Origin of the sequence: Gimesia algae (genome assembly GCF_007746795.1) — a bacterium.
Lineage (GTDB): Bacteria > Planctomycetota > Planctomycetia > Planctomycetales > Planctomycetaceae > Gimesia > Gimesia algae.
In genome coordinates, this window is the sequence record NZ_CP036343.1 from 3,590,369 (window position 1) to 3,821,054 (window position 230,686).

Annotated in this window: 180 protein-coding genes and 1 tRNA gene (1 of these 181 only partly in view); 78 read left to right on the plus strand and 103 right to left on the minus strand. The window is 50.9% G+C overall.

Annotated features, from left to right (window positions below; all coding sequences use genetic code 11):
• Positions 1 to 173 precede the first annotated feature (173 nt).
• Both Pan161_RS13170 and rpiB read left to right on the plus strand, forming a co-directional pair.
• Entirely contained in the window at positions 174 to 1,433 is a 1,260-nt protein-coding gene (locus Pan161_RS13170) for a PQQ-like beta-propeller repeat protein (protein ID WP_145227659.1), read from the plus strand.
• A gap of 150 nt (positions 1,434 to 1,583) precedes the next feature.
• Complete coding sequence (gene rpiB, locus Pan161_RS13175) at positions 1,584 to 2,045, plus strand: ribose 5-phosphate isomerase B (RefSeq protein ID WP_145227661.1); 462 nt, start codon at positions 1,584 to 1,586, stop codon at positions 2,043 to 2,045.
• Positions 2,046 to 2,062: 17 nt separating this feature from the next.
• Here the strand turns inward: rpiB and Pan161_RS13180 are convergent, their stop codons facing one another.
• The 3 genes from Pan161_RS13180 to Pan161_RS13190 form a co-directional block, all read right to left on the minus strand.
• A complete protein-coding gene (locus Pan161_RS13180) occupies positions 2,063 to 2,521 on the minus strand; it encodes a transthyretin-like family protein (RefSeq protein WP_145227663.1) in 459 nt (152 codons plus the stop codon).
• 103 nt (positions 2,522 to 2,624) lie between these two features.
• Positions 2,625 to 3,569: a DUF1559 domain-containing protein gene (locus Pan161_RS13185; protein ID WP_145227665.1), complete on the minus strand. Its 945-nt coding sequence runs from the start codon at positions 3,567 to 3,569 to the stop codon at positions 2,625 to 2,627.
• Positions 3,570 to 4,127: 558 nt separating this feature from the next.
• Complete coding sequence (locus Pan161_RS13190) at positions 4,128 to 5,657, minus strand: N,N-dimethylformamidase beta subunit family domain-containing protein (protein ID WP_145227667.1); 1,530 nt, start codon at positions 5,655 to 5,657, stop codon at positions 4,128 to 4,130.
• A 240-nt stretch (positions 5,658 to 5,897) separates the two neighbouring features.
• Here Pan161_RS13190 and Pan161_RS13195 point away from each other — a divergent pair, with 240 nt between their 5' ends.
• From Pan161_RS13195 to Pan161_RS13205, 3 genes are all read left to right on the plus strand, one after another.
• Entirely contained in the window at positions 5,898 to 7,175 is a 1,278-nt protein-coding gene (locus tag Pan161_RS13195) for a M20 metallopeptidase family protein (RefSeq protein ID WP_145227669.1), read from the plus strand.
• 4 nt (positions 7,176 to 7,179) lie between these two features.
• Positions 7,180 to 8,295: a carboxylate-amine ligase gene (locus Pan161_RS13200; RefSeq protein ID WP_145227671.1), complete on the plus strand. Its 1,116-nt coding sequence runs from the start codon at positions 7,180 to 7,182 to the stop codon at positions 8,293 to 8,295.
• Positions 8,296 to 8,385: 90 nt separating this feature from the next.
• The gene (locus Pan161_RS13205; RefSeq protein WP_145227673.1) at positions 8,386 to 9,762 is read left to right on the plus strand and encodes an excinuclease ABC subunit UvrC; all 1,377 of its coding nucleotides are present in this window, start codon (positions 8,386 to 8,388) and stop codon (positions 9,760 to 9,762) included.
• Between the two features lie 29 nt (positions 9,763 to 9,791).
• On the opposite strand, the gene Pan161_RS13210 is transcribed toward Pan161_RS13205, so the two are convergent.
• From Pan161_RS13210 to Pan161_RS13225, 4 genes are all read right to left on the minus strand, one after another.
• Positions 9,792 to 11,519: a hypothetical protein gene (locus Pan161_RS13210; RefSeq protein ID WP_145227675.1), complete on the minus strand. Its 1,728-nt coding sequence runs from the start codon at positions 11,517 to 11,519 to the stop codon at positions 9,792 to 9,794.
• 70 nt (positions 11,520 to 11,589) lie between these two features.
• Positions 11,590 to 12,039 carry a sll1863 family stress response protein gene (locus tag Pan161_RS13215; protein WP_145227677.1) on the minus strand — a complete coding sequence of 150 codons (450 nt, stop codon included), beginning with the start codon at positions 12,037 to 12,039 and terminating at the stop codon, positions 11,590 to 11,592.
• Positions 12,040 to 12,125: 86 nt separating this feature from the next.
• Entirely contained in the window at positions 12,126 to 13,115 is a 990-nt protein-coding gene (locus Pan161_RS13220) for a DMT family transporter (protein ID WP_145227679.1), read from the minus strand.
• Positions 13,116 to 13,218: 103 nt separating this feature from the next.
• Entirely contained in the window at positions 13,219 to 14,790 is a 1,572-nt protein-coding gene (locus Pan161_RS13225) for a hypothetical protein (RefSeq protein WP_145227681.1), read from the minus strand.
• A gap of 218 nt (positions 14,791 to 15,008) precedes the next feature.
• Here Pan161_RS13225 and Pan161_RS13230 point away from each other — a divergent pair, with 218 nt between their 5' ends.
• From Pan161_RS13230 to Pan161_RS13250, 5 genes are all read left to right on the plus strand, one after another.
• Positions 15,009 to 16,049 carry an endonuclease/exonuclease/phosphatase family protein gene (locus Pan161_RS13230; protein WP_145227683.1) on the plus strand — a complete coding sequence of 347 codons (1,041 nt, stop codon included), beginning with the start codon at positions 15,009 to 15,011 and terminating at the stop codon, positions 16,047 to 16,049.
• A 773-nt stretch (positions 16,050 to 16,822) separates the two neighbouring features.
• Positions 16,823 to 18,937, plus strand: a complete 2,115-nt coding sequence (locus tag Pan161_RS13235; protein ID WP_390620749.1) for a glutamine synthetase III family protein — start codon at positions 16,823 to 16,825, stop codon at positions 18,935 to 18,937.
• Between the two features lie 121 nt (positions 18,938 to 19,058).
• On the plus strand, positions 19,059 to 20,180 hold the full coding sequence (locus Pan161_RS13240; protein ID WP_145227687.1) for a potassium channel family protein: 1,122 nt from the start codon (positions 19,059 to 19,061) through the stop codon (positions 20,178 to 20,180).
• Between the two features lie 122 nt (positions 20,181 to 20,302).
• Positions 20,303 to 20,611 (plus strand): type II toxin-antitoxin system RelE/ParE family toxin, encoded by a 309-nt coding sequence (locus Pan161_RS13245; RefSeq protein ID WP_197995860.1) that lies wholly within the window; start codon positions 20,303 to 20,305, stop codon positions 20,609 to 20,611.
• A complete protein-coding gene (locus Pan161_RS13250) occupies positions 20,608 to 20,973 on the plus strand; it encodes a helix-turn-helix transcriptional regulator (protein WP_145227691.1) in 366 nt (121 codons plus the stop codon). Before Pan161_RS13245 ends, Pan161_RS13250 begins: the two co-directional genes overlap by 4 nt.
• A 71-nt stretch (positions 20,974 to 21,044) precedes the next feature.
• Here the strand turns inward: Pan161_RS13250 and Pan161_RS13255 are convergent, their stop codons facing one another.
• From Pan161_RS13255 to Pan161_RS13265, 3 genes are read right to left on the minus strand one after another with little or no spacing between them, the layout of a single operon-like run.
• On the minus strand, positions 21,045 to 21,533 hold the full coding sequence (locus Pan161_RS13255) for a DUF4304 domain-containing protein (RefSeq protein ID WP_145227693.1): 489 nt from the start codon (positions 21,531 to 21,533) through the stop codon (positions 21,045 to 21,047).
• Between the two features lie 30 nt (positions 21,534 to 21,563).
• Entirely contained in the window at positions 21,564 to 21,806 is a 243-nt protein-coding gene (locus Pan161_RS13260; protein ID WP_145227695.1) for a hypothetical protein, read from the minus strand.
• Positions 21,807 to 21,838: 32 nt separating this feature from the next.
• Positions 21,839 to 22,318 (minus strand): hypothetical protein, encoded by a 480-nt coding sequence (locus tag Pan161_RS13265; protein ID WP_145227697.1) that lies wholly within the window; start codon positions 22,316 to 22,318, stop codon positions 21,839 to 21,841.
• A 157-nt stretch (positions 22,319 to 22,475) separates the two neighbouring features.
• Between Pan161_RS13265 and Pan161_RS13270 the strand changes: the two genes are divergently transcribed.
• Positions 22,476 to 23,006, plus strand: coding sequence for a hypothetical protein (locus Pan161_RS13270; RefSeq protein ID WP_145227699.1), 531 nt, complete (start codon positions 22,476 to 22,478; stop codon positions 23,004 to 23,006).
• A gap of 34 nt (positions 23,007 to 23,040) precedes the next feature.
• Here the strand turns inward: Pan161_RS13270 and Pan161_RS13275 are convergent, their stop codons facing one another.
• Positions 23,041 to 24,621, minus strand: coding sequence for a leucine-rich repeat domain-containing protein (locus Pan161_RS13275; protein ID WP_145227701.1), 1,581 nt, complete (start codon positions 24,619 to 24,621; stop codon positions 23,041 to 23,043).
• A gap of 138 nt (positions 24,622 to 24,759) precedes the next feature.
• Here Pan161_RS13275 and Pan161_RS13280 point away from each other — a divergent pair, with 138 nt between their 5' ends.
• Positions 24,760 to 25,302, plus strand: a complete 543-nt coding sequence (locus Pan161_RS13280; RefSeq protein ID WP_145227703.1) for a DUF1572 family protein — start codon at positions 24,760 to 24,762, stop codon at positions 25,300 to 25,302.
• A 273-nt stretch (positions 25,303 to 25,575) separates the two neighbouring features.
• Here the strand turns inward: Pan161_RS13280 and Pan161_RS31285 are convergent, their stop codons facing one another.
• Positions 25,576 to 26,664 carry a bifunctional transcriptional activator/DNA repair enzyme AdaA gene (locus tag Pan161_RS31285; protein ID WP_145227705.1) on the minus strand — a complete coding sequence of 363 codons (1,089 nt, stop codon included), beginning with the start codon at positions 26,662 to 26,664 and terminating at the stop codon, positions 25,576 to 25,578.
• A gap of 475 nt (positions 26,665 to 27,139) precedes the next feature.
• Here Pan161_RS31285 and Pan161_RS13290 point away from each other — a divergent pair, with 475 nt between their 5' ends.
• The 5 genes from Pan161_RS13290 (at position 27,140) to Pan161_RS13310 (ending at position 33,656) form a co-directional block, all read left to right on the plus strand.
• Positions 27,140 to 27,589 carry a sigma factor gene (locus Pan161_RS13290; protein WP_232103727.1) on the plus strand — a complete coding sequence of 150 codons (450 nt, stop codon included), beginning with the start codon at positions 27,140 to 27,142 and terminating at the stop codon, positions 27,587 to 27,589.
• 95 nt (positions 27,590 to 27,684) lie between these two features.
• Positions 27,685 to 29,346, plus strand: coding sequence for a hypothetical protein (locus tag Pan161_RS13295; RefSeq protein ID WP_145227707.1), 1,662 nt, complete (start codon positions 27,685 to 27,687; stop codon positions 29,344 to 29,346).
• A gap of 161 nt (positions 29,347 to 29,507) precedes the next feature.
• Positions 29,508 to 30,944, plus strand: coding sequence for a leucine-rich repeat domain-containing protein (locus Pan161_RS13300; RefSeq protein WP_145227709.1), 1,437 nt, complete (start codon positions 29,508 to 29,510; stop codon positions 30,942 to 30,944).
• Positions 30,945 to 31,431: 487 nt separating this feature from the next.
• A complete protein-coding gene (locus tag Pan161_RS13305; protein ID WP_145227711.1) occupies positions 31,432 to 31,977 on the plus strand; it encodes a sigma-70 family RNA polymerase sigma factor in 546 nt (181 codons plus the stop codon).
• The gene (locus tag Pan161_RS13310) at positions 31,977 to 33,656 is read left to right on the plus strand and encodes a hypothetical protein (protein ID WP_145227713.1); all 1,680 of its coding nucleotides are present in this window, start codon (positions 31,977 to 31,979) and stop codon (positions 33,654 to 33,656) included. Before Pan161_RS13305 ends, Pan161_RS13310 begins: the two co-directional genes overlap by 1 nt.
• Positions 33,657 to 33,834: 178 nt before the next feature.
• On the opposite strand, the gene Pan161_RS13315 is transcribed toward Pan161_RS13310, so the two are convergent.
• Together Pan161_RS13315 and Pan161_RS13320 are read right to left on the minus strand one after the other, a co-directional pair.
• On the minus strand, positions 33,835 to 34,971 hold the full coding sequence (locus tag Pan161_RS13315) for a 2-hydroxyacid dehydrogenase (protein WP_197995861.1): 1,137 nt from the start codon (positions 34,969 to 34,971) through the stop codon (positions 33,835 to 33,837).
• 211 nt (positions 34,972 to 35,182) lie between these two features.
• Positions 35,183 to 36,610, minus strand: coding sequence for an enolase-like domain-containing protein (locus Pan161_RS13320; protein ID WP_145227715.1), 1,428 nt, complete (start codon positions 36,608 to 36,610; stop codon positions 35,183 to 35,185).
• A 184-nt stretch (positions 36,611 to 36,794) separates the two neighbouring features.
• On the opposite strand from Pan161_RS13320, the gene Pan161_RS13325 reads away from it, so the two are divergent.
• A complete protein-coding gene (locus tag Pan161_RS13325) occupies positions 36,795 to 36,983 on the plus strand; it encodes a hypothetical protein (RefSeq protein ID WP_145227716.1) in 189 nt (62 codons plus the stop codon).
• Between the two features lie 73 nt (positions 36,984 to 37,056).
• On the opposite strand, the gene Pan161_RS13330 is transcribed toward Pan161_RS13325, so the two are convergent.
• Positions 37,057 to 38,502, minus strand: a complete 1,446-nt coding sequence (locus Pan161_RS13330; protein ID WP_145227718.1) for an SGNH/GDSL hydrolase family protein — start codon at positions 38,500 to 38,502, stop codon at positions 37,057 to 37,059.
• A gap of 356 nt (positions 38,503 to 38,858) precedes the next feature.
• On the opposite strand from Pan161_RS13330, the gene Pan161_RS13335 reads away from it, so the two are divergent.
• Positions 38,859 to 40,238 carry a hypothetical protein gene (locus tag Pan161_RS13335; protein ID WP_145227719.1) on the plus strand — a complete coding sequence of 460 codons (1,380 nt, stop codon included), beginning with the start codon at positions 38,859 to 38,861 and terminating at the stop codon, positions 40,236 to 40,238.
• A gap of 667 nt (positions 40,239 to 40,905) precedes the next feature.
• Here the strand turns inward: Pan161_RS13335 and Pan161_RS13340 are convergent.
• Both Pan161_RS13340 and Pan161_RS13345 read right to left on the minus strand, forming a co-directional pair.
• Positions 40,906 to 41,766: a hypothetical protein gene (locus tag Pan161_RS13340; RefSeq protein WP_145227721.1), complete on the minus strand. Its 861-nt coding sequence runs from the start codon at positions 41,764 to 41,766 to the stop codon at positions 40,906 to 40,908.
• 349 nt (positions 41,767 to 42,115) lie between these two features.
• Positions 42,116 to 44,173 (minus strand): LVIVD repeat-containing protein, encoded by a 2,058-nt coding sequence (locus Pan161_RS13345; RefSeq protein ID WP_145227723.1) that lies wholly within the window; start codon positions 44,171 to 44,173, stop codon positions 42,116 to 42,118.
• Between the two features lie 105 nt (positions 44,174 to 44,278).
• Between Pan161_RS13345 and Pan161_RS13350 the strand changes: the two genes are divergently transcribed.
• Positions 44,279 to 44,560, plus strand: coding sequence for a hypothetical protein (locus tag Pan161_RS13350; protein WP_145227725.1), 282 nt, complete (start codon positions 44,279 to 44,281; stop codon positions 44,558 to 44,560).
• A 40-nt stretch (positions 44,561 to 44,600) separates the two neighbouring features.
• Here the strand turns inward: Pan161_RS13350 and Pan161_RS13355 are convergent, their stop codons facing one another.
• From Pan161_RS13355 to Pan161_RS13375, 5 genes are all read right to left on the minus strand, one after another.
• Positions 44,601 to 45,128 (minus strand): hypothetical protein, encoded by a 528-nt coding sequence (locus tag Pan161_RS13355; protein ID WP_145227727.1) that lies wholly within the window; start codon positions 45,126 to 45,128, stop codon positions 44,601 to 44,603.
• 139 nt (positions 45,129 to 45,267) lie between these two features.
• On the minus strand, positions 45,268 to 45,558 hold the full coding sequence (locus tag Pan161_RS13360) for a hypothetical protein (RefSeq protein ID WP_145227730.1): 291 nt from the start codon (positions 45,556 to 45,558) through the stop codon (positions 45,268 to 45,270).
• Positions 45,559 to 45,709: 151 nt separating this feature from the next.
• Entirely contained in the window at positions 45,710 to 46,396 is a 687-nt protein-coding gene (locus Pan161_RS30555) for an acyl carrier protein (RefSeq protein ID WP_197995862.1), read from the minus strand.
• A gap of 65 nt (positions 46,397 to 46,461) precedes the next feature.
• Positions 46,462 to 47,349 (minus strand): hypothetical protein, encoded by an 888-nt coding sequence (locus Pan161_RS13370; protein WP_145227731.1) that lies wholly within the window; start codon positions 47,347 to 47,349, stop codon positions 46,462 to 46,464.
• A gap of 1,097 nt (positions 47,350 to 48,446) precedes the next feature.
• Positions 48,447 to 48,983 (minus strand): hypothetical protein, encoded by a 537-nt coding sequence (locus Pan161_RS13375; protein WP_145227733.1) that lies wholly within the window; start codon positions 48,981 to 48,983, stop codon positions 48,447 to 48,449.
• A gap of 412 nt (positions 48,984 to 49,395) precedes the next feature.
• On the opposite strand from Pan161_RS13375, the gene Pan161_RS13380 reads away from it, so the two are divergent.
• The gene (locus Pan161_RS13380) at positions 49,396 to 49,581 is read left to right on the plus strand and encodes a hypothetical protein (protein ID WP_145227735.1); all 186 of its coding nucleotides are present in this window, start codon (positions 49,396 to 49,398) and stop codon (positions 49,579 to 49,581) included.
• 1,287 nt (positions 49,582 to 50,868) lie between these two features.
• Here Pan161_RS13380 and Pan161_RS13385 read toward each other — a convergent pair.
• A complete protein-coding gene (locus Pan161_RS13385; protein ID WP_145227737.1) occupies positions 50,869 to 51,864 on the minus strand; it encodes a sugar phosphate isomerase/epimerase family protein in 996 nt (331 codons plus the stop codon).
• Positions 51,865 to 52,110: 246 nt separating this feature from the next.
• Between Pan161_RS13385 and purE the strand changes: the two genes are divergently transcribed.
• Positions 52,111 to 52,605: a 5-(carboxyamino)imidazole ribonucleotide mutase gene (purE, locus tag Pan161_RS13390; RefSeq protein ID WP_145227739.1), complete on the plus strand. Its 495-nt coding sequence runs from the start codon at positions 52,111 to 52,113 to the stop codon at positions 52,603 to 52,605.
• A complete protein-coding gene (locus Pan161_RS13395) occupies positions 52,602 to 53,741 on the plus strand; it encodes a 5-(carboxyamino)imidazole ribonucleotide synthase (RefSeq protein ID WP_145227741.1) in 1,140 nt (379 codons plus the stop codon). Before purE ends, Pan161_RS13395 begins: the two co-directional genes overlap by 4 nt.
• Before the next feature lie 26 nt (positions 53,742 to 53,767).
• Here the strand turns inward: Pan161_RS13395 and Pan161_RS13400 are convergent, their stop codons facing one another.
• The gene (locus tag Pan161_RS13400) at positions 53,768 to 54,448 is read right to left on the minus strand and encodes a 7-carboxy-7-deazaguanine synthase QueE (protein WP_145227743.1); all 681 of its coding nucleotides are present in this window, start codon (positions 54,446 to 54,448) and stop codon (positions 53,768 to 53,770) included.
• Positions 54,449 to 54,608: 160 nt separating this feature from the next.
• Here Pan161_RS13400 and rph point away from each other — a divergent pair, with 160 nt between their 5' ends.
• Positions 54,609 to 55,349, plus strand: a complete 741-nt coding sequence (rph, locus tag Pan161_RS13405; RefSeq protein ID WP_145227745.1) for a ribonuclease PH — start codon at positions 54,609 to 54,611, stop codon at positions 55,347 to 55,349.
• Between the two features lie 167 nt (positions 55,350 to 55,516).
• The gene (locus Pan161_RS13410; protein ID WP_145227747.1) at positions 55,517 to 56,461 is read left to right on the plus strand and encodes a DUF1963 domain-containing protein; all 945 of its coding nucleotides are present in this window, start codon (positions 55,517 to 55,519) and stop codon (positions 56,459 to 56,461) included.
• A gap of 98 nt (positions 56,462 to 56,559) precedes the next feature.
• Here the strand turns inward: Pan161_RS13410 and Pan161_RS13415 are convergent, their stop codons facing one another.
• The 5 genes from Pan161_RS13415 to Pan161_RS13435 all read right to left on the minus strand — a co-directional run bounded on the left by Pan161_RS13415 (position 56,560) and on the right by Pan161_RS13435 (position 60,104).
• Complete coding sequence (locus Pan161_RS13415) at positions 56,560 to 57,504, minus strand: leucine-rich repeat domain-containing protein (RefSeq protein ID WP_145227749.1); 945 nt, start codon at positions 57,502 to 57,504, stop codon at positions 56,560 to 56,562.
• 146 nt (positions 57,505 to 57,650) lie between these two features.
• The gene (locus Pan161_RS13420) at positions 57,651 to 58,058 is read right to left on the minus strand and encodes a globin domain-containing protein (protein WP_145227751.1); all 408 of its coding nucleotides are present in this window, start codon (positions 58,056 to 58,058) and stop codon (positions 57,651 to 57,653) included.
• Between the two features lie 141 nt (positions 58,059 to 58,199).
• Positions 58,200 to 58,736: a DinB family protein gene (locus Pan161_RS13425; RefSeq protein ID WP_145227753.1), complete on the minus strand. Its 537-nt coding sequence runs from the start codon at positions 58,734 to 58,736 to the stop codon at positions 58,200 to 58,202.
• A gap of 106 nt (positions 58,737 to 58,842) precedes the next feature.
• Positions 58,843 to 59,664, minus strand: a complete 822-nt coding sequence (locus Pan161_RS13430) for a hypothetical protein (protein ID WP_145227755.1) — start codon at positions 59,662 to 59,664, stop codon at positions 58,843 to 58,845.
• A 68-nt stretch (positions 59,665 to 59,732) separates the two neighbouring features.
• On the minus strand, positions 59,733 to 60,104 hold the full coding sequence (locus Pan161_RS13435; RefSeq protein ID WP_145227757.1) for a hypothetical protein: 372 nt from the start codon (positions 60,102 to 60,104) through the stop codon (positions 59,733 to 59,735).
• Positions 60,105 to 60,320: 216 nt separating this feature from the next.
• On the opposite strand from Pan161_RS13435, the gene Pan161_RS13440 reads away from it, so the two are divergent.
• The 4 genes from Pan161_RS13440 to Pan161_RS13455 all read left to right on the plus strand — a co-directional run bounded on the left by Pan161_RS13440 (position 60,321) and on the right by Pan161_RS13455 (position 64,540).
• Positions 60,321 to 61,115 (plus strand): SDR family NAD(P)-dependent oxidoreductase, encoded by a 795-nt coding sequence (locus Pan161_RS13440; RefSeq protein WP_145227759.1) that lies wholly within the window; start codon positions 60,321 to 60,323, stop codon positions 61,113 to 61,115.
• Positions 61,116 to 61,250: 135 nt separating this feature from the next.
• Positions 61,251 to 62,267 carry a zinc-binding alcohol dehydrogenase family protein gene (locus tag Pan161_RS13445; protein WP_145227761.1) on the plus strand — a complete coding sequence of 339 codons (1,017 nt, stop codon included), beginning with the start codon at positions 61,251 to 61,253 and terminating at the stop codon, positions 62,265 to 62,267.
• Positions 62,268 to 62,702: 435 nt separating this feature from the next.
• A complete protein-coding gene (locus Pan161_RS13450; protein ID WP_232103728.1) occupies positions 62,703 to 63,713 on the plus strand; it encodes a toll/interleukin-1 receptor domain-containing protein in 1,011 nt (336 codons plus the stop codon).
• A 242-nt stretch (positions 63,714 to 63,955) separates the two neighbouring features.
• Positions 63,956 to 64,540, plus strand: coding sequence for a peroxiredoxin family protein (locus Pan161_RS13455; RefSeq protein ID WP_145227765.1), 585 nt, complete (start codon positions 63,956 to 63,958; stop codon positions 64,538 to 64,540).
• A 19-nt stretch (positions 64,541 to 64,559) separates the two neighbouring features.
• On the opposite strand, the gene Pan161_RS13460 is transcribed toward Pan161_RS13455, so the two are convergent.
• The 4 genes from Pan161_RS13460 to Pan161_RS13475 all read right to left on the minus strand — a co-directional run bounded on the left by Pan161_RS13460 (position 64,560) and on the right by Pan161_RS13475 (position 68,759).
• Complete coding sequence (locus Pan161_RS13460) at positions 64,560 to 65,948, minus strand: sodium/glutamate symporter (RefSeq protein WP_145227767.1); 1,389 nt, start codon at positions 65,946 to 65,948, stop codon at positions 64,560 to 64,562.
• 81 nt (positions 65,949 to 66,029) lie between these two features.
• Complete coding sequence (locus Pan161_RS13465) at positions 66,030 to 67,700, minus strand: FAD-dependent oxidoreductase (RefSeq protein WP_145227769.1); 1,671 nt, start codon at positions 67,698 to 67,700, stop codon at positions 66,030 to 66,032.
• A 128-nt stretch (positions 67,701 to 67,828) separates the two neighbouring features.
• Entirely contained in the window at positions 67,829 to 68,296 is a 468-nt protein-coding gene (locus Pan161_RS13470) for a DUF1569 domain-containing protein (protein WP_145227771.1), read from the minus strand.
• Between the two features lie 91 nt (positions 68,297 to 68,387).
• Positions 68,388 to 68,759 (minus strand): gamma-glutamylcyclotransferase family protein, encoded by a 372-nt coding sequence (locus Pan161_RS13475; protein WP_145227773.1) that lies wholly within the window; start codon positions 68,757 to 68,759, stop codon positions 68,388 to 68,390.
• Positions 68,760 to 68,995: 236 nt separating this feature from the next.
• On the opposite strand from Pan161_RS13475, the gene Pan161_RS13480 reads away from it, so the two are divergent.
• From Pan161_RS13480 to Pan161_RS13505, 6 genes are read left to right on the plus strand one after another with little or no spacing between them, the layout of a single operon-like run.
• Entirely contained in the window at positions 68,996 to 69,439 is a 444-nt protein-coding gene (locus tag Pan161_RS13480; protein ID WP_145227775.1) for a hypothetical protein, read from the plus strand.
• Positions 69,439 to 70,476 (plus strand): hypothetical protein, encoded by a 1,038-nt coding sequence (locus Pan161_RS13485; RefSeq protein WP_145227777.1) that lies wholly within the window; start codon positions 69,439 to 69,441, stop codon positions 70,474 to 70,476. Before Pan161_RS13480 ends, Pan161_RS13485 begins: the two co-directional genes overlap by 1 nt.
• Before the next feature lie 13 nt (positions 70,477 to 70,489).
• Entirely contained in the window at positions 70,490 to 71,251 is a 762-nt protein-coding gene (locus Pan161_RS13490) for a hypothetical protein (RefSeq protein ID WP_145227779.1), read from the plus strand.
• Positions 71,248 to 71,607, plus strand: a complete 360-nt coding sequence (locus Pan161_RS13495; RefSeq protein WP_145227781.1) for an NADH-quinone oxidoreductase subunit K — start codon at positions 71,248 to 71,250, stop codon at positions 71,605 to 71,607. Before Pan161_RS13490 ends, Pan161_RS13495 begins: the two co-directional genes overlap by 4 nt.
• Before the next feature lies 1 nt (position 71,608).
• A complete protein-coding gene (locus Pan161_RS13500; RefSeq protein ID WP_145227783.1) occupies positions 71,609 to 73,474 on the plus strand; it encodes a hypothetical protein in 1,866 nt (621 codons plus the stop codon).
• A gap of 58 nt (positions 73,475 to 73,532) precedes the next feature.
• Positions 73,533 to 75,152: a hypothetical protein gene (locus Pan161_RS13505; protein WP_145227785.1), complete on the plus strand. Its 1,620-nt coding sequence runs from the start codon at positions 73,533 to 73,535 to the stop codon at positions 75,150 to 75,152.
• Here Pan161_RS13505 and Pan161_RS13510 read toward each other — a convergent pair.
• A complete protein-coding gene (locus Pan161_RS13510; protein ID WP_145227787.1) occupies positions 75,149 to 77,746 on the minus strand; it encodes a carboxylesterase family protein in 2,598 nt (865 codons plus the stop codon). The genes Pan161_RS13505 and Pan161_RS13510 overlap by 4 nt on opposite strands.
• A gap of 321 nt (positions 77,747 to 78,067) precedes the next feature.
• Here Pan161_RS13510 and Pan161_RS13515 point away from each other — a divergent pair, with 321 nt between their 5' ends.
• Entirely contained in the window at positions 78,068 to 79,015 is a 948-nt protein-coding gene (locus Pan161_RS13515; RefSeq protein WP_145227789.1) for a YHYH protein, read from the plus strand.
• 63 nt (positions 79,016 to 79,078) lie between these two features.
• Here Pan161_RS13515 and Pan161_RS13520 read toward each other — a convergent pair whose 3' ends face one another.
• Together Pan161_RS13520 and lgt are read right to left on the minus strand one after the other, a co-directional pair.
• Complete coding sequence (locus Pan161_RS13520) at positions 79,079 to 79,666, minus strand: RNA polymerase sigma factor (RefSeq protein ID WP_232103729.1); 588 nt, start codon at positions 79,664 to 79,666, stop codon at positions 79,079 to 79,081.
• Between the two features lie 307 nt (positions 79,667 to 79,973).
• A complete protein-coding gene (gene lgt, locus Pan161_RS13525; protein WP_145227791.1) occupies positions 79,974 to 80,834 on the minus strand; it encodes a prolipoprotein diacylglyceryl transferase in 861 nt (286 codons plus the stop codon).
• Between the two features lie 204 nt (positions 80,835 to 81,038).
• Between lgt and Pan161_RS13530 the strand changes: the two genes are divergently transcribed.
• Complete coding sequence (locus Pan161_RS13530; protein WP_145227793.1) at positions 81,039 to 82,523, plus strand: hypothetical protein; 1,485 nt, start codon at positions 81,039 to 81,041, stop codon at positions 82,521 to 82,523.
• Positions 82,524 to 82,554: 31 nt separating this feature from the next.
• Here Pan161_RS13530 and Pan161_RS13535 read toward each other — a convergent pair whose 3' ends face one another.
• Together Pan161_RS13535 and Pan161_RS13540 are read right to left on the minus strand one after the other, a co-directional pair.
• Positions 82,555 to 84,096, minus strand: coding sequence for a tripartite tricarboxylate transporter permease (locus Pan161_RS13535; RefSeq protein WP_145227795.1), 1,542 nt, complete (start codon positions 84,094 to 84,096; stop codon positions 82,555 to 82,557).
• A 57-nt stretch (positions 84,097 to 84,153) separates the two neighbouring features.
• Positions 84,154 to 85,530, minus strand: coding sequence for a tripartite tricarboxylate transporter substrate-binding protein (locus Pan161_RS13540; RefSeq protein ID WP_145227797.1), 1,377 nt, complete (start codon positions 85,528 to 85,530; stop codon positions 84,154 to 84,156).
• Between the two features lie 535 nt (positions 85,531 to 86,065).
• Here Pan161_RS13540 and Pan161_RS13545 point away from each other — a divergent pair.
• From Pan161_RS13545 to Pan161_RS13555, 3 genes are read left to right on the plus strand one after another with little or no spacing between them, the layout of a single operon-like run.
• Positions 86,066 to 88,447: a DUF1592 domain-containing protein gene (locus Pan161_RS13545; RefSeq protein WP_145227799.1), complete on the plus strand. Its 2,382-nt coding sequence runs from the start codon at positions 86,066 to 86,068 to the stop codon at positions 88,445 to 88,447.
• Complete coding sequence (locus tag Pan161_RS13550) at positions 88,440 to 89,783, plus strand: DUF1552 domain-containing protein (RefSeq protein ID WP_145227801.1); 1,344 nt, start codon at positions 88,440 to 88,442, stop codon at positions 89,781 to 89,783. The genes Pan161_RS13545 and Pan161_RS13550 overlap by 8 nt, the downstream gene beginning before the upstream one ends.
• 38 nt (positions 89,784 to 89,821) lie before the next feature.
• The gene (locus Pan161_RS13555; protein WP_145227803.1) at positions 89,822 to 90,616 is read left to right on the plus strand and encodes a hypothetical protein; all 795 of its coding nucleotides are present in this window, start codon (positions 89,822 to 89,824) and stop codon (positions 90,614 to 90,616) included.
• 729 nt (positions 90,617 to 91,345) lie between these two features.
• Here the strand turns inward: Pan161_RS13555 and hisB are convergent.
• The 3 genes from hisB to ychF form a co-directional block, all read right to left on the minus strand.
• Positions 91,346 to 91,933, minus strand: a complete 588-nt coding sequence (hisB, locus tag Pan161_RS13560) for an imidazoleglycerol-phosphate dehydratase HisB (RefSeq protein ID WP_145227805.1) — start codon at positions 91,931 to 91,933, stop codon at positions 91,346 to 91,348.
• A 193-nt stretch (positions 91,934 to 92,126) separates the two neighbouring features.
• Entirely contained in the window at positions 92,127 to 93,191 is a 1,065-nt protein-coding gene (gene hisC / locus Pan161_RS13565; RefSeq protein ID WP_145227807.1) for a histidinol-phosphate transaminase, read from the minus strand.
• A 157-nt stretch (positions 93,192 to 93,348) separates the two neighbouring features.
• Positions 93,349 to 94,440 (minus strand): redox-regulated ATPase YchF, encoded by a 1,092-nt coding sequence (gene ychF / locus Pan161_RS13570; RefSeq protein WP_145227809.1) that lies wholly within the window; start codon positions 94,438 to 94,440, stop codon positions 93,349 to 93,351.
• Positions 94,441 to 94,784: 344 nt separating this feature from the next.
• Between ychF and Pan161_RS13575 the strand changes: the two genes are divergently transcribed.
• The gene (locus tag Pan161_RS13575) at positions 94,785 to 96,578 is read left to right on the plus strand and encodes an arylsulfatase (protein WP_145227811.1); all 1,794 of its coding nucleotides are present in this window, start codon (positions 94,785 to 94,787) and stop codon (positions 96,576 to 96,578) included.
• A gap of 122 nt (positions 96,579 to 96,700) precedes the next feature.
• Here the strand turns inward: Pan161_RS13575 and Pan161_RS13580 are convergent, their stop codons facing one another.
• Complete coding sequence (locus Pan161_RS13580; protein ID WP_145227813.1) at positions 96,701 to 97,522, minus strand: glycosyltransferase family 2 protein; 822 nt, start codon at positions 97,520 to 97,522, stop codon at positions 96,701 to 96,703.
• 7 nt (positions 97,523 to 97,529) lie between these two features.
• A complete protein-coding gene (locus Pan161_RS13585) occupies positions 97,530 to 98,288 on the minus strand; it encodes a glycosyltransferase family 2 protein (protein ID WP_145227815.1) in 759 nt (252 codons plus the stop codon).
• Positions 98,289 to 98,509: 221 nt separating this feature from the next.
• On the opposite strand from Pan161_RS13585, the gene Pan161_RS13590 reads away from it, so the two are divergent.
• Together Pan161_RS13590 and Pan161_RS13595 are read left to right on the plus strand one after the other, a co-directional pair.
• Positions 98,510 to 99,259, plus strand: a complete 750-nt coding sequence (locus Pan161_RS13590) for a BUD32 family EKC/KEOPS complex subunit (RefSeq protein WP_145227817.1) — start codon at positions 98,510 to 98,512, stop codon at positions 99,257 to 99,259.
• Between the two features lie 105 nt (positions 99,260 to 99,364).
• A complete protein-coding gene (locus Pan161_RS13595) occupies positions 99,365 to 100,624 on the plus strand; it encodes a glycosyltransferase family 87 protein (RefSeq protein ID WP_145227819.1) in 1,260 nt (419 codons plus the stop codon).
• 7 nt (positions 100,625 to 100,631) lie between these two features.
• Here Pan161_RS13595 and waaF read toward each other — a convergent pair whose 3' ends face one another.
• The 3 genes from waaF to Pan161_RS13610 form a co-directional block, all read right to left on the minus strand.
• Positions 100,632 to 101,696: a lipopolysaccharide heptosyltransferase II gene (waaF, locus tag Pan161_RS13600; protein WP_145227821.1), complete on the minus strand. Its 1,065-nt coding sequence runs from the start codon at positions 101,694 to 101,696 to the stop codon at positions 100,632 to 100,634.
• Complete coding sequence (locus Pan161_RS13605) at positions 101,693 to 103,237, minus strand: PfkB family carbohydrate kinase (protein WP_145227823.1); 1,545 nt, start codon at positions 103,235 to 103,237, stop codon at positions 101,693 to 101,695. Before Pan161_RS13605 ends, waaF begins: the two co-directional genes overlap by 4 nt.
• A 222-nt stretch (positions 103,238 to 103,459) precedes the next feature.
• The gene (locus Pan161_RS13610) at positions 103,460 to 104,848 is read right to left on the minus strand and encodes an alkaline phosphatase family protein (RefSeq protein ID WP_145227825.1); all 1,389 of its coding nucleotides are present in this window, start codon (positions 104,846 to 104,848) and stop codon (positions 103,460 to 103,462) included.
• Between the two features lie 465 nt (positions 104,849 to 105,313).
• Here Pan161_RS13610 and Pan161_RS13615 point away from each other — a divergent pair, with 465 nt between their 5' ends.
• A complete protein-coding gene (locus Pan161_RS13615; RefSeq protein WP_197995863.1) occupies positions 105,314 to 125,401 on the plus strand; it encodes an Ig-like domain-containing protein in 20,088 nt (6,695 codons plus the stop codon).
• A gap of 82 nt (positions 125,402 to 125,483) precedes the next feature.
• Here Pan161_RS13615 and tnpC read toward each other — a convergent pair whose 3' ends face one another.
• Genes tnpC through tnpA form a run of 3 tightly spaced genes read right to left on the minus strand, consistent with a single transcriptional unit; the run spans position 125,484 to position 127,806 of the window.
• On the minus strand, positions 125,484 to 127,058 hold the full coding sequence (gene tnpC / locus Pan161_RS13620; RefSeq protein WP_232103241.1) for an IS66 family transposase: 1,575 nt from the start codon (positions 127,056 to 127,058) through the stop codon (positions 125,484 to 125,486).
• Positions 127,059 to 127,102: 44 nt separating this feature from the next.
• On the minus strand, positions 127,103 to 127,465 hold the full coding sequence (gene tnpB / locus Pan161_RS13625; protein WP_145225997.1) for an IS66 family insertion sequence element accessory protein TnpB: 363 nt from the start codon (positions 127,463 to 127,465) through the stop codon (positions 127,103 to 127,105).
• Positions 127,459 to 127,806: an IS66 family insertion sequence element accessory protein TnpA gene (gene tnpA / locus Pan161_RS13630; protein WP_145225995.1), complete on the minus strand. Its 348-nt coding sequence runs from the start codon at positions 127,804 to 127,806 to the stop codon at positions 127,459 to 127,461. The genes tnpB and tnpA overlap by 7 nt, the downstream gene beginning before the upstream one ends.
• A 100-nt stretch (positions 127,807 to 127,906) precedes the next feature.
• On the opposite strand from tnpA, the gene Pan161_RS13635 reads away from it, so the two are divergent.
• Complete coding sequence (locus Pan161_RS13635; RefSeq protein WP_145227829.1) at positions 127,907 to 128,404, plus strand: hypothetical protein; 498 nt, start codon at positions 127,907 to 127,909, stop codon at positions 128,402 to 128,404.
• Positions 128,405 to 128,471: 67 nt separating this feature from the next.
• On the opposite strand, the gene ald is transcribed toward Pan161_RS13635, so the two are convergent.
• Positions 128,472 to 129,578, minus strand: coding sequence for an alanine dehydrogenase (ald, locus tag Pan161_RS13640; protein ID WP_145227831.1), 1,107 nt, complete (start codon positions 129,576 to 129,578; stop codon positions 128,472 to 128,474).
• Between the two features lie 137 nt (positions 129,579 to 129,715).
• Here ald and nadC point away from each other — a divergent pair, with 137 nt between their 5' ends.
• Together nadC and Pan161_RS13650 are read left to right on the plus strand one after the other, a co-directional pair.
• Positions 129,716 to 130,639: a carboxylating nicotinate-nucleotide diphosphorylase gene (nadC, locus tag Pan161_RS13645; protein ID WP_232103730.1), complete on the plus strand. Its 924-nt coding sequence runs from the start codon at positions 129,716 to 129,718 to the stop codon at positions 130,637 to 130,639.
• A gap of 50 nt (positions 130,640 to 130,689) precedes the next feature.
• Positions 130,690 to 133,041, plus strand: coding sequence for a hypothetical protein (locus tag Pan161_RS13650; protein WP_145227835.1), 2,352 nt, complete (start codon positions 130,690 to 130,692; stop codon positions 133,039 to 133,041).
• 18 nt (positions 133,042 to 133,059) lie between these two features.
• Here the strand turns inward: Pan161_RS13650 and Pan161_RS13655 are convergent, their stop codons facing one another.
• Positions 133,060 to 133,263 (minus strand): hypothetical protein, encoded by a 204-nt coding sequence (locus tag Pan161_RS13655; protein ID WP_145227837.1) that lies wholly within the window; start codon positions 133,261 to 133,263, stop codon positions 133,060 to 133,062.
• Between the two features lie 312 nt (positions 133,264 to 133,575).
• Between Pan161_RS13655 and trpB the strand changes: the two genes are divergently transcribed.
• Both trpB and trpA read left to right on the plus strand, forming a co-directional pair.
• Positions 133,576 to 134,781 carry a tryptophan synthase subunit beta gene (gene trpB, locus Pan161_RS13660; protein ID WP_145227839.1) on the plus strand — a complete coding sequence of 402 codons (1,206 nt, stop codon included), beginning with the start codon at positions 133,576 to 133,578 and terminating at the stop codon, positions 134,779 to 134,781.
• A gap of 66 nt (positions 134,782 to 134,847) precedes the next feature.
• Complete coding sequence (gene trpA, locus Pan161_RS13665; RefSeq protein ID WP_145227841.1) at positions 134,848 to 135,669, plus strand: tryptophan synthase subunit alpha; 822 nt, start codon at positions 134,848 to 134,850, stop codon at positions 135,667 to 135,669.
• Positions 135,670 to 135,764: 95 nt separating this feature from the next.
• Here the strand turns inward: trpA and Pan161_RS13670 are convergent, their stop codons facing one another.
• The 6 genes from Pan161_RS13670 to Pan161_RS13695 form a co-directional block, all read right to left on the minus strand.
• Positions 135,765 to 136,211, minus strand: a complete 447-nt coding sequence (locus Pan161_RS13670; RefSeq protein ID WP_197995864.1) for an ASCH domain-containing protein — start codon at positions 136,209 to 136,211, stop codon at positions 135,765 to 135,767.
• Positions 136,212 to 136,218: 7 nt separating this feature from the next.
• Entirely contained in the window at positions 136,219 to 137,613 is a 1,395-nt protein-coding gene (locus Pan161_RS13675; protein WP_145227845.1) for an MBL fold metallo-hydrolase RNA specificity domain-containing protein, read from the minus strand.
• A 65-nt stretch (positions 137,614 to 137,678) separates the two neighbouring features.
• Positions 137,679 to 138,644, minus strand: coding sequence for a glycosyltransferase family 2 protein (locus Pan161_RS13680; protein ID WP_197995905.1), 966 nt, complete (start codon positions 138,642 to 138,644; stop codon positions 137,679 to 137,681).
• Positions 138,645 to 138,684: 40 nt separating this feature from the next.
• On the minus strand, positions 138,685 to 139,755 hold the full coding sequence (locus Pan161_RS13685) for a lysylphosphatidylglycerol synthase transmembrane domain-containing protein (RefSeq protein WP_145227848.1): 1,071 nt from the start codon (positions 139,753 to 139,755) through the stop codon (positions 138,685 to 138,687).
• Positions 139,756 to 139,807: 52 nt separating this feature from the next.
• On the minus strand, positions 139,808 to 140,215 hold the full coding sequence (locus Pan161_RS13690; RefSeq protein ID WP_145227850.1) for a hypothetical protein: 408 nt from the start codon (positions 140,213 to 140,215) through the stop codon (positions 139,808 to 139,810).
• 78 nt (positions 140,216 to 140,293) lie between these two features.
• Entirely contained in the window at positions 140,294 to 141,178 is an 885-nt protein-coding gene (locus Pan161_RS13695; protein ID WP_232103731.1) for an alpha/beta fold hydrolase, read from the minus strand.
• A 343-nt stretch (positions 141,179 to 141,521) separates the two neighbouring features.
• On the opposite strand from Pan161_RS13695, the gene Pan161_RS13700 reads away from it, so the two are divergent.
• Positions 141,522 to 143,612, plus strand: coding sequence for a M3 family metallopeptidase (locus Pan161_RS13700; RefSeq protein ID WP_145227854.1), 2,091 nt, complete (start codon positions 141,522 to 141,524; stop codon positions 143,610 to 143,612).
• A 185-nt stretch (positions 143,613 to 143,797) separates the two neighbouring features.
• On the plus strand, positions 143,798 to 145,117 hold the full coding sequence (locus Pan161_RS13705; RefSeq protein ID WP_145227856.1) for a nucleotide sugar dehydrogenase: 1,320 nt from the start codon (positions 143,798 to 143,800) through the stop codon (positions 145,115 to 145,117).
• Positions 145,118 to 145,185: 68 nt separating this feature from the next.
• On the opposite strand, the gene Pan161_RS13710 is transcribed toward Pan161_RS13705, so the two are convergent.
• Together Pan161_RS13710 and Pan161_RS13715 are read right to left on the minus strand one after the other, a co-directional pair.
• Positions 145,186 to 145,761, minus strand: a complete 576-nt coding sequence (locus Pan161_RS13710) for a DUF1802 family protein (protein WP_145227858.1) — start codon at positions 145,759 to 145,761, stop codon at positions 145,186 to 145,188.
• 31 nt (positions 145,762 to 145,792) lie between these two features.
• Positions 145,793 to 147,739: an FG-GAP repeat domain-containing protein gene (locus Pan161_RS13715; protein ID WP_145227860.1), complete on the minus strand. Its 1,947-nt coding sequence runs from the start codon at positions 147,737 to 147,739 to the stop codon at positions 145,793 to 145,795.
• Positions 147,740 to 147,891: 152 nt separating this feature from the next.
• On the opposite strand from Pan161_RS13715, the gene Pan161_RS13720 reads away from it, so the two are divergent.
• A complete protein-coding gene (locus Pan161_RS13720) occupies positions 147,892 to 149,454 on the plus strand; it encodes a TrkH family potassium uptake protein (RefSeq protein ID WP_145227862.1) in 1,563 nt (520 codons plus the stop codon).
• A gap of 62 nt (positions 149,455 to 149,516) precedes the next feature.
• On the opposite strand, the gene Pan161_RS13725 is transcribed toward Pan161_RS13720, so the two are convergent.
• On the minus strand, positions 149,517 to 150,494 hold the full coding sequence (locus tag Pan161_RS13725) for a ThuA domain-containing protein (protein WP_145227864.1): 978 nt from the start codon (positions 150,492 to 150,494) through the stop codon (positions 149,517 to 149,519).
• A gap of 217 nt (positions 150,495 to 150,711) precedes the next feature.
• Between Pan161_RS13725 and Pan161_RS13730 the strand changes: the two genes are divergently transcribed.
• Positions 150,712 to 151,926 carry an SGNH/GDSL hydrolase family protein gene (locus tag Pan161_RS13730; protein WP_145227866.1) on the plus strand — a complete coding sequence of 405 codons (1,215 nt, stop codon included), beginning with the start codon at positions 150,712 to 150,714 and terminating at the stop codon, positions 151,924 to 151,926.
• A gap of 122 nt (positions 151,927 to 152,048) precedes the next feature.
• Here the strand turns inward: Pan161_RS13730 and Pan161_RS13735 are convergent, their stop codons facing one another.
• Together Pan161_RS13735 and Pan161_RS13740 are read right to left on the minus strand one after the other, a co-directional pair.
• Positions 152,049 to 154,460 (minus strand): carboxylesterase family protein, encoded by a 2,412-nt coding sequence (locus tag Pan161_RS13735; RefSeq protein WP_145227868.1) that lies wholly within the window; start codon positions 154,458 to 154,460, stop codon positions 152,049 to 152,051.
• Positions 154,461 to 154,745: 285 nt separating this feature from the next.
• Positions 154,746 to 155,636, minus strand: coding sequence for a phosphoribosylaminoimidazolesuccinocarboxamide synthase (locus Pan161_RS13740; protein WP_145227870.1), 891 nt, complete (start codon positions 155,634 to 155,636; stop codon positions 154,746 to 154,748).
• Between the two features lie 370 nt (positions 155,637 to 156,006).
• Between Pan161_RS13740 and Pan161_RS13745 the strand changes: the two genes are divergently transcribed.
• Entirely contained in the window at positions 156,007 to 157,512 is a 1,506-nt protein-coding gene (locus Pan161_RS13745; RefSeq protein WP_145227872.1) for an endo-1,4-beta-xylanase, read from the plus strand.
• 198 nt (positions 157,513 to 157,710) lie between these two features.
• Positions 157,711 to 158,196 carry a thioredoxin-dependent thiol peroxidase gene (gene bcp / locus Pan161_RS13750; protein WP_145227874.1) on the plus strand — a complete coding sequence of 162 codons (486 nt, stop codon included), beginning with the start codon at positions 157,711 to 157,713 and terminating at the stop codon, positions 158,194 to 158,196.
• A 48-nt stretch (positions 158,197 to 158,244) separates the two neighbouring features.
• Here the strand turns inward: bcp and Pan161_RS13755 are convergent, their stop codons facing one another.
• The 4 genes from Pan161_RS13755 to Pan161_RS13770 form a co-directional block, all read right to left on the minus strand.
• Complete coding sequence (locus Pan161_RS13755; RefSeq protein WP_145227876.1) at positions 158,245 to 159,321, minus strand: Gfo/Idh/MocA family protein; 1,077 nt, start codon at positions 159,319 to 159,321, stop codon at positions 158,245 to 158,247.
• Positions 159,318 to 160,184, minus strand: a complete 867-nt coding sequence (lpxA, locus tag Pan161_RS13760; RefSeq protein ID WP_232103732.1) for an acyl-ACP--UDP-N-acetylglucosamine O-acyltransferase — start codon at positions 160,182 to 160,184, stop codon at positions 159,318 to 159,320. The genes Pan161_RS13755 and lpxA overlap by 4 nt, the downstream gene beginning before the upstream one ends.
• Positions 160,185 to 160,270: 86 nt before the next feature.
• Positions 160,271 to 161,152, minus strand: coding sequence for a UDP-3-O-acyl-N-acetylglucosamine deacetylase (gene lpxC, locus Pan161_RS13765; protein ID WP_145227880.1), 882 nt, complete (start codon positions 161,150 to 161,152; stop codon positions 160,271 to 160,273).
• A gap of 116 nt (positions 161,153 to 161,268) precedes the next feature.
• Complete coding sequence (locus Pan161_RS13770) at positions 161,269 to 161,916, minus strand: OmpH family outer membrane protein (RefSeq protein ID WP_145227882.1); 648 nt, start codon at positions 161,914 to 161,916, stop codon at positions 161,269 to 161,271.
• A gap of 547 nt (positions 161,917 to 162,463) precedes the next feature.
• On the opposite strand from Pan161_RS13770, the gene Pan161_RS13775 reads away from it, so the two are divergent.
• Complete coding sequence (locus Pan161_RS13775; RefSeq protein ID WP_145227884.1) at positions 162,464 to 163,888, plus strand: hypothetical protein; 1,425 nt, start codon at positions 162,464 to 162,466, stop codon at positions 163,886 to 163,888.
• A 90-nt stretch (positions 163,889 to 163,978) separates the two neighbouring features.
• Here the strand turns inward: Pan161_RS13775 and Pan161_RS13780 are convergent, their stop codons facing one another.
• On the minus strand, positions 163,979 to 165,277 hold the full coding sequence (locus tag Pan161_RS13780) for a nucleoside permease (protein ID WP_145227886.1): 1,299 nt from the start codon (positions 165,275 to 165,277) through the stop codon (positions 163,979 to 163,981).
• 507 nt (positions 165,278 to 165,784) lie between these two features.
• Here Pan161_RS13780 and Pan161_RS13785 point away from each other — a divergent pair.
• Positions 165,785 to 166,198, plus strand: coding sequence for a hypothetical protein (locus Pan161_RS13785; protein WP_145227888.1), 414 nt, complete (start codon positions 165,785 to 165,787; stop codon positions 166,196 to 166,198).
• Positions 166,199 to 166,372: 174 nt separating this feature from the next.
• Here the strand turns inward: Pan161_RS13785 and Pan161_RS13790 are convergent, their stop codons facing one another.
• Complete coding sequence (locus Pan161_RS13790) at positions 166,373 to 167,245, minus strand: hypothetical protein (protein WP_145227890.1); 873 nt, start codon at positions 167,243 to 167,245, stop codon at positions 166,373 to 166,375.
• Between the two features lie 709 nt (positions 167,246 to 167,954).
• On the opposite strand from Pan161_RS13790, the gene Pan161_RS13795 reads away from it, so the two are divergent.
• The 3 genes from Pan161_RS13795 (at position 167,955) to Pan161_RS13805 (ending at position 171,986) form a co-directional block, all read left to right on the plus strand.
• On the plus strand, positions 167,955 to 168,776 hold the full coding sequence (locus tag Pan161_RS13795) for a DUF1571 domain-containing protein (RefSeq protein ID WP_145227892.1): 822 nt from the start codon (positions 167,955 to 167,957) through the stop codon (positions 168,774 to 168,776).
• A 289-nt stretch (positions 168,777 to 169,065) separates the two neighbouring features.
• The gene (locus Pan161_RS13800; RefSeq protein ID WP_145227894.1) at positions 169,066 to 170,442 is read left to right on the plus strand and encodes a Gfo/Idh/MocA family protein; all 1,377 of its coding nucleotides are present in this window, start codon (positions 169,066 to 169,068) and stop codon (positions 170,440 to 170,442) included.
• Between the two features lie 1,061 nt (positions 170,443 to 171,503).
• The gene (locus Pan161_RS13805) at positions 171,504 to 171,986 is read left to right on the plus strand and encodes a division/cell wall cluster transcriptional repressor MraZ (protein WP_145227896.1); all 483 of its coding nucleotides are present in this window, start codon (positions 171,504 to 171,506) and stop codon (positions 171,984 to 171,986) included.
• Positions 171,987 to 172,343: 357 nt separating this feature from the next.
• Here Pan161_RS13805 and mutY read toward each other — a convergent pair whose 3' ends face one another.
• Together mutY and Pan161_RS13815 are read right to left on the minus strand one after the other, a co-directional pair.
• Positions 172,344 to 173,570: an A/G-specific adenine glycosylase gene (gene mutY, locus Pan161_RS13810; RefSeq protein ID WP_145227898.1), complete on the minus strand. Its 1,227-nt coding sequence runs from the start codon at positions 173,568 to 173,570 to the stop codon at positions 172,344 to 172,346.
• Between the two features lie 54 nt (positions 173,571 to 173,624).
• A complete protein-coding gene (locus Pan161_RS13815; protein ID WP_145227900.1) occupies positions 173,625 to 174,731 on the minus strand; it encodes a GTP-binding protein in 1,107 nt (368 codons plus the stop codon).
• Positions 174,732 to 174,908: 177 nt separating this feature from the next.
• Between Pan161_RS13815 and Pan161_RS13820 the strand changes: the two genes are divergently transcribed.
• Complete coding sequence (locus Pan161_RS13820; protein ID WP_145227902.1) at positions 174,909 to 176,099, plus strand: DegT/DnrJ/EryC1/StrS family aminotransferase; 1,191 nt, start codon at positions 174,909 to 174,911, stop codon at positions 176,097 to 176,099.
• A 128-nt stretch (positions 176,100 to 176,227) separates the two neighbouring features.
• On the opposite strand, the gene Pan161_RS13825 is transcribed toward Pan161_RS13820, so the two are convergent.
• The 3 genes from Pan161_RS13825 to Pan161_RS13835 form a co-directional block, all read right to left on the minus strand.
• Positions 176,228 to 176,302: transfer RNA gene (locus tag Pan161_RS13825), tRNA-Glu, on the minus strand.
• A gap of 182 nt (positions 176,303 to 176,484) precedes the next feature.
• Positions 176,485 to 176,718: a carbon storage regulator CsrA gene (gene csrA / locus Pan161_RS13830; RefSeq protein ID WP_145227904.1), complete on the minus strand. Its 234-nt coding sequence runs from the start codon at positions 176,716 to 176,718 to the stop codon at positions 176,485 to 176,487.
• 557 nt (positions 176,719 to 177,275) lie between these two features.
• Entirely contained in the window at positions 177,276 to 177,605 is a 330-nt protein-coding gene (locus Pan161_RS13835; RefSeq protein ID WP_145227906.1) for an HU family DNA-binding protein, read from the minus strand.
• A 421-nt stretch (positions 177,606 to 178,026) separates the two neighbouring features.
• Between Pan161_RS13835 and Pan161_RS13840 the strand changes: the two genes are divergently transcribed.
• The 4 genes from Pan161_RS13840 (at position 178,027) to Pan161_RS13855 (ending at position 180,951) form a co-directional block, all read left to right on the plus strand.
• Positions 178,027 to 178,590, plus strand: coding sequence for a response regulator transcription factor (locus Pan161_RS13840; protein WP_145227908.1), 564 nt, complete (start codon positions 178,027 to 178,029; stop codon positions 178,588 to 178,590).
• Positions 178,591 to 178,792: 202 nt separating this feature from the next.
• The gene (locus Pan161_RS13845) at positions 178,793 to 179,371 is read left to right on the plus strand and encodes an FHA domain-containing protein (protein ID WP_145227910.1); all 579 of its coding nucleotides are present in this window, start codon (positions 178,793 to 178,795) and stop codon (positions 179,369 to 179,371) included.
• A 108-nt stretch (positions 179,372 to 179,479) separates the two neighbouring features.
• Positions 179,480 to 180,067, plus strand: a complete 588-nt coding sequence (gene rsmD / locus Pan161_RS13850) for a 16S rRNA (guanine(966)-N(2))-methyltransferase RsmD (RefSeq protein ID WP_145227912.1) — start codon at positions 179,480 to 179,482, stop codon at positions 180,065 to 180,067.
• The gene (locus Pan161_RS13855) at positions 180,064 to 180,951 is read left to right on the plus strand and encodes an alpha/beta hydrolase (RefSeq protein WP_197995865.1); all 888 of its coding nucleotides are present in this window, start codon (positions 180,064 to 180,066) and stop codon (positions 180,949 to 180,951) included. The genes rsmD and Pan161_RS13855 overlap by 4 nt, the downstream gene beginning before the upstream one ends.
• A 25-nt stretch (positions 180,952 to 180,976) precedes the next feature.
• Here the strand turns inward: Pan161_RS13855 and Pan161_RS13860 are convergent, their stop codons facing one another.
• The 3 genes from Pan161_RS13860 to Pan161_RS13870 form a co-directional block, all read right to left on the minus strand.
• Positions 180,977 to 183,847, minus strand: a complete 2,871-nt coding sequence (locus Pan161_RS13860; protein ID WP_145227915.1) for an efflux RND transporter permease subunit — start codon at positions 183,845 to 183,847, stop codon at positions 180,977 to 180,979.
• Positions 183,848 to 184,378: 531 nt separating this feature from the next.
• On the minus strand, positions 184,379 to 185,179 hold the full coding sequence (locus Pan161_RS13865; protein WP_145227917.1) for an MBL fold metallo-hydrolase: 801 nt from the start codon (positions 185,177 to 185,179) through the stop codon (positions 184,379 to 184,381).
• Positions 185,180 to 185,422: 243 nt separating this feature from the next.
• Positions 185,423 to 186,796, minus strand: a complete 1,374-nt coding sequence (locus Pan161_RS13870; RefSeq protein ID WP_145227919.1) for a hypothetical protein — start codon at positions 186,794 to 186,796, stop codon at positions 185,423 to 185,425.
• A 264-nt stretch (positions 186,797 to 187,060) separates the two neighbouring features.
• On the opposite strand from Pan161_RS13870, the gene Pan161_RS13875 reads away from it, so the two are divergent.
• Positions 187,061 to 187,810: a rhamnogalacturonan acetylesterase gene (locus tag Pan161_RS13875; protein WP_145227921.1), complete on the plus strand. Its 750-nt coding sequence runs from the start codon at positions 187,061 to 187,063 to the stop codon at positions 187,808 to 187,810.
• Between the two features lie 32 nt (positions 187,811 to 187,842).
• Here the strand turns inward: Pan161_RS13875 and Pan161_RS13880 are convergent, their stop codons facing one another.
• The gene (locus Pan161_RS13880; protein ID WP_145227923.1) at positions 187,843 to 188,757 is read right to left on the minus strand and encodes a radical SAM/SPASM domain-containing protein; all 915 of its coding nucleotides are present in this window, start codon (positions 188,755 to 188,757) and stop codon (positions 187,843 to 187,845) included.
• A 277-nt stretch (positions 188,758 to 189,034) separates the two neighbouring features.
• On the opposite strand from Pan161_RS13880, the gene pyrF reads away from it, so the two are divergent.
• Genes pyrF through Pan161_RS13895 form a run of 3 tightly spaced genes read left to right on the plus strand, consistent with a single transcriptional unit; the run spans position 189,035 to position 191,640 of the window.
• Positions 189,035 to 189,976 (plus strand): orotidine-5'-phosphate decarboxylase, encoded by a 942-nt coding sequence (gene pyrF, locus Pan161_RS13885; RefSeq protein ID WP_145227925.1) that lies wholly within the window; start codon positions 189,035 to 189,037, stop codon positions 189,974 to 189,976.
• The gene (locus Pan161_RS13890; RefSeq protein WP_145227927.1) at positions 189,973 to 190,608 is read left to right on the plus strand and encodes a DNA-3-methyladenine glycosylase family protein; all 636 of its coding nucleotides are present in this window, start codon (positions 189,973 to 189,975) and stop codon (positions 190,606 to 190,608) included. The genes pyrF and Pan161_RS13890 overlap by 4 nt, the downstream gene beginning before the upstream one ends.
• Positions 190,609 to 190,638: 30 nt before the next feature.
• Complete coding sequence (locus tag Pan161_RS13895; RefSeq protein ID WP_145227929.1) at positions 190,639 to 191,640, plus strand: YhdH/YhfP family quinone oxidoreductase; 1,002 nt, start codon at positions 190,639 to 190,641, stop codon at positions 191,638 to 191,640.
• A 155-nt stretch (positions 191,641 to 191,795) separates the two neighbouring features.
• On the opposite strand, the gene Pan161_RS13900 is transcribed toward Pan161_RS13895, so the two are convergent.
• Together Pan161_RS13900 and Pan161_RS13905 are read right to left on the minus strand one after the other, a co-directional pair.
• Entirely contained in the window at positions 191,796 to 192,593 is a 798-nt protein-coding gene (locus Pan161_RS13900) for an HpcH/HpaI aldolase family protein (RefSeq protein WP_145227931.1), read from the minus strand.
• Positions 192,594 to 192,656: 63 nt separating this feature from the next.
• Entirely contained in the window at positions 192,657 to 192,896 is a 240-nt protein-coding gene (locus Pan161_RS13905) for a cupin domain-containing protein (protein ID WP_232103733.1), read from the minus strand.
• Positions 192,897 to 193,160: 264 nt separating this feature from the next.
• On the opposite strand from Pan161_RS13905, the gene Pan161_RS30560 reads away from it, so the two are divergent.
• Positions 193,161 to 193,307, plus strand: coding sequence for a hypothetical protein (locus Pan161_RS30560; RefSeq protein WP_197995866.1), 147 nt, complete (start codon positions 193,161 to 193,163; stop codon positions 193,305 to 193,307).
• A 47-nt stretch (positions 193,308 to 193,354) separates the two neighbouring features.
• Positions 193,355 to 194,458, plus strand: coding sequence for a mandelate racemase/muconate lactonizing enzyme family protein (locus Pan161_RS13910; protein ID WP_145227935.1), 1,104 nt, complete (start codon positions 193,355 to 193,357; stop codon positions 194,456 to 194,458).
• A gap of 61 nt (positions 194,459 to 194,519) precedes the next feature.
• Here Pan161_RS13910 and Pan161_RS13915 read toward each other — a convergent pair whose 3' ends face one another.
• The 3 genes from Pan161_RS13915 to Pan161_RS13925 form a co-directional block, all read right to left on the minus strand.
• Entirely contained in the window at positions 194,520 to 194,948 is a 429-nt protein-coding gene (locus Pan161_RS13915) for a hypothetical protein (protein ID WP_145227937.1), read from the minus strand.
• 80 nt (positions 194,949 to 195,028) lie between these two features.
• Positions 195,029 to 195,382, minus strand: a complete 354-nt coding sequence (locus Pan161_RS13920) for a hypothetical protein (RefSeq protein ID WP_145227939.1) — start codon at positions 195,380 to 195,382, stop codon at positions 195,029 to 195,031.
• Positions 195,383 to 195,696: 314 nt separating this feature from the next.
• Positions 195,697 to 196,341: an RNA ligase family protein gene (locus Pan161_RS13925; RefSeq protein ID WP_145227941.1), complete on the minus strand. Its 645-nt coding sequence runs from the start codon at positions 196,339 to 196,341 to the stop codon at positions 195,697 to 195,699.
• 228 nt (positions 196,342 to 196,569) lie between these two features.
• Here Pan161_RS13925 and Pan161_RS13930 point away from each other — a divergent pair, with 228 nt between their 5' ends.
• A complete protein-coding gene (locus Pan161_RS13930) occupies positions 196,570 to 198,468 on the plus strand; it encodes a CocE/NonD family hydrolase (protein ID WP_145227943.1) in 1,899 nt (632 codons plus the stop codon).
• A gap of 82 nt (positions 198,469 to 198,550) precedes the next feature.
• Here the strand turns inward: Pan161_RS13930 and Pan161_RS13935 are convergent, their stop codons facing one another.
• From Pan161_RS13935 to Pan161_RS13945, 3 genes are all read right to left on the minus strand, one after another.
• Entirely contained in the window at positions 198,551 to 199,486 is a 936-nt protein-coding gene (locus Pan161_RS13935; protein WP_145227945.1) for a DUF1559 domain-containing protein, read from the minus strand.
• A gap of 68 nt (positions 199,487 to 199,554) precedes the next feature.
• Positions 199,555 to 199,998 carry a hypothetical protein gene (locus Pan161_RS13940; protein ID WP_145227946.1) on the minus strand — a complete coding sequence of 148 codons (444 nt, stop codon included), beginning with the start codon at positions 199,996 to 199,998 and terminating at the stop codon, positions 199,555 to 199,557.
• A gap of 252 nt (positions 199,999 to 200,250) precedes the next feature.
• Positions 200,251 to 200,952 carry an ion transporter gene (locus Pan161_RS13945; RefSeq protein ID WP_145227948.1) on the minus strand — a complete coding sequence of 234 codons (702 nt, stop codon included), beginning with the start codon at positions 200,950 to 200,952 and terminating at the stop codon, positions 200,251 to 200,253.
• Between the two features lie 356 nt (positions 200,953 to 201,308).
• On the opposite strand from Pan161_RS13945, the gene Pan161_RS13950 reads away from it, so the two are divergent.
• Positions 201,309 to 201,752 carry a hypothetical protein gene (locus Pan161_RS13950; RefSeq protein WP_145227951.1) on the plus strand — a complete coding sequence of 148 codons (444 nt, stop codon included), beginning with the start codon at positions 201,309 to 201,311 and terminating at the stop codon, positions 201,750 to 201,752.
• 70 nt (positions 201,753 to 201,822) lie between these two features.
• On the plus strand, positions 201,823 to 202,752 hold the full coding sequence (locus Pan161_RS13955; RefSeq protein WP_145227953.1) for a DUF1559 domain-containing protein: 930 nt from the start codon (positions 201,823 to 201,825) through the stop codon (positions 202,750 to 202,752).
• Between the two features lie 209 nt (positions 202,753 to 202,961).
• On the opposite strand, the gene Pan161_RS13960 is transcribed toward Pan161_RS13955, so the two are convergent.
• The 10 genes from Pan161_RS13960 to Pan161_RS14005 all read right to left on the minus strand — a co-directional run bounded on the left by Pan161_RS13960 (position 202,962) and on the right by Pan161_RS14005 (position 211,195).
• A complete protein-coding gene (locus tag Pan161_RS13960) occupies positions 202,962 to 203,318 on the minus strand; it encodes a hypothetical protein (protein WP_145227955.1) in 357 nt (118 codons plus the stop codon).
• A gap of 349 nt (positions 203,319 to 203,667) precedes the next feature.
• The gene (locus tag Pan161_RS13965; protein ID WP_145227957.1) at positions 203,668 to 204,204 is read right to left on the minus strand and encodes a hypothetical protein; all 537 of its coding nucleotides are present in this window, start codon (positions 204,202 to 204,204) and stop codon (positions 203,668 to 203,670) included.
• Positions 204,205 to 204,283: 79 nt separating this feature from the next.
• A complete protein-coding gene (locus tag Pan161_RS13970; RefSeq protein ID WP_145227959.1) occupies positions 204,284 to 205,213 on the minus strand; it encodes a TIGR01777 family oxidoreductase in 930 nt (309 codons plus the stop codon).
• Positions 205,214 to 205,248: 35 nt separating this feature from the next.
• Positions 205,249 to 206,049, minus strand: a complete 801-nt coding sequence (locus Pan161_RS13975) for a DUF1559 family PulG-like putative transporter (RefSeq protein WP_145227961.1) — start codon at positions 206,047 to 206,049, stop codon at positions 205,249 to 205,251.
• 248 nt (positions 206,050 to 206,297) lie between these two features.
• Positions 206,298 to 207,332, minus strand: coding sequence for a DUF2332 domain-containing protein (locus Pan161_RS13980; RefSeq protein WP_145227963.1), 1,035 nt, complete (start codon positions 207,330 to 207,332; stop codon positions 206,298 to 206,300).
• Positions 207,333 to 207,360: 28 nt separating this feature from the next.
• The gene (locus Pan161_RS13985; RefSeq protein WP_145227965.1) at positions 207,361 to 208,098 is read right to left on the minus strand and encodes a DUF4190 domain-containing protein; all 738 of its coding nucleotides are present in this window, start codon (positions 208,096 to 208,098) and stop codon (positions 207,361 to 207,363) included.
• 106 nt (positions 208,099 to 208,204) lie between these two features.
• Positions 208,205 to 208,870, minus strand: coding sequence for a GAP family protein (locus tag Pan161_RS13990; RefSeq protein WP_145227972.1), 666 nt, complete (start codon positions 208,868 to 208,870; stop codon positions 208,205 to 208,207).
• 95 nt (positions 208,871 to 208,965) lie between these two features.
• On the minus strand, positions 208,966 to 209,466 hold the full coding sequence (locus Pan161_RS13995; RefSeq protein WP_145227974.1) for a hypothetical protein: 501 nt from the start codon (positions 209,464 to 209,466) through the stop codon (positions 208,966 to 208,968).
• 99 nt (positions 209,467 to 209,565) lie between these two features.
• On the minus strand, positions 209,566 to 210,546 hold the full coding sequence (locus Pan161_RS14000) for an alpha/beta hydrolase (protein ID WP_145227976.1): 981 nt from the start codon (positions 210,544 to 210,546) through the stop codon (positions 209,566 to 209,568).
• A gap of 79 nt (positions 210,547 to 210,625) precedes the next feature.
• Entirely contained in the window at positions 210,626 to 211,195 is a 570-nt protein-coding gene (locus Pan161_RS14005) for a hypothetical protein (RefSeq protein ID WP_145227978.1), read from the minus strand.
• Between the two features lie 122 nt (positions 211,196 to 211,317).
• Between Pan161_RS14005 and Pan161_RS14010 the strand changes: the two genes are divergently transcribed.
• Positions 211,318 to 213,036, plus strand: coding sequence for a hypothetical protein (locus tag Pan161_RS14010; RefSeq protein ID WP_145227980.1), 1,719 nt, complete (start codon positions 211,318 to 211,320; stop codon positions 213,034 to 213,036).
• 201 nt (positions 213,037 to 213,237) lie between these two features.
• Positions 213,238 to 217,101 (plus strand): PVC-type heme-binding CxxCH protein, encoded by a 3,864-nt coding sequence (locus tag Pan161_RS14015; RefSeq protein WP_145227982.1) that lies wholly within the window; start codon positions 213,238 to 213,240, stop codon positions 217,099 to 217,101.
• 61 nt (positions 217,102 to 217,162) lie between these two features.
• Here Pan161_RS14015 and Pan161_RS14020 read toward each other — a convergent pair whose 3' ends face one another.
• The 5 genes from Pan161_RS14020 to Pan161_RS14040 form a co-directional block, all read right to left on the minus strand.
• Entirely contained in the window at positions 217,163 to 217,963 is an 801-nt protein-coding gene (locus tag Pan161_RS14020; protein ID WP_145227984.1) for a hypothetical protein, read from the minus strand.
• 64 nt (positions 217,964 to 218,027) lie between these two features.
• The gene (locus Pan161_RS14025; RefSeq protein ID WP_145227987.1) at positions 218,028 to 219,020 is read right to left on the minus strand and encodes a hypothetical protein; all 993 of its coding nucleotides are present in this window, start codon (positions 219,018 to 219,020) and stop codon (positions 218,028 to 218,030) included.
• A gap of 36 nt (positions 219,021 to 219,056) precedes the next feature.
• Positions 219,057 to 219,944: a hypothetical protein gene (locus Pan161_RS14030; RefSeq protein WP_145227989.1), complete on the minus strand. Its 888-nt coding sequence runs from the start codon at positions 219,942 to 219,944 to the stop codon at positions 219,057 to 219,059.
• A gap of 316 nt (positions 219,945 to 220,260) precedes the next feature.
• Positions 220,261 to 221,685 carry a polysaccharide biosynthesis protein gene (locus tag Pan161_RS14035; RefSeq protein ID WP_145227991.1) on the minus strand — a complete coding sequence of 475 codons (1,425 nt, stop codon included), beginning with the start codon at positions 221,683 to 221,685 and terminating at the stop codon, positions 220,261 to 220,263.
• A 36-nt stretch (positions 221,686 to 221,721) separates the two neighbouring features.
• On the minus strand, positions 221,722 to 222,939 hold the full coding sequence (locus Pan161_RS14040; protein ID WP_145227992.1) for a hypothetical protein: 1,218 nt from the start codon (positions 222,937 to 222,939) through the stop codon (positions 221,722 to 221,724).
• Positions 222,940 to 223,093: 154 nt separating this feature from the next.
• On the opposite strand from Pan161_RS14040, the gene Pan161_RS14045 reads away from it, so the two are divergent.
• The gene (locus Pan161_RS14045) at positions 223,094 to 224,506 is read left to right on the plus strand and encodes a hypothetical protein (RefSeq protein ID WP_145227994.1); all 1,413 of its coding nucleotides are present in this window, start codon (positions 223,094 to 223,096) and stop codon (positions 224,504 to 224,506) included.
• 10 nt (positions 224,507 to 224,516) lie between these two features.
• On the opposite strand, the gene Pan161_RS14050 is transcribed toward Pan161_RS14045, so the two are convergent.
• Complete coding sequence (locus Pan161_RS14050; protein WP_145227995.1) at positions 224,517 to 225,731, minus strand: sialidase family protein; 1,215 nt, start codon at positions 225,729 to 225,731, stop codon at positions 224,517 to 224,519.
• 203 nt (positions 225,732 to 225,934) lie between these two features.
• Here Pan161_RS14050 and Pan161_RS14055 point away from each other — a divergent pair, with 203 nt between their 5' ends.
• Complete coding sequence (locus Pan161_RS14055; protein ID WP_145227997.1) at positions 225,935 to 227,035, plus strand: cellulase family glycosylhydrolase; 1,101 nt, start codon at positions 225,935 to 225,937, stop codon at positions 227,033 to 227,035.
• A 19-nt stretch (positions 227,036 to 227,054) separates the two neighbouring features.
• Here the strand turns inward: Pan161_RS14055 and Pan161_RS14060 are convergent, their stop codons facing one another.
• Both Pan161_RS14060 and Pan161_RS14065 read right to left on the minus strand, forming a co-directional pair.
• Complete coding sequence (locus Pan161_RS14060) at positions 227,055 to 229,115, minus strand: isochorismatase family protein (protein ID WP_145227999.1); 2,061 nt, start codon at positions 229,113 to 229,115, stop codon at positions 227,055 to 227,057.
• A gap of 195 nt (positions 229,116 to 229,310) precedes the next feature.
• Positions 229,311 to 230,686 carry the 3' portion of a thioredoxin domain-containing protein gene (locus Pan161_RS14065; protein WP_145228001.1) on the minus strand. 403 nt of this gene lie beyond the right edge of the window, so the window shows 1,376 of its 1,779 coding nt (coding positions 404-1,779); the start codon falls outside the window, past its right edge; the stop codon is at positions 229,311 to 229,313.

Genomic DNA, 230,686 nt, shown 5'->3' on the forward strand with positions numbered 1-230,686 from the left:
TTTGAATTCCCGGTTAAATCTTTTTCCGACGTCAAATATCTTACGATACAGGCTCTTGAGAGAGCCCGCATAACTTGTCAGACTCTTTCTATTGTGGCAAAATTAACGGATCAAAAAAAGCGCCGTTGCACACTAGTACAGATCCACTACCTCATTCAGGAGGGCCTGCTGACGTGAGAGTTTCTACTTTATTCTACCTCTGCGTTCTGTCTGTTGTTACTTGCCTGTCGCCTCAGACATTGAGTGCGGAGGAGTGGTTCGAGTTTCGTGGCCCGACCGGCCAGGGACATTCGGGCGAAAAAGCATTGCCCGTACAATGGAGCCCGACCGAACACGTATTATGGAAAACGGATGTGCCCGGCGTCGGCTGGTCGTCGCCGATTGTGGTCGGCGAGAAAGTCTATGTCACCACCGCCGTCCCGAAAAAAGGGGAAACCGATCCCGAGCAGTCACTGCGACTGGTCTGCCTGAATCTGGAAACCGGCAAGACGCTCTGGAACAAAGAACTCTTCCAGGAAACCAAAGAGACCGCACAACGCATTCACAAGAAGAACAGCCACGCCAGCCCGACCCCGATTTCCGATGGCAAACTCATCTATGTGCATTTCGGCACCCATGGCACGGCCTGCCTGACGCTGGACGGCGATGTGGTCTGGAAAACCAACGAACTTAAGTATGAGATGCAGCATGGCAATGGAGGTTCGCCGATCATCGTTGATGACAAACTGGTCATCATCTGCGATGGCAAAGGGGCAAATTTCATCGTCGCCCTGGACCGTAAGACCGGAAAGATCGCCTGGAAAGTAGATCGCAATGTTGAAGGCCGCAAGAAGTTTTCCTTTGGAACACCATTGCTGATCACCGTGAACGGCAAAAAACAGATCGTCGCGCCGGGCACCGATGTGATCTCCGGACACTCCCCCGAAGACGGCAAAGAGATCTGGCATTTGAATTATGACGGCTATTCCGTGATCCCCAGACCGGTATTCAGTCACGGCCTGATTTTTGTAACGACCAGCTATGACCGTCCGACACTGCTGGCGATTCGTCCCGATGGCACGGGTGATGTGACCGAAACCCACCTGGCCTGGTCTAACAAAACCCAGATCCCGCATACGCCGTCTCTACTGGTTGTGGGAGACGAACTGTTTACCATCAGCGACAAAGGGATCGCCCAGTGCTTCGATGCGAAAACCGGCGAGTTGAACTGGAAAGAGCGGGTGGGCGGCAACTTCTCTGCCTCACCACTGCATGCGAATGGAAAAATCTATTTCCAGAGCGAAGAAGGCGAGACCACTGTGATCGCCGCTGGCAAAGAATATAAGGAAATCAGCCGCAATCATTTGAAAGAGCCGACATTGGCTTCGTTTGCTGTCGCTGGCGACACTCTATTGATTCGGACGAAAACACAGCTTTACCGGATTGGCAAATAGTCATTTCACTTCCACTATAACCCATTTTCGATTCCCGCATTTTTTCAGTCAGAATGGACATGCGGGCGAATCAGGATCTTTCTGTCTCGCCCGCTGCGTCTGCTGTCAGAATGCCACAATCAGGATTAATAACTTTAGAATCTCGAACGAATGACATCTCCAGCTCCTTCAGACCCACCTGTCAAAAGTATTGTTATCGCCTCCGACCATGCCGGCTATCGGTACAAACGCCGCATCATTGAGTATCTGACGAAAGCAGGATATCAGGTCGAAGATATGGGCACCGATTCCACAGAGTCGGTCGACTATCCCGACTTTATCATGCCGGCGGCCCTGGCGGTTGCAGAGGGAAAATTTGAGCGAGGCATTGTTTTGGGTGGTTCTGGCAATGGAGAAGCGATCGCCGCAAATCGCATCAAAGGCGTGCGTTGTGCGGTCTGCTGGAACGAGAAATCGGCGCGTCTGGCCAGCATGCATAACAACGCCAACATGATCTCGCTGGGCGAACGCATGATTTCGCTGCACGATGTATACGAGATCATCGACATCTGGCTCAGCACTCCCTTCGAAGGGGGGCGCCATGCCAGACGCATCGAAAAGCTGGATCAGTAAGAATCGCTGCCAGTCACTTACGGCTTGCTTTTCAAGTCAAAATTGAAGCTGGTGTGATCTGCATCGACAGTGGCAGCAAGCGTTGATTTGGAATTGTACTGCTCCGGGATTTTCTGCCCGGACGCTGCCGGTGATTTCTCTGCGTCTTCCGTTTCGGTTTCCCCTTCCGGCGCTTCGGAATCGGTGACAAACCTGATGCGTACGGTTTTCTGTCCGGTCAGGCAACCTGATTTTTCGGTATTGAACATCAGCGAATAATGACCGCTGGCATCAGTGACACCTGAGGAAAAGGTTCGATCGGGTGCTTCAAAGGCGACGGTCGCACCGGACAGAGGCTGCCCATCAAGCGTGACCGTGCCGGATACATCGACCAGATCCAGCTTACTGTAATCAGCCTCGATCGAGCCCCCACATCCCGCCGACAACAGCAGACAGAAAAAGAGACACAGGGGAACCGCACGAGAACAAAGTAACATAAACAACTTCATATCAACACCTTACAACCATTATCATAACAGTGACCGTGCCTGTAAATTCATGAAGCAGAGGTACGGCCGATCCACGCTTGATTCAGTACGATTAATTCGAGGTCACTTCGCGACCAAAGCGGGTGGACAATGCCTGGTAGATCGTTTTATCAATGTTCTCTGAGATAAAATGAACGGAGCCATCCGCGTACGCCATGTGACCTCCCCCGGAATGCCAGCTGCCAAATGAGAGCTCCATCAGATGACCACTGACGGAAGGGTCCGTCCGACGGGCGTTCATCCGGGGATAAGTGGTACCAACAAACTCAGAGAATTCACTGCCGCCCGTACCGTTATTACAGCCGCAGGGATCAGTCTGCGGAGAACCGATATTCCAGTGATCCATAGACTGACCGTCTTTACCGAAGTCGAGGTCGGTCTGTGTTTCTCCTATGATAAACGTATTTGAAGTTCCGTCTTTGACATCGCGAAAACTGACGCAGCTGCAGGCATAGAACATACCATTCTGAATCACCTCTTCCAGAGACTTTGAGCCGGATACTTTGGTTGAGTCGTCGTCTGAACTGGATTCAGAACCAGCATTACCCAGGTAGGTTCCGGGTGCCCGCTGGGGGATATTGTTAAAATTGTAGTGCTTCTGTAGCGGTGCACTCGGGCAGTTGAACACGGGCAGATAAGTACTTGCAGCAGTTGTATTGGCAGAGCCGGAGTCCCAGTTTCCGTCTCCCGATTCCTGGAAAATCAGGGTATCGTAAAGATTGCCCTGCTCGATCGCCGGCAGAATCATGGCACTCCAGGCGGCGCCCCGCTGATCCCAGCCAAACGGGAGCACGTCATGCGTGTCATGATAGTTATGCAGACCGATGGCCAGTTGCTTGAGATTGTTTTTACAGGTGGAACGGCGGGCTGCTTCACGCGCCTGCTGGACGGCTGGCAGTAACAGAGCAATCAGAATCGCGATAATCGCAATGACAACCAGCAGTTCGATCAGAGTGAACCCGGAACGTCGCCGGGGCGGGATGTGTGTGAACAACATCAGAGATCCTCATCAATAACAGGGAGGGATGAAAAACAGCAGGTTTCCTCAGGACATTCACCTGCTCAATCGGGACAGGTGTTCGCTCTGTTACATGACTACGCACGGGCATCACTACGCACGGGCATCGCCTGTTTAAGAAAGCATGGAGCGAGCTGGAAAGAGTCCGTCAGAAACAAATCACTTTTATACCAGCCGGATTCAAAGGTTTGATGAAGTCAAGATAAATAACCGCACCGGTCAGGCAGAATTTTTTGAAAGATTTTTTGCGAGGAAGAAAGCTGCGGTATCCGTGTGATTCTCAATTGACCGCTAAAAAGCAATTGAAATTTGAAGATAATGCCAACCGGAACCGTATCTCTGGTAAAGACGCCCCTCGCAAACCGGTAGAATTTTTTCAGATTCCCCCGTCCATTGCGAAGTTTTGGTGTATTTCTGTTGAAGATCCGCATGAGAATCGATTGTAAATCGCTCTTTCACAGAAACGTTGTTCTCTGAAAACGACAATGCCCCCTGGATACAGGAGGCATTGTGTTCCGATTTCAATCTATGGTCCGTTCAGGAAGTAGCGCGACGCATAATATTATGCGTGATCTGCTGCACGCGTTCATCGGGTCCATGCGGACGCGACCAGTGTGACCAGGGAAGCATATGTCCCGGCGGACTGGAGAGGTCCTGACACCAGAAGATCGTCGACGCATTGAACACGAAATTATTTTTCGGGCCGGGATAGATCGTCGCCGTCCACTGCTGCGGATTGACGCCTCCCTGCAGCGCAGTTCCTTTTGCGACGACTTCGAGACCGGGAATGTCTTCAGGCGGGTCGCCGTGATATTCCCAGCCGATCAGACCAGGAATCGCGTCTCCTTTTTTCATGCCGGTGTTTTCAAAGATCCAGTGCTCGGGCAGTTCACAAACCCAGTCACCGCCGCCATTGACCGGATCGACATTCCGTGACCCCATCAGATAGCCTTCATCTGGCCCCCGGTGGGGAAACGGTCCGTTATCCCGCTCACGCGCTTCTGCATATTTGTATTTGCCGCCATACGGCCCGCCACGAAACATGATACGATTCGGGCGACCGTCCGAACTCGCTGTCATCGGTGTCACCCAGCAGACCGAGTTCCCCGAGAAGAAGAGCAGGTTCACACCGGCGTCGCGCATCTTTACGACCGATTCATAATGCCTGATATCCCAGTATTCGTCATGTCCGACCGAGAGAAACGACTTGCATTTCAGGCCATGCTCGGGAGTCAGCATGTCGCTGTTGGAACAGTAGGTCACATCGTAGCCATGTTTTTCCAGCCAGTAGGCAAACGGAAATTCAAAGCAGAGCCATTCCCCCGAACCGACGGACTGCGGGTTTTCATAAATCTGCGCGTATTTGGCATAGGGTCGATCAAAGCTGACGTCGGCCCAGGGTCCCTGGGTTCCTTTGGGATCGGTGTAGACCGAATAGTTATTGGGCCACCTGTTATAGGCCTGCCAGGTATTGTCCGAACATTGAAACAGGATATCCGCAGGACGATCATCTTTGACGATGAACACAACATAACTCTGCCAGTAACCGTAGCCGGTCTTGTCCTTCAACGTGGAGAGTCGACCCAGATAGACGCCGCTGGGCCAGTCATCGGGAATCGTCAATGTCACTGCTGCATCCCAGTGGCATTCATGCAGATTCTTGTGACCCGGTTGGGGCACGGGCTGAGGTTTGCCCTGGAACGGCCCCAGTGTTTTCATCAGCCGCGCACCGCGACCGTCATAATAACCGGTGCGAAAAATTTCAATCTTGAATTCCTGCGCGGGCCGTGTCGAAACCATGATGTCGATCGGCTCACCCGCTGCGACACTTTGTCGGGAGCAGTAACCTTCAATTTTGGGAGAGCGGAAGCCATCACGTTTATCCAGCTGGATACGAGTCAACTGCCAGTCGCTGGAACCCTCTTTCTGATTCTCACGCTTGATTAAATCGGGATCGGCTTTCGCGTCGGATGCTTCACCCAGCGAAAGACTGCCCGCCAGCGATGCCAGTGAAGTCGCAACGGCGCCTTTTAAAAGATTTCGACGTTCCTGATTTGGTTCCTGCATGGGGTCGCTCCCTGTTCTGTATCTGGATGGTGATTTCGGCGGGGTCTGTGGGGTAAATGCTCCGGGATGCTGTTCAATTATTTTTTCCTGAACTCCATTGTTTACTGCTTATACCTTTATGATAACCTTAACTTCATTAAAATAAGAATTATAAATAAAGAGTTTTTTATATCAGTCTCTGATTTTAATGACTGTCGCGCAGACGGTCTGGATTAATCAGGGCAGAACCCGGAGTACTCAGTGGCATCTTTCTCGCTCGATCAGACCGACATCAGAGCCTTTTACCAGGCCGTTGCAAAACAACTGGATCAGGAACTCAGCTCCCTTGAGCCAACCATCATCGACATTCGTCGCACATTGCATAAAAATCCCGAGATCAGCGGCGAAGAAAAACAGACGTCCCAGCTGATCTGCAATACGCTCGAAGCAATTGGCCTCACACCAAAATTGATGAAAAACGGTGTGGGCGTGATCGCCGACATGACATTGGGAACCCCAACCGCTGATACTCCGCTGATCGGCATTCGCGCCGACATCGACGCGCTGCGAATTACCGATCTGAAAGAAGTCGAATACTGTTCACATAATCCGGGCATCGGTCATCTGTGTGGTCACGATGCGCATACATCGATCGCATTGGGTGCGGCACTCAGTCTCAATCGCTGTTCCGAACTGTTTGAGAAAGACTGGCCTGGCCAGGGAATTCGGCTGCGATTCATTTTTCAGCCCGCAGAAGAGATTTGCCTGGGTGCCCGCTGGATGGTGGAACAGGGCGCCGTTGATGATGTGAATGCGATTATCGGCCTGCATATGGATCCGGAAATCATCGCCGGGGCTGCCAAAATCCGTTATGGCGTGATGACCGCGTTCTGTGATGAAGTCCACTTTGAAATTCACGGCATGGGGGCGCATGCAGCGCGGCCTCATCATGGAAATGATCCGATTACCACAGCCGCACAACTGATTTCCAGCCTGTATCAGAATCTGCCCCGCTCGATTGATTCGCGCACCCCCGCCGTATTTACCATCGGCCAGATCGCCTCGGGTCTGGCCCCCAATGTGATCCCTGAAACGGCATCTCTGAAAGGCTCGCTGCGTTCCACGAATGATCAGGCCCGCGATGTGTTGCATCAGCGGATTGAAGACATCGCTGCCGGCATCGCCCGCAGCACAGGGACCCGGATTGAGGTCCGGTTTCAATCTCCCCTGCCCGCCGTCGTCAATGACCGTAATATTTCTGCCGCCCTGGAACAGGCATCCAAGGATGTACTGGGAGTACAGCAGGTCGGCCTGATCGATCTGCCCAGCATGGGGGGAGAAGACTTTTCGATTTACCTGCAGCAGATCCCCGGCTCAATGCTGCGGCTGGGATGTGCCCGTCCCGATGTAAAAGCGGTGTTTCTGCATTCCCCATATTTCGACATCGACGAACGGGCACTGATCATCGGCAGTCGCATTATGCTGCAGACCGCTTTGTTACTTTCATTGAACCCCAGGCTCATCCAAAAAGGGAATTAAACCGATGGGAACCATCTCCTTCGCCAGAAACGATTACCCGACACTGGGTGTGGAACTGGAACTGCAACTTGTCGACACAGAGACCTATGCGCTCTCGAACTCGATCACCGAAGTGCTGGCCGGGCTGCCAGAAGAGACCGCCAAATATGTCAAACCGGAATTGATGCAGAGTTACCTGGAAATCAATACCGACGTCTGCCGCACGGTAGGAGATGTGCGTCAGGATCTGACCGGCAAACTCAAAGATGTCACCGCCACCGCCGACAAGCTGGGGCTGAAACTGTTCTGGGCGGCCACGCATCCGTTCTCTTCGTGGCGGGATCAGAAAATCACCGTGAACGATCGCTATTACGAACTCGTCGATCTGATGCAGGACGTCGCCCGCCGCCTGGTCACGTTCGGTCTGCACATCCACGTCGGCGTCGATTCCGGCGACAAAGCCGTCATGGTCTGCGATCGCATGCTGCGTTACCTGCCGCTGCTGCTCTCGCTCTCTTCGAACTCACCTTTCTGGGAAGGCCGTAATACAGGCCTGCATTCGAACCGCTCGAAAATCATGGAAGGCCTGCCCACCGCCGGTCTGCCTCCCACGATGCGGAACTGGAGCGAATACACGTGGCTCATCAATCACCTGATCAGCACCGGCTTCATTAATACGATTCGTGAAATCTGGTGGGACATCCGCCCGCATCATAATTTCGGCACCGTCGAAATCCGTGTGTGCGATATGCCGGCCAACCTGGAGCAGGTCCTCTCCCTCACCGCGTTCGTGCAGTGTATGGTGAAATGCATTTCAGATGAAATCGACGAAGGCGCTTATCAGTTGCAACATCACCCGATGATGGTCCAGCAGAACAAATGGCGGGCGACACGTTACGGCATCGACGCCAGCCTGGTCAGCAGCGAGAATTACAAACTGTTTTCCGTGATTGATACGACCAAGCAACTGGTGGATCTGGTTTCGCCGATGTCAGAACGCCTGGAGTGTACGGACGAATTAGACCGTATCTGTAACCTGGTACATAAATCCGGCGCCAAGCGGCAGTTGGAGATCATGGAAGCGACCGGCGACCGCCGCGAAGTTGTCAAACAGATGATCGAAGAAAATAACGGCTTCTGAAACCGGGTCTCCCCTTCTATAATAAAAAAATCCCTGCATCTTTTAACCAGCACTTAACCAGGCCTTGAGCGCCGACAGGAATCGGATTCCGTGTCTGATACGGACAATCTTCCCGATAGTGAACCGCCCGAAGCGGAGCCAGCCGCTCCCGCGCCGGCAGAAACTGCGCAGACACCGCAGGAAAAGGTCCGCAAGTTCCCCACCACGCCCGGCGTCTATCTGATGAAAGATGCGCAGGCCCGCGTGATCTACGTGGGGAAAGCCGTCAATCTGAAAAGTCGCGCCTCCAGTTATTTCAACCAGGCCGCAGCCGTCGAGCGCCGCACCGCGGAACTGGTCACCGAAATCGCCGACATCGATTACCTGGAAACGGAGACCGAAGTCGACGCCCTGCTCCTCGAAGCACGGCTCATTAAGGACATTCGCCCGCGATTCAATTCGGAACTCAAAGACGACAAGACGTTCCCCTACCTGGAAATCACGACACGCGAAGATTTTCCCCGCGTCGAATTCACCCGTACGCCCAAGAGCAAAGGAACCAAGCTCTACGGCCCGTTCACCAACGCGAAACAGCTGCGGGGCACCATAACCGTGCTGCAGAAAATCTTCCGCTTCCGCAATTGTTCGCTGGACATCGAAGAGGGGGACGAAAAGTGGCGCTGGTTCCGCCCCTGTCTGCTGCACAGCATCAACCAGTGCACGGCTCCCTGCAATCTGCGGATCAGTAAAGAAGACTACCGCAAGGACATCAACAAACTCAAACTGTTTCTTGACGGCAAAAAAGATCGGCTGCTCAATGAAATGCGAAAAGAGATGCTGGCCGCTTCGGAAGCCAAGCTCTACGAGAAAGCAGCCCGACTGCGAGACGAAATCCAACTGCTCGAAAGCATCAAACTGCGCGGCAATCTGGAAGATCACGCACAACCCGAAGTCTTTTACATCGATCCGAAAAAGGGCATGCAGGGTCTGAAGAAAGTCTTCGGCCTGCCCGAGCTGCCCCGCCGGATCGAAGGGGTCGACATCGCACATCTGCAGGGGGGCGAAACCGTGGCCAGCCTGGTGCAGTTCATCGACGGCCTCCCGTTCAAGCATGGCTACAAACGATTCAAAATCCGCACGGTCAAAGGAATCGACGATTTCGCCTCGATCCGCGAAGTCGTCAGCCGCCGCATCCGACGCCTGCATCAGGAGGGAGAAACATTCCCCGACATCCTGCTGATCGACGGCGGGAAAGGCCAGTTGAACGCCGCAATGACCGCGATGCGCGAACTGGGCGTCGAGCCCCCCTTCACGATCTCCCTGGCCAAACGGGAAGAAGAAGTCTTCGTCCCCGGCGAAACCGAACCCCGCCGTTTAAGCAGGCATTCCTACGGCTTAAGACTCCTGCAATACGTGCGAGACGAATCGCACCGGTTCGCCCAGCATTATCATCATCTACTGCGGAAGAAATCGCACTTTGATGAGTGAGTCTGAACAAGCAAGGGGAACAGGAATGTTTATTTCGGTCCAAGCACTTGCAGGAATCGTGCATCCCAGTTCTCAGACTCCTTCTCTTTCCCTTTCGCATAGCCTCCACAAAACTCAACAAAGCAGGTCACCGTATTAAAGCGGGGATCAATCTGGCTCAACTGCTGCCAGGTGGCACATACAGGTAACGCGGCACGTCCCCTGCCGACAGCATAGCCGGCGCCCCAGGCAATACCCATTAAGTTATAGTCTTCTTTATACATGGTCAGAATTGCTTTGCCATCAATTTCTGTTGTGCCGAATGTTGCCCAGAGCATGCCGAATTCAGATTTAGAGAAACCCTGAGGACCGGAGTCTTTCAAAAGCACTGCTTCAAATTTCTGCCGCCACACGGGAGCGAGTGCACGATCGCTGAACAGGTAAAACCAGTCTAGATTTTTTGATTGCTGATCATACAAAACGTCAGTGTAGTAATCACCCATTTGGGGATACAGCTTGAGCAACCGCGACAGCAGATCGTCCTGCAGCTTCCGGTCATTCAGGCGTTGTGCCGCGTAGAAGGCCGAAAAGTAGAGATAGCAGAGATCATTGGGACTGTTCTCGTATTCTTCCCGGCTGGTGCTGTAAAGCCGTTCGCTCTGTTCCAGCAGACTGCGTGCCGTCAGTTGTAACAGATTATGATCCGCGCGCAACCGGGCCGTTTCCAGAGAGAGCAAAACCTGAAACCGCCAGAGTTCGCTGTCCGGTTCCTGAAGTAGCCGGGTGAAGACTTCGGGATTTTTTTTGTAAGTCTGCTTTCTCAGCTGACTCAGGCAAGAATTCACACCGGAAACAATGTGCGCTAATTTCGGAGAGGTCTTTCGGATGTCAGGCGAGAGCAACACGGAATCAGGAGCTGACACTTCCGGGTATTCCAGAAAATCGGACTTCCAGACCAGGAGCGCCAGCCCTTCATTCTTATCCTTTTTTGCTAACAGCGCAATCCCTGTATCGAAAGCAGCATACCATCCGCGATGGACACACCCCAGACCGAAGAGCAACTCGAGTTGCCGTGAAAGCGTTTTGAGTTCAGGAGAATGCTGTTCCACAGGCACGATGGTGAGCATGGCAAACGCACACTGCGCCACTTCCGCTTTGACGGGATGATAACTGAAATGATAGTAGCCACTTGAAGGATACCTCTTTTCCAGAAGCTGTAAGGCCTGTGGTGCCAGTTCATTCACGTCCGGCACCAGTTTGTGCAATTCCGCTTTGGAATTTTCACTCTTGAGTGCCCGATCATAGCGGGCGGCAAACCGCAGAAGTTTTACCATAGACTGATCCAGCTTCGAGATCGGTTGCTTCTCCTGCGCGAGCAACTGTGTGATCAGTTTTTCCGGCGGAACCTCAGTATGCCCTGCCAGACTGGCCAGCTTACGGTCGAGCGTAAGACCGGAGTCCGGTGCATAATTGAGGCCTGCCCAATACAGTCCCTGCTTCCAGCAGGTAGACAGTCGCCCTTCTGCTCCCCTCTGTTTCTCTTTTGACCAGAGCTCCAACAGTTCTCCGCTCTGTTTTTCATTATTTAAAGCCGCAAGGCTTTCCAGACACTGTGATCGTCGGGCAGCGAGTGGCCACTCACCTGGATCGGCCTGATCGTTGAGAATCGACCGTGTAAGTTGAAACAATTCCTCATCACCGGCATGCCCGAGAGTGGGAACAGCCAGCAGAAGGAGTAGAGTCAGGAGAAGACTTCTGCGGTAAAAATGCATTTTCATAAATCGCTTCCCCTGATACTGTCAACATGGATCGAGTTCATTCTAACAGTCCATGAAGCCTCCCCCAAACCTACTCCTTCACTTCCTTCGCGGTTTTGTCGTAGGCTTCTTTGAGATTGCCCCAGGCGATATCCAGGTCTTTCTTCAATCCTTCCCAGGCGTCGGCGGAGGACTCGTTGAATTCTTTGAGCTTTTCTGACAGCTTGCCTCGCTTCGATTTCAGGTCTTCCAGCTTCTTATTCCATTCCACTTTGGCGTCGTCTTTGAGTTTCGCGCCCTTTGTCTCCAGCTCGGCGATTTTCCCATCCAGGCCCTCCAGCTGCTGGTCGAGCTGTTTGGAATATTCATCGCGTTTCTGCTTTGTGAATTCTTTCGCGGTGTCAGCGGCTTCACCGATCTTCTGTTTCACATCTTCGCCCGTCACCTGCGTTTCACCGGGCACAGGCGGCGTGGAACTCTCATCCGCACAGGCGACCAGAAACAGACTCAGACTGAATAAACAGGGAGTAAAATAGCGCATGGCGTTCTCCTATGGATTTTGATGGATTATTCGTCACTGAAAAAAGACTCGGCATCTACCAGTATGGCAGCCTTCTCTTTTTCACGTCAACCGCTGACTGGTCTGTCTGGAGTATTTTCATCTGGCTGCGTTGCCGGCGCACCACGTTTGGCCAGAAACACGCCGAGCAGGATGATGCCAATCGCGCCGATCTGCCAGGCGTCAAGCAATTCATGCAGAACCAGCCAACCCAGAATGGCGGTCGCGACCGGCTGCACTAATAATACGGATGCCGAGGCTGCTGAGGAGACCCGCGCGACCGCCCACCCCAGTGCCGAGTGGCCGAAAACCTGTGCCACGAGGGACATACCGACCAATGACCACCAGCCGGTCGCGTTGCTGGGAAGATAGGGTTCTCCCAACAACGCAGGAAGTGGCAATAACAAAACCGCCGCCACGCTCGCAGCCATGGCGATGACCTCAGCTGGTTTGTAGCTGCGACTCAATCGGGCGATCTGCAACAGGTAGGCTGCGTAGGCAACCGCGCCGATCAGCGCGATCAGGTCACCTGTGACATTGCCTCCCACCATCGTAATGGGCCCTGGTTCGGCAATCAGCAAGCCGACGACGCCGACAATCGCGATGCAGGTTCCCGCAAAGAACAGCCAGCGCGGCCGCTGACCGAACAGGATCCATGCAGCGAGTCCTACCATGGGTGCCTGCATGTTGGTCATAATTGTGGCTGCCGCCGCCGTGGTATAGAGCATGGCTGTAAACCACGCGCCCATGACCAGTGCCAGCGCCACTCCCGGTCCTCCGATCCACAACCACCTCGCAAAAGTCTTCGGCCAGACAAACGGCGTCTGCTCCTGACTGCGGCGGCGTCCTGCTACTGCCAATACAATCAACAAAGGAGCCGCGATTGCAAATCGCCAGAACGCTGTTCCAAAAGGCCCCATCCCCGCTTGACGCATCGCAACCGATGCCAGGATCGGCCCGGTAGCCATCAAGCAGGCGCTCCCCGCCAGCACCACGACCGCCAGTCGATCATGTCCGGTAGCCGGCTTCGATTCCAGAGGGTCTGGCTGGCTATTCAAAATATCACCGCAGTGCAGATTGACGTAGCAATGATCACACTCCAAAGTCTGTTTGATTTGCTGCAACTCACAACGAGTCTCAATTATCGGTTCCTGGAACCTTTTATTTTCGCTTTGAGTTCTGCAGTGTTCCGTTCAGCTTGCCGAAGATGCCGTTGCCCCAGGTGAGGGTGGCTGTCTGCAGACGTTTGATGTCATCCGCGGAAAAGGGAGCGGAACCGAGTTCCTGTCCGTCCTGGCGGATGACGAGTCGCTGGGGTTCGACCACGAACTCCAGTTGGATCGGCGCGTCTTTCCATTTGATTTGAGCCGCCAGATTGCCAGGCATTTTGAAATTGAGTACGGTACCGTATTCACGTCGCTGATCGTCTGTGAGAAATGTGTATTTCTCTAACCAGGGATACGTGCCTTTAGTCGACGTGGAAACCATCAGGGAATCGCCGAGAGGAACCAGGCCGGTCACGCGTTGCCCCCAATGATTGAGCACCAGATTATGGGCTTTTGCTTCCTCTTCATAGGGATGCACGGTTCGCTTATGGGCGACCGGGTGCGAGAACATCCGCCCGAGGGAAAACCAGCGGTTTTCATCTTCGTTATATCGCCAGAGTTCGCCCCACGGCCAGACGCCTGCGAACAGGTCTCCCCGGTAGATCGCCAGCGTCTGGGCTTCGCGCGCACTGGGTGAGACTTCGGGCAGTCGAGGCGGCCAGCCATGCAGCTGTTTGATTTCAGATCCGCCCCGATATTCGAAGAGTTCCCCCGAGGGATACTGCGCCAGCAGCAGGCGGTCGCGGAAGTTGAGCATCGAATAAACCTGGTAGCTGTACTTCTTGCTTGCCTCTTTCACTGTGCGCCATTGTTTGCCATCGAAGGCGTAGACGCCACCGTAGTTCGAAACCGTCAGCAGTTCCTTTTGAAACTGTCCCCAGGCAAAGGGCGTCGCGCCGACATACTTGCAGTCGATGCTGATCGCCTTGGTCAAATCGACGGGCCCCTGATCCGCGGGCGTCCAGGGACAGGCCATCACGCGGGTGAAGCCCCCCTGCTCTGATCGATTGCCATAATAAAAACAGAGGAAACCGTTCGCGTAATAAAAGTTGTAGTAGCGGCCTACTTTGGGGGGAGACAGAATGACCCGGTCATTGTAAGTCGCTGTGCTCGAACAGAACGTCAACAGCCCCTTGCCGATCCGCATCTGACCATCACCGCTGCGCAGCGGTCCCGTTTCCGGAGAATGGGCTGCCGACCAGTTTTTCACTTTGGGACTCCAGGTGCGCAGTGATGCGGTTCGGTCGCCGCCCCAGGCTGAGATGGTCTGATTCAGGTCCATCAGATAGATACCACAACCCAGGTCCGGATGAGGCAGCCGTTCCGTCTGGTACTGCTGAGAATCTTGTGTTGGTTTGACATAAAACTGCAGTGTGTGTCGATCACTGCGAAAGCGGGTATTATAGACTTCCATGAACCCGGCTCCCGCGATGACGGCACCGTTTTTATCGCGGAGTTCAAAGAGCGAGCCGAAGTTCTGCCCGAGATCCTGCCCCAGATTGAGTTCGGTGGAATAGGTCACCACAGGCTGATTGTCGCCACCTGGTTCGTCTGCCTCGACATACGAAGTCGTGAGCCCCGTTAATACCAGACAAAATGCAAACAACTGACGGCTGTGATATCTCATGTTAAATCCTCTCTCCAGGTAAATAAGTCGGTGAAGAATATGGTAAACCCCCATGAAGGGTTTGCCAACCAGTCAGGCGAAAATCGACCTGAGCTACAGTCTGCTACTGGCATACTTGAGCGTTTACTCAGTATGGCAGTTCGATGTCACAGGCTTTATAATCGCGGAATCGAATACTCATTCAGCTGATCTGTTCCAGAAGCAAAGTGGCAGCCTTAATGACTGATCCTGATCCCCCTGCGGTTTCCCGCTTTCAAAGAATCCTGGATCAAATTGTCTCCCGCGTTACCACCTGTATTACGTGGTTCTTCTTAATCAGCGTCAGCGTCTGTTACACGATGCAACCGGACATCTGTGCCGCGGTCACCGTTTATCCGAGCTGGTGCTGGTTTGTCAGCGGTCTGTTTCTGGCGTTGATTCTGTTACGCGCGAAAAGTAAACGGATGGCGTTGACGACGGTCGGTCTCTGGTTTGTGTTCCTCGTCGTGTTTGCCGATACACCTTTGAGTCTCTGGCGGGGAATGTGTCAGCGAACCGAGGCAGTCGCGCAGGCCGAACAGCCAGGACAGATTCCACTGCGGGTGATTTCGCTCAACGCGCATGGCAGCGGCCGTGCTGTCGCGGCGCTCAAACGATATGAGCCGGACCTGATTCTGATTCAGGAAACGCCGGGAGCCGGGACGTTGATCGAAGTGGGCAAAACGATGCTCGGAGAAAATTCCGGTCTGCTGGTGGGCGTGGATGCTTCGATCCTGAGTCGAACTCCGATCGAACCCGTGGCGTCGTCTGTGAATTACACCATCGGCAAAGTCAGAGTCAAAACGGGGCAGGAGATCATTGTCGTTTCGTTGCGTCTCATGCCACCTCCCTTTCGTGCGGATCTGTGGAACCCCGAATGCTGGCGCGCGTACCGTGATCAGAGAATTCATCAGCGAGATGAACTGCAGCTGATCAGTCGTCGCCTGTCAGAACTGTCGTCCGATCTGCCTGTGATTGTGGGAGGCGATTTCAACGTCAATCCGCGCGATCCGATCTTCCGGGAACTGCCGGCGAATCTGAGTGATGCCTTCGTGACAGCCGGTATCGGCTGGGGCAACACGATTACCAACGAAGCTCCGTTCCTGCGAATTGACCAGGTATGGATCAACGATTTTTTCAAATCTGTACAGGTCTTCTCCGCGGCCGCCAGCGACACTGATCATCGACTCGTGCTGGCGGATTTGATTCTGAAAACAATGCCTCATCAGTCTTCGAAATGACGCTGATCCCTGGCACCTCGTTGCATCAACGCTCATTGATGCATGCCGTTATAATTCACTCAGAATTCCCACCCTGCGAAACTTTGTTTCCGAACCATATCGGGCCTGCTGAAATGGTGTGCTGATTTTTCAGGCAAAGAATGCGTGCAATCTTGGCATGCCAGAACTAAAGCAGGCAGCCCGGGTTCGGGTCGTAAGAGATCTTGTGAATTTGCAGCCCTTTAGTCCCTGATCAGCGGGAGTTTGTAAATGAAGTTTACGTTCACTCAAATACCGACGATGCAGGGGATTAGAATGTCAGACTGTCACAGTAGGGCCAGGACCTGGTATCCGCGCCTGAGTGGAGGCTCTGGAAATTCCAATTCTGCCTGCCGTTTGGCACATATTCTGCTTTGTAATAGTTACTACTTCTTAGCGACTTCTCGATTTCACAAAGTTCTGAGTAACTTGGCGCGAGACCACGGTACATCTGACCATTTTCAAAAACCAGATTTTTATGTCAATTGCGAATCACTCAGAAGAAATTTACACCTTAAGAAATGTAATTGTCCTGGCTTCCTAGCCAGTTATCTGATGGATCTCACGAGCTTCCAACAGTTTTGTCAGTAGTTTAATCGCCCAATGAAAAGGTCAAAACAGTGAACACCGAAATTCAATCTTCTAATGGTCAAACCACCTATTCCGGCGGCAGCAACGGAGTCAAAACGACTCTGGGTTCTGCCCGTTCTGCAGCCGTCGCTGCTGTGACTGGTTACCAGCCCAATCACCCCCCGATGAATTTCCAGCAGACGCCAACCGGTCAACTGTTTAACGCGAACGTCTTTTCCACAGCGACCATGAAAAAGCGTCTGCCCAAGCAAGTTTACAAACAATTGATCAGCACCATTGAAGCGGGTCACAAACTGGATTGTTCGACTGCTGACGTCGTGGCTTCCGCCATCAAAGACTGGGCGATTGAAAAAGGAGCCACTCACTATGCTCACGTTTTCTATCCCCTGACCGGTTCGACTGCCGAAAAGCACGACAGCTTCCTGTCTCCAGACGGTGACGGCAGTGCCATCGCTGAATTCAGCGGCTCACAGCTGATCCAGGGTGAACCCGATGGTTCCAGTTTCCCGACCGGCGGTATCCGTGCCACATTCGAAGCCCGTGGTTACACGATCTGGGACGTCACCAGCCCGGCTTACATTCTGGAAAATTCCAACGGTACGACACTCTGCATTCCAACCGCCTTTGTTTCCTGGACTGGCGAAGCACTGGATAAGAAAACTCCCGTTCTGCGTTCCATGCAGGCTTTGAATATTCAGGCACAGCGTATTCTGAAACTGTTTGGCCACGATGATGGAAAACTGGTTTCTTCCACAGCAGGCCCCGAACAGGAATACTTCCTGATCGACCGAAACTTCTATTATGCTCGTCCCGACCTGTTAAACTCCGGTCGCACCTTATTCGGAGCCAAACCACCCAAAGGTCAGGAATTCGACGATCACTATTTTGGTGCGATCCCCGACCGCGTACTGGCTTTCATGTTCGAAGCAGAACGTGAACTGTTCAAACTGGGGATTCCCATCAAAACCCGTCACAACGAAGTGGCTCCCGGGCAGTATGAAATCGCACCTTTGTTCGAATCTGCCAACATTGCTACCGACCATCAGCAACTGCTGATGACCACACTGCGTCGGACTGCAGAAAAGCATGGCATGGTCTGCCTGACTCATGAAAAGCCATTCGCCGGCGTCAATGGTTCAGGTAAACACGTTAACTGGTCGATGGGCAGCTCTTCACAAGGCAACCTGCTCGATCCCGGTGATACTCCTCATGAAAACGCCCAGTTCCTGTTGTTCTGTGGTGCTGTGATTCGTGCCGTCCATAAATTCCAGGGACTGCTGCGAGCCGTTGTCGCTTCCGCCAGCAACGATCATCGTCTGGGTGCCAACGAAGCGCCTCCTGCGATTATCTCGATCTTCCTGGGCGATCAGTTGACCGACGTCTTCGAGCAGATCAAAGCCGGCGGAGCCAACTCATCGATTCCCAAGGGAACACTGACCGTGGGAGCCGACGTGCTGCCACCACTGCCAAAAGATGCCGGCGACCGTAACCGAACCAGTCCGTTTGCCTTCACCGGTAACCGGTTTGAATTCCGTGCTGTCGGTTCGAATCAGTCCATCGCAGGTCCACTGGTCGCGATGAATACCATCGTGGCCGACTCGCTGGAATATTGTGCAACACGCCTGGAAGAAGCCACCGGCGGCGATCCCAGCAAGCTGCACACCGAACTGCAGAAACTGTTGACCGACATCATGAACGATCATGGTTCGATCATCTTCAACGGCGATGGTTACAGCGACGAATGGCATGCAGAAGCTAAAAAACGGGGTCTGTTGAATCTTAAGACCACTGTGGACGCTCTGCCTGTTCTGGAGACACAGGAAGTCAAAGACCTGTTTACCAAATACGAAGTCCTTTCCGAACGCGAGCTGGCCAGCCGCCTGGAAATTTACCTCGAACAGTACATCATGTCGATCAAAGTCGAGTCGAATCTGACGATCAAAATGGCGAAGACGATGATCTTCCCGGCTGCGATCCGTTACCAGGGCGAACTGGTTTCCAATTGTGCCAGCCTGAAAATGCTGGATTACGATTTCGATACCAATACGCTGGACAAAGTCACCGAACTGGTCAAGACATTGCAGGACAGCATCGTTGAACTGGAAGCCGCCGCTTCTGGCGGTGAATCGGAAGACATGCTGTCTGAAGCGACACACTGCTGCCACACGATTCTGCCTTTGATGAACAAGGTGCGTGCGACAGCCGATGAACTGGAAGGGATTGTCGCTGACGATCTGTGGCCACTGCCCACCTACCAGGAAATGCTGTTCATCAAGTAACAGCAATCGATAACAATCGAGTCTTCGGAACCGGAGCCGGCCAGCGCCTTGCTGAGTCGGCTCTGTTCCTGTTGTCTTCTGAAAAAGTGTGACTTGAGCGCAACTATCGAGAACATCAGTCATGTCAGATTCTGAATCATTATTCTCTACAGATACGATTCAGCGAAGCCAGCCCGGACATTCCCGACCGTTCCGTAAAATCATGACCGGGATTGCGTTGTTCTTTACGATCTGCCTGGTTGCCGTCATCGGCTATGTCTCCGCCGGCTGGAAGCTGGAAGATTCGATCTACATGGTCATCATCACCATCTTCGGCGTCGGATATGGCGAAGTGCAGCCCATCGAATCGTCAGGGCTGCGGGCCTTGACGATCATGGTGATCATCGCCGGTTATGGCGCGGTGATCTATACCATCGGCGGGTTCATGCAGATGGTCATCGACGGCGAACTCAACCGAGCCCTGGGAGCGAGAAGAATGACGAAAGAAATAGAACGTCTGAATGGACACACGATTATCTGTGGTGTCGGCCGCATGGGTTCAATCCTGGCGAAAAGTCTGTACGCAGCGAAAAAACCGTTCGTGGTTGTGGACTGTGACGAACGTCGCCTGAAAGCCGCCGAAGATCAGGGCTACTGGGTGATTAACGGCGATGCATCGGAAGAATATGTACTGGAACAGGCGGGTATCCGCCGGGCTTCCGTGCTGGCGACCGTCCTTTCTGCCGATGCGACGAACGTGTTCGTCACGATTACCGCGCGGGAAATGAACCCGGACGTGATGATCATCGCCCGTGGGGAAAACCCCAAGACCGAAAAGAAACTGTTGGGCTGCGGCGCGAACCGCGTGGTGCTGCCGACTGCTATCGGCGCAAGCAAAGTCGCCCAGTTGATCATGCGACCGACGATGGAAAACATGCTGGAACAGCTGACCAGCGAAGGCGCGATTACCGACGAACTGGGTCACTTCGGTCTGCAGTTCGAAGAGCTGCAGGTGACCGCGGGTTCGACGTTTGTAAACAAGACACTGGATAAGATCGAGGTTCGCAGCGATCGGGGCTTCCTGGTGGTTGCCATCCGCCGCGCCGACGGGGAAGTTGAACAGAACCTGGCTTCCGATACACTTCTATTGGAAGGAGACGCTGTCATCGTCCTCGTTCACAGCAACGACATTCCACATCTCTCTGAAAAGTTCGCTGCCAAGGGCATTAAGATTACCTATCGGGGTGTGACGGCGGAGCTGTGATTTCTGGCTACTAAACTGGCAACTGCAGCAGGCCATAAACAAACCTTGACTCATGTCAGATATGACATACAATTCACTGCAGGGCCAAAAAAGACGAACCACAAGAGAAACCTCTCGTCTGGTTGCGCGGCGAGATTAAAACGCCTCCATTCTCTTCTGCAGCGCGGATTGAAGCTGGCATATTGCTTCGACGGCTACAGCGAGGAGATTCACTGGAATTGCCACACAGTCGTCCGATGCCGTCTATTGGCCGTCGTATCCATGAATTACGTATCCCGGATGAGAAACACACATGGCGCATCGTGTATCGCCTTGATCCTGATGCGGTGATTATTGGAGAAGTATTCGCCAAGAAGACTCAAAAGACACCCCAGTCGGTCATCGAGAATTGTAAACAGCGCTTCAAACAATATGATGAGGCAACGAAATGAAAACATCTAAACAAAAAAAACTGGAAGCGGCTGGCTGGCAGGTAGGATCAACGGCTGATTTTCTGGAACTCAGCAAAGCCGAAGAAATGCTCGTGAATATGAAGCTGTCGCTGGCAGCAGAAGTCAAGGCATTGAGAATTCAGCTCAATCTCACACAACAGGATCTGGCAAAACGAATTGGTTCCAGCCAGTCGCGTGTTGCAAAAATTGAAGTGGCTGACAAAACTGTTTCATTTGATCTCCTGATTCGATCACTGGCTGCCCTTGGGGCGTCACGGTCCCATATCGGAAAGATTGTCGGTACGCGCAAAGCTGTCAAAACGAAAACGAGTCCAAAAAAGCGGCTAACCCGACAAAAATAGTTTAGCTCCGATGGTAGAATTCATGCTATTAATTTTTTCTGTATCTCATTCGTAGAGAGGCTCTGACTGTTTCAGTCAGACACAGGCAGCTTCAATGCATTCCGTGCTGCCAGGGTAATCTGGAACTCATCGTGTTCCGCTAACAATTGATTGAGCCCCTCCAGGGTGACACCTGCTTTTAATACTGGCACCAGTTTTTCAGCGACAAATTGACTGATCTGTTCGAGCCGCTTTCCGTCATCGCAGGAATACTCATCGATATTCAACAGATCGGCGATGCGAGGCGCGCCTGCTTCAGGGCGATGTGAACCCTCGGGCCAGAGTGAACTGGCACGTGTGCGCACATGACATTGATACTCGCGGGGAAAATCGTTGTGTTCAATCTGCTGTAACCAGAAACCGAGATTGAGAAAATAAGTCGCGCCATATTGAGATTTCTGCAGGTTCAAAACTGTAATCATCGTCTCGCTGAACAGATACCAGTTCGCCCCCTTGCGTTGAAATCCATGTGGCTTCAGTTCTGCTTGTATCGCCTGGGTCAGCATCCGCGTCGTGATCATTTTTATTTAATCTATCGTAAATGGGATTACTCAGCTGTGAACAGCTGCCCGATTTTCAGGCAATTCTTCGACAGTCACTTTGCCTTCCAGTGCATCCAGTCGTGCGCGAAGTTCGTCGTTTTCTTTCTGTAGCTGCAACAGAAAAAGTGTGACCAGGACGAACAGCGTCAGCAGCCCTCCAGCGATGCGACTTCCATCACTACTGCTAAAGTAGACCGAGATCGAAAAGAAGGCCGCGGTAACCAGTAGCATCCAGGGACTCATTCTTTGCATGATTTGTATCCTGTAAAAAACGTGCCGCTGCGTTACGGCAGTTCGTAAGTGGAGATTTTGTTGAACTGCAGGGAAAATAGAAACGGATAGATCAATGCCAGACTGGCGAGCAGGACGACATAGGCACTGAAACCGGCATACAGAGCTACCAGGAGCAGGCCCTCTTGCAGTGTAGACAACCAACCCAGAAATGGTATCAGAATCGCCAGCCCCAGTCCCATAGACATCATTGAAAAAAAGACAACCAAAAAGAGGATGCCCACCACGCAGCCAGTCAGCAGGATATCGCCCCAGGTAATGCAGGATTTCAGCGACGGGGAAAGATTTCTGCGAATGATCTTCAGCCCCAGTCCGGTGAAGAGCGTCGTCAATGCGGCTCCCAGCAGGCACACCAACGCGAACTCGTTATCAGATCTCATCTCAATCGCCACCAGGCGGAGATAGACAATGAGGGAAACACAGATGGCAACGCTGAGACTCAACAGATGAGCGATACTTGTGAAGACATGCACCGTTTCCAGTTCCTTTTCTGCTTAAGTCCCGTTCACGGAAACAGAGAACTCCCTTCTCATAAATTGAACCCGTATCTTATACAGACTATCATAGACTCTGGCCTCTCTAAACGAAAGCACTTTTCCGCCACAGCCTTATAATTTTCAGGAGCCTCTCATGCAGAACTGCTTAGCCGTCTATACCGTCAAACGGGCCATCACCGGAGGTAAGCTGGCTGAGATCGCTCAGTCGGTCGGCATTGATCTGCGTTTTATGGCGCTGGGCGGACAGATCGCCAGCAATACGGAAGCGATCCGGGGGAAAGCATTGCCCGATGTGAATGGGGGCGCCCTGCTGATTGTCGGCGGCTTCGAAGCAGATCAGGAAAATCTGATTGATTTCGACACGCGTCTCAGCCAGGGAGACCAGCCGGCGCTGGCCCGCAAACTCAATGGCGGCCTGCTCCCCTGGTGTGAATTCTACAGTCACAAATTTAATTATGAGAAAGCATGCCAGCAGGATCAAACAGAGCAAGCGAAGCTGGATGCCTCGGTCACCAAAAAACAGCTGCCCGCTTTGAAAGTTGCGAAAACCCGCTATCAGATCTACAACCAGGGACAGACAGAGAAAGGCAGCCAGTTGATGAAAACACTGACTCCCGCGCTGGCGGAAGCCGTCGACGGCATTGTGGCCGATTATCAGCGTTGAGCAGGTCACCGCTTCAAGCCTGCTCGATCCGCTTTTATTTCTGAGTGAAACGTCGGTCCGCATAAATGGTCATGCAGCCACAGCACCAGTTATCTTCAATTTCACACTGCGGTATGAATTGATGCAGTTCCTCAGCTGGCTCCCTATCAATTTTGCTGCCATAAAAACTGAACTTCTTCAGTTGAGACAGATGGCGTAACTGCAGCAGTCCCGCATTCGTAATCGGGGCATTATTCAGCCCCAGTCTTTCGAGAGTTCGACATTGACCGAGGTAACCCAGTCCCTCATCGGTCACAGGAAAACCATTCAGGTCCAGCCCCTTGAGATGCGGTAAGTTCTGGAGCTGTTTCAGGCTTGTCATAGAAAACGGCGGGGGTTCCTTTTGTGGCGGCCAGCCCCTGTTAAACGAAATTTCTTCGAGAGATTTCACCTTCCCCAGTGTCGCCCAGAGATCGTCCGAAACGAGCGCAATCTGCACTGTGACATCCTTGAGGCGACTCATCTCTTTCAGGTACGCCAGATCGGTCGGTTGAAACTGACTGCTATCTACGTTGAGATTCAGTTTCTGGACCTGAGTGCAGTGGCTGATTGCTTCCAGAACCGGTACATTCACTAAGCCTATTCCCAACTCTTTCAGAGCAGGAATCTTTGCCAATGCAAGCAGTCCCGATCGGTCGAGCGGATCTCCTTCAGAGCGTTTCCCGAGACTGATCGAGAGCGTCTCCAGTTCAGGCAGCGTCCGCAGTTGTTTCAGTTGCGAGGTATCGCTGATTCCCCGGGTGAGAACGAGATTCAATTTTTTTATCTGTCTGATATGAGTAAGGTAACTCAGTTGATCATCTTTAATCGACCTGTCCGGACCAAAGGGGAGCGACTTCAATGATTTCAGCCGCGCGATTAAGGGAAGATTTTCATCTTTAATTCGTAGATTCACCAACTCTTCCAGGGGCATTTTTTCTAAAGGGACAATTGTTTTTTCATCCAGCCACATACCTTTATTATTATTGAGTGACAAATACTTCAGTTCGGGTAACTGGCTCAAGGCAGTCAGGACATCCGGAGTAAACGAGGTCTGTCTCAGCTTCAGTGTCCGCAGACTGGTCAGTTGTGCCAGCGATTTTCCACAGGCGTCGGAGAATCTGCGACAGCCGCTCAGATCGAGATGCTCTAATTGTTTGAGCGACTCCAGATGACGCATCCCCACATCGGTCAGATGGTAATTCACACTCAGGTCGAAATAACGCAGTTTTTTCAATTGCCCCACGTGACGCAGGCCGTCATCGGTGAAGTGATTCCCTTTGATGGTATGCACGCCCCGCAGGGTCAGCGTCTGCACTTCGGGCAGTTCTTTCAGTACGGTCAGATCGTCATCGGCCAGGGGGAGACGTTTCAGAAACAGCCAGTAGACCTGCCCGTGCTGGTTACGTTTCCAACGGGCTCCCAGCTGTTTCAGTTTCTGCAGCGTTGCCAGCGCAGTCGGCTCTGGAGGCGGAGCCTGCTGCTGCACCACGGATCGCTCGGCTTCGGGCGTAGCGTGCCACTCATAGGCAACGCCAGCGACTGTGACACAGAGGACCAGCAGAACGAAACTCTTTCGGGATGGTTTACGCATCATTCTGATATGATAAGCGATTTACCAGAGCAGAAGACAGTCTGCTTATCAGATTTTCCACCAGGCCAGTCGCTTGCATAAAGCCGATTCATTCTCCAGACTGAAACTGGTACAGACAACTCATGCAAAAAGGGATTTCAGATGGAACATTTCTCACCATTCCTCTCGGCGACGATCGATGTCTTTGAAGCCAACAAAAAAATGGCTGAACGGGCCATTGAACAGGTTTCGAACGACGGGCTGCGTACGGCTCTGGACGAGCATACCAACTCGATCGCCGTGATCATGAAACATGTCGCCGGGAACCTGATTTCCCGCTGGACCGATTTTCTGACCACCGACGGCGAGAAGCCGGACCGCAATCGTGATGGTGAATTTGAAGACAACTTCACTGACCGCGCTGAACTATTGGCCTACTGGGAGCGGGGCTGGTCGACGCTGCTGGATTCCCTCAAAAGTCTGACGCCCGACGATCTGGAAAAAACGGTTTACATCCGCGGCGATGCGCACATGGTCCCCCTGGCAATTCAACGCTCGCTCGGGCATACCTGTTATCACGTGGGACAGATCGTCCAGGTGGCCCGCATCCAGGCTGGCGATGATTGGAACACGCTGACGATTCCCCGCGGTCAGTCGGAACAGTTTAACCAGGAGCGCTGGGGCAAGGGGAAGCCGGGGAAATGACTTGATCTGCAGTGCCGCCAGATTTTAAGATCGTGACGAACCGCGAAGAAAAAAGGATGGGCCCGAATGGAATTCGGGCCGAGCGCAGCGAGCAGGAAGTCGCAGGTCCCATGTCCAAAGCGTAATCCGGTTTCCTATGCTAAACCGATAACAGCTTGAGGCCCAACTCAGCACCAGTTCTCGTTCACACCGCAACTTCCTGTTGTCTCTGACAACCGCGAATTGCATTCGCGGCCACCCGCTGTCAATGAATGTCCGCCGACCTGCATCCGTTTACTTTACAGGGGCGTTGGTTCCCTGCTCGATTTCCAGCAACCGTTTCTTGCGCCAGAGACCGCCGCCGTAACCGGTGAGGGTGCCGTCAGCTCCGATCACACGGTGACAGGGTATCAGAATCGCAATCCGGTTGTCGCCATTCGCTCTAGCCACCGCACGGACTGCGGTCGGCTGTCCAATAATTTCTGCCTGTTCGGAATAGGAACGGGTCTGACCGCAGGCGATGGTTTGCAACGCCGCCCAGACTTTCTGCTGGAACTCGGTGCCGGGCGTGATGAGTGGTAAATCGAACGTGGTTCGTTTCCCGGCAAAGTAAGACTCCAGTTGTCCTTCCAGCAGGGGAAAGAAACGACTGTCACCGGGCAGCGCTTTCGCATTCAGATGTTTCTGCAGCCGATTAATCTGTGTCTCCAGCATGCGGCGGTCGGTGAATTCCAGCAGGCAGATCCCCTGCTTTGTTGCGCCGGCCAGCATCGGTCCGAGGGGGGTTAAGATCCGATTGACAACGATCACCTGCTGACCGTTGCTTTTTGCCGGCGCGGTCCCCATTGTTTTTTTGAAGCCTTCTCCAAACCCGCTGAGCGATTCATATCCGCTCTGAAAAGCGGCATCGGTGACAGTCGATTTGTGTTGGATCTGGCTGAAAGCCTGATTGATCCGCCGCATTCGCAGGTAAGCGCTGAAGCTCATGCCATGCAGTTTCTGAAACCAGCGACGCACACGCACCGGATCGAGACCCCGCTCACGCAGATCTTCAGCCTGCAGTCGAATGGTGGCATCCTGCTCGACTTCTTCAATCAATGGCTGCAACCAGTCGGGTGTGGACCCCAGCGCCACCAGCGGACGACAGACCTTGCATTCCCGAAAACCATTGGCGAGGGCCGTTTTTGCATCGGGAAAGTACTCGACATTCTCAGGCTTCGGCTTGCGGGCCGAGCAGGAGGGGCGGCAGAAAATCCCCGTTGTACGGATCGCCGCGACGAACACGCCTTCAAAGCTGCTGTCCCGCTGGACGAGTGCGGCGTACATCGTCTCCCGGTCCGGCAGCGACTGTGTGTTGTGATCCGTTGTTTCTGTCTGTTTCATTTATGAAATCCCCTCTGGATGCCTGAGTCTGTTTTAACATCGTATCCGTTTCCGAAACAGCGACAACCGGGAACGGAACAGAGAATTGGGATTGTGGTAACGCGGCGTTGAAACAAAAATCCAAAGCGTGTCGAGACTGTTTTCGTTCCCGATGGCGGAAGAAATTCTATTATCCGCTGAAAGAAATCAGACATCTCTATCCCCATTCTGATCTTACTGTATCTGAAGCGTTGCCGATAATTTTCCTGACGACTCCTCACTGGGCTCCTTCAATTCTGTGTATATTATTAGATTGTCAGTCATTTTTTTTTGCCTGAAAGATTACTAATCGTTTGTATTGTTATTAACATACATGGCTGTTGAAGCGAGCCGTTCCCAAACAGCGTTTGTGCGATTTATTGCTGAAGAGTTGATTTACTAAGTCTTTTGTGTGGTTAGATTTCCTGCAGTTTTTCTGAACGGAGTTGTCGGGTTTATGTCGAATTCCATTTCGCCGCTCACTGCCAGTCCCAGAAAGGTGTATTCCTCTCTGTTAGATCAGGAACGTTTACGGATTTTCAATTATATCCGGACGCTCGTACCACATTATTCTGATGCGGAAGATGTCTATCAGCACGTCTGCCTGACACTCTGGAAAAAATTTAAAGAGTTCGATCGAGATCGAGATTTCTTTCCCTGGGTTTGTGGGATTGCATTTTATACAGCGCGGAATCACTATAGAGGCGTGCGTCATGATCGACATCATTTCAATCAGGACCTGATGGAAACCATGTCTCGAAAACGAGAGCAGCATTTATCTAACTACAACAGTCGGATTGATTATCTCCGTGAATGTTTAAGCTCCCTGACCTCGTCCGTTCAGAAGCTGCTGCGGGATCCCGTTATTGAAAAACATTCCATCTCGGAGATCGCCGTAACAACCTAGAAATCGATCCAGACGCTGTATAACCGTATGTCAATTCTCCGACGGGAACTGGCAGAGTGTATTTCGTGTAAGCTGCGGAATGAGCAGTAAGCAAAATGTCAATCCAGGATCTTCCACCCGAATTTGAACCGTTGCTGAATCGGCTGTTAGACAGTCCGGACGAAGAGATTTCGCAATCTGAGTTCGACCAGTTCCAGGCATTTCTTTCGACCAATCCCGAAGCGATGCAGTACTACTTTAATTATCTGGATATCAATCTGGGACTGCAGAGTGATATGAAGGCACGCCTGGAAGCGCTGGAACAGACATCCAGGGAACAAAACGCACCACAACCGCAGCCCTTCCCGCAGCCTGTCGTCAGGCGGACAGCATTTCTGCGTTATTCTGCCGTTGCCAGTTGCTCGCTGCTGGTGGGACTGCTGCTGGCCTGGAGCTTCGCAGGTTTTTTCCCGGGGGGGACCCGGACACCCGATCCGCAGGCCAGTAAAGAGGAACGCACTTATGTCGCCACACTCACGCGTTCTACGGATTGCGTCTGGGGCAGCGAGTCTCCGCCTGAATTCTCCGGCCAGAGGCTGATGTCGGAGGATCTGGTGCTGGAACAGGGGGTCGCTGAATTTCGCTTTGATACGGGCGTGCGTCTGATTATTGAGGGGCCCACCAAAATCAACCTGGTGACGTCCAGCCGCGCGAAACTGGATTACGGCAAGCTTGTTCTGCACGGTTATGATCCAGCACCGGAATTTTCGCTGATCACTCCTCTACTCACCTTTCAGGATATCGGTACCGAATACGGCGCGCAGATTCATCGGGATGGTGAAGTCGATCTGCACGTGTTCGCAGGTGCCGTGCGGGTCGCCCCCAATCAGAAGAATGACCAGTTTTCAGAATCGGTGATCATCCAGAAGGGCCAGGCCCGGCATCTTAACGACAGGAAATTCGAAGACATTCAATTGGAACCGGAACTCTTCAAAAGGGAAGTTCCTGGAACTCCACAGAATTTACAGGCACAGCGACAGGAACTGCGGGTCTATGACAGTTTTCATCCCCCGGAGATTCTAGATCCCGAGCAGACTTCCCCGTGGCAGAACACCGGAATCGGCTGGGTGAACCCCTGGCGGACCCCGAAAAGCGGCGGTAGAGCGAACCTGGGACTCAGTCGCCCCCATGAATCACTGGCCAGAACCGAAGTGGCTCCCAGCCAGTTGGGGCTGCTCGAACTCCGCGGAGCAAGTTCTTTCTTTCGCAAATTGAAGCAACCAGTTCGCATGGATATCAACGCGATCTATTACATCAGTTTCTACATGCAGAAAATCAAAACGGATCAAAAAAATCAATCTTACCAGTATGGAAATTTCGCACTGCTCCCTTCCGTCCAGCAGGAAGATCCCCCCAAAATCCGCATAGGGATGAGCATCAATAACTACGCGATTCTGCAGGCGGGACCGCAGATCATCGAAAGAGCGCCCCCCCTGCAAAGCGGTGAAACATATCTGTTCGTCACAAAAATTGTCGCCAGTGAAAAAGTCTCGGACCAGGTCTTCATGCGTGCGTTTGCAGAAGCAGAGCCCATTCCGGATCAGGAACCGCCGGTCTGGACCTGCGTCACGACTCCCTACGAGGACTCAAACGTGTTTGACGTGGTTCGGCTTCATGCAGGCAAGAATAGCGCCTACCTGTTCGATGAAGTGCGCATCGGCAGTACCTGGTCGTCAGTCGTCGATCCCGATCGCCCCCGACTGGTGCTCGAACAGTAATCAACGGGCAACCGGTACGTGTAGAATTTACGGTGCGGAACACGCGGCTGTTTGAATTTGGTGAAGTGGCGTGACGAGTGGACTGTTCAGGGTATAATGGTACTTGCTATTTTGCCGGTCTGCTGGTCCTTTCTTTCCTGTCTCGGGGAACTTCAACGCCCATGATTACGATTCGCCTGGAAACGCCCGATCAGCGTTATCTGCTGGATCCTGACAGTATCATTGCCGATCTGACTGAACGGTTTCCCGGCACCCGGGTGACGGTCGAAAATTATCATGAACGGCGCAGGGAGAGTGTCCGGAAACTCGTTGACGAATACGCAGCGAAAGGGAAGCAGTTTCTAATTGAGAAACGGGTGCTGGAAGAAATTGAGGCGAACGAAACCAGACTCGGTCCTGCCCGGGAAATTTCGATTCCCCTGAATGACCAGGGGGATGAGATCGAAGGCATGGTGGCTGCTTCCCGGGTCCTTCTGCAAGCGAAGGTGCGGGCCGATTTTGAGACCGTACGCACAATTGCGGACTATCTGAACTCACTGACCGTGGGGCAGCTGTTTGTGAGAGACGATGAGGACCAGGAGAATCAGCGTCGTCTCAAGACACTCAGCGCCGACCAGCAGATGCAGTTGGATGGGGGGATCGATTTCGATGAGCTCCTGCTGCCTCCCCGACAGCGGGAAGCCGTGGAATGCCTGCGCAAGGCAGGGGTGCGGATGTCTGCAGGCATCAAACAGGGGGCTCTGAATTTTCAGCTTGGCATCCTGGAGATGGATGAGACCGATCATCTGTGGGAAAGCATGCGTGAACTGGAACCGCTGGTAAAACTCTCCATTCAGAACACAACACTGACGGAGCGGGGGCTGGCAACCCTGGCGGGGCTGCCACGGCTGAATGAGATCCATTTGCGAAATACTACGACGCCCGGTTGGGCGTTTCGGCACCTGACTTCCTTTCCCCAGCTGACGAAGCTCTGGATAGATGAAATGGAGTTGGACGATACTGCGCTGGCAGCGATTGGTGAGCTGCACGGACTGCGCCAGCTCAGATTCCGGGATACGTCGCTGAGCGACGCCGGCTTTCGACAGCTGGCGTACCTGCAGAACCTGTCAGCGTTGAACCTGCATCGGGTCCCTGTGAATGAAGGGCTACAGGAACTAGCGGCCTTGGAACAGTTGACGTTTCTGGGATTGTCAGTGATGCCTCAGGTGACCGGTGAAATTCTGGCAATGGCGGGACAGCTCTCCCGGCTGGAGGGTCTATCCCTGGAGATGGCTACGCTGACGGATCAGGATCTCGCACACTTGCGAGGATTAAAACAGCTGTGGCGGATGAGTCTGCATTACACGGGAGAGGATTCACCCCCGCGGGTGACGGCAGCGGGGATCCGCGCCTTCGCAGATCTGCCGGAACTGAAGCAACTGACGCTGATTAAGGTGCCACTCAACGCAGCAGGGTTCCGAGAGTTGGGTCAGCTGACGCAACTCCGCTACCTGGGGCTCAATCTCCCTGGTGTTCCCACGGAATGGTTTGAGGAGCTGAAAACGCAGCTGCCGGAATGTCATGTGTCCTGGGTAGAACCAGAGAGAAAACAGGGTTGAGAGCGATGTGCTTTCCAGGTGCCGGTCAACTCGAACACGCCTAATCGGTTGCAGGAACCTTGATTCATCCTGCTTGTGATTTGGTAGTGTCTCTGTCTGATTCAAAATCGACGAATCGCCCGGTGGCTGGCATTTCGTTTTTTACCGGATGACAAGTTCATATAGTAATCTTTAAAAGAGGAAAATGTCCGATTGGAAAACAGATCATTCTATCCTTTTCCCTTTCTGCTGAATAATTCAACTGATTGATCGCAAATTCCAGAATAACCGGTTGGACTGCCTGACTGCTTTGCGAACAATTAGGAAATGGGCATCACTTTTTGCTTGCATGTTTACTAATCGTTTGTATGGTTTATGACATAAATCATTGGTGAAGATACCCGTTCTCTACCAGAGTTTGCGCAATTTCATCCTGATGAGCCGAACTTACTAAGTTATTTGAATGGTTGCATTTCTCGCAATTTTCCGGAACGGAGTTTCCCGTTTTATGTCGAATTTAATTCCGTCACTCAACATAAATGCCAGAGAGGTGTTTACCTCTTTAATAGATCAAGAACGCTTCCGTATATTTAATTATATTCGGACACTGGTGCCCCATTATTCTGATGCAGAAGATGTCTACCAGCTTGTCTGTCTGACGCTCTGGAAAAAGTTTGCTGAATTTGATCAGAAACGGGACTTCTTTTCCTGGGCCTGTGGCATCACGTTTTATACGGTCTGTAATCACCGCAGAAGCAGGAGGAACGATCGGCATTATTTCAGCCAGGAACTCATCGAAACTATGGCGCAGCAACGCGAGCAGGATTTAAGTAAATACAATATTCGAATTGAGCTGCTGCATGATTGTCTGGATGGCTTGAATTCCACTGATCAGCAGCTGTTAAAGAAATCCATCCTGGAAAAACAATCGATTAAGGATATCGCGAAAACGGCTGACAGGGCTCTGCAAACTCTATATAACCGTCTGACGTTCCTCAGGCGAGAACTGGCGGAGTGTATTTTGAGTAAACTAAAGAGTGAGCAACAAGTCTAATGTCTATACAAGAACTTCCCCCCGAGTTCGAACAGTTATTGAACCAGCTGCTCAACAGCCAGGACGGAGACTTCACAGCGGAAGAATTCGCAGCGTTCCAGAATTATCTCGTCGTCCATCCCCAGGCATTACAGCACTATTTTGAATACCTCGACATCGATTCGGGAATTCAGCCGGATATGCTCGAACGCTTAAAGGAGCTGGAAGAGAAGAGCATGGAAGAACCAGAACCGGTTCCGCCACTCACCCCGGCTCCGCTCATCACACATGAGGCCCCCCCGGCCAGACAACCGGCCTTCTTTAATTATGCCCTGGTCGCCGCCGCATCCATGTTAATCTTCCTGATGGCGGAATGGATGTCAACAGGCGATTTCCTCTGGGAACAGGCACCCAATGCGATCACCGACACAATTCGCGCTGAGCTGCCTTACGTCGCAACGCTCACCCGTTCCACCGATTGTGTCTGGGGAGGAAACTCCCGGCCCGAATTCTCCGGGCAGCGACTGCTGACAGAAGACCTGGTGCTGGAACAGGGGGTTGCCGAATTTCGCTTCGATTCCGGTACCCGCCTCGTGATTGAAGGACCCACCAAAATCAAACTGGTGACAGGCTGCTGTGCGCACCTGGATTATGGCAGCATGGTTCTGCACGGTTATGAACCAACGCCCGAATTCACGTTGATCACCCCCCTGCTCACCTTGCACGATATCGGCACAGAATACGGTGCCCGCGTTGATAAAGATGGCGAAGTGGACCTGCATGTGTTTGAAGGGGCGGTCCGAGTCGACGCCAATCATAAGAACGAGCAGTTCGCCGAATCAATTATCATTCAGGCAGGACACGCCAGGCGACTGAAAGACAACAAGGTAGATGACATTCCCCTCAGTCCCGAACGCTTTAAAAGAGAAGTTCCCGGCGATCCCCAAACACCGCTCGCGTTGCAACAGGAATTACGGGCCTACGACAGTTTTCATCCCACTGTCATCGCCGTTCCGGAATCTTCTTCAGCATGGCAGACTGCCGGCACAGGCTGGAAAACCCCCTGGACTAAGCACAAAGGCAGCGGCGAACTCGCTGTGGGTGAGAGTCACCCCCGCAAGTCGCTGTCACGAACCCCACTCGCGGAAAATCAGCTGGGGCTGATCGAACTCAGCAAAGGAGAAATGGCCTGGCGCGCGTTAGAAAAACCGATCCGCATGGATACGAACGCCATCTATTACCTCAGCTTCTCTATGCAGAAAAACAGTAGCGGACCCAATATCAAAGATGACCAGTTTGGTAATCTGTCGCTGCAGACCTCAAAGGTATTAGCCCATTCCCGCAAAATTCTGTTTGGCATGAGCTCGGAGGGTTACGCCACGCTGCAGGCCGACATGCAGATTGTGGAAGAAGCGCCGCCACTGCAAACGGGAGAAACCTATTTCATCGTGGCAAAAATTGTCGCCAGTAAAAACGCTCCCGATCAGGTTTTCATGCGGGCATTTGCTAAACAGGAAGCCATACCCGATCGGGAACCGCCCGTCTGGACTTGTGTCACCACCCCCTTTCACGATTCAAACACCTGGGACCTGGTCCGCCTGAACGTGGGACAGCAAGGCGACTACCTGTTTGACGAATTACGCATCGGCACCACCTGGGCTTCAGTCGTCAATCCAAATCCCCCCCGGCTGGAACAGTAATCGTAGTCGCTTTAAGGGTTTCACTATCTGCTCTCTCGTGGTGAAAAAGGACCTTCGCTAAGACGACAGAGGCTTCTGATCATCGGGACCTGTGGTATTCTCCTCAGGCCTCTTTTTTTCTGCGTATCTCCTTAATCGTCAATGGCTGGTCGAGTTCTCATGCCCATTTAAGGGTCGTTTAACTCACGTGGTGCGTCAGATCTGTTTCCCGTTTGCCGGCGAAGAATTCTTCGATATTGGAGAGCGTTGTTTCGGCGATGTTGTCCAGCGCCTCGTGGGTCAGGAATGCCTGATGGGATGTGATTACCACGTTGTTGAATGTCATCAGCCGCGCCAGAATGTCATCGTTGAGTACCTGGTCGGAGATGTCGCGAAAAAAGATGCCTGCTTCTTCTTCGTAGACATCCAGGCCGGCATAGCCGATCTGCCCCGACTTCAGGCTCTCTACCAGGGAGACTGTTTCGACCAGGCCTCCCCGCGACGTATTGATCAGCATCACGCCCCGCTTCATCTGTGCGATCGACTTTCGATTGATCAGGTGATGTGTTTCCGGGAAGAGCGGCAGATGCAACGTAATGATATCCGACTGCGCTAACAGTTCGTCCAGGCTGACATATTCCGTCAGCGGTCGTTTTTCCACTTCCGGATTTTTCTGCACGTCATAGGCCAGTACCCGACAGCCGAATCCATTCAGAATTTCGACGACGCACTGCCCGATTTTTCCCGTCCCGATCACGCCAACCGTCTTGCCAAACATATCGAAACCGGTCAGCCCGTCTAACACAAAAGCCCCGGTCCGGTTCCGCAGGTAAGCCTGATGCAAATGTCGGTTGAGCATCAGCATCAGCGCGACTGTATGTTCGGCGACCGCATGCGGCGAATACGCGGGAACCCGCACGACACTGATGCCGTGCCTCTGACAAGCCTCCAGATCAACATGATTGAAGCCGGCACAACGCAGAGCAATCAATTCTACGCCCAGTTCGGCCAGCCGCGCAATGACCCGCTCATGGGCCTCATCATTCACGAAGATACAGACCACCTTGCAGCCGGCAGCCGCCGAAACCGTCTGCTCATTGAGCGGCGATTCGATGGCAATCAGCTGGAAACTGTCGTCGTTTCTCGCGGAGAACGATTGGAGGTCGTACTGCTTCGCATCAAAAAACGCAATCTGCCGACGGCCTTCCGCATCGTGTCCATCCCGCGGCTGAGTCGCGTTCAACTCCGCCAGCATCCGCTCGTACCGGGCCGCGTTCAGGCCAGTCTGGCCCTGCAACTGCGCGATGAAAGCCTGAAGGCGTTCCCCGTCGTTCATGTCTGCCACTGCTGACTCTCACTCTCTTGTTGAAACCGATTCGATATAAAGTACCTGGCAAGCCTGCCCCCGATTATAAAAGGACGAACACCGTCTGAATACAGTAAGCCAGCGGGAGAACATTGCAGACGGCAATTGACGTGCGATAAATCATGACTGCCAGGTTCTCTGATCGAAAACTTGGTCCGCTTTACGGTTCCTGGAACCTTTTTCAGAGCGACAATTCCTGAAAGCCGTTCATAGGAACTTCCACGCCCACGCCGAACGGGGCGGCGTTGACTGACGTCAGATCCAGTTCGCCGTTCGTGATGTTGACGCGGGCGAAGCCGTTGTCCAGCGGCGTATAGAGGTCGCTGTGCTGCTGGAGCATCAGCTGGCTGATTTGCCTGGGGAACGGGGTCAGTCCGCGAAAGTAGTGGTGGCCGTTGCGTTCGACCGAGGCATTTCCTAAAGCCGCCTGCGCCGCCAGGTCCTGCAGCAATGCGACCGGGCCGATATTCACCAGGTCTTCGCCGCTCATCTGGTAGCGGCTCGTGTTTTCGCGCGCGTTGCGATGATTGATCAGACAGCGATGGGCGGTCGTCTTCATGATGCCTTTGCAGTTCTTGTGACTCGTGCCCGCGTAACCCAGTTGCAGCGCCTGTTCCAGCGCGCTGAGTTCGGCGTCCGATTCATCAATGATCACCGGCGGCCCGTTTTCCCAGTCGGCAATATTCGCAATCGCAGGGTCCAATGCCACGCTGCGATGCAAAGGCTGCTCGATGAAGATCAGACGTTCAAAGAAGGCAGACAGCGACGCGTCGGCCTGAATGCGGTCCCAGAGTTCGACGAAGCGCGGGAACTCGCGGTACTGCTCGTTGCCATCCAGGGTGAACGCGAAGTTGTTCCCGCAATGATCGGTGATGACCTGCCCGACGGAACGGAGTCGGTCCAGATCACGGTCGACATCCCCCTGGGCCTTGAGTTTGAAGTGTTTTAGTCCGTAGGCACGAATACAGTCTTCCAGCGTCTGTGGCAGGCCGTCGTCGATACGGGTTTCGGACGTGAGGTCGGCAGCCGTCAACGGATCAGACAATCCGACCGTGTGGCGGGCGATGATTTTGGGCAGCGGCTGTGCAGGCAGAAACTCGTTCGGCGTGCGGCCCGCCAACTCGGGATGAATCGCCGCCAGATCCAGGCCGACACGGTTCTCCCGCAACAGCGTCGCCAGGTTACAGTGTTCGGCCCGGGCCAGCGCATCGAGCAGCGTGCGTTCGACCATACTGACCCCAAACTGCGCCAGCAGCGAAGGCAGGCCCTGCTCCGCCGCCCACGTCACCTGTGCCTGGTAAACCTGCCGCCAGAAATCAAACGCGGGCGCAGCTGTCGCCTGTCGCGCAAACCCGACGGCCTGCCGGATGACCAGTAACATCTCGTCGATTTCCTGGTCGGCATCTTTCTCGGGTGACTTATCGAACCAGCGGGGCAGCAGACCTTCGGCGGCGATGCCGGTGACGACCTGCCCGTCGATTTCATAACGGCACTGCAGAAACACATGCGGAGCCGCCGTCATGACCGCGATGCCAAACCGAAACGGCATGCGGGTTTCTGTGTCCGTACGATGGAGCGTGGCGTCGAGGAGTTTGAGTTCGGAAAGCATGGGCGCGTAATTCTGTAGATGATTCAAAGTGCGTCATTGTGAGTCGGTGACAGACAGAGTATGCTACGCATTATGATACATTCATGCCCGAATACGCAAATCACAATCGTCTCTGTGCAGGATTTCGGAATGGAATATGGCATAACCGGCGACCTGTGCAACGGTACCCAGGATTGATTTCGCAATGAGCCAAACAGCAGACAACACGAAGTACTATTATTATTTTGATGTGGATCTAAGGACCCGGCAAATCATCGGCTGGGGAACCGAAGCCAGGGGAGAAGTGGAGATCACGTTGACCGAGGGTTTCCACCGCGTATTTGTCTCAAAGGGACAATACAACAAGCTGATCAAAGAACTGACAGCGTTCTGAATACGACACTCCCCCAGCCTGTTCGGAGACTTAATACTTTTAACTTCTCTGGAAGCGCTTTCATACTCTCGATTTATTCCGCGGCGGAGACATTCAACGGGGGTCGGTAGATTCGGAAGGCTTTGACTGGCAGTTTGCCGGTGGTTTGCGGCGTGAGTGTCAGGCTGTGGTCGCCGTTTTTCAGGCCCTGCGCGAGGACCGTGGGATATTCTTTGGAAGAATCCGTGACCGCCGGGGATTGCCAGACGTCTACAAACAACGGTTTGGTTTCCCAGGTGACTTGATAATCTTTCGGCAGACTCTGTTTGCGATAACGCAGCGACCAGTTGACCATCCACATCCGGGGTTCGATCACCACGCGACCGGAGTTGGAAACAAAGCGTTTTTTGTGATCGCCGGTGCCGTCGGGTCCCGTTTTGGAACCGCTGACTTCATACCGCAGCACATCCTTTTCCAGATCGCATTCGAGAATGCGGGCGGTCCAGGTTTCTACCTGCAGCGGAGATTGATGATCGATGCGATTGAAAGCCGGGCGTCCCGCGACGGGCGTGGGGCTGGGACGCGTGTGATAGTAGAGCTCCGGGAATTGTGAGGGGGATTTCCCGTCCAGGAGCACGGCGGCTTTCGCTGCGTCACCGGGAGCCGCGATCACGTCGATGCGGTTGCCCTTGAAATTCAGGGTCAGGGAGCCGTCGTCTTTCTTCTGGACACGCGCATCATTTATGGGAACATCGGTGACGAGGTCTTTCCATTTGTCATCGGGGAAGCTGGGATCATAGCGGAGATGCGGTTTGACCAGCTCGGCGATGAGGAAGTTTCCCAGTTGATTGGGGTGAACCGTATCGCGGAGCGTGTCTTTCACCACCAGGTTGTGTTGTTTCAGATAACCCTGCATACCGGTGCGGACGTCGGCCACTTCGCAATTGAGTTCCCGGCCCAGACGAAAGTAGAGATCGGAGATCGCCTGATCCTGCGCGTCTTTGGCCAGCACGTCAGGATGCTGCGGGTCGCCGTCCGGCGGGACAGTACTCGGCCACCGCAGGTTACTGGTCCAGAGCAGGACTTCGGCGGTGGTCCGCTCACGGATGCGGCGGATGATTTTTTCCTGGTGACCGCTTTCCACCCCGCTCCAGACGTGAAAGATCACCAGGTCCGGGTAGAAGGGATACAGATCAAACTCGGCAGTGTTGATCAGGACCGGCCCGCCATAACCGCCGATGGCGCGATTTTCGATTTCGAGGTCGGCGTGCGGAAAGCGTTGGCGCAGGTCATTCGCCACGTCTTCCCACCACGGATTGCGGGTGACGGACTGGCCGTAGAACAGGATGCGAACCCGATTGCGTTTTTCCGGCGTGCTGGTGGCCAGCAGCGTCATGGTTCGCTGAATGTTCGCCCCAAAGGTGGCCGGATCGCCGACGGGTTTCACCGGGTCGAACTTTGCGGTTGGCTGAGCCAACAGGTCAGAACTACAGGCGACCAGGGCCAGAGACAGGATCAACGTGGACCGTAACAGCTGCATCAGAATGTTCCTCAAGGCGCGTCGATTAACAGGGGGCAGGCAGAGACACACGGAGCAGTGCGTTGCTACGTGGTTTCTGACTGTGGGAATTATTGTGTCTGTGGTTCTATGAGAATCGAATTTGGTGCGGGGGGCAACTGTGGGGAAGGGAAATGGTGGGGAATTCATGAACCAAGGCGGCTGGTATAGTGTCAGCGTCTGCAGGCGCTGCGGTGCTCCTAGGGTAATTGAATCGGTTTTTTGGAAAATAAAGATATCAGATTCCATAATTAATGGTCCTGATACCTTTTTGCGTTACCCACTAAACTATTTTATCTTATGAAAGTTCAGTCACCTTTTGATCTGGAATAATACTGATGGCAACAAGAAATACAAATGAGAAAGTCTTTCGCAAATTCGAAAAAGAGGTGCTGGACAAACATCATAAAACATTAGCTCTATGGAGGCGAGACCGTCGAAATGCTAGATATGCTGCACTCGCTCAATTCGATTGTAACGTAATTTCAACAGTATTGAGTCCGCCTGATCCAAGCAGAATCGGTCAGCTCCAACTTCTGAAGAACTTAGAAGAAGGACTTTCAGAAGCGTTTCGCTGGCTTCATGATGGAAGCCAACAATTCAATATTAAGCCAACCGATGACCCGAATATAATCGAGGAAGCAGGAAAGTTTTGTCAATTCGCAGGGAAGTATGTAAACATTGCAGATTTCCATAAAATGTACGGTAGAAAGCAGGTAGATATTGAGGTCGATGAGGTTAAAAAACGAGTTCGTTTCGTGATACGAAATAATATACAATCTGTCGGACCTATGCTGGGTATGGCAGAACAATCACACCGCCTCGGAAATTTGCCCTTAGTATCCGATCCTTCCTCACAGGGTGACATAGGTGAAAAATTATTCTCCCTTTTAAGAGGTATCGAATATAAATACATGTCTGGCCACATTGCTCTGCCTGATGTATCAATTGCAAATGATGAGAACATCAAGCGGCAATTTGAGTTGGCCATTCCACAAGAGCCGCTCCGTTTAAATGATCACGAAGATCTTGGAGGTTTTACTGTTAGTGAATTTGATCAGTTTTATAACGCACTACGTCGCTGGAGCTTTTGTTGTACATTCGGTTTTCTTCTTTCAATTATGGAACTGGGAAAACAACAATGGGAGTGCGCACCAACACAGTGTATTGAACGATCGGAATTTTATGATTCTTTAAGAAAACTAACAGGACTACCAGATTCCACACTTTTTTCCATAGTTCAACGGCTGTCTTATGATCGCAGGACTGGCTGGCCTGATCTGTACCAACAACCCCTGTTCTGCGGCGATAAAACCATTTCATGGAGTGCATCTGTTGTACAAAACTCAAGACAATTAAGAAATATGCTTAAATTGATGAGCCGAACAAAAGAACTACAGAATCATGCTGCGACACTTATTGGTAGACGTGAAGCCCCTATGCTCCAGGAAATAAGTAATCTATTTTCACACAAGGGGAAAACAGAAAACAAATTAAACACCCCTATTTCCAAAGGTAAGGAAAAAGGTGAGATTGATATTCTGGTCTATAATAAGCAATTTCCTGACGAGATATTAATCATTGAAGGAAAAGCTTTACTGGGAGTTGATGAAATTAATGAAGTCGATGCTGCAACTAAAGAAATGCAGAAAGGGCAAAATCAACTTTCAAAAGTAAAACGCATCTTGTCAAAAATGAATATCGAGGAGAAATCATAACTGTTCGATTTCGTAGCGTGGACTCAAGTGAAGAATATTTTTGGTGTCGTAATCTCGGCAGATGCTGAACCGAACGATAAATATGACCATAGCATACATCCTGGAATCTCACTACAAACAGTCATATCACGGCTACAGGACAGTGACTACAGCTCTCCTCAGAGATTCTGGCAGGAATGTAAAGATCGGATCTGGATGGCTGGATTAAACTCTTATATTGAAGGGTACCAGTCAATCAATGTAGGATGTGTTACGTATGAATTGCCAACCCTTGAAAAGCCTAATGACAATTAAGATTCATGAATTTGTAATTGAGTTCAGAAAATTTTCAGTCAGTTTTTACTGAAAAATTTTCCATAGATTTGAGAGAGCAACATTACTGGATGCCTCGAAGATAAGCAAGAACTTCTTGTTCTGACGATAAAACATTGCATCCGTATTTCTTTTCTGCATCAATATCTTTCGTTCGCAAAAGATGCTGAAGACTAGCCTCTGTCAGAAATATGTCGAAATAAGGTATAGCTAGCGTTGCATGACGAATATCTTCAAAATCACCTTTTTTATATTTCCGTTTCTTATCGAGACGAATTGCTGCATGTAGAGAACTTGGAATACTAATCGATGGTAACTCTGTCGAAATACGTTTGCATTTATATCCTTCCCAGAGTTATCTACCAAGAATATTTCCAAGTTGTGATATCTCGTTTTTGGATAAATTTCCTTCGAGTCCATTCTTCTGACCTAAATGAAGAGCAAAACTCCCCAATATACTTCTATGGCCATCTAATACTCCTTGCACTTCATCAAGAAATAACTTCTCGAAAGAGTCAGATTGTTTTTGATGTTCAAATTTCCCATCAGTTAAAGATTCAGCTAACTCTATGTTGTTTTCCTGTTTATTTCGATCTGACAAAGGCCATTGGCCAAGAATCTCTGCTAAGTTTATAGACCAGAAAAGGTCATCCATGGTTTTACGAATAGCCAATGCTTGTTTTCCAGAGAATGGTGAACCCTCAAGTGATAAAAAGCGATCTCCTAATATAAACACCGCTTTCGTCCATACCATTTGATCAATCTCATATAACTCAACGCCTACTGAGTTCATTTTAGTTACGAAATGTATCAACTCTCGTCTGAAGACTTCATGAGGTGGTTGAATAGTACAACCATCGCTAAGTTCATCAATCATTTCCGCAGTGGCATTTCGAGTTACTGGATCTGATTGATAGAGTAGCTCAGAAAAGATTGAATAACTAACCGGGCAGATCGTCGATCCTGAATCTCGGAGACGTCGCAACTCTTTTACTATCTCACCGTGAAGCGGATTTTTGGAGCGGTTGAGGTAAACATCTCGAACGTACAACCAATATTTTGTATCGAGGTAGATACGACGCAATTTTAATAGTGACTCACCGAGATCCAGTCGTTTTTTGCGCGTGTAAGTTTCAAAATCACCTGTGTCATTTTCGAGATGATATTGAAATGTATCAGGTTTATCTTTTAACCATGGGAAGGGTGACATATCCATAACGACGATCTAACACTCCTACAGACATAAACAAAGAAACCGTCTTTTTAAGACACAAATACTTGTATAAAGTTCGTCGTGCAATACTTTAATCTGGTCTTAAAGCTATGCCTGCTCAACCACCAGTTTACCAGTTTTTCTCTCCGTCTGGCAGAGTCGTTCTAGAAAATGCTGGTTTTCTGGTGATGGCTTAACGGTGGCCTGGTAGCGTTTCTTATTTCGAACGGTCCTTACCCAAGTCACTCAACCGGGGCTAATGCCCTGCGGCTAATTTGAAGTGTTGGCTGGTTCCATGATGGCGAACTGGATCAGTTTCCTGCCTGTTTGCTGGAGTTGATGCTGATCAGGCTCAAGGCTTCGATGCCCGTTCCAGCAACAACCCCTGGTACCCGGCGGGGATCAGGAGTTGGTTGTTCCAGAAGCGGCAGGCGCCGGGGTGGCCTGTTAGATCATATTCGCCGACTGGTTTGGGGTGCTGGAGGTCGGTGATGTCGAAGAGCTCTACATGCTGGTCGGGGCGGCGGGAGAGGGCCAGTTGTTTGCCGTTGGTGGTGGGGCGGCCGCGGAGGTAATGGCCGGGGACCGCGATGGCGGGCAGCTGACTGACTTCGCGCTCGTCGCCGGGGTCCAGCAGTTGCAGCTTACCCCGTTTGGTGATCAGCAGTTTGTCGCCCCGCAGACAGGCGCCGTCGGAAAAGCTATAGAGCCGCTCGTCGGGTGTGTTGCCCTGGTGAACCGGTTTCTCGCCGCTGACGTCGTACCACGCTGGTCCGCTGCGGTGCCAGTGGGCGACCAGGTAACGTCCGCCCAGCATTTCGGGGACCAGTTGATCGCCGTAGAACAGGCCAACCTGTGAATCTTTCAAGACCACTTTGGGGTGGGCGGGATCCTGGACGTCGGCGATCTCCACAGCGGCACTGCCCCAGTGGTATAAGGCGAACCGTCCGGGGGCGGGACAGGCGACCTGTTTCACATTGCGGCCCTTTAACTTGAGCCGACCGATTTCGGTCAGTTTCAAATCGGGGCCGATGTCGTAGATGGCGAGCCCGGCGTCGTTCTCGGCGGCGTAGAGTCGCGAACCGGAAACGGCCAGGTGCATGACCTCGCCTTTGCCCGGGGTCACGCTGACCGGCTTCAGGGTTTTGCCGAGCTGCACCGCATGAATTCCGGCACTGCCGCAGGCGGCCCAGGCGATGTCGCCTACCACGGTGGCAGAGCGGACCTGACCGCCGGGCTGGTAGGTGAGGAAACGGGGATCGCTATTTTTGTCCTGGGCGGCTTTGATTTCGGGTGCCCTGTCCTCTTCGCGGACGACCGGACTGGCGAGGCCGGGCGCGGGGACGACGTAGAGTCCCGTTAAGATGCCGGCCGCGTAGATCACATCCTTGCCGAGGGCGATGCCGCCGACGGGGTCGGGCGTGTTGTCACTTTTTGACTTGGGCGGAAGGACGGCGTGGGCGACGATTCGCGGCTGCTGGATGTCGTGAATATTGACGACGAACAGTCCATTCCAGGTGTCGGCGACGACACAGTGATCACCGGCGACGCGGGCGGTCCACATGTCGTTAGAAATGTGATAGGAGGCCGGGAACTTGACACGGGAGACGAACATCGGTTTTTCGGGATCGACCACATTGAAGATTTCGAGTCCATGTCCTTTGCCGTCTTTGGGGTTTGCCCTTGAATGGTGTCCGGTGGCGGCGAAGCAGTAGTTGCCACGGAGGCAGCCGCCATCACCATAACCGTCTAACGGGGCTTCGCCAATGATGGCGGGCTGGCGCGGATTGCGGACATCGGCGATGACGAGTTTCTTCGGCGCCCAGTCGCCGATATAGAGCAGGCCATCGCGTGACCAGCAGGACTGTGCTTCGCCCGTTTTCAGCATGCTGACATGTTGCGGGGCGCGGGGGTTGGAGACGTCGATGATCTCGACGCCATACTGCCGCGTGGCGACGAAGGCCAGTGAGCCGGAGACACAGATGCCGGTGGCCATCTCGACGGTGTCGTAGTGGCTGAGGAGTTGCGGTTTGCTGGAATCGGAAATATCGATGAGCCAGAGTCCATCCTGGCGGGCGGTGATATAGGCGATGTTGTCTTTGATAAAGAGCTGGCGGGTGTTGCCCAGGCCGGAGAGTTCGCCGAGCGGGACCGGTTTTTCGGGTTGGGAGATGTCGAGCACGTGGAACGTGCCGCGCCCGGTGGCGTAGAGCCGGTTGCCAGCCACGGCGACAGCCTGGCAGGCATCGACGCCATCGACCCGATGGGGAGTCAATGCGGGTCCGAAGGTGTCTGATGAGTGACCAGCGGGGAGGAACTTCGGAGTGGCGATGACCAGGAGGCAAATCAGGAGTGCAAATTTCAGGCGGGGTATGTTCATGGTGAGCGCGCTTTTCAGGTTGGAATTCATTGTGACAGTTCGCAGGAATCAACTTTCGATTATGGGTCGCGGTGGGGGGATTGTCAATTTGTCTGGAACGTTGCGTTCACTGAGCACTGTTGGGCGAGCTAACAGATGGCACCCGATTGGGTTGTTCTGGTGGGTAGTTGTCAGGAACATTTGAAAGACGACCCTGTCAGTTTCCTGCTCGCGGGGCTCGCCCCGAATTGCATTCGGGGTTACCCGTTCCAGCAACAAACCCTGATACCCGGCGGGGATCAGGAGTTGGTTGTGCCAGAAGCGGCAGGCGCCGGGGTGGCCTTTGAGATCGTATTCGCGGAGGGGTTGCGGGCAAATAAAGGTGTCCGGAACCACATCGGAGCTGTTTCCATCATTAATGGACCTGTCACCTTTTAAATCTTTGTGTAGTGGGGATCTTGATTGAGGTCTCGTCCCTTCATTCGATTAGATTCCTGATTTCTTCAGGCAAATAAGCGCCATCAGGAATACCTGATGGTTTTCTCTCTTTCAACAGAATGTAGCCATCACATAACTGAGCTGCTGAGAGTAAGACTGCAAAAAAGTCAACCAGACCTGGATCATATCTGATGCCCTTTATACCGACATCATAGCTGAATCCCACCGATCTCCATTGCGCTGCAAGCGTTTTCCGTAAGTCAGGAGCAAGATTCATCGCATAATCTGCAAGCCACTCTTCCTCGTTGGTATAAGTTGCAACATTAGAATACGTCCCAAGGAAGAGAGTATATTGTTTGTCTGTTTCGAAACGATATTGACCTTCAGAACCAATAGATTCTTCTGCGGTAATTTCTCTTTCAATCCCACGATCTAACTCCCATAAACTCGGCATTTTGGCAGCGGTGGGAGGAAATAACTGTGGTCTCAACTCTCTCAGATTATCCCTGAGTTCATTCCACGTGAAGCGTTTTTTCTTTCTGGGAATGATTTCGAATTCAATCGTCATTTCATATTCCGAGGATCCGATAAGGGTCAGACCCCGATAAAGGTCGGGTAGCATCGTTTACCCGGTCATAAATCAGCGATCACGCAAACAAAAAGTATTGGTATCTCTCTTTGCCCAGGTATTAACAGAATCAATCACTTTACAGATCAGGATGATTCAAAGCATCGTCAAAAATCACTTCTAACTTCAGACCATCCCACCCCCGCTCATCATATGAGTGAAAGTACATTCTCAATTCGCGTTGACACTCTTCGTCACCGCGCCAGTGCTTGATCAAGGAGGGGATTGGGTGAATTGCTTCCCATAGATCATTGATCTGCTCTCGCGATATTTCTTCCTTCAATGTCCAGTTACGAGTTGTATAGGCTGCGACATAAAGAACTCTGAGTGCTGCTCGAAGTGTTGGCTCAGGCGCGAGTGGATAAGTCATTTTATGTATCCCGTAGTGGTATTGATGGTTAAGAGACCTTATAAGAGTTCAAGAGGATCTTCACTTGCTGCAGGCATCTATAAATCGTACCAATCTATGGCAAAGTTCTGCAAGCAAAATCGATTGTCAGCATAACGCATGACAAAATGTGTCAGGCCAAGCCGAGGTCTTGCACAAATCGAGCGGTGGGAACAACCTCGTCATCATCGACACCGAGTTGATCGACAATTATTTCTTTGATGATTGAAAACACGCTGTCATAATCTGTTTTTGCAGGTGGATTCGTGGCGACAGTCAGTCCCACGATCCGTTTCGTTATGTCACCAAACGTCGTATATCCGTCTGGCGTCCGGGTACGCATCCTTATCGTGAGCCCATTGAGAATGATGCCCCATGCGATGGTTGCTAACCAGATCAACGTCAGGATTTCAACGTGCCACGGAAAGACTGCCATCAATGCAATCGGGAAACTCAGCACAACCACAATCAGAGTTTTGCGCAGCCAGGCAGGTCGCCTCAGTTCACGCGGATGTGATTTCAGTAACTCGGGCAGTTGCTGCCAAAAACGCTTTCGATCAGATTCCTCCAGCACCGTTTCGACATGGTCTCGCGGGCGTAATCTCAGGTCGGGATCATTTCGGATATCGCGCACGAGATGTCGCAGTGAGAGAAAACTGGACAACGAAGGGCAATAGACTGTATCAGCGGCGTGAATGCGATCGAGGCAGAATCCCACCAGATCGTCCACAGTGCGTATTTCTGAATAGACATCGTCCGGTATCGTAAAACCGAATTTGTCTTCAATTGCCATTACAAGTGCGACGCCATCAAGACCCATGATTTAAGCTCATCACATTAAAGGGGATTCAAAGTCTGGGAACCTGTATTTGTCTGGAAGTCTTATCATAGTCTGCTGTCGTCTAATTCGGCAATCACCTCACCTGTCTTACTCCGGACAAACCTGGTGACGTCGGCTTCGTTCTCAATGGTGATCTTTTCTGATCCGTCCAGTTCGAGGAGTCGGTCTACCAGTTGCCTCATTTGTTCTTGTTCCGGCGCAGGTGGTTTGGGGGTGTCTGATTCCAGATTCTGCAGGCGTATGACATAGATCGAGAATAATTCGCTGGCGGTTGCGCTCTTCATGGTTTCCACTGCAGTGGGGCAGGCGTTTTCTACGACGCTTTTCATCCTATAGATGTAACGATCATAGACGTAACTATCCCCCATGAGGGGTTTCTTATTGACGATCTCCCTGATTTTCAGACAGGATTCGCTGGCATCCCTGGCCGAGGCCACTTCCCGCATTCCTGGATACGTGCTGCTGCACAAATCGAAGTGTAAATACAGAATGTTCAAGTACTCGCGTTCCGTCAACGTCGGGTGTTGCTCCTGTTTCGCGATGAGATGTTCGCATTCCGCCTTCAACTCTTTGGGCCAGAGACGAATCATCCGTTTCACACTAAATATGGAACGGGAACCGATAAACGGAGAGGATTGCAGATAACGGGGCATCAGCTCTCCCCTGACGTCGTCCCATTCCAGTATTTTTAATTCATCGACGTACGCACGGTACATTTCAGGCGAATGTTTGAATTCACGACTCAGAAACAGAATGGACCGAATGAGATACGTTCCCTGGGACTCGAACGGGCTCCGCAATACGTAACCAGTGACAAAGTAGGTCAGATATGTGGAAGAAGCAGCCGTGTAGATGAGCAGGACGAACAGCAAAAAAGTGATCACACCTTGATGCGTAAGCAGCTTCCAGGGAAAACGCTGAAACAGTTTCATTGCAGACATCCGCAAAAGTTCGATGTTCTTAATCTCTGTTCGTGAGCCGACTTTCGGTCCTGTTCCATTGTAACCGACGCCCGAGGAACATACAGCATTGATTTTCGTTGAGGGATTGAGCAGACGTTGGTTACCTGGTCAGGCATTGTCGGACAAGCCGACAGGTGGGGTCCGGGACTTTGTCTGGAGGATGGGATTTTTGAAGGAACGTTCGGAGGAGTGCCCTGTCAGTTTCCTGTTCGCTGCGCTCACCCCGAATTCCATTCGGGGCCACCCATTGTCGGCTTTCGTGTCATTTCGTGTATTTCGTGGTAGAAAAAAGAAGAAAGCGGGTTTCATCCGGTCCCGTTGCGGTGCGAAACTGGTTTGAACATCGCCAGGCGGGCGGACACATGGGTCACGCCCCTAAGATGGGGTGGCACTGTTGGCTCGTCCAACAGTGTTTCAGAAATGTCCCCCATCTTGATCAATACTACACCTGACACTGATTTCACTGTTGGGTAAACCAACAGTGCCACCCGTCGCTGAGTGGTAGAGGCAACCTCCTGCTCGCTTTGCTCGCCCCGAATTGCATTCGGGGTTACCCAGTGTCGGCTTTCGTGTCATTTCGTGTATTTCGTGGTAGAAAAAAGAAGAAAGCGGGTTTCATCCGGTCCCGTTGCGGTGCGAAACTGATTTGAACATCGCCAGGCGGGCGGACACATGGGTCACGCCCCTAAGATAGGGTGGCACTGTTGGCTCGTCCAACAGTGTTTCAGAAATGTCCCCCATCTTGATCAATACTACACCTGACACTGATTTCACTGTTGGGTAAACCAACAGTGCCACCCGTCGCTGAGTGGTAGAGGTAACCTCCTGCTCGCTTTGCTCGCCCCGAATTTCATTCGGGGTGACCCCTGTTTGTAATAGAAATCATCGAGATGTGCGGTTAAAAAAGGATTGGAGAGGAACCGGGGATAACGACCTGCGGCTGATTACGGAAGCCACCCGTCAGGCTGTTCTGGAGGCGATCATAGAAGAGGTCAGGATTTTTAATCGCGAATCCTGACCTCTCCTTTCGCTCCTGTATTTTCAAATCATGTGGGAGTGATCAAACTCTATTTCAAATCTCCGGGAGCAAAGCCGAGCTCGAGGGGCGCGTGGGGTTGGTTGCCGCAGATGAGTTGAAATTTTTGCCACAACGTGAGCTGCTGTCTCCAGTTTTTGACTGCAGCTTTCAGCTTCGGTATGGAGGGATGTTCTTCGTCTTTCAATTCAGACAACGCATTGTAAAATCCCGGTAAATTCTGATTCAATAGGAGAGCAACGGCGAAATTGACTTTAAAGACAACCGGTGCGTCGGCTCGTAGAAAGATGCCTCCATTTACGAGGAGGCTGCGGTAGATCTCAATCGCCACCTGAGGATTCCCGAGCCGCAGCTGACAAACGGCTGTCGCATTCCTCAACCAGGGAGTCTTTATTTTCGAATTCGCAATCAGAGTCAGCGCCTTGTCAGGAGAATTCGCCTGCAGCAACTGATCTACACGATTGAGCAACACATCAATGTCTGAGGTTCTCATCGACTCAGGAGATTTCTCATTCTTCTGAGGAGTTGGTGTTTGTATTCTTTTTAGATCGTCATTTTTCTGGTGCATAAAACAGGGTCCTTAAAAACCATGGGGGATACTTCTGATAAGACTGTGTCCAGTTGTACTGCAGCGATTCCAGGTCCATTTGGACCGAGTAGCACAGCTCGAGAGACGCTATGGTTAAATGTGATGCGCGCTATAATGCCACTGAACCAGCAGAACCCGGCAGTCGGGTTTTGTGGGCGCATTGCGGGGGTAGACTGTCTGTGAAATGCATGACAGGATCACCGAATGCAGTGGCAGAAGCGTGTAATCAGGATTTGAATTCACTGATCAAAGCTGAGTGGGAACCCGGAGCGAAATGTCCGGGTCTGTTTCCATCACGTCAGCCACGTACAGAAGAGGACCTGCAGAGAGATACCCGAGAGCCCGAGCCAGCTGGAGGCGCGGATCGCATCCCGGCCCGAATTCCGATGGAATGCAACGGTATTCTGAGCATGGAAAGCATACGAAACATCCGAATTGTGGAGACTGGCCCCTGTTGTTCCGCCGCCAGTCTGCCGAATTGCATGCGGAGGGGACTGGTCAGGCAGAGTATAAGCGCGTGCGTGTGGAGCGCTGTCCGCAGTGGTTTGAGATCCGGATGCACACTCACTTCGGGTAGAATGGGAATCACCGGATACGAAGAGATGACTCTCCGTACCGCCTGTTGCGCTGCCAAGCAGAAATACAATTGTCTGTAATATCGCGAACACAACCGTACCTTACTGGTCGATGGAATCCTGAGCGAGTCTCTCAACTCTCATGAACACAGAAGTATATCCCGGCTCATGAAACTTGAATAGCCTGTTTTCATTCATTTCTTAAATCTGGAATTATGCCAAAACGATGCCTGGATTTTAAAATCATGATCTCAAATTTCAGTGGTTCGGGATTTTCATCTGCGGGGCATGGGAGCCGATCTTTATAATTCGCTGTGAACCAGGTCGTGATGCGGTTTACTTAATCACTGTTGGGCAAGCCAACAGTGCCACCCGGCCGCGGTTCTGGTAAATCTCGGTAAAATCCGGGGCTATCCGTTGATTCAGGGAAGTGTTTTTTTCTACCACGAAAAGTACGAAAAGACACGAACGTTTGATGTAACCTTACAAACTATGGTATGAGGTCGCGTGATGGATTGTTTGTTTGATTTAGCTGCTGATGAATCTTTTGAAGAAACTGAATTCGGGATCCTTCTGTTTTCATTGTTCGCAGGAATATTTTCTGCAGAGGCGCGGGGGTGTCAAGGGGGTCTGAACAGAATCGGGTGGCGATATGAATCGATATGGGCGCGATCTGGGGTGATATTCGGGCGGTTCCGTGATGAAAGGCTGCGAAGTGCGGCGACCCGCAGGCATACATCACGAACAGGTGCTGATGTGAGAACTGATTATCTGGAAAAAAGGGGCCTGAATCGGATGCACACGACGAACAAGTGTCGCGTGTTTCAGTGCTCTGTAAACTGGGCACGCGCGCGACACAGAACAACGTTTATCGCTGTTGGCGCGGCGGGGTCAAGTGCAATCTGTTCCAGATCGTCAGGTCTACTGCCTGCATTCACAGGTGGCTGGTTTGCGCAGTGGTGGTATCCCCACCTCATGATCAGGGTGGCACTGTTGGCTCGTTATTTAGACCGGACACATGATACACAACCGTTCGGATGATTTCTCCGTCGGTTTCCTGTTCGCTGCGCTCACCCCGAATTGCATTCGGGGTTACCCGTAGTTGTTAGAGTAAAAAACAAAATGTGAGATTAAGAATTGATTGGGAGCCAACCGGGACTAACGCCCTGCGGCTAATTATATATGGCTTGCGTCGGGGAGTTAAGAAATTGATAGAGTGCGCAGGAAAACAGGGAGAACGAAAGTCGCTCTCCCTGTTTCTTCAGATCGATCTAACCGAAGCTCTGAATTCAGTCTCCGAACGCGCCGTCGAAGGCGATGTCGGAGGGGGCGAAGTCGACGTTCTTGGTGAACTGGCAGGCTTCGCGGGCACCCTGGTCGCGGTTCATGCCCATGTCTTCCCATTCGATGGAAAGCGGGCCGCCGTAACCGATGTCGTTGAGGGCGCGGATGATTTCTTCAAAACGGACGCCGCCACGTCCGACGCTGCGGAAGTCCCAGCCACGACGCTGATCGCCGAACGGCAAATGGCTGGTGAGAATTCCGGTGCGACCATTCAAGGTGACGGAGGCGTCTTTCATGTGAGCGTGATAAATACGATCGGGGAAGTAGCGAATGAATTCGACGGGATCAACGCCCTGCCAGATGAGGTGGCTGGGGTCGAAGTTGAAGCCGAACTCTTCGCGATTGTCGAGGGCCTTCAACGACATTTCCGCGGAGTAGATATCGAATGCGATTTCGGTGGGATGGACTTCCAATGCAAACTTGATGCCGCATTCCTGGAAGACATCGAGAATCGGATTCCAGCGGTCGGCGAGCAGCTGGTAGCCGGCGTCGTACATTTCCCGGGGCGTGGGAGGGAAATCATAGAGCAGATGCCAGATGCTGGAACCGGTGAAACCATTGACCACGCTGACGCCGAGCTTCTGAGCGGCGCGGGCGGTGTTCTTCATTTCTTCGATGGCCCGTTCGTTGACGCCGGCGGGATCGCCGTCACCCCAGACGTATTCGGGGAGGATCGCTTTGTGGCGGGCATCGATGTTATCGAGGACGGCCTGGCCGACGAGGTGATTGGAGATCGCGAAGAGCTGCAGGTCGTATTTTTCGAGGAGTTCCCGTTTGCGGTTGCAGTAGGTGTCGTCGGACAGTGCTTTGTCGACTTCGAAATGGTCTCCCCAGCAGGCAAGTTCCAGGCCGTCATAGCCGAAATCCTGTGCTTTTTTGCACATCTCTTCCAGGGGGAGGTCGGCCCATTGTCCGGTGAATAATGTTACAGGGCGTGCCATAAGAAGATCCTTTCAAATTGTCACATCTGGGAATGAAGAAATCGTCTCTAACACTAGACCAGCGGCCTCAGAATGTCAAACGAATGTGGACTTGTCGGCAGGAGCCTGCAAAAAAAGGGGATGGCAGACTCCTATCAGGTAAGGAAATTGAGTATTATCAGAGCCACAATCATTCGAAATAACAGAATCTTACTAATAAATTAACCCGTTTGCGGTTCACGAATTGCCTCAACAGGAAAGTCGATCATGTCAGAAAACAGTTCCCCGCTGGTGGGGGTCATCATGGGCAGTCAATCGGACTGGGAAACGATGAAAGAAGCGGCGACGATCCTGAAAGAGTTCGGGGTTGAGCATGAGTGCCGGGTGGTTTCGGCCCATCGGACACCGGACTGGATGAACGAATACGCGAAGGACGCCGAACAGCGGGGTCTGGAAGTAATTATCGCGGGCGCGGGGGGCGCGGCGCATCTGCCGGGCATGGTGGCTGCCCAGACGGTGCTGCCAGTACTGGGTGTCCCTGTAAAGAGCCGGGCGCTGCAGGGACTGGATTCGCTGCTGTCGATCGTACAGATGCCGGGCGGCGTGCCAGTGGGCACACTGGCGATTGGGGAATCGGGAGCGAAGAATGCGGCGCTGCTGGCGATACGGATCCTGGGGAATTCCCGTCCTGAACTGCGAACGAAGATGCACGAATTCTGCAAGAAGCAAACTGACATCGTACTGGAAAATTCGGAATTATGAGTGAGTTGATCGCCCCTGGCGCAACGCTGGGAATGCTGGGCAGTGGCCAGCTGGGACGCATGTTTGCCATTGAAGCCCGCCGACTGGGTTACCACGTGCATGTCTTTTCACCCGAAAGTCAGACGCCGACCGGACAGGTGGCGGACCTGGAAGTCGTGGGCGAATATGATGACCTTGACGCGGTCGCGAATTTCGCGAAAAAGGTGGATGTGATCTCGTTCGAGTTCGAGAATGTGCTGTCAGTCACAACCGATGCCGCCTCTCAATTCGCGCCGGTTCGTCCGGGAGCCAATGTGCTGCACGTCGCGCAGAACCGGATTCGTGAGAAATCGGAACTGCGGGACGCGGGAATTCCGGTAACGCCGTTCGCGGTGGTCAGATCGGTGGAGGAACTGAAAACGGCATTATCGGAACTGGGATGTCCGGCGGTGTTAAAGTCGGCCACTTCGGGTTATGACGGCAAGGGGCAGGTCAAAATTGATTCGCCCGAAGAAGCGGAAGCGGCCTGGAAGGAAGTCGGAGCGGACGAAACCGTACTGGAAGCGTTTATCGATTACATCTGCGAGCTATCGGTCGTGGGTGTGCGGGGGCTGGATGGGGAGTTTGCGTTTTACGGGCCGATGAAGAATGACCATGCGAATCATATTCTGGATATTTCGGTGTTCCCCTCGGGTATGGGAGACGAAGTGAACCGAAAAGCCGTCGAAGTGACGCGGGCGGTCTTTGAGCATCTGGATGTGGTCGGCGTGTTGTGCGTTGAGTTCTTTTTAACGGACGATCAGCGTCTGATGATTAACGAAATTGCACCGCGGCCTCACAATTCGGGTCACCTGACGATTGACGGGCATGTGACGTGTCAGTTCGAACAACAGGTGCGGGCGATCTGCGGGCTGCCTCTGGGTTCAACGAAATCTCTGGGTCCGACCGCGATGGCGAACCTGCTGGGGGATCATTGGGAACCGGGTCCGCCGGACTGGTCGGCATTGCAGCAGTTTCCTGACGTGAAAGTGCACCTGTATGGTAAACAGGAGTCGCGAATTGGTCGCAAGATGGGGCATTTGACGGCACTGGCGGAGACTTCGGAAGCAGCAGTCCAACGGGTCAAAGACGCACGGGCCGCGATTTTTCACGGCTGAGTTCTCCCGGCTGATTTTCCACTGAACTATTTGCCGCGGACATTGCCCCAGAGTTCGATATGCATCCGCCGGGTGACCTGACAGCCGAGCCGCGCGGCGACCTCTTCAATCCAGGGCAAACGTTCGGCCAGCATCTCCGCTGTGATCCCCTGGGGCATGAGATAGACGTTCGCGCGATCGATTTCTGGATAACGGATCAGGTAGTCTTCGATTTCGGCGATGTCTTCGCGACGGTCGACGACGAACTTGATCTGGTAAGGATGTCGTTTAATCAGCTCATGGATCACCGTGGGCTGATCGCGGCGGGCATCGTGACGGTGGGCCCAGGCAGGATCTTTGACGGGGATGGAGTTTGAGAGTTTGGGGCTGATAGACATCAGATCGGCGTGGACATCCGCCAGAATCGTGCCTGCAGTCTCGATGGTGATGATCTTACCGTCCGCGTGCAGGCGCTGCGTGAGGGATTCGATCTGGTGGCTCAACATGGGTTCGCCGCCGGTGACGACGACGTGTTCACAATCGTACTGTTTGATATGTTCCAGGATTTGATCGACGGACATTTTGTCACCTTCCGGATTCCAGGAGGTGTAAGGTGTATCACAGAACCAGCAGCGCAGATTGCAGCCACTGGTGCGAATGAAAATCGAGGGAACCCCGATCCATTTGCCTTCGCCTTGAGGTGAGTGAAAGATTTCCGAGATCAACACGAGTACAACATCCTGAAGTAAAAGGAACAGTCAATGAGTCTATCTTAATAGAAAGCGCTGGTTCTTGCATTGAAATGCACGGTGAAAGCGTGGTAACTTTAGCGAAAAATCAACTGAACACAGATTACGATTGCTTTCTCCAGCAGAACAGGATACTCCCATGCGCCACGATTCCCGCCAGCCCGAACAACTGCGTCCGATCAAAGTCGAACGCGGATACACCAAAGCAACGCCGGGAAGCATCCTGATTTCTGCAGGTGACACGGTGGTGCTGTGTACGGCCAGTCTGGACAACAGCGTGCCTCCCTGGAAGAAACATGACGAAAACCCGACTGGTTGGGTGACTGCGGAATACAACATGCTGCCCGGGAGTACGTCGCCTCGAAAACAGCGTCGGGCCGACGGACGCTCGAGCGAGATTCAGCGACTGATTGGTCGCAGCTTACGGGCGGTGATTGATTTCGGAGTTTTGGGACCGCGCACGATTACCGTGGACTGCGATGTACTGCAGGCCGACGGCGGCACACGGACGCTGAGTATCACGGGCGGCTTCCTGGCACTATTGGATACCGTGCTGGCGATTCCCGAGACCTGCGAACTGGCTCCCGGGGAAGTCTTTGATCCGAAGAAGATCTTCTCGGACAGCGTTGCTGCGGTGAGCGTCGGCTTGGTGAATGGTGAGCCGGTGCTCGATCTGGATTATGTCGAAGACAGTACCGCCGGCGTGGACATGAACGTCGTGATGACCGGGGGCGGCGACTTCATCGAAGTCCAGGGTACCGCCGAAGGGCAGACCTTCAACCGGGGCATGCTGGACGCACAACTGGAACTGGCGACGGCAGGAATCCAGCAGCTGACGGAGATTCAACGCGGGTGCTTCGGAGCCGACTGGCCTTTGTGATTTTTTTGCTACCATGAAAGACACGAAAAAGTGAGGGGACGGGTAAGCGGTAAGTAGAAGAGTGAATCAAGACAAACGCTCAGCTAAACCCAAACATTCCAGAGGCACAGCAAAGCAGTAAAAGAGGTTTAACCGAACTAACGCAGCAGGTTTCAGGCAAGTACAACATGAATCAGCTTCGCGACAAGATCCTTCGTGGCATTAAACGGTACAAAGTCAGTGAGTTTCAGGATCAGATACTAGACGGTCTGTTGCCAGCCGTCGATCTGGTTCCGGGAAAGCCGGTGAAGCGCAAGCTACCTGCAGGCCGTTCCAAATTTGGTGGAGAGCCCGACCTGCATGATCCTGACGATTGGCCCTACGAACCCGCAGGACGACCATTACATTTCCTGGCTCAAATCCGCTTGAGTGACCTGCCGGCAAAACATATTCCCCGTTCGATCCTGCCGGCGAAAGGCTGGCTCTGGTTCTGGTATGACAGCCTGGGAATGTGGGAAGAACATTATTCGCTGCGGACTGACTGGATGACGCACGGCTTTCAAGTGACTTTTTCTCCTATGGAGCATAAGCCGGTGCGGCGCTGTTCATTTCCGAGTTTTTCAGAGCGGAAAATACCGAAAGCGATCACCCGGAAAGGATATTTCAGACCGGCTACTGAGATTTACAGACCTGACCCTGAAGCTTCACTGCGTTTTAAGCCTATGTATTCTTTAAATAGCCGGGCTCTGGATACACTCTATGAAGCAGCAGATAACTGTGAAACAGAAGAGCTTGAGAATCTGATTACCGGGTTTATCTATCTTTTTTTTAATACCAATCACCAGTTGCTTGGAGATTATGACGACCGTTTTGATGGAGACTGTCGTGAAAGCTGTCATCTGGCTATGAAAGCAAAATCCAAAGGAGAGAGCGTGCTTCATTTCCGTCAAGACCCTGAAAAACCAGTCACCAACAGACAAAAAAAAGACTGGCGGTTACTACTGGATTTAGGGAGTGATAATCAATTCAACTGGTGCTGGAGTGATTTTGGTAGTTTATTATTCTGGATCCGAGAGCAGGATTTAGCTAAGCAGGATTTCTCCAAAGTGCATGGTATGATCTGCTCCGGCTGATCCCGTACCGAAGAAACCTGACCTATTATCTTTCAACCACGAATAGTAAGAAAGACACGAAAAAAGAAGTATTGTTATCTCGAAGCCGATGGGTAAGATTAAGGCGGCAGGGGCTTAGAAATAACACCTGTGTGAGATAGCCCGTCCAGTCTTGAGGAATAGCGAGATTTGACCTGGATTTCCTTTCCGGTATATTTCTCCGCCCTCTGTTCTAATGCGATCTGCCAGCGATGCTGTTCGTTTTCGCTGACTTGAGTATGATCCAGATACAGTTTTTGAAGTTGGTTCAAGTGTTTGAGATGAGAAAGACCGGCGTCTGTTACTTCGGTATTGCTCAGACTCAGTATGGTTAAGTTTTTCAAACCTTTTAAATGCATGAGGCCTTTGTCGGTAATGGAAGTATTACTGAGGTAAAGATTTCGCAACTTCTTCAATTCTGACAGATGAACGAGACCGGCATCCGTAATATCAGTTTTATTGAGCGACAGATACTCCAGATTCTTCAGCGATTTTAAGTGAGCCAGCCCCTGATCCGTAATGAAACTATCGGTCAAATTCAGCATTCTGAGTTTCTTCATATTTTTCAGATACGCCAACTCAGCATCTTCCACGTTCGTATCAAATAACGATAACTGATCCAAATAAGTCAGCTCAGAGAGATAGATCAATGGGTCACTGGAGAAGCGACTGGAAGAGAGATCCAGATGTGACAGCCCCTTTAAAGACTCAATGCCTTGCAACGTATCTACTGGAGTCTCTTTAAATTTAAACCTGATGTCGACGACTTTGACTTCTTCCGAATAAAACCAGTCGGGAGAATTGAAGGGCAGATTCACCGGGACGGGAATCAGCGGACTTTTATGATAATACAGGTGTGCCTGGCCCTGATATTCTAAGCGCAGGATGGTGTAATCCCTGACTTCCTTCTGATAGGAGTTCTTGATTCTGAAGAACAGCGTCAGAAGCAAAATGAGCGTAGCGCCCCATCTGACATAATGCCAGCCTGTGATTCTTTCAGGCTTGAATCGCAATAATCTGCCCATGAGTTGATTACCAGACTAATGACCGGAAATGATCTACATTCTATTCGACACACAATTGTAATCTTGCTCATGCTAAAAATGATTGCTACCACGAAAAATACAAAAACACATGAAGGGTTTGCGAGCCGACTCTCGAAATCGCGTGATTAATATCGTTTGACCATATAGCTGATCACATAGCCAAGGATCGTGCGCCAGGTTTTTTCCACGGTTTCGTCCCACTCTTCATCGAACTCCTTCACCGTTTCGATGACTGCTTCCAGCCAGATATTATAAAGTTGTGGCTCGATATTCAGATGGTATTGATCGTGAGTCCTGGCGCGCTCGCGCAGTTCTTTGAGTGCCTCGGAATCGCCGGATGTGGCGCCGGCTGCTAATCGAAGTGAACGGAGCAGCATTTTGTTCTGCTGCTCGAAATCGGTATGTCGGAATTTATGACGAATTTCCTCAGATGTTGACAAAAACCGGTCATAAAACGCAGGGATAAAGCGTTCATGTTCCATGCACCGGTCAAGGCTTTGTAGAAACTGATCTTTCGGCGTTAATGCTTCCATAGATAATCCACTCGGAACTGGGTCATTCACAACGAGCTCACATGTCACTGTACTATCAGTTTTTTCACTGGAACGCAATGTGGCAAATTAAAACTTCTGATGTGCATTTAAATTAGAATCTGGATCAATGCCAGGACCAGGTCATTTCTCTAAACGATTCCAGCGCGCCGTGAGGGAGGAAATTTGAAACGCGTGCCCTGCCTCGTGTTCGATGAGATGGAAGACCGCCCATTCGGGTGTCGTTTCGTAAGGCTGATCATTCACCGGAGGCCTGAGGCGCCGCCATTCTGCAAGATCCATTTTCTGGAAGATTGAGAACGCGATTTCACGGGTCGCATGGAGCCGATTGATATGTTCTGCCAGAGGCACATCGGTCACCTGACTGACTTTGTCATCAGCGTCCGCCATGGGAATGGGAAGCAATTCATTAACTGAAGGGGGAAACTCCTGCTGCTGCAGATCGAAATAGAGCCATGACATTTCGACGATAGCGATATGGTAGAGTATTGAGCCGATGGAATTCTCTTTGCCATCCGGACCGCGCCAGTCCAGCAGCCGCAGATCACAGTCCTGGACCAGCCGGAGTGTACGCTGACGGACCTCGGCGAGTGCCCAGAGCCAGCGACCGATTTCAGGGTCCCGGGCTTCCAGGGGATCGATTTTTAATTCCGTAGTCATAGATATGTTCTCTAAGTGATATGTTCTCTGAGTTCAAAGAGTCAGTAGATTGCTGTCTGATATTCTACCACGAAAAGCACGAAAGCACACGAACAGAGAAAGAGCATCAGCTCTCATTCATCTGTGGAATGGCAGGATGTTTGCGAACGCGCAGTCTTCTTTCGGCTACGCCGGAAACGAGTTGCATAATGAAGATACAACTGACGTTGATCAGAAATACGATGCCTGTTGTCTGGTAGAGCCGGGCAGACGGGGACAGATAATCGAACAACGCAAAGAATGCCCAAAATGAAGCAACCACCAGATGGGGAATCAATCTGTTCTGGCATAAGATCGCCATGAAACAATTCGTTAATACGATTAGCTGAAACAAATAGATACTCAGAGCAAGTCCGCGCAGCAGTCCCAGATTTCTCAAGTAAAATACTTGGAAACTGTAAAGCATGCAGAGAATTATGAAGAAAACAACACCCCGGACGATCTCTTTCACGCTGCAGGGGAACAGTCTTTGAATCGCGGCAGTCTCCCCTGCGATCTCGTTGCGCAAACGCGATTTTTCCACTGCTATAAAACGAAACTGCAGAATGAAGATGAAACTCGCGGTGATAACGAATTCGATGCAGACAAACAGGAACGCATCCAGAAGTCTTTCCATTGAGTGAGGCAGAGGAATGATTACCACAATTGACCAGAAGAGCAGCAGGATCAGATAGGGTAACAATCTGTTTTGACACAGGAGCGCCAGATAGAAAGTAATCATAATATAAATCATCGTGAGCATCACGATTTTCACAGTATCACTGATTACCCAGCCCTGCAGCATATACGGAAGCAGATAAAGCAGACTAAATGCGAAAATGAAGCAGAGCCCCCGTCCGAATTCACGGACAGTCCAGGGAAACAGTTTGAGATTGATTGCAGGTTCCATTTTATTTCAACACACTTTTTTACTACCACGAAAAACACGAAAGCACACGAACAGGATTGCTGGTTGGTTTATTCTGTTTCTTCATAAGTGCCTGCGACCGACCTTCCCCAGAAGGGTGCTTTAGTATGATATATGGGGCACCAGAAGAAGTAGATCCGCTGAGCTGACCACCAGATATCACAGCCCGTCATATCTACCTCAAGACTGACAATCCCCGGGAACGGTGCATGGGGATATCCGACCAGGCACCAGTTGCTCTCAAGATCTGCGGGGCGATGGTCGTCATAGACTCGGGCATTTGGCGGCAGATCTTTTCGATTCAGTTCCACATAAGACTGCTGCACTTCAACAGTGCCATAGACTGCGGTCATGATCCAGAAGAACGCCAGAATGGAAAGTGTCGCGATCAGTGAGATTCGCTTTCTGAGCCAGTTTCCCATACTGCTCCCCCTGTGAATTCAGTGTTTACCGACTACTTACAATATGAAAGACCGTTCGATTCTCATCCGAATTTGACCACTGTGGATTCCGTGCCTATGATTCCCGCGTGCTCCCTGATTATACCAGCTACCCCATGGAATTCGCGTGTTTTCTGAATCGACATTCGAATTCCACTGGAATTTCTCACGCGTTTAACAAGTAACAGGAGACTTGATATGGATTTACAACTGATGGGAAAAACAGCGGTGGTGACGGGCTCGACTTCGGGCATCGGTCAGGCGATTGCCCAGGCGCTGGTGAATGAAGGGGCGACGGTCGTCGTCAACGGTCGCGACGCCGATCGGACGAAAGAGGCGGCGAATTCGATTCAGGGATCAGGGAAAGCGGTTCCCGTTCACGGCGATGTGGGTTCTGCAGCAGGAGTGGCGGAATTCCTGGAGCGACTTACAGCTGTGGGAGACGTGGATATTCTCGTGAACAACGCGGGAATTTTTCAGCCGATGCCGTTCTTCGAAATTCCCGATGAAGAGTGGTCGCGGTTTTTCGAAATCAATGTGATGAGTGGCATCCGTCTGAGCCGTGCGCTGGCTCCGGGTATGCAACAGCGCGGATGGGGGCGGATTCTCTTTATCAGCAGTGAGTCTGCATTCAGCATACCGGATGAAATGGTGCACTACGGGATGACGAAAACGGCACAGTTGTCTGTGATGCGGGGGCTGGCGAAGACACTGCGCGGGACAGGAGTGAGTGTCAACGCGGTGCTTCCCGGCCCGACGTGGACGGAGGGAGTGGCCGAGTATGTTGGAAAACTGGCAGAACAGGAAGGCATGTCTGAAGAAGAAATGCGCAAGCAGTTCTTTCCCCGCTTTCGCCCTCAATCATTGATTGAACGGTTTATTGAACCGACTGAGGTTGCTTCGATGGTAACCTATCTCGCCTCACCGGTGTCTGCGGCGACGACCGGATCTGCACACCGTGTTGAAGGGGGAATGGTCGACGATCTGGGTTAACCGTTTTCCTGTGCTCCCTTCCAGGTAAACAGAGAAAGTACATTCGCGGACTCACTTGATTTCCCCCGGCAATCGGAAGAACATGACCTGTAAGGAATCTCTTTTGAATTTCAACCTTCCGGAAAGAATACTGTTATGAAAGCCGTTGGTCTGACTCGCTATCTGCCCATTGATAATCCAGAATCGCTAATGGATGTGGAATTGGAAAAACCGGAACCGGGTGGTCGGGACCTGCTGGTGGCAGTGAAAGCGATCGGCGTTAATCCGGTAGACACGAAGGTCCGGGCACCAAAAGATCAGGTCGAACCGGAACCCAAAGTGCTCGGCTGGGATGCAGCAGGAATTGTGGAAGCCGTCGGTCCCGAAGTAGAACTGTTCCAACCGGGGGATGAAGTCTATTATGCCGGCGACATCACACGGCCGGGATGTAATTCTGAGTTTCAGTTGATTGACGAGCGGATTGTCGGTTCGAAACCGAAGTCGCTCGATTTCGCTCAGGCGGCGGCGATTCCATTGACATCAATTACAGCTTACGAAGCATTTTTTGCGCGACTGGAACTGGATGCCGAGGGAACAAATCGGGGGGAGACGCTGTTGATGATTGGAGGCGCCGGCGGCGTGGGCTCGATTGGAATTCAACTGGCGAAGCTGGCAGGGCTGACCGTGATTGCGACGGCATCGCGGCCTGAATCAACAGAGTGGGTCAAGCAACTGGGAGCTGACCATGTGATCAATCACTATGAGCCACTGCGACCACAGATTGAAGCGCTGGGTTTAAAATACGTCGATTCGATCGCGCTGTTCAACAATACCGATCAGCACTGGGAGGGGGTCGTCGACCTGATTCGACCTCAAGGCAAGATCGTCTCGATTGTGGAAAATCAAAAGCCGCTGGCACAAACGATGATGAAAACCAAATCAGCGACGTTTGTCTGGGAGTTTATGTTTACGCGATCGATGTTCCAAACGCCGGACATGATTCAGCAGCATCGTCTGCTCAATCGGGTATCCAAGTGGATCGACGGCGGTCAACTTCGCAGCACAGCGAACGAAGTGCTTTCACCGATCAATGCTGCGAATCTGCGGGCAGTGCATCAAAAGCTCGAAACGGGACGTTCGATTGGTAAGATTGTCTTGCAGGGATGGGATTAGATCGGTCCCCTAATTCCGGTTTCCGATTCAGGGAACCATCAGGATGGACTTTCTGCTACCACGCAAAGCACGAAACACTTGAACGGTGAAGAGATCGCATTTGCGATTGTGATGTGTCTCCCTGCTCTCCCCCCCCCCGAATGGAACTCAGGCTTCATCTTGGATTTAGACTGTGTCCAGTTTTACAGTAGCGTCTCACGATCCATAGGGACCGAGCATAATAGATTGCGAGACGCGATGGTGAAATGTAATGCGTACTAGACCGTTGCCTGAGAGACCTGTCCCATCAATGGGTTTTTCACTGATTTCGAAAGAAACCTCAGGAAGAGTGTCTGAACTAAGTCGTCAGATCGGTTGTGTAGGCAATTGCATAGAATGGGTTTCGTTGTCAGAATGGTGGCCGGCATTGATTATATTTTAATTCAGGGAGGTATTGTGGCGAATTCTGAGTATGTGGATGTGTTTAAAACCGGCGCAGTGGCCATTGATCGCTGGCGGACTGAGAATTCGGAAGTCAAAGTGGATTTGAGTGGAGCCGACTTAAGCGGAGCCGACCTGATGGAAACGAATCTGGTCGGAGCCGATTTGCGAGGTGCGAATCTCGTCGGAGCCGACTTAAGCGGTGCCGATCTGGTTGGCGCGAATCTGGTTGGTGCCAATCTGGAAAAAGCCGACTTGTGTTTTGCCGATTTGAGTGGCGCGGACTTAAGCTGGGCCAATTTGCATCGCGCGAATTTAAGACAGGCCATTTTTAACGGCGCCCACTCACGTAATACCCTCTGGGTTGAAGTTGATTTATCCAGAGCCGTGGAACTGGAAACGATTAAGCATTGGGGTCCCAGTACCATAGGCGTCAATACACTCATGTGGTCTAAAGGGAAAATCCCAAAAGAGTTTCTGCTGGGTTGCGGCCTGCCCGATGACGTCATTTCGCATGTGACTGGTTATTTCGCCAGCACCGCCGTCGATTTCTTTTCCTGCTTTATCAGCTTCTGTTCAGAAGACTCTGCCTTCGCTCATCGATTGTATGATACGTTACAGGCCCGGGGAATTCGCTGCTGGTTGGATGAAAAGCAAAAGTCGTCTGGACCAGGTGCCCCCACTGATCGAGGGCTGAAGATCTGGGATAAAGTACTGCTGTGTGCTTCAGAACATTCTTTAACCAGTGACTGGGTCAATCAGGAAATAGCAGACGCTTTTGATAACGAAGACCGTCAATACAGAAAAGATACGGTCCTGATTCATTCCTTACTTCCACTCAGCCTGGACCAGCATCTGTTTAAGGACTGGGAGCATCAAAAGAAAGCGGCACTCTGTGATCGATTAACCGCTGATTTCAGAAACTGGGAAACAGACCCAGCGGTATTCGATCAGCAAGTGGAACGGGTGATGGCGGCGCTGCATACCAATTATCCCGGTCGCGGACCGGAATCTGAGTTGGCTTAGGTAGTGTCCAGGATACCGGTAGCCTCTCCAGGACTATATCGCCGATTATAAGGCGATGGTTCGCTCCGGGAAGATCCAGCGGCACTCAAGGTAGAAATGGAAGTGGAACAGCGTCCCTGATTGAATTTGAAAATTTATGCAGTCGGGCTGACGTTGATTGCTATGATATTAATGCCAATACCGCTTAAGGCAAACGTATTCTGATCTTCCTATGTGTTGAGTCCCTGTCAGGAGCCATTTTCATGATCAAAACAGTACGACGTTTTTTCCTTTTCTCACTGGCACTTTCGTGCCTCACATCAACAGCCCTCAGTATCGATGTGCATGCGGCAGAGAAGGATTCCACGAGACCAGCAGTGGGAGATACAGCCAAAGATTTTGAGTTGGCGACCCCCGCGGGCAAGCAGGTCAAGCTTTCCGATCAGCTCAAGAAAGGCCCCGTGGTGCTGCTCGTGCTGCGTGGATATCCGGAATATCAATGTCCCGTTTGTACGCGGCAGGTGGGTCAGTTTATTGCGAATGCCGCGAAGCTGAAGGAAGCAAAAGCAAGCGTGGTGATGGTTTATCCGGGCGCGGCACAAGATCTGGAGAAACGGGCTGAAGAATTCATTCGCGATCAGAGTCTGCCTGAGAATTTTTACTTTTTGGTAGACCCGGACTACAAATTTACCAATGCCTATCATCTGCGCTGGGATGCCAAACGGGAAACCGCATATCCCTCCACGTTCGTCATCGACACGGATGGCAAGATCAAGTTTGCGAAGATCAGCATGACGCACAGAGGCCGGGCCGATGTCAAAGACGTCCTGCAGGCATTAAGTGAGTAACGGCCTCTTTTCCAGGTCTTCAAGTTAAGTCATCAATAATCTCCTGCTCCCCCGAGCGGAGTTGACTGGGAGGCGTGCGAAACCAGCCGACCAGAAATACGGAGAGACAGAAACAGGCAATAGCCACGATGATAATCACAAGGGCAGGAGCCAGAATGATTTGCTGGGCAACGAGTGGAGGCACGGCGACGATCAATAGAATCTCCAAAGGAGAGATGCCGACAAACGCCAAACCATAATCCTGCAGGGTTTTGGATTTCAGATTAGGGTCGACAATCCGCAGCAGTAACACGCCAATCCCGACGACACCGGTCATCCAGCCATAAGCGAAGATACTGCGTTCAAACCAGAAGTTGTGAAACAGATGGCGTCCCAGAAACCAGAGCATGGCGACTGCGTAGAGAAAACCCAGCAGCGACATCACAATCAGCGGTGCCAGGTATTCCACCACCACACTGATTTTGATTGATGCGACAGCGAACGCAATGAGATAATCAGAGACCGAAGATCCGATGCGGGACATAACCTGACGGTCCACGTATTTTCCCAACTGGCAGAGTTCGAGAGACATCTGCAGGATCGCGCTCACCAGCAGAGACACAGCAAACAGGGGGAGGATCACCTTGGACTCCAGCACGTGTCGAAACAGGTAGTCAACGCCGTGTGCACCGCCGAATGCTGCCATAACAATCGCAAAATGCCAGGTGAGTGGATCAAGGGACATGGCGCTGACGGTATTTGTCCCCAGCGATGACTGCTCTTCCGGTGGGAGGAATCCAGACCGTGTGCTTTCCGGCAGATCCTGGGCCGACTTGACAAGATGCGTCCAGCCGAAGCGGGTCGCGATATTAATTAATAGCAGTCCACCGAAGATGCCGGTGAGTAGTCCAATAGTGGCAAACGTGTATCCCAGACTCAGCGCATCTTCGAAACCTCCTGCCTGCAGGGACTCACTGACGGCTGTTGCGGTACCATGACCGCCTGCGAATCCGGCCGGCATCATTAATGCAAATCCGGGATTCAGATCGGGAAAGAAATACGGAAGTACAAACAACCCGAATAAGAGTGCAATCCCATACTGACCTATGTAAGTGGCGAAGTTATAGAACCAGGTATCACCGACATCACGCAGCATGGTCTTCAGAGAGGGACGTCGAGGTTGATGGCCGAGAAAGAGAGTTGCGAAGAGAATCGCGATCAATTCATAAGGATAGCGATCCATCGCAAGCTTGCCTTCGGCAGTCAGACTGAAGGGGAGCAGGTCGAGAAACTGAGGCCCACCGGCCAAACCCAGGAAGCCGGCCAGAATGGGAGCAGGAATCAGCAGGTATTGCAGAAACCGTATTCGGGAGCGTAACAGATGTGCGATGACCAGGAGGATCGAGATGATAGCAAAGTCTGCAAACATCTTTATTGAGTCCTTTATTCAGGTCATTCATTTTACATTTTCGACGATATCAATTTTGTCTTCGTGAGATTGCTTTGTCGATTATTCAAACATGTCAGATCGGGCATAGCGTTGCATCAACATACCGCCGGTGAGGTTGCGGACGTCTTTGAAGCCGGACTGTTTCAGAATGCGTGTGGCAATGTATGCCCGGAGAGCGGTGTGACAGACCGTGACGATGGGCTTAGCGGGATCGAGTTCTGAAAGTCGCTGACGGAGTTCGTCGACGGGGATATGTATAATTTTGGGTAACGAGAAGGTTTCCACTTCTTTATCTGTTCTGACGTCAAGGATCTGATACGCATCGAGGTCGGCATCGACTTCAACAATGGATGCGAGACCATCCAGATCGTTGCCAGCCACAAAGGCGGCGATGTGTACGGGATCTTTCGCAGAGCCGAACGGGGGTGCATAAGCGAGATCGAGTCCGGCCAGATCGCGGATCGAAGCCCGGAATTTCAGAGCAGTCGCGATCACATCAATACGTTTATCGACGCCTTCTTTCCCGATGGCCTGCGCGCCCAGAACCCGTTCGGTTTCCGGATCATAGGTGAGTTTGAGGAATAGAGATTCGGCACCGGGATAGTAGCCGGCGTGATGCTTGGGAACGACGATCACGGAACGATTCGTGCGAGAAGCCTTTTCTGCAAACTTCTTACTCAACCCGGTCATGGCGGCGGTTAAGCCGAACACGCGTACGATCGCGGTACCAACGGGAGACATCATGGGATCGGCAGATCCGGTGGCTGCATGTTGACCGGCGATTCGACCGGCGCGGTTTGCGGGTCCGGCAAGTGGAATACGAAGAGGTTGCATCAACACCCCATGCATGTATTCCACCGCGTCGCCAACGGCATAGATCTCGGGACAGGAGGTCTGCATAAATTCGTTGACAGAAATACCGCCGAACTTTCCGATTTCGAGGCCCGCTTCTTTCGCCAGACCCGTCGCAGGCGCCACGCCGATGCCAAGGATAATCAGATCCGTCTCGAGCGTCGTACCATTCCCCAGTTCGACACCCACCGCGGTTTCATTTTCGACGTTCACTTTTTCCAGAGCCGTCCCCAGATGCAGCTTGACGTCATGCGCGGTGAGTTCATTCTGAATCAGCCGTGCCATCTCGGGATCGAGGGGCGGAAGTACCTGAGGCTGCAGTTCAACCAGATTGGTTTCCATTTTGAGGTGATGCAGTTGCTCGACCATTTCCAGGCCAATAAATCCGGCACCCACCACAACGGCCCGGCGACAAGTGTGCTGTTCGATATAATCTTTGATGGCATCCGTGTCGTTCAGATTACGGAGCGTGAAGACATTCTGAGCGTTGATGCCCGGCAGTGGAGGAACAATGGGAGCGGCACCCGGAGAAAGAATCAGTCGATCCCATGATTCTGTAGAAGATTCACCGGTGACCTGATTCAATACAGATACTGTTTTATTTTCCACATCGATGGACTGCACCAGATGATTCGTGCGGACATCGATATTGAAACGGTTTTTGAAAAGCTCCGGAGTGGCAACGAGCAGTTTACTGCGTTCGGTAATTTCCCCGCCGATATAATAAGGCAGACCACAATTGGCGAAGGAAACGTATTCATCTTTCTCAAACAGGATGATTTCCGCGTTTTCATTACAACGCCTGGCACGCGTCGCGGCACTGGCTCCGCCGGCGACTCCACCGACAATCACGATTTTCACTGATTCTGTCCCTGACATGAACTGCCTTTCCCGTCTGATCTGTTGAACTCAGAGTATTCTCATTTCGGAATTATAAACAGATCGAGAAAGCATCACTACCAACCTCCATTCCCATTCGACCTGATTCTCAACTGCGAGAATCGCATCTATGGTTCTGCGATGAAACTCATATGCAGTTCTGCATGTCGACGATGGAGCAAATCCCATTCTTCCTGACTCAGTTCACCAAAAAAGGGACTGGGATAACGCTTTGATTCTGAAGTGAGCCGCTGGATGGCATTCCGTAGATGTTCCAGACCAGCCTGATCATCAACGGCATCAGGGAGTAAGGCTTTTCCAGAATCTCCTTTTAAATTGATGCCGGGCAGCATACCGTTCTTCAGAATGCGTGCTTTGAAATAATGCTTCCCGAGAACTCGAAAGAACCAGGGCAGTTGAAACGGGAAACCGTCCAGAGAATAATCCATGAGCCGCGCCAGGTGATCAAAGATCTGCCCTTTCGACCAGTTGCCCGTGGTGGGTGCATCTGCAGCGGTCAACCGAGTGGCATCGTCAATGATATCCTGTAAGGTCGCGTAAGAGAGTTTCCTACGATCGGCGGTCTGTGTAGTCATGAACCTGTTCCTGCCAGCAAAGAGAGTGAATAATATTCATTTTTAAGAAACAGACACGATACCACAAGTGTCTTCGTCTAAATTCAATTCATTAACACCAGTTATCACCTACGACAGGCATTTGATTGACAGATCTCTGATAAAAGTAGGCCTCTACTGTTTCAGTGATCTGGGGCTGTATCAACTGAATCGGAGCACGGTGATACAGGTTTTCGGCAACGCCTTCCACTTCGTCCAGCAACTCGAGTGCTCTGTTATCAACGCGCCACAATTCCCCTTGAATACTGATACCATCCATATTGTTTCTGACCAGGCCTGGATAGGTGCCACAATGATACATGGTATACTCAGCTGTGGTTTTCGCAGTGGAGAGAAAGGTCTGATCATGCAGATTGTGCGCGCGGCAGAAGCCACGTTTTAAGGTCCCATAGACAAATATCAATGTATCTGAATTTGCGGTCATCACATTTCAACCCAGCGGACCGGTAATCGGGGCCAGAAAGAATCTCTGGACTTACTTCGATTACAGAGAATAGTTATGCTGATGCAGTGGGAATTACTTTTTCCATTTGAACGATTTACAGGAGCGAAGACGTTTCGCATTAGCGGTTGTTTCACTTAAAATCCGCAGGAGATGCTGATCGTCAATAAGATCAAGATCACAACGATTGTACCTCATCACATCGCTGAAAGTCCGCCATGGATTGGTTTCTCTTTCTGAAATATTCATTATTTGCCGTCTGCTGCACGCTGGTCGTGTGGTTTACGATCAAAATCGGATTTCGCAGTTCCCCTGACATTGAGGAAATTCAACCGGAGACCGAGGCACTACCGGGCGATGATTCTCAAGCTGACGCACTCCGGCGACTGTACTGGAATTTTACCGCAGTCTTAATTGTAGTACCAACACTCCTGCTGATTCTGGGAATCTCTATGCAGACCGCAGCGTGGAATCATCCGGTGACGGGAACACTGGCGTGTGCAGTAGTATTGATCTGGGGAATGGGGTTCTGGACGGGGATGCTGTCATTCCCCGAACCTGTGCAGGGGTCAGAGCCCGCAGAATTGCCTGCGTTCCATGAGAGTCAGATTGCCGATGAACCTGTCATCACTCGCACATCAGAATCTGAGGAGATGAACTGATGGCAGAGAAGGTGTTACTTCTGTTGGGAATGGTGATCTTTCTGGTAATGCTGCTGATCCTCTCATTTTCACTGGCGGAGCTGGCTTTCCCTTTAACCGAAACAGGGTTCAAAGCACGTCTGATGTGTGCAGTGCGGCGGATTGCACATGCACAAAAGCAAATTCGAAATCGATCTGAACAATATCTGCTCTTGTTCTCTCTGCTGTGTGGCCTGTTGACTTTCACCTTCTTGCCTTTGATTATCACACAATTTTTATTGCGCACGGGTGAGCCAACCACTGCACCAGAACTGGTGACGTATCGATTTGCTCCCCTGCTTTTACTGGGTCTGTTCAGCCTGTTGCAGATTGCCGGTGAAATCAGTCTGGCCATCACTGAGCGACGACGCATTCCTTCAATCTCATTGATTCTGAATGCTTATTTCTGGTTGCCTCTGTTACTGGCCTGGGCCGCGGTGGCAGCCTATCTGCCGATCCACTCGAGTCATGCCATACAGGGAGGCCTTAGTTCGCTATGGCTGATTGTTATTCAACCTGCAGGAACTCTCGTATTCCTGCTTGCCTGGGTTAGTCCTTATTTATTGATCAATGCCTGTCCCACTCGCCGAGTGAGTCCAGTGCAAAACTGGATTCGAGAATTGCGAATGTTGATCGGACTGCAGGTACTGGCTTCACTTATCGTCAGTCGAACCTGTTTTTCCTCCTTTGATGAAAAAAGTACCGGGCTGGAAATCGGGAGATTGGCAATACAGGGAGTGATCATGCTGGTGCTACTGGTCACTGTAATGCGGCTGAAGACATTTCTTCAGAGACGCAACCGTTTTGATCCGGAACGGCTGTGGAAGTTGATGCTGTGGCTGGCATTGATCGCGCTAACCGCTTCGTTTATTGCCTTTCATCTGCTGGGGATGTCTGATCCGCTCATGCATGTGCTGCTGAATTTCAGTCTGCTGGCGATCTGGGCCGGATTTCTGTTGCCGAAAGCCAACCTCAAATTGACGACCACCGTGAAAAACGAATTCGACTCCCCTCATTGAAGATCAGATGTGAATGGACGACCTGAAATTTTATCTGCCTGGAACGGGTGATAACCTGCTGTTTCTGACACTGACAGTGCTGGTGCTGTTAATGATTACGGGCATCTATGGATATCTGAATCTGCAATCTCAGCAGAGATTCGCATCGACTAAACTGCGGTGGGGCTGGCCTCTGTTATCCCTGTTTGCAGTCAGCATTTTATTTTACTGGTTCGGGCAACCACTCTTTGTGGAAGGTATTAGCGGGATCCAGGAACTAATCACACAGTTCAGCCCGTTTGTCGTCGGTTTGTTTGTAATCGGGTTCGGAGGAGCAGCGGTGTTGTCTTCCGATTTAAAATGGTCGCTGACAGCCGCCGCAATCTCATTCCTGTGCAGCGGGATGCTCTTTCTGCAAGCCGCCATCCTGCCACTGGTTCTACTTTGCTGGTTGACGGCAGGGGGAATGCTGCTGCTGTTCGTTTTTCGGGGAATTTCAGATCCGCATTCCCAGGCAGACGATGCTGACCCGGACGGATCGTTTCGTGAACCGTTCCTCGCCTGTCTGGCTTGCAGCCTGCTACTGTGTGGATTCCTGTGGGTGATCCATCGCGAATGGGGGGCCACGACCAGACAGACATCTGAGCCTGCTGCCGTCGAAGTAGAAGGTCTGCTGCTGGTGAGGCAGTTATTCACTGATCACTGGCCGACCATGATCGTGCTGCTCTTGTTTGTTCTGATTAGCTTTGTGGGAATCACACGTTTCATATCTGATGAACAGGGAGGTCGACCATGACACTGCTGACACCGGTTGCATTGTTACACAATCAATTACTGGTAGCGGTTCTCCTGATTGCATTGGGCTTTCTGGGTATGCTCCTGCAGCGGAATGCCTTTTCGATGGTCTTCTCTCTGTTGCTCTGGCTGCAGGGAGCAGGTCTGATCTGTGCCGCCTATGGTCAGTCGCGTGGTGCAAGAGAGGGAAGCCTTTCCTTTCTGCTCATTGTCCTGTTTCTGTTGCCGCTGTTGAGCATGCTGACCTTCCTGATTATTCAGTCGCGTCGGAGACGACAGACGAAACGGGAAGTCGTTTCAGAAACCGACTCGCCGTATCGCATCTTTCCTGATCAGGGAGCAGATTCAGGTGGATAAAATGACCACAGTGCTTCTGCAGTTAAGCCTGATCACACCCTTTGTGATGCTGCTGATTGCTGCGCTGGTGACTTGTGGAATACTGCGAGGAAAGCCGCACTGGCCGGTCGTCACTGGTGTCGCGCTGACTGCCCTCGTCGCTGTAACCTGTCTCTGCTTTTTCAGTTCCCGCCTGGAGCAGCAGACTTATTCTCTGACACTGCTGAACTGGCTGTCTCTTGCTGGAGAATCGACTCCGCAATTACAGATCGGAGTATTGTTCGATCCGGTGAGCCTGGGATTTTACGGTCTGATTTCGCTGGGATCGTTGTTTTTCCTGTTACTGATTCCGAAATCAGCAGGCAGACTTGATTCCCAGAGTCGTTATTCATGGCCGCTCTATCTGCTCGGCTTTTGTGCGGCAACTGGAATTGTGCTGTCGACGAATTTCCTGGAACTGTTTTTCTTCTGGATCATTCTCTCACTCAGTCTGAATCTACTGCATGAAGTCAATTTGCAGGTTAAGTCTGCAGCGGGAACAGAAAGTCGGCACTGGTGGGGCTGGAATGCATTTTCCGACGCGATGCTCCTGCTGGCTCTATTTCTGATTCATACCAATTTCTCCTCTCTGGATTTTGTCAAAACGCTGCAGCCTGCTGCGATTCAGGCAGTGCATGCGCAAAATCGTGTGGCATTACCCGGAATCGGGGTCATACTTTTTCTGGCAGCGGTACCTCGCCTGGGATTGTTTCCTGCGTCTGCACTGGTAATCAGCAATTCCCGGCCGTGGACTGGTCGTTCGCTGGCGGCGTTGAATCTGCTGGCGATGCCTGTTGGATTATTTTTATTAGTACGCGGTGCACCTCTGTTATTAACGATGGAAGCGACCCAGAATTTAGTCGTACAACTGGCGATGATTTCTGCGGTCCTCACCGGATTTTCAGCATTCAGTCTCATGCGCGGACCACATTGGGACCGATGTCTTAGCTGGCTGGCCGCTACGCTGACGGGAATCATCGTAGCGACTCTGGGAATGAGCGGTTTAGAGTTCCCCACGGCCTTGTTGCCAATAATTGTCGTGCAAACCTGTGTCATTTCTGTACTCATATCCCTGGTCTGCTGGCAACGGCAGCAAACGATACCTCAAGACATCCTGCCCGCGATCCGGGTCTGCCTGCTGCTACTTCTGACCGCTGCCCTTATCGATCTGGGAGCAATACTCAATCCTCTGATTGAAGCACGCTCGATCGCGACTGAGTCACGGAATCAGGTTCTCATCTGGCTGATGCTGCCACTGGTCAGTGTTTATGTTTTTGGACTGGCCCGGTTTTATTTCACTCTGTCTCGGCAGAACACAACAAAGTCAAACGAACATTTTCCCATACTGCTGTTGTGGGGGATCACTGGACTGATCTGCCTGCTGACGATGGCAATGTTATTCCCGCTGCCATACGTACCCCGGTTCTGGCAGTCACCGTTGATGAGTGTCGGTCCGAATCCTTTTGACCGGGACTGGTTATTCTGCTCGTTTTATTTTCTATCCATGCTGGTCGCTTTAATCCTGGCCTGGATGACGGCTCCTAAAACAACAGGAACGACAAGCGAACGCGTCTCGTCCAGTCTGCTGCAACTGGGTGAGTCTCATTACCATGCCTCGGACATTCTAAACCGGACAATAATTCAACCGATGAAATTCCTGGTTAAATGTGTGACCTTTCTTGATGACTGGCTGGCAGAAGTACTGAGTCGCAGCATACTAGAAAGGCTGCCTGGGCTCTGGGGACACTTATTGAGTCACATGCAGAACGGGCAGACAGCATTTCCTACTCTGGTACTGATCTTTACGATGTCGATCCTTATTTTTGTGCTGATGGTACTGCAGATCTAAGTTCGGTTCTGATGCTGTTTGGTCTTTGAGTATTTTTTGCATTATTTTTGAGTCCTGTATGAACTCGTTTCTGAACTCCGTAATCTCTCTGTCGCCTGTGTTACTGATCGTCATGCCGGTTGCAGGTGCCTGCTTTGGCTGGGGAATTTCTCAGTTGGGCCTGGAGTTCAACCGCTGGACCGCATTTTCCAATACTTTAATCTCCTGCCTGATTCTGGCTGCGGTGCTGACTGCCCCCGCCTTAAAAGATGAGAGTCCCACCCGCGCAATCTCCATTACTCTGAAGCTGCCTGCCGTCGAAACCAATCAGGCACGTCAAGAAATGCCACGGCACTTTCAATGGGCGATGGACCATATATCCCTGTGGTTTCTACTGCTGCCCACTTGTCTGTGGCCGGCGCTGATTCTGCTTTCCCGGCGTATGGGTGTGGAATCGCGATGGCATTATTTCCTGCTCATGCTACTACAGGCATTTCTGGTGGGACTGTTTGTATCTTATGACTTGATCAGTTTTGCCACATTCCTGCTGGCTTCCACATTCTGTATGCTCTGCCTGATCCGTACCTGGAGTGGTTCACGTTCAATCCGCCTGCTGGAAAGCACAATGTATCTCCAGTTTCTGGGAGATGCATTCATCGTGGCAGGCCTGTTGCTGGCATCAATCGGTTATACCCGGATGCAGGGTCTGCTGCTGGAAACACCACAGCCTGTCACTTATCAGTTTAATGAAATTATCCAGGGCACAGTAAATGATACCGCACTGTTCCCGCTGGCAGAATCCTACTGGAGCACGACCTCTCCCTGGATTTTTTTGATCCTGATGACAGGTTTCACCATCAAAGGGGCGATCTTCCCGGCTCACTACAGTTTAACACAGTGGATGAAACAGGACTCAAGTTCCGCATTCCACACAAAGGATCGATCCATCTGGTGTCTGGCTTTGCTGGCATTATTTACCAAAATCAGCGTGTATGGAATGCTGCGATTTATGGTCCCTTTAAATCATTCAGCGGTGCAGAGCATCTCAACGGTGATCAGTTTCTGGGGAATGTCTGGCTTTCTGTATTTTGCTCTGCTGGCCTGTCGTGGAGGTCTGGTGCAAGGCGTCCTCTGCTTCCTGCTGGGTCAGACTGCTTTATCGCTTACGCTACTGTTTACTGCCGAACCTGCCATCGTGCCGAATCTGACTTTATTAAATGTCATTCAGGGGCTGGCATGTTGTCTGCTGCTACTGGTAATCCCGGTTCTGTCACTTCCCGTCACTGGAAAAGCCAATCGACTGCTGCAGTGGATTGCCGGATTTGCGATTCTCACACTGGCAGGACTTCCGGGGCTGGGCGGTTTTACTACGCAGTTTGCCTTTTTATGGAGTCTTTCTCAGGACAGTCTGCTGCTGGCCTTAATTTACCTGTTGGGTTACCTGCTGTTTCAACTGGTCTTAATCCGTGGATTCTGGCAATTAATGAAAGCTGCTGCTACAGAAACCAAAGCACAGCCGGAAGCCGATTCGATGTACGAACAGGAACACCGTCTCTTCGCCTGGCTGGCATTCGGTCCCGCAGTTTTACTGATCCTGGTGACAGGCATCTCCCCAGCTTCGCTGGTCAAAGAAACTTTATTGCCATTGTTTCCCGCCAGTGTCACCGGCAGTGAAACCCAAAATGCGAAGACTGATTAGTTATCTGCGGCTTCGAAGAGTGTACCACTCTCATTGCCATTTTCCGGCAGGAACTCAAAATGCGAGCCAGCAGCCAGCGTGAAGAGCTGTGTCTGGTTATTCACTTTCCGACGGTATAACAGCGGGGTGGCAGTATCAAAGGTGTGCGATTCACCGGGTTTTAATTTGTAAGGTCCACCCCAGTCGCTGTACGGACTTTTGAGCTCGTATTCCATTTCAACTTTGGTGTCATTGGTCAGTTTGAGTTCGGGTACCGTGAAGGTCGCCAGCAGCTGGGGATTAGACCAGTCGACTTTATTGATCCGGTAGCGACCAAACCCCAGTTCGATATCGGGAATCTCAGCGACGGAAGCAGGGCCCTGCTTCGTCCAGCCGCCCCAGGCAGACTGAACCAGATCCCGCAGTTTCTGTTGATCGATGCTGCTATCCTGCGGTTTATAATCGGGAGCAAACCGAGCGGTGCCTCCGACTTTCGCCCCCCCTTCCCAGTCCAGTTTCAAAGCGCGCTTGGAATAACTGCGATCCACAATTTCGGCTTCCACATCCTGGCCCAGGGAGAGGGTAAATTCAGCATAGGGAAGCCATTTTTTATCCGAGGCTGATTTTTTTATCGCCATCGAGATCGCTGCCTGAGGGACCTCAAATCGGAACGGATTATTGACATCTGATTTTTTCGACTTACCACCATCTTCAACCTGAATGGGTCTGGTGAGCACCAGTTCGGCCCAGATTTTCAGATCATCGCCGTACTGCTTCAGATCAGGGAATACCTGTTGCATGGTTTTGGGGTCGACCAGTGTGTCGAATGAATGTCCGGGAATATCCTGTACGGGAATCCGCGCGACATCGGCTTGCACCAGCATTTCCGTTAATGGTTTCAGCATGCCGGGCGCGACACCGATCTGCAGGTCAGTCACCTTGGGGATGTCATTGACGGAACGTCCGAATGAATTCAATCGCTGGATCTGCGCAGGTGGCGCAGCCGAATCAACAGCGGCCACTGTCAGACCAAAACTGAGAGAAATGCCCTGCTTGTCTGTGAGTACCTGTCGCGGCGCGAGCTGCATCCGGGGCTGGTAGACGGGGAGTGGCCAGATGGCATCCACGATCTGGCTGGCTTCGTCAAAATTCATCTGCTTTTCCAGTTCTTCCACCAGCCCGGGAACAATGGCTTTGACTTCGTCTTCAATACGTCCTTTGCTGCCGTAAATACCACTTACCAGTCCACTGGAAACTTTTTCCGAAGTCATACCAATCCCGCGTGTAGAAACTCCTGCCGGCCCGGAGACGTACCAGTTGTTCTGAGGAATATTGAAACGGGAACGCAGCAACTGCAACTTGATACGGTTGTCTTTAATGTAAGGTCTCACATCAAAACTCAACCAGACCGGCTCCTGATACCCGATGCTGACGGAGATCGGCCCTGCGACAGCGGCGTGACGATTGCCGTTTACATAAGTGCTTCTGATGTAGAGGTCCACATTTTGAATGCCAAGCTGTATATTTAATGTATCAGCGGCATAGGCTTCGACGGCGGCGCGGGCCAGTTCCCCTTGATAGGAGATTCCGGAAAACTGCACGCTGAAGCTGCGCCCCTGGGCAACCGTGGAATCATAGATATCATTAATGCCTCCTTCGAGCATGTCGGCTGGCACCATACTGGGGACTGCATCAGCCAGCGTTTTGAGGAATCGATTTCCCAGTCGAACCGAGACGGCGTTATCAATCACCAGGGCGGGAACGAACGGCGTATCTGCATCGACTTCGGCAGGACGTTTCTGATCGGGTTTGACCAGCAGTGGTGCGGTATTAGCGACGTCGGTCGACGGATTCAGCATCCAGTCGAACAGTGGTTTTGTATAAGCGACTTTCCAGACATCGTGTCCCACATCGGGAACTTCTGTGAAGCGTGGATTTCCGCCAGCCTGTTTGATCGCATCGACCATATTTTTTGTTTCGCCGGGCAAGACAACCCGATCGTCGGCCCCCTGGAAGGCCCAAATGGGAACCTCTTTGAGTTTGGAAGCCCAGTCTGCTTTCCCTCCCCCCGCGAGTGGCACGACGGCCGACCAGCGTTTGGGATCAGCGGCAGCCAGACTCCATGCGCCATAACCTCCCATAGACCAGCCTGTCAGAATCTGCTGATCAGCGTTGATCGAATAATCTTTCATCACGTTATTGAAAATCTGCAGGGCCCGTTTTCCACCGGGGGAATCGGCGAGCCAGCCCGCCAGCAGACTTTCTTTTCTGATCTCTGCCTGAGGAAAGACGACGAGAAACGGAAAGGTGTCTGCCTGCTGCTTAATCACTGGTCCCAGACCGACCTGAATCGGCTTTAATCCATCGTCGCCCCGCTCACCCGCTCCGTGCAGAAACAGGATGACAGGATACTTTTTCTCAGGATTATAGTTTTTGGGAACAAAGACTACATAGCGATGCTCGCCTTGATCGTCCTTAAATACCTTATTTACAAATCCCGTTTCTGTTGTTTTTTTCTGTGCCTGCAAATCGGCCGGTGCCGGTAGCAGAACAAGGGTCAGCAGTACAAGAGTTGATCGAAACGCAAACGAAAATCGTGTTCGAAGAGTTTGCATGGGTTCAATCCATTTCCAGATTCCGCAGAATCATAGTGGTGGTCGTTCAGTCCGTGAGTAAGATTATTCAGCGCCGATCGATCGTGACGGCGACTGCAGTCTTCACCCTCGATTTTTATGAGCGCACCTGTGGCTGTCAACAGTACGCCCGTTTCAGGCCCCGATCCAGGCAGATATGAGACAAGACGACATTTGGCATGTATTAAAGAAAATGTAGAAAACCCGGTGGATTCATCGACATCCTGCCCGTTATCAAGACTGGTATGAAGAATTGAGGAATAAAACGTCCGTTTGAGATCAAACCTAAAAAAGGGACTCACTTTGAATTGTCGACGACTCACTTTCTGTGCCATTGGCGTGATCTGCAGTACGGTACCGGTGTTTGGGTATCCACCACCGGGATTTGGACCAGCGGCTACCACTGCGACCAATCAGGTCAAGATGGTCGTCAAAGGCAATTATCGTTACATCTATTCCAATGGAATTCCTGATCATCAGGCCGGTCAGTTTCCCAACCGCAATAACCCAAACTCAATCCGCCCACAGCATTATGAATATCGCGTGCCAGTGAAACCCAAGGCCTCTCGCAACAGCACTCCCTGTCAGCATTCCATCTTTGGGATTGCCGTCAACGGCGTGGTCTTCGATCCGGGAACGGCAGAGTTCTGGAACCGTGACCGTCGGTCCGGCTGGAATTATGAGGCACTCTCCGGCAAGATCAATCTGGGACTGGATCAGAGCAATGCCCATGTGCAGCCTACGGGAGCCTATCATTATCATGGGCTGCCGCACGGTCTGATTTCCAAACAGGGCAAGGCGAATGAAATGACTCTGATTGGAGTCGCCGCGGATGGATTCCCGATTTATTCACAATATGGCTACACAGATGTAGATGATGCGACAAGCAAACTACAGAAAATGAAATCGAGCTATCAAATTAAAAAAGGGAGCCGAGCGGGAGGACCGGGTGGCAGATATGATGGGACTTTTGTAGCAGACTATGAATACGTTAAGGATTTTGGTGACCTGGATGAATGTAATGGGCGTTTTGGTGTCACCCCCGAATATCCGGAAGGCATTTATCACTATTATTTGACGGAAACATTTCCGTTTATCCCTCGGAAATTCCGAGGAACGCCAGACTCCAGTTTTCAGAAACGGGGACCCGGACCGGGGCAACATGGCGGACCAGGTCGTGGTGGATTCGGACCTCCCCCTTTGGGACCACCTGGCTTTGGAAAACCTCAGAATACGGGGCGCGGACGGTAGGAAAAAACAAGAGCGGATTAATCGATAGAAACTCAACTCACAGAGAGGAGGTTTGACAGGCGATTAAAGCGTGCGTGTGTTGGACTGATTTTCCCGCATCCGATTGCGAGCGCGTGACAGCGTCGGCCCAATCGAATTTTCCGGGATGTCCAGTTCACTGCTGATCTGCTGGTAAGACTTTCCCTGCAGGTGGTACTGTTCGACAATTTGTGCATCAGCGGGAGGCAGCTGCCGAATCATATTCTGGATTTCTTCCTGATCTTCGACGACCTGCTGGTGGCGCGCATGTTCTTCAGATGCGTATTCCATTTTGGATTTGGTAGAAACATGCCCCAAGGCTTCTGCCATGCGACGCTCAACCATTTTTTTTACAACGACACGTCGTGAGACCACGGTCAGATAAGTGGCCAGAGAACTGTTGCCACGAAAATTTCTCAGGACACGATAATCATTGGCGAGGAGGACCAGAAAGACTTCAGAAAGCAGATCATCGACATCATTGTCAGTGACGCGAATACTGCGTGCGTGAGCGGTGTGGTGGATGACGTGTGTGAACAGGCCAATAAACCGGTCTACAAAATCCTTCCATGCTCCCGGCTCTTCAGCGAGGCAACGCCTGAGCAAATTCTTGTCTATGTCTGTGAGAGCCACAAATCGCCTCAATTCATATAGGTCGCCGCCGTCTGGCAGCAAGCGAGTTAAGCCTGCATCTCATTATACACCGAAGTCCAACCTCCGTGTTGCAAAAAAATGCCCTGAAATCCAAATGACCGTTTTAACCTGATCATTAGTAGTAAAATCTGGGTGTTTTGCCCGCGAACTTTACTGGTAACTGGGATTTAAGGCAATACGATCCTGAAAAATATACAAAAACACACATATTCGCCTCTGATCGGCACGTTTTAACAGACGTTTATTGATGTGATTTCTAACCTGGGAATCTATACATAATCCCACATCAGTTTTTTTTCGCTGATTTTTTTAAGAGCAATTCAGTTTCCAGCGGAGGGGCGGGTCGGCGTTTGATCAACAGGACGATGCCGGCAATTACGAGAGGGATGCTCAACATCTGTCCGACACTCAATGGTAGACTTTCTGCAAACTCTGCCTGTCGCATCTTATAGAATTCTAAAATAAAGCGGGCGGTGAAGACCATGATAAAAAACAGGCCGATGAGTAAACCGCGCGGCGTTTCGCTGCGATATTTTCGATAGAGCAGTAAGAGGACGATAAAAAAGCAGCCATAACAGAACGACTCATACAGCATGACAGGATGTCGCGGCATTAGCTGTTCTTCGCGACTGCTGAGACCGAGACCATCCTCAAACACGATGGCCCAGGGAACATCGGTCGCGCGTCCCAGAATTTCCGAGTTGAAAAAGTTACCGATGCGAATGAAGAATCCGGCCAGTGCCACGGGAATCGTGAGTCGATCCAGCAACCATAATAAAGGCTGATCCGGATGATTACGTGAATAGAGCCAGGCGGAGAGGGTAATTCCGACCGCAGCGCCGTGGCTGGCCAGCCCACCCTTCCAGATCTGCAGAAGTCTGATGGGATCGCTGAGATACTCCATCGGATGATAAAACAGACAATGCCCCAGACGCGCGCCAATGATGGTGCCCAGCACCATATAGATCAACAGTGATTCGACATCGTCCACATTCCGTTTTTCGGTACGAAACATCCAGCGCAGCAGCAGATACCCACAGATGAAACCGGCGGTGAAGAAGAGGCCGTAATACCGTATCTTGACTGGACCGATTTCGAACAGAATGCGGTTGATATCCCAATGCAGATAGGCAATCAGTGGATTCACTTGACTTATTACTCCTGGATTCTGAAATGCAGATCTGTTGTTCTTTTCTGAGATTTCAGAATGACTTCAATATGCTATGATAACCAGACCGAAAGATAGACCATTCTCAGAGTTAAGCCTAGTCCGAATTGATATTTCCAACCTGGTTTCAGCCTGATCATTGATTTTCCTCCCAGGTTCTCCGTTGAAAGCTTGATTTCCCCGATGAACACAGTTGTGCCTCGACTGATATCCGGAGCATTTGCCAGCGTAGCCGGAATGGCGGTACTGGAAATGGTACGGCTGAAAGGGGCAGCACTCGTTCAGCAGCCATCTCTGGTAACGATGCTGGCGGCCTGCGGCGTGCTTGTGATGCTGCTGGGAATCGTCGGCTGTCTGCTGCCGCATCGATTCTGGGAAAAGATACTGTCACAAGGGCAACAGATTCATTCTGCATTGGCGTTGCCGCGACCGATGGTGAATCACTGGACCGGCAGCCTGCTGCTGTCCGGTTCACTTGTCGTCTATTTTGTCGTACTCATGAACATCATCCCGCAGCAACCACCGCCGGACAATAACGACCAGGCCGCCTTTCTAATGCAGGCGAAAACCGTCCAGGAAACCGGAGGACCAGTAACGCTGTTGCAGCGACTGTTTGCAGGTAAGTACACCGAAGCGAATCAACATCCTCTGTATGTGGCTCTGCTTTCGTATTTCCCCAACGATGAAGCGGGGAAACGACTGTCGGCGATGTGTGGATTATGCGCGCTGCTGATCTTTACGATGGGGATCACTCGCTGCTATGGAAATCTGATCGGGGGAATCACAGGCATGCTACTCAGCATCAACGCCGCGTATTGTCAGTTGACAGCGCGGATCGTCTGTGAAGGACTGTTATTAATTTTTGTCGCTGGAGTATGGCTGATCGTATTGCGAATGCCCGATCTCAGAAAGCCATCACGCTTCCCTTTCCTGTTGCTGATGGGAACCGGTCTGCTGCTGGGACTGGCATGGCTGACAAAAGGAACGGCACTGCTCCTGATGCTGGGACTGATACTCTGGTTGTGTTCCTATGCGGTCAACTGGCAGCGCTGGATTCCCGCTGTGCTCCAACAGCACCCAACCGATGATCCGGCGCAACGAACAGAGCAAAAGACGGTTCCACTGAAACGGCTCGGACTCACTCTGGCACTGGTCATCGCGAGTTTCACAGTGATTGCAGCACCACTCCTCATTCGGAATCTGCGCGTTTATGGCAGCCCCACCTTTAATGCCAATTCGTATTTGCTGTTTGAAGATGAATTCAGTGAGCCACACGCGTTGATCAAACAACATGGTTCCTTGCGGAATGCTGCACAGAACTACTGGCAGTCACACACGATGACCGACATGATCAAACGGGAAATTAAAGGCATGCTCTGGCAGGCATTCATCTTTCTGCGCAGTCTGGGTCCCCTGCCTTTTGGTGAGGGGAGGTTGTTCTTTGGACTACTGGCGTTTCCGTTTCTGATCGTCGGCCTGTTTTCGGAAACCGGTCCTGCGCGGCGACTGTATCTGATCTGGATGCTGCTGTTCTGGCTGGCTTTTGCCTGGTATCTACCCATCGCGGCGGGCGAACGGTTTCTGATTCCTCTGCTGTTGCCGAGTCTGGCATTCGTGAGCCTGGGCCTGGTACGAACCGGTCAACTGCTGTCGCGTCGAACTGCTTGACCAGTTTCAGCTTTGCAATATATCACAATTCTCAGGCAGGGCTCGACCATTTTTTTCTGAGTAGTGGCATAAACAGCGGTACGAGCCAGAGAGCAATGCAGAAAATCCCCAGGGCGGCTGAGATAGGACGGTTAAAGAACGAGAGGATGCTGTCATCTTTGGACAGATTCTGTACGAACGACTGTTCCAGTTGTCCGCCGAGAATGATGCCGAGCACAACGGGACCGAGCGGGATGGCGAAGACTTCCAGGACAAAACCGAGAAGGCCCATACCAAGCATCACCCAGACATCGAAGTAGCTGCCATTGATAGAGTATGAACCGATGACACAGAACATCAGAATCAATGGCATCAGGATGCGGCGGGGAATACGAACAAGTTGCGCGCCACTCCGAATGGCCAGGAAACCCAGCGGTATCAACAGTAGATTGGCGATGATAAATGTCAGATAAATCCCATGCACGAGAACCAGCTGATCCGGATTTTCAAATATCCCGGGACCGGGGGTAATGTTTTTCATCAACAGTACGCCGATGACGATCGCGGTCACCGAGTCGCCGGGGATGCCCAGCACGAGCGCGGGAATCCAGGCACCTGCGAGCGCCGAGTTGTTGGCACTCGTGGCATCGCCGACCGCATCGAGGGAGCCTTTTCCATATTCTTCAGGAGTTCTGGAACATTTTTTGGAGACGGCGTAGGAAATCCAGGCGGCGATGTCAGCACCGGCACCGGGAATCATGCCGATGGTCGAACCGATACAGCTGGAACGAAACCAGCTGAATTTGCGTTTCCAGAGTTGAGGCAGCACGCCACCGAAAACGGGTTTCAGATGCTTAAACCAGGATTTGTCTACTTCTACCGGGAGCGCCGACTTGAGTTTTTCAGTTTCTTCATCCGTCTTAGAAGTCAGCGTATTACGAAACACTTCGGAGAGTCCGAACAGGCCAATCATGGCGGGGATAAAATTGATACCAGTAAACAGTTCATCAAAACCGAAGGTGAAGCGGGGCACGCTGTGAACTTCACTCAAGCCGACCGTGGCGAACATCAGACCGATCATCAAGGCAAGGGCTCCTTTGAGACGGGAACCAGTAGAGACGATGGCGGCACAGCTTAAGCCGAGCACATACAGCCAGAAGTATTCGTAGGTGGTAAATTCGAAAGCGATCTTTGCCAGTTGCGGAGCGGCAAGTATCAGCACGAGTGCCCCAAACAGTCCCCCGGCGACACTGAAGACCAGCGAAACCCCCAGAGACGTTTCATGCAGACCGCGGCGAGTGAGCGAGTATGCATCGTCGGTATAAGCGGCCGAGGAGGGAGTCCCCGGAATTCGGACCAGCGTCGTCGGGATATCACCGGCAAAAATACTGCAGGCTTCCAGAGTCACAATCGCGGCGATGGCAGACAGGTTATCCAGATAAAAGGTGAGCGGAATCAACAATGCAACTGCCATCGTCGCCGTCAGCCCCGGGATCGAGCCGACGAACAGCCCATAAACGGCTGAAAGAAATATCACCAGCAGGACTTCTGGAGAGACTATATTCTGTAGCGCGGTGATGAATGTCGATTCCATGTTGATTCTTCAAGTTGCGAGGCGAATGTCAGAGTCAGAACAATGTCGAGCCGAAGGTTACCAGCCAAGTACACCCCGTGGCAGGGGAACGCGCAGGAGGTGAGCAAACAGGGTATAGATTCCCGGAATGAATAATACTGTAATCAAAGCACACACCCACCAGCGCGTGCCAAACTTCCAGAGCAGCAGAAACAGAACGACTCCTGCTGTCAGAATGAACCCCAGTTCTTCGGCGAACAGTAGGTAAAACACAATCCCGATCAAAACGAGAATTGTATTGATAATACCCTGCCGGGTAACCGCATCGCCGGTCACTTCAGGAGCGAGGGCGTGAACTTTTTTCTGAATCGCCAGGCAGCCAAGAATCACACACATGGCAAATGCGATCATTCCGGGAAAAACCAGCGGTCCGGTATCCCGCGTCGACATCTGAGCGAAGGCATCACTGGTTAAGAGTTTCCCCAGCGTCTCGTCATTCGATTTCAGGAAAGTAGAGAACTCTTGGTCGGCACGATAACGGGTACTCAGACCAGCCTCCCGCATGGCTTCCGGAAATGATTTTCCGATGATGTTTACGTCGCCATCAGTGATTTTTTTGACGGCTGCCGAGACTTTCTCCACGATGGGTTCTGGCGTCCCGACAGGTAACACGAGGCCGTTCCACCCCGAAATATTCCAGTCCATGCCCTGCGAACTGAAGGTGGGAACTTCCGAGAATTCTGCCAGAGGCTCCTCCGCCATCACTCCCAGGCAGCGGACCTGACCAGACTCATACAGTGTCTTGGCTTCGGGTAGACTGCAGCAGACCAGATCAACGCCACCGCTGGCGAGTTCCTGTAATGACGGGCCTGCGCCATTCATGGGAATCCATTTGATGTCTTCCGCGTTGAACCCGCTGAAATCGAGCCAGCCTGCCAGTGCCAGATGCCAGATCCCGCCGCTCGCGGTGCCGGTAGCCGTCAGTTCGCCGGGGTGTATTTTCACATAGTCCTGCAGCTGTTGCATGTTCTGAAAAGGAGACTCTTTTTTGACAAAGACCGCGGCGGCGCCATCGACGAGTGAGACAATCGGGATGGCGTCCTGATGTGTGAGCTTTGTCAGGTTTTGCCAGTGCAGCATATTGAGTTCGACGGTAATGATGGCCAGTGTATAACCGTCGGGCCGGGCATTGAGACCTCGACTGTGCCCGGTGACTCCACGACCGCCTGTGGCGTTGATGACATTGACGGGGACTCCGAGTTCCTGTTCCAGGTACACACCCAACTGTCGTGACGTACGATCTGTCGCCCCGCCAACCGACCAGGGACAGATGATCGTAATCGGTCGATCCGGATAATTTTCGATGGTACTCGGGGCACAACCGTTCAACAGGAACAGGCAGAGAAAAAGAAGTTTCCACCGGACACTAACAGTAATCATCGCGCGCTGATTCATCAGTTCAGTACCAGACAGGATTGGAGATTAAATTATGGAAAGAGGAAACCTGCCTGAACAGCAGATCGCCTGTCCCTAGTGCTTTGTCAAGCTACAAATTGAGGGTTGGGGGGTGTTGTTTACGTGCTCCGTTGTCGCACTCTCGTGATATCTATCAACCCAAATTTTAAAAATGACACTCCATTAGGATGCAGAGCGGAATAGAGCCTGTCAATAACCAGCAAACCGGCAGTGTCCGGTTTAATGAAGTTCGTATTAAATACTTAAGAAGTTAAAATATTGAAACTCTGTACCAGCCTGTTGAGTAGAATACAGACAGGCAGCCAATCATGTTATAAAATAGACTGTCTACAGGAGATCTGCAGCAGACTGATCTTGCAAAACGGTCTCCCGTGACGTTACGCTATACTATGAGATTCCTGCCACTAAACACCTGCCTCAGTCTGATCGTGTGCAAACGATGCGCTCACTGCTTTCGATCTTAAGCCACTCGAAAGAAATCAACCTGAGTCCCCCGCCCGAAGGTTTTTTATAAATGCGAATGATTGAATCAACATCCCGGCTCTCAAAACTTCAGACTCTGAAGAGTGCCTGCGTCGCAGCCTGCGGTCTGAGTCTGATGATTTGTCTCTCCGCTGCACACGGAGCACCGCTAAGCCTGGAGAAATCAGAAAAACAATTTCAGTCACAGGTGAAACAGTTCATTACGAAATACTGCCTTGACTGCCACACCGGCGCGGAAGCAGAAGCCGGTCTTGCGCTGGAAAAATACAAGTCCCGCGACAGCATTCTGGAACAGCGGGAAGCCTGGGAAAAAATCGTCAAGCGCATCCAGATTCAATCGATGCCTCCAAAAGATGCAGGCTCTCTGCCAACAGATCAGGAACGGGAAGACGTACTGGCCTGGTTTGATGATGCTCTGTATGGGGTGGATTGTTCAGGGGACATTAACCCGGGGCGTGTCACCGTACGCCGATTGAACCGTAACGAGTACAACAACACAATCCGTGATCTGGTCGGCATTGATTTTGAACCAGCGGAAAACTTCCCCTCCGATGATGTCGGCTATGGTTTCGATAATATTGGCGACGTACTGACTCTGCCGCCACTGTTAATGGAAAAATATCTGGACGCTGCCGAAGAGATCTCCGAGAAAGCCATTTTTGCAAACACTCCTGACAGCTATCCCTGGCAGAAAATCACTGAGAAGAACTTCCAGAAGGAAGGCGCTGTGACAATCAGAAAAAGTGGTGCGGGCTTTCATTCTCGTGGCACTCTGGCTGGTAAGATCGAACTCAAGCAAGCCGGCAAATATGACTTTCGAATCATCGCCGGCTCGACTCCTGCAGGAACAGACCATGCGAAAATGGAAGTCAAGCTGGATGGCAAACTGCTGAAAACATTCGAAGTGAAAGAAAACCGGAACTCTCCCGGTACGTTCACCATGCCGCAAGCAGTCCGACTGCCCAAAGGCAAGCATATCCTCACCATTTCGTTCCTGAACGACTTCTATGATCCCAAAGGTCCTCCCAATAAACGGGATCGGAATCTGTATGTAAACGAAGTCGCTTTTAAAGGTCCCCTGGGTCAACTGCCTGTGGACCTGCCGACATCACATCATAAAATTATCACCTGTACCCCGGGCAGCGGTCGCTCAATCCATTATTGTGTAGAGAAAATTATCCGCGAATTTGCCACACAGGCATTCCGTCGTCCGGTCAGCCGGGAAGAAGTCACTCCGGTTGTGGAACTGGTCGAAGCGCGGGTGAAGTCGGGGCGTACTTTCGAGCAGGGAATTCAGGTAGGGGTCCAGGCGATTCTGGTATCCCCTCACTTTCTGTTTCGCATTGAAGGTCTGCAGGATCCCACCAAGACACGTGACGAACAGACCATCGCACAATATGAGATAGCTTCCCGGCTCTCTTACTTCCTGTGGAGCAGTATGCCCGATCAGACTCTATTCGATCTGGCAGCTCAGGGGCGACTGCACGACCGGCGTACCCTGCAGGTGCAGGTCAAACGTATGCTGGAAGACCCCAAGTCGGAAGCATTCGTTAAAAACTTTGCCGGTCAGTGGTTGAATCTGCGAAACCTGGATGACTTAACACCCGATCCACGAAAATTCCGCGTTTTCAATACACAGTTAAAAGCTGACATGCGTCGCGAAACGGAAGAATTTTTCAGCTATATCATGAAAGAAGACCGCAGCGTCATTGAATTCATCAACGCTGATTACACCTTCATGAATGAGAATCTGGCGAAATTTTACGGGAACGACAAAATCAAAGGGGATAAATTCCAGAAAGTCAGCCTCGATAAATCGAAGCGGGCCGGTCTGATCACTCAAGCCAGCATCCTGACATTGACCTCCAACCCGGGCCGGACCTCTCCTGTCAAACGGGGAAAATGGATTATGGAAAATATACTGGGCACACCACCCCCACCACCGCCACCCAATGTGCCTGAGCTGGAAGAAGCAGCAGGTGCGAAACCGAATGCCACCTTACGCGAACAATTGGCAATACATCGTAAGATCGCCGGTTGTGCGGCCTGTCACGATCAGATGGATCCCTTAGGACTGGGTTTCGAAAATTTCGATGCCATTGGTCGCTGGAGAGAAAAAGAAGGAAAACATAAAATCGATTCTTCTGGACAGTTACCCAGTGGTCAGACTTTTAAGAGTCCCGTAGAATTAATCGGGATTCTGGAAGAGCAGAAACAGGGATTCAGCCGATCTTTAGCAGAGAAGATGCTGACTTACGCCATTGGTCGTGGTGTCGAATACTACGACAAGTGTGCTTTGGATGAAATCACCAACAACTTTACTACCAGGGGATATCGCTTTTCAGCGCTCGTCACCGAGATTGTCACAAGCGATCCCTTCCTGAAACGTCAACGAGGTTCTCACAATGACTAATCTCCTGAAACGCCGTACATTCCTGCAGGGTCTTGGAACGACGATGGCTCTGCCATTGCTGGAGATCATGCAGCCTCAGTTGCATCTGGCCGCCGCTGCTCCTGCTGCGGCGAAAGCGCCTGTCAGAACCGCGTTCATTTTCTTCCCGAACGGGGTGATTGGTCCATCGTGGTATCCCACATCCACAGGCCAGAACTATGAGATGCCGAAAACACTGAAATCTCTGGAAAGTCTGAAGTCGGATGTCAATGTAATTTCCGGTTTGGCTCAGGTCAATGCCCGCGCTCTCGGCGATGGGGCCGGGGATCATGCCCGCTGTGCTTCCGTGTATCTCACAGGTGCGCACCCGACAAAAACCAGCGGTGCAGATATTAAAGCCGGTGTCTCCGTCGACCAGGTTGCCGCTCAGCAGGTAGGACATCTGACACGATTGCCTTCGTTGGAACTGGGCATGACACGCGGCCGGAACGCCGGACAATGCGACTCTGGTTACAGCTGTGCTTACTCTTCCAATATTTCCTGGCGAACACCTTCTACGCCCACAGCAAAAGAGATTGTTCCCAAACTGGCATTTGAACGTCTGTTTGGCGGCGGAGCCGAGAGGGAAAAACAACGTGCCCGCCATCTAAAAGATCGCCAGAGTATTCTGGACCTGGTCAAACACGATGCTGATCAGTTGAAAAAACAGCTGGGTCGGAATGACCAACGCAAAATTGACGAATATTTCACCAGCGTACGAGAAATCGAGCAGCGGATTGAACGCAGTACGCATCAGGAAAAAATCAAACCGCCGGAAATGCAACTGCCGGACGGTATTCCCAGCGAGTTCCAGGAGCACATCCGGCTGATGTACGACCTGTTGATTCTTGCTTTCCAGACCGATACCACGCGTATCGCTACGTTCATGGTTGGCAACGCTGGCAGTAACCAGACCTTCCCGATGGTCGGAGTGAATTCAGGGCATCACGAACTGTCACACCATCGCAATGATGAAAAGAAGATGGCTGACATTCAAAAAATTGATGAGTACCTGACTTCGCAGTTTGCTTACTTCCTCAAACGCCTTAAAGAAACACCGGAAGGAAACAGCAACCTGCTGGATAACTCGATGATCTGTTATGGCAGCGCCATCGGCGATGGTAACCGCCACAGCCACCACGACCTGCCAATTATCCTGGCCGGTAAAGGTGGGGGCACAATCAAGACCGGTTTCCACCACCAGGTCAAGACAGAAACACCCTTGAGTAACCTGTTCGTCTCCATGCTGGACCGAGTGGGAGCCCCGGTCACTTCATTTGGCGACAGCACAGGCCGCCTGTCTGTCATCGATACCTGATCTCAGGCAGAAATAAATCAGGCTGCTGACTGCTTGAAGTGAGCAGCCTGACAGCATTTGAGATTCATATAGACACAGTTTTCTATCTGGCCTACCATGCCCGGCAATCAGCGTCTGCTTTACTGAACTCCCCTTCGCCTGAACGTGCACCCGGTATGGAAACCTCACTGCATCGTCAATTGAAATCGTACTATGCACCGAATGCAGAGTGTGAAGAAATTACGCTGGGTTCATATCGAATTGATGCCATTGACGGTGACCGACTGATTGAAATTCAGCATGGATCACTGGGTGCGATTCGCGACAAGGTTCGCTGCCTGCTGGAAGATTATGATGTACATGTCGTCAAACCGATTGCGATCCGGAAATATCTGATCAAACGGCAGAAGAAGAATGGTGAGCCGATCTCCGCCCGCTTCAGCCCCCGTCGTGGCTCGGTGTTTGATCTGTTTGAAGATATGGTGCATTTCGCCAATGTGTTCCCGCATCCACGATTGACGCTGGAAGTGGCGCTCACCATTCAGGAGGAACACCGGATTGCGCGAAAGCCCCGCCGCTGGAAGGGGAAAGATTACCGGGTGACGGATCGCGTGTTGCGATCGGTAGAGGAACAGATCGAGTTGAACACAGCAGCTGATCTGCTCAAGTTAATCCCGGGAAAACTCCCTGTCCCCTTTCAGACTAAAGATCTGGCCAAAGCAGCCGGTATCCCGCGCTGGCTGGCACAGAAGATGGCATACTGTCTGCGTAATACCGGCGCAATCAAACTGGTCGGGAAAGAGAAAAATGCGCTGCTGTATGAAATCACCGAGGGGAATCAGGCGGCTGCCTGAGAAAAAGGGAAACTCCCGAAATAGAAAATTGTGAGCTTCAATCACAATAGATTTGACTACCAACCAACTTACTCATAATCCGTACAGAGCCATCAAGTCCTAGGCTGCCGCTGACACTTACTGGCCATTAATCTCGGCAGTCAAAACAACCCAAGTCGCCATCCGTATTGGCACAAGTGGTGATTTCGGGAGTTTCCTCATTTAATTTCTACAACGTTCCGAAGCCGAATCTGCATCAATCTGCACCTGCCAGCTCGCCGCGATGAAGATAGAAGCTGCCCCTGGATATGTTTGATCAACGACCAAATACCAACAGGAAGAACGATCTGATTGCGAAGAGTGGTTTGAACATCGTTGATGGTATCGATGCAGTTCTCAAATAAAGAAACTGATCTTGCCACGATGTTTATTCAGGCTGTGACTGGAAACAGTCCAAGTCGGAATGGCAAAAGTTAAATTTAAAAACGCACTGAAACGTTGAAGTCAAATTTTCTGGCTCACATGAAATCCAGTTCGAATCACTTCAACAAACCAGAGCTAATTCTCAGATTAACTTTTCTACTCAGAGAGTCAACATAGATGCGAAGAAAAAGCGCACGAAAAATAAATTCGTTTTTTTCAGCAGTGATATCTTACCGAACATTGACATCCGCACTAAAAATGCAGTCAGGAAATCAGGAATTATATCATCTGTTTTCAGCTAAAAAACGGGTAAGGCTGGCAGAGATTTTATAACACACCTTTGGATGAAGGAACTCCCTGCTGACGCGGATCAATGGCCACAGCCTGTCTGAGAGCGCGTGCAGTTCCTTTAAAGAGCCCTTCTGAAATGTGATGACTGTTACCACCATGATGCAGAACCTGATGCAGGTTTAACAAACCATTCGAGGCAAATGCCTGCCAGAATTCCCGTACGAGTTCCGTGTCGAACTGACCAATTTTTTCTGTGGGAAATTGAACATCGAACACAAACCAGGAACGACCGCTTAAATCGAGAGCGGTCGTGACCAGAGTCTCTTCCATGGGGAGCGTAATGGAGCCATAGCGGGTGATTCCTTTTTTATCACCCACTGCCTCGCAGAGTGTTTTCCCCAGACAGATGCCAACGTCTTCCACCGTGTGGTGATAGTCAACATCCAGATCTCCGTTGGCTTTAATGGTTAAATCGAACAAAGCATGACGCGCCAACAGAGTCAGCATGTGGTCAAAGAATCCAACGCCGGTCTGAATATCCGACTGGCCACTGCCATCCAGTTCCAGAGACAATTCGATCTGGGTTTCTGCGGTATCACGTTTAATCGAGGCTTTACGGCTCATTTGAGAGAACTCATATAATAAAGGTCAACTTGTTGATTTCTATAATCTTACAGTCCGGATCGGCTTTCTCAAAAATGCTTCGCAGCAACAGACCGACTTGGTGTCAATTCGCAGAGGGGCCGTCGGCCTGAATTGCATAACCGTTTCAATCGTGCCCGGGAAAATGTCAAATTTTGCACGATATAACAGTGATTCAGCCAATCTCTTGCAGTGCATTGAGAACGGTCTGTACTTCGTGGTCGGTCCCTACGGTGATTCGCAAGCCATCCAGCACACCAGCGGTCAGACCAAACTTCATGTAGCGTACGAGGATCTTGCGACGTTTTAAATCCTGATAGCGGCGCTCATGCTCTTGATCAGGATGAGTACACCAGACAAAATTGGTCTGACTGTCTACCGTTTCGAAACCCAGTTTTCCCAACTCAGCCATCAGATGTTTGCGGGTTGTCTGAATTTTTTTCGTATTGGCCTGCATCCACTCCTGGTCTTTGAGTGCGGCCAGCGCTGCAGCCAGTGACAGGGTATTGCAGTTGTAGCTGTCCTTGACTTTCTGCATTCCCTGGATCAGGTCGGGGTGTGCAACTGCAAAGCCGAAACGAATGCCAGCCAGACTGTACGACTTACTCAACGTACGCGTCACAATGATTCGCTCGCCAGCTTGTGATTTGAGTAATTCCCCCTTGTGTGGTTGATCACAAAAATCGCCGTACGCTTCATCGAGTACCAGTACACCCTGTGGAGGTACAAGTGAAATAATTTCTTCATCGGACCAGCGGTTTCCAGAGGGAGCATTGGGATTCGGCACAAACAGGATTTTGCTCTTCGCTGAAATTTCCTGTGCCTGGGTGGTCGGCCAGCTCCAGTCTGGATTGAGTTGGATTTTCTCGAAGCGGGCTCCCTGAATTTCCGCCAGTGTTTCGTAAAGAGTATAACTGGGATAGGGAGCAGAAACCAGATCGCCGGCATCGGCAAACGTTCTCATCAGAATGGTCAGAACTTCATCACTGCCATTGCCGGGCAGGACCCAGTCGGGATCTACCTGAAACAGTTCCGCAGCGACTTTCCTGAATTCCGTCGCCAGAGGATCGGGATAAATGTTCAACCGACCTGCCAGGGCCTGTTCAACCGCTGCTTTCACGAGCGGCGAAGGCGGATAAGGATTTTCATTGGTATTCAGTTTAACCCAGCCAGATTCCTGTGGCTGCTCACCGGGTGTATAACCGGTCATCTGCTGGACCTGAGGACGAAACAGACTCATGATACTGCAAATCTCGATTCAATTATGTAAGAGGTTAATACGATCTGAGCATGCGACGACACTCAGGGACGGACCTGAATACAGACAACATTGCTCAGTCAGGAGTTCTCATAAAAATAAAAGAAGTCTGTGAAAGTCGGTTTATCTCAGATCCAATTCACACATTAAACAGGAAATGGCAGATATCGCCGTCTTTCATCACATACTCTTTGCCTTCTACGCGCAACTTACCGGCTTCACGGATTGCCTTTTCCGTGTGATATTCTTCCAGATCAAAGACCGAAAAGATTTCCGCCCGGATAAAACCTCGCTCAAAATCAGTATGTATGACTCCGGCGGCCTGTGGTCCGGTGGCGCCAATGGGGATGGTCCAGGCACGGATTTCAATCTTCCCGGCGGTAAAGTAACTCTGGAGTCCCAGCGTGTGGTAAGCCGCCCGGGCGACGAAAGCCAGCGCCGGTTCTTCCAGTCCGACACTCTCCAGCATTTCCTTCTGATCTGCTTCATCCAACTCCGCGATTTCTGCTTCCAGTCGACCACAGACGACAACGACTTCACCCCCTTCTTCCGCAGCACGTTGACGCACACGCTGGACGAGTTCGCCTTCACCTTGAAGATCATCTTCATCAACATTTGCCAGATAAAGAACCGGCTTGGCAGTCAGAAACTGATAACCTTTGAAGATTTTCTGCTGATCCGGATTATCGAACGAAAGACCGCGTAAAGGTTTTTCTTCTGCCAGGCGTGCTGCACATACCTCGAGTACGGCCAGTCGCGACTTGGCTTCCGCATTTCCTGACCGGGCAGTTTTCGCTGCTTTCTGTTTTGCAGATTCGACGCTCTGCATGTCAGCCAGCATCAATTCAATATCGATCGTTTCGATATCGCTGATCGGGTCGACTTTCCCCTCGACGTGGATCACGTCGCCGTTTTCAAAACACCGCACGACATGGAGAATCGCATCCACATTGCGAATATGCGAGAGGAATTTGTTACCGAGCCCTTCTCCCTCAGAAGCGCCCCGCACAATCCCCGCAATGTCCACCAGCCTTAAAATAGCAGGGATCACCTTGTCTGTAGGGATATAGTGATGAATTTTTTCCAACCGCGGATCTGGCACATTGACAATCCCCACATTGGGCTCAATCGTACAGAAGGGATAGTTTTCACTTGCAATTCCCGCAGCAGTTAATGCATTAAATAACGTAGATTTACCTACATTCGGCAGGCCAACAATTCCGGCTTCCATGGTTCTTTTCAATAATTAAATGATGTTGAAATATTTTATCCGACAGTAGATCCGCACCTCTATTTCAAGATATTCCACGGATTCTGGCACATCATAGCGAAGTCCCGAATCAAAAGGAATTGATCAGTCAGAAGGATCTCAGCCTGCGTCTTTTGCATTTCTGCTGAAATTGGTCTGGGAACAACCAACGGAGCCCCTGTTGCGTCAGTATAAATCTAAGACAAGTTAAAATATTACTACCTTTCCCTGAGTGGGGTAGTTAAACTGGACTAGGAAAACTAAGTACAAAAATCGATTTATATCTGTAATAATTTCTGAGTCATCAACACTTTGACGAGTAGGCTATGCGACCCATTCTGCACCTATTGACCTGCATTCTGATCTTATTGATCAGCCTGAAGGATTGCCCGGCAGACACTCCTGAATCTGGAAAACCGAACATAATTCTGGTCATCACCGATGATCAGGGGTACGGAGATATTGCCGCACATGGCAACCAGATGATCAAAACGCCAAATCTGGATCAATTGTATCAGAAGAGTCTGCGATTGACGAATTTCCACGTCGATCCGACCTGCGCCCCAACGCGCTCTGCCTTAATGACCGGCCGTTATTCGACGCGGACCGGTGTCTGGCATACCATCATGGGCCGTTCTCTCATGGACACGAATGAAGTCACACTGGCGGAAGTCTTCAAAAGCAACGGCTACCGAACAGGCCTCTTCGGGAAATGGCATCTGGGAGATAACTATCCATTGAGACCTCAGGATCAGGGATTTGAAACGGTCGTCCAGCATGGAGGCGGAGGTGTCGGCCAAACCCCCGATGACTGGCAGAATGATTATTTCAGCGACACTTACCTGCGTAATGGGAAGCCGGAGAAGTTTCAGGGATATTGCACTGATATCTGGTTTGATGAAGCGTTGAAATTTATCGAAGCAGACAAGACAAAACCATTTTTTGCATACCTATCTACCAATGCGCCGCATAGCCCTTATCTGGTTGATCCCCAGTACAGTGATCCGTATGAGGATAAAGAAGTTCCGAAAAAAATGGCGGCCTTTTATGGCATGATCACCAATATTGATGAAAATATGGGACGCCTGCTCCGCTACCTGAAAGAGTCCGGGCTGGAAAAAGATACCATTCTGATTTTCATGACCGACAATGGCACCGCTGCAGGTATGCAACGCCCGAACCCCAGAGACCTGAGTAAAAAACAGCAAAGGCGACTTTCCAAAGGAAAACCAATCACCCTGGAAACCTGGCCTGGGTTTAATGCCGGCATGCGTGGCATGAAAGGTTCTGAATACGATGGTGGGCACCGAGTCCCCTGTTTTTTTTATTGGCCTGGAGGAGGTCTGACCGGTGGAAAAAACATCAACCAGTTGACAGCTCACATCGATATTCTTCCGACACTGGCTGAGCTCTGTGACTTGACCATTTCCAGCGAACTGAAACTGGATGGCACGAGCCTCGTCCCGATTTTAACTGGTAATAAAGACGCATTACGAAACAGAACTCTGATTGTACATTCGCAACGGATTGAAACACCTGAAAAATGGCGCAAATCCTCTGTCATGAGCGAACGCTGGCGCCTGGTCAATGAAAAGGAGCTGTATGACATTCTGAACGATCCTGGTCAGACGAAAAACGTCGCAGCGGAATATGCAGGTGTGGTCAAATATCTGTCAGCAGAATACGAAAAATGGTGGAGCAGTTTGACACCCGTTTTCAGTCGGTACGTCACGATCGGCATTGGATCCCGCTTCGAAAACCCGGCACATCTGACCTGCCACGACTGGCATGCCCCGATTGAACAGGTTCCCTGGAATCATCAGTTGATTGCCAAAAACCCCGTAGCGAATGGGTTCTGGGTCGTGGAGATCGCTGAACCGGGCACTTATGAAATCACATTGCGCTGTCGTCCGGAATCAGCCCATCATCCTTTAAAAAAAGGAACCGCCCGGATTCAAATTGGTGACTTGAAACGGGAACAGGCCGTTTCAGAAGGTGATTTGTCGACCACATTTCAAGTTGACCTGACACGAGGCCAGAAAAAGTTGCAAACCTGGCTGGACGAAGGAAATGGAGTGTCTCGTGGCGCGTTTTTTGTAGAGATTTTCCGCAAAGAGTAAGACGTTGCAATCCTTAGTGCGCATTACATTTAACCAGAGCGTCTCTCAATCTATTATAGTCGGTCCAAATGCCCCTGGAGGCGCTACAATAAAACCGGACACAGTCTAGCTGGATGATCCACTCAAGCTGACTGCGCCTGTTCAATGCCGATACGAGCCTGAATGCGATCCGTATCGATCAACTGCTGCAGACGGCGTTGATTCTCTTCCAGTTGATCCCGGGAGTTCTCCTGATGCCAGATATGAAATACAGCTGCCGCAAAGCGAGCATCTTTGTGAAAGACTCCATTTCTGATTAAACGCAGTACCAAATCCGAGTCTTCCATTCCCCAGCCCGTGTAATCTTCATCAAATCCATTCACAGCCAGCAAATCCTGTTTCCACGCGGACAGATTACAGGTTTTTGCACCTTCCCACTGCCGTGCCAGCCGATGCCGATACCAGGCTCCCAGTGGAAGCCGGAACAACGGTGAAAGACGATTTATCTGCTTGAGACGACGCGAATTCAACCAGTCTCCCCACGACCATCTGTCGACGGGAATTTTTTGCTCAAGCATGTCCCGTGAAAAAGTTTCGGAAAGCAGGACGCGATTCCCGGACAGGAACCAGCCTGTTTCAGCAAGTCGTGCATGGGCCTCTAAAAATCTGGGAGCGGGGATGCAATCGCCATCGGTAAAGATAAGATAGTCTGCCTCTGCAACCTGAATCGCCCGGTTGCGAATGGCACCGGCTCGAAACCCCTGGTCAGCATGCCAGACATGTTTTACCGGAAACGGTGCCCGACTACGAAAACCGTCTACTACTTCACGCGTCTCGTCAGTCGATCCATCGTCGGCAATGATCAATTCATCGGGAGTATGAAATTGCGATAAATAACCGGTAAGCACTGCTTCCAGAGCAGCAGGCCAGTTATAGGTCGTGATGATGACTGCGGTTCCCGGCATGAACTGATCAGAGTTCCTTCTGACTCTCTTTATTGATGACCATGAGTTTCAGATAGCGATAATAGGTTCCCTCGGCATTAGAAATGGCCAGCATGAAGCCTTCTTTTCCATCCAGAAAACCGGCGCGGAGGAAGTAGGTCCGAATGAACGTCCACATTCCATGCAAGACCGCTTTACAGAGTCCCGCCTGCTGATTCTCATCTGCCAGCATTTTGGCACTGGCTGTTGAATAGGAATTCATCGTGTTGAGGATCTGTTCCAGTGTGAGTAACGATTCATGGATAATCGGTTCCCGAAGTTTTCCGGTTTTGCCTGCGACGATGATTCTCTCATGCACCAGATCATCACTGAAGCTGGCTTTTCCCCGCCGAAAGAGACGCACTACCCGATCAGGCCACCAGCCACTATGTTTCATATAGCGACCACAGTAATTAGACCGACGAGGCATCGTATAGGCATCAAAGCGGGCGGGCATCTGAATGACACGTTTGATCTCAGTTTGCAGATCATAAGAAATGCGTTCATCTGCATCGATAGAGAGTACCCAGTCTTTAGTCGCATACTCCAGAGCACGATTTTTCTGTGGACCAAATCCAGGCCAGTCTGTTTCATAGACTTTGTCTGTATATTCGCGGCAGATGGCAACCGTCTTGTCGGTGCTACCGGAATCCAGGACGATAATTTCGTCTGCCCAGGCAACCGATGCAAGACATTCACGAATGAATGATTCTTCGTTTTTGACGATGACGATAATCGATAACGACATAAAGCTGACTTTGATACTACTTAAGTTAAGAACGAGTCACGTTTCACAGGAGAGTCGAACAATTTTCAAGATTGTCAACCGCACGCGTTCCTGTTAAAAGAAGGTACCTGACTGACTCAGGTTATTATGATCTATTGACTTGTTTACTGAAAGATTGCCGAGAGTTTGGCAGGAATTTACTGTCTCGAAAAGAGCAATCGTCAAAATCATGAAAAGCCACGTTGAAATTGTCTGATTCCCATCCTCAATCGAGTCCCTGCTTCCAACTGTTCGATCAGAGTACCCCTTATACGACAATTCGCTGTCTGAAAGAAGAAGACTTACGTTCCGTATGGCTGCTGGAAATACCGGGACGTGGTTTGACTACCCTCAAGCGCTGGCCGGTCAGCTGGCAGCTCCGCTGGAAATCATTCTTCAAACAGTCTCAACCGGACCGACAACTGACAGGCGCCTGGAAGTTACTCAAGGCGGGAGTCAATACACCGCAGCCCGCGACACCCGTTTATCGGGCAGGTTCCTTCTATCAACTGGAAATGCCGTATATTGAAGGTTCAACCGCCCATGATCTGCTGAAATCCGATCTCCCCGGATCTCATGACCTGCTGTATGAACTTGCCAGAGAACTGGGCAAAATCGTCAGACGTTTGGCGCAAGCGGGATTACGTCATCGTGATCTGAAACTGGAAAATGTAGTGGTGAAACAGACCGACCAGAATGCCGCTGCACTTTCACTCTGGCTGATTGATCCCGTGGGCATTCGCAGTAGTTACTCGGTCTCTAACGCGCTCGTCTGCATGCTGGATCGACTGGCGATTCAACCGTTGAATGAAGAACGTGCGGTCCCCCTCTCGCTTCAAATCATTTGTATACGCTCAGCATTGGGACGGCTAAGCGGTAAAGAACGACGGCATTTTTTTCAATTGTTAAGAAAAAGCCTGATCGCCTCAAGATCGCAGTCTCAGTCAGACTGATTGACCTTGCCCTGATTCGCAAAAAGTCTTAAAAGCACGGGTCGTATTGCTTTCAGCCCCATCCTGCTGTCTTTACATGTAAGACACCTACTTCCCAGGTCTGACATGAATCAATCCTCACAGAATCCACTGTTTTTCAAATCCCCCCTGGTCGAAGAATCATCGGGGGTCATCTGGCTGAAACGCGCATTGATTTTATGGGCCGTGCTGTGGATCGCTGTCAGTATCAAATTCGTTGTACAACCGGAAAATAAATCGGTTTACCCCTGTTTTGCAGACTCGTCTATTAACTGGTGGGCAGACCGGAATCTGTACGATAACGAAGTTTATAAAACGGGATTTCGCTACAGCCCCACTTTCGCAGTCGCATTTTCCACCTTTGCGATCTTGCCTGCCTCACTGGGTGGTATTCTCTGGACGGCTTTGAACATTTCACTGCTGGTACTTGCGCTACGGTTACTTGTGAAAGAAATCTTTCCCGGGAACTGGACCCGGTTTCAGGAAGCCAGTTTTCTGATCCTCAGCCTGGCGGGCTGCACGCGGGCGATCTGGTCTGCACAGAGTAATTCTCTGGTTTTTGCACTGGCAGTGTTCGCTGTCGTTTCACTGAAAAAAGAACGCTGGTGGGTTGCTGCCTTCCTGCTCGCAGCTGCCATGCATATTAAACTCTGGCCAGTTGCCCTGGCTTTGCTGCTGATGGCGCGTTTTCCCTGGCAACTTTCCGCACGTTTTGCTGCCGCGGGTGCGCTGCTGGCGATTCCCCCTTTTTTAACACGTCCCCTACCCGTAGTCGCGCAGCAATACCAGAATTGGTATGGATTGCTAACGGGGCCTTACCGTACTCTCAGACAGGGTGGATTACGTGATGCCTACACCATCGCCGAACAATTCGGCACCTATGTGGATGATCGCGTTTATACGCTGCTGCAGCTGGGTATGGCCGGCCTGGCTCTACTCTGGTGCCTCAGGCTGTCGAAATTATCCGATTTCAAGCAAACCTATTTTACCGGTGTGCTCACGACCTGGGTCTGCTGGCAGTTACTGGTCGGACCGGGAACCGAGCGACTGACGTTCCTCCTGGCGGCCCCCATCGCCAGCTGGGCGTTGATTGTCAGTTTTAAAGAACACTGCCATCGGATGCTGGCAGTGGTCGCCTGGCTGATGCTGATTCCACTGGGGACTGGTGGCATCGAACGATTATTGTTGCCCCTCGCTGCCTGGTCACCTGCGATTCTGCCATTGGGTATCATCCCACTGATGGTCTGGCAGGTCGTCTATGTTGAGAGTCGCGCCAGCGCAAATGAGTTGGGGGCATCCCAGCAAGAGGGTTCATTGGTCGGCCAGAAAACATCCTGGGCAGCTTAAATCTGATTCAAGCTGCATTTCGCTGTTGTTGATCCAGCAACGAAATCACTGCCTGAAAGACCTGATCTGCTCCCAGTTCTTTCATACAACGGTGATGCCCCAAAGGGCAGACCCGCTGTTGACAGGGGCCACAATCCAGATCCAGCTGCACAGGCAGGCTGCGATCGTAAAACGTTTCGCTCCACATCTGATGTGTGGGACCAAATAGAGTCACTGCTGGCACCTGGAACGGCGCGGCAAAATGTCTAGGACCTGAATCAGTGGTCACCAGCAATTCGGCTTGTTGAATGGCAGCCTTAGTCAGTCCCAGATGCAGAGGTTCTCCAGCCAGAGACGTAACGAACGGATGATTGGCCTGTTCTACAATCTGGATCGCTTCTTCTTTTTCGGCGGGACCACAAACGACTAAGACCGACCGTTTCATCTCTGTGGCAATCTGTCGAGCCAGCGCTGCAAAATGGGCAGTCGGCCAGTGCTTGGCAGCGCCGAATGCGCCGCCTGGATTCAAGCAGATCAGTGGCCTGCTTTTGAATTCAGCAGACTGTTTGTTCCAGAACGAATTCCAGCGACGACGATCCTGATCTGTCAACGCGAGTTCCATTGCACGCGACATTCCTGATTCTGCGGGAAGCTCAGAACTTTCTCTGCCCAGCACATGCGCGGCTATTTTCAGATATTCATCAATGGCCGGGTGTGGTATCTGTCGCTCACCCGCAGGTAGCGGGTCGGTTAACAACCAGCGTCGATAGTCACGATTGATTCCTACCCGCCTGGAAATACCAGCCAGAAAAGCCAGGCTGGCACTACGAAACGAATTAGGGAACAGGACAGCCAGATCAAAATGCTCGCTTCGGAGCTGCTGTAGAAACCGAAGTTGCGAAGTCAGTTTTTCGCCACTTTTCCAGGAAATGGATCGATCGACCAGAGTCAAACCGTCCAACACATCCGCCACGTAAGGCCTTTGAATGGAGACGATCTCTGCATCGGAAAACTCCTGTCGAATCGCCCGTAGTGCAGGAGTCGCCATCACGGCGTCTCCGATCCAATTCGGTAAAAAGACTGCTATTTTCATCCGGCTTTTCGTTTCGGAAGTTCAATGGGAAAGTTTCTGGTTGTCGAAATGCTTTCACTTTCCTGACTGCTGCGAATCATTCCGAGTACTTGCGTGGTTGAGATACCAGGGGTAATCCCCAGCGCTTTAACCTCCCCGCCATAGGATTCGACCATTTCCCACCCGACGATTTCTTCCTTCTGGTAAGTCCCACCTTTCACCAGCAGGTCCGGCTTCAGAACGCTGATGAGTTCGCAGGGAGTGGATTCACCGAAGATGACCACGTAATCGATACCTTCCAGAGCAGCCAGCATGGAAGCGCGATGATCCTGACCGAAAATAGGACGGTCCGGGCCTTTATTGAGAGAGCGGACGCTGTCATCACTGTTGACGGCGACAATCAGACAATCTCCTTCGGCTGCTGCCTGTTCGAGATAAGAAACATGGCCTACATGCATCACATCGAAACAACCATTGGTCAAAACGACTTTCTGTCCCAGCTTTTGACGAGCCCCCACGTGTCGTTGTAATTCTTCCAGCGGCAATATTTTTTCACTGGTCACGCGAGATCCCATCAGGAGATCTGCCAGCATTTCTTCGCGGCTGATCGTGACAACGCCAATTTGTTCCACTTCCAGACCCCCGGCAACATTTGCCAGACGCGCCAGGTCGTCAGGGGCAATCCCCGCGGCACAACCGACCCCGATCGTAGCCAGCACCATATCTCCAGCACCGGTGATGTCATAGACTTCGCGTTTGCGTGTCGGCAGCAACTCGCTTGCACCGTCTGCCTGAGTTAAGGCGATGCCATCGCTGTCCAGAGTGACAAATACAAAATCGAGATTCAAATCGCGACATAGCTGCCTGCCTGCTCGAAATGCATCTTCCTTGTTTTTCACATCAAATCCCACGGCACACGACGTTTCAAGCCGGTTAGGTGTGATGGCTGTCGCGCCAGAATACATTCGGTAATCCTGACCCGGACAAGGATCAACAATTACAGGGACATTTGCCGTACGAGCTGCATTAATGATGATGTCTAAAACATCTGGCGTGCAGACGCCTTTGGCATAATCACTGATCAGAATCGCCTGCTGTTCCGGAATCAGAGGCAGCAGGGTATTCAGCAAAGATTCCGATGTTGATTGATCGAGTGGTGTGTTCACTTCACGATCAACCCGCAGGATCTGATGCGGATGTCTCTGTTGAGCTCTCCCCATGAAACGCTGTTTCACGGTAGTCGGTCGACTTGGGTCAGCAATCACGGCGGAACAGTTCACGCCACATTCTTCGAGCGCCTCTTTGATCACGACCCCATCCAGGTCAATTCCTGTTACGCCGGCCATGGTCACTTCCGCTTCCAGTCCAATCAGCATGTTGGCCACATTCGCTGCCCCCCCCAGCCGAACTTCCTGAGTATCTTCACGCAACAGGATGACAGGTGCTTCCTGACTGATGCGTTCTGCGTTTCCCCAGGTATAGCGATCCAGAATTAAATCGCCCAAAACCAGAATTTTAGGATGGCCTAATTTTTGAATAGTGTTGATTAAATGATATGACATAAATGCGGGTGTTTCAGATGTTGATTTAAGTCCAGATCTGTAAATGCAATTTGCTGCTACCACAGGCTGCGGAATCATCATCAGAACGCTATATTGAGTCAATGCCGATTTTGTGAAGCTGGGGCATTTATTAAGGCTGGGGCTAAAGTTTTTTCGACTGCAGGTACTCGAAAATCGATCAGCGTAATTACTGTCTAAAATTTGACTTACCAGAGCCTGATATTATTTGCCAAACTGCAGCTCCAGCAACATTTCTTTGACCGCTGTCATCGGAATTTCATCTCGCTCAATCGCTTTGGAGGAGCAGATAAACAGAGGGGCTTCAGCTTCTTCTTTCCCGGGGAGTGGCAAGCGACCATGACTGCCTTTGACGAGAGAGGCATCGAGACTGGTCAGATCCATATAGTAACGAAAGCCCAGGATTTTTCTGGCCAGCCGACGTGCGATTCGCAATTTGGGAAACTTGATCGTCGGATCAACAAACAGTTCGACCGGGTCGTATCCCGGCTTACGATGAATGTCGACTGTACGGGCATAATCGGGCGCCAATGAGTCATCCAACCAGAAGTAATAGGTAAACCAGGCCCCTGGTGCTGCAATTACGACCAGTTCTCCCGCGCGTTCATGGTCGATGCCAAACTCAGCCTGCTGACTGCGATCGAGGACCATTTCAACACCTTCAGTTTTCTCAAGCAGCGATTTGACAGCGGAGATTTTCTCAGGTCGTTGTACGTAAACATGGGCGATCTGGTGGTCAGCAACCGCAAACGCCTCGGAGGCGCCGCAGTCCATCGTTTCCCAGCCTAGCGCTTCTTTTCTGACTTTCAGCCATCCCTGCTCTCTCAGAATTCGATTGAGATGAACTGGCCTGGAAACATCGGTAATGGCATATTCAGAGAGGACAACAATCTCGGCGCCTGCTTTTTGTCCTGCTTCTATCAGACGACCTGCTTCCTGATCGATTTCGCGAATATCCTGGTCGATGGCAGGATCACTGGCCCCCAGACGTTGCAGGTTATAGTCGAGATGTGGCAGATATACTAAAGTGAGATTTGGTTTTTTCTCCTGAAACACTTTGATCGAGGCATCAACAATCCAGCGGGAGCTGGTGATATCCGCTCCCGGCCCCCAGAAACGTAGCAGCGGGAATACGCCCAGATCTGACTGCAATTCGTCTTTCAGACCTTCCGGTTGGCTATAGGAATCAAAGACTTTTCGCCCATCCGCTGGATAACTGGGGCGCGGAGTGACTGACCAGTCCACCGGCGCATACATGTTGTACCACCAGAACATCTTCGCGGTGGTATATGCCGGGTCGCGACGTTTTGCGGTTTCAAAGATTTTTTCACCCTGGACGAGTCTGTTTGACTGTTTCCAGAACATGACCTCAGCGAGATCACGGACATACCAGCCATTCGCCACAATCCCATGATCACGTGGCATCAAACCTGTTAACAAGGTTGATTGAGCCGAACAGGTGACGGCTGGCAGTATCGTTCCCATGGACCTGGAAAACCCTTCATTTGCCAGTTTCGTCAAATGAGGAGTACGGTCCCCCAGCATTTCCTGGGTCAAACCGACCACGTTGATTACGATCAGTGGTTTAGTCATGGATCTCTTTAATTACAGAAGACATTTAATTCAAAACACTTACGACCGCCTGAGATTCGTAGTTTATGGAGACACGACGCAAAAGGAAAGTAGAAAACGCGCTGAGGTTATCGCTTCCGTTTTTTGAATTATGATTTTGTCTTACTTGAGTGAGTGACCCGACTAATCACGAAAATTGTTTTTAGAGATATAAACGTTTATCTGAGGAGATTTTCATTGACTACTAACTTTGGCTAATTTAGGTTATTTAATAATACTGAAATAACCGGATTAATCCCTTCTATTAAAATAATCCTCATATCCCAATTTTATTTTTAACTATCTAAAAAACTGGATTACATTTTTGGCTAATCAATAATATCTAGAATCAAATTCTCTTGATTCTTTCTTCAATTTGCTAGAGAGACTGAAACTATGGTTGTGGGCCCTCCATCCTTCGTGTCATCATTTCGCAGATCGATATCTTTGTTTAACTGCCTGCGCAGAGGTCAAAGAAAACGCCAAAGCCGAAATAAGATTAAAAACTATGTCAGCTCCTATTCCACTGCCGAGCAGTTGGAAGACCGTACGCTGTTAGCGGGCGCTTCTCTGGTCAATATCGAGCCGAATATCGACCTCTCTCTCACAGACGGAGAGGTCTATCACGAAGCGCCGCAGGAACTGACCTTTGTATTTTCACCCGGTCAAGAGATCGACCCCACTTCACTGGGAGGCATTCAAATTGTCCGCAGTGGTAGTGATGTACCTATTGAGCCCGGCTATGTGGGCATTGGTGACAACCCCAACGAAGTGATTGTCCGCTTTGCCTCAGCATTGCCCGATGATCATTACCAGATCACAATTTTCGGAACTGGCAATGATCCGTTAGTCAATCTGAATGGTGATGCCTTCCAGGACTTTACCGATGATGGAACCCGGAACGGTGCCGATCAGATCATCAACTTCGAACTCGATCTGGGAGCGAAAGTTGTCGCCGTCGTCGCTCAGCCGGTTTTACGCGAACAGGTTCTGTCTGTAGGTGACGTGAGTGCTCTGCAGGATGGAGACACTTTCACCATCACTGTGGGTGGCGCTTCTGTGACTTTTGAGATGGACCTGAACGGTGGCGGTTTGAATGATGCGAACAATCTCCAGGTAGCGTATGCAGCTACAGATTCGGAATCTCAAGTCGCTTCAAGCATCCTGGAAGCCTTTAATAATTCCCTTCTGGCAACTGGTGGCTATGCGACGATTTCACAAAGTGGGACAGACCTGACGATCTCAGGTGATTCATTCACACCTGCGATCTCATTTTCTCTGACCAATCCTGCCGATCCCGGATTCTCTAGAGCAGATGGCAATCTGGTGGCCCGCGATGACCAGATCCTGGTCTATTTCAATGATGACGACCTGAATCCGGACCTGGCAAATGATCCCCGCTTTTACCAGATTATTGATACCTATAATAATAACAATTCTCCACTGGTGACGACCAGTTATACTGCCACTTATGATGCGCTATCGGACGTGACTGTACTGAAACTGTCCACGTCACTGGTTGCCGGGCATAATTATCGACTGCGTGTCGGTGTTTCTGATACGCCCTTAGACGATACAGACATAGACACCTACACTACTCTGGACATCGACAATGAAACGATTTCAATCCTCTCGGGCTCCGGCTCTACCGCACCTTCTGACGGATTATCGATTTCAAACCTGGAACTGAATGCTGATATCACAAGTCTCGTCGTCGATGGCGCTGGAAACTATTACTTTATCTACAATGATGGCGACCCAGATCAGATTCTTCGCGTTGACCATGCATCCAATGAAATCAGCATCATTGGCAGTGGCCTGGGTCTCATAGAGATTCGAGATCTGGCGCTGGATACAGCCGGCAATCTGTTTGTGGCTGCTGACAGCTTTGTTTGGAAAATCGACGCTGTCACACAGCAGGCCACTCTGATCGCCGGCGGCGGTACGACAGAAACAATAGACACAATACCCGATTTTGGGGACGTCCCCACAGATCTTGTACTTGATTCACCATCACAATTGACGGTTGATATCAACGGAAATATTTATGTCCATGATACCGGAGTCAATACCGATGCCAGTTATCTGTTTCGGATAGATCACGCTTCCGGACTGATTCTGGGTGCAATTCCAACATTCGTTGACATTGAACTTGCAGATAATATCCACCTTGGAATCACAGATTTAGAGACTGATGCCTTAGGGAATCTGTATTTTGCCACTACGTCAACATTACCGCTTTCATTATACAGCTCCTACTCTGATATCTACCCCGGCATCGTTCAGTTAGTTTACAAATCCGATGGAACTCAAGATTTTGAGCTAATCACTGGCAATGGTTCCAGTAATGGCAATGGTACTCTGACTTCTATTCAAACCGGCGATCCCATCGCGGGAGATAATACGAAACCTGTAGATGAGTTGATTGATGCGTCAAACATAACTGACTTTACCTTCGATGCCGATGGCTATCTGATTTATTCTGACTCAGGAGGTTTCATCGTCCGATTTGACCCCACTGCCGCTCGTGAAGACCGTATCGTAGAAGTCATCGCCGGTAGTGGAACTACTCCAGTTGATGCTTCTGGAGTTGTAGCAACTGATGCCCAACTCGGAAACCTGAATACAGTAGCAATGGGAACGGGTAATACCCCCTACTTCTTCGACACAACCAATGACAAGTTGTTGAGTGTAGAAAACATTCCGGATCAGAATTCATCCTTTGATACAGCGACAACCCTTAATCCAACCGCGAATGACCCCATCGTGGATGTTCCCTTTGACTGGAATCCCGGATCAGAAGAGTTTGTGATCACTTCTGAAATTCAACCACAGGGAATCGGCCTGCCTCCCCTGGCAGGTGGCAGAGATGAACCCGGCCACAGAGATTTACCTGCGACTCTGGATTCCCATATTGATGTCAGTGGTACCAACCCCGTTATTTCGGGAGCCATCGATGTCGCTTATTACAATTTCCGCGATGACTATGGCTTCGATGCACAAGGAAATCCGTTATATAATGCGATCACAGAGGAACAGAAACAACGCGCTCGCGAAATATTTGAAATCTATGCCTATTACACCGGGATTGAGTTTGTCGAATCGGCTGACCGGGGACTGACTGTTGCCACCGGAGACTTGCGTGCCCTTAAACCTGGCATTCCCGTTGGTCCGGAAGGTGTTAGCGGTCTGGCTCCTCCAGGGGGATACAAAAACGGTACACTCGTTATAGACGCTACTGACTATCAACTCCCCGAAGATAACGTCTATGGTGGGACCTGGATGGATACCGCCTTCCACGAGATCGGGCACGCACTCGGTCTCGGGCATGCTTATGATCTCCTTCCGTCTCTGATGGGTGGGGATCCTGATAATCCAGGAAATTATCTTCCTCAAGATCCGGGACAACTTGTCTATCCGGGTGATTATGATATCGACCATTTGCTCAGACTATTCCGCAACGATGGCAATGATATCGATTTATACGAATTCAATCTGGACGAATCGGGTACGTTTCGTGCCGAGATCTTCGCCGAACGTCTTCAAAATTCCAGCATCCTGAACAGTGTGCTGACACTGTTTGACGAAGATCATAACGTCATCGCCCGTAACGACGACTACTTCAGTAATGACTCTTTACTGGAACTGAATTTAGCTGCGGGGATCTACTTCATTGGGGTAACCAGCACCGGCAACGATAATTACAATCCGGAAATCGAGAACTCCGGCGATAACGGTTACACAGATGGTGTCTATGAGTTGAGACTCAACTTCGCTCCCGATCCCGTTGATGAAGCCCTTCCCACTTCAAATTCGTTTTCAACCGATGAGGATCTCACAGCCGGAGGTAACTTACTGTCAACTGATAATGGCGGAGGAATTGACAGCGACCCGGATTCCAGCGATATCCTGACTGTAACCGAAGTCAATGGAGCCGCTACGATCGGTTCTCCTGTCGCATTACCTTCAGGAGCTCAGCTGACCGTAAACGCTGATGGAACATTTACCTATGATCCCAATGGTGCTTTCGACTGGCTGGCCGTTTCTGAAACTGCTACCGATTCGTTCACATACACCATCGATGATGACAACGGCGGGACAGATACAGCCACTGTGACCATCACAATTAATGGCGTCAATAACGATCCCGTGGCTCAGGACGATGCATTTGACGTAAATAACACAGGCACCTTTACTGGTAACATCTTCCCGAATAATGGAAATGGAGCTGACAGCGATACTGACACCACTGACACACTGATTGTTTCAGAAGTCAACGGCGTGTCTGGAAGTGTGGGTAGCCAGATCACATTGGCCTCTGGTGCCTTATTGCAAGTCAACTCTGATGGAACATTTATCTATGATCCTAATGGCCAGTTCGATAGTCTATCAGGTACTGATACTGAAACATTTACTTATCAGATCAGTGATGGAAACGGTGGCTTTGACACAGCGACCGTCACATTGAATCTCTCCGATAATCCGATACCGATTGCAAACCCGGATGCTGTCGCCACTACGGAAGATGTACCGCTTAACAATATTGATGTGTTATCTAACGACATCGATGATAGCGGTAATAACGCAACTCTGACTCTTGCCGGGTTACCTGCTTCGACATCGTCACTCGGTGCCACATTGTCTGTGTCAGGCAATACGATCAACTATGATCCTGCAGGCATCCTGAATTATCTGTCTGCCGGTGAAACCATCACAGACACATTCACCTATACCCTGGAGGATCAAGACGGACGACAATCGCTGGGAACCGTCACTGTCACTGTGACCGGTATCAATCATATCCCGGACGCTAACAGTGATGAAATTTCAGTCGATGAAAATGCAGCTGGCAGCGGTGACCTCTTCGCGGATAACCTCAACGGTGCCGACAGTGATGCCGACCCGAATGATGTCCTCGTTGTGACACACCTGAATGGGATTGCTACCAGTAACGGCAATACAATTATTGGGACACCGATCACATTGAACTCCGGCGCCATCCTGACAGTCAACGCTGATGGTACCTATAACTATGATCCCAACGGTGCCTTCGAAAGTCTGGCCGAATCTGATACTGGCCTCGACAGCTTCTTTTATACGATCAACGATGGAAATGGCGGCACTGCTACAGCCAGCGTCTCCATCACTATAGATGGTGTCAATGATGCTCCTGCCGTTTCATCTGAGGTGACTGTCTCGATGACGGAAGACGATGCCGTGTTCACCCTGGATCTCCTGGCCAATGCCAGCGATCCGGATACGACAGACACATTAAGTGTCAGTAATCTGACTCTGGTCAGTGTTGACAATAGTGGAGTCACAATCAATGGTAACTCACTGGAGATTGACCCAGCTTCCTACAGTTCACTGGCAGAAGGCGAATCTGTTGACATCGTTTATTCCTATGATGTCATTGACGGGAATGGGGGCTCCGTTTCACAAACCGCTACGATTACAATCACCGGCGTGAATGATCCCCCGACTGCAAATAATGATGCATTCGGAATCGTGAAAAATCTGGTCTTAAACGCTAGCGTACTGACGGATAACGGAAGTGGTGCTGACAGTGACCCGGACACCAGTGATACTTTCAGCGTCTCACAAGTCAACGGTCAAGCCGGGGATATGGGAACCGAAATCACATTAGACTCCGGTGCAAAGTTGACACTGCATGCTGATGGTGACTTTACTTATGACCCAAGTACGAGAACAGATTATGCAACAATAACCGGCGTCACGACTGCCACTGACAGCTTTACCTATACGATTGAAGATGGTTTTGGTGACACAGCCACAGCCAATGTGACCCTGGTGGTTTCAGAAAATTTGTTGCCGGTCGCTGGTCATGATGATGTTGCAACGGACGAAGATACCCCCCTCCCCAACATTGACGTCTTAGGAAACGATTCTGACCCTGATGGTGATGATGCGAACCTGAAGGTGATCGGCTTCACCAGCCCGACATCTGCCGGCGGTGCCACATTGACACTGAATGCGGATGGAACAATCAATTACGATCCCACCGGGAATTTCGATACTTTCTATAATGGTCAAACCGCAACAGACACGTTTACTTATCTCCTGGAAGATGAAAATGGAGAAACCTCTACTGGTACTGTGACCGTCACCATTACAGGTGTAAATGATCCTCCCGTTGCGACAGCTGATACACTGCAAACAGATGAAGATACCCCACCCAACGGAGACCTGTTCGCAGATAATGGAAATGGCATCGACAGCGATATTGACAACACAGACACGTTCGATGTTATTGAAGTCAATGGAGCCGCTACGATCGGTTTTCTTGTCGCATTACCTTCAGGGGCTCATCTGACCGTAAACGTTGATGGAACCTTTGACTATGATCCCAATAATGCCTTCGACTGGCTGGCGGCTTCTGAAACCGCGACAGACAGTTTCACATACACTATTGAGGATGACAACGGCGGGACAGACACAGCCACTGTGACCATTACAATTATTGGCGTCAACAACGATCCCGTGGCCCAGGACGATGCATTTGACGTAAATAACACCGGCACATTTACTGGTAACATCTTCCCGAATAATGGAAACGGAGCTGACAGCGATACTGACACCTCTGACACACTGATTGTTTCAGGAGTCAACGGAGTGTCTCTAGATGTGGGATCTCCAATCACGCTGAGCTACGGTACGTTGACTTTGAATGAGGATGGGGGATTTACGTATGATCCAAATGATTCCCTCACAGGGACTGCGAATGAAACGTTTAGTTATACGATCAGTGATGGAAACGGTGGCTTTGACACAGCGACCGTCACATTGAATCTCTCCGATAATCTGATACCGATTGCAAACCCGGATGCTGTCGCCACTACGGAAGATGTACCGCTTAACAATATTGATGTGTTATCTAACGACATCGATGATAGCGGTAATAACGCAACTCTGACTCTTGCCGGGTTACCTGCTTCGACATCGTCACTCGGCGCCGCATTATCTGTGTCTGGCAATACGATCATCTACGATCAGGGGAACCTGTTCAACTATCTGTCTGCCGGTGAAACCATCACAGACACATTTACCTATGTTCTGCAAGAGGATGGATTCGGACGACAATCACTGGGAACTGTCACGGTCACGATTACAGGAGTCAACGACAGTCCGACAGCAAACGCGGATGCATTCACCACCGATCAGAACAGCTCAATCAGTGGTGACCTCCTGGCAGATAATGGCAGCGGCGCAGACAGCGATCCTGACTCAAACGACACGCTGTTGATTACCCATATCAATGGAATCTCCACAAGTGGCGGCAATTCAATTATCGGAACCCCCATTTCTCTCAATTCCGGCGCCCTGCTCACTGTGAATGCAGATGGAACCTTCAGCTATGACCCCAACGGGGCTTTTGATCATGTAGCTGATTCTGTAACCGACACCGACAGCTTCACTTATATTATCAACGACGGACATGGCGGCACCTCTTCCGCCACCGTCTCGATCATGATCGATGGTCTCAATAATGCCCCCTCTGTTTCAGCGCCAGTCACTTCTATCGCTACTGAAGACACCCCCGCTTACAGTCTGAACCTCCTGACCAATGCCAGTGATCCGGATACGACAGACACATTAAGTGTCAGTAATCTGACTCTGGTCAATGTTGACAATAGTGGAGTCTCAATCAATGGTAACTCACTGGAGATTGACCCAGCTTCCTACAGTTCACTGACGCAAGGCGAATCTGCTGTCATTGTTTATACCTATGATGTCATCGACGGCAATGGGGGTACAATCTCACAGACCGCTACGATTACCATCAATGGTCTCAACGATGCTCCCGTCGCAGTGGATGATACGATCAACACAGATGAAGATACCCCCGTGATTGACGGAAACGTCTTCAGCGCCAATCCGACAACTGCTGACAGTGACTTAAATTCTTCTGATTCCTTCACAGTTACGAAAGTCAATGGTTCGCCTTTAAAAGTAGGTAATCAGATCACACTGGTATCGGGTGCACTCCTGACTGTGAACGCCGATGGAACCTTTACTTACGACCCCAATGGCGCATTTGAAAATCTCGCTGCAAATGAAACTGATACAGACAGTTTCACTTACACGATCACAGATCAAAACGGGGCAACCGATACAGCAACAGTTACGATTGAAATCGATGGCGTAAACGATGCTCCCGTGGCCACGGATGAAGCAGCTACTCTTCTGCCAGCCACCAACGATTCTATTGAAATCCTGCTGGATGAATCGGGAACACATTTCGATGGTGATTCCGATGGGACACCAGGCGGTGCCTACGATTTCTGGTTTGTCGCCAGCGACGCTACTAATACAATTTATGTCGACAAGACAAATGGGACTGGCGGTAATGGAACCCTGGGCAATGCGTATTCCACCATCGCAGATGCTTTAATTAATGCAACACCATCAACAGACGTCATCCGCATCCTGGGCAATGGTGGTACCGACGGTGATCTCAGAACAACTGCTGACAGCGACAATTACCTGATTGGTTATGATGATAACTTTAACCCGCTGGAAGACGGGGAATCGATTATCGTCCCCCAGGGAGTCACGGTAGTCATCGATCAGGGTGCCGTCATCAAACTGCAGAACACCGTGATTGACGTCGGCAGTTCCTCGATACTTGAAGATCGCAGCAATGCCGCCCTGCAGATTTTAGGAACACCCGATGCACAGGTCGTCCTGACAGCGTATGGAAATGATACGGTCGGTGGAGACGATGATGGTCCCTCAGACGGCGCCAACCCCGGCGACTGGGGCGGAATCATTTTCCGGGCTGACTCAGACTATGAAGACGAGTCCGTCTTCCTGAACTACATCGCCAATGCCGATATCAGCTATGGTGGTGGCCAGGTATTTGTCAACTCGGTACTGCAGACCATTGCCCCGATTCATATCGATGAAGCACGTCCCACACTGGCATACAATACGATTACTCATAGTGCCAATGCCGCTATCTCAGCAGACCCTAACAGCTTTGACACCACTGTGATGAAGGGAGGCGATTTCAATCATGACCAGACACTGAAGCGAATTGGCCCCGATATCTATGGTAACACGATCGTCGAAAATTCGCTGAATGGGTTGTTCATCCGCGCCGAAACACAGTTCGGCCAGGACATCGATAAAGTCAACGTCACCGCAAGATTTGATGATACCGACATTGTCCACATTATTACAGAAAACCTGTTCATCGAAGCCGGAACGGGTGGTCCTGTCGCTACCGGAGCGGGACTGCAGGCACGCTACAGTGGCAGCGTTATTTTTGACGCTGGCATGGTCGTTAAGCTCGGCGGCTCCCGAATTCAGACGGGACGCGGGAATGCAGGCATTATTGCAGAAGGAACAGAAGAAGCGCCTGTGATCTTCACATCACTTTTTGATGATCGTTACGGTGCTGGTGGAACTTTCGATACAACAAACAATGACAGCCGGGGCGTCAATGAAAGAGTTGCCCAGACGGGAGACTGGGGTGGAATTATCCTCAACCAGACTTCACATGGATCAATTGATCACGCCATTATTGCCTTTGGAGGTGGTTTCGCCCCCCTTGAAGGATTCTCGGACTCATTCAACGCCATCGAAGTCCATCAGGCAGACTTGCGTGTCACTAATACCTTATTCGAACGCAATGCGGGAATCGCGTCTTCTACAGACCGCAACAGTCTCGGCAGAAATGAAGCGACCACGATTTTTGTACGTGGTGCCCAACCCATCATTGTGAATAACCGTTTTGTCAACAACGGCGGCAGTGTTGTCGATATCAATGCCAACTCACTCAAGTCAGATATCCTGGATGACTATGGGCGTTCAACGGGCATCAATGATGCCTTTGACTATCTGGCTGGCAATGCGGGCCCCATGGTTCGCCTCAATCAGTTCCTGATCGATGACCCGGAAGTTGATGGCACACTGGGAATGGTTGTTCGTGGTGAGATGCTGACAGTCGAATCTGTCTGGGATGATACCGACATCGACCATATTCTGTATGACACCATTACAGTTGACAATTTCCACACTTATGGTGGTTTACGTTTACAGAGTTCAACAGAAGCCAGCCTGGTTGTCAAACTGGGTTCCGGTGCCGGTTTTACTGCGACGGGGCATGGTGCAAATATTGACGACCGTATTGGTGGTATCGTGCAGATCCTGGGTACCCCGCAAAACCCGGTCGTTTTAACATCCATTTATGACGACACCATTGGTTCCGGAATCGATCTGGATGGAAATAGTGTCACCGAGACATATGTTGATAATACAGCAACCACGAAACAGGCTCCTGCGGTCATGGACTGGACTGGTCTGCAGTTCCTGGAAATGAGCCACGATCGTAATGTCGCCATCTACAATGAAAATGAACTGGCGGTTCTTGCTGGTAACGGGGACATTAATGGGATCATCCGCAAGGCACAGTTTCTCGGAGAACTGGCGCCGGATGAAAAGAGTGGAGATGAGAACCGCCGACTTGGGTTCGAAGTTCATGGCTCTATCGCCAGTAACAACTCAAATGATCAAGATATCTACAGTTTTAATGCCGAGGCAGGTACGCAAATCTGGATCGACATCGACCGTACTAACCTCGCCCTGGACACCGTGATTGAACTGCTGGACCCACTCGGACGCGTCATCGCAGTGGCCTATAACAACGTTGATGGCATTGCAGGAACAGCTCCTTTTGCGACGACGCCAAACCCCTTGATTGAGAATCCTAATTTCGGTGGCGACTTCTATTCCAGTAATCCCAACGATGCCGGCATGCGGATTGTACTCCCCGGCATGAATGGCATCCTGACGACCTATTTCGTCCGTGTCAGCAGTAACGGAGGGCAATCTCATGGCGAGTACCAACTGCAGGTACGGCTGCGACAGGTAGATGAAGAGCCCGGTTCTACCGTTCGCTATTCTGATATCCGCTACGCAACAAACGCTATTTATCTGGCAGGGCTGCCCGCCCACTCCCCTCTGGTGAATGAAACCGTTGAAACCGGAGCAGGAATACAAAATCTGGGAAATCTGCTGGCCAACGACCGGAATACGATTGGCGTGAGTGGCGAACTTACCTCTGAAAGTGAAGTCGATTTATATGAGTTCGAGATCACGTTTGAAGACCTTCAGGGGGCCGAAGACGTCAATGACGGTGGAAAAACCTGGGCAACAGTATTCGATATCGACTATGCAGACGGACTTGGCCGAGCCGACACAACGCTCTCTGTCTTTGATTCCACGGGGAGACTCATTTTTGTCAGCCGTGAATCGAATGTTGTCGATGATCAGCCTAGCACAGACCCAGGTCAGGGAGCGGATGCGGATGATCTGACCCGCGGTTCATTCGGCACCCTCGACCCGTTCATTGGCAGTGTTCAACTTCCGGAAGCGGACAGGTATTATGTCGCTGTCACATCCAACACTCGACTCGCGACCTCATTGCAATCAACCTACAACGGCTCGAACACAAATGCTCTGGTTCGCCTGGAACCGATTAATTCCCTCAAGCGAATCGTCGAAGACCATATCGGCGCGCAAGGATATACGTCTAATAGTGTGAATATTGAACCGGACACCCAGCTGTTTGATATTACCGATGGTGGAATTGACACTCACGTCACCGGATTTGAGTTATCGGATGTTGTCCTCTTCACTACAAATGGTTTGAATTTGTCGACAATGGATCCTCAGTATGGAAACATTGAAACAACCATAGGAAACGTTACAGGCGTTGATTCAACACATCAGATTTCTGATATTGTTATGCGATCTGATGGTAGACTATTCGGTATTATAAATAATCAGTTAATTGAAATTGATTCTTCAGGAAATTTACCTGACAATCCTGTTGGCACTGTAAATATAATCACTATTTCAGGGAATCAACTTCTTGCAGCTCAATACACTCAAGGAATTGCAAATCTCAGCAGGCAACTAAAACTCCTTACTAATGATCCTATAGACTCCGATACACGCAGTATCGAGGCAATGACATTTGCACGTATAGGAAGTACAAGTACAACTCCTACTTACGAGTTATATTACGCTGTAACAGAATCAGGGCGTGATAACTCCGGAAATAGTGTTGAATTTCAAAAATTATATGAAGCAACCCCTGCTACAGGAGCTGTTATTGGAAATAGTAATAGTAGTGGCACACTCGTGAATGGCTTCCGCGGTTATCTGCTTCAGGGAAACAATATTACTGCAGCAAATGTTTCTACAGGAGAAATCACTGATACTAATTCCACACCGCGCAGGGGTACATTATATTTTGAATCTGTCGTGCCTGGTGAGAGCGGTGAAAATATTCAGGTCCGATTTCAGCACGGTACCTCTAACTCAATCAGTGTAGATGTATTAACAGCTACTATTACTATCACATTAGACGGGGATAGCAGTGGCTCAACTTCGTGGAATCTTGGACAGATTGTTGCTCAAATAAATGATTCGCTATCAGCCAAACAATTTATCAGGGCTGGAATGATTGGAAATGCCAGTACGAATGGCTATCAGGCACTTGGGCTCGGTACAACAACTCCTAGAACATATACCACAATTAATGGAAATGGGACGCCAGTTTTTGATGATTTGGTTACTGGCATGGCCTTCAAATCTTTTAACTCAAGTCCTAATGGGGGGACTCCTTTATACGGTGTTACAGAAAATGGAAATGTTCTAGAAATTAATGTTTCCACTACAGACAACACCAGTGCACAACTACGACAAAGTTATGGACTCAATTTTTCTGGAGCTGCCTTAGGTCCCCAAAATCTTTTTGAAAGTACATACAAAAATTATGTGTTTGCAGTTACTGAGTCTGGGGAACTTGTTGCGCTTGACACTAATAACAACGGCGCTAGGGTAAGCGTATTTGGGAATAATGGCACCGAACAATCATCTGATGCTACTAGTTCAAGTTCAGGTATTGCCTTCTCACCCTTGGACTTTAATCTCTGGCATACGACACAACGTCAGGGGACAACAGCCGGACACGGTATTAATGCTGCCCCCGATAACAGCCGTCTGCCCAGTGAAGTTGATCTGACCCTTGATAAAGAAAATTCCGATAACGATTTTTCTCAGCAGGATGGGGCGATCAGCTTTTACTTTGGTCTGGAACAATACCATATACCAGGATCATCGACACAAAATTCATACTTAACTTATACGCCAGGAGCTGATAATTCACAGTATGGAATTTATAACAATGATGTTCTATTTGACCTCACCAGTAACTCTAACATCGGCAGTAACGTCAATCTCCCCGGGGGAGCCCTTGGAAGTCTGACAACCAACACATTCAGTCTGGATGGTTATTCATCTACTGATGCACCTACCATTTATTTCAATTATTTCCTGGATACTGAGAGAACAAATTCATCAGAAAATAATCAAATGCGAGATAGCGCCCGTGTTTATTTACAGGATCAATTTGGTACCTGGCACTTAATTGCAACAAACAACTCTACAAAATCAACTTCAGATGACAATTGGGAATTACCCACGTATATCACACACACAGCATCGGAAAATACGAACGGCGATGATACTGGTCGTGATTACGTTCAGGAACTATTCGACACTTCGAATAATGTCTGGCGTCAGGCGCGCATCGATCTGTCAGCTTTTGCCGGTCAGTCTGATTTAAAGCTCCGCTTCGATTACAGTACTGCCGGGTCGATTGGTGAGCATGGAGACTTTGACTCAGACATACACGGTAACGTCGAGTCTGCGTTTAACAGTAGCAGACGTGGGCAGAACAATACGGGCGAAGGGTTTTACATTGACGATATCATCGTTGGTTTTGCTGAACGTGGCGAAATGGTCACCAACGCAAATGCATCAACGGCTTTCTTCGACGTCTATGGAACAGGTAACTCTGAGCCCAGTGGTGCTGCAGGTGAGCTTCTGACAGGCAGCTACAACCTGGAAATCAGACGGGGTACAGAATATGGAATTCTTGTCAACGAAACCGAGCCGTTCATTTTTGTCGCGACACTGTTCGATACAAATGATCGACTGGTGGAAGAAGATGGCCTGCTGGGTGATGACAACTTCCGTCGTGAACAGGGTATAATACTGATTGAAGGCAACCAGATCTTTGATTCAACCAACGGGATTGTTGTCAATACAATTAGTCCTTTAACCTCTACAGATGGGTTCCCCCATCAGGGTGGAACGCGGGCTCTACCCACTCTGAATACACAACAACTGGCTCCCGGGGCAGTACTGCAGAACAACCTGATCGTCAATTCCACGTCCAATGGGATCGACATCACCGGTAGTATTAACACCCCGGAAAGTGTCATTCCGATAGTGAAGGTGGTTAACAACACCATCTACGGTGGTCTGCGGGGGATTAACGTCTTCAGTCGAGTCAGCCCCACGATTGTCAATAATATCATCGCCAATACCGATGATGGTATCACTGTTGACTCTGTTTTGGCAACAGCGGTGGTTGATGCCAACCTGTTCCAGGGGAACCTGGTTAACGGAACGATGGGTACCAATTCGTTTGACCTGCTGGATACTGAGGCATTGTTTGTTGATGCTGCTAATGGAAACTTCTATCTGGCTGACAATTCCAAAGCCATTGACAGTTCGCTGAACCGGCTGGCAGATCGGCCGGTTTTCACAGCTGTCAAAACACCGCTGGGAATCCCAGCTTCAGACGTCTTCGCGCCCAGCTATGATGTCTATGGGCAGTTACGGGTTGACGATGCCACTCAGTCTCCCCCTCCGGGTCTGGGGTCCAATATTTTCAAAGATCGTGGTGCGATTGAACGAGCTGACTTTGTCGGCCCGACAGCCGGGATCACTTTACCACCAGATAATGATGTCAATAACGTGGACCGGAATCTGAATTTGACAGAGGTGCTGGTCTTAGAGCCACAGTTGTTTACTACCATGATTGTAAAATTGCGTGATAGCGGGATTGGGGTCGATGATTCGCTGGTGAACTCTGCGCAATTCACTCTGACGGCTCAAACCAGTTCTTCCACACAGCCTCTGGTGGAAGGTGTTCATTATCTCTTCAGTTATAACTCAAACACCAATGAAGCCATCTTCACATCCATTGAGGGTGTCTTCAGACTGGATACGCTCTATACCATCAATGTCCGCAATACCGACTACATCGACATCAATAATCCAGCGATGAATATCATCGGCATCAAAGACCTGGCCGGCAACTCGCTCCAACCCAACAGAGATGGCGGCATCACCGCCTTCACGATCGGTGCAGCCGATGAAAACAATGACCCTCCCGTTAACCGGTTTGATGGTGCTTCCATTTCTGATCCAGGCTCAACGGCCGTCGACCTGGGGCTGAGTACAGAATTCAATACCCCCTTCCACTTCGCAGAAGCTTCCCAGAATATCCTCTCCGTTTCAGACCCCGATGCATTCCTCGGAGATGGCAATATCGAGGTAACGCTGGAAGCAGATACTAGTCAAGGAACGCTGTATTTCGACACGTTACTCACCCTGGATGGATTAACTGTTAACCAGACTGTTCCAGGGACGATCATCCTGACGGGTTCGGTTGCCGATGTGAATGATCAACTCCAGGAACTGGTCTGGACCCCCTCGACCAGCTTCTATGACGATACTGCGACTCTGACCATCACCACTAGTGATCTCGAAAACTTTGATGGAATGGGGACGGCTGAAGAAGACACAGATCAGATTCTCATCTCCGTCGGTGATGCACCGTTGATCTATTTTGATTCAAGCTCATACACCGTGGATGAAGCTGGTACCTTAACGGTGACACTAAGAAGGGACCTCACTGGCATTGACGCCTCGGGAGAGGTTGCCATTGTGCTTGTAAACGGAGATACGGAAGCGGCTGATTTTACAGGGGCCATGTTACCGGCCTCTAACTATACGTTCAATTTCGGGGAATTCGAAGACACTGCTACTTTCACCGTCACATTAAATGATGATGATCTCGTTGAGCTCGATGAAACCTTCGAACTAATGATTATCCCAACGAATCTTTCTGGCGGATCGATTGACTCAGACCCAGCCGATAACACAACCACGGTCACGATTACCGACAATGACAGTTCCGTTATTACGATCACACCACAATTTGGTCTCTCTGACGACGAAGTATTTGGCTCTGAAGATTCGGGAACCTTGAACTTCACAATCACCCTTACGAACGCGATCGACGCAGATATTACTCTTGACGCGGCCACCATTCTCGGTGGTACCGCGACCAGTGACGTAGATTACACAGCAAAATCAGAGCAAATCATAATTTCCGCCGGTGATACCAGTGCCACTTTTACGGTCGATACGATCTTCGATGACGACATTGTTGAACTGCCTGAAACCGTGTTTGCCCAGATCTCAAACCTCACGCTTCCCACTGGTTATGATGATATTGAAATTGGCACGACAGGAACAGACACAGCCATGGGAACCATTGTCGACAATGACAGCGCCAAGGTTTCCATTCAAGCAGTCTCTGGTTCGGAATCGAGTCGGCGGTTGCGATATAGAGTTGTACTCTCAGAGCCTGTAGCCGGGGCAATCGAAGTGACCGTCAGGACGATAGCCAAGAATGAAACTGATAGTGAAACTACTGCCAGCAGCGAGGACTATACCGCAACCACAGAAACGATCACATTCACACCCGGCGGTCCTACTGAGTTCTTTTTCGATGTCCCTGTTATCGACGATCAGATTGTCGAACTCGATATGAATCAGACCGTCCAAGCGATGATTACCGGAATCAATGCTAACGGATATGCTGTCACCATTGATGGATCGAACAATACAGCTACCGAAACCATTGTTGATAACGACACGGCGGTAATCAGCATTCAGAGTGTCCCAGGGGGCTCGGAAGTTTCCGAGAAGGTCGAGTTTCGCATTTCCCTTTCCAAAGAAGTCGAAGGACAAGTCACGGTTGATGCAATAACTGTCGATGACGTCGTTGACAACGCCGCCGCCTCGGTCGGATTCGACTACACGAGTGTCTCAACGCCACAGCTGATCACGTTTGACGAAGGTGATACCTTAAAGTATTTCACAGTAACCGTCACCAACGACGACCTGGTCGAACTTCAAGAAAAAGTGTTCGCGAAAATTGAAAACGCAATGTTTGACTCGGGATTCGATGGGGATATTTCGATTGCCGCTACTGATCAAGCGACCGGGTTTATCCAAAGCGAAGATTTCGCAACCATTTCCATCGACTCCCTTTCTATTGCAGAAGGCACTTCTGTCGGATCGACTCCGGGTTTCACCTACCTCACCTTCAACGTAAACATTTCAAAAGCGGTTGAAAGTAATGTCAGCGTTGATATTTCAACTCAAGATGGCACAGCCACCGTCGCCGACAATGATTATATACCGATCATCAATCAGCGTATAAGCTTTGCAGGTACACCCGAAGATGATGCCCCCCCAACGGACAAGACGATTACGGTTCAGATTCCACAGGACAGAAAAGTGGAATTGGATGAGATATTCAATCTCATCATGAACAACCAGCAGAGTGCAGGACTCGACGTTCGATTGACTCTTGATCCGGTAACCGGGGTTGCTGCCGAGGGAACGATTAAGAATGATAATGATGAGGTGGCAACGATTTCCATCAACCATGTTTCCCAACGGGAATCGGATGGCGATTTTGTTTTTACTGCCACTCTTTCTCGTCCCGTCGACACCGACATTTCTATTGAGGTTTATACGGAGGCTGTCTCTTCTCTCTTAGATGGGAATGACTACACAGCAATCACAGAAGATGAACCACTGATTCTGACCTTTGATAAGAATGGTCCATTAACAAAGAATTTCACCATTCATGTCAACAATGACAATGTCGTGGAAGGTGATGAAGAGTTCTCTGTCAAGTTCAAAACCCCGCTAAATACAGATCGTGAGGTATCGACTTCTGGCTCTGGAACGGGAACGATTCTCAACGATGACTCCGCGACACTGTCAATCACTCCTGTGATTGGCACTGAAAATGGCGGACCCTTTACATTCACGGTTGTACTTTCCAACCCCGTTGACGTTGAAATCACCGTCGATGCCTCGACCAGCGATGGCACTGCATTCACTTCCACTAACGATTATGAATTTACATTAGAGTCACTGGTTTTTGCCGCACTTGAAACAGAACTGACGGTCGACGTTCGCGTCTTCCCGGACCAGGTCTTGGAAAGCCCGGAAACGTTTTACCTGACCCTGTCGCATCTGGACCCCAACGAACGTTCTGTCTTCCTGACCAGCATTGAAGCTCGCAGCAGCATTGCTACGACAGATGCCGCGGTTGCCGTGGATGTGGTCGGGAACTTTGCCTACGTCGCTGACCGGGATGGCGGATTACAGATCTTTAACATCAGTAATCCCTCCAGCCCCGTTCACGTCGGTTCTTACGACTTCAATCAGCAGGGAATTGCCCAGGCGATCGATGTCGTCGGCAATTTGGCTTATCTGGCCGTCGGTGAAGCAGGTCTGCAGATTATTGATATTTCCAATCCTGCGAACCCTACATTTGTCGGCAGCATTGCGACCACGGCCCGCGCCCGTGGCGTTTTTGTTGAGGTAAAAGGCCTCCAGACGCTGGCTTACGTTGCTGACGATAGTGGAAATGGGGGTGGATTACAGATCATTGATGTAACGAATCCATCTAATGTTGGACAAGTTGACGGTTTCGGTAACTATGTCAATCTCCTGGGCAGCTTTGAAGTCTCAACTCCCGGTGGTCTGGCTGGCGGTGTCATTGTGAGGGACGACATTGCCTATGTCACCGATGGACATAATGGACTGCATATCATTAATGTGTCAGATCCTACACTTCCCAATGGTGACATGACACAGCACCAGACAGTCGCCACCCCCGGTGGTGCTGCGACTGGACTCGACATTGTGGGAGACTTTGCCTACGTGGCAAATCGTGAAGGTGGCGTGCAGGTTATCGATATCTCAGATCCCTTTACCGCAATTCCTGCTGGTGAATTGTTAACTCCCGGTATCGCCACTGGTGTTCGTGTCGTTGGTAACTTAGCTTATGTGACTGATGGAACGGCAGGCCTGCATGTCATCAATATTGACGACGGAAAGATTGTTAATACCTTTAATACCCCTGGCAATGCCCGCAATCTGTTCGTCTCTGGTACCTTGGCGTTCATCGCCGATACCTTCAGTGGATTACAGATTCTGGAGTTCTTCCCTACCACAACCGCAACCGGTACCATTCGGGATCCCGGTAGCCCAGCATTGACAGGGACAGCATCTCCCAATACCACGATCAGTACTTCACTGGTGACAACGCCGACAGCAACCGATGCGAATGGCGAAACCGATTCTGTGCCTGACAGCGTGGACTGGATCGATGAATGGGACAGTTACTGGGTTGAGGTCTGGGGTAATACCAGCGATGGTTCCGGCATTAGTGGCGGAAAATTTGATCTGGAATACAATTCCGATTACTTTACTGCAACCGCTGTCGAATTTGGCTCTGCCTTCGGTGGTTCCACTACTGCCAGCATTGATGACCAGAGCGGAATTATTTCCGGTATCAGTGGTCAGAACAGCCAGGGTAACCTTGGCGGCAGTGGGCAGGTTCTACTGGCCCGCGTCAAATTTGAGTCAATCGGCGAAGATAATGTTGCCATTGATCAAGTAACCGGATTCCTTGGTCCTCATAACCTGGGAATTCGAGTCGTCAATGCGTCTCTGGATGTCACCGATTTCGGTGGCGTGACTGCTTCTACAGGCGAAACCCTGAGTACCGAACTCTGGGCTGTGCCGTTCGACATGAATGATGATGGTACCATCAACTACCGGGACCTGATCACATTCACTTCCTATTATGGTATTTCCGTGGTAGGAGCAGAATCGGGACTTGCCTGGTCTCTTGACTTCGACAAGAGCGGGAAAATTGACTATCGAGACCTGATTTTCCTGGCTAACAACTACAACCGATCCAGAGGTACCGGGCAACAGGTTTCCTTCCCGTCAAACTTCCCTCAGGAATGGTATGGTTCTGCTATCACCACCGCAGGTAGCGACAGCCTGTCAACCTTGATTGATGCCGCCACCGAAGAATGGAAAACAGCCACTGGAAATCCTGATTTGGCGGTTCAAGTCGTCGTGACGGACCTCGGTGGTCAACAGTTGGGTGAAGGCCATATTCTGGAACTCGATGAAAACGGCATTCCTGTCAAGGGACGTATATACATCGATGACGATGCTGGCGGTCTGGGCTGGTACTCATCTGTTGATGGTCTGGCATTTGACAGTAACGGCCAGGCAATTGCCGGTTCCGCTGCAGAAGGTCACTATGATCTGTACACAGTACTTCTGCATGAAATCGGCCATGCTGCCGGGTTCACTACAAGTTATTCCGCTTACACGGACCATGTGGAAACCAGTACTACCGGACAGGTACAGTTTGTCGGCTGGGACTTTATTGTTCCGCTGACAAATGATGGACTGCATATCGATGAAACGTTCTATCCGGACGACATCATGGGTGCAACCCTCGACCCTTCGTAACCGTTTCAGGAAATACACGGTCTATCAACGGGCATCGAAAGATATGCCTTTGAGAGTCATGAGTAACTGAATCACTGTCGGTTCAGCGTCGGCGGGTGTAGTGAGCTTCGGGGTGTTGCTTCAGCCATTGGTCCGGCAGCAGTTCTTCCAGACGATCGGAGGCGTGATCGGTTATCCGACTCAGCACATCTCTCAGATAAGCAAACGGTTCTACTTCGTTTGCTTTGCAACTGGCCATCAGACTGTAGTGCACGGCGGCGGCCTCGCCGCCCCGATCACTGCCGACGAATAGATAATTCTTCCGGCCAATAGCACAGGGACGCAAGGTGCGTTCGGCCAGATTGTTGTCAATCGACAGAATGCCCTCTGTACAATACCGCGTAAAACCGGACCAACGACTTAACAGATATTGAATCGCCGCTGCCACCGGACTTTTCGGCAACAGACTGCGCACGGTTTCCGTCAACCAGTCACGGAACTGTTCCAGAATCGGTAACGCCTTTTCCTGTCGTAACTGCCGGCGGTGCTGCCAACAGCGTTCACGACCCTCCGGCTGTGGCAGATCCGACTTCAACTCGTCGGCTTCCCGTTCAATCGCGTATAACTGTTGAATAAACAATAATGCCCGATGGGCGGCTTCCGGCTGCACGGTCCGCGCATCGTAAAACTTACGTCGCGCATGCGCCCAGCACAAGACCTGCTGAATCCTGCCTGACCGGTATAGTTCTTCATAGCCGGCATACGCGTCTGCCTGCAGATAACCGCAAAAGTGTTCTAAAAACGCCTGGGGACCGGCGCGCTCCCGGTTCGGTGTGAAATCATAGACCGAATACGGGTGCGCGGCATCGCCACAGTAAACCCAGAACCGGCCGGTCCGCGTGCGGGAAAGCCGTTGGTCCTGGACGGGAATCGTCGTGTCGTCCGTATGCACGACATGCGACTGTAAAACCCGGTTCTTCATCAGATCGGTTAACGGTTGCAGTAATTCCGCGGTTTCCAGTACCCAGCGGCTCATCGTGCTCCGTGAAAGCTGCACGCCGTTCCGGCTGAGAATCGATTCATGACGATACAGGGGGAGATGGTCTGAGTATTTCCCCACCAGGATCGTTGAGAGCAGGCCGGGCCCGGCAAAGCCTTTGGCAATCGGCCGGGCAGGAGCTGGAGCCAGCGCCACATGCTCTTCACACTCCCGGCACGCGTATTTGAAACGTATGTGTTCGATCACTTTCAGGCTGGCGGGAATGAATTCCAGTTGTTCGTGGCTGACCTTTCCGATCCGCTGCCGTGTCTGGTCACAGCAGGGACAGCGTTTTTCCGATTCGGTCAGGTCATGTTCTACCCGTTCCCGGGGTAGATGATCGGGTAGCTTGTTGCGGCCGCCGCCACGACGGCGATGTGCGGAAACCACAGTGGGAGGAGGTTCATCGTCCTCAGGATCGGCTGTTTCCTCCAGGGTATCGGGTTCGTCAAACAGACTCATTTGATTGGGGGCGATCTTTTCAGAACGGGCACCAAAGCGTTGTCGCAGCAGCCGATCAATGAAATGTTTGAGTTGCTCGACTTCCCGCTGTTGCTCTCCCACGGTCTCACCCAGTTTATGAATCATGTCATGGCAGGATTGGACGTCGTTCGGCAGTGAAGATCGTTTCTGGTTCATGTCCCACGTCTTAACATAATCGTTATCAGGCGGGAACTGTTTTTTTATGAAGTCGATGCTTTTTCTGAAATCTGATAGCGTTTTCTGCGCTGCACGCTGGTCAGGTCGATGCCCTGCAGCAGGAGTGCCAGATCGGTAGAGGACAGTTGCAGGCCGTGTATGCCCTCCGGGCTGGAGAGACGCTGGTATGTGCCCGCTTCCAGCCGCTTGTACCAGATGGCCAGACCATCGTGGTCCCAGTACAGCAGCTTGATGCGATCCTGTTTTTTGTTGAGGAACACAAACAATCCCCCGTCGAGTACGTTTTGCTGCAGGTAGACTTCGGTCATTCGCAGCAGGCCGTCAAAACTTTTACGCATATCAGTGGGGACCGTGCAGAAATAAATGCGGGTCGGCAGATTCAGCATGCGCGCTGCTCCAATGCGGCGAGCACGGTTTCGAGCGTGGTCCGATCACAGCCGTTACCGACGCGAACCGTGGTGCCATGGGAGAAGACGATTTCAATCGACGTGGCAGGGAGATGGACTTCAACGGGCAGAAAGGAAGCTGCAGCGGTTTTCGCGGCATCGCGTTTTTTCAGTTCCCGCCGCCAGTAGTGGTAAGCTGGTTCGCTGAGTCCCTCACGCTGACAGAAGGCACGGATCGAGAGTCCGGACTGCAGTCGGTCTGAAAGGGTTTGTCGCCAGAACGCTTCACGGTTCGGGTTCCGTCGCTGGTCGGCACGCGGGGTTGGCTGGGATGCGGACATCGCTTTTGCTCCTGAATATGCTGGTGATTGAAACACATTCAGAATACGATACACGTCAAGGTGTATTTGGTGGGCCGGTTACGACCCTTCTACCAGAAAGATGATCTCCGCACTGGATATTCAGGTTCTGCAAGCCGCCTATAACAGTGCGGACGGAGCAGTGATCACCCCTCTGAGTGCACCATTGATGGCATCCAGCCTGCGTGACGTTTCAACAACACAATCTGCTCCCGCGATGGAACCCGTTGCTCCCGTCATGAAACCTGTCGTCGCGCCAGAGCAACAGCAGCTCGTGACTGATGCATCACAATCATTGGGACTGCAGGCAGGAACTTTACCTGCCTGGTATCTGGCTCCTTCTCTGCCTCTTTCAAGTTCCAGTCTGATCGTGGAACAATCAGTGGACCAGGATCTCCTGATCGGGTCAATGTTCGATGTTTCCTATGAAACAGATCTATCAGATGATCTGGAACCAGAAGAAAGCACTTTGGAGTTCAATTTCCATCCTGAATTTGATCTGGATGAGGTCCGGGATTCTGATGTAGCCGATGAAGAACTGGACAGCCTGTTTGCTGACTGGACGGGCCCGCTGGTATAAGTGTACCTGCGGCAAATAGATTTCATGTAATATCAAAGAGGTGAGAACCGGTTTCTCACCTCTTTTTTTACGGACAAAACTCTTTCCATTCGATCCCAAAGGTTTCCGCAACAGCACGATTAGTAACCTGCCCCTGATAGACATTTACTGCCGTCAGCAGGCCGTGGTTCTGCGCACAGGCTGCGTTCAATCCCTGACTGGCAAGTTTGAGTGCATACGGTAACGTCACATTACATAATGCATAGGTACTCGTGCGTCCGACCGCACCGGGCATATTCGCAACACAATAATGCACGACACCATCGACGACAAACGTCGGATCAGAGTGCGTTGTGGGTCGGGTCGTTTCGATACAGCCCCCCTGATCGACGGCAACATCTATCAAGACTGCGCCGGGTTTCATCATTTTCAATGCGGACCGGGGAACCAGTACCGGAGCACGGGCACCGGGAATTAATACAGCCCCAATCACCAGATCAGCCAGTTCCAGTTCCATCCGGATATTATGCCGATCGCTGTAGAGTGTATTCACATTCGCAGGCATGATATCTTCGAGATAGCGAAGGCGGTCGACATTGATATCCAGAATCACGACATCCGCCTGAAAACCTGCGGCAATTTGAGCGGCGTTTTTCCCGACCACGCCGCCTCCCAGAATCACAATGTGCGCTGGAGGAACGCCGGGAACTCCTCCGAGGAGAATCCCGCGGCCTAATTGTGGACGTTCCAGATATTTTGCCCCTTCCTGAATACTCATTCTCCCCGCGACTTCACTCATCGGCGTCAACAGAGGCAGTTGGCCATTGGGGCCTTCCAGAGTTTCATAGGCAACGGCAGTGGCTCCCGTCTCCAGAAAACCACGCGTTAACTTCTCATCAGCGGCAAAATGAAAATAGGTAAACAGAATCTGCCCCGGTCTCAATAAAACCCATTCTGCCGGTTGAGGTTCCTTGACCTTGATCACCATATCCGCGCGAGCAAATAATTCCTCTGCAGTTTCTACAATCTCAGCGCCATTCTCTTCATAGAGTTCATCAGGAATCCCGCTGCCCAGACCAGCCCCTCGTTCGATCAGTACGGTATGCCCGGCAGCAGTCAGTTCTTCGGCTCCCACAGGAATCAACGCGACGCGATACTCATCCTGTTTAATTTCACGAGGGACTCCAATAATCATGCTCTTCTCCCAATTACATCTCGGACTGCAGACTGGTATGATACATACCATAGACATTATACGCATTCATTTTATATTATTCGTCTGAAATTCATTGCAGGCTTGAATCTTAAACACTGCACTGGATTAACTATACAGTGACACTTAGCAGGAAAGCTCGTTTTTTAACAGTGACAGTTCCCTTCAATGACATCCAGAAAAATGCAGCCGGTATTCTGATCAAACTCGCTCTGGAAGAAGATCTGCAGCAGACAGGTGACCTTACCTGTCAGGCGCTGATTACCCAGACGGATCAAGCGGAAATTCAGATTGTCGCGCGGCAACACGGCATCCTGGCAGGATCCCCGATCACATCACTCATCTTCAGTGAACTTGACCCCAGTGTGGACTGCACACACCATCTGTCAGACGGTGATACGCTGGAACCAGGCTCAATCGTTACGACATGCGCCGGCCCTCTCGCTTCGATTCTGATTGGCGAACGGACCGTGTTAAACTTTCTGACACACCTGTGTGGAGTAGCCTCGCTCACGGCCCGTTATGTGAAAGCAGTCGCAGGCACGAGCGCAACCATTCTGGATACACGCAAAACTCTTCCCGGCTGGCGCGTGCTGGAAAAATATGCTGTCGCTGCCGGCGGTGGAACCAATCATCGAATGGGCCTGTATGATGGAGTTCTGATCAAAGACAATCATCTGGCTGGCTGGGCTTCTCGGACTTCTCAACCGACAATTGCCGCTGCGATTCAACAGACACGCGAATCCGTCGATGGCCAGAAACCGATCGAGGTTGAAGTGGACACTCTGGATCAACTGGCAGATGCGTTGCAGGCAAAACCCGAGATCGTACTGCTCGATAATATGTCACCAGAGATCATGATACAGGCGATTGAACTGCGGAATGTAAATTCACCGGCAACACTGTTGGAAGCCTCCGGAGGCATCACTCTGGAGAGTATTCAAAGTGTGGCAGAAACTGGCGTCGAACGAATCAGTGTGGGTGCACTCACGCATTCTGCGATTTCACTCGATTTAGGATTCGACTGGAAACGGCGTACTTAATGTCATCCTTTCGACTCAAGACTTCCTTTCACCACAATTAGATCTTCACCATGATTAAACCGGCTGTCAACGAATCCGCTCCGGCCTCTCTCGAGGACCACCCGGGGTATCTGTCTGGTGCAATCGTCTGGATACTGCTGTTTTTTATCATCTTCATCAGTTTCACACTTCCCAACAGTAATCCGGCAACCAGTCGCTGGGACGTATTTACTTATCTTCCTGTTCTGTTAATCGATCTGATTGACCCCCTGCCCGTTGAAAATGCCGCTCCCTCAGGCTGGGCTTTTTTTCCGCAACGATTCCCTTTGATGGGAATCGCACTTACGGTCCTCGCAGGTGCCTGGGGGCTGGGTATCCTGTTGACGCGGCTCATCAAAATCCCGCTGAATCCGTTCACTGCAGAGCGCACTGTCTTCGCTTATGGTGTGGGGATTTCTGTGGTTTCTCTGCTGACACTGGGGGGCGGTCTGCTGGGAATTCTCTCACAATCGCTCTGTTATCTGATGCTGATTCTCTCAGCGGTAGTTGGCATCGGCTCTGCTGTTCAGGAATCAAATCACAAAACCGGGACTGTTTTACCATTCCGGCTCAGGCTGCCGGAAAGCTTTGGATATGAGGAATTGTTTCGCATTGCCTGCTTTCTGCTCATGACTCCGTTTGTACTGAGCATGTTATTGGGATCGATGTTACCTTCCACCGATTACGATGTATTGGAATATCATTTTGGAGGGCCGAAGGAATACTATCAGCAGGGATATATTGGATTTCTGCCGCACAATGTCTACACGAGCTTTCCTTTTCTGACCGAGATGTTGACGCTGCTGGCGATGACATTGAAAGCTGACTGGTTCTCTGGTGCGCAGGCCGGCAAGCTGATTTTAATGACGTTTTCCCTGTTCTCAGCGTTGGCCGTATTTACCACTGCCCGTCGCTGGTTTGGGTCGCATGCTGGCTGGTTGGCGGTAACGATCCTGCTGACGACTCCCTGGACGTATCGGATATCGATCATTGCTTACACGGAAGGTGCGCTCTCTTTTTATCTGATCGCCAGTCTGTTGAGTCTGATCCTCGCGATTGAAATATTGATCAAATGGTCGCAAAGCAAATCGCAAAATGTTGCCAACTCCCAGGCTATCGAGACTGATCCCCCCCCACCTTTATGGGCGTTGACCTGTCTGACCGGCTTTCTGTCTGGCTCGGCAATGGCCTGCAAATATCCGGGCGTTCTATCAGTTGTGATTCCTCTGGGAATGACTTTGCTGGGGTTCAGTTGGGTTCTGTTACAACAGGATAAGAAGCTGCGCAACACTGTCACTATCAAACTGGCTGTGATCTTCTCAGTGGGAACACTGCTCGCTATTGGACCGTGGCTGCTCAAAAATCTGGTGGAGACGGGAAACCCTGTCTACCCTTTACTTTATTCTGTATTTGGTGGAACCGATCTGAGCGAAACACTTAATCAGAAATGGAAAGGCGGACATAGCCCTAAAGACCACAGCCCCATTGATCTGGCGATCAAATTGATTGATGTCACATTCAAAAGCGACTGGTTGAGTCCGCTGTTGTTCAGCCTGTCACCACTGGCATTTTTAAAAACTCAGCATCGTCGTTTGATCTACTGGTTGTGGATTTACGTCGGATTTCTGTTTCTTACCTGGTGGGTATTTACCCATCGGATCGATCGCTTCTGGATACCGATGATTCCAGTAGTGGCGGTGCTGGCGGGGATAGGTGCGACCTGGTGCTCCCGAACGATCTGGAAAGTCTGCCTGTCGATCGCCATCTGTCTGGCAGTCCTGTTTAATCTGGGAATCGCCACGAGTGGGTTGAGTGGTAACAACGCGTATCTGGACGACATGAGCCATGCAGAGAAGTTTGCCCTCGCGATGACCGGGCCGGAAATTCTACAATTGAATCAGATGGATTTAAAACCGGATCAGGTGGTTCTCTCGATCGGTGACGCCGAACTGTTTTATGCAAAGTTCCCCGTCGTGTATAGCACTGTCTTCGACGAAGACGTGTTCAAGCAATGGACTGCACAACTCAAACCGGATGTGCCGGACCGATCGTTGAAAATGAAACCCGCTCAAGAAATCAAAGAGAAATTCAAAACTGAGCAGATTGCATACGTGTATGTGAACTGGGCAGAAATATTAAGGTACCGCCTGCCTGGCTCATACGGATACACTGACTATGTCACTCCTGCTCGCTTTGAACAACTGATTCAAGAAGGTGTCCTCGAACAGCCCTTACCTAACAGGCATAGCTACCGAAAGCTCGACACATTCAGTGAACGTGATTTGAAAGCTTTGCTGGACTGGGCACCGGAACTGATCGTGGATCGCGAAGGTGAGCGTTATTTCATTACAGCTCAAATCTTTCCAGTTGCAACTTCCCCATGAAGTTCTCAAGCGGAACGATCAGCCCACGGGTGGCACAAAGTCGTTAATTTCGCGGCGGGTAGCACGCAGATCCCTGGCAAAATCAGGAATGATGATATCGCTGTCATCCAGATTCTGATAGCCGCGAGGTTTGCTCTCAAGGAGACAAAACCGTTCTAATTCATCGATGTGAATTGAATCGCAATTGATGGCTTCCGCCAGTTTTTCATCTGTCATATTCATATCTAAATCCCCTCCTGTACAGCCTGTGAGGCTGACTGCCCCACAAATCGCATCACGCATTCTATCTGGTTAAAGATGAAAAACCTACAAAATTCTGACTGGACACTTCAACTTTTTTATCTAAAACGTCACAAAACCATGATACCAAAGTACATATATCAACGTTCCAATCCATCAATCCTGCTTTTCCGGAGTGAACCTTCCCTGATTCTAAACCGTCCAACTTGCGGGCATTGACCATCAACCCCCGGAATTCAATAATGGGTTATTGCCACGTTTCATTGAACCTACATTAGTATATCTGAGCCAATTATGACTACGAGTTTATCAAATGTACCTGACGCATCAGGTCGTTTTGGAGAATTTGGTCGACGCTTCGTCCCTGAAACACTGATGCACGCTCTGGAAGAGCTGACCCAGGAATACGAGAAAGCCAGACAGGATCCCTCATTCCAGGCAGAACTGGACGACTTGCTCAAAAACTACGTCGGGCGTCCCAATCCGCTGTATTTTGCTGAGCGACTCACAGACCATTGTGGCGGCGGTAAAATATTCTTTAAACGGGAAGACCTGAATCACACCGGCGCCCATAAAATCAACAACACCATCGGCCAGGCGTTACTGACAATGCGGATGGGAAAAAAACGGGTGATTGCCGAAACCGGAGCCGGCCAGCACGGAGTCGCTTCCGCTGTCGCCTGTGCCCGCTTTGGACTCGAATGTATTGTCTACATGGGTGCAGAAGACATTCGTCGTCAGAAACTGAATGTGTTTAACATGAAAATGATGGGGGCAGAAGTTCGTGGCGTCACCAGCGGGTCACGCACACTCCGAGACGCAGTCAATGAAGCGATGCGTGACTGGATGTCGAGCGTGGAAACCACACATTATATTATAGGCTCCGTCATTGGTCCTCATCCCTTCCCGATGATGGTCCGGGATTTTCAGTCCGTCATTGGAAAAGAATCGCGGGCACAATGCCTGGAACAGACGGGGCGTTTGCCTGATCAGGTCATTGCCTGTGTCGGCGGAGGTTCGAATTCTGCAGGCATGTTTTATCCCTTCATCGATGATGAATCAGTCAAGCTGACTGGCGTGGAAGCCGGGGGAAGAGGTCCAGAACCGGGTGAGCATGCCAGCACACTCAGCTATGGCGCCAAAGGCGTGCTGCATGGCAGTTTTGGCTATGTATTACAGGACGATGATGGCCAGACAATGGACGTACATTCGATTTCTGCAGGACTGGATTATCCTGGTGTCGGCCCTGAACACAGTTACTGGAAAGACTCCGGACGCGTCAATTATACTGCCATCACAGATGATGAAGCCCTCGAAGGCTTCCAGACCATGGCAAAACTGGAAGGTATTATTCCAGCGATTGAGTCATCACACGCCATCGCTCACGCAATTAAAGCGGCCCGGGAATCTGGTCCCGACGAAACGATTGTCGTCTGCCTATCCGGACGAGGCGATAAAGATGTGAATGAAGTGGCCCGCCTGTTAGGTCGGGAAATCTAATCTCGCTGTTTTCCTTGCTCCCTGCATCCATATCCTGATCATTTTCATAAAGTAGTACCGCGAACCGTGACAACATCCATCTCAGAAAAATTCGCCCAGGTCAAATCAGAAAACCGTATGGCCTTCATGCCATTTATCACAGCAGGTGACCCTGATCTGGAAACAACCGTCGATGTCCTGAAAGAACTGGCAGCACAAGGTGTCGACCTGATTGAAGTTGGTTTTCCTTATAGTGACCCAATTGCAGATGGTCCGGTCATTCAGGAGTCATATACTCGCGCACTCAATAATAAATTTCACGTTCACGAACTGTTTGAAAACCTGAAAACGCTCTCTGCGGACAAAGCGGTCAGCCTGCCACCTCTGGTTGCCATGGTTTCCTATGCCATCATCTTTCGCTATGGCGCAGAGAAGTTTTTACAGGAAGCTCTGGGAGCCGGTTTTTCAGGTCTGATCGTACCAGATCTACCCGGTGATGAAGCATCAGACTTTGCAGCGCAGGTTAAAGCCGCAGAACTGGATCTGGTACAACTCGTCTCCCCGCTGACACCGGAGGGCCGAACAAAACGTATTGTGCAGTCCGCCAGCGGATTTATCTATTGTATTTCAGTGGCTGGTACGACTGGCGTGCGCGACGACCTTCCCCCCGAACTGACAGCCCATCTCGAATCGTTACGCGACCTGACCGACCTGCCTTTAGCAGTCGGCTTTGGCATCAGCAATCCGGAGCACGTCAATACGCTCCGTGGAAAAGCCGACGGATTTATCATCGGATCTGCCATCGTCAAACAGTTCGCTGCTTTTTCTGATGACAGTCAGAAACGCGAAGACATCATCGCCCGTATTGGTGACTATGCCGGCAAGATGGCAGCTGCGACCCGCGGCTAGAGCGCATCACATTTAACCATAGCGTCTCACAATCTAGTATACTCGGTCCAAATGACCCTGGAGACGCTACAGTAAAACGGGACACAGTCTAATCTTCAGGCTTTCTTTCTCGTTCCCGGATTTTTGCGGACAAAGGGATAAAACCAGACGCCGTAAGGCAGGTATTCAGGGACGATCGGTTTCTTAAGTCGCTTCGGATTCGTCAGCTTCCAGCCAAATTTTCCTGCGAGAAGTTCGGCGGGTACACCGGCAGCAGAGGCGTGTTTCTCGGTCGCGGGAAATGAATCGACAATTTCTACCGTACCAATCAGAGTTCCTGTCGGGAGCGTGGTTACATCAATGCCTGCTTTCATCGCTGCTTTTTCCGCATGCGGTGGGGTCGCCAGTTTTTTGGACGCATAGACATAAATTGTTCCCCGAATTTTTGTCTGACTGGAGCGAATCTCAATGGTCTTTTCGCCACGCAGAATCAGTTCTGCCCAGGGTTGCCTGATGCCTAAGGCCGGCAGACTGTGATCGGGGTGTGTAATCGATTTGGTCATCAAAGCACTACACTTCAAAAGATTCATGATACTGGGGAATCACCGGGTCCTCATCACACTGATCGCGGATTAATGCTGCCAGGGCAGTCGCCGATTCTGGTTCGCCGTGTACTAGAAAGACCTGCCCGATATTGCCGCGCTTTGCCGATCCCTCATACCACCACTTGAAATCCTCGACATCCGCATGCCCGGACAGACCGCTCAATTGAACCACCTTGGCTTTGACTTCGTAGTAACGGTCGAATATTTTGACCTTCGGGTCTTTATTCTGTAAGCGCCGACCTAAGGTATGCGCGGCCTGATAGCCCATGAGCACCACGGTATTTTCTACATTAGAGATACCGTTTTTCAGATGATGTCGCACACGGCCATTTTCACACATCCCGCTCCCGGCAATGACAACGAATGCTCCTTTGCGTTTATTCAGGGCAATACTTTCTTCACGCGAGGAAACATAATCCAGCAGAGAAAAACCGAATGGATCCCGGTCTGATGAGATCACTTCCCGTACATCATCATCCATATCCTGGAGATGGGCACGGAAGACTGAGACCAGCCGCGTCGACAGGGGACTGTCTACAAAAATGGGAATATGAGGAAGTCGTTTTTCATTGTAGAGATCATTCAGGTAATAAATAATCTGCTGCGTACGACCGAGACTGAACGCAGGAATGATGACACGCCCTTCCAGTCGATAGGCTTCATCCAGTATCTGGAATAACTCTTCCTTGACATCTGAAGCTTTTTCATGGACTCGATTTCCGTACGTACTCTCTGAAATCAGTACATCACAACCTGCAATCAATTCCGGATCTCTGAGTAAAGGCAATTCACGTCGGCCCAAATCACCGGTAAAGACCAGATGCCGCCACTCACGCTGGTCTTTGATTTTCAGTTCGATGATGGCAGACCCCAGAATATGACCTGCATCCAGAAAACGCACCTTAAGATCCTCACCCAATTCGTGCCATTCCTGATAATCCAGACGCTCAAACAGTTTGGCAACACCCGTTACATCGTCTTCGGAATAGAGTGGTTCGATGGGCGGATGTTTGTCTGTCAGTTTTCGTGCAAGATAACGCGCATCTTCTTCCTGAATCCGCGCGCTGTCCTTCAGCATTATCTCGGCAATATCCGCCGTCGCCGAAGTGCAGAAGACTGGTCCTCGAAATCCTTTATTGAACAACCGTGGCAAATTCCCGCAGTGATCCATATGGCCGTGTGAGAGGAAGACCGCATCCAGGGATTCGGGAGGATATGCAAAGTGACTGTTTTTCAAGTACGCTTCTTCCCGGTGCCCCTGAAACAGGCCACAGTCCAGCAAAATACGGCGGGAGTCAGTTTCGATTAAATGCTGGCTGCCCGTGACTTCTCCAGCAGCTCCCAAAAACGTAATTTTCATCTATGGCTTCATTTCCAGATTAAGAAACAGGATCGACCTCAATACTTCCTGAACACCAAACATATTCAGATGATAATCTCCTGCTCATTCTGAGTTGCTGTATCGGTGCGTTCAGAAATGCTGTAAGAATCCTGATGACGGCCTGTATAAGCAACAATCAATTCCGCCAGCAATCCCAGGCTGATGGCCTGACCGCCCAGAAAAGTCGCTGCGATTGAATAGGCTAACAGAGGCCGGCTTCCAATCGGGCCGAATCCCATACCAAACACGTTTGTCAAAATCCAGATGAGCCCCAGGTATCCCAGTCCCAGAAATCCAATCAAAAGAAATCCCAGACCAATGGCTCCCAGCATGTGCTGAGGTCGTTGTCCGTACCCTGTTAAAAAGCGGACTGTTAACAGATCGAGGAAGCCCCTGAGGAATCGACGCACTCCGTACTTGGAATAGCCGTGCTGTCGTTCGCGGTGATGCACCGGGATTTCCGTCACTTTAAAACCGCGGGCGTCTGCGAGTACGGGAATGAACCGATGCAGCTCGCCATAAATACGAATTTCTGCAGCGACTTCTTTCCGGAATAACTTGAAGCCACAGTTGTGATCGTGCAGCTGCAGCCCGGTCAGCTTGGCAATCATCCAGTTAAAGACTTTACTCGGGTAGACTTTATGCCAGGGATCAAGGCGGCGTTCCTTCCAGCCATTGACGACATCATAACCCTCGTTGAGTTTCTCCAGAAAGCGGGGGATCTCTTTCGGATTATCTTGCAGGTCAGCATCCATCATCATAATCACCGAGCCCCGGGCGGCTCGCATACCAGCCGTCAATGCTGCTGCTTTGGCAAAATTACGGCGAAAGCGAATCCCGGAAACACGGCCATCTTTCGCAGCCATGCCTGAAATAATTTCCCAGGACCGGTCAGAAGAACCATCGTCAATAAAAATAACTTCGAGATCAATGTTATGCTGCTGACTCGTATCGCAGATCTCCCGATACAGTTGAGGTAGACTTTCGGATTCATTTAACACAGGAATCATGATAGAGAGCACAACAAACACCTTTCGCTCGACAAGTATACTACGACGCTGTTTCATTTGTATCGGGAGTCGGCTGGTTCCGGACTGAACCAGTACCGGATGAAGTCCGACTTCCAAAACGATAGTATAAAACAAAGGCAGACAGTATTTCACTAGCAAATGAAACGATTCGTACCAATATCGCGGCAACAAACGCATTCACATCGCCGATTACAGGAGAACCGGCAAGAATTGCCGAGATTAACCCTTCCCTGACACCCAGACCTGCAGGAGCAAACAACGCCAGAAACCCCAACGCATACGCAGCCGACACGGCAGCCATCCAGCGAGGCCATTCCTGCCAGACCAGACCCTGATCGCTGATCGAGGCCAGAGTCAGCCCCAGGCTCAAACCATGCAGGCTCCAGCTGAGCAGGAACATCAACACGCCTGCATATAACAGTCGCAGGGAAAACTCCGGCTGTGGTTCTTCGACTGTTGCTTCCACATTGGATCGGGAGAACTTTTTCGAAAAAAGATTTAACAGTCGCGCCACCAGAGGCAGAGAGATAAAGAGAACAACCAGAATTAAGGTAGGGACAAGGAAAGGGTGCGATTGAAGATACTGAACCCACGCCGGCCAGTCATCCAGTTGATCGACGTTGATCACAAACGGTATCAGCGCCAGAAACAGGACCAGGCCAACTCCCATGACCGCCAGCGTTTCATACGCGGCTGTCACAGCGGCAATCGAAACACGCACGCCAAATTCTTTGAGCAACGTGGCGCGAATCAGCAGGACGGTCACTTTTCCGGGAATGTACTTTCCCAGATGACCGCAATAATAGGCACGCGCTGTCGGCCAGAAATCGACCTTTTCCCCGGAAGCAAGCAGCAGTTGCCGCCAGAACCAGACGGACGGTAACCAGGCGATGAAATAGCAGATTCCTGACAAAATCAGCCAGACGGGGCTGATTTGAATTTCTGTGATTGCTTCCTGCTGCTGCTCGTAAAGTTGTGAGCCCTGTTGCCAGACAAAGTAGAGTACCAGCGCCAGTAAACCCCATTTCGTCAGTTTCCAGATCAGCGCAGAACCAGTTGTTTTTTTAGAGTCAGCTGATTGATCAGACATGAAAACGGAAACTTCAAGTGAGAACTGTAAAGAAGTATATTCGCAGAACCGGTTAATTGACGGGCTGACTTTTCTGGCTGTTTTTCAGAAATAACTGTTTCACCGAATCTCGCAGCAGAACCACAATCGTGGCGATACCCAACAAGGTACCAAACGGAAAGATCGGACATTCACAAATGGCAACGATCAGACAGAACCGATAGTTTTCATAACGTGCCAGCGACTGACCAGCCAGAATGATACAAAACAGGATCGCGAAACCAATCAGGTAAAAGATGACCCCGAAGCCGATCAGCAGGGAAACTTCTAACTCAGGTCGAGTCTGCCCCAGGTAATCGCGGGTTGCGTCTGACAGGTCCTTCACAACCCAATAAAAAATCAGTGTCACAAAAATATTCAATATTCCATAAATGATCTGTAACTTGGAAAGCAACTGCAGATGTCGCTGATCACGGTCCATACTAAACGCTCATTTCATTCAGACAGGTACATATATGATGTGAAACGATAAAACTGATATCTCAGTTCCGGACAACGATTATGGCACTGTTACTGTCTGAGGTACAGGAATCGGCTGTGGTTTTCCTGAGTCACGAAAAACACCTGTCTCCAGAAATCGCAGTGTATATGAAATCGTTTCCGGATCGTTCATCATGAATGAATGCAGAACGGGTAACATGATAAAATCAGCCGCTCCCGGCAGGCGGGTACTGCTGACGGCGACGGTGCCATCGTTATCGCCACGAATCAGCGGATTGTAACCTTTCAGAGTATTTCGCCCCCCGGCGATCACTCCAAAAGAAAACGGAGGGGTCGGCAGGTTGCTGATAAAATCGCTGTTGACTTCGGTAACCAGTTGCTGACCCGCGGGACCAAAAATGGCTTTGAACAGTAAATTGGAGCGGAAGCGATCAGCCATATCGGCTCCCTGGTTGGGAACTCCCAACATGACCATGCGTTTCACGCGCGGGTCGACAACATCCTGTTGAGCCAGCCATGAGCGAACGATCAGCCCCCCCATACTGTGTACTACCACATTAATCTCTTCGATCCCCTCAAGTGATTGAATTACCTTTCCCAGATAGTTCGCATTTTCGGGAATCGTCCGCTGCGTACTCGGGTAATCAAAGGGGACCACCAGCCAGCCTTTCTGCTGACAGGTCTCTTTCATTTTTACAAACGATTTGGAAGAACGGATGATGCCGTGTACCAATATCACCGCTTTCCCCCGCATAGGTGGGAGTTGTTCGGCTGCTTTAATCTCTTCCAGGCGCTGCTGACAATCTGCCAATGATCCACTGGCATGTCTCTGATCTTTCGGATCCAACAGGCGATAATGCTGGCTGATGACGTGTTGCTGAATCTTCCAGCCCTGAAAAAACTGTACATCCCCCCAGAATTGTCGTCCGCCCATGGTTTTCATGACTAGTTCCTTCGCTGAGTATTTTTCGTTTTTTTTCTTATCTGACGACGGAGAAGTTTCTTCAGCCGGACAGAAAGAAGACAGAAAAAACAACAGTGTCAGTCCAGTCCCGACGGAGAAAAATTGCTTCATATTCTCTGCTCTCCGGTACTAACTTTCCTGTAAAAAAGGTAAACTGCTTTCAGGCATTGTATCGTTTTCCCGAATCCATAAGAATGCCTTTTAAACCAGCGCCTGTTTATTTTATGATAACCTGTCTCATCAGCTGCAGAGCCGGTTTTCGTATCAATAACCTCTCAATTATGCATATTATCAATTCCCCTCGGGAAGGACAGTTTCACAAATGGATCAGCAATCGAGTTTAACAGATAATCCCCTTCTGGTTTTAGAGGGCCTTCCACGTTTCGATCGTATTGAACCGCAACATATTCAGCCAGCTGTCAAAGCACTTCTGGAGCAATCTAAAGCGGATCTGAAAAAAATCGAAGAGGAAGCACAGCCCTCGTGGAAAGGTCTGCTGCGGCCTCTGGAAGAACTGGATTATCCCTGGGAACGTTCCTGGGGTTCAGTCGGTCACCTGCTGGGAGTAAAAAACACTCCCGAAATCCGGGAAGCCTACGAAAGCGTTTTGCCGGACATTGTTGCATTTTCATTAAGTGCCAGACAGAGCAAACCCATCTATGAGACATTAGTCGCTTTGCGAGACAGTGAAAACTGGAATACGCTCAATGATGCCCAAAAACGAATCATCGAGAAACGGATTCTCTCAGCCGAGCTGGCCGGGATTGGCCTTTCCGGAGAGCAATTGACACGGTTCAATGACATCGCCACGGAACTTTCAAGCCTGTCCACTAAATTTGCCAATAACGTACTCGATGCGACCAAAGCATTCACACTCATCATTACCAGCGCTGATGATGTCGCTGGCTTCCCTGACAGCCTCAAGCAACTGGCTGCACAATCCTATAACAGCTGGGATGAAAAAGCGCCTGAGGTCGAAGCGACTCCGGAAGAGGGCCCCTGGCGAATCAGCCTGGACTTCCCCTGCTTCGGCCCGTTCATGCAACACTGTCGCAATCGTGTATTACGGGAAAAGGTCTACCGTGCTTTTATCACTCGTGCATCAGAGGGAGAGATCGATAACACGCCGTTGATTCCTCAGATTCTCAAATTGCGAAAAGAAAAAGCGCAACTGCTGGGATATGCCAACTTTGCTGAAGTCAGTCTGGCAGAAAAAATGGCGCCCAGCATTGATGCCGTACTCGAGATGGAAGAACGCCTGCGGACAGCTTCCTTTGATAATGGCCAGCAGGATTTGAAGGAATTGCAGGACTTCGCCGTAGCGCAAGGCGAAACGGTACCCATTATTCAATGGGACTTCGCCTTCTGGTCAGAACGTCTGCGGGAGCAGCGATTCAGCTATACCGATGAAGAATTGCGACCTTACTTCTCGCTGGAAAAAGTACTGGATGGGCTGTTTCAACTGGTCCACCGTATCTTTGGCATCACCGTAACCCAGGTCACGGATGATATTCCTGTCTGGAATAAGGATGTCCGTTATTTCAACATCGCTGATGAGTCCGGTGAAACGATTGCCGGTTTTTACCTGGATCCCTATGCACGCCCTGCCGACAAACGAGGGGGTGCCTGGATGGATGACTGTCTGGGTCGCAAAATTGTGAATGGAAAAGTACAACTTCCCGTCGCCCATCTGGTCTGCAATTCCACGCCCCCGGTAGGTACAAAGCCCTCACTGATGACATTTCGAGAAGTGGAAACACTGTTCCATGAATTCGGGCATGGCCTGCAGCATATGTTGACAACGATTAACGAAGCAGATGCTGCCGGCATCAATGGCGTGGAATGGGATGCCGTCGAACTCGCCAGCCAGTTCATGGAAAACTGGTGCTATCACAAGCCCACCCTACTGGGGATGGCCAAACATTTCGAAACCGGTGAAACACTGCCCGATGAGCTCTTCGAAAAAATCAAAGCGGCTCGCAACTTCCAGGCAGGCACTCAAATGCTGCGTCAGATTCAGTTTGGCGTTGTCGATTTAAAACTGCACAGCGAATTTAATCCCGATGGCAGTGAATCCGTATTTGACGTGCAGCGTGAAATCAGCCAGAGTACATCGGTCCTGCCGATGCTGCCCGAGGATCGATTTTTATGCTCGTTTCAGCATATCTTTGCAGGCGGCTACGCTGCCGGCTACTTCAGTTATAAATGGGCTGAAGTGCTCAGTGCGGACGCGTTCAGCGCGTTTGAAGATGCGGGTCTTGACGATGAAAAGGCCGTCGAAAAAACCGGACGGCGGTTCCGAGATACAATCCTCGCCATGGGAGGCAGTCGCCATCCCATGGATTTATTTAAAGAATTTCGTGGTCGGGAACCCAGTCCTGAACCACTTCTACGGCACACGGGACTGCTGTAAAACGAGGATAGTTCCAGCACAGGCTGAGCCGGTTTCGAACACTTGTCTAGTAGAAAACCGGTCTCAGCCGTGAATGGTGCCTGACCGCTAAAATGCTTGCAGGAAATAAGTTCGATTGATATGATCCGGCGAATTCAGCTGTATCATTTCCCTGCATTTAGGAACGAAACAAGGACGGTAATTAGATGGCAAATCAGCTTGAGCAGGCGATTAAAGACAAAACGGCAACCATAGGAATTATTGGCTTAGGCTATGTCGGGCTGCCTCTGATTGACGCTTTTGTAAACAGCGGTTTCAAAACCATGGGTTTTGATGTTGATCAAAACAAGGTGGAACAACTGCAGGCTGGTAAAAGTTATATTCAGCACATTCCTTCAAAAACAGTCGCAAACTGGCTGGAGAAAAAGCAGTTCGAAGCAACTGCAGAAGCTTCGCGAATGAAAGAAGCAGACGCCCTGCTGATCTGCGTCCCCACCCCTCTCACACCGAGTCGCGACCCTGACCTGACTTATGTGGAAAAAACCACTGAGGCGATTGCTGCCAGTTTGCGTCCCGGACAGCTGGTCGTTCTCGAAAGTACGACTTACCCGACGACGACCCGCGATGTCCTGCTGCCGATTTTAGAAGCGACGGGGCTCAAAGTCGGCGAAGATTATTATCTTGCGTACAGCCCGGAACGGGAAGATCCCGGCAACCCTGATTTCTCTGCCGCTGGAATTCCCAAAGTGGTGGGCGGGTTAGATGAGAACAGCCTGCGGATTGCCGCCGCTTTATACGAACATGCGGTAGTTAATGTCATCCAGGTCTCCTCAGTGGAAATTGCCGAAGCCTGCAAGATTCTGGAAAACACCTATCGCGCCGTTAATATTGCGATGGTCAATGAACTCAAAACACTATTTGACCGCATGAACATTGATGTCTGGGAAGTCATTGATGCTGCGAAAACGAAGCCCTTTGGCTTTCAGGCCTTCTATCCGGGTCCCGGACTAGGTGGTCACTGCATCCCCATTGACCCGTTTTACCTGAGCTGGCTGGCACGCAAGGAAGGACAGACAACCCGTTTCATCGAGTTAGCAGGGGAAGTCAATACTCGCATGCCACGCTACGTGATTGACCGACTGTCAGAATTTCTCAATCAGCATGCCAAACCACTCAAAGGCAGCAAAATCTGCATGCTGGGTGTGGCCTACAAAAAAGATGTCGATGACCCACGCGAAAGTCCTTCTTTCCACCTGCTCGACCTGCTGCTGGAACGGGGTGTCGAATTTACTTACAACGATCCTCATATTCCGAAACTTCCCAAAATGCGACACCACAATGTTCCTGCAATGGATAGCCAGGAATTAACCCCTGAGTATCTGGCGGCACAGGATTGTGTGCTGATTGCCACCGATCATACAGCTTATGACTATGACTTCATCGTCAAGCACAGCAAGATGATCCTGGACACACGCAATGCAACCAAAAATGTGAAAACGGGACGCGAGAAAATCTTCAAGGCGTAAGAGCACTGACTTATCAAGAACACAGCCCGGCTCCCTGGAACCGGGCTGTTCTCATAGATATGCAGAGGTTATTGAGCGCTGGCAACGACTTCCTGAAACGCCTGCCCTGCTTCCTGGAACTGTTCTGTATTAAGAACGGGCTGCAGATTGCCTGTGGCATAGTCCTGTGAGAGTTCTACCCAGGAATGACAGCCCGCATAACGGGATTCCTGGTCCACTTCAAAAGGATGCTCCAGACGGAATACGCGAACCAGCAATACAAACAGTCCCGGATTTTTATATTCAAACCGCTGCTGAATCGTCTCCTCATTCAACACCTGCAGCGCCTGCAGTCGTAAAAGCTGCGACGGATCCTTGAGCTCCAGAACCGCTTCAACGACAGAATAGAGTGCCAGATTCAACTTCCCGGTAGCTGGCTCCTGAGCCAAAGGCAGACTCAACAGACTGCTTTTCTCAGACTGTAGTTGTTCTGCCCCCTGATGAAAGCGTGTGGGAAACATCCAGAACTCACCGTGCTCAACGCGAAAGCCGGCTTCTCCTTCGTGAATGCCCCCTTTCCGAACAATCACCGATTGAGTCCCCTGCTCCAACGCAGCGCAGACGGCTCCCCATTCTTTCAATGCGATTCGATTCTGTGACTGCATTCGTCTGCCCGATCACGGCTTGAAAACGGAATTACTTCGTTGAACGCGGATTTTGCATCCAGTACAGGTAACCATCTTCGGCTCCGACAATCAGATCGCGCACTCCATCCTGATCCCAGTCAACCGTGCAGGGACTACTGGTGTGCCCGGCCAGTTTTCGCGAACTGAGTGGTCCCATTTTCTTGAGAACCGTTTTCCCATCGACTGTTTTTTCATTGCGGTATAAGTCGGCATTCATACTGTTTACCAGTAAGTCGAGTCGACCATCACCGTCCCAGTCAACCACATGCAGTTTATAGCGTCCACTTCCGCCGGCACGTTTAGGATTGAGTTGAATCGGCTTGAGGGTTTCATCGACAAAGATCCGCTTCCCAGGCAGCAACTTCAAATCCTTACCGGTTCCCGTCCGTTCGAAATATGACAGGTAACCTTCATGGTCCAACATCACCAGATCCATCAGACCATCCTGATTATAATCGACGGCGACAGGCGTTGTACGCCACTGCGTCACCAGTTGATTGCCTCGAGGATTCCACCAGTTCCATTCCGGCTTCGGTATTTCACCATTCCATTCGACTTGAATTGTCTGTGCCGGCGCCAGTTCCGGCCTGGTGCGTGTGCCAATATTCTGGTACCAGAGAATTTCTCCCCAGATCGAATTCACCAGCAAATCGGGCAGGCCATCCTGATTCCAATCCGCCACGGTCTGGGTCGTGTATCCCCACTTTGCTTCACAGGGGCCTTGAATAGAACCATTGGGTCCGGCCTGAATTCGTATCGGCCGTCCTCCCGCCTGCAGATAAACGGGTGCCGCCAGCCTGGGTTGCTGAGGATCCCCATCCAGATTTTCGATCAGGCCAATATAACCTGCTGTATTTCCGACAATCAGATCTTCATCCCCGTCACCGTCCCAGTCGTACGCATAGGGAGTTGCGAGCGCTCCAAACTTGACTCCGGCTGCTTTCTGGCGGAAATAGCGAGGAGGCAGAAACTGAGGCAAGCCCCCCAGAAGCTCTCCCGTATTCTCCATGAAAGCCACGCGGCCATCCTCATCACCAATCACCAGATCGACATCTCCATCCTGATCCCAGTCAATCGCTGAGGGAACAATCATCTGCAGATCCATCTGTAAAGGCTGTCCGTTATTATGTAGTCGACGGCCAGCAACATAACGGGGCTTTGTGCGGGAACCGGTATTCTCAAAATAGGTCAATTGATCCAGAAACTCACCACAGATCAAATCCAGATCGCCATCGTGATCAAAGTCTGCAAAGTTGGGAGAAGGCCAGCCAAACACTTCCAGAGGCTGATCGCCAACTTTGATCTTCGCCGGCTTTTCATATTCCGGTTTTTGATCCGTCCCTGCGTTGTTCAAGACATACACGAATCCATGCAGCGGCCCATTCGTCCATTGCCCTTCTGAATTGTAGGCATCATCCCAGCCATAATCGCCCCAGTCACCGACGGCTACGACCAGATCCTGATCGCCGTCGCCATCATAATCAACATAGTACCATTGGTTGGCACGTACTTTTTTCCCGTGTACATTGCGGTCAACGGGTAAATCACTCAGCTTGTCAAATCCGTGCTTCTTGAAATCAACCACTTCGCGTCCTGATACCAGCACACGCGGGACTCCATTTACATTGGACAGACACGTATTATGATACCCTTTTCCCAGACGAACCCCCGGCTCAAAGACCGGCATTTTATCTTTCCCACTCGAACGGTTTTCGAAAAAATAGGTACCATTGGATGGCTTGTCCGGACAGGAGACCAGCAGATCCATATCGCCATCACCATCAAAATCCAGGGGTAGAGGCCAGGCCCATAAACCAACTCCCAGATCCACTTCGAGGCCTGGATGGTGATAGGTTAACTGTTCCAGTTCATCTGCTTTTGTTACGTCTGCTGCAGCGAAAAACAAACAAACAGAGCACAAAGAAACAACAATTTGATTGCGAGGCGAAGCGACCATAATGGAATTTCCTAAATCGGAATGAGTAGTATCGTTCAATTTGTAATGACGTGCTATAATCCCACGGCTTTTGGTGTACCCCTATTTAACTCGAATCTACTGGAAGAATCCAGTCGTTCAATTCAGTACAAAATCAATAAGTTGAATATATAATGAACTGGTTATTGTTATGTCGTCTGCTGGGGCTTGTGGGCATGCTGGTGGGAGCATCCATGGTCTTCAGTCTCCCCTGGGCTTTCCCCGTATTTGGCGAAGCAACGGAATTCGAGACAGCAGGGTTCTGGGGGATCTGTGGCGCGATCGCCTGCAGTCTGGGTTCCGGTTCCCTGCTCTATCTAATCGGCCGAAAAGAGCATGGCACAATCTTACGGAAAGAAGCGCTGGCCATCGTGGGCCTGAGCTGGATTTATTCCGGAATTCTGGGCTGTCTTCCCTTTCTGTTTTCGGGTTCCATGGTGGCACCCGATGTCCCGATGACGATTCCCGATGCACTCTTTGAATCCATCTCCGGGTTTACCACAACCGGGGCTTCTGTTCTCCGTGAACTGGAAGACCCGGCGCTGGTGCCCCGCTCGGTTCTGTTCTGGCGCAGTTTTACTCACTGCCTGGGCGGAATGGGAATCATCGTGTTGTTCGTTGCCATTCTGAGTCACCTTGGCGCGGGCGGTAAAGCACTCATGAAACGAGAAGTGCCCGGTCCTACCAGCGAAGCGGTCAGGCCGCGCGTGCGGGAATCGGCGATTGTGATGTGGGTCATCTATGTGGCATTCACCCTGGTACTGGCCTTGATCTTGTGGCTGGAAGGGATGAGCGTATTTGATGCGTTCTGTCACAGCTTCGGTTCGATGGCAACCGGGGGATTCAGTACGCACAATGCCAGTGTCGGCTATTTCAACAGCTGGCTGATTGAATTTACAATCGCTGTGTTCATGGTAATCGCAGGGACGAACTTTTCACTCTACTTCCTCTCTCTGAAAAACCTGCGCTCCTCAAAAGATCATTCCTGGAAACATTTCTTTGCCCCTCTGCGAAATGACATCGAATACCGTACGTATCTGATTATTCTGGCTTCGGCTACGATTTTTCTGACTTACAACCTGTTGAGCAATCAGATCTACAACAACCTTCCAGAGGCTTTGCGCTACGCCGGTTTTCAGGCAGTGTCGATCATGACGACCACCGGATATGGAACGGGTGATTTTGATACCTGGAATGAATCGTCCAAAATGCTGTTGCTGTTACTGATGTTTGTCGGCGGATGCGCCGGTTCAACCGCGGGAGGGATCAAAGTCATTCGATTCGTTCTGTTTGCCAAGATCATCTGGCTGGAAATCGAAAAATCATTTCGTCCAAATGTGGTCCGTCCTGTCCGCGTTGGTTCAGCGAATATTGAACAGGGGGTCCGGAATGATGTTACCGTCTACTTCAGCCTGGTCCTGATTATCTTCATTTTCAGCAGTCTGTTACTGACGGCAATTGAACCGAATACCGAATGGCGTATGAATAAGCCCGAAAAACTGATCGACTGCACCAGCGCTGTCGTTGCCACTCTCAACAACATTGGTCCAGGCGTCGGCGAACTGGGGCCCACCGAGAACTACGCCGACTTTACACTCTCCGGTAAAGTTCTGCTGACCCTGCTGATGCTACTGGGACGACTGGAACTGTTCGCCATCCTGGTACTGTTTGTTCCTTCCTTCTGGAAAAACTACTGACAAAAACAGAGCACAGTCTGTATCAGACGGTGCTCTGTGAAAACCGTTCTAATTGTCGCCGGTTATAGTTTTTTCGGCTTTTGCCCTGTTTTGTATTTCCTGGGTCCCGTGCCGGAATTGTTAGGATCGTACTCACCCGCCAGGTCTGTTTTTGCGCCGTCTGCAGGAATTTTGCCTTCCATTCCCAGTGACCACAAGATTCCATTCAGAGCCAGTTTCCTGACATTGGGATCTTTAAAGTCAAATGGGTGTGCAGTCGTTGTGAAGAAAACACGGCCTTTGGACCCATCTTCGCCGGTATAGGTTTTAGTCCAGGCTACCGGATTATCCAGAGGATACTTTTCCAGGTTTCCTTTCATCTCATGCCCGGATTTGAGTGAGTGCCCGGTCAGTAAAGGCTGACTGTCACCTGCCAACTGATGTCCTTCACTTCCTCCGTCGACATGGTACAACCAGGAGTAAGCTTTGTAGGGTTCCACGCCTCGCAGAATCGGGTGATCTTTAGCATCGTCGTTAATCGTCACTTTGGTGAGGTGCTCATGTCCGTCACCGAAGTGGCCGTGATGCGTGATCCATTTCTGTCCAACGAGCTCTGCAATTTTTTTATCATTCCATTCTTTATAAGGACTTTCAGGATCCCGGAAGAGAAATGCATGTGTTGCCGTACGAAAGCCGACGACCGGTTTTCCCGATTTCACGTACTTTAAAAAATACTGAAACTGTTCGGGGGGCAGATCGCGAAATCGAGTGAACAACACCATCAGATCAGCATTATCAAGGGCTTCCAGACCACTGATAGACTTCTGATTTCCCGGCGAGATATTTCCGTCCTCATCCAGGGAATAGCAGACGGTCACATCAAAGCCGTAATCGCGTTTCAGAATTTGAGCCAGCATCGGCATGGATTCTTCAGAGCGATATTCATCGTCCCCGGTTACAAATACAACATGTGGTTTTTCAGCAGCCTGCGTTTCCACAGTAAATAACGATCCCGATACTAGCGAGAAAAAACCAATCCAGAGAAAAGACCACGATTTCATGAATACTCCTGCCAACGCTGAGGGCTTGCGGTGTGCGAAGCAGAACAACCAGCTTCGTTTCAGCTTCCATCGTAGCGAACCCGGTTACCCGAAATCAATTGTTGAACAGGAGAACTCTTGACCTTGGCCCTCAGATTCTGCATGCTGGAATATTGTACTGGTCGCTCTTTTTCCCGTTCACAACAGGAACTACAACCTTTTTTGAGTCTCAATTTATATGAAAAACTTTGCACACAGCGCTCGACTAACCGCTCTTATTGTTCTGCTGACGATCTTTGTATTCAATGCAAGCTTAACCGCTGCGCCTCCGCAGAATCTTCCTGCGGTATCAGACAAGCATATCCATCAACGCGGCAGCTATCTGAACAGTAAGCATCAATTCGAATCGGCCAAAGCCGGGCATGTTGCTTTTCTGGGCGGCTCCATTACGGAAATGAATGGTTATCGCCCGATGGTCATGGCGTTTCTCGAAAAGACTTTTCCGGAAACCAGATTTCAGTTTACGAATGCCGGCATCTCTTCTACGTGTTCCAATACGGGGGCTTTTCGCACCAGTCGAGATGTCTTGAGCCAGGGGCCCGTGGATCTGTTTTTTGTGGAATTCGCCGTCAACGATGACCAGGATGCCGGCCACTCTGAAACCGCCGCCATTCGGGGTATGGAAGGCGTCATTGCCCAGATCCGCCGCCATAACCCAAATGCGGATATCGTGATGGTTCACTTTGTGAATCCCTCGATGCTTGAGACCATTCAAAACAAGAAGAAACCCCTCTCCAGTTCCAGCCACGAGCAGGTTGCCCGCCACTACCAGGTCTCCACCATCGACCTGGCGAGTGAAGTCGCGCGCCTGATTCAGGCAAACCAGCTGACCTGGAAACAGTTCGGGGGCACCCATCCTGCTCAGTTTGGAAATGCCATCTGCGCAGCGATGATTGAGAAACTGTTGACAAAAGCCTGGCAGGAATCGGGAGAACCGGTCAAACATCCTGTTCCCGTGAAATCACTCGATCCTCACAGTTTCAGCAAGGGACACTTTATTGACATCAAAAATGCGAAGATCGAGTCAGGCTGGACGATTGCTGTTCCTAAGTGGGATGACATCCCCGGCAGTAAGCGCAGTCGCTTCACCAGCATTCCCATGCTGTCTGCAGATGAAGCCGGCGCGGAACTGGAACTTGATTTTGAAGGCACTGCCCTGGGCGTTTATGTTGTCGCGGGCCCTGATGCCGGCATCCTGGAAGTCAGCATCGATGGGAGGCCGTTTCAACCATACGACCTGTATCATCATTACAGCAAAGGCCTGCATTACCCGCGTTCTGTGATCTTTCACAGTGAGCTAAAACCAGGCAAGCATCAGGCAAAGATTCGCATCAGTGAGAAAACTTCCAGCAAGGGACACGCCGCGCGGATCATGTCGTTCGAGGGCAATTGAACGATCAATATCAGTCATCTAGAGCGCATCACATTTAACCATAGCGTCTCACAATCTATTCTACTCGGTCCAAATGGCCCTGGAGACGCGACAGTAAAACTGGACACAGTTTAGACGACTGTTTAAAAGAAATCGAGCCGGGCGTCAAACAGTTTCTGGCGGTCGCCTCGATTTTTGAAATCATCCAGCATGGATTCCATATCGGGCCGCAGGAAATCATTGAACTTCCGCTGACCGTCGATGCGCACTTCCAGGCGTTTATCAAAATCGACCAGTTCCGGATTAAGCCAGAGCGTATTGATCTTCCCGCCTGAACTGACATAAATCACATTGCCCAGTTTGATGCTGACCTTCAGGCTCACCGGGCGGGCGCGGAGACGCTGAGTCCCGGTATAGGCAATGGGGCGCATGATTTGAGGCGGAAAGCCTTCTGTGCGAACCCAGTAATACCGGTTATCAATTGGACGCAAAATCTTCTCGTCCAGTTCTTTGGGGTACTTCAGGCGCTGGTGCAGTTCCATCCAGTTAAACAGATTATGAATCTCCTCATAATAGCTTTCATAGCCGCGACCTTTGTACTCGGCATAAATGATATCATAGCCATTGCGCATCATGCGATTGATCACCAGCGAATTATGCTCCAGGGTATCCCGATCGAGTTCGCCTCCCACAATATAGAAGGGCAAATCTTTGGCGTTTTGCCAGTAATGCAGGTTGAACGCACTTGTTTTACCGGCGATCGGCATCACACCCGCGAACAGGCCCGGGTGTGACATCCCGATATCAAAGGCCGCATCAGCGCCGGTTCCGTGTCCCGATAGAAATACACGATCGGAATCCACATTGAATCGCTTGCGTGCATCACGAATCGATTCAATCACTGCGTAATGCGCGGTGACATTGTCCTCGTAATTTTCCTGATCTTTCTGCAGGTATTCCGGGGCAATCACGATGTAACCGCGGCGCTGTGACTGGCCAGGGCCATTCTTAAACTTTCCCCACCAGTTTAAAACAGAGTTCGCATCCAGAGTGGAAGGCCGCAATGCGACAATCATCGGATAGGTGTGATGCGGATCATATTCAATGGGCAACAAAACAGAATAGGAAACGGGCACTTCGGCGTTCGGATCTGTTACGTGGACGGGAAAAGAATCTGCAATATTTCGCACCGGTGCATCCAGAATGGGTGGCAGGAGCGGAATCATCTGTTTGACTACTGCGGCAGAGATGCCTTCCAGCTTACTGAGTGTTCCGAGCATCTGATCGCTCAACTGTTCATTCTCGGTCCTCAGGTATTCCAGCACCTGTGCCCGTGCCGTCCACAGGTTCAACGCGGTATTCAGGTCGGTCACAACATTCGCCGCGCCGACAATCCAGCCTGAATAGGCCAAAGCCAGTTTTTCCCGTGCGGACAGCGAATCATCACTTTCCAGATTCAGGAACGCCCCCAGACGGTTGATCGTTTCGAAATTGAGCTGGGTCATCACCTCGCGACGGTAGGCCTGCAGAAGATTTCGCGTTGCGGCATCTTTAATCTCTGCTTCCAGCTCTCCCAGTCGAATGCGTGCTTTATCAATCTGCTCCTGCTGTTTGTGATAATCATCCTGAACGTCACGGATCTGTCGGAGAATGGACTGCGATACATTATTGGTCGGAAACTTCATAATGGCATTTTGCGCCAGACGATGCTGGCCCGCTTTGCGACGCTGGTTCAGTTCATTCAGCAGTTGCTGGCTATGCAGTGTCCGCAGCTCAGCGACATACGTCGCGATCTTATCTTTATACTCAGGGAAATCAGCTTCGATCTTATCAAAGGCTTCACCGGCGGGAAGATAGAGACCGGCCTGAATATAGAACCGGGCGACCGCGATGCGCTCATTCGGATTCAAGTGATCGATGGCGTTGTTCAGCATGGCATCGAGGACTTCTTCCTTGATCGAAGTCGTACGTAAACCGAGTTCCCATTGCTGCTTGAGCCCCGTCAGCTTGAGGTGATGGGGTGTGATTTCGGTGACACCCTGCAGTAATGGCAGATTGCCTTTACTCGTATTCAAAGTCACGGTCCGCCGACCAAACTTATCGAAATCGGTCACATCAATATAGGACCCAACTGTCTTCAGCATCTGATTCCGGCCTGTGACCTTCTGCGGCAGCTTGAACGTTTCATACCTCGAGAGGTCCTGATCGTTATTCATGCGGACCGTCGTTCGTCGGGGCACAAAATAACGAACCATTCCATCATCGACCAAAATGATCGGATACGATACCAGCTTACGGGGAGGCAGGGTCACTTCGGCATCACTGGTTTCAAGGCGGGCGGCCAGATTTTCCGTCAGCCCCAGAATCGGTACGATAGCACCTCGGATAATCGTGCCATGCTCCAGCTCCACCTCTCCTGCTTGAGCAATCGGAAGCTGAGAAAAATTCACCCCAAGGAGACACAGAATCAGCGCGTACACAAAACGGGATGGCAATAATCGACCCGAGTTGAGTTGGGAAACAGAATCGAATTCAGGAAATAGTCGTACAGTCATATTGATTTCATCGACAGACTGCCTGTCGGAATTTGAGAAATTAAATACCCCTGCTGATTACCTACGCTTCCTGAATCCGTTCATTGGCAATCGTTCGGGATCAATCCCTGATTTTAGCGATGCAGTGCCCAAATACCGGCATAAACAGATAATTGAGGCAATCTGTTCCGACTGAAACGATATTCCGTTTCGCCCCCGAAACAGAAATTCAACAGCATCCAGTATAATCTGCCACATACTCCATCGCCAGATTTTCCTGAGAATCAGCGATATATCAGGGCTGACCTACCAACTGCATGCCTCGCCGGTCAGCATTTGAAATGCTTCAAAGTACTTCTCGCGGGTTTTCATCACGATCTCATCGGGCAGTACAGGCGGCGTGCTGTTTTTATCCCAGGTGGTGGTTTCCAGCCAGTCACGTACAAACTGTTTGTCCAGCGAAGGCTGAGCGACTCCCGGTTGATACAGGTCTGCAGGCCAGAAGCGGGAACTATCGGGAGTCAGGACTTCATCGATCAGAATCGGTTCCCCGTCCAGCAGTCCGAATTCGAACTTGGTATCTGCCAGAATAATCCCCTGCTGGCGCGCGTATTCTGAACCCTGCTGATAAATCTGAATGCTCAGTGCACGCAAGCGGTCAGCCAGTTCATCGCCGATCGCATCACGCATGGTCTCGAATGATACATTCTCATCATGTCCGGTCTCTGCTTTAGTAGCAGGTGTGAAGAGCGGCTCGGGCAACTGGTCACTCTGCTGCATCCCTGCAGGCAGTTCGATGCCACAGACGGCACCATTCGCCAGATAATCTTTCCAGCCAGATCCGGAAAGGTAACCGCGGACGACACATTCAAACGGGACAACTTCCGTTTTTCTAACTACCATACAGCGTCCGCGCAAAGCTTCCAGATCGGCATCAGCGGGGAGTGGCAAATCAGAAGGATTCATACTCAGCAGATGATTGGAGATACCGGTAAAACGTTCGAACCAGAAACGGCTGATCTGCGTCAGGACCCGGCCTTTATCAGGAATTCCGGGAGCGAGAATCCAGTCAAAAGCACTGATGCGGTCCGTCGCCACGAAAAGCAGCCGATCCCCAAAATCATATACATCACGAACTTTTCCCCGTTTCACGGGAATACCGGTAAGCGTGCTTTCAATAAAAGCTGCTGAAGCCATATGCAGTGACCACCCTGATTAAAATCTAATGAATTTGAACTTCCGAAGTGTAGCGGGATCAAAGCTGCTAAACAATTCAAGGCAGATTATAACCCGTAAATCCCTTACAAAATGGGGGATCGTCAGGTTCACGCCAGATCCAGCATCTCTCCCCATCATGTACATCCATACGACTCTACACTTGCCTCCCGTCCCTCAAACGCAATAATGGAGATTAAGGCCCGTTCTCTTGCGCGTCCGTCCTTAAAACCCATAACATCATTCATCCTGTGCGGATCAATCCCAAAATCGTTCAGGAGTAGCTACAATAAACCCGATTACATTCTTAACTCTTTCTTTCTAAATTCAGATAACGATTGCGACCCGTTACATGGGCAACCTGCGTTTTTTAATTGCACCCTCTCAAGTTCCTGAAGACTGGTCTGATCTTCACCGTGCCTATCTGAATGCTGTCGATGGTCGTGTGTTTCCTACCCGGGTTGAAGTAGACGGTAATGTCCTCACCTTCCGGAGGCAGACTTCTCAAAGCTGTAAACTTAACATTGTCTGGAATATTACTGACTTTGGTCGCCCCGTTGTCAGAACCGCTTCGCTTCCCGAACGGGAAGAACCTTATGTCCTGATGCTCGAACTGGCGCGGGGAAAAATTTCGACCCTCAAAGACCAGCTCAGTGTCTGGCAGATTGCAGGTCTGAATATACCGGCAGAGTTAATCAAGTTACACGATGAAGCCTTTACTGCCTTTGCGCAGGCAGCTGTGATTCAGGACAAAGTTGAGGAATGCTCTGAACTGGCAGGAGTCGCATTGCAGAAAGCACACGCTGCGGCTGAAATGCTGGTTCAGATTTATGCACGTCAGCGACTGACCATTCTACACCAGCGTTCACAGGCCATGAAACTTCCGGTCTCGCTGGGCTGTAATCTAGGTGAGTTCATCCCCAATGACAGTGAAGGCAAACAGATCTGCCAGGCCTTCGACGCCGCGAATATTGATCTGGTCAACTGGAAACTGATCGAAAAACATGAGGGAGATCAAGACTGGGAACTCTGCGATCAGCAGGTAGAATGGTGCGAAAAAAAACATCTGCTGATCCGGGGGGGCTGCCTGCTGGATTTTGCACCGCATGGTCTGCCTGACTGGCTGGAATCCTGGAAGCTCGACATGGTCAACTTCCAGAGCATTATCTCGCATTTTATTGAAACTGCCATTACTCGTTACACCGGCAGCATTCGTACCTGGACGCTGGTTTCCGCGATGAATACGGGAGGGGTATTTGGCCTGAATGAAGAGACACGCCTGACACTGACTGCCCGTGCTATCGAGATCGCCAAGCAGACCGATGACTCCATTCAATGCTACATTCGTGTCGAGCAACCCTGGGGAGATTATCTTACAAAGGGTCAGCATCAGTTATCGCCTATGCAGTTCGTAGACGCGATTGACCGCCTGGGTGTCGGACTTTCCGGTATCGATCTGGAACTGCGGATCGGCTACTATCCTAACGGTTCCCATCATCATGATCTGCTGGATATCTCCAAATTGATCGATAAGTGGAGCGTGTTGAACCTGCCTTTGCACATCACGCTCGCATTCCCCAGTGATGACGCTGTAGTGGACGAGAAAAACCCATCCATGTCCAAGGTCCAGGCCAATCAGTGGAAGACCGACTGGAGTGAAGCTGCCCAGGCCGAATGGGTCGATCTGTATCTGCCACTGCTGCTGGCCAAACCCTCCGTCACGGGTGTGTTCTGGTCCCGTTTTCGAGATCAGGATGCGAGACGCTTTCCGCATTCCGGCCTGATTAATCCCGAGGGACAGGCCAAACCCGCTTTGGATACGATCACGAAGTACCATAAGCAGTACTGGCGATCGTAACCAGAAACTCCTGTCTCAGTTTCATGAGGCACACTCAGTCGAAAAGCCGGTGTCAGACTGTTAGAATATTTGTATGTGAATCACTGACAGACCGATGCCTGTGATGTCAACAGGCTTGCAAAGTCACGCAGTATTCGACAGGCAACAGTGCCCATCTACTACCCTCAATCTCAAGGCCTCATTCTCAAGGAATTCCAAATGGCTACCGAAAGCAAAGTACCAGAAGCTGGTAAGCGTGCTCCTGCTTTTAATCTTCCCGCATACCCGGAAGGGAAAGTGCGTCTGAGTCAGTTCAAGGGAGAAAAAAATGTTCTCCTCTACTTTTACCCCAAAGATAACACACCTGGCTGCACTACGGAATCCTGTGATTTCCGGGATCGTGTTGCCAAATTCAAACGCAACGACACCGTCATCTTAGGCATCAGTCCTGACTCGGTCACTTCACATGAAAAGTTCGCAACCAAATTCGAACTCCCTTTTACCCTGCTCTCCGATGAAAACCATGAGATCGCGGAAAAGTACGGCGTCTGGGTGGAAAAAATGAATTATGGCAAAAAGTACATGGGCATTCAGCGATCCACCTTCCTGATCGACAAGGATGGCAAGATCGCAGCTGCCTGGCCTAAAGTGAAAGTCGACGGACACGCAGAAGAAGTCACCGCCGCACTCAAAGAACTGAAATAAAACAGATACTGAAATTTCAGCTGAGAAACGACACGCTGACTGGCTGTTTTAACCGGCCAGTCGGCGTTCTTCTGGAGGAAACTGAATGAAAGGTCCCACAGCTCCCTGCTGAGTTCCATCCCACTCGTGCTCATTCACTGCTGACAGCACCTGATCGGCAACCTGCATTGCCTGCAGCGCCTGTGTACCACCTACCAGCGGTGCCACTCCTGTCCGAATCGCATCTACGAAACTGGCCAGTTCTGCAGTTAAAGCATCCGCTGCAGAAACTTCCGGGGTCTCCACTTTCAGAAACGTCCCAAACACATCCTGCTTCAATGCTTCCAGATTGGCTCCTGCTTTCCGGGCACGCTCGAGTGGAGGTGTTCCATACAGAAGCGTTTCAGAAGGACGATAGGCGGTGACTTCGCGACTGGTAAAATCAACGCTGACACACCCGGAAGCGCCCCAGAGCTGCATGGCCCGTTTCGCTGAAGGTGAAATCCGGCTCGCGGTCAGATCAGCAATACAACCATTCTGAAATCGCAAACGTGCCTGCACGGCGTCTTCATGTTCGCCCATCACGGAAATCCCAAACGCTTCGACACTTTTGACAGTCGATTTCACAACTGAGAGTACCAGGTCGATATCATGAATCAGCAGATCGTGAATCACGCCAATATCTGTTGAGCGGAATGAATAGGGGCTGACCCGTTCGCTGCGAATGAATCGCGGATTCGGACAACGATCAAAGGCAGCCCGTGTCGCAGGATTAAAGCGTTCGACATGCCCTACCTGCAGCAAGGTACGATGGGCTTCGGAGATTCGCACCAGTTCTTCTGCTTCTACCAGATTGCAGGCGATCGGTTTTTCTACCAGAACCGGAATCTGCCGCGACAGGAATTCACTGGCAATCGCCAGATGCGCGTGTGTGGGTACTGCCAGCGAGACGGCATCCACTGTCTCAAACAGTTCCCGATAATCGGCAACCCAGCGACTGCCAAACTGCTCTGCAATGGCTTGCCCCTGAACGGGATTGGTATCAGCAACCGCACACAGATTGACGCCTTCCAGACCTGCCAGGATTCGAGCGTGATGGCGACCCAGTGCCCCGACTCCGACGACCGCTACATTCAATGAACTCATGCTGCTCTCCGTGTTGTTTCCTGATTGTTTTCTTCCGGGTTGAATTTTGCACTCCGAGCGGCTGCTTCACGCCCCCGTCCTGCTTTACTGCCCTGAATTCCCTGAAAGTGATCAAACAGGGTTTGTAAAGCCATGGGAATCACGCCTTCCAGTTCCTGACTGAAAATCTCGCGGACTTCTTCCAGTTTTTTATTCTTGCGGTAAAACAGTCGGTGTGCCCGACGAATGGCGTTAACAGAACTCTCTGAAATTCCTGCACGTTGCATACCAACCATATTCACAGTTCTCACGCGAAAATCATCGGATCCGGTGCAGATCATAAAAGGAGGTACATCAACGGTAGTACGGGCTGATCCACTGATAAAAGCCAGAGTCCCGATGGTACAGAACTGATGCACGACAGTATTACCGGAAACGATCGCCCGGTCATGGACATGAACATGGCCGCCCAGCAGAACACCGTTGACCAGAGTCACATCATCAAAAATCCGACAGTTATGTGCCACATGCGCGTTGCAGAGAAAGGTGTTCCGATTTCCAATGCGGGTACAGTAATCTTCTTTTTCGGCTCCCCGATGAATCGTGCAACCTTCACGAAACAGATTGTCATCGCCGATGAAAACTTTTGTGGGTGCCCCAGTGTAGCCACCATCCTGGGGTTCACTACCAATCACGGAAGTAGGAAAAAAACGATTCCGTTCTCCGATAGTAGTATGACCCGTTATGGAAACATGACTGTCCAGAACCGTTCCGTTTCCGATAGTGACATGAGGTCCGATATGACAGAAAGGCCCGATAGAAACATCTTCCCCGATTTCAGCCAGGGGATCGACATAGGATAGATTTGAAATTTTTGTCGGCATATTCGACATCCTAAAAAGTCTGCAGTCAACGACTTACCAGAACGTAATTTTGAAGCTGCTCGCAAGCAACCGATTATTGGGATTTTTCAGGCAACTTTCCAGGTACTGTCAGACTGAGCAGACATGTGGGTTGCTTTGATTTGTTTGATTAACTCACGGTTTAAAGCGTGTCCGGACTGATGAGCACAGAAATAACCCTGCAGATCACAACCAATCAAAGCAAAGTCACCCAGGCAGTCCAGAATTTTATGACGCACGCATTCGTCTAATGTTCGTAATTCATTGTCGATCGGACCTTGTGCTCCCAGCACCAGCAGATCTTGAGCAGACAGTTTCTGTCCGAATCCTAACGTCTGCATGGCTTCCACTTCCTGCTCCAGCACAAACGTTCGAGAAAAGGCCAGCTGCTTCATCCAGGTTTCTGGATTGATTTCGAGTGTCAGGCACTGCGGAGCCACGGGAGAATCGTCGCCGTAATTCAGATAATATCCAATAGCCATGACAGAACGGTTTAATGGTTTGGCCTGAATAAAGCTGCCCGCTTCATCTTCGACTGTCACCGACTGTTCAATCCGGATCTGTTTCCTTTGAAAAGGCTGTTCGACAATCCCGGCTTCCAGCAGCTCCTCTGAAAGCTCCTGTGCCGAACCATCAAAGCAGGGTGCTTCCGGGGCATTGATCTCGATGCGGCAGTTATCAATCTGCAACCCGGCCAATGCCGCCATCACGTGCTCAATCATTTCGACCGAGGCGCCCTTAAATTCGATGGCAGTTCGTCTCTGCTTAAAAACAGCATTTTCAATTACTGCAGGGATCGGCTTCGAACCAGCCAGATCGGTTCGTACAAACTGGATCCCATGATTCTCAGGTGCCGGACAAAAACGGATTTTTACATCGCTGTTGGTAAAAATCCCCACTCCGGAACACTGCAATGATCTGGCCAGCGTTCTCTGATTACGAGTTCGCATTGCCTACTCCTTCACTGACGGTCTACTGGCGGATGCTTTGAAAAATCGCAAAAAGGATGCAGGCAGGTATGAGAACCTGCACTACATCCAATGAGAGTGGTCACACAACTGTCAGCTTAGCGTGAAGTGCTTGCTTTAGGGCCAGTTGCGGTTCCTTTAGGCTTATAACTGCGATTCAGATAATCCAGAACAGACAGTGTGATGTCATCGTCGGCACGGTGAAATACGACCTGACGATTCATACCCTGGATCAGCTTCTTGGGATCATCCGTGTCCAGGCTTTCCCGGTTAAACCGCATGATCAGAGTGTAGTTGTAGATCTTGGCATACTTCTTGACGGTGTCTGTCACTTCCATATAGATGGTGTGATAGATCCGTGATTCTTTTCGCAGAAAGTCGCGCTGTGCCACTTTGCGAAATGCTTCGAAATCAGAAGCAGCCTGAGCCAACTGTTTTTCACGAGCCAGATATTCGGGGCTTCCCTGTTTGAAGTCCTGCATTTCTTTCTGAACAGCCTGAATCTGTTCCGCCATGGCTTTGGCTTTGCCATCGCTCTGCTGGATCTCTTCTTTTAACTCTTCACGCAGTGCTGTAAATTTTTCATAATTTTTGAACACATGGGCCATATCAATCAGGCCCACTTTGTGTACCACAGAGCTGGCACCTGCAGCAGGCGCGGTGCCTTGTGCAGACGCTGTCTCAGTGACACACGTAAAACAGCCTGCGATGGCAATAACTGTAGCTGAAGCAATAAATTTTTTCACGACCGAAGCACTCCTTTGCAGAATGGACCACTCTCCGTAGTGGCGATCAAACGAATTAGAATTTCTCTTGATTTGGAAAACGAAACTGTACCCAGCCTCTTAGATTGACAATTTCGCGATCGAAGTCTTTTTGGAAATGTGACTTTACTTTCATGATACAGCTGAAATCATGTCATATGAGACAGCGAACCATACTGAGAGAACGATAATTTTGCATAGATTGGATTTTACGTCAATACGAAAAAGTGAGCATTTGCATTCATTTTCAGATCGATGCCCATTCCCCGCTCATTCAATCTCCACTTTTTGCCATTAATCTTCTCAGTAAATTTCAGACGCCCTCGCTCTGCTTCGTTTTTGGCCTTGCCATATAATTTGTTTTTGATTATTAAACGCTCCTCTTTCAACTTCTCTACCGAGACCTTTCCCCTCTATTGAATCCACTTCGATTCGAATAATCTGAACATTTCTGTTGAATTAATCACATTCGACAACTCATAAATACTTTTCAAATGGGCTGTTTATAGTCAGCACGGAGGCTTATTCCATGTGTCCGTTAGACCGCTGGATTCTGACACCTTTATTAATCACAGGGCTCTTACTCAGTCTTGCTGACGATAGTATTGCGGCGAAACGTACTTTTCCCTACGACGCTGTCGTCAATGCGGAAGAAGCGCTGGTGCGCAGTGGGAATGGAACCCGCTATTATCCAACCATGAAACTCAAAAAGGGAAACCCCGTCACCGTGCATCGTCATGATCCGGGTGGCTGGTTCATGATTTCTCCTCCCCAGGGAAGTTTCAGCTGGATTCGCGCAGAACACGTGCAAAAAACAGGAAATCAAACAGGGCGAGTCATTGAAAATGGTGTGGTGGTTCGCGTAGGAAGCTCTTTTAGTGAATCACGGGATGTCGAGCAGATTCGACTTTCTAAAAATGATGAAGTGACGATTCTGGGCAGCAAAAATGTTCCTACCGAATTTGGGAATGTGCTGATGTACCAGATTAAACCACCTACGGGAGAATGGCGCTGGATTGAAGGGCATCTGATTATCCCGACTGACCAGTATCTACCTGGAAAAACGGTACCCGTTCCCGTCGATCAACCCATTGCAGTCAATCAAAATGACCCTTTCAGTCAGGGCAATTCACTCAACAAATCGCTTGCTCCCAAGCAGGAAATGATCAAAACCCCCACCGATGGCTCAGCCCGTCGCAGTGTTCCGGAAGAAGAGCAGATGGCTGCTGCTAAAGATGCGATCAAAACGATCGACACTCAGTTCCGTGCCATGATCGAAGCAGAACCAACTGCCTGGGACTTAAATGGGCTGGAACAGGATTACAAAACCCTGCAACAGGAAATCAAACATCCTGCGATTGCCAGCAAAATTGATCTGCGGATTGAAGCCGTGAATCGTTATCGAAAAGTTCAATCCGAGTACCAGGATTTTCTGAAGCTGGCTGAAGAAACCAGTAAACGCGATGCGGAACTGGTTTCAATGGCTCCGGAACAGAATAAAACAAGCCGGTATCCCACTCCCGATACAACCATTACACCTGGTTCAGAATCATTGCTGCCGCCGACTCCAGAACCAGCCTCAGAACCGACTGCACCCACTCAACCACTGACGCCACTGCCACAACCCAGTGCGCCTCAGCCTTCAATACCACAACCGGGGGCGATACAGCAGCCAGCTCCATCTGCCCAACCACAGTTCTCTGGTGCAGGAATCGTTCGCCGGTTAAGGAATGTTCGTCAGGGAATGCCCACGCATGCACTGACTGCCCCGAATGGACAGTTCCTGGCCTATCTGCAGCCGGTCTCACCACAAATCAACCTGGACGCTGCCATCGGACGCCCTGTCGGCGTTACCGGAAAACGCTGGTTCCGCAATGATTTACGCGGAGAATACATCCTGGTTGAATCCATGATGCCCGTCCGACTGCAGGCAGCTCCGGTTCCACGTCAATAATTGACCGCGTCCCAATTCACACGCTGAAAACAGAAACAGCCCTCTGCTCACCGGGAACAGAGGGCTGTTTTATTTTCATCAGGCGGAAACTTAAACCATTTCTTCTGTGCCTGCTGCCTTGGCAACGTCTTCTTCTGTGAGTTCCTTTTTAGGATCGTCTTTAAACAGGATCAGGAAGATCACCATAATCACGAATGCGGTTGCTGCAGGAATAATCCAGAATTCTTTCCAGTTGAGTAACCTTTCAGCCCCTTCACCCGTAACAATCTCGTTTTTCAGTAAGCCCATGACTTGCGCCCCGATCAGCATTCCAAACCCCTGTGTCGCCAGGACCAGGAAGCCCTGTGCCTGGGCACGAATAGAGGGACCTGCCTTTTGTTCCACATAGATCTGGCCTGTCACAAAGAAGAAGTCATAACAGATACCGTGCAACACAATTCCGGAAATAATCATCCAGTAAACGGCTTCCGAAGCTCCCGCTGCAAAGAATGCGTAACGCAGCACCCAGGCGAACATGCCAAACAACAGCATGCGTTTAACACCCAGGAATTTGAAGAAGAACGGCATCAATAACATAAACAGAATTTCTGACATCTGGCCGAATGTCATCTCAAATGCGGGATCCGCTATATTGGCATCTCCGACAAACATCGGTGCAAAATTATAATAGGAGGCCAATGGAATGCAGATTAATAGTGAGCTCGCCATGAATACGAGGAATGATCGGTCCTTGAGGAGCGCCAGAGAGTCCAGGCCCAGAATATCGCGGACAGAAATTGCCTTTCCTTTGGAAGGCGGCGGAGTATGTGGCAGCGTCAGGCTGTAAATCCCCAGCAGAACTGCCGCTCCTCCAGCGACATAAAACTGATTTGGAAGAGTATCGGCGTGCATGAACTTACTGACAATAATTCCAGCAATAATCCAGCCGATGGTCCCGAAAACCCGAATCAGTGGGAACCAGACCTGCTGATTCTTCAAATGTGAGAAGGCGATCGTATTCGTCAGACCCAAAGTAGGCATGTAACATAACATATGAACCAGCAAAAGCAGAATGAATGCAGTACTACCTTCTACGATTGGTTCGGCTGCGTTGGGATCATATACAATCACACTCGGAGCATAAGCCAATACCACCCCGCCAATCACTAACAATAATGCCAGAACGCGTTCTGAAGAAAAGAATCGATCCGCCACCATTCCTAACACAAAAGGAGAGATAATTGCAGCAATGGGGCCTACGGTATACGCCCAATGCGTTATACTTTCCATCCCATGCGCCTTCATGTAGTTGCCCACGGTCACATACCAGGCCCCCCACACGAAGAACTCGAGAAACATCATGATGGAAAGTCGAATACCTATAACGACTGGCGATTGCTGCGATGACATGTTGGGCTGGCCCTTCTTCTGATCTGTGGCGTATTACCGTGAGCTCTGAATCAATGATCGCTACGATCATGTCCCGAAAATACAAATCAGGCAAGTATAAAGGGATTCACTCCCGCGAATTTCTCCTGAAAGATCCCAGATCGTCACCTGGAATTGTCTCAGCCGCCTCATGTTACTCTCGCTGTACCTTTGCTTTTGCAACAGGCACTGGTTTCGCCTGATCGTCAACATCTCTCAACCAGCGTAGGGAGATGAAGTTGGCTTGATGAAATACAGCCAGGCTCTCAACTTTATATTATGCTGTATCTCATTTTTATATATAGACTTAAGGACCTATAGTTCAAACAATCCAGAATTTATCCATATTTTATATTCAACTCACATTAACATTCATGGAATAATCGCTACAATCCCATCTATCCGAATAATCGTTAGAATCGGCACAGGCGGAACTCACTCTCACCTCACTCTCAATTAAAATGTCACCACTTTCTTGAGAGGTCTGTTATGAATCTGTTGAAAAATTTCTGGTACGATGAAGCTGGTTTAGTAATGTCAGCTGAACTGGTCGTACTCGGTACTGTAGGAGTCCTGGGTGCTACCGTTGGGTTAAGTGCGGCTTCAACCGCGATTAATGATGAAATGGTTGAGTTCAGCGAGGCAATTCGCAGCCTCAATCAGAGCTACCACATCGAAGGGCACCAAAACTGCCGCGCCTGGTCGGCTGCTTCCTCTTATCGTCAGCAGGATGTTGCTGTTTCACTCGCGGACCTGTGTGGTCAGATCGAAGAAGCAGAAGGAACTGTCGATAAGCGTTCCCACCTGAAACGACAGGCACCCCCCAAATCCAAAGAGCTGCGCAAAAAAATGGAAGCAAAGAAGAAAAAAAATAAAGAGAAGAAAAAGAAGAACGAAGCCTGATCAGCTGGAACTACAGACAGCTTGAAACAAAAAAGCCCTCTTCGAGTCAACTCAGAGAGGGCTTTTTCAATTAGACTGTGTCCACAGTTTAACTGTAGCGTCTCCAGAGCCGTTTGAACCGAGTATAATAGATTGAGCGACACTTTAGTTAAATGTAATGCGCGCTAGCTGTTTTCAGTGACTCTGATTCCACTCGTCAACCTGCTGCAACACTTTAATCACCGCCTTCAACGGGTCAAGTGCTTCTGCCTCGAACCGGTAGGACACTCGCGGATTGTGCGGTGGCGAATAGGTACAGCTGAATAAAAATTCGTCAGGGCGGATACCAGGTTTGAGACTATAATCGCGAATTCCCAGCTCATTCAATTTTTGGACAGCGGCACTCCAGGTAGCTGAATCTCGTCGCAACATCGTTTCTGCACGCTGCCGAAATTGCTGATCGATGACTTTCCTCTGTGGGACTTCTGCCTGTGAAGGTGTCGGTGTATTCTGATCAAATGGATTCGTTACAGTGTTAAGCTGTTGAACCCCGCCTTGATTGAAGGGATTCTGTGAGCTTGTTGCATCGGGCTGGTTTTCAAATGATGCCTGTCGGATTGGATTGCCGCCCTGTGGCTGACGCTGTTCCAGATCAGGCGATGTGAGTCCCGTCATTTTTTGATCGGGCTCCCTCTGAGCAGGAGCCGAATCCAGTTGCCAGCCTTCCAAAGCTCCTGCGGGAGGCAACCATTCTTCACCCTGCTTATGCCCGTTCTGAGTGGAAGCAGCTTCACCAAACGGATTCCGCATACCAGAATCTGCCTTACCGGATCGGTCCGCTAAAGAGGATTCATGCCCTAAATCAATTTCATGCGATGAGGCATCGAACGAGATTTCTTCAAACGGGGACCGGGTAGAATCTTCGTTTTCGAAGAGCTCATTTTCATTGAGAGCCGACTTTTTAACGGGAGCGATTTCCGGAATACCGAAAATTGCCAGCATCGGTACTGCGACCAGAGGTATCAGTACGAGCAGCGTTGAAAAAAAGTCATTTGATTTGGAGCGCATTTGCGTTTCTCCTCCATGTTCGCAATCACGCTATCGGAAACTATCCGATTTGAACAATGGGAACAATCCTTGTTCTCAATGCTTGGTTACCAGAAACCATCTTGGCCAACCACATTTCCCAATCACTCAATGGCCTGTCCCAGGCTCGATTACAACCTGGGAATCTGTTGAGTGATTGATGTCTGAACCAAACGGACCGTTGAAAAAACAATACGAGCCGACTGGTTCAGGGGTGCGGATCATACAGAAAGACCGTAATTGGAACAATTGAACTTTAGCGAATTCTCTTCTTTTCAGGAAATCTACTCAAAAACTCCTGTTTCATACCCCCCCCCTCAACTGTTAAAATGGGTCAGCAGGTCACCTTGGAAAACATAAATGGTACGCATCGCAATAATGCGACAAGTCAATTTGAAGAATCTGTCTTGACAATTTATAAAAAAACAGAGAGAACACGCGATCTAATTGATTACGGTTTGTCTTGAGGTTCGATCTAATACTATAGCATCAAGTCAAAATACAGATTGGATCTGTGTTCGGCATTCATTCAAAAGACCTTATCATTTCACTGCAGAAAACCCCTCAGCGGTTTCGTAAATCTGTGTGGTCTATATTTCTTACTGGTTTTAGACAGTTTTTCCGCTAACAGTGCTCAGCCGGAAATCAGTCCAAAGCAAGTGGATTTCGACAAAGGGAGTCACGGAATTCAATGGTTAAACAGCACTCTTACTTACAAAATACAGTTCTGGTCCGCCAGACAAAGAAGTTCGTTGCCATCGCAGGAGTTCTGGCTCTGACAGCAACTGCCTGCCTGACACAGGCGAGCCCTCTACAGGCACAGTCAGATCATGCTCTTGATCCTGCAATTCGCCTGGCGATGAAGAGCTACGAATCAACGGCGGAAGTGAAAGACTTCCAGGGAACCTTTATTAAACGTGAAAAGGTAGGCCGCAAAATGCAGGCTACCCAGACGATGGCGATCAAGTTTCGCGAGAAACCACTGAGTGTCTATCTGGGTTTCCAGCAACCACACGCCGGCCGGGAAGTCATCTATTTCCATGGACGAAATGGAAATCAGATTCTCGCTCATGAAACAGGCATCAAAGGACTCGTCGGAACTGTCTCTCTGCAACCCAACAGTCCACAGGCAATGGATGAGAGCCGTTACCCGATCACAACGATCGGCATTCGTAAAATGCTGTATCAGATCTTGAAACAATGGAAAGAAGAGCGAGCCGTCGATGCAGGCGTTGCCGTTAAATATTTCCCGGACGCCAAGCTCGGTAACATGCAGTGCAAAGTTCTGCAGACCAGCTACCCGCAGCAGAAACAGGGTATCCGCTTCCAGATGACAAGACTCTATATCGACAAAGCAACAAATTTGCCCGTCCGTGTCGAACAATATGACTGGCCTACCAGAAAAAACAGCCAGCCGGAATTAGTCGAAGAATACACCTACACCAACATCCGCACTAACGTCGGATTAAGTGATGCTGACTTCGATCCTAAAAATCCTGGTTACAATTTCTAAGCTCAATATTAAACATCACTAATAAATCAAAAGCCGAAGACTTGGTTTCAGTCTTCGGCTTTTTTATTGTGATTGCATCGCATTTCCTTTCTGAGAATCATCAGAACAAGTTGCAAGTGCCTCTTTTGCATTGATATAATCAGATATTCTCATATGTTTTTATCTGATGTCCTTTTACTTCTGTCCTCACAGAATATTGATTGCCAACCAGCATTCCTCGTTCAATCGACGTATCAGATAAAATGCCACCAATTTGATCTTATTTCATCGAACTGCCAAGGAGCCCAGAATGAGTGAAGCGCCCCAGAATGTCTCATCCCGCCGCGATTTTTTAAAGAACTCCAGTAAACTCGCAGCCGGGGCTTCTGTCTTAGCCGGTACGTCGATCCCCCATGTCTATGCTGCTGATGACAGCACCATTAAAATTGCGCTGGTTGGATGCGGCGGTCGCGGAACAGGAGCTGCTGCCAATGCGCTCTCCACTACCAGCGGACCGATTAAACTGGTCGCGATGGCCGACGTCTTCGATCATCGACTCAATGTCAGTTACAAGAGTCTTAAAAAACAGTTTGATGATAAAGTTGATGTTCCTGATGATCAGAAATTTATTGGCTTCGATGGTTATGAAAAAGCCATTAGCTGCCTGGGACCGGGAGACGTCGTACTACTCGTGACTCCTCCTGCATTTCGCTGGGTGCAGTTCGGTTACGCCATCGAAAAAGGCATCAACGTCTTCATGGAAAAACCCATCACCGTAGATGGCCCCAGTACCCGCAAGATGCTTGAGCTTGCCAAAAAATCAGAAGAGAAAAACCTGAAGGTCGGCGTCGGCCTGATGTGCCGTCACTGCAAAGCGCGTCAGGAACTTCACGATCGAATCAAAGATGGTCAGATCGGCGACATACTGGAACTTCGAGCCTACCGCATGGCCGGCCCGACTGGTTCTGCAGCCACAGGACCCAAACCGGAAAACATGAGCAGCGAACTGCTGTATCAGATCTCCCGGTTCCACGGCTTCCTCTGGGCCAGTGGTGGCGGCTTCAGCGATTTCCTCATCCATAACATCGACGAAAGCTGCTGGATGAAAGATGCGTGGCCCGTTCAGGCCGATGGTTCCGGTGGACGTCACTATCGTGGCGACAATGTCGACCAGAACTTCGACAGCTACAGCGTGGAATACACATTCGCAGATGGCACCAAAATGTTCCTGCGGGGTCGAACCATTCCCGGCTGTCGCCAGAAATTTGCCAGCTTCGCACACGGTACTAAAGGGTTGGCCGTTATCTCAACCTCAGCCCACCACCCTGCGAAATCGCGGATTTACAAAGGCTATAACGAAACCGATGAAAACCTGGTCTGGGCTTACCCGCAGCCGGAACCCAACCCGTATCAGGTTGAATGGGAAGATTTGATCAACGCCATTCGTAACGATCAGCCTTACAACGAAGTGCGACGGGGAGCGGAAGCCAGTCTGGTGACTTCAATGGGCCGCATGGCGGCTCATACCGGTCAGATCGTGACCTACGACGAAATGCTGAACTGCAAACAGGAATTTGCTCCGGATGTCGATAAACTGACGATGGATTCACCAGCGCCCGTTATTGCCCGCGCTGATGGTTCTTACCCCGTACCTTTGCCCGGGATTCTCAAAAATCGTGAGTATTAGAGCGCATCACATTTAACCATAGCGTCTCTCAATCTAGTATACTCGGTCCAAATGGCCTTGGAGACGCTACAGTAAAACTGGACACAGTCTAAGATTCACCCGTCCTGTCTCTGAGACGGGTCGAGGAGATACTTCTCTTGCCCGGCGGACTCTGAAACACTTTCAGAGCCTCCGCCAGGCAGCTGAAGTTTTTATCTCATTTCACAGACTTCTACACCTCCCGATTCCGCAATATCCGCGAACTGCCCATCGCATGCTCACTGTCAGGTTTCCTGTTTTCATCTGTGTCATATATCCAGCTTGACACACTCACGCCTCTCGACAGACTACGTGGTATGCGTCGCGCGCGTAGCACTGTTTTTCACTCGCTGCGTGCATGAGCACTCGTGGTGACGGCCCCCCGTTTTTCCCGCATTATTCCGGTGATATTCAGCTGAGCGTCGGACACCAGTGGCTGATCATCACTCATTTCCTGGTCTGATCAAAGCGTCTTCGAACCATTTTCCGCCTCATTTCGCGCACTTCTCACACCTGTGTGGGGATCGGATTGGGACAATCTCGCGCCTGTGGGAAACTGCAATACCTGGGAAGAAAAATTCGCCACATCCCTTAGCAGTCATTGCTAATTTTAGACGATGCCAAAGTGTCACTTGGCGATCATAATCATTTCCCGCGTTTCATCAACGATGCCAAGAGCATACAAATTATACTCAGCAAAACCCTGTCTACGCAGATGAATACACGCCACTTCATGCACTCAAAGCCCCTTCAATTTTCATAAGTGGGAATGACTTAAATCGATCCGTGCGAACGCTATTTTCGTGAAGAAAATTGTTCAGGTGAAATGAGCGCTGATCAGAAAAATTGACAAAATCGACAGAATTGAACAATCAAAGATTGCCTTTTCGGAAAACCAACGGTAAATTCGGTCCTCAGTGGGTTTCCTACCCAATTGATCTTTGATAACTAGTTGATTGTGGGTTATCCGCCCAGTACAATGTCGAACAGCTTCGGAATCGCTGAGAGTTGATACACACATCCCCCCCTCGGACTGGCTGGCTATGAGCAGTGAAACATTTATTACGGGAGAGACAAAGCGAACGGTCGACGACCGCTTTCGCATTTCGCTTCCCGCAGAAATGGCTCAGGCAATTACTGACGATTCGGGGGAAACGATGTTAACCAAGGAGCGAGCAGGATGTCTCAGTCTCTGGAAAGCCGCCGACTGGCAGAACAGACAACAGCAGGGTGTGGATCTGATTAAACAGAAAATTCAGTCACACCGCCTGGAGAACCGCTGGGACGAAGTGCAACGCCTGGGACGATTACTGTCCACCAGAAATCGCACCATTCAGTTAGCAAATCGCTCTCGCTGCACGATCCCGGAAGGCTTTCGCGAGTTTCTGGGAGTTCAGCCCAATCAGGATGTCATGATCGTCGGCGCAGTGATCTGCGTGGAAATCTGGAACCTGGAAGCCTGGCAAAATCTACTGGAACAGGACATGCCCGAGTTTGGCACCCTCTTCAAAGATTTATCCGGTTAACACACAATCAAGTTACAATACACATTGTACTACAGCGTCTTTGACTACAGGAGCGGGTTGCGACTCATTCAGTATCCCCATCACATCCGGTAACCCTAAAGGCTTATATTCCATGGAAGGTCTTTTTGGCACGGATGCCGCTTTCTTCTCTTGAGTCAAATGCGTTTTCCCCATTCTCAATCTCAGGCAATTTTGAGAATGGGGATTTTTTTGCGCCGGTCACTTTTGAATGTCATCCTCCAACAGCAGCACTTTCAAGAGCAGTTTAGAGCGAATCATATTGAACTATAGCGTCCCTCAACCTATTCTACTTGGTCGAAATGGCCCTGGAGACGCTGCAGGAACACTGGACAAAGTCTATACCCGCTCTGCCAGCAGCTTCGCAAACTTCCTGCCCGTCACCGACAGGGGAAACGACTCCAGTTCATTGAGCGATACCCACTGATAAGCAGAATCAGTCTGCTGATGGTTAAGTTGAGGCGACTTTTTTTTCGCCGATCGCTGTTCCAGTTGCGCGACGAAACAGAGCAGTCGAATCTTATACCGGGTCACACTGTGTCTGATTTCAGTCATCAATTCCTGCAGGCTTGCTTCAATTCCGGCCTCTTCTTTCAGATAACTTTCGAGTCGGGGAATCACAGCCGGAGAAAGCCCCTCGGGAATCTCAACCCCCACATTCTGCTCTGCCGGGAATAACGCTTTTTGGCGATCCGCTTTTTTACGACTGGCAGCGGGATGCGGACTCCCATTCATTTCTTCAAGCGTCAGCCGTGGAAAGTCCCACAGCCCGGCCCAGCGTTCTCCCGCTGTTCGCTGCCGAATCATCACCTGTCTTCCGGAAAAAACAGCGATACTCACATCGGTCAGTGGTGTAATTTCCGGCCTTGCTTTCGGCACCGGAATCAGATGCTGCCGCTGACGCAGAAATGCTTCACAGCCCGCACTGACTGGACACGTTTCACAGTCCGGATTCTGAGGCGTACACACCAGGCTCCCCAGGTCCATCAATGCCTGATTAAACTCTCCCGGTGACTTGCGGGGCAGAATCAGTTCTGCAAATTCCCAAAGCTGGTTCTGCCCCGACTTCGAACGGGGATCCTCTTCCAGACCGATCAAACGCGAATACAACCTTAACGTATTCGCCTCAACAATCGGGGCCCGCGTGTCATAGGCAAACGAACAAATGGCGCCCGCGGTATAACGACCAATTCCCGGCAGCTTCTGCAGCGCTTCCAAATCGCGAGGGAAGTTGCCATCCAGTTCACCGGCAATCAGTTTGGCCGCCTTGTGAATATTTCGCGCGCGGCTGTAATAGCCCAGCCCCTCCCAATGCTGCAGGACTTCACTCTCTTCCGCAGCCGCCAGGGTCTGCACATCGGGGAAGCGGGTCATAAACCGTTTAAAGTAAGGAATGACGGCAGCCACCACGGTCTGCTGCAGCATAATTTCGCTGATCCAGACTACATAAGGATCGTGCTGTCGCCGCCAGGGTAAATCTCGCTGATGCGATGCGTACCATGACTGCAACTGTCGGCGAAACCTCTGCCGCCGACCTGCATCAAATAATTCACTGAGCTCAGACATCGAATTCCATTAAATGTAGACGCCACTCTCAATGCATTTAACAGAAACCCAAGCCTATTGTGGCGATGCATAACGATGCGTAGGCACAGGTCTCCCCGGACGGAAACTCTGTGTCTGGCGAAACTCCAGCTTCGCATTCAACGCCTGAGCACAATTCTGCAGCACCTGCATCACCTGCGCTGTCAAAGCTTCGGGATCGCAGGCTACGCGCGCGTTCACAATCAGATCCGCTTCCGTTACCGTACAATCAGATGATAACGACAATCGGGGTTCGCTGTCATTACTGACGAGATTCGCGACTCCAAAAAAACCTTCCCACAAGCCAATTGTTTTCAGATGCGCAGTTTCGACCGACTGTTCTTTGAACGAAGCCTGCAGTTGCGAAATGACATCCATCAGCAACTGGTCCAGCGAAAACGAATTCTCCGCAGAAATATGCACGCTGCTGTTCAACCAGCCCAGTTCTGCTTCCCCTTCCGCATAAATTTCGTAATCAATATCAAGGATCTTACTGCCGAAGTCGCCATCCTGCTCCAGAAATTCAACTAACGAATCAAAACCTTCCCCCGTGAGTGCGGACGTGCGCAACACAGGAGTTCCCGGAAACTGCTCATTTACCAGTGAAGTGATTTCATCAACATCTTCAGCAGACAGCTCATCAATCCGGTTGATCAGAATCAGGTCTGCCTCTTCCAGCTGTTTCTTCAGGATGTATGCCGCCTTGGGAGAAAAACCGGACCCTTTGTCGTTTTTCAAAATTTTCAATCCATGGCTGGGTTTCATCAGCACCGCATACGGGTGAATGGAAAAATCCGCATCAAACAGTCGTTTGATCGGTTGAATCACAGTCGCCACCAGATCCGTACAACTGCCCACCGGCTCTGCGAGGATGACATCCGGCTTTTGCTGAGAACCCAGTTCTTCAATTGTCTCCATCAGTGCATTAAAATGGCAGCAGAAGCAGGCCCCGGCCACTTCTCCTACATGCAACCCCTGAGACCGCAGTGCGTTTGTATCCACCAGATCGGCTGCCTGATCGTTGGTGACCACCCCCACATTCAAACCCTGGTCGGCATAATATTTTGCCAGCCGTCCTAATGTTGTGGTTTTTCCTGCTCCTAAAAAACCACCCACCATGATAAATTTGATTTGATGTGACATAATATGACTCACTTTAATATTAAAGTTGCTATACACACAAGAAGCTTTTCAGGCTGAGTCGGTCACCATCCGACGAGCCCGCACTACTTTTATTTTAATCTAACGTTCTTCAGAACAATACTATGTTCCCTACGAATTCCGATTTCGTAACTTATATTTGAATCGGTTCCAGCACCAATGAACAGCCTGCTCTCAGAAAAACCTGCGATTCTCGGCGGAGACCCTGCTATTCCTGGCGGGCCTCCCGAATGGCCCTTCCCCGATATCGCCATCAATCGGGTACTGCAACAGGCACAACAGACGGGGGCATGGGGCAGGTATCATGGCCCGTGTGCCAAACAGTTGCAACAGAAACTGGCTGAACTGCATCAGACAGAACAGGTCATTCTCTGCTCAAGCGGGACGGTAGCGGTTGAACTGGCTTTACGAGGTCTGGGGATCGGACCTGATGATGAAGTCATTCTTGCCGCCTATGACTTTGAGGGGAACTTTAAAAACATCGTGACGGTCGGTGCGACCCCCGTAATGATTGACGTTGATCCGCAGAATTTCAATCTCAACCTGAATCTACTGGAACAGGCCATCACCGATTCTACGAAAGGCATCCTGGTCTCCCACCTGCATGGTGGTCTGGTCTCCATGCAGCGACTCACACGCATCGCGCATGAACGCGGGATCCCTGTGATTGAAGATGCCTGCCAGGTCCCTGGCGCTGTCATTGAAGGCCAGATCGCAGGCAGTTGGGGCGACATCAGTATTCTCAGCTTTGGAGGCAGCAAGCTGCTCACAGCGGGGCGAGGGGGGGCGATCCTGACACGTTCTCCGCAAATTGCGCAACGCATCCGCCTTTATTCACATCGTGGCAATGAAGCCTACCCGCTGACCGAGTTGCAGGCTGGCTTACTGCTGCCTCAACTGGAAACGCTTGATACACAGAATCAGATTCGTCAGAAACATGTGGACATTCTTCTCACACAGCTTGGTGATGATTCGGGACTGATCTCTTTCAGAAATCAGCAACTGTCTTCGCAGTCCGTCAGTACACCAGGCTATTACAAGCTGGGCTTCCTGTATCAACCTTCTCATTTTTCGGGACTGACACGCGATCTGTTCTGTCAGGCCATGCAGGCGGAAGGGATCGCAGTCTACCCGGGATTCAGGGCACTCCACGCGATCCACAGCCGACGTCGCTTTCGCCAGACCACCGAGCTACCTGTAGCGACAGAATGCGACCGGAACCTGGTAGTGCTGCACCATCCTGTCCTGTTGACAGGCGCGAGCCACATGGCTGCTATTGCAGGGGCCGTGTTTCGCATCGCCCAACATGCGGATCGAATTCTCAGCCTCTCTGCCAGCGATCAGCTGTAAGCGACTCACATTCCTTTCGTATTGCCCTGTTCAAGACAGCAGAGCACCGGTCAAGACAGCAGAGCACCGGAAAGTGATAGACGTAAAAAAAGCAGCGACTACCAAGGAAATTAGTCGCTGCTTAAAAATGACCCCAAGGGGATTTGAACCCCTGTTTTCGGGATGAAAACCCGATGTCCTGGGCCTAACTAGACGATGGGGCCATCGAGAAATGTAATCTAAGCTTTCCATCGGATAAGTCAAGCGGACGGCGTTAATAGAATTCAGGATCTCTGAAAAAAACTCTTAATTCATCTACCTGGACCGATTTCCGCTGAATTTGAACCGATAAAAAAAGCCGCTGTGAAGCGGCATGTTAGTATTCATAGATGCACAGAAAAAGAGATTACTGCAGCAACTCTGAAGCATCGCTCTTTGTTTCAGGAACCGAATTCGGTTCTTGCGGCACAGAATTCTGCTCGTTCTGAATGGCGTCATAGACTTCACTACGATGAATGGGGACTTCTCGAGGTGCCTCGATCCCCAGGCGGACTTTATCACCGCGTATCTCGACGATCGTGATGACGATGTTCTCGTCAATCACGATTTTCTCATTCTTCTTTCGGGATAACACTAACATGCCATTGTTCTCTCTCAGGATACATAAAGCATCCTACGTAAATCCTGACGTGATGCTTACAGTTAGGATCCTGACGTGATGCTTACAGTTAGGACTGACACCACTACGATCTATCAGTGAAAATACTAATGATCTATTAACGTACAGATTTTACATGTCCACATTTAGAGCGTCAAGAGGCTGGCGCAATGCACCAACTCACTGATACCCTAAACGGGCTCAAAGAGAATCAGCTGATTAGCATCTGAGGTATTACACTGCAATCGCAAGATATAACTCAAGAAAGACTTACGACAAACTGTACATTCACAGTCCATGCAGAATCACTCTTTACAAAAAACGCCTAAAATTCAAATAAATTTTGTTATTTTAGAGTTTAAGACCTGAAATCCGACCATACATGAGAAAAGTCAAGTAAGTTCAGAACAGGTTGTGACAAGTGAGTGAGGCACTGAAACGGGAACGCGAGTGACCGACAAACCTACGAGATGCAGCACCTGAATCAGGAGCTGCACCTTTGAGGTTGTAGGTATATCTCAGGAAAAGCGATGGGGAGCTTAGACCATCTCTTTCAGTGCTTTGAGAGGTCGTACTTTGACGACGTTGCGAGCTGGCTTGGCAGCAACCTGCATCATTTCGCCCGGCTTGAATGGGTTGGGGCGAGTGGTTGCTTTGGTGGCAGGTTTACGCTGAACCTGAATCTTCAGAAGACCAGGCATGTTGAAAACACCAGGACCACGCTTGCCCAGATTTTTGGAAATCAGAGCGCTTAATTCATCCAGTACTGCGGTCACTTCTTTTTTGGTAAGTCCAGAACCTTCAGCCAGTGCATTGAGGATCTCTGTTTTGGTAAGTGGCTTATCTTTAGTCGTAGCCTTTGCTGCCATCGTGAACTCCTGATTCTGGAATTTGAAAATGAAAGAAGTGGATTTTCACTTCGTCATAATGAGTTGCCAATTTGTTTTCAGACTTGGATTCAAGAGCAAACACTCTCCAAGCCAAGCGTAAGTAAAGTAATCTTAATTCCAAAAGTCAATGTATTTGCCCTGTTTTTCAGGACTTTTTGCTATTTCCTTCGAAATAAAAACATTTGCCGTGTTAATTATTAGCGGCTGTGGGATAATGAATAGCATGCTTTTATCACAAGATCATTGAATTTAATTACGGACTTCTATTGACGAATTACAACTGATTAACTCAACGCATTTGATACCAGGACAGTCTCTGCAAACTTAACTTTCTGCAGATCATTTCATATAGCAAACCCGCCCGATGAAATCGGGGACACTGAAATGGAGAGTTTCCACAATGGCTATCAATGAAATTAGTTCAGAACTCACTTCATCTATCGTCAATCGAATCCTCGTTGTAGAAGACGAACAGGACACAGCGTTTTTCCTCAAAACACTGCTGGAAGAACACGCTTTTCATGCCACTGTCGCAAAAGACGGCGGACAGGCCCACTCTTCTTTCAGCATGCACAAACCTGATTTTGTGATCCTGGATCTGATCATGCCCCAGGAAAGCGGGTTTGAAATCTGCGAACGCATGAAGCAGCAAGCAAGTGAAGTTCCCATCCTGATCCTGACCGCCATCGACTCACCGGAATCACGTCAACTGGCAAATCGCGTTGGTGCAGATGGCTATCTTGTTAAACCGTTTGACATCGATGAACTGCTCGAATTGATCAAAGAAATTTCAGACGATGTCTGGGAACACGCACACAGCGAACCAACTGCGAGTACTGCCGAAAAACATCTTCACTTTTTCTGCTCCTGTGGAAAAAGGATCAAGGTCAAAGTGAAACATCGCGGACGCACCCTGACCTGCCCTACCTGCAGCGAAGCACTGATCGTCCCTCTGCATGATTAATCAAATAACACTGTTTTTCAGGAGTAAAAATCACTTCTGTTTCTGATAGCCAATTTACATATCCAGTTTTTCATCTTGCGCGATCCATGAAAACTGATACCGCCAAATCAGCCCTTACCTGCCATTCAGCCAGGCTTGAACGCCTGACGTTATTCAGAGTTTATATCTCCGAGTTCACTTACTCACTTAAGGGCCATAGAGTATGACAAAATTCATTATCCAATCGGGAAAGTACAAGGGAAAAACCCTGAAACTGCCGGAAAGAAAAATCACTATCGGACGGGAACTCGACTGCGATGTCCGCGTTACAGATCCGGATGTCAGCCGCAGACACTGCGAACTCCAGATCCGTGACGGACAGCTTTTTGTAGTCGATCTGAACAGTCAGAATGGCACATTCGTGAATGACAAACCTGTGCAGACAGAAAGCCCGCTGCATCCCGGGGACCACCTGCGCATCGGCCCGATGCTGTTTGAATTGGCGCCCCACCGAAAAGCAATTGCCAAACCAACTAATCTCAGCCCTGATAAATCGGCGCCCCTGTCTGATGATGAAATCTCGACCTGGCTTTCTGAAGAGTCTGGCGAAACGGAAACGGCCTCTGGGGACACCACCATTATTCACGCTTCACAGCTGCCTCCCCCAGATGCTGCAACTGCAAAACCTGCTACCACTGTTTACCGGGAAAAAAAAGAATTCCACTCCATCGCTGAGGAAGCCGCAGAGATTATCAAAAAACACTGGGAACGGATCGCCCGGGAACAGCAGGAAAAGCACTGATCCTTCTCATTCCTTAACAGCCTCTATACAATCGCCGAATAAAAGCAAATTGATTACTCGTGTGCGCCCCATAATGGTTCACACCCGTTCTATTGAAATGGCATTACAGTGCGAATTATTGCAGGCAAGTATCGTCGTCGGAAACTGCATTCGAATCCCGGACAGACCACTCGACCCATTACTGACTTTGTCAAAGAAGTCCTCTTCGAATGGCTGGGCGATACCGTGAAAGACAAACGCGTGGCCGATATCTATTCAGGAACAGGCTCCCTCGGCCTGGAAGCACTCAGCAGAGGGGCATCCAGCGTCGTCTTCATCGAACAGGACCACAAAGCCCACGAACTGCTCAAACGCAATGTGGAAAGCATCGGAGCGGGAGATACTACACTCTGCTGGAAAACCAATGCATTGCTCTCTTCTTTTCGGCCCAAAAATGTTCCGGACTTTGTGCCTTTCAGCCTGATCTTTTTAGACCCGCCTTACAAAATGATTGATGACCTCAAGCCAGGCTCGCGTCTGTATGTCTCCATGGAACGTATGTCGAAGGAGAATGTCTCCTCCGCCGATTGCCATCTTCTTCTCAGGACACCCCGGGATGCCGAATTCCAATGCCCGCCAGTCTGGGAACGCTACGAACTGCTGCAAAAATCGAGCATGGACATTCACTTCATGAAAAAACGGGAACCGGAATCATGATACGTTCTGTGGGGTGCAGCCTGCTGTTTTTGATCATCAGCCTGTTTTCAGAACTTGCCGGTCAGGCCGCCTTTCCAGAAGAACCCGTGGATCCCCCTTTTAAAACCTCTGCCAATATCCCGTATGATGCAAACATCATTATTGGAAAGCATTTTAAGAGCCTCGACATTTATGCCCCTCCCTCCGGCAAGAATCACCCTGTGGTGATCTGGGTGCACGGCGGTGCCTGGAAAATTGGTGACAAGCGTGGTGTCGACAGCAAACCGTCTGCCTTCACACAGCGGGGCTACCTGCTGGTCAGCATCAATTATCGACTTCATCCCCAGGCATCTTATGATCAACAGGCAGAAGACATCGCTCAGGCGATTCACTGGATTCACGCGCACGCCACCGAGTACGGCGGCGATCCCGATGAACTCTTTCTGATGGGCCATTCTGCAGGCGCGCATCTGGTCGCGCTGGTCTCCACAAACCCCGTGTATCTCAAACAGCAGTCACTCTCTCTGAAATCAATCAAGGGGACGATTCTGCTTGATGGTGCCGGCTATGATATTGCAGAGCACATGACGACCACCGGCCCGACCGCCCGGAAGATGTATTCAGCTGTTTTCAGCGATGATCCCCAAATCTGGAAAGCAGCCTCTCCCGTGACTTACGTCCGCAAAAATCAGTCGATCCCCCCCTTTCTGATCCTGCATGTGGCCCGCAGAGCAGATTCGCGAAAACAGTCAGAAGCATTCGCCAGGATACTGCAGGAAAACAAGATTAAGGCGGAAGTCATTGCCGCACCTGGCAAAACACATCTCACGATCAATCGGGAAATCGGGCTGCCTGACGATTTGCCTACTCAGAAAATATTCGGTTTTCTGAATCAGCACAAGTAAGTCACTCGCAGACCGCTGATGCCACTCAGGTCTCCAGAGACCGTTCCGACTGCGACCTCTTGATTGCATGCGACAGATGAGGTTTTGTTTCTTTGCCATCCTGCAGCAATGGCACACTCTCAGCCAGCTCCCGCTCTTTTTTCAACGAAGAGACGATTAAAGACCCGAGAGGCCCTGCCAGTAATGCCGGGAGAAAAATGATGTCCGCGAGTAACGCAGCAGTAATCAACGCACACATCAGAACCCCGAATCGACTTACCAGCAGCAGTTCAGCCGGATACAGCATTGCCAGGCTGATACCAACGGCGGCGCTGGTCTGCCACATCGCAGGACCACAATGGCCAAGCGCTGCAGCGACTGCTTCGCTTTTTGTCTTTCCTTCCCTGATGCCGATCTTGAACCAGGTTAACAGATGCAGCGTACCATCCACGGCAATCCCTAACGCCACCGAGGCAGTAATCATCGTGCCAATATCCACAGAGATCCGCATCCAGGACAACAGACCAAAGATCACGCCAATGGGCATCAGGTTCGGCAGCATGGTAATCAGGCCGGCCAGTGTGCTGCGCAGCAGGATCATCATCACAATCGCAATCACGGCAAACGCCAGACCAAAACTTTTGATCAGACTTTCCAGAACTGCCTGTTGAGTTCTTAAAAACAGGGGAATTGTGCCTGTCACCAGATGCGTCGTGCCAGCGTGATCACGCAGCACGGACTGTGTCGCCTGATTCAATTCGCTTGTCAGAACACCGTAATCCAGGTCGGACATAATTGCCACCTGTGCGGTGATACGCCACAATTCATCCCCTTTTTCCACAACCACAGAACGGGTCCCGTAGTCCGTTTCCTGCTCCATTTCAACTGTTTTATCAGCGACATACAGAAACGATTTGACCGTTCCGTCTTCCAAAGACTCCTTCACACGGCGTTCTGTTTCATTGACGCGTTTCGCATTGCGGAGCTTCTGAAAGGTACTGGCATCAGGTGGTAAAGGTTCGGAGACCGGCCGAAAATCGGCCAGAGAAATCGAACCACTGATTTCAGGGTGTTCGGCGATTTTGTGTTCGATCTGGCGGACCAGTTCCACCCGTTCGACGAAATTCATGTTTTTCTGGGCCGCTTCATCAAAGCAGATCACAGTATCAACGGGCGTAATTCCCGACAGGTTTTCTTCCAGGAACAGGTAGTCCTGAATCACGCGGGAAGAATCCGGGAAGTAGCGGATGACTTTGGTTTCCGTTCGAAACCATTTGAAGCCATAACAGGAAACGACAAAAATGATCAGGCAAGTCACCGAAACCAGCATTTGATGACGAGACAGTATCCGGCCAAACGTATGCCAGTGCTTGACATCAATCTCAGACGCTTTGGGAGGCTTGGCGGGCCATAACTGTAACAGCGAGGGCAATCCGTATAACACCATCAGCAGTGAAATCACACAGCCAATCGACGAATACAGGCCAAAATCCCGTACAGGCGACAGCGGACTGGTCAACAGCGAGGCCAAACCAATTGCTGTCGTCAGGCTGGCCATTACACAGGGGGCCCGTGCCATTTCAACGGCTTTTGTGACAGCAGTTTTCATATCGACATGCGCAGCATGCTTCCAGTAATTGGCGACGTGGATCGAACCGGATAGCGTCAACACCGTTAACAGGGTCGGCATGACGACCAGCACCATATTCATGGTCCCCCCTGTCAAAGGCACAATTGAGACAGCAACAAATGTGGTGTAGTAAGAGACCAGCAGCACCAGACAGGCCAGACGCATACTTTTAAGCATCAGGAATGCCAGTGCGATCCCAATCAAACCGGAAAACAGCGTGACGGAACGTCTATGAAACTGCCAGATTGGATAAGCGGTGTTCCAGGAGGACTCTTTCACCATCCGGTTCAAGGCAGCCCCGGCGACAGGTCGTCCCCCCAGATGCAGACTGTCTTCAGGGATCCCGGCTTCGACAGCCGCCTTCTTCACAGCCGCAACTGCGGCGGCATGGTCGGCGTCCCCCGTATCAGACAACTCGACCGCGATGGCAATCGGCGTCCCCACAGCAAAAAAACAGTCTTTCACCAAAACCGGTTGGGACTCCGAAGTATCATTGCCCCCCGGTTTCTCAGCAGCAGAGGTTCCCGGAATAATTCCAGGTCGCTTGAGAGAAAGTGCCAGCCCTTTGATCTGCTCTGTCAGTTCAGTGCCAGGCTGCATGCGCGGCCAGATCAGCTGGAAATCATGAGCTGGAATAGCAGCCACCAGAGCTTGAAAATCTACCTGGTCTTCATCGTCGTCTGGCGCATTCTCCTCTGGTTGCATGCCCTGAGATTCATCAACAATATCCACCCACTCTTTGAAAGCAGGTTTGACAGTCAAATCCACTCCCAGTTCCTGCTTTGCCTTGGAAATCAGCTCCTGGATCGTCTGTTGCTGTCGTTTGCGGCCTGCTTCGGTCAATTGCACCTTCAGCATGCCCGTACCAACCAGAACCCCTTTCAGACGCTCCTGTGCTTCGTCCGGTTCGATGTGGTAATCCACCATTTTCTGAATGGCGTCCTGCGGTGTAAACACTTCCTGAATATACGGGGAGCCACCACGACGGATATTCTCTTCATCTGGTGTACCGAGCAGAACCTGTTTCAAACGGTTCGCGCGCAAATCTGAAAGTGAACTGCCATCCCAGGAAAGCAGCAGACGGTCTTCAATACCGAAGCTGTTACGATGCCACGACAAAACTTTCGATTGGGGATCATCTTCGGGCAGCCAGTTCTCGACGTTATTTTCCTGCCGGATCTCACGCAGCACTCCAAAGAGGAGCGGAGTGACGAAGATCATCAAAACAACAACCCACAATGACAGACTATGTCCCCATGGATCGCGCTTTTCAAAAAACGAAGCCATTAATTAATCCAATAGCCACAGAGGCTTTATCTAATCTATGAATTTCAGCCCAGAAAGGCGGGAATTAAAATTCGAATCGAATATTGTTTGTTCCAAAACTGGTTTCAATTGCATCCAACTTGAAACGGATTCCGAAAATGACCGGTGGTTTTCCAAATCAGATCTCTTGAATTGTCACTGTTTCGCAAAATGAATCAATCTCGAATACACAAAAAAAAAGAATTGCCCGCTTCGAATGCGGAAGCAAATCGTTTTTTACGATCGCCTCGTCTTGGTATTTTTCGTCGTCGTATCGGGTTGAACCTGTCGCAACACAAACCACATTTTTGATTGTGATAAGGATCATGCTAATAATAGCAGTTTTGCGAAATATAGCAGCAGGAATATCACTGTCCGTGCCCTGATCTCACGCAAAATATGTAAAAAAAAGCGGCTCAAAGGCCGCTTTAGACAAACTGTTCATCAATGGGACGCAGAAAAACTGACGAAAACCAGCTTGAAAATGAACAGAAAGACACATGCCTGAGACGGTTATTCTGCGGTTTCGGGGTCGAATCCCTTCAAAAGTTCCTCGTCCCACTCATCCTGTAACGGCCAGTCGACGGCACAGGTTCCAAAGTCGGCCATATGCAGATATGTATTCAGGCGATCAATGGTCGACTGTAACAGTTCCCGCTTGTTTTGGAAAATCGGGCCGTGGCTGGGAAGCAGCCACCTGGCGTCACAGTCGCGAATCCGTTCCAGTGACTTGATAAAATCAGGAATATCAGACCCATGATGGGCATCGATGTGGCCCACACACCCGTCGCGGTAGATGTTATCTCCCGAAAACAGCAGCTCGCCAAATCGAAATGCCAGCTGACCATCGGTGTGACCAGGGGTGTGCCAGACTTCCAGCTTTACATCTCCCCCCAGGTCGATCACATCTCCCTCGTTCACTTCCAGATCAATTTGACAGGCGGGCATATCAATGGAAATCCCCTGCGCACTGATTTCCGCATAAGTACTGATGCGGTCTCCTACTTCCAGTAAGCGCGCTGCACTGGGATGTGCCACGACCTGCGCTGATGGCAGCAACTCTTTGGCACGGCTCAATCCCTGGATATGGTCGACATCAGCATGCGTGGCAATCAGATATTTGCAGTTAACCAGCGGAAAATCCATCTGGCGGATCATTTCAATGATTTCCGCAACGGTGTCTTCATACCCGATGTCAATCAGCAGCCATTCATTCTGGTCGTTGAATACGAGATAGACACAACATCCCAAACGTTGTCTGGCCTGATAATTGATTTCAATAACGTGTGGAAATACTTCGCGGCGGGGCAGCATACCCGTAAGCTCCTCGTGGTCTATACTCAGTGACTGGTTTTATGGATCCAGACAGGAAATGACTGGTTAAGAGATCTCGAGCGGGAAAGCATGCTCAAACGTGAAGTGTTTCAGAGAAGACTGCCCCTGTCGAATCTCAGTACGCAGGTCATTCTATGCAGGCTAATTCGCTGAAACAACCATTATCAAAGCCGATGTGGTGGTATTCAGCCCGATTTTCTAAAGTATTGAGCCCTTCCGCGATCAGCCACCAGCCTGCGGGGAGTCAGACTCAGCAAGCTTCCAGTATTGGGGCAGACCACGTTTCGTCTCAAGCAGGATTTCCAGAATGGCCCGCCGGTCTTTTGCACTTAAATGGGCATACTCACTGCTTTGATCCTTGCCCGACAAGACTTCCCACAAACGACGGTAGACCACATCCAGCACCGGTTGCGGCAGTGCCTCGAACGATTCCGAATAGATCAGGTAACTGCAGGGATATTTAAATAACCGCCGTTTCAGATCAAAATCCCGCAGTGAACGCCCGCGACGATCGCGTGGACCTGTCCGTGGAAACTCCGATTCAAATCGGGACGTGCCCCGCACCTGACCTTCCAGTTGCAGTTCGTCGACGAACAGCATGTAATCCACCAGTCGATTCGCGGCACTCTCATATCGACGTTTTGTGCTGTCACTCTGAAACGTCGCCTCCCGTTCCAGCATCCGATTCATCACCGTCGCGTCTCGCTCGGTAATGCGGCCTTCAATCTGTGCCCGGGTAATCAGGTTATGCATTTTGACCTGATGTTCCAATACCATCAGTGACACAATATCGCTGTGAGGCGTCAGATACGCGCTGGTATCAAACCACTTCTCCAGGTCAACGGTATTCGCCCCCGGTTCACGATTCAGGTTGCGAGAGCTGTCCCCCTGGCGAAAAATCAGGTTTCCCATGTGACGCATATCGCCATGTGTGCCTGACACATACCAGCCACCCCACCGCTCAGAAAACGGACTGGAATGATCGCTGCGATAGGTGCCTTCCCGAAACGCAGGCATCCCGTCTGGCCCCGGATAGACCGACCGCATGATGTGCCCTGGCACTCCCTGTGTCATCGACGAAGCATGACACTGGGTACATTCAAACGTCTTGCGTACAAATGTGGGATGCGAGGTCTGCGATTGGGACATGGTATAAAACACGGTTCCCAGCTTAGGATCGCTGGCTGAGAGTTCCAGCACCGGCCCCCCCTGAACAATGCCCACATACAGATCGTCATTAAAATACAAAGCGCGCGGGGACTGCGGATCGATATGCTTCACCTGCAGGCTCGTTTTCGAGAATACCAGCGTCTGAGAGGAAACCGGAATCTTCAATGCTTCCAGTACCGCAGGCAGATAGCCGGACCGGTTCTTCCGCTGATATGCAAGTTTGATCTCACCTGAATCCAACCGTTTTTGAAAACGGGAAATCAGATTGTCAGGCTCAGCCTTATTGTAGTTGATGGGCGCTTCTTCAAAACTGAGCTGGGCCGAAACGACCGCCGGCAGAAGCAACTCACATAACAACAGACCGGCCGCAAAAATTGCCCACTGCTGAATTTTGGAGCCCCGTTTTATTTCTTCACAACGGTACATCGGCATGCTACCCTGTTTGTTTGAAAGGCGGGAGGCTCATTCTTGCCGCTGAAACCAGACAACAAAAACAGGCCTGACTCTGGTAGGAATAGTATTATTATCGGATAATCACATCCATTTTAATGACCCTCTGAGCTCTGTCAACTCACTTTTCAACAAGATGACACTCCTTAAGACTGTGAAGCATCCGGATAAAATACCGTTCAGCCAAAACACGAAGTCAGCTAAATAATTCACTACCCAGGCGACCAGGAATAGCCTCTCATGTCTCAACCCCCTCTCCGCATTCAACTTACTCTAACGATTATTTTTCTCATCAGCCTGCTGACATTGCCCGCGCAAGTCGAAGCAGCGCCGCCGATTCGAATCCAGATGATCGGTGATTCCACCATGGCAACGTATAAAAATCCCCCCAAAGATCGTCCTGACATGACTGGCTGGGGCCAGATCTTTGGTGAATACTTTAACGATGATGTCACCATTCTGAACCGCGGTGCCTCCGGCCGCAGTTCCAGCAGCTTCATCCGGGAAGGGCGCTGGAAAAAAGCGCTCGCGGAAAAACCAGACTACCTCTTTATTCAATTTGGCCACAACGATTGTCCCGGCAAAGGGGATCGCGAAACTGATCCCGCCACCACATTTCAGCAGTACCTGAACCAGTACATTGACGAAGCAAGGGCTGCAAATATCAAACCGATCCTGGTCACTCCCATGACCCGCAGGCGGTTTGAAAAGGGACAGATCTGGACCACCCTGCGACCTTATGCCGACGCCATGCTCAAAGTCGGTAAAGAGAAGAAGGTCCCCGTGATCGATCTACACAAAAAAAGCGTGGCACTGTTCAATCAACTGGGAGACGCAGGCAGCAGCGACTTCAACCCCAGCAAATCCGATCGTACGCACTTCTCACGCAAAGGGGCACTCGAAATCGCCAGACTCGTTGCGGAAGAAATTCCTACTACGGTTCCCGAATTGAAGCCTTATCTGAAACCATCCAACCCCCAAAAAAATTGAGGAGCGAATCGCGCTGTGTATCAGCAGCAATCTCACATGAAAGTGCATTTATTGCAGGGAGACACGCTCACACGCGACACGGTGGCTTCTCTCAGTTTTCGATACTCGGGAGAGTTATAAACTTCCAGTACATGCTGATCATTCACGTTGCCAATCGGATACTCTGCCTGCCCGTCGGCACAGCAATGAGCGACTTCGCCCGTCGCAGTAATCGACAGCTCGAACCAGCGTTCACAGCCCATATTAGGAACTTCATTGACTGCTAAACCCTCAACCTGTCCGGTCCAGGACATGCGGGGGAAGACGCTCGACTTGAACAGTGGATAGTTAATGCTGCTCCATTCTACAAATTCCTGATCTGCCTGTGTACCATCTCCCACCCGCGAGAGTACCACTGAGAAATACACATCCCCATCGGCGAAGGTATCGTGAATCATTTCCAGTCGCTGGATCGTTCGCTGATAATTCAACCCCATCACACGCTCGTACTCATCTTCGCGATGATCATTAAACGAGATCCACAGATAGCCAATGTTCTTGATCTCCTGCAGCACTTCCAGCTTATCTTCCGTGATCGCCGATGCATTGGAAGTCAGCGCGATCTTCGCCTGTGGCAACAACCGGTTGATTTTTTCCAGCGTGTCAAACAGTCGCGTATCCAGAAAAGGTTCACTGACTTTGAACGGCGAAATTTGAAAGTTCATTTCCGGAGGAATCTCAGTCAGTTCGTTCAACACCTTATCGATGAGTTCATCACTCATTTTCGCATGCTTGCGATTCAGATTGGGATACGGGCAGAAATTACAGCTCGCATTACACCGCGCCAGCGTCTCCAGATGCACATGACGGGGATAGTCCAGATAATGAGAATGACGCATCCGGGCAATCCCGGCATCATACTCCGCGCGCTGTTGACTGAAATAATAAGGGCTGAGTATTTCCAGCATTTCGATGACTCTTCCTTGAATCGGGGATTTGCGATTAACCCTGCTGCGCAAGCATCGCAGGCAACCTGAGTTGTGTCAATGAGAGTTACCGTGCCCATCATCCGGAAGAGTATCACACCTCTGACACCTCGTTCAGTATAAACTCTCATCCAGCTCCAGAATTCCAAAACCGGTATTGTTCCATTGTCGGCTGATTTTAGTATGATTCATTAAAGAATTCTGCCATCACCACACTGAGACAAAACACCTAAACCGTATCATTGAAAGCAGTTACCCGATGCATCATTTTTCCGATCGACTCAACGCCGCCATTCAAAAGAAGAAAACCCCCGCCCTGGTCGGCCTCGATCCCCGCTTTGACTGGCTGCCCGCCGACATCGTCAGCAATGCCAACAAGAACCATCACACCCAGGCGGAGATCGTCGCTGCCGCCTTTGAAGAGTTCTGCCTCCGCATTATTGATGTTGTTGCGCCACTGGTTCCCGCTGTCAAACCACAGGCTGCCTTCTTCGAAGAATGGGGGCCCGCCGGTTGCGCTGCCCTGCAGCGTGTCATCTTGAAAGCGCGCGAAGCGGGGCTGGTCGTTATCTGTGATGCCAAGCGGGGCGATATCGGATCCACTGCCGAAGCGTACGCCCGCGGCTACCTCGCCGGAGAAAACATCGACAGCGCCATCTGGGCCGCCGACTGCCTGACCGTGAACCCCTACCTGGGCAGTGACACACTCGAACCGTTCGTCAACGTCGCGGTTGAACGGGGTGCCGGAATCTATGTCCTTGTCCGCACCAGCAACCCCGGCGCAGGTACGTTTCAGGATCGTAAAACGGAAGGCACGAATCTCTACGAATGCGTGGCCGCCGCGGTTGAAGAACTGGCGGTTAAAACCAAAGGAGCAGGCAACTACGGTTCCATCGGTGCGGTCGTCGGTGCTACCTATCCTGAAGAACTTAATCAGCTCCGCGCACTCATGCCTCACACCCCCCTGCTCGTCCCCGGGTATGGCAGCCAGGGCGCGGGTGCCGGCGATGTCGCAGGGGCCTTTGATAAACAGGGCCTGGGCGCCATCATCAACAGTTCGCGAGGCATCAACTTCGCCATTCGCAAGGCTCCGTACTCCGAAAAGTTCGCTCCCCAGGAGTGGGAACAGGCAATCGAAATTGCCACGATCGACATGATTGCCGATCTAGCGAATCATACACCTGCCGGTAATCTGCAATGAATGACCAAGCCGCAACATTCCGGAAAGCGTCAAAACATCTGAGCAAGGCAGATCCGTTGCTGAAACCTGTCATCAACAATATCGGCCCCTGCCCGCTCAAACCGTATCGGTACCGCTTTGCACTCCTGCTGCGTTCGATTGTCTCCCAACAAATCTCCACTTCCGCCGCCCGCACGATTTATCTCAGACTGCACGCCTTAACCGGTAAAGGTCAGCCGACGGCAGAAAAAGTCATGCAACTCTCACACGAGCAGCTCCGTTCGGTCGGTCTGTCCAATCAGAAAGCGACCTACGTCCGACATCTGGCGGAAATGGTCATGCAGAACAAAGTCCGACTGCATAAAATGCATCTCTTGAGTGACGAAGATGTCACCAGCGAACTGATTCAGGTCAAAGGCATCGGCGTCTGGACCGCACAGATGTTTTTGATGTTTGGGCTCTGTCGTCCCGATATCTTTCCCCATGGTGATCTGGGCATACAAAACGGGATCCAGAAAATCTACGAATTGAAAACACGTCCCGACCAACAAACCTGTATCGAAATTGCAGAACGCTGGCAGCCTTATCGTACGGTTGCCAGCTGGTACTGCTGGCGTATCCTGGAAATGGAAACACCTGACGGGCCCTGGTAATAAAACACTTCTGAATAGAAAGACTTCACCATGCAGAACACAGTCTCCTGCTTTCAGGTTAATAAAAATGAACAGAAGGAAATCTCTTCGGGTCTGCAGACTGTTCCGTCCGCCGACCTCCCGCCTGGCGATGTGACGATCCGTGTCGTTTATTCTTCCATCAACTATAAAGACGCCCTTGCTGCAACCGGGCATCCCGGTGTCGTGAGAAATTTCCCGCATGTCCCCGGCATTGATGCCGTTGGCTTTGTGGTCGAGTCAGAGTCGGATCAGTTCACGGTCGGAGACCCTGTCATCGTCACCAGCTACGAACTGGGCGTCGAGCGCTGGGGCGGCTGGTCCGAATTGATTCGCGTTAAACCGGAATGGGTGGTTCCGCTGCCCGAGGGGCTGACGCTAAAAGAATCCATGATCCTCGGCACCGCCGGCCTGACCGCCGCGATGTGTGTTAACAGTTTGATCCAGCATGAGGTACCCACCGATTCGGGAAGCGTCCTTGTCACAGGTGCTTCGGGGGGAGTTGGTTCATTCGCGTTGTCGCTGCTCAAACGCTGTGGCTTCCATCCGGTCGCTGTCACGGGTAAACGTTCCGCAGCCCTCCGCCTGATCGAACTGGGTGCCCGCGAAGTCATTGGTCGCGATGAACTGGAGGACGATTCAAAAAAACCACTGCTCAAGGCTCGCTGGTCCGCCGCCATCGACACGGTAGGTGGCTCAATGCTGAGCAACGTCATTCGCTCTCTTCAACCCAATGGCTGCGTCGCCGCCTGTGGGAATGCGGGTGGTGCAGATCTCGACCTGACCGTCTTCCCCTTCATCCTGCGGGGCGTCACGCTGGACGGTATCGACTCAGCCTGGTACCCGATTGAGAAACGAACGACACTCTGGTTGAAACTGGCGACTGACTGGAAACTGCCCGATCTCGACTCCCGCGCGAACGTCATCCCGCTGGAACAGGTTCAGGATACCGTCAATGCGATGCTCAAAGGGGAGCATCAGGAACGCACGATCATTCAGATCAGCGCCGAGTAGGCTAGAACGCATCACATTTATCCAAAGCGTCTCTCAATCTAGTATACTCGGTCCAAATGGCCCTGGAGACGCTACAGTAAAACGGGACTCAGTCCAATAAACAAGCGGTCCTGCGTTTCTGCAGGACCGCTTGTTGTTTTCAAACCCTGTTTCCGTTAATAACGGGCCAGGTCGGCGGCTTCAGCCTTGAGATTTAAACCGCTCACAATCCGCTGGGCATCGTTGAGCATGAATTTCACTTCACTGCCACACGCGATGAACCGCCAGCCTTCTTCGATTCGCTGCTGTACGGCTTCGACCGTCTGCACATGCAGGCCCACCGGCGTTCCGGTTTTCTTGCCGGTCTCCAGAATTTTCTGCAGCATCACTTCCAGCTCATCGGGGGAAGGATGCACGCCGGTCTTTTTGCTCATCTGGAAGGTCAGGTCATTCGGTCCCACGAAGATCGCATCCACGCCTTCCAGGCTGTAAATCTCTTCCGCGTTCTCCACACCCTCGGGGGATTCGGTCTGCAGAATGACCAGGATCTCATCGTTGGCATGTTTGTAATAATCGCCGGCAGTCGCATCGAAGTTCATCGCATGCAGCACGCCACCCACCGAACGGTTCCCTAATGGCGGGTACTTGACCGCATCGATGACCTCTTTAGCCTGTTCGACCGTGTTGATCATCGGTGCAACAATTCCATGTGCCCCGGCGTCCAGTGCCCGCTTGATCAATTCATATTTTCCCAGCGGAACCCGACATAAGGGGACACAGCCCGCATCGGCAATCGCACCAAACAGATGTGCTGCCTGCGACCAGTCGATGGGAGAGTGTTCCATATCCACAGTCAGCCAGGGAAAGCCCACGCGGGCCATCAGCCGGGTCATCATGATATCCCCCGAAGAGAGCCATGTTCCTACCTGGGGTTTCCCTTCACGCAATGCCGCCTTGACCGGATTTTTTTTCATCAGTCTGTGTTTCTTTTCTGAAATCGGTTGGAAATAAAAGTGTGTTGAAAACTGCTGTTTACCCTACCCATTCTCGACAGGCTCATAGTGGATTGCAAGCCAAACGCTTTCCCGATCCGCGGCCGTCGCGTCGACCCGATGACGACAATGCGCGGGAATGTTCACTGCATCCCCGGGGATCAGCGCCCGTCCCTCGGTTTCTCCCTCAAATCGCAGTACCGCGGACCCGGAAAGTAAAATCACCCATTCGGCATGCTCCTGATCGTACCATTGTCCCTCCCGCGTCGCCTGACCGGTCGACACAATCCGCTCCACGCGGCAGGACTGTCCACGGAAGAGATGTTCGAAGAGTTCTTCGATCGGGGGTGTGTCTTGCGGGGTGAGCAGGTTGGTGATGTCGGGAATCATGACGGAACTTTACTGGAATCGAATGAGGATGGAGCAGTGTTGTGGATTACTTTACTTTAAGGGAGGAACGCTGTCACAACAACCGTGGACGATGTGTATTGTCTCAGGAACCCCACTCGTTTCCAGTCGATCTACAATCAATAACGCGGATGGCCCCGAATGAAATTCGGAGTTGTCGAAGACAACAGGAAACTGACAGAGCAATCGCACGATCTGAATGACAACGTTCCGATCCAGGATCATGATGCACTGACATCAGTTTGCGTATTCATCAATCTGCTTGTCGGCTTACTGGGGAAGTGGTAGCATTGAATTCTCGCCGACAACCGATTCCCTTGCCCCTGGAGTGTTCCATGAAAATCACAGGCGTCGATACGTTTCTGGTAGATGTCCCCCTGCAGACTCCGGTTTCACCCTATCAGTCCCGTTACATCTGCTCCACGAGTACCGGTGCTCTGCTGATCCGCATGGAAACGGATGCTGGCATTATTGGCTGGGGCGAAACACCACAACGGCTCTCCTTCCAGAACGCCACCAGTTTTACCGGCGCAGAAGCCGACTACTTTCGACCGATACTGCTGGGCAAAGATCCGACCGACAACGCCGCCCTGTACGCCGACTGGGGTATAGAAGAACCCTATCTGCAGTCACTGGTCGAAATGGCCTGCTGGGACATCCTGGGCAAGCAGGCGGGACTCCCCCTGCATCGTCTGCTGGGCGGCTTGTACCGGGATCGCGTCGAAGTCACCTGCTGCATGGGCATTCGTGGCCCGGAAGAAGCCGCCACCATTTCAAAACATTATGTCGATCTCGGCTTCTCCACACTCAAAACCAAAGCGGGACGTTCGCCGGAAGAGGACCTGGCAATGGTCCGCGCGATCCGCGAAGCGACGGGAGATCGTTTGAATCTCCGCATCGATCCCAACATGGGCTATACACCGGAACTGGCTCTGCAACTGGCCCGCGACCTGGAACCGTATGATCTGCAGTATTTCGAACAACCGATGCACAAAGACCTGCTGCAGGAATCCGCCGAGATCCGCAAGCTGACCAGCACGCCGCTGGCGCTGAATGAATCGGTGACCACCATGGAAAACGTCCGCAAGATCTTAGAACTGGACGCCGCCCAGTATCTGCTGCCTGACACTTACCAGTGTGGCGGAATCTGGGCCGTCAAACTCGTCGGCGAAGTCGCAGCTTCCGCCGGTGTCCCCTGTATCTTCCACTGCGCCCACGACCTGGGTCTCCGCACCGCCACCATGCTGCACATGGCAGGTTCCTCACCCAATTTCCCCCTCGCCAACGACTGCACGTATTACAGTCTGGAGAACGATATCATCGCCGAGCCGTTTGAAATCAAAGCAGGCAGCATCGCAGTGCCGACGAAACCAGGGTTAGGGGTGGAGATTGATGAAGCGATGCTGAAACGGTATCTGGTGGGGAGTTCGGTAGAGTGATTTCCTGATTTAAAGTTAAAAGCAGGGGTGGCCCGAATTATATTCAGCCCTACCCGCCCCTTTACGGTTTCCGATCTGAGATGGCAGTGCGAAAGCTGTTTCGACAAGCGGGGATTCCGTTTAAGAACTGGTTTTCGGGAACAAAACCATAGTTTGACAGGGGATAGAACTGTTCGCGTTCAATGATTTCTTGAGCGCGTTTACCGGCAGTTGTCTGTGGATATTGACTGCTCAACTCAAGTAGTTGTTTCTGTGCCTGCCGAAGCCGATACAGAGCCAGTTCTTCCTGCAATAGTGCCTGTTTCTCAATCGCTCCCCGATTCAGGTCATCTTGTGAAAACAGCAACGCGCTATCCGGCACCTCAGTTCTGGAACCCAGGCTCTGTTTTGTAGACGTACTTTCTAAATCTGCAGATGTAATTTGAGACTGCATCAGGTTTCCGAAAATAAAGCAGCCCACTGGAATCACAAGCAAATACATTTTTCGCATCAGGTCACCTTCCCGTATCACGGAAACCGATTCGTAGCGAACCAATAAATGAGACTAATCTGCCATTCAATCCATTACGGTTACGGGCTGTTCAACTGCTGAAGACGATAACCAAGCTGACTGGTGGGCAGACCATTGATGTAGTAAACCCGGGGACCAGGACCGTAGTGAAACTTGAGCTGCGGCCCATCGATGCCCAGGGTTTTCTGGAGCCGTTTCTCTGCCGTTTTGCGGGGATAACGCTTCCGTAAATCGACCAGTCTATTTTCCGTTTCCCAGTTTTCAATTGCGGGAATGTTTGTCAGAAAGACTCGCTGATGTGGTTTCACAGCAGAAACAGGCGCCTCTGACTCCTCCGATTGCGCTTCGTCTGGAACCAGGCTGACCAGGGCCACCAACATCCCTGCCAGCAAAGTGAATGAAGTTTTTCGCATCTCTCCGATTCTCCTCTGATTAAGATTCCCAGTGCCTGCTGGTACGAGGCGGGATTTTATGCCAGAACAGAATTACAGGCAAGGTCCGTTTCGACAGGGCTCCTGCCGGGCTTCGACTTCATTTTATGCGCGACTGACGATCATGATTTGACAATCGGTACGAAAGGGTAATCCCAGCAAAAAACTGATCACAAACTGTCCTGTTTATTTTGTCAGGCTCGAAACTGAATAGTTACGCGAATGCCATGACATTTTCCTGAACGTCAATAAAACAGGGGAGTCGATTGCACTCTATCATACAAACTCCAAGCAGTTTATTCCCAATATTGTTCCCACTTTTCGGCAAAGGCAGCTTTGAGGCGACTCATATAATCATCGGTTTTAATTTTCGCCATCCAGAGATCAGAACCGGATCCACCTTTGCAGATAACACCTTCAGTGACATCGTATTTTCCTGCACGAACATCGCTTGCAAACTGCCCGTTGAATTTTCCTCGATAAACAACAGCTGCAACGGGTAGATGCCCAAAGTCATTAAGAAATGCTTCCGGTCCCAGTATCCCCGCTTCAGTAGCAATATCGAATAAAATCAACTGCTTGGGATCATCTGCTTTGTGCATGCCGGCAAAAGACTGTGGGCCGAAGAATTCCGTATACACGATCATTTCAGAATTTTGTGGATATTGTTCGCGAAAAATATCATTCAAAGGCTCTCCCAGAGTTTGTAGAAACAGTTCCGACGACTCTTCCAGTCCGGGATGTGCCTGATTAAATCCATTGATTCCCGCTTCATCCAAATCGAATCGGTTCCGCCTGGTACCAAACGCGTACCAGCCCAACTCACGCTCCCAGACCCAATGCAGGTTGGTACCATCGTACTTTTCAAAGGCAAAACACTTACCCAGGGGCGCATTGCTGCTGTCAGGAATTTTGGGATAAGCTAGTCGAATTCGTCCCATGAAATAAATCTCATTTCAGATTGAATCGAGGATTAAAAGCTCTACTACCTGAAAGACCAAAATTTCAGAAACGGGTTCATTCACAAGCACATCAGCCTTTGATTGACAACCCTGACACTTCCAAGTAGCCTGCAGAGACAGGGTTTCCTGCGACCGCCCTGTTTCCCACCTGCGATTTCCGGCAATAACCACCGCCGAAATAACAACCGATTTTAGAAAGTAGGCACCATGATTTCCCGCTTTGTTTTTCGTTCTCAGCTGCGGCTGTTCATTTCCAGTTTCATCCTCTGTCTACTGCTCACCACTGCCGCATTCGCCGCCGGTGGTCCATATGCAGTGGAAGTGCGCAAGAACGTCATGATCCCCATGCGGGATGGTGTGAAGCTGGCGACCGACGTCTATCTGCCCGTCGAAGATGGCGACGTACTCGATCAGAAACTGCCCACCATTCTGGAACGTCGACCTTACAACAAAAACGGCTGTAAATCGTCGGGCACCTATTATGCTTCACATGGCTATGCCTTCGTGGCGCAGGACACCCGCGGCCGCTACGGTTCGGAAGGCGTCTGGCATATGCTGACTGATGACGGCGTCGATGGCGTGGATACCGCGGCCTGGATTGGGAAACAACCCTGGTCGAACGCGGAGATCGGCATGATCGGCACGTCCTACGTCGGCGGTACACAGCATGCACTCGCAATGGAAAAAGCACCCGAACTGAAAACCGTGATTCCCGTCGATGCGATGTCCAACCTGGGTTATGCCAGCATGCGAAACGGAGGGGCGTTTGAACTGCGATTCTGGAACTGGATCTATCTCAACGCCGGCAAAGGGAGTCGTCAGTCACACGATCTCGGCACCGCGGCGGTCCTCAAGGAAATGGCAGAGAACCGCGTGCAGTACCTGTTTCGGCTCCCGCTTCGCAAAGGGACGACCCCGATGAAGCTGGCATCCGAATACGAAGACTGGCTCGTCGCCGGTATGCAGCATGGTGCCAACGATGATTTCTGGAAGCAGAACAACATCATCGATTACCCCGAACAATACAAAGACATTCCCGTTTACCTCGTAAGTGGCTGGTACGATTCCTGGAGCAGCAATAACACGGCGAACTTCCAGGTGCTCTCAAAAACGATTAAAGGCCCCGTGTATATGATCATGGGCCCCTGGATTCACGGTCGGCAAGGCTCTCATTCCCATGGACAGGTCACTTTCGGCAAAGAAGCCGCCATCGCCGATCCACTGGGCTGGCGTAAGGAATGGTACGATCACTGGCTGAAAGGCATCGACAACAGTGTGGGGACCGCTGCTCCCTTTGAAACGCCCGTCCGTATTTTTGTGATGGGCACCGGCGACGGTTCCAAAACCCAGGACGGCAAACTTCAGCATGGCGGCTACTGGCGCAATGAAAGTGAATGGCCGCTGAAACGTACCGTTTACACGAAATACCATCTGCAGCCGGAAGGCGGACTCTCCACACAGTCCCCGAAAGCGGAGCAGGCCGCGACCACCTTTCTGTTTGATCCTGCCAACCCGGTCCCCACGATTGGCGGCAATATTTCCAGCGGTAACGACATTCTCGTCCAGGGAGGCTGGGATCAGAAAGGGAGTGAGCATATCTGGAACTGGACGCAGCCGATCCCGCTCTCTGCCCGCAATGATGTGATCCTATTTCAAACCGAACCACTGGCAGAAGATCTCGAAGTGACCGGCGAACTGGCCGTCAAACTCTGGATCTCTTCCGATGCGAAAGACACCGACTTTACCGCCAAGCTGATCGACGTATATCCCCCCAGCGCTGACTTCCCCGGTGGCTTCGATCTTAACATCGGCGACGGCATCATTCGCACCCGCTTCCGCGATTCCCTCAAAACCGCGAAACTGATGCAGCCCGGCACTATCTATCCTGTGACGATCAAACTCTATCCGACTTCGAATGTCTTCAAGAAAGGACATCGCATTCGTGTTGATATCTCCAGCAGTAACTTCCCCCGCTTCGATATCAATCCCAATACAGGCGAACCGCTGAATAATAACCGCCGGTCACAGACGGCCAATAATACGATCTATCACGACGCGAAACATCCCTCGCACATCGTACTGCCGGTGATTCCTGCGAAGAAATAAACGATTCTTTGCCATTAAAAAAACGGCCAGAGATAATAGATTCTCTGGCCGTTTCTGTTTTACCGTATCACGGTTCGGCAGCTTAATATTCGCCGACCACATTTCCATCCGCTTTATTTCCCAGGTCCTGCCAGGTCCCCAGGTGAATGTTCTCAGAGACGAAGCGAATCCGCCCGTCTGCAAACAGGGTATGAACGCCACCCACGTGCTTACTGCGTGAGCCCAGGAGGGCTGTTCCGCCGGTGCTCTGGGCACATTCCATTAGATCTGAATTGGGACCGATCAGTGTGGTGTAGCTCCAGGCGTACATGGACTGGGCATAGAACCAGGAAAAACCACGCTGCTTCTGATTCGCAGTCCCAGTACAGACGGTACCGGAAGTCGCGTTGATGCTGGCATAAGGATGGCCCACAATACACTCGGAGGACAGCATCGTGTTCGAAGTTCCGTCTTCAATGTCCTTGATCTGTGTCTTACTGTTCAGGAACATGACCGAACGACCGTTGTTCTGATAGGTTGAACCGCCGGCAGCATATCCTCCGCTGTTCGCAGTGCAGGTGACATAGTTGGTGGGACCAAAGCTGGACTGTCCGGTCGTTCCGCGATTACCGGGATCACTGGGGCAGCGATAGGCGGGAATCTCATAATTCCGTGCTTCCGTATTGGCAGTGCCGCCACTACCCGGCTCAACACTCCAGTTGATTTTATTAAACAGGGGTGCCTGATCCATGTAAGGCAGAATGCGGGCCTGCCAGCCGATCATGCTGGTTTCCCATTCGCTGGCAGCCCCTTTGCGGCGGATGGTCGCTGGCGGGAAGGTGCGAAAGGTATCGTGATAATTGTGTAAAGCCAGGCCGATCTGCTTCAGATTGTTCTTACAACTGGAACGGCGGGCCGCTTCGCGTGCCTGTTGCACGGCCGGCAAGAGCAGCGCGATCAGAATCGCGATGATGGCGATGACCACCAGCAACTCAATCAAAGTAAATCCCTCGCGACGCTTCAGAAATAACGCTTTCATAGTTTGGTTTATCCATCTGAAATAAGAAAAGAACATCAGTACGTGGAATACATACTGCACGAAAATAACTATTTGGCTTCGAGCGTAAAGTCGGCGGTATTTTCGCCTGCTTTCACTTCGTACTTCAAAGTTGTTTGAGTGTTGTACCGGGCAGGCACATACTGCTGCATGATTTCGGTTTTCTCGCCGTCTGATTCCTGAAACTTGCCCGTTTTGCGGGTCGCATTGATCAGAACTTTATTATTGCCGACCGCCGGGCCTTCTTCGACAGAAAGCGAGTAGGACCCGTCTTTGATTAACGCCTGCGCCATTTTGCCACGCACCGGTTTACCGGCTGCATCGACATCGGGTACAAACTGGATACTGCCTTCGGGCAATGGCTTGCCATCGTAGGTCACAGATCCGGAGACGGCGGCACGTTCGATGTGCTCGGCAGAGCCACCAAAACAGCCTGTCAGGGTTAATGCGCAGAAAAACAGCGCAACGGAATTCTTTCGCGAAACGGGGAACATAGCGAGCCTGTCTGTTCTAACAATTTCGAAATTCAGTTGTCGGGTTTAGAAAAGCAATCGGCTTGAAATCTCAGCTGACAAAATCGACCGATGGGTCAGAATCAGGAGGGTTCCATGTGATTCTATGAGGCAGGTATCTGAGGCGTGATTGTTTCCATCTGAATTGAATTATAGATGACCTGGGCCCCCCTCCACAATGAAAAATACCCAAAATAACGGTACAAACAAGCGGAACACCCCTGAACAATCTGATCAGTCTTCCAGTTCCCGAGCTTTGGAAAGAGCGGAAGCCACCAGACCTGCAGGAATGGAAACGATGCCCAGACCCACGACAAGAATACAGAAAGTAAACATTTTACCACCAGCAGTTACAGGATAGATATCGCCGTACCCGACTGTTGTCAGTGTAGAAACCGCCCACCACAGACTGTGAAAGACGGAACTGAATGCTTCTGGTTGAGCAGGATTTTCGAAGTGATAAATACCCACTGCAGCCAGATAAAGTACAATCATGCTGGCAAACAGAAATAAAGCCAACTCTTCTTTGGCGATCAGGAAAGCACGATGGAATCGCTTTGCAGCAGCACTGTAACGGGCCAGCTTTAAAATACGAACCAGGCGCAGCAACCGAAATGATCTCAGAGACCTGAGATCCAATCCTGTGCTGAGATAAAACGGAAGTATCGCCAGTAAGTCAATGATCCCGAAGAATGAGAAGATAAATGCGGACTTGTCAGAGGCGACAATGACTCGCGCCAGGTACTCGACGGTAAAAATTATGACACTGAGAATTTCAATAAAATGGAGTAGCGATCTGCTGGCGTCAGTAAGGTCAGGCAGAGTTTCGATGGAGAAGCAGATTAGCGAGAAAATGATGATGGCTTGAATCACAAGATCAAATGCTTTACCTGCTCTTGTATCTGAGTCTTCAATAATCTGTTTTAACCGCTGCATTATGACCTTCCCCACGTTTCCCATCCGATTGACCAGCCTGCCGGGAACATATTTAACCCTTTTCCCACCCCACTCTCAACTTTGTAACGAAATATCCGATTCTTGATAAAGCACAGAGCGTACGATCGGGCCTACTGCGAATTTTCATCATTTTTTAAAATTCTGCGAACAGGAAACACATAACAGGGGTTAGATATGTAGATTTGCTGCTACACGATACCTGCCCGGCGTAAGCCCTGATCAACTCGATCCTCCTGAAGACGCTCTGAAACCCGCTTTCTCAATCAGCCAGACCAGCAGCCCGATTACTTTAACCCGATACCTTTCCACTTCTATTTTTAGAGTACAGGCTCGCCATGTTTCACGTTTCCCGTTCGACCTTTTTTGTGCTGACATTATGCGCTTTGACGCTCAGTGGTTGTTTTGGTGGCTCGAAAGAAAACCTGGAACGTGCCTTTGTTTCGGGGACCGTCCGTTTTGACGGCAAGCCACTGTCTGAAGGGAGTATTCAGTTTATTCCCGACCTGGATGCGACAGGCCAGAGGATTCATGGTAAAGCCGTTCAGGCCATCATCACCAACGGCGTCTATATGCTGGAAGCAGATCAGGGGCCGGTCGTCGGCGCGAATAAAATCATGGTCAACGCCACCCGGAAAACAGGTAAGTTTCAGAACTTTGATGGCGTTAAAACCGAGATCATGCAGCAGTATATTCCTGCAAAATACAACGCTGATTCCACGCTCAGGTACGAAGTGAAAGCCGGCGAAAACACGGCTGATTTTTCTCTCCAGACCCGGTAGCGATATTCTCTGCAGTCTGATGATCCAACAGATCATTTAATTTCATTTTTACTATGGAAACACCAATACTATGAAGACTACCTTACTGAAGCGTCGCCAGGGATTTACTTTGATTGAATTGCTGGTCGTCATTGCCATCATCGCCATTCTGATCGCATTGCTGCTGCCGGCAGTACAACAGGCACGTGAAGCAGCCCGTCGTTCCACCTGTAAGAATAACCTGAAACAGATCGGTCTGGCGCTGCATAATTATCATGATACCGCACTCACGTTTCCGTCCGCACATGTGCGTACCGTCGCGAACAGCTGGCTCTCGAGCCAGATTGGCTGGCAGGCGCGGATTTTACCTTATGTAGACCAGGCGAATCTGTACAACATGATCGACTGGAGTATCCAGCCCGGCAATACCGGAACCGAGAATACGACCGCCATGAAAGAGGAACTGCCTGTCTACCGCTGCCCCAGCGATCCCGGCAGCCGCGGAACAACCGGGCAGCCTGCGTATGGCCCGACCAACTATGTCGTCTGCTCTGCCCAGTACGGCACCTTTTCAGCCGGCGGAACAGATTTCGCCAACAACGGAAAGTCGGTCATGTTCCTGAACAGCGCCACCCGCATTCGCGACATTACCGATGGAACTTCCAATACAATGATCGCATCAGAATGTAACGTGGGTCACCCTTACGCCAGTGCCAATACAACTTCGGGAACCGTTTGCACCGGAACCGCAACCCAACTGCTGAGAGGCTATACCTGGTTCTGGGGACAGGCAATGCATATGTGGAGCTACACCACTCTGGTCGGACCGAACACCGACTTGCTTGAATGCTCCAGCGGAACCGGTGGACCGGCTCTGATGGGAGCGCGCAGCCAGCATACAGGCGGCGTGCATGTGCTCTTCGCGGATGGACGAATTCAGTTTATGTCCGAGAATATCAATCTTGGTACCTGGCAGGACCTGGGTGACAAGTCAGACGGTAATGTGATCGGTGAGTATTAAACGAACCCGCCAGCTTGCTGAAAACAGAATCGGCCAGTGGAGAAATCATTCACTGGCCGTATTTTTTTACGATGCCGTTCCCGAATGTGAACGGCAATCATCCGATTGATGCGTTACAGAACAGGATACTCAGTAACATCCAGACTTAAAACCGGTTCTTTTTATCAGAACTGGTTTTCGTTGGCTGATGAAGTTGACTCAAAGACGTTTCAACTGCATTGTTCCGCACCACGCGTGATGCCTCCTAGATCGGCTGCCAGTCGCTCTGCGATCAGACGGCACGAATCGGAGCATTCCGCGAGACCTTCGACAATAATTACTTCAGGAACGTCTTCGATCTGGAGTCCCAGTTCCTGCAGTTCCTCGTGACATTCAAACAGCACGTTTTCAGTCGGCTGAATATCAACGGTAATGATCAGCTGATTTTTGTTTAACTTCCAATGGCGATCCTCGGGAGAACTGGAAACTTCACCCTCCTGATCTTCGAGAATGCGTGCCACAGTAGAAGTCTCTGAATCACCAAACGCCTGCTTCAGAAAAACCCGACTTGCAGTAATGATCGACATACTTGTCCTCTCCATAAAATTTTCAATCAATCAAACATCAGAGAACAGAAGGATTGAAGCTTTCTGCTCAGAATGAATCTCTTATGAGATTTCTGAATCTGTTCCAAGATCAAGTATACAAAGGTGAGAGCCACTTGTCGCTTAAAAAACAGGAGTTCATAAAAATGAGGTCAGAATGTCGCGGACTGCACTTGCGATGAAATGTAGATATGCTAGATCGAATCACATTTAACCATAGCGTCTCCCTACTATGATACTTGGCCAAAGCCGCTGGAGACGCTTTAGTAAAACCGGACACAATCCAGCTCTGACTGCTGCAGAAGGAACTGTACTCTCGATTCACGACGAATCAGTTGCTTGCGGGATTTGAAGTGACTGACTTTAATGCCTGCCCAGGTCCCTCTTTCTCTGCAGGTGCAGGATAAATCCAAGTTCGCTGAAAATCATCTTCGAAGACCAGTTGTTTTTTGCCTGCGTACTGGATTTCTTTCGACATCGTTTTTTGCTGAGACGATTCGTTGAGGATTGTTTTCTCGAAATGGTAGTGGTCGCCTTGTTCGTCTGTTTTCAGATACGTCCACGTCACCTTGACACTTTGATCCGGTTGATCCGTTCCCATTGTCGCTCCATGCGTGACGGTGGTGTTGGCAGAGGCTTTCTGGGGACTGAACGTGGTCGTGGTCGACGGACCTTTTTCATATTTTTCCAGTTTCACCAGCACAGGATGGTACAGAGGCTCTGGAGTCTCAGTCGAAGCGGTCTCTTTTTCCGACTGCACTGAAACAGCTGCTTCTTCGGTAGCAGGTAGATCCCCGACAGGCGTGGTCAAAGACTCGCAGCCCGAAATGAACATCAGACAAAGAAGTATTAGCGTATGATATTTCATCAATCGTTTCCTCGATATCAGGATTGTGGTTGATCTACATCCATGTTGATGACAACGTGTCTTACTTTCATTTAATTTCCTACTTACGTTTTCCATAGATATCACGCAGGGCGGATTCCAGATCCGAATAGGAAAACTCAAAGCCCTCTTCCCGCAGACGACGCGAGACACAATAGCGGCCATACAAAGCCAGTTCGGGATCGGTCCGCATCAACAGCGGCGCGCCGATCCGTACCATCCAGCTCGCCGCAGGCAGGCCGATCGGCCTCTTGAGTGCTTTTCGTAAAGCACGCATGAACTCGGCATTCGAAACCGGTTCCGGAGCCGTCGCAAGATAAGCCCCCTGCATACTCTCTTCGGTGATCGCACGAAAGAAGAGGCGATTCATATCCAGTTCGTGAATCCAGCTCATCCCCTGCTGACCACTGCCCACCGTGCCTCCCAGTCCCCAGCGAACCAGTTTACTCAGCCGCGACAAAGCACCGCCATCACGGCCGACGACAAAACTGGTTCGCAAAATCACTTGACGCATCTCAGGCAGCACCGCTCGCGCATAAGCGGCTTCCCATTCGCGTGCCACGAACGGGGCCAGTCCGTATCCGAAGGCAGAATCTTCATCGCAGACACACTCCGGCGGATCTCCATAACGATGGGCCGTCGACATCTGCACCCAGACCGGGGGCGGCGTCTGAATGTTCCGCACCGCTTTACCGAGCACCTCAGTTGCTTCCACCCGCGAACGCAGAATTTCATCACAGTGATCGGGAGTCTTGATGCAATCCACGGTCCGTCCCGCCAGGTTCACAATGGCAGCCGCCCCATCCAGTTCCCTGCACCACTCACCCACGCTGCGGGCATCCCAACGCAGAAACCGCCACGTACCTTCTCGTCGAGGTTGAGTGCGCGAAAGCAGCACAACTTCATTGCCCAGTTCCACCAGATATTCAGCCAGGTTCAATCCCAGAAATCCACTGCCACCGGCGATCACAACTCGATTTGTCGTTTGCATACTGAGGGGCTTTGACTTGAAGAAGCTTACTGCGGTTAATACCGATAAGGTATACCAGGAATCTCAAAATTATCCGACTGATCCCTGCTGATGAAGGCCCGCAGGTTCTCGGAGGAGACGGAGTCCGAAATAAAATGCACGCCGCCATCGCAACTCAGAACCAGATACCCATGCGCAGTGAATCCACCAAACCGCGGAACCGTGGCGTCTTCTGAATAAGCAATATCAACCGGCTTCGTCCAGGGAGCTTTGCTGCGCGATTCCACCAACATCAATGTTGAAGCGGGCCAGCCTTTAATGTCCATATAGCTGGTAACTTCGCCGGGAGCAAAAGCCGTCCCCTTTCCCACTACAGCATAGTAAGCGCTTTCGGTGGAATCGGGTTTGTCGCTGTGATGATGATAGACGGGCGGCATTGTTTTCAAAACCGCCAGATTCGCAGGACTGTCCCAGGACTGGTTGATATCGTAACCGCACTCTTTGATCGCCGCATTATACAGTTCTCTGTCCATATACTTGAGATTGAAAGGCGCCGCGCCATCAACGAACTCTCTAAGTAACGGCAGCAGTTCTACCCGCCAGCTGTGCTGTGTTTTCCCATCCGGAGCATACACGACCGCCGAGGGAAACTGCCCAAACAGGTCGTGGTAGTTATGCATAGCCAGACCAATTTTCTGCAGATTCCTGTACCCGGCTGTCTTCTGAGAGAGCTCTCTAACCGCCTCGTACGTTTCCGGTTCCTGAAATGTTCTCTTTTCAGCCTGGTCAGCAGCGAGCAACGATATCGCAAACGCCGTGATCCCCAACAGCGTCACTCCTCGCATGGGTTTCTGCATAGCTTTACCTCTGAATCATTTCATCGAAATTCAGTCTGAAGAAATCTAGTGTACTACAAATTAGTATACTAGATCGCGTGACATTTAACCATAGCTTCACTCAATCAATGATACTCGGTTCAAACGGCTCTGGAGACGCTATAGTAAAACTGGATACAGTCTCTGTCCTGCATTGCTTATGAATCACCAGCTTGTCGTTTATTCAATTTGTTGCATATGCATTTGAGAATTATCGTTTTTCAGACCACTTACGCCAGCCACTCAATCCAGTCACCATGCCCGTCCGTGTTCGCTAATGGTATTTCACTCTGCTGCCCATCCCGATAAATCTGTAATCTCAACAGGGCATCATGTAGATTATTAAAAATATGAACCAGGTCGCGCTGCTGTCCCAGTTGATTCAGCGTTTTCAAAAACGATTCCCGTTCCGCTTGAGAAATCTGATTCGCCACATGCGTATGATAGATACAAAGCAATGAATCCAAAGGGACCTCTGTTGCGATTTCTTCCACCTGTGCGAAACCGTTGCCATTACGCAGATCAAGATCAAATTCAGACCGCCGCTTTATCGCGGCATCCATGAGACATCGTCGCCAGTGATGCTCCGGCCAGATCAATGCCCTCAGCCAGTCAGCTTCCGCAGGGAGTGAGGTATCAATCACATTCAGATCAACGCCAATCCGCTCTGAGACAGTCGGCATCGGATCGCTGAGCACAGCAGGTCTATCTGCGCAAAACTCCGCTGTAATCAGTACGGGCGAGGAAAGATCACCATAAAAACCGTATACATCGCCGCTCTCATCGTAATCATACCGATAACGGTCCCAGAGCAGATTCAGGCCGGCACTGCAGCCAATCTCCAGCAGCGCAACAGGCCGAGGCTCGTAATGCCGCAAGGCAAATTGAAACGCGGGTAACAGAAACGCACAGCGGCGGACTTCATTGGTCTGCACGAGTCGTGTCTGCAGCAGTTCGATGATTTCACGCTGATGACTCAGTACAAAATCTTTAAACGCCGGAAAGGCCTGCGTGGGGTCTTTTGGCTCCGCAGTGCAGGTTGCATAGTATTCTGCCAGGGGATGAGTGGGATCAGCGACCAGTAGATATTGCACCGCCGCAAACAGCAGATTCGGAACCGGCTGACCCGCGGGAGCCTGACCGGCGATCTGCAGCAGCGCTTCATCAGCGGCGACTGCTTCTGCCAGACTGCAGTACAGAGGCGATATTCCCCGACACTCCTGTCCCGCGAAGGAAAAAAAGACTTCCGACAGACGTGAGCTCATATTCTGCTCATTTCAAATCTCTGAGTTCTCAACACCCTCCCCCGGCAGAAAACGGACCCTGAAAATGATCTGCAGTCAGAGCGGGAAAAACAGCACTCTGTTTCAGCAGGAATTGCGGTGCTTCCGGATCGCTTTTCGCATCCGGATTACGCACCAGTTTGCCCGAAACAGCGATCGGTTGATGATTCCATTCCCAGGTTTTTCCCTGGGGCAGTTGGACTGACACGACCTCTCTGTGACCCGGCTGAAACCCGAAGCCCCCTCCGGGCTGAGTAAAATACAAGTCAAACTGATGCTTGTGGAAACCCTGCCCCGCATAGATGGCAAATCCTTTGAAACAGATGTCTTGTCCCAGCAGAGATTCCATTCGGCTTTCGGTATTCTTTCTGTCATTCACAATGGCGGCAAAATCGACACGTTGGAAGCCGGACAAAGCTTCGGAGCGGAAGCGGATTTCGTACCAGGTCAGATGCCAGACGGGTGCGAGCATTCCGCACACCAGGGAGAGCTGAATGCCACATCGCGCGAGCTTATGCCCACTGAGTTCGTAATGGCGAATGGACTTGAGCGCGACACATCCCAGCACAACGCCGGGAATCGCCAGCCATGCCAGCGTGGGGAAAATGAATCCCAGCATACAGAACACACCCAGCCCGGCTGATGTCACAGCCCCCTTGGAGATCGGTGAATAGCAGATCTGTTCAGCGAAAGGCGTCTGATCGCTTCGCGATTGTTGTCTTTGTTCTGGTAAATCCCTTTGATTCATCTTCTTAATCCCCGGAAACAGCAAGGTTACCGCTCCACTCAAACCGCTTTGAGTGAGGACAGAATCAGACAACTCTATCATAGACGATGTGACAACCGGGAATCTATTAAAACATCTCGTATCCGGTCACAAAATAAATCATCGAGTCGACGATCAGAGCCAGGCCGACCAGCGTCAGCAGAATGGGCATCAGAAAATTGCTAGTGCGGACCAGCCACGAATTGATGGTGCGTAAGATTTCCTGACTCTTCTGACCGGAAGTAGTGATCAGCACGGGAACCAGGGCAAACGGCAGTGCATACAGCACGTTGTAAACGGCCAACACAACCAGCGCCGTCATCGGTGTCATGTCGGCCTTGAGCATTTGATCTAATGCCGCAAAATAGGGAAGCGCGAAAGGCATGCCCATGAAACTGACCACCGCCCCCAGACCGATTGCCTTGAGGGGTGTCAACGTGCGGTTTTCTTCAGCCTGTTCTTTACTTTTCGTTTTCCAGGAGAGATAGCCTACCCAGAGCAGAATCACACCGAGCACAAAGCCGATGATGTAATCGATCAGTTGCGGATGCGACAGGTGATCGGAAATCTGCTCGATGCCCACCGCGATCACAATTCCCGCGAGATAATAAGCCAGCGTGTGTCCCAGCAGAACAGCACAACTGTTGATCACGGGACGATCGGTGCCAGCAGCATAGACCAGAAAAGCGAATAAAACCGGGTTGACGACATCCGCAATCAGAATCGGAATCAGGGTCATCCAGAGCTCAAACACAGACTCACTTCCTTTTGAAGTCTAAAACGAATACGTGATCTTCTCTGGGCCAACATCAGGAACTCTTACCACATTCACTGACATCGGGGAGCAACTCAGACAACGTCTGCTGTCATATTTTCATTCAGGACCAGCGCGGTCTCGTTGATAGCTGACTCGATATAATCACGATAAATACATCCCCAGAATGACTTTTCTTCCAGAGTATATAGTTTACCGGTATTTCGTTCCAGTAAAGCTGGAGTATGAAACACACACCAGCGTTTTCGATAGGTATTATTCACATCGGCAATCAATGCTTCCGAAAACGAGTCACCCACATAGATCGGCAGTAACGCGTAGCCACATTGAAAACCGAATGGCAGAATGGTGTTTTTATGCTGCCCGGCAAATTCGCGTAAGGCCGCATAGTCATCCAGAATCGACTGGTAATTTTCAGGCGTCCGCTCGATGATAAACACATATGTCACCAGTTGAGTGGCAATCCAGTTCAAGCGGAACGGCTCCTGATGCAGCACCTGTACTTCCTGATCGGCGTAGTTCCACGAATGCACCTGCCAGCCTTTGTTTCGAAATTTGGTCGTAGTTATGGACACGCTTGTCTGCCTCCTGTGATCAATTTTCCCATCCACTCTGTATAAAGATAACGCAGCTATGGTCAAATTGTTCATATTACTTTCAACTATTATTTATTTTCACTGCATGCGATCATGCATAAATGCAAAAGCCCGCTGGTAGGTATCGTCGATCAGTTTCGGATCGCCGCCCGCTAATCCGTGTTCGGCATTGGGAATCGTGACCAGTTCATGTTCAACGCCCTGCTGCTGGAACTGCTCTGCCATCAACGTCGATTGTTCGTAAGGCACATCGGTGTCTTTCGTGCCATGCACCATCAGTGTGGGAGGATACTCTTTCGTCACATTTTTCAGGGTCATGTAGGGATCAAACTTTTCCGGTTCACTGTGATGGTCCCAGCCAGCCACTTCTTGCGGCCAGATCCCCTGCTGACGACAGTATTGATAGAACGCGCCACGCGATTTTTTGCTCTTCCGGGAATCGGCAATCGGTGCAGCACCGACCTGCTGATACGCTTCCGCTTTCGTTAATTTGGTCTGATGACGTGCATGTGGACTCGGTTTGCCGATCCAGTCACCAATCAGATCGCCATACCCCCAGAACGGGACCAGGACTGTCGGCCTGGGTTTCGCCCGGTAGCCGGCGACCATCGTCAGACAGCCTCCCGCAGATCCTCCCGAGACGGCGACCTTGCTGGTATCGACATTGAACAGTTCCGGACCCTTTTCATGCAGCCAGGTAAAACCGTCTTCCAGGTCCGCGATGATTTCCGGCAGTTTGGTTTCCGGAGCGAGGCGATAATCAAACGAAACGACTGCGTAGCCGGCGTTCAACATGTCTTTTAATACGCGGCCACTCACGCCGCCTCGATGCCCGACGATCAGCGCACCGCCATGAAACCAGACCATGACGGGCCGCGTTTGATTATCATCAGCCCGGTAGACGTCGGCTTTGATCTCCAGGTCACCCACTGTTTTAAAGGTGAAGGTTTTGACTTTGGGTTTGGCCGCGTTTGCATACGTGAGTTCCGGTAACCACAGTGTGGAAGCCGAAGCAGCACAGATCCCCAGCATCTGACGGCGATTGAAACCTTCTGACATGACTTGTTCTCCTGAAGAAAAAGGCCCGCATAGCTCCCAAGGTATCAGATTGAACCAGCCCGAAGCAAACCGGAAACCATTATCGGGCAGAAAAACAGACCAGCAGTACAACCAGCGTTGCCACGGCCAAAAGCATGAACCAGGCACTCTGTTCAGAAACGCGTTCGGGATGCCGCCACCAGTCCCGAAACGAACCGAGTCGATGCCAGAGCCAGAAACCAGTGGGAACAGTCAACAGCCCAAAGCCCCACATCACCCACACTGGCGTGCCCGTCTGCAGCATCACGCCGCAATCGCCTACGCCGTCCAGGGAACCGCCGGCAATGTAAGCGCCGTTCGCGATCAGACAGAAGCCGGCGAAAAACTGCAATAGGGAGACGGCGGGAGTCCGCAGCAGATGTCCTGTCAGCCAGAACAACAGAGGCAGCAGCACCCCCAACACAGGCCCCGTCCAGACAACCAGCGCCGGCACAGGATTGACGGAAAGATCCGTGCGCGAAATGGAGAGCGGATGCAGAACCACACGCGAAATGGAACCTCCCGTCAAAACGCCTCCCAGAATATGCCCCAGTTCATGCACGCCCATCATCGCCAGCCAACAGCCGAGCAACAGGCAAAAACAGAACAGAGACTGGTAAATTCGTGACATTCCGAGTTCGATTCCTAAAAAATTCTGGTGAATGGTCTTCCAGCCAGTTTAGGATAACAATTGACGATTATCCCCCCTGAAGCTGTACTTACAATAACATTTGACTCACATAGAATCTAAAGATGATGTCCACAGCCACCACAGAAACATTGACTGCAGATCATCCCGCTCACCGATCTCTGTGGAATTCGTCTAACCTGGCGCTGGGGGCACTGATTCTGCTGGTAGTGACAGCGACTCCCCAACTGATCTGTATGCCTGTCACGAATGATGTCTCTTACTATGATCTACAGGCCCGGACGGTCCTGAGAGGAGGCGTTCTCTATCGTGATATGGTAGAACCGAATTTTCCTGGCGTGGTCTGGGTGCACCTGACAGTCCGCTCCCTGTTTGGCTGGAGCACTGCAGCACTGCGGGCCGTCGATCTGTGCCTGTTCAGCCTGACGGTATTGCTGCTGACTCGGTTTGTGTCTGCGGTACGCTTTCAACTCGGCTTTGTTTTGTTCCTGGCTTATTATTCTGTCTCTGAATGGTGTCATGTGCAGCGAGATCTGTGGCTGTTGCTACCGATTGCTTTGGCACTCAATCTGCGTTGGGCCCAGATTCAGCGGAGTGCGCTGGAAACAATTTCCAATCGAACCATATTCCTGTATGGTCTGCTGGAAGGACTGGTCTGGGGCGCGGGGGTCTGGCTCAAACCGCATATCGTAATCCCCGCGCTGGCAGTCTGGCTTTGCTCACTCTCACAACCAGCTCTGCGTCATCGGGCGTTAAAAGATCTGGCTGGGCTGATCACCGGGGGACTGCTGATGGGAGCCCTGGGAATTGGCTGGCTCTACTGGTATGGTGCCTTGCCTTCGTTTCTGGAAATGCAGCTGGACTGGAACCAGGAATATTTGACTGACAAGATGCTGGATCACTATGGATTTGTCATCTTCAACATGGTCGTTCGACTCTTTCCTTACAGCTTTATCCACCTCGCAGCAATCCCGACCGCCCTGGCTTTACTGGTCAGACAGAATCTCCAGAGAGATCCTTCAGACAGGCTGCGCCTGCATCTGCTGTCAGCCCTGTATCTTGCCTGGTGTCTACAGGTGGTACTATTACAACATCCCTTTGATTATGTGCACTTCCCGCCTCTGCTGTTGGGGATCACTCTGCTGACATACTGGATCCATTGCAACCGTAGTTTCCCGCGATTATTGAAAATCACTGCGGGCGGATTTATAGCACTGGCACTGATCTGTTCCCCGGTCACAAAACCAGACTATCTTTGTTTGTGGGACGATTGTCTGCAGCAGGGCAGTACCAGCACGATTCGAAACCAACTGGCACGGATTCCTTACCCGGACTGGGAAGACTTGGAACGGGTTGCCGATTATTTAAGACAGCAACAGACGCAAGATCGCGAAATAACCTGCTACAGCAATGATCTGGTACACCTCTATCTCTATCTGGATCTGGAACCCTCAACACGTTATGTCTACAGCCATCATCAGGCAACTTTTTTTCCTTCGAAAAGGTCTTTGATTTTGAAGGCACTTCGGAACAGTCCCCAGAAATATATACTCACGAATCTGATGACGCCGGGCCTGCTCGTCAATCAGGCAAAAGAGATCGGCCCCGAAGGTCCACACGGTTATCCCCCCGCCTTTCCTGACAACTTGAAATCGGATTACCCCTGGAACCTGCCGATCGCCTTTCGCTCAGGGACATTAGCCGTACATCATTATCCCGGAAAATCGACAAACAGTCAGACCGTCATTCCCACATCGAAATCAATCCAGCCCCGATCAGACGATCTCTCTCACGGTTCACAACAAAATCCTGCGAATGAATGAGAGTTCTATTTACGATTAAACCATTTTATATATGTCACTTATGACGATCGAGTCTGTTTGGTCCTCCGCTTGAAGCCAGCTGTATTACACTTCTCAAAAAAACACACATTTGTCGGGTGACACGGCCTTAATCGGCCTGTTATGATGAAACACCACAATTTTTTAATTTCCTTTAGTTTATCTCACCAAGAAGTGGTCCCCATGCTTAACAGAGTGATTTTGAAGCACGCGCTCTCACTGTTTGTTGTTCTCGGTTTCTGCAGTCTGTCCGTTTTCCCGCTACTCGGTGCAGAAAAGACGGATTCCAAAAAAGCAGCGACTCCTGCAGATCAGCCTCTGATCCTGTTTATGATCGGGGAAGAAGGTTACAAGACGGCCGAAAGCCTGCCTGCTTTTGCCAAAGAACATCTGCAGCCTCTCGGCTTCCGTACCGAGTTTGTGTTCGCCGATAAAGACGATCCGAATTCGTTCTCTGGATTGAAATCCCTCAAAGAGGCAGACCTGCTGTTTCTGAGTGTACGTCGAAAAACATTACCAGCCGCGCAGATGAAACTGCTTCGCGATTACCTCGATTCCGGCAAGCCGCTGGTCGCCATTCGTACTTCCAGCCACGGCTTCTCGCTCAGCAAAGGGGAACCGGCGGAAGGTTATGTCGAGTGGAAAAACTTTGACACCGAAGTACTGGGAGGCGAATACGCGGGCGACTTCGGCAATAAAACTCCGACTGATGTGACCACCCAGCTGCGGGCCGAGCAGGACCCGATCATGGCAACGGTCCGTAATAAACATTTCCGTAGTGAAGGTTCGATGTATAAGAGCACGAACCTCAAAAGCTCCACGAAGACATTATTAATCGGACTGTCCAACGTGGAAGGGCAACCGGTCCATATGCCTGTCGCCTGGACAAACCGCTATCAAAAATCGCTGGTATTCTATACTTCACTCGGACACCCGAGCGATTTCAAAATCAATACCTTTACACATACACTGGTGAATGCCATCTACTGGTGCCTGAAACAGGCTCCCCCCCAGGTGGATGTCGCTGGCAAAATCACCCGCGATCGCTTCAAGAAGGATGTCGCTGCCAACGAGCAGGTCGACAAAGTCATGAAGGCCTTCAAAGGCAAAGGTGAAGTCGGCGATGAATCCGACCCGACTCCCCCCGCAGAGGCGGTCAAACTGTTTCAGGTTCACAAAGACTTCGAAATGGAAAGCATCGCTGCGGAACCCGAAGTCATGCAGCCCCTGTATCTCAGCTTCGACCATCGCGGCCGGATGTGGGTCGTGCAATACCTGCAGTATCCGTTCCCCGCTGGCTTGAAGGTCGTCAAATACGACCAGTACCTGCGTGCTGTCTTCGATAAGGTGCCCCCCGCGCCGCCGAACCACTTCAAAGGGGCTGACAAGATTTCGGTACTCGAAGACACCGATGGCGATGGGACGTTTGATAAAATTAAAGACGTCATTACCGGACTGAATATTGTCTCGGCTGTCACGGTGGGCAAAGGCGGCATCTGGGTCCTGAATCCCCCTTACCTGCTGTTTTATCCCGATGCCGACGGCGATGACATTCCCGACGGCGATCCTGAAGTCCACTTGTCTGGCTTCGGTCTGGAAGACACCCACTCGGTTGCCAACAGCATCAAATGGGGCCCCGATGGCTGGCTGTACGGCGCGAACGGCAGTACGACCACGGGGACCGTCAGTTCGGCCGTCACAAAAAACGTGCACTTTAAAGGTCAGATGATCTGGCGATATCACCCCGAAACAAAAATCTTCGAAATCTACGCAGAAGGGGGCGGAAATACCTTCAGTGTGGAAATCGATTCCAAAGGCCGCGTCTTCTCCGGTACGAATAACGGAAGTACCCGCGGCATGCATTATGCGCAAGGCGGATATGCTCATAAGAACTGGGGCAAACATGGTCCGCTGACGAACTCATACGCGTTCGGTTATTACGAACATATGAGGCACAAAGGATATCAGGAACGGTTCAGCCAGACCTTCTCGATTTATGAAGGGGGCGCTTTCCCTCCTAAATACAACGGTGCCGTCTTCGCAGCGAACTCGTTGCATAACCGCGTGATGGCCAGCAATCTGATTCCGGACACATCCACTTTTCGTACAGAAGATATGCCACCGATCGTGATGACACAGGACCGCTGGTTCCGCCCTGTCGATATCAAGGTCGGCCCCGATGGCAGCGTGTACCTCGCCGACTGGTATGACAGTCGCCTGACGCACGTCGACCCCCGCGACAACTGGCACAAAACCAGCGGCCGCATCTATCGTCTCAAACCAACCGATTACAAGCCCCTCAAACCGTTCGATCTTTCCAAGCAGACCAATGCGGAACTGATCGAAACCATGGGGCACAAAAACAAATGGTTTCGTCAGAAAGCCGTACAGGTGATCGGCGAACGCGGCGACACGTCGATGGTTCCCACATTACTGGCGATTGCCAAAGATGAAAACGATGATCGCTGCCTGGAAGCCCTCTGGGCGTTGAATCAGCTCGGTGCGTTCAACAAAGAACTGGCACTGGAACTGCTGGGACATCGCGATGAACACATGCGTCGCTGGACCATCCGTCTGCTCGGCGATTCCCACACCAGTTCGAAAAAGCTGACTGAGTCACTGGTCGGTCTGGCGAAAACAGAACCTTACGCCGAAGTACGTTCACAACTGGCTTCCACCGCCAAACGTCTCCCCGCGGAATCCGGGCTCGCGATTACCGCCGAACTGCTGCAGCGGGAAGAGGATCTGCAAGACCTGCATATTCCACTGCTGTTATGGTGGGCCATCGAAAGCAAAGCGACTTCTGATCGGGGGTTGGTGTTACAACTGTTCTCGAAACCGGATTTCTGGAAAGTCCAGATGGTGCAGGATTACATTCTTGAACGCATCATGCAGCGATATGCAATGGCGGGCGGCGATGAAAACTACGCCATGTGCGCCGAACTGCTGAAGCTGGCCCCTTCCGATCAGCATAAAGAAAAACTGATGGTGGGCATGCTGGAAGCGTTCCGTGGCCAGAAGATCGACAACCTGCCTGCAGAACTCAGTAAAGAACTGGCAGAATACCAGAAGAACCTGGGAGAATCGGATCTGGCTTTAGCGTTACGACTGGGTGACAAGGAAGCGACACAACGTGCATTGAAAATCATTGCTGATAAAAACGCCGACCGTCCGACTCGCCTGACTTACATTGAAATCCTGGGACAACTCAAAACCAAAGAAGCCGTCGGACCGCTGACGGCGATCCTCTCGTCATCGGGAGCCGACACACACTCGTTAAAACGAGTCGCGCTGCAGGCGCTGATGAATTTTGAAAACCCGAGTATCGGCAACAGTATTCTGGGGCGTTATCACAGCACGCTGCTCGACGAACACGATGTCCGCGGTACGGCCCAGCGTGTATTAGCCAGTCGCAAAGCATGGAGCAAGCAGTTCCTCGCTCAAGTCGACGCGTGGCGAATCAAAGCGAATACCATTCCCCTGGATGTCGTGCAGCAGATGTCACTGCATGATGACCCGGAGATCAAAGCCAGTATTAAAAAGCACTGGGGCAAAATCCGCGGCTCCTCTCCCGCAGAGAAACAGCAGGAAATGAAACGGGTCGCCGAGCTGGTCAAAGCGGGCGGCGGGGAATTCTCAGCCGGGAAAGTCCTGTTTAATAAAACGTGTGCCGTCTGTCATACGCTGTACGGCGAAGGAGGCAAAGCCGGCCCGAAACTGACGGGCTACGAACGAGACAACCTGAACTTCATGCTGCTGGCAGTCGTTGACCCGAGTGCCGCCATTCGTGAAGAGTTCACCAACTTCCTGGTCGTCACAGACGATGGGCGGACAGTGACGGGTCTCATCGATGAGCAGACCACCAAGACACTCACACTGCGTGATGTCAAAGGGCAGACCGTGCTCATCAATAAAGACGAGATCGAAATCCTCAAAGCGCTGGACCTGTCACTGATGCCTGATGGACTGACCAAAACCATGAGCGATCAGGAAGTAAAAGACCTCTTCAACTACATCATGAGCCGCACTCCGAACAGCGGTAAATAACGACCATAAAAATGGAGCGGGCCGCTCCCCTCGGCCTTCTTCATTTTTGTGTGTTGTTATTTTAAAAGCGACTCCCTGTTGAATTCGACTGCGCCGCCTGGGCTTGTCTCAGATTCTGTAGCAGTTTCACAATCGCTTCGTGTGCATGATATGTCTGGCCGATTACCAGTGATTTACTCGGTTCATGTATCGAAATGGTCCCCCCTTTAAACTGGAAGTTATAGACCTGGGCATCCTGGCCGGAGGAACCATAAATGGGGGCCAGCTGGTCAATGCCACTTGGTTTCCACTCTCCGAGGCGCGCGTTGCGAATTACCAGTTCCAGGGCGGCATAGCCATCCGGGCTGGATCCGCATAAATCGCCCACGGGATAGACCCGCGTCTTAAACATTCGCGCCGCTCGTTCCTTTGTAGTTATCAGAACCATTTCCTTGTCGACCACATACGTCAGATCGAGAGGGTCCAGAATATAATCCAGCACATTTTGCAGGGATTGCTCTGTGAATTTGACATCGATGATTTCTTCCCGGGTTACGCCGGCCTCTTCCAGATATTTGTCCTGCAGAAGAATCGGAATATTATGCAACTCCGAAAAATATACCATCGTTTCATACAGAGGGATCTTGGGAAAATTTGCATGGGTATCCCGCTTCAACATGCTGTCGATCAGTTCTTCACGTTTGGTTAACACGGGATAAAAGACGGGCTGGGCTTTCATAGAAACTTTGGGGAGTTCGACTTTCTTTTCCGGCGTCGCTGTTTTTTCTTCTGCCTGAACTGCCAGCGTCAATGCCCCGATTAACAATGCTCCCATACCTACAGACGGTAAACAGGAACGACCATGTTTCTGATTTCTACTCATCAATATGCCCTCTCAGGGATTAATTCGACTCGTAAATTTTCAGCCGATTCTTTGATTGATTATACTATTCATTGTCCTGTTGAGCCTGACGGAGCTGTGTCAGTAATTCGACAATCGCATTGTGGGCGTGATAGGTCTGGCTGATCACCAGCGCGTGCGACTGTTGCACCACAGAGATCGTGCCTCCGGGTTCATCCGCGTAAACAGCCTGTGATCCACCGCCACCAAAACCGCCGCCAAAACCGCCGCCACCGCCCAGGCCACCACCTGATGCGCCTTGAACGCTAAAGAATCCTGAGCCGGCATGTCCTTTCTGTCCCTGCTTGGGATTTGAATTACTCAATGTGGTATTGATGCGAATAGATTTCCAGCTACCCAGATTGGCATTCTGGATGGATGTGCCCAGAACCAGGTAATCTTCATCAATGATGCACAGATCGCCCACCGGATACACTCTGGTTTTAAACGTTTCGGATGCTGACTCTTTTGAGAGGACCTGAATTAACCCCCGATCGACGATAAACGTCAGATCCAGCGGATCCAGGATTTGCAGTAGCGCATCGCTGAGGCTGATTTCTGCAAAAATCGCATCAATGGGTTCATCGGCTGTGATTCCTAGATTATTCTCCAGATCTTTCGCCTGGATCACAATCGGTACTTTATGTCTCTCACTAAAATAGGTAACCACATCTTCCAGGGGTGTTTCCACAAACTCGGCGTCTGTGTTCATCTTCAGCGCCACTTCGAATGTCTGCTCGCGCGCCGTGAGCGCCGGGTAGAAGACCGGCTTTACTCCTTTTGCTTTTTTTTGTTCTGCCGGCGCAATCTTTTTTGAAATGGCATTCACCGTCGGCTTTTTCGCTGAAGTCTCCTGTGGTTTCTGCTTCTGTTGCTCTGGTGCCGCCTCCTGAAATGCGATCATACTCTGGGTGACAGGCTTCTTTACAGCAGAAGTCGCAGCATTTTTTTTCACTTCTGCCATCGCCATCGCGTCGCAGCCCACAGCCACACAAACAAGCATTGCAGCAAAAACATTCTGTTTTCGTAACCTACTCATAACCAGTCCCCTGTTTTGAAAAATGACTTCAGAGATTCACTCCACCTCAGAACTCTGGCCTTTCTGAGCTTTGCTGACCTGCCTGAGCTGACTTAGTAACTCCGTTATTTTGAAATGCACTCGATCCGTTTCATTCACCACCAGTGCCTGACATTGGGGAACGACGGAAATACTGCGACTTGAATATTGTACCTTCGATTTCCTGGTTGATTTCCTGGAGCCACCAATTACCAGATCATCGACCGGATAGGTTTTTTGTCGTGTCGCTGAAGACGGAAGGCAGGTATTGCGGATCACGTTTTCGAGCGCCTGGAATTCCTCGGGCGAATTGCCTAAGTCGGCGACTGGGTAAATCCGTACTTTCAAAATACGATTGGCTTCTTCAATCGTCGTAATCTTCAGCACTTCCTGATCGATGACATAATCCAGGCCGATAGGTCTCAGAATGATGTCGAACGCGGACTTGAGTGAAATCCCGCTCAGCGACACATTCACAGGTTCTTCTACAGTGAGACCATCCTGCTTTAGTGCCAGCGCGTCCAGATAAATGTTAATCCCGTGCTGGTTTTGAAAGAAATCCATCACTTCAGATAAAGGAACATGGGGAAAGTCCGCTTTGGTTTTGGTATTAAGTTCCTTCTGAATTGTCTCCTCACTCCTGGTCAGAGGCGGATAGAAGGGCTGAATGATCTGGATTTCCGAAGCCGTTGTCTGCTTTTGAGCCAGTTGAAGTGGTTGATGTTTCTGCGAACTGACCAGGACATCTTGCCCTACGATATTGTGATCCAACTCACATGAAGTCTCGGGGTTCGCGGCTCTGGTGTTCTGTTCCACTTCCGCGCTGACGGTCATCAAAACCCAGCCCGCCGAGATGCACAGCAACAGGACGAACAAGTGACTTCGTTTCATAAACCATCGCATCATGAGCACTCCTTTTTTGATATATTTTGATTCGTTCTATTGCAGCATGAATCCTGAAAATGCAGGCGAATTAATCAGAAGCAACATCAAAGTACTCGTAACAGATGCCCGTGACTGCCGGAAACCAGCTTCAGCAAAGGATCATTGTTCGGGCATCGAACCTGATTGAGGATAGAAATGAAATCAGACAATAACAACGAGTACGCAATGAATGGATGAATATCTACTGATAGTAAAATCAGAAATCCGAACTGTCAACTTTTTTCTTGACGAAACTGCGGCACACGGACTCTTCACTCAGCCGCCAGCGAAAGATCAATTATTTCCGCTGTGAAACAAATCGCTGCAAAATGAGTAGAAACCCGGGGATCGTCAGTAGATAGCCTGCCAGGAGAAACCCCCAGCCGGCGCCCACCGGTCCGTAGGTTTTTCCCAGATACCAGACCAGCATTCCCGTAATCAGCTGAGTCAACGTGTTCAAAAACAGAAAGGGTTCCTGTTTAAACGGCCGAATATATGCCATCACGCACTGCGAGATATGAATGGGAATGATGGCCAGCGTCAATAAAATCGTCGGGTAGAGTGGCAGAATTCGTTGCTGCAGTTTCTGGATCAGATACCAGACCGGTTCCAGCACGTCCCAGCCCGCGGGTAACTTTGAACCTTGCAGCAGCTGTAGCCCCCAGACGATCAGACAGAACAAAGTGCCTCCCGCCAGCAGCACCATGGTGGAAACCTGTGCCAATCTTCGAAAGACACGGTTCAGTTCAGGAATATTATTCTGCGACACCAGCGAACCAAATAACGGAGCCCGCGCCAGCAACCAGGCAAAGGTGGCCATCTGCAGTGTCATCAAAGCCGTCCAGGTCAGCCCCAGTCGGCCGGCGACTTCGGGTCCCTGGTATTCAAACATCAACGGAATGACAAACGCACTGGTGAAGTAGGTCGCCATCGCCTGCACCGCCAGCTTCCATTGGAGAGGCCAGACTTCTTCCGACCAGCTGACCAGCGTCCCTGTGCGTTGTGGCAGCAGCGATGCAAAAAACCGTCGATAACGAATCCCAATCAGCCACAGTTCCCAGAACAGGCGCACTGCCGAAATCGCGACACAGGTCCAGATCCCGCCTCCGCTGGAAATAACCAGCCAGGCGACCAGCGTGCCCGTAATACTTTGAAAGGCCCGATAGCGGTTGGTGACCGAAACCTGATCGCAGCCATCCAGCAGGGACAGACAGGGAGTGGCAATCAGAGTCAGTGCCGTCAGTCCGGCCACACACAGCCAGGGGAGTTGCCAGTTCACTCCACTGGGGGGTTGAGACGAAAAGAAATAATAGCCGGCCACTCCAATACCGCCGACAAACAGCAGCCCGGCGACGGTGTACCATTTCAAGACCAGCAGCATGAGACTGCGCAAGCGTGAGAGAGCGTCCGGATCACCGGTCAGCGCACCCCGTTCATCGATTTCCAGCTTTGCCCATTCATGACTGGCCAGATAAAGCGTCACGACCTGCATGCCCATTTCGACAAAGGTCTGTAATGCGATCAGGGCACCAAACGTATAATAGTATCCCTGCAGTTCACTGGAGAAAAATGCAATGATCAACAGCATCGTGACCGGTCCGGAGACAAACTGCCAGCCGCGACCGACCAGCGCATAAAACACCGCCCGATTGACTTCCATTCGGTTGAGCAAGCGACGAGGCCAGCTGCGTCGTTGTGGTTGAGGTTCCCGCTGTTCGGTCATACGCCGTGATCAATTCTCTTCTGTGCTTCGTCTACCTCAACAAGTGGTCTCTGCCAATACAGAAACCGCCCGCATCAGATTCTCTTCGGCCCGGTCTAATTCTTCCGTCGTTTCAGAAATCAGTAATCCATTCACCAGTCGTAACGTTTGACCGTTGATCTGGTCCGGTGATGTCGCAATCAAGCGTGTGCTTGATTTCTGCGTGTCGGCAACACATCTTAACCACTTTGAAAAGGGCTGACCATACGACTCTTTCCAGGAGAGATGCAGCCAGCTTGCGACCTGTCCCGGCTCGAGAAACCGCGTAAAGCCTAACGCCATTCGTCCCATAGTATAGCGTGCATTCACATCCTGAATGAGACGCCACTGTAATTGTCCCTGCTCGTCGCGAAACTGCATCGCATCGATGCCAAGGGGTCCAAAGTAACCTGTCTGCTGCACCCGCAATGCGACGCGGTGCCCCACTTCAATCGCGGTCTGCCATGTTTCCCGCGTCTGCTCATCCACGCAGATGCGACTGCCGCGATACTGACCGCGGTCATCACACAATAATAAAGCGAGCCCCAGAAATTCGGGTTCCCCCTGCTCTGGTATCTCAAACTGCAGGCCGGCTTCCGCGCTACGCTGCACCCACGCCTCCAGAAACAGAGGCTGCTGGTATGCGAAGCGTTTTTTCGCCCAGTCCCTGATCTGAGTTGATACCAGCCTTCCCCGTCCCAGCATCCGCTCCCGCGCTGACATACTGAAATCAGCCTTGAGCACCCACGTAGACTCGCTGTCCCTCTGCAAAGGCAACTCTGCGACCGCCGCTTGCAGTTCCTCCATGCATTCGACCTGACAACTGCCCGGCAGTGACAGTCCCCATTCGGTTTCACACTGAAATGAAAAGGACCGGGAGTTGACTGTTTTCACAGCAGACAGATCGGGAGTGGTTACTGTGAACCTCTGCGCGTTTGCCAGTTTTGCAGACGCTTCTGACCAGCCCCAGGGAACGAATTCCCGCGCAGTCGCGTGATCACGGCGGGGCCACTCTGAGATCCACTCCACTTCCGGCAGACCGGCCGCCTGCAAGTCAGTTATAAATTCAGGTGAGACCAAAGCAGGCAGATAGATCTGATCGCCGGCTTCTGCCATGCCCAGCCAGCAGCTTGCCAGTTGCAGATTTAACGCGGGTGCAGCTCCCCCGGGCATTGAATACACTTCACTTGCCAGTTGATGCTCGAAATCAAAATTACCCAGAAAAACGCGAAGCATTGATTAAACCGTGATCGAACAGAAAACGTGAGAACAGCAGGAATCCCGCAGGAAAAGCCAAATTAACATTGGAGCCTCGCTCTCGTTTTCTGTTATACTGTCTCTTTCCAGCCAGAACTATCCTCACACGTATTTTCTCAAGAAAGCCAGCCTGATGTCCCTGTTCAGAAATTACTCTCTTTCGGTTCTCAACCTCTCTGTATTTCTGCTTTCGATACTGATGATGAATGTTGCGATTCAGGCAGCGGGAACGTCACAGGAAAAACCAGTACAGATCGCTACCTTCCAATGTGATATTTCGCCCCCCATTGGCAGCCCGCTTTGCTACGGACATGTTGCGCCGGCGAAGAAAATCGTCGATCCGCTCAGTGCGCGGGGCATTATCTTCCTGAACTCCGGCGAACCGATTGTCCTGCTGGCACTCGACTGGGTGGGCGCGAATAATGGTGCTCAGGATGTCTGGAAAGAACGCCTGGCGTCTGCGCTGGGGACGACCGTTGACCGCTGTGCGATTCATTGCCTGCATCAGCATGACTCGCCGGGAGTCGATATTTCGACGAATGCCCTGCTGGAACAGAATGGCTTGAAAGAAGTCATGTATGATACCGCCTACGTAGAAGATGTCATGTCGCGAACCATTGCGGCAGCGAAACAGAGTCTGTCACATCCACAACCTGTCACACATGTGGGGACAGGCAAAGCGAAAGTCGCGCAGTTTGCCTCGAACCGCCGCATTCTGGGCACCGATGGAAAAGTCAAAATCGTCCGCTTCAGTTCCTCCCGTAATCCCGCTGCGATTGCGGCCCCGGAAGGGACCATCGACCCTTACGTTCGCGTACTCAGTCTGTGGAATAAAGACGAGCCACTGGTCGCCCTCAGTTATTATGCGACGCATCCCCAAAGCTATTACGGAAAGGGAGGCGTCAGTTGTGACACCGTCGGTCTGGCCCGCGCGATTCATGAAAAACAGACGCCGGGGACGTTACACATTCACTTCAACGGCGCTGGCGGAAATATTGGTGCAGGGAAATACAATAACGGCGATCCGAAAAACCGCCCCCTGCTGGCACAACGCCTGGCAGACGGAATGAAACAAGCCTGGGAGTCGACAAAAAAATCACCACTCTCAGCAGAAGACGTGAACTGGAAAGTCAAATCGGTGCTCCTTCCATTGAGAGACTCACTGAATGAAGCCGCTTTAACCGGCATCTTAAAGAACCCGCAAGCGAAGCGCACCGATCGCATCCGGGCTGCCCGCGATCTGAATTATCTGCAGCGCACCAAAGCAGGCAAAACCATTGACATCACCCGGCTGCAATTGGGTTCCGCCCAAATCGTTCATATGCCCGGTGAACTGTTCGTGGAATATCAACTGGCAGCACAGAAGATGGCGCCGGATGATTTTGTCTGCATGGCCGCGTACGGAGATCAGGGGCCCGGTTACATTGGCACGACGATCGCGTATGCACAGGGAGGTTATGAAACCGGTCGCGTTTCACGCACCGCTCCCGAAGTGGAAACGACCCTGATGCAGACGCTGAAGGAGTTAGTCAGCCATCAAGATTAGGTTCCGTGTTTTAATCAGTCTGTGAAGGCCTCGACCATTTGATGCGGGCGGTATAAATCCGGTTGTTACTGCCATATTTTTCGATGCCCACCGGCTGCATCCATTCGGCTACGGTGACCCAGGTTTCGTTCGGACTGACATTCACAACGGCGAAATTTCCCATCCGCGCCCCTTTTTCCGGCACAATGATTCGTTCCGTTTTGCGTTTCACCTGTAAGGTCTGGGGATCCACCTCTGCCATAAACAGCGGGGCTCGGTGCCGAAACACATGGTCGTTGTTCGCGCCCCGTCGGGTATAGACCAGAAACAGACCATCGCTGTGCGTCACCCAGTGCTGCTGCGTGTTATAATTCCCCAGTTCCTGGCCGTCATCAAATTTCCAGACGATCGGCTCAGAATAATTCAACCCGTCATCGCTGACTGAGACATACCCTTTCTCGTCATTCCGCATTGTCAGATAAAACTTATCCTGGTGCTTCGTGATGGAAGGTTCATACAAGCCGCGTTTGACGGGAATCGTATGTTCGCTGCCATGCTTTCTGTAAGTCAGCTTCTCGCCATCAAAGTCGCATAACACCACCGTGGTGCTGTACTGCTTGGCTCCTTTTTTCTTGAAGTAGACGGGCAGAAGAATGCTGCCATCTTCCCGATCAACTCGCTGGGCGGAACCGGCGCCGCAGCTTTCGAACCGGGGTTCGTCCGGCATGCTCATGGTGGTCCAGTCGGACCAGGTATGATCCTGTTCATTGTAGACCGAATAAGCCACGCTCCGCTTGCGGACGTGCATTACCTTATTATTTTCGTAGCGAACCGTATGCCCGGTGCCCAACAGCTTTTTGGTTTTGGCATGCCAGCCCGGCGTGAAATCGCAGACCGCAATCTCCTGTGTATCCGACAGACGCCGTCGTGCTAAAGTCTCATGCTTGATCGGTCCGACCCAGTTCTCCCCATCTGTGGTACGCATCTCATTCAGGGCATAGAACACGTCCGAACCGCTCAACAGCACTTTCTGCATTGTCAGGACCACGGTTGCCGGGAACGGCCCCGGTTGAGGAATCGCACCGGTGCGGGCCTGTACCCAGCAGGTTTTGCCATCAAAGCCTTCCGTGACAACACGTAAATCAACTTCATAGCTGGGTGGTTTCGCCGTTTCCTCAGCGAAGAGATTTGATTTCCCGGCAAGCATCAATACAAGAGTCAGACAAACAGGAATGATCGGTTTCATGGGAGCCCTTCTGTGTTTTGTTTAAGGAAGATCTCTTTACGATACGCAGATTGAAGGAAACTCTCAAGACCTTTGATCAATTTCGCACAGGAAGATGTGGGCAACCGGTATTGCATTCTGAGGAAGTGACGAGCAAAATGAAATCGACAGGTGATTTCTCTAATCATGTTGACTCTTTCCCTTCTCATTCAAGGAACAGTACGATGCGAAAGTGCTCACTAATCGCTGTCCTGATTTTCTGCTGCTCATCAATTCTCCCGGCGGCTGAACTCGACTGGATCCGCATCAGCGCGGATGGGAAATCGTTTGTGAGTTCAAAGACTCAGAAGCCGTTTGTCCCCTGGGGATTTAATTACGACCACAACGGGGAGGGTCAACTGCTGGAAGACTACTGGCAGACGGACTGGAAACAGGTCGAACAGGATTTTGCCGAGATGAAAGAACTGGGTGCGAACGTAGTCCGCATCCATATCCAGTTCGGCAAATTCATGTCCGCCGTGGACAAGCCACGCAATGCGACGCTGCAGAAACTGGGTGAGTTACTGCAGCTGGCCGAACGCACGGGAATCTATATCGATCTGACCGGACTGGGCTGTTATCACAAACAGGATGTTCCCGCCTGGTACGATCAACTGACCGACGAGGAACGCTGGCAGGCGCAGGCCGTTTTCTGGGAAGCGATCGCGAAACAGTGTGCAAAGAGCCCGGCCATTTTCTGCTACGACCTGATGAATGAACCGGTCGTGCACGCTGGTAAAAAACAAGGAACCGACTGGCTTGGACCTGCCTTAGGCAATAAACATTTTGTGCAGCGCATTACCTTAAGCCCTGATAAAAGGTCCCGTCCCGAAATTGCTGCTGCCTGGATCAAGACACTCGTGGAGGCGATTCATAAGCAGGACCAGCGCCACTTAATCACCGTCGGCCTGGTTCCCTGGAGCCTGGATCGGCCCGGCCTGCGGTCCGGCTTCGTACCTGACAAGGTCAGTCAGCATCTCGATTTTATCTGCGTGCACCTTTATCCGGAAACAGGCAAGGTCGAGGAGGCGATGGAAACGCTCAAAGGCTTCGACATTGGCAAACCCCTGGTGATTGAAGAAACATTCCCCCTCAAAAGTTCGCCGCAGGAATTCGAAGAATTTTTACTGAAGTCCCGAAAATACGCGGACGGCTGGATTGGCTTTTACTGGGGTAAGTCGCTGTCTGAATACAAGTCGGAGAAAACCATCGCCGCTGCGTTGATGACGGGCTGGCTGGAGTTCTTCGTCAAGAACGGCCCGAAATTCAAGGGCGAGACAGAATAAATCTGACTGCTGTTCTCGTTCAGGGTTGAAATACAATATCCGTCACGGTTCCGAATTTCGCCGGCAAAGGCATGTTGGCAAATGCGGAATTATCGCCCACCCGGTACTGCCAGCGGCCTGCCAGACGCAGTGCGATTTGACCGCAAATCAACTGCGGTGCCGATCCAAAATCAGTCTCATTGGCCTGACCAGTCACCTGCAACACAATCAGGTTGGCATCATTCCCGTAAACCGATTGACAATCCAACTGAAAACCCGACTCCGCCTGTTTGAGTGGTACGCCATTGAGCCAGGCGTTGACTTTCGTACCGGCAGCGTTTCCCGTTTTGAGCAGCAGCGAATTGCTGATGCGCCAGGTTTCAGGAATACGCACCACACAACGATACCAGCGCCCCTGGTCGGCCTTCGCTGCCGTCCCGTTCCCAGGGACTTCAACTACGGACCAGTGAGGTGCGTCGTTCAACGAGACATTTTGCGAGACTTTGACTTGGGCCGGATTGAGGCCGGCAGCCCAGTAGATTCCATTCGTCAGCAGCCTGACAAATTCGGGCTGTTTGAAATCCCCCGGGTGTCCCAATGATGTATAAAACGATTTACCGCCGTCTTTGCGCTGGAAGGTCCAGGCGACCGGTTCGACTGGTTTGCCGGGAATTTCCGCGGTCATCAACACGGTAGTGCCTTTTGCCAGCGGAGAGACTTCATACAGTGAATAAGCCTGCGGGAATGGTTTATCGGGGATGCCGTCCAGGATCGGATTCTTTCTCTGCGCCGGATTGATGGTCACCATCGATTTAAGATCGTTGGCATGATGGCCTGTATAATTGCCGCCGAACACGTAGGCATCGAATTCAGTCCAGTCTGCGTAACCTGCAGGAGGTTCTTTTCCACGGAGAGAAAAGGCATGACTGGCAGTGCGGATTCCCACAACGGGCTTACCGGCTTTCACGTATTTTTTAATCGCCTGCATCGCCTTTTCAGGCAGAACCCGTCGACGCACGCTGAACAGGACCACGTCGGCAGCGTTGATGGTTTCGATTCCCGGAATCAGATTTCGGTCTTTCTCATCTGCATAGACGAGGCTGACGCGAAAGTGTTTGCCCAGATTTTCCGCGGCAAACTTTGGCAGACTGACGTTCGTATCATATTCAGCTTCCGCCATCACGATTAACAGATGTGGCCGCTTGTCTTCTTTGAAAACAAATGCCTGATCACCCAGCAGTTGATCACTGGTCATCGTCGGGCAGACATATTTTTCGATGTGGGAAATGATCAGGTCATTGCCAGTAAAGTGACTGACGTAAGGCCAGCGCTCGGGATTATACATCGTGTCGGTCAGATCGCGTACGAGGACGACATTCTTGCCGTTCTGTTTCAGCTGTCGTAATCCAAACGGGCGTCCCAGGACGCACATATTGGTATGCACACCAGTCAGAATCACATTTTTAATTCCGCGGCTCTCCAGAATCCGCCAGACTTCATCCCCTTTGTCACTGATGAAATCCTGCTCGCTGTCGACTGTGATCAGGGGGGACTGACTCTTCCAGGGTAACGCGGGATTGCGTCCCAGGTCTTTCAGTTTTTTAGCCCAGGCGGCGTGCTCCTCTGGGTCATCGTCTTCTCCCCCATCGGACTGATCGAGGGGATAGACGGCGCGTTCTTCAGCGGGAATCTTCGAGCACCAGTTTTCAATGCCTGCAGGCACAGGGCCATTAAAGGTGACCTGCATGGCACGCATGCGCGCGGGATGATCCTGATAAGCGGGCATGCAGTCACTGGGCGCATGAATGATGGTCACCCCCTCAGCACGGGCCGTCTGTAGCAACTGATCCAGACGCGGGGCAAACTGTTCGAGTCGCTTAACGGCATTCAGGCAGTGGTGATAATCCCAGACATCACAGACGATGATCGCGGTCTCAGATGGTTTCCAGCTCTCCGAACGCTGCAGCCGATGAAAGCGACCGGAGTCTTTTTCTGTTTCCTGCTGATAACGCAGTTGCAGGTTCAGATCTTTCGCGGACAGTGAAGTAGCTGAGATCAGAATCAGGCTCAGGCAGGCAGCCAGCTTAAATAACGTCTTCACGTGATGTCTCCTGGTGACAGGCAACGGGGTGCCCCCGTGGAATGAATTCAACTGTGGTCAATCACAGTCTGTTCATTTTAAAGAAGCATGACACCAGAACAAAAGTCTGAGAGCAAAAAACAAAAAAACCAGCCAGAAAAGTCGTCTGCTTTTCTGGCTGGTGTTCTGTTTGTGATCTCTTTTACTAAAATCGAATCAGCGATGCGAATCCGCAGAACGACGATAGCGTCGCAGCTGCTGTTCTACTTCCTGGATTTTGCCCTGACGTTCTTCACGGGAGACTGTTGTTTTGTTGGCGGTCTGAGTGAAGGATGAAGGAGTGCGAAAACCCGTGACTTCGGGTTGCGTTGCATTCCTCTGCACCCGATTGACCCGGGCGGTGCGGGGCAGGCTGCGACTGATACGCTCTTCCTGCAGATTTCGTAATGGTTGATCTGCAGCGCTCAATTTTTCTGCCGGTTGAAAACGGGCCGAAGTCGGCATGGGTTGATTTTCCACTTCACCTGACAGATAAGAGACGAATTTCGAACTGGCTTTGTTGATGATCACAACCCGGCTCGCCGATTGTGGCTTATTCAGAGGACGGATGATGCAGACGACTTCCGCTTCGCCGGCCTGGTCGAGGGCAGCCTGCAGCTGATTCAGATCGGGGTTACCCGTGGTACCTGATGCGACCGGCTGACCGGTGGGCATGGCACGTTCCAGAAATTCATCGAGGATTTCCTGGTTGGGAGCGGGTGCCATTTCACGGGGCGTTTCGCTCATCGCCAGTTTGACTTCGGGTACGGTCTCTGCGACAGCGGGTTCTTTATAGATGGCCGTCAGCTGGGCTTCGTCGAGCAGTTTATGAATCATAGGCAGTCCGACATACAGACCACGTTTCTCATCTTTTTCCACAGCGAAGCAGACACCGACCAGATGACCGGAGCGATCAAACAAACCGCCACCGGAACGTCCCTGCACAGGCATGCCCGTACATTCGATATTGTCGGGACCCAGAAAGCGGTTCAGCTCTGTCACCTGAATTTTTTCCAGTGTGGGAAGTGCACCACCGTTACAGCCGATGCTGGCGACAACATCGCCCGCTTTAACTTCCCGTTCAATACCAGCCACTTTTGCGGCGGAAACCACGCCTGATGTGGGAATGGAAATCAGACCCACGTCGGCTTGCATATTGTAGCGAACCAGCGTTCCCACGTAGGTATCAAACTTCTCTCCCTGGAAGACATCCACTTCGATCACCGAATCACTTTTCAGTTCACTGAAGATGTGGCTGCAGGTCATAATCAATGTGCGACCAATGGCACTGTGGATTACGGTTCCTGATCCCAGGTCCATGCCTTTCTTGTCTTTGACACGAATGCGAACCGTGCTGGCCCGAAAGTTAATAATTTCGCGTTGGGGAGCCGTATCTGCCAGCGGATCATTGGCGGAATCGCCAAACTGAGCACGGATCACTGGTTCTTCCACCGGAACTGACTCTTCTGCTTTAGATTTACCAAAGAAGGGGATATTAAAGCCGCGTGATTTCTTTTCCGGTTTGGTTTCGTTCTGTGTCAGTTGAATGGGGG

Excerpts from the sequence above, each read along its gene's own strand:
- rpiB (WP_145227661.1), top strand. The coding sequence starts at position 1,584 with ATGACATCTCCAGCTCCTTCAGACCCACCTGTCAAAAGTATTGTTATC.
- Pan161_RS13180 (WP_145227663.1), bottom strand. The coding sequence starts at position 2,521 with ATGTTACTTTGTTCTCGTGCGGTTCCCCTGTGTCTCTTTTTCTGTCTG.
- Pan161_RS13185 (WP_145227665.1), bottom strand. The coding sequence starts at position 3,569 with ATGTTGTTCACACACATCCCGCCCCGGCGACGTTCCGGGTTCACTCTG.
- Pan161_RS13190 (WP_145227667.1), bottom strand. The coding sequence starts at position 5,657 with ATGCAGGAACCAAATCAGGAACGTCGAAATCTTTTAAAAGGCGCCGTT.
- Pan161_RS13200 (WP_145227671.1), top strand. The coding sequence starts at position 7,180 with ATGGGAACCATCTCCTTCGCCAGAAACGATTACCCGACACTGGGTGTG.
- Pan161_RS13210 (WP_145227675.1), bottom strand. The coding sequence starts at position 11,519 with ATGAAAATGCATTTTTACCGCAGAAGTCTTCTCCTGACTCTACTCCTT.
- Pan161_RS13215 (WP_145227677.1), bottom strand. The coding sequence starts at position 12,039 with ATGCGCTATTTTACTCCCTGTTTATTCAGTCTGAGTCTGTTTCTGGTC.
- Pan161_RS13225 (WP_145227681.1), bottom strand. The coding sequence starts at position 14,790 with ATGAGATATCACAGCCGTCAGTTGTTTGCATTTTGTCTGGTATTAACG.
- Pan161_RS13230 (WP_145227683.1), top strand. The coding sequence starts at position 15,009 with ATGACTGATCCTGATCCCCCTGCGGTTTCCCGCTTTCAAAGAATCCTG.
- Pan161_RS13235 (WP_390620749.1), top strand. The coding sequence starts at position 16,823 with ATGAATTTCCAGCAGACGCCAACCGGTCAACTGTTTAACGCGAACGTC.
- Pan161_RS13240 (WP_145227687.1), top strand. The coding sequence starts at position 19,059 with ATGTCAGATTCTGAATCATTATTCTCTACAGATACGATTCAGCGAAGC.
- Pan161_RS13250 (WP_145227691.1), top strand. The coding sequence starts at position 20,608 with ATGAAAACATCTAAACAAAAAAAACTGGAAGCGGCTGGCTGGCAGGTA.
- Pan161_RS13255 (WP_145227693.1), bottom strand. The coding sequence starts at position 21,533 with ATGATCACGACGCGGATGCTGACCCAGGCGATACAAGCAGAACTGAAG.
- Pan161_RS13260 (WP_145227695.1), bottom strand. The coding sequence starts at position 21,806 with ATGCAAAGAATGAGTCCCTGGATGCTACTGGTTACCGCGGCCTTCTTT.
- Pan161_RS13270 (WP_145227699.1), top strand. The coding sequence starts at position 22,476 with ATGCAGAACTGCTTAGCCGTCTATACCGTCAAACGGGCCATCACCGGA.
- Pan161_RS13275 (WP_145227701.1), bottom strand. The coding sequence starts at position 24,621 with ATGATGCGTAAACCATCCCGAAAGAGTTTCGTTCTGCTGGTCCTCTGT.
- Pan161_RS13280 (WP_145227703.1), top strand. The coding sequence starts at position 24,760 with ATGGAACATTTCTCACCATTCCTCTCGGCGACGATCGATGTCTTTGAA.
- Pan161_RS31285 (WP_145227705.1), bottom strand. The coding sequence starts at position 26,664 with ATGAAACAGACAGAAACAACGGATCACAACACACAGTCGCTGCCGGAC.
- Pan161_RS13290 (WP_232103727.1), top strand. The coding sequence starts at position 27,140 with ATGTCGAATTCCATTTCGCCGCTCACTGCCAGTCCCAGAAAGGTGTAT.
- Pan161_RS13295 (WP_145227707.1), top strand. The coding sequence starts at position 27,685 with ATGTCAATCCAGGATCTTCCACCCGAATTTGAACCGTTGCTGAATCGG.
- Pan161_RS13300 (WP_145227709.1), top strand. The coding sequence starts at position 29,508 with ATGATTACGATTCGCCTGGAAACGCCCGATCAGCGTTATCTGCTGGAT.
- Pan161_RS13305 (WP_145227711.1), top strand. The coding sequence starts at position 31,432 with ATGTCGAATTTAATTCCGTCACTCAACATAAATGCCAGAGAGGTGTTT.
- Pan161_RS13310 (WP_145227713.1), top strand. The coding sequence starts at position 31,977 with ATGTCTATACAAGAACTTCCCCCCGAGTTCGAACAGTTATTGAACCAG.
- Pan161_RS13315 (WP_197995861.1), bottom strand. The coding sequence starts at position 34,971 with ATGAACGACGGGGAACGCCTTCAGGCTTTCATCGCGCAGTTGCAGGGC.
- Pan161_RS13320 (WP_145227715.1), bottom strand. The coding sequence starts at position 36,610 with ATGCTTTCCGAACTCAAACTCCTCGACGCCACGCTCCATCGTACGGAC.
- Pan161_RS13325 (WP_145227716.1), top strand. The coding sequence starts at position 36,795 with ATGAGCCAAACAGCAGACAACACGAAGTACTATTATTATTTTGATGTG.
- Pan161_RS13330 (WP_145227718.1), bottom strand. The coding sequence starts at position 38,502 with ATGCAGCTGTTACGGTCCACGTTGATCCTGTCTCTGGCCCTGGTCGCC.
- Pan161_RS13335 (WP_145227719.1), top strand. The coding sequence starts at position 38,859 with ATGGCAACAAGAAATACAAATGAGAAAGTCTTTCGCAAATTCGAAAAA.
- Pan161_RS13340 (WP_145227721.1), bottom strand. The coding sequence starts at position 41,766 with ATGGATATGTCACCCTTCCCATGGTTAAAAGATAAACCTGATACATTT.
- Pan161_RS13345 (WP_145227723.1), bottom strand. The coding sequence starts at position 44,173 with ATGAATTCCAACCTGAAAAGCGCGCTCACCATGAACATACCCCGCCTG.
- Pan161_RS13350 (WP_145227725.1), top strand. The coding sequence starts at position 44,279 with ATGGCACCCGATTGGGTTGTTCTGGTGGGTAGTTGTCAGGAACATTTG.
- Pan161_RS13355 (WP_145227727.1), bottom strand. The coding sequence starts at position 45,128 with ATGACGATTGAATTCGAAATCATTCCCAGAAAGAAAAAACGCTTCACG.
- Pan161_RS13360 (WP_145227730.1), bottom strand. The coding sequence starts at position 45,558 with ATGACTTATCCACTCGCGCCTGAGCCAACACTTCGAGCAGCACTCAGA.
- Pan161_RS30555 (WP_197995862.1), bottom strand. The coding sequence starts at position 46,396 with ATGGGTCTTGATGGCGTCGCACTTGTAATGGCAATTGAAGACAAATTC.
- Pan161_RS13370 (WP_145227731.1), bottom strand. The coding sequence starts at position 47,349 with ATGAAACTGTTTCAGCGTTTTCCCTGGAAGCTGCTTACGCATCAAGGT.
- Pan161_RS13375 (WP_145227733.1), bottom strand. The coding sequence starts at position 48,983 with ATGCACCAGAAAAATGACGATCTAAAAAGAATACAAACACCAACTCCT.
- Pan161_RS13380 (WP_145227735.1), top strand. The coding sequence starts at position 49,396 with ATGCAACGGTATTCTGAGCATGGAAAGCATACGAAACATCCGAATTGT.
- Pan161_RS13385 (WP_145227737.1), bottom strand. The coding sequence starts at position 51,864 with ATGGCACGCCCTGTAACATTATTCACCGGACAATGGGCCGACCTCCCC.
- purE (WP_145227739.1), top strand. The coding sequence starts at position 52,111 with ATGTCAGAAAACAGTTCCCCGCTGGTGGGGGTCATCATGGGCAGTCAA.
- Pan161_RS13395 (WP_145227741.1), top strand. The coding sequence starts at position 52,602 with ATGAGTGAGTTGATCGCCCCTGGCGCAACGCTGGGAATGCTGGGCAGT.
- rph (WP_145227745.1), top strand. The coding sequence starts at position 54,609 with ATGCGCCACGATTCCCGCCAGCCCGAACAACTGCGTCCGATCAAAGTC.
- Pan161_RS13410 (WP_145227747.1), top strand. The coding sequence starts at position 55,517 with ATGAATCAGCTTCGCGACAAGATCCTTCGTGGCATTAAACGGTACAAA.
- Pan161_RS13415 (WP_145227749.1), bottom strand. The coding sequence starts at position 57,504 with ATGGGCAGATTATTGCGATTCAAGCCTGAAAGAATCACAGGCTGGCAT.
- Pan161_RS13420 (WP_145227751.1), bottom strand. The coding sequence starts at position 58,058 with ATGGAAGCATTAACGCCGAAAGATCAGTTTCTACAAAGCCTTGACCGG.
- Pan161_RS13425 (WP_145227753.1), bottom strand. The coding sequence starts at position 58,736 with ATGACTACGGAATTAAAAATCGATCCCCTGGAAGCCCGGGACCCTGAA.
- Pan161_RS13430 (WP_145227755.1), bottom strand. The coding sequence starts at position 59,664 with ATGGAACCTGCAATCAATCTCAAACTGTTTCCCTGGACTGTCCGTGAA.
- Pan161_RS13435 (WP_145227757.1), bottom strand. The coding sequence starts at position 60,104 with ATGGGAAACTGGCTCAGAAAGCGAATCTCACTGATCGCGACACTTTCC.
- Pan161_RS13440 (WP_145227759.1), top strand. The coding sequence starts at position 60,321 with ATGGATTTACAACTGATGGGAAAAACAGCGGTGGTGACGGGCTCGACT.
- Pan161_RS13445 (WP_145227761.1), top strand. The coding sequence starts at position 61,251 with ATGAAAGCCGTTGGTCTGACTCGCTATCTGCCCATTGATAATCCAGAA.
- Pan161_RS13455 (WP_145227765.1), top strand. The coding sequence starts at position 63,956 with ATGATCAAAACAGTACGACGTTTTTTCCTTTTCTCACTGGCACTTTCG.
- Pan161_RS13460 (WP_145227767.1), bottom strand. The coding sequence starts at position 65,948 with ATGTTTGCAGACTTTGCTATCATCTCGATCCTCCTGGTCATCGCACAT.
- Pan161_RS13465 (WP_145227769.1), bottom strand. The coding sequence starts at position 67,700 with ATGTCAGGGACAGAATCAGTGAAAATCGTGATTGTCGGTGGAGTCGCC.
- Pan161_RS13470 (WP_145227771.1), bottom strand. The coding sequence starts at position 68,296 with ATGACTACACAGACCGCCGATCGTAGGAAACTCTCTTACGCGACCTTA.
- Pan161_RS13475 (WP_145227773.1), bottom strand. The coding sequence starts at position 68,759 with ATGACCGCAAATTCAGATACATTGATATTTGTCTATGGGACCTTAAAA.
- Pan161_RS13480 (WP_145227775.1), top strand. The coding sequence starts at position 68,996 with ATGGATTGGTTTCTCTTTCTGAAATATTCATTATTTGCCGTCTGCTGC.
- Pan161_RS13485 (WP_145227777.1), top strand. The coding sequence starts at position 69,439 with ATGGCAGAGAAGGTGTTACTTCTGTTGGGAATGGTGATCTTTCTGGTA.
- Pan161_RS13490 (WP_145227779.1), top strand. The coding sequence starts at position 70,490 with ATGGACGACCTGAAATTTTATCTGCCTGGAACGGGTGATAACCTGCTG.
- Pan161_RS13495 (WP_145227781.1), top strand. The coding sequence starts at position 71,248 with ATGACACTGCTGACACCGGTTGCATTGTTACACAATCAATTACTGGTA.
- Pan161_RS13500 (WP_145227783.1), top strand. The coding sequence starts at position 71,609 with ATGACCACAGTGCTTCTGCAGTTAAGCCTGATCACACCCTTTGTGATG.
- Pan161_RS13505 (WP_145227785.1), top strand. The coding sequence starts at position 73,533 with ATGAACTCGTTTCTGAACTCCGTAATCTCTCTGTCGCCTGTGTTACTG.
- Pan161_RS13510 (WP_145227787.1), bottom strand. The coding sequence starts at position 77,746 with ATGCAAACTCTTCGAACACGATTTTCGTTTGCGTTTCGATCAACTCTT.
- Pan161_RS13530 (WP_145227793.1), top strand. The coding sequence starts at position 81,039 with ATGAACACAGTTGTGCCTCGACTGATATCCGGAGCATTTGCCAGCGTA.
- Pan161_RS13535 (WP_145227795.1), bottom strand. The coding sequence starts at position 84,096 with ATGGAATCGACATTCATCACCGCGCTACAGAATATAGTCTCTCCAGAA.
- Pan161_RS13540 (WP_145227797.1), bottom strand. The coding sequence starts at position 85,530 with ATGAATCAGCGCGCGATGATTACTGTTAGTGTCCGGTGGAAACTTCTT.
- Pan161_RS13545 (WP_145227799.1), top strand. The coding sequence starts at position 86,066 with ATGCGAATGATTGAATCAACATCCCGGCTCTCAAAACTTCAGACTCTG.
- Pan161_RS13550 (WP_145227801.1), top strand. The coding sequence starts at position 88,440 with ATGACTAATCTCCTGAAACGCCGTACATTCCTGCAGGGTCTTGGAACG.
- hisB (WP_145227805.1), bottom strand. The coding sequence starts at position 91,933 with ATGAGCCGTAAAGCCTCGATTAAACGTGATACCGCAGAAACCCAGATC.
- hisC (WP_145227807.1), bottom strand. The coding sequence starts at position 93,191 with ATGAGTCTGTTTCGTCCTCAGGTCCAGCAGATGACCGGTTATACACCC.
- ychF (WP_145227809.1), bottom strand. The coding sequence starts at position 94,440 with ATGGAAGCCGGAATTGTTGGCCTGCCGAATGTAGGTAAATCTACGTTA.
- Pan161_RS13575 (WP_145227811.1), top strand. The coding sequence starts at position 94,785 with ATGCGACCCATTCTGCACCTATTGACCTGCATTCTGATCTTATTGATC.
- Pan161_RS13580 (WP_145227813.1), bottom strand. The coding sequence starts at position 97,522 with ATGCCGGGAACCGCAGTCATCATCACGACCTATAACTGGCCTGCTGCT.
- Pan161_RS13585 (WP_145227815.1), bottom strand. The coding sequence starts at position 98,288 with ATGTCGTTATCGATTATCGTCATCGTCAAAAACGAAGAATCATTCATT.
- Pan161_RS13595 (WP_145227819.1), top strand. The coding sequence starts at position 99,365 with ATGAATCAATCCTCACAGAATCCACTGTTTTTCAAATCCCCCCTGGTC.
- waaF (WP_145227821.1), bottom strand. The coding sequence starts at position 101,696 with ATGAAAATAGCAGTCTTTTTACCGAATTGGATCGGAGACGCCGTGATG.
- Pan161_RS13605 (WP_145227823.1), bottom strand. The coding sequence starts at position 103,237 with ATGTCATATCATTTAATCAACACTATTCAAAAATTAGGCCATCCTAAA.
- Pan161_RS13610 (WP_145227825.1), bottom strand. The coding sequence starts at position 104,848 with ATGACTAAACCACTGATCGTAATCAACGTGGTCGGTTTGACCCAGGAA.
- tnpC (WP_232103241.1), bottom strand. The coding sequence starts at position 127,058 with ATGAACCAGAAACGATCTTCACTGCCGAACGACGTCCAATCCTGCCAT.
- tnpB (WP_145225997.1), bottom strand. The coding sequence starts at position 127,465 with ATGCTGAATCTGCCGACCCGCATTTATTTCTGCACGGTCCCCACTGAT.
- tnpA (WP_145225995.1), bottom strand. The coding sequence starts at position 127,806 with ATGTCCGCATCCCAGCCAACCCCGCGTGCCGACCAGCGACGGAACCCG.
- Pan161_RS13635 (WP_145227829.1), top strand. The coding sequence starts at position 127,907 with ATGATCTCCGCACTGGATATTCAGGTTCTGCAAGCCGCCTATAACAGT.
- ald (WP_145227831.1), bottom strand. The coding sequence starts at position 129,578 with ATGATTATTGGAGTCCCTCGTGAAATTAAACAGGATGAGTATCGCGTC.
- Pan161_RS13650 (WP_145227835.1), top strand. The coding sequence starts at position 130,690 with ATGATTAAACCGGCTGTCAACGAATCCGCTCCGGCCTCTCTCGAGGAC.
- Pan161_RS13655 (WP_145227837.1), bottom strand. The coding sequence starts at position 133,263 with ATGAATATGACAGATGAAAAACTGGCGGAAGCCATCAATTGCGATTCA.
- trpB (WP_145227839.1), top strand. The coding sequence starts at position 133,576 with ATGACTACGAGTTTATCAAATGTACCTGACGCATCAGGTCGTTTTGGA.
- Pan161_RS13670 (WP_197995864.1), bottom strand. The coding sequence starts at position 136,211 with ATGACCAAATCGATTACACACCCCGATCACAGTCTGCCGGCCTTAGGC.
- Pan161_RS13675 (WP_145227845.1), bottom strand. The coding sequence starts at position 137,613 with ATGAAAATTACGTTTTTGGGAGCTGCTGGAGAAGTCACGGGCAGCCAG.
- Pan161_RS13680 (WP_197995905.1), bottom strand. The coding sequence starts at position 138,644 with ATGATTCCTGTGTTAAATGAATCCGAAAGTCTACCTCAACTGTATCGG.
- Pan161_RS13685 (WP_145227848.1), bottom strand. The coding sequence starts at position 139,755 with ATGTCTGATCAATCAGCTGACTCTAAAAAAACAACTGGTTCTGCGCTG.
- Pan161_RS13690 (WP_145227850.1), bottom strand. The coding sequence starts at position 140,215 with ATGGACCGTGATCAGCGACATCTGCAGTTGCTTTCCAAGTTACAGATC.
- Pan161_RS13695 (WP_232103731.1), bottom strand. The coding sequence starts at position 141,178 with ATGAAAACCATGGGCGGACGACAATTCTGGGGGGATGTACAGTTTTTT.
- Pan161_RS13700 (WP_145227854.1), top strand. The coding sequence starts at position 141,522 with ATGGATCAGCAATCGAGTTTAACAGATAATCCCCTTCTGGTTTTAGAG.
- Pan161_RS13705 (WP_145227856.1), top strand. The coding sequence starts at position 143,798 with ATGGCAAATCAGCTTGAGCAGGCGATTAAAGACAAAACGGCAACCATA.
- Pan161_RS13710 (WP_145227858.1), bottom strand. The coding sequence starts at position 145,761 with ATGCAGTCACAGAATCGAATCGCATTGAAAGAATGGGGAGCCGTCTGC.
- Pan161_RS13715 (WP_145227860.1), bottom strand. The coding sequence starts at position 147,739 with ATGGTCGCTTCGCCTCGCAATCAAATTGTTGTTTCTTTGTGCTCTGTT.
- Pan161_RS13720 (WP_145227862.1), top strand. The coding sequence starts at position 147,892 with ATGAACTGGTTATTGTTATGTCGTCTGCTGGGGCTTGTGGGCATGCTG.
- Pan161_RS13725 (WP_145227864.1), bottom strand. The coding sequence starts at position 150,494 with ATGAAATCGTGGTCTTTTCTCTGGATTGGTTTTTTCTCGCTAGTATCG.
- Pan161_RS13730 (WP_145227866.1), top strand. The coding sequence starts at position 150,712 with ATGAAAAACTTTGCACACAGCGCTCGACTAACCGCTCTTATTGTTCTG.
- Pan161_RS13735 (WP_145227868.1), bottom strand. The coding sequence starts at position 154,460 with ATGACTGTACGACTATTTCCTGAATTCGATTCTGTTTCCCAACTCAAC.
- Pan161_RS13740 (WP_145227870.1), bottom strand. The coding sequence starts at position 155,636 with ATGGCTTCAGCAGCTTTTATTGAAAGCACGCTTACCGGTATTCCCGTG.
- Pan161_RS13745 (WP_145227872.1), top strand. The coding sequence starts at position 156,007 with ATGGGCAACCTGCGTTTTTTAATTGCACCCTCTCAAGTTCCTGAAGAC.
- bcp (WP_145227874.1), top strand. The coding sequence starts at position 157,711 with ATGGCTACCGAAAGCAAAGTACCAGAAGCTGGTAAGCGTGCTCCTGCT.
- Pan161_RS13755 (WP_145227876.1), bottom strand. The coding sequence starts at position 159,321 with ATGAGTTCATTGAATGTAGCGGTCGTCGGAGTCGGGGCACTGGGTCGC.
- lpxA (WP_232103732.1), bottom strand. The coding sequence starts at position 160,184 with ATGCCGACAAAAATTTCAAATCTATCCTATGTCGATCCCCTGGCTGAA.
- lpxC (WP_145227880.1), bottom strand. The coding sequence starts at position 161,152 with ATGCGAACTCGTAATCAGAGAACGCTGGCCAGATCATTGCAGTGTTCC.
- Pan161_RS13775 (WP_145227884.1), top strand. The coding sequence starts at position 162,464 with ATGTGTCCGTTAGACCGCTGGATTCTGACACCTTTATTAATCACAGGG.
- Pan161_RS13780 (WP_145227886.1), bottom strand. The coding sequence starts at position 165,277 with ATGTCATCGCAGCAATCGCCAGTCGTTATAGGTATTCGACTTTCCATC.
- Pan161_RS13785 (WP_145227888.1), top strand. The coding sequence starts at position 165,785 with ATGAATCTGTTGAAAAATTTCTGGTACGATGAAGCTGGTTTAGTAATG.
- Pan161_RS13790 (WP_145227890.1), bottom strand. The coding sequence starts at position 167,245 with ATGCGCTCCAAATCAAATGACTTTTTTTCAACGCTGCTCGTACTGATA.
- Pan161_RS13795 (WP_145227892.1), top strand. The coding sequence starts at position 167,955 with ATGGTTAAACAGCACTCTTACTTACAAAATACAGTTCTGGTCCGCCAG.
- Pan161_RS13800 (WP_145227894.1), top strand. The coding sequence starts at position 169,066 with ATGAGTGAAGCGCCCCAGAATGTCTCATCCCGCCGCGATTTTTTAAAG.
- Pan161_RS13805 (WP_145227896.1), top strand. The coding sequence starts at position 171,504 with ATGAGCAGTGAAACATTTATTACGGGAGAGACAAAGCGAACGGTCGAC.
- mutY (WP_145227898.1), bottom strand. The coding sequence starts at position 173,570 with ATGTCTGAGCTCAGTGAATTATTTGATGCAGGTCGGCGGCAGAGGTTT.
- Pan161_RS13815 (WP_145227900.1), bottom strand. The coding sequence starts at position 174,731 with ATGTCACATCAAATCAAATTTATCATGGTGGGTGGTTTTTTAGGAGCA.
- Pan161_RS13820 (WP_145227902.1), top strand. The coding sequence starts at position 174,909 with ATGAACAGCCTGCTCTCAGAAAAACCTGCGATTCTCGGCGGAGACCCT.
- csrA (WP_145227904.1), bottom strand. The coding sequence starts at position 176,718 with ATGTTAGTGTTATCCCGAAAGAAGAATGAGAAAATCGTGATTGACGAG.
- Pan161_RS13835 (WP_145227906.1), bottom strand. The coding sequence starts at position 177,605 with ATGGCAGCAAAGGCTACGACTAAAGATAAGCCACTTACCAAAACAGAG.
- Pan161_RS13840 (WP_145227908.1), top strand. The coding sequence starts at position 178,027 with ATGGCTATCAATGAAATTAGTTCAGAACTCACTTCATCTATCGTCAAT.
- Pan161_RS13845 (WP_145227910.1), top strand. The coding sequence starts at position 178,793 with ATGACAAAATTCATTATCCAATCGGGAAAGTACAAGGGAAAAACCCTG.
- Pan161_RS13855 (WP_197995865.1), top strand. The coding sequence starts at position 180,064 with ATGATACGTTCTGTGGGGTGCAGCCTGCTGTTTTTGATCATCAGCCTG.
- Pan161_RS13860 (WP_145227915.1), bottom strand. The coding sequence starts at position 183,847 with ATGGCTTCGTTTTTTGAAAAGCGCGATCCATGGGGACATAGTCTGTCA.
- Pan161_RS13865 (WP_145227917.1), bottom strand. The coding sequence starts at position 185,179 with ATGCTGCCCCGCCGCGAAGTATTTCCACACGTTATTGAAATCAATTAT.
- Pan161_RS13870 (WP_145227919.1), bottom strand. The coding sequence starts at position 186,796 with ATGTACCGTTGTGAAGAAATAAAACGGGGCTCCAAAATTCAGCAGTGG.
- Pan161_RS13875 (WP_145227921.1), top strand. The coding sequence starts at position 187,061 with ATGTCTCAACCCCCTCTCCGCATTCAACTTACTCTAACGATTATTTTT.
- Pan161_RS13880 (WP_145227923.1), bottom strand. The coding sequence starts at position 188,757 with ATGCTGGAAATACTCAGCCCTTATTATTTCAGTCAACAGCGCGCGGAG.
- pyrF (WP_145227925.1), top strand. The coding sequence starts at position 189,035 with ATGCATCATTTTTCCGATCGACTCAACGCCGCCATTCAAAAGAAGAAA.
- Pan161_RS13890 (WP_145227927.1), top strand. The coding sequence starts at position 189,973 with ATGAATGACCAAGCCGCAACATTCCGGAAAGCGTCAAAACATCTGAGC.
- Pan161_RS13895 (WP_145227929.1), top strand. The coding sequence starts at position 190,639 with ATGCAGAACACAGTCTCCTGCTTTCAGGTTAATAAAAATGAACAGAAG.
- Pan161_RS13900 (WP_145227931.1), bottom strand. The coding sequence starts at position 192,593 with ATGAAAAAAAATCCGGTCAAGGCGGCATTGCGTGAAGGGAAACCCCAG.
- Pan161_RS30560 (WP_197995866.1), top strand. The coding sequence starts at position 193,161 with ATGAAATTCGGAGTTGTCGAAGACAACAGGAAACTGACAGAGCAATCG.
- Pan161_RS13910 (WP_145227935.1), top strand. The coding sequence starts at position 193,355 with ATGAAAATCACAGGCGTCGATACGTTTCTGGTAGATGTCCCCCTGCAG.
- Pan161_RS13915 (WP_145227937.1), bottom strand. The coding sequence starts at position 194,948 with ATGCGAAAAATGTATTTGCTTGTGATTCCAGTGGGCTGCTTTATTTTC.
- Pan161_RS13920 (WP_145227939.1), bottom strand. The coding sequence starts at position 195,382 with ATGCGAAAAACTTCATTCACTTTGCTGGCAGGGATGTTGGTGGCCCTG.
- Pan161_RS13925 (WP_145227941.1), bottom strand. The coding sequence starts at position 196,341 with ATGGGACGAATTCGACTAGCTTATCCCAAAATTCCTGACAGCAGCAAT.
- Pan161_RS13930 (WP_145227943.1), top strand. The coding sequence starts at position 196,570 with ATGATTTCCCGCTTTGTTTTTCGTTCTCAGCTGCGGCTGTTCATTTCC.
- Pan161_RS13935 (WP_145227945.1), bottom strand. The coding sequence starts at position 199,486 with ATGAAAGCGTTATTTCTGAAGCGTCGCGAGGGATTTACTTTGATTGAG.
- Pan161_RS13940 (WP_145227946.1), bottom strand. The coding sequence starts at position 199,998 with ATGTTCCCCGTTTCGCGAAAGAATTCCGTTGCGCTGTTTTTCTGCGCA.
- Pan161_RS13945 (WP_145227948.1), bottom strand. The coding sequence starts at position 200,952 with ATGCAGCGGTTAAAACAGATTATTGAAGACTCAGATACAAGAGCAGGT.
- Pan161_RS13950 (WP_145227951.1), top strand. The coding sequence starts at position 201,309 with ATGTTTCACGTTTCCCGTTCGACCTTTTTTGTGCTGACATTATGCGCT.
- Pan161_RS13955 (WP_145227953.1), top strand. The coding sequence starts at position 201,823 with ATGAAGACTACCTTACTGAAGCGTCGCCAGGGATTTACTTTGATTGAA.
- Pan161_RS13960 (WP_145227955.1), bottom strand. The coding sequence starts at position 203,318 with ATGTCGATCATTACTGCAAGTCGGGTTTTTCTGAAGCAGGCGTTTGGT.
- Pan161_RS13965 (WP_145227957.1), bottom strand. The coding sequence starts at position 204,204 with ATGAAATATCATACGCTAATACTTCTTTGTCTGATGTTCATTTCGGGC.
- Pan161_RS13970 (WP_145227959.1), bottom strand. The coding sequence starts at position 205,213 with ATGCAAACGACAAATCGAGTTGTGATCGCCGGTGGCAGTGGATTTCTG.
- Pan161_RS13975 (WP_145227961.1), bottom strand. The coding sequence starts at position 206,049 with ATGCAGAAACCCATGCGAGGAGTGACGCTGTTGGGGATCACGGCGTTT.
- Pan161_RS13980 (WP_145227963.1), bottom strand. The coding sequence starts at position 207,332 with ATGAGCTCACGTCTGTCGGAAGTCTTTTTTTCCTTCGCGGGACAGGAG.
- Pan161_RS13985 (WP_145227965.1), bottom strand. The coding sequence starts at position 208,098 with ATGAATCAAAGGGATTTACCAGAACAAAGACAACAATCGCGAAGCGAT.
- Pan161_RS14000 (WP_145227976.1), bottom strand. The coding sequence starts at position 210,546 with ATGTCAGAAGGTTTCAATCGCCGTCAGATGCTGGGGATCTGTGCTGCT.
- Pan161_RS14005 (WP_145227978.1), bottom strand. The coding sequence starts at position 211,195 with ATGTCACGAATTTACCAGTCTCTGTTCTGTTTTTGCCTGTTGCTCGGC.
- Pan161_RS14010 (WP_145227980.1), top strand. The coding sequence starts at position 211,318 with ATGATGTCCACAGCCACCACAGAAACATTGACTGCAGATCATCCCGCT.
- Pan161_RS14015 (WP_145227982.1), top strand. The coding sequence starts at position 213,238 with ATGCTTAACAGAGTGATTTTGAAGCACGCGCTCTCACTGTTTGTTGTT.
- Pan161_RS14020 (WP_145227984.1), bottom strand. The coding sequence starts at position 217,963 with ATGAGTAGAAATCAGAAACATGGTCGTTCCTGTTTACCGTCTGTAGGT.
- Pan161_RS14025 (WP_145227987.1), bottom strand. The coding sequence starts at position 219,020 with ATGAGTAGGTTACGAAAACAGAATGTTTTTGCTGCAATGCTTGTTTGT.
- Pan161_RS14030 (WP_145227989.1), bottom strand. The coding sequence starts at position 219,944 with ATGATGCGATGGTTTATGAAACGAAGTCACTTGTTCGTCCTGTTGCTG.
- Pan161_RS14035 (WP_145227991.1), bottom strand. The coding sequence starts at position 221,685 with ATGACCGAACAGCGGGAACCTCAACCACAACGACGCAGCTGGCCTCGT.
- Pan161_RS14040 (WP_145227992.1), bottom strand. The coding sequence starts at position 222,939 with ATGCTTCGCGTTTTTCTGGGTAATTTTGATTTCGAGCATCAACTGGCA.
- Pan161_RS14045 (WP_145227994.1), top strand. The coding sequence starts at position 223,094 with ATGTCCCTGTTCAGAAATTACTCTCTTTCGGTTCTCAACCTCTCTGTA.
- Pan161_RS14050 (WP_145227995.1), bottom strand. The coding sequence starts at position 225,731 with ATGAAACCGATCATTCCTGTTTGTCTGACTCTTGTATTGATGCTTGCC.
- Pan161_RS14055 (WP_145227997.1), top strand. The coding sequence starts at position 225,935 with ATGCGAAAGTGCTCACTAATCGCTGTCCTGATTTTCTGCTGCTCATCA.